Origin of the sequence: Pseudomonas protegens, assembly GCF_003363755.1 — a bacterium.
Taxonomy (GTDB): domain Bacteria; phylum Pseudomonadota; class Gammaproteobacteria; order Pseudomonadales; family Pseudomonadaceae; genus Aquipseudomonas; species Aquipseudomonas danubii.
This window is the reverse complement of the sequence record NZ_CP031396.1, coordinates 4372501-4603186: the sequence shown is the minus strand read 5'-3', so window position 1 is coordinate 4603186 and position 230686 is coordinate 4372501. Positions and strand designations below refer to the sequence as shown.

At 61.7% G+C, this 230686-nt stretch carries 207 protein-coding genes, 5 tRNA genes, 3 rRNA genes, 1 other RNA gene and 2 pseudogenes (1 of these 218 cut by a window edge); 94 read left to right on the top strand and 124 right to left on the bottom strand.

What is annotated here, in order from left to right; genetic code table 11:
- Positions 1-243: 243 nt before the first annotated feature.
- The 6 genes from DWF74_RS20815 to DWF74_RS20790 all read right to left on the bottom strand — a co-directional run bounded on the left by DWF74_RS20815 (position 244) and on the right by DWF74_RS20790 (position 4737).
- Positions 244-603: a hypothetical protein gene (locus DWF74_RS20815; RefSeq protein WP_102861188.1), complete on the bottom strand. Its 360-nt coding sequence runs from the start codon at positions 601-603 to the stop codon at positions 244-246.
- A 162-nt stretch (positions 604-765) separates the two neighbouring features.
- Entirely contained in the window at positions 766-1677 is a 912-nt protein-coding gene (locus DWF74_RS20810; protein WP_102861710.1) for an SDR family oxidoreductase, read from the bottom strand.
- Between the two features lie 168 nt (positions 1678-1845).
- Positions 1846-2748, bottom strand: a complete 903-nt coding sequence (locus DWF74_RS20805) for an alpha/beta fold hydrolase (RefSeq protein ID WP_115581621.1) — start codon at positions 2746-2748, stop codon at positions 1846-1848.
- The gene (locus tag DWF74_RS20800) at positions 2748-3530 is read right to left on the bottom strand and encodes a class II aldolase/adducin family protein (protein WP_115581620.1); all 783 of its coding nucleotides are present in this window, start codon (positions 3528-3530) and stop codon (positions 2748-2750) included. The genes DWF74_RS20805 and DWF74_RS20800 overlap by 1 nt, the downstream gene beginning before the upstream one ends.
- A gap of 144 nt (positions 3531-3674) precedes the next feature.
- A complete protein-coding gene (locus DWF74_RS20795; RefSeq protein ID WP_060837578.1) occupies positions 3675-4361 on the bottom strand; it encodes an LrgB family protein in 687 nt (228 codons plus the stop codon).
- Positions 4351-4737: a CidA/LrgA family protein gene (locus DWF74_RS20790; RefSeq protein ID WP_102861185.1), complete on the bottom strand. Its 387-nt coding sequence runs from the start codon at positions 4735-4737 to the stop codon at positions 4351-4353. The genes DWF74_RS20795 and DWF74_RS20790 overlap by 11 nt, the downstream gene beginning before the upstream one ends.
- A 98-nt stretch (positions 4738-4835) precedes the next feature.
- On the opposite strand from DWF74_RS20790, the gene DWF74_RS20785 reads away from it, so the two are divergent.
- On the top strand, positions 4836-5732 hold the full coding sequence (locus tag DWF74_RS20785) for a LysR family transcriptional regulator (RefSeq protein ID WP_115581619.1): 897 nt from the start codon (positions 4836-4838) through the stop codon (positions 5730-5732).
- Here DWF74_RS20785 and DWF74_RS20780 read toward each other — a convergent pair.
- A complete protein-coding gene (locus DWF74_RS20780) occupies positions 5713-6168 on the bottom strand; it encodes a flavodoxin (protein WP_102861183.1) in 456 nt (151 codons plus the stop codon). The two genes, DWF74_RS20785 and DWF74_RS20780, sit on opposite strands and share 20 nt — an antisense overlap.
- 159 nt (positions 6169-6327) lie before the next feature.
- Here DWF74_RS20780 and DWF74_RS20775 point away from each other — a divergent pair, with 159 nt between their 5' ends.
- Entirely contained in the window at positions 6328-6801 is a 474-nt protein-coding gene (locus tag DWF74_RS20775; RefSeq protein WP_102861182.1) for a PAS domain-containing protein, read from the top strand.
- A gap of 53 nt (positions 6802-6854) precedes the next feature.
- Entirely contained in the window at positions 6855-7460 is a 606-nt protein-coding gene (locus DWF74_RS20770) for a hypothetical protein (protein ID WP_102861181.1), read from the top strand.
- Positions 7461-7478: 18 nt separating this feature from the next.
- Here the strand turns inward: DWF74_RS20770 and DWF74_RS20765 are convergent, their stop codons facing one another.
- A complete protein-coding gene (locus DWF74_RS20765; protein WP_115581618.1) occupies positions 7479-8438 on the bottom strand; it encodes a MerR family transcriptional regulator in 960 nt (319 codons plus the stop codon).
- Positions 8439-8647: 209 nt separating this feature from the next.
- Here DWF74_RS20765 and DWF74_RS20760 point away from each other — a divergent pair, with 209 nt between their 5' ends.
- From DWF74_RS20760 to DWF74_RS20735, 6 genes are all read left to right on the top strand, one after another.
- Positions 8648-9217: an antibiotic biosynthesis monooxygenase gene (locus DWF74_RS20760; protein ID WP_102861179.1), complete on the top strand. Its 570-nt coding sequence runs from the start codon at positions 8648-8650 to the stop codon at positions 9215-9217.
- A 136-nt stretch (positions 9218-9353) separates the two neighbouring features.
- Positions 9354-10064 (top strand): dihydromonapterin reductase, encoded by a 711-nt coding sequence (gene folM / locus DWF74_RS20755; protein ID WP_102861178.1) that lies wholly within the window; start codon positions 9354-9356, stop codon positions 10062-10064.
- 23 nt (positions 10065-10087) lie between these two features.
- Positions 10088-10648 (top strand): GTP cyclohydrolase I FolE, encoded by a 561-nt coding sequence (gene folE, locus DWF74_RS20750; protein ID WP_102861177.1) that lies wholly within the window; start codon positions 10088-10090, stop codon positions 10646-10648.
- Positions 10649-10650: 2 nt separating this feature from the next.
- The gene (gene folX / locus DWF74_RS20745) at positions 10651-11022 is read left to right on the top strand and encodes a dihydroneopterin triphosphate 2'-epimerase (protein WP_102861176.1); all 372 of its coding nucleotides are present in this window, start codon (positions 10651-10653) and stop codon (positions 11020-11022) included.
- 80 nt (positions 11023-11102) lie between these two features.
- Positions 11103-11399, top strand: a complete 297-nt coding sequence (locus tag DWF74_RS20740) for a DUF1244 domain-containing protein (protein ID WP_102861175.1) — start codon at positions 11103-11105, stop codon at positions 11397-11399.
- Entirely contained in the window at positions 11392-11730 is a 339-nt protein-coding gene (locus DWF74_RS20735; protein ID WP_102861174.1) for a HopJ type III effector protein, read from the top strand. The genes DWF74_RS20740 and DWF74_RS20735 overlap by 8 nt, the downstream gene beginning before the upstream one ends.
- Positions 11731-11797: 67 nt before the next feature.
- Here the strand turns inward: DWF74_RS20735 and trxB are convergent, their stop codons facing one another.
- The gene (gene trxB / locus DWF74_RS20730; RefSeq protein WP_060837566.1) at positions 11798-12760 is read right to left on the bottom strand and encodes a thioredoxin-disulfide reductase; all 963 of its coding nucleotides are present in this window, start codon (positions 12758-12760) and stop codon (positions 11798-11800) included.
- 310 nt (positions 12761-13070) lie between these two features.
- On the opposite strand from trxB, the gene cysZ reads away from it, so the two are divergent.
- Together cysZ and DWF74_RS20715 are read left to right on the top strand one after the other, a co-directional pair.
- A complete protein-coding gene (gene cysZ, locus DWF74_RS20720; RefSeq protein WP_102878389.1) occupies positions 13071-13820 on the top strand; it encodes a sulfate transporter CysZ in 750 nt (249 codons plus the stop codon).
- 45 nt (positions 13821-13865) lie between these two features.
- Positions 13866-15146: a glycosyltransferase family 4 protein gene (locus DWF74_RS20715; protein ID WP_115581617.1), complete on the top strand. Its 1281-nt coding sequence runs from the start codon at positions 13866-13868 to the stop codon at positions 15144-15146.
- Here DWF74_RS20715 and DWF74_RS20710 read toward each other — a convergent pair.
- The 3 genes from DWF74_RS20710 to DWF74_RS20700 form a co-directional block, all read right to left on the bottom strand.
- On the bottom strand, positions 15143-16246 hold the full coding sequence (locus DWF74_RS20710; RefSeq protein WP_102861171.1) for an NADH:flavin oxidoreductase: 1104 nt from the start codon (positions 16244-16246) through the stop codon (positions 15143-15145). The genes DWF74_RS20715 and DWF74_RS20710 overlap by 4 nt on opposite strands.
- A gap of 186 nt (positions 16247-16432) precedes the next feature.
- The gene (locus tag DWF74_RS20705) at positions 16433-16915 is read right to left on the bottom strand and encodes a glutathione peroxidase (protein ID WP_102861170.1); all 483 of its coding nucleotides are present in this window, start codon (positions 16913-16915) and stop codon (positions 16433-16435) included.
- Between the two features lie 122 nt (positions 16916-17037).
- Positions 17038-17523 carry an FKBP-type peptidyl-prolyl cis-trans isomerase gene (locus tag DWF74_RS20700; RefSeq protein WP_102861169.1) on the bottom strand — a complete coding sequence of 162 codons (486 nt, stop codon included), beginning with the start codon at positions 17521-17523 and terminating at the stop codon, positions 17038-17040.
- Here DWF74_RS20700 and DWF74_RS20695 point away from each other — a divergent pair.
- From DWF74_RS20695 to DWF74_RS20685, 3 genes are read left to right on the top strand one after another with little or no spacing between them, the layout of a single operon-like run.
- On the top strand, positions 17492-17830 hold the full coding sequence (locus tag DWF74_RS20695) for a DUF3565 domain-containing protein (protein ID WP_115582467.1): 339 nt from the start codon (positions 17492-17494) through the stop codon (positions 17828-17830). The genes DWF74_RS20700 and DWF74_RS20695 overlap by 32 nt on opposite strands.
- A 57-nt stretch (positions 17831-17887) precedes the next feature.
- Positions 17888-19987: a phosphate acetyltransferase gene (gene pta, locus DWF74_RS20690; protein WP_102861168.1), complete on the top strand. Its 2100-nt coding sequence runs from the start codon at positions 17888-17890 to the stop codon at positions 19985-19987.
- Positions 19988-20893 (top strand): acyltransferase, encoded by a 906-nt coding sequence (locus DWF74_RS20685; RefSeq protein WP_115581616.1) that lies wholly within the window; start codon positions 19988-19990, stop codon positions 20891-20893.
- A 120-nt stretch (positions 20894-21013) separates the two neighbouring features.
- Here the strand turns inward: DWF74_RS20685 and cysN are convergent, their stop codons facing one another.
- The 3 genes from cysN to DWF74_RS20670 all read right to left on the bottom strand — a co-directional run bounded on the left by cysN (position 21014) and on the right by DWF74_RS20670 (position 24833).
- Complete coding sequence (gene cysN / locus DWF74_RS20680) at positions 21014-22912, bottom strand: sulfate adenylyltransferase subunit CysN (RefSeq protein ID WP_102861166.1); 1899 nt, start codon at positions 22910-22912, stop codon at positions 21014-21016.
- Positions 22913-22921: 9 nt separating this feature from the next.
- Positions 22922-23839 carry a sulfate adenylyltransferase subunit CysD gene (gene cysD / locus DWF74_RS20675; protein ID WP_102861165.1) on the bottom strand — a complete coding sequence of 306 codons (918 nt, stop codon included), beginning with the start codon at positions 23837-23839 and terminating at the stop codon, positions 22922-22924.
- A 235-nt stretch (positions 23840-24074) separates the two neighbouring features.
- The gene (locus DWF74_RS20670; RefSeq protein ID WP_115581615.1) at positions 24075-24833 is read right to left on the bottom strand and encodes a Nif3-like dinuclear metal center hexameric protein; all 759 of its coding nucleotides are present in this window, start codon (positions 24831-24833) and stop codon (positions 24075-24077) included.
- A gap of 102 nt (positions 24834-24935) precedes the next feature.
- Here DWF74_RS20670 and algW point away from each other — a divergent pair, with 102 nt between their 5' ends.
- The 3 genes from algW to DWF74_RS20655 all read left to right on the top strand — a co-directional run bounded on the left by algW (position 24936) and on the right by DWF74_RS20655 (position 29022).
- The gene (gene algW / locus DWF74_RS20665) at positions 24936-26090 is read left to right on the top strand and encodes a Do family serine endopeptidase AlgW (protein WP_102861163.1); all 1155 of its coding nucleotides are present in this window, start codon (positions 24936-24938) and stop codon (positions 26088-26090) included.
- An 85-nt stretch (positions 26091-26175) separates the two neighbouring features.
- Positions 26176-28281, top strand: a complete 2106-nt coding sequence (locus DWF74_RS20660) for a TonB-dependent siderophore receptor (protein ID WP_115581614.1) — start codon at positions 26176-26178, stop codon at positions 28279-28281.
- Between the two features lie 12 nt (positions 28282-28293).
- Complete coding sequence (locus DWF74_RS20655; protein WP_102861161.1) at positions 28294-29022, top strand: DUF4198 domain-containing protein; 729 nt, start codon at positions 28294-28296, stop codon at positions 29020-29022.
- An 89-nt stretch (positions 29023-29111) separates the two neighbouring features.
- Here the strand turns inward: DWF74_RS20655 and hisC are convergent, their stop codons facing one another.
- The 10 genes from hisC to DWF74_RS20605 form a co-directional block, all read right to left on the bottom strand.
- Positions 29112-30164: a histidinol-phosphate transaminase gene (gene hisC / locus DWF74_RS20650; RefSeq protein ID WP_102861708.1), complete on the bottom strand. Its 1053-nt coding sequence runs from the start codon at positions 30162-30164 to the stop codon at positions 29112-29114.
- A gap of 2 nt (positions 30165-30166) precedes the next feature.
- On the bottom strand, positions 30167-31495 hold the full coding sequence (gene hisD, locus DWF74_RS20645) for a histidinol dehydrogenase (protein ID WP_115581613.1): 1329 nt from the start codon (positions 31493-31495) through the stop codon (positions 30167-30169).
- Positions 31496-31649: 154 nt separating this feature from the next.
- On the bottom strand, positions 31650-32285 hold the full coding sequence (hisG, locus tag DWF74_RS20640) for an ATP phosphoribosyltransferase (protein ID WP_016968619.1): 636 nt from the start codon (positions 32283-32285) through the stop codon (positions 31650-31652).
- 129 nt (positions 32286-32414) lie between these two features.
- Positions 32415-33680 (bottom strand): UDP-N-acetylglucosamine 1-carboxyvinyltransferase, encoded by a 1266-nt coding sequence (gene murA, locus DWF74_RS20635; protein WP_102861160.1) that lies wholly within the window; start codon positions 33678-33680, stop codon positions 32415-32417.
- A gap of 22 nt (positions 33681-33702) precedes the next feature.
- Positions 33703-33942 (bottom strand): BolA family protein, encoded by a 240-nt coding sequence (locus DWF74_RS20630; protein ID WP_011059280.1) that lies wholly within the window; start codon positions 33940-33942, stop codon positions 33703-33705.
- A gap of 117 nt (positions 33943-34059) precedes the next feature.
- Positions 34060-34365 carry an STAS domain-containing protein gene (locus DWF74_RS20625; RefSeq protein WP_102861159.1) on the bottom strand — a complete coding sequence of 102 codons (306 nt, stop codon included), beginning with the start codon at positions 34363-34365 and terminating at the stop codon, positions 34060-34062.
- Positions 34362-35015 (bottom strand): MlaC/ttg2D family ABC transporter substrate-binding protein, encoded by a 654-nt coding sequence (locus DWF74_RS20620; RefSeq protein WP_102861158.1) that lies wholly within the window; start codon positions 35013-35015, stop codon positions 34362-34364. The genes DWF74_RS20625 and DWF74_RS20620 overlap by 4 nt, the downstream gene beginning before the upstream one ends.
- An 11-nt stretch (positions 35016-35026) precedes the next feature.
- Positions 35027-35494 (bottom strand): outer membrane lipid asymmetry maintenance protein MlaD, encoded by a 468-nt coding sequence (gene mlaD, locus DWF74_RS20615; protein ID WP_011059277.1) that lies wholly within the window; start codon positions 35492-35494, stop codon positions 35027-35029.
- The gene (gene mlaE, locus DWF74_RS20610; RefSeq protein ID WP_102861157.1) at positions 35494-36291 is read right to left on the bottom strand and encodes a lipid asymmetry maintenance ABC transporter permease subunit MlaE; all 798 of its coding nucleotides are present in this window, start codon (positions 36289-36291) and stop codon (positions 35494-35496) included. Before mlaE ends, mlaD begins: the two co-directional genes overlap by 1 nt.
- Positions 36291-37100: an ATP-binding cassette domain-containing protein gene (locus tag DWF74_RS20605; RefSeq protein WP_102861156.1), complete on the bottom strand. Its 810-nt coding sequence runs from the start codon at positions 37098-37100 to the stop codon at positions 36291-36293. The genes mlaE and DWF74_RS20605 overlap by 1 nt, the downstream gene beginning before the upstream one ends.
- A 264-nt stretch (positions 37101-37364) precedes the next feature.
- On the opposite strand from DWF74_RS20605, the gene DWF74_RS20600 reads away from it, so the two are divergent.
- The 10 genes from DWF74_RS20600 to DWF74_RS20555 all read left to right on the top strand — a co-directional run bounded on the left by DWF74_RS20600 (position 37365) and on the right by DWF74_RS20555 (position 44435).
- A complete protein-coding gene (locus DWF74_RS20600) occupies positions 37365-38339 on the top strand; it encodes a KpsF/GutQ family sugar-phosphate isomerase (RefSeq protein ID WP_115581612.1) in 975 nt (324 codons plus the stop codon).
- The gene (locus DWF74_RS20595) at positions 38339-38863 is read left to right on the top strand and encodes a KdsC family phosphatase (RefSeq protein WP_102861154.1); all 525 of its coding nucleotides are present in this window, start codon (positions 38339-38341) and stop codon (positions 38861-38863) included. Before DWF74_RS20600 ends, DWF74_RS20595 begins: the two co-directional genes overlap by 1 nt.
- Before the next feature lie 9 nt (positions 38864-38872).
- A complete protein-coding gene (gene lptC, locus DWF74_RS20590; protein WP_102861153.1) occupies positions 38873-39445 on the top strand; it encodes an LPS export ABC transporter periplasmic protein LptC in 573 nt (190 codons plus the stop codon).
- Complete coding sequence (gene lptA, locus DWF74_RS20585; protein ID WP_102861152.1) at positions 39432-39977, top strand: lipopolysaccharide transport periplasmic protein LptA; 546 nt, start codon at positions 39432-39434, stop codon at positions 39975-39977. Before lptC ends, lptA begins: the two co-directional genes overlap by 14 nt.
- Positions 39977-40702 carry an LPS export ABC transporter ATP-binding protein gene (gene lptB / locus DWF74_RS20580; protein WP_011059270.1) on the top strand — a complete coding sequence of 242 codons (726 nt, stop codon included), beginning with the start codon at positions 39977-39979 and terminating at the stop codon, positions 40700-40702. Before lptA ends, lptB begins: the two co-directional genes overlap by 1 nt.
- 182 nt (positions 40703-40884) lie before the next feature.
- Positions 40885-42378, top strand: coding sequence for an RNA polymerase factor sigma-54 (locus DWF74_RS20575; protein ID WP_115581611.1), 1494 nt, complete (start codon positions 40885-40887; stop codon positions 42376-42378).
- A 125-nt stretch (positions 42379-42503) separates the two neighbouring features.
- On the top strand, positions 42504-42809 hold the full coding sequence (gene hpf, locus DWF74_RS20570) for a ribosome hibernation-promoting factor, HPF/YfiA family (RefSeq protein ID WP_016966642.1): 306 nt from the start codon (positions 42504-42506) through the stop codon (positions 42807-42809).
- Between the two features lie 12 nt (positions 42810-42821).
- Positions 42822-43286, top strand: coding sequence for a PTS IIA-like nitrogen regulatory protein PtsN (gene ptsN / locus DWF74_RS20565; RefSeq protein WP_011059267.1), 465 nt, complete (start codon positions 42822-42824; stop codon positions 43284-43286).
- A 2-nt stretch (positions 43287-43288) separates the two neighbouring features.
- Entirely contained in the window at positions 43289-44146 is an 858-nt protein-coding gene (gene rapZ, locus DWF74_RS20560) for an RNase adapter RapZ (RefSeq protein ID WP_016966640.1), read from the top strand.
- 16 nt (positions 44147-44162) lie between these two features.
- On the top strand, positions 44163-44435 hold the full coding sequence (locus DWF74_RS20555) for an HPr family phosphocarrier protein (RefSeq protein WP_041115979.1): 273 nt from the start codon (positions 44163-44165) through the stop codon (positions 44433-44435).
- 29 nt (positions 44436-44464) lie between these two features.
- Here DWF74_RS20555 and DWF74_RS20550 read toward each other — a convergent pair whose 3' ends face one another.
- The 6 genes from DWF74_RS20550 to pmbA all read right to left on the bottom strand — a co-directional run bounded on the left by DWF74_RS20550 (position 44465) and on the right by pmbA (position 49830).
- Complete coding sequence (locus DWF74_RS20550) at positions 44465-45358, bottom strand: ZIP family metal transporter (RefSeq protein WP_115581610.1); 894 nt, start codon at positions 45356-45358, stop codon at positions 44465-44467.
- Between the two features lie 33 nt (positions 45359-45391).
- Positions 45392-46003, bottom strand: coding sequence for a superoxide dismutase (locus tag DWF74_RS20545; RefSeq protein WP_102861149.1), 612 nt, complete (start codon positions 46001-46003; stop codon positions 45392-45394).
- 1 nt (position 46004) lies between these two features.
- Entirely contained in the window at positions 46005-46454 is a 450-nt protein-coding gene (locus tag DWF74_RS20540) for a hypothetical protein (protein WP_115581609.1), read from the bottom strand.
- 27 nt (positions 46455-46481) lie between these two features.
- Positions 46482-47858, bottom strand: a complete 1377-nt coding sequence (locus DWF74_RS20535) for a class II fumarate hydratase (protein WP_115581608.1) — start codon at positions 47856-47858, stop codon at positions 46482-46484.
- A complete protein-coding gene (locus DWF74_RS20530) occupies positions 47851-48246 on the bottom strand; it encodes a FagA protein (RefSeq protein ID WP_102861146.1) in 396 nt (131 codons plus the stop codon). Before DWF74_RS20530 ends, DWF74_RS20535 begins: the two co-directional genes overlap by 8 nt.
- A gap of 237 nt (positions 48247-48483) precedes the next feature.
- A complete protein-coding gene (gene pmbA / locus DWF74_RS20525; protein WP_102861145.1) occupies positions 48484-49830 on the bottom strand; it encodes a metalloprotease PmbA in 1347 nt (448 codons plus the stop codon).
- A 108-nt stretch (positions 49831-49938) separates the two neighbouring features.
- On the opposite strand from pmbA, the gene yjgA reads away from it, so the two are divergent.
- On the top strand, positions 49939-50460 hold the full coding sequence (yjgA, locus tag DWF74_RS20520; RefSeq protein WP_102861144.1) for a ribosome biogenesis factor YjgA: 522 nt from the start codon (positions 49939-49941) through the stop codon (positions 50458-50460).
- A 48-nt stretch (positions 50461-50508) separates the two neighbouring features.
- On the opposite strand, the gene tldD is transcribed toward yjgA, so the two are convergent.
- From tldD to mreB, 8 genes are all read right to left on the bottom strand, one after another.
- Positions 50509-51951 carry a metalloprotease TldD gene (tldD, locus tag DWF74_RS20515; protein WP_102861143.1) on the bottom strand — a complete coding sequence of 481 codons (1443 nt, stop codon included), beginning with the start codon at positions 51949-51951 and terminating at the stop codon, positions 50509-50511.
- A gap of 26 nt (positions 51952-51977) precedes the next feature.
- The gene (locus DWF74_RS20510) at positions 51978-52817 is read right to left on the bottom strand and encodes a carbon-nitrogen hydrolase family protein (RefSeq protein ID WP_102861142.1); all 840 of its coding nucleotides are present in this window, start codon (positions 52815-52817) and stop codon (positions 51978-51980) included.
- A 58-nt stretch (positions 52818-52875) separates the two neighbouring features.
- Positions 52876-56679 (bottom strand): YhdP family protein, encoded by a 3804-nt coding sequence (locus DWF74_RS20505; protein ID WP_115581607.1) that lies wholly within the window; start codon positions 56677-56679, stop codon positions 52876-52878.
- A 75-nt stretch (positions 56680-56754) separates the two neighbouring features.
- Positions 56755-58212 (bottom strand): ribonuclease G, encoded by a 1458-nt coding sequence (gene rng, locus DWF74_RS20500; RefSeq protein ID WP_102861140.1) that lies wholly within the window; start codon positions 58210-58212, stop codon positions 56755-56757.
- A 56-nt stretch (positions 58213-58268) separates the two neighbouring features.
- Positions 58269-58874, bottom strand: coding sequence for a Maf family protein (locus DWF74_RS20495; RefSeq protein WP_102861139.1), 606 nt, complete (start codon positions 58872-58874; stop codon positions 58269-58271).
- A 43-nt stretch (positions 58875-58917) separates the two neighbouring features.
- The gene (mreD, locus tag DWF74_RS20490; protein ID WP_102861138.1) at positions 58918-59409 is read right to left on the bottom strand and encodes a rod shape-determining protein MreD; all 492 of its coding nucleotides are present in this window, start codon (positions 59407-59409) and stop codon (positions 58918-58920) included.
- Positions 59409-60470 carry a rod shape-determining protein MreC gene (gene mreC, locus DWF74_RS20485; RefSeq protein WP_240322073.1) on the bottom strand — a complete coding sequence of 354 codons (1062 nt, stop codon included), beginning with the start codon at positions 60468-60470 and terminating at the stop codon, positions 59409-59411. The genes mreD and mreC overlap by 1 nt, the downstream gene beginning before the upstream one ends.
- A gap of 178 nt (positions 60471-60648) precedes the next feature.
- Positions 60649-61686, bottom strand: coding sequence for a rod shape-determining protein MreB (gene mreB, locus DWF74_RS20480; protein ID WP_002555108.1), 1038 nt, complete (start codon positions 61684-61686; stop codon positions 60649-60651).
- A 211-nt stretch (positions 61687-61897) separates the two neighbouring features.
- Between mreB and gatC the strand changes: the two genes are divergently transcribed.
- The 6 genes from gatC to DWF74_RS20450 all read left to right on the top strand — a co-directional run bounded on the left by gatC (position 61898) and on the right by DWF74_RS20450 (position 67064).
- The gene (gene gatC / locus DWF74_RS20475) at positions 61898-62185 is read left to right on the top strand and encodes an Asp-tRNA(Asn)/Glu-tRNA(Gln) amidotransferase subunit GatC (RefSeq protein WP_011059250.1); all 288 of its coding nucleotides are present in this window, start codon (positions 61898-61900) and stop codon (positions 62183-62185) included.
- Between the two features lie 16 nt (positions 62186-62201).
- Positions 62202-63653 (top strand): Asp-tRNA(Asn)/Glu-tRNA(Gln) amidotransferase subunit GatA, encoded by a 1452-nt coding sequence (gene gatA, locus DWF74_RS20470; RefSeq protein ID WP_115581606.1) that lies wholly within the window; start codon positions 62202-62204, stop codon positions 63651-63653.
- Between the two features lie 10 nt (positions 63654-63663).
- On the top strand, positions 63664-65109 hold the full coding sequence (gatB, locus tag DWF74_RS20465; protein WP_115581605.1) for an Asp-tRNA(Asn)/Glu-tRNA(Gln) amidotransferase subunit GatB: 1446 nt from the start codon (positions 63664-63666) through the stop codon (positions 65107-65109).
- Positions 65110-65191: 82 nt separating this feature from the next.
- Entirely contained in the window at positions 65192-65572 is a 381-nt protein-coding gene (locus tag DWF74_RS20460) for a septal ring lytic transglycosylase RlpA family protein (RefSeq protein WP_110596015.1), read from the top strand.
- Positions 65573-65649: 77 nt separating this feature from the next.
- Entirely contained in the window at positions 65650-66687 is a 1038-nt protein-coding gene (locus DWF74_RS20455) for a calcium/sodium antiporter (RefSeq protein WP_240322072.1), read from the top strand.
- Positions 66684-67064: a carboxymuconolactone decarboxylase family protein gene (locus tag DWF74_RS20450; protein WP_102861132.1), complete on the top strand. Its 381-nt coding sequence runs from the start codon at positions 66684-66686 to the stop codon at positions 67062-67064. The genes DWF74_RS20455 and DWF74_RS20450 overlap by 4 nt, the downstream gene beginning before the upstream one ends.
- 68 nt (positions 67065-67132) lie before the next feature.
- Here the strand turns inward: DWF74_RS20450 and DWF74_RS20445 are convergent, their stop codons facing one another.
- Complete coding sequence (locus DWF74_RS20445; protein WP_115581603.1) at positions 67133-68074, bottom strand: AEC family transporter; 942 nt, start codon at positions 68072-68074, stop codon at positions 67133-67135.
- 166 nt (positions 68075-68240) lie between these two features.
- On the opposite strand from DWF74_RS20445, the gene DWF74_RS20440 reads away from it, so the two are divergent.
- On the top strand, positions 68241-69881 hold the full coding sequence (locus tag DWF74_RS20440) for a phospholipase (protein WP_115581602.1): 1641 nt from the start codon (positions 68241-68243) through the stop codon (positions 69879-69881).
- A 13-nt stretch (positions 69882-69894) separates the two neighbouring features.
- Complete coding sequence (locus DWF74_RS20435; protein ID WP_102861129.1) at positions 69895-70086, top strand: hypothetical protein; 192 nt, start codon at positions 69895-69897, stop codon at positions 70084-70086.
- Positions 70087-70267: 181 nt separating this feature from the next.
- Here the strand turns inward: DWF74_RS20435 and DWF74_RS20430 are convergent, their stop codons facing one another.
- The 3 genes from DWF74_RS20430 to DWF74_RS20420 form a co-directional block, all read right to left on the bottom strand.
- Complete coding sequence (locus DWF74_RS20430; RefSeq protein ID WP_102861128.1) at positions 70268-71995, bottom strand: ABC transporter ATP-binding protein/permease; 1728 nt, start codon at positions 71993-71995, stop codon at positions 70268-70270.
- 97 nt (positions 71996-72092) lie between these two features.
- The gene (locus DWF74_RS20425; RefSeq protein WP_025132017.1) at positions 72093-72653 is read right to left on the bottom strand and encodes a response regulator transcription factor; all 561 of its coding nucleotides are present in this window, start codon (positions 72651-72653) and stop codon (positions 72093-72095) included.
- Positions 72646-73908 carry an ATP-binding protein gene (locus DWF74_RS20420; protein ID WP_102861127.1) on the bottom strand — a complete coding sequence of 421 codons (1263 nt, stop codon included), beginning with the start codon at positions 73906-73908 and terminating at the stop codon, positions 72646-72648. Before DWF74_RS20420 ends, DWF74_RS20425 begins: the two co-directional genes overlap by 8 nt.
- A 239-nt stretch (positions 73909-74147) precedes the next feature.
- On the opposite strand from DWF74_RS20420, the gene DWF74_RS20415 reads away from it, so the two are divergent.
- The 11 genes from DWF74_RS20415 (at position 74148) to DWF74_RS20365 (ending at position 87188) form a co-directional block, all read left to right on the top strand.
- On the top strand, positions 74148-74864 hold the full coding sequence (locus DWF74_RS20415) for an SIMPL domain-containing protein (RefSeq protein ID WP_102861126.1): 717 nt from the start codon (positions 74148-74150) through the stop codon (positions 74862-74864).
- A gap of 222 nt (positions 74865-75086) precedes the next feature.
- The gene (locus tag DWF74_RS20410) at positions 75087-75650 is read left to right on the top strand and encodes a helix-turn-helix domain-containing protein (protein WP_102861125.1); all 564 of its coding nucleotides are present in this window, start codon (positions 75087-75089) and stop codon (positions 75648-75650) included.
- Positions 75651-75913: 263 nt separating this feature from the next.
- Positions 75914-76351 (top strand): hypothetical protein, encoded by a 438-nt coding sequence (locus DWF74_RS20405; protein WP_115581601.1) that lies wholly within the window; start codon positions 75914-75916, stop codon positions 76349-76351.
- 113 nt (positions 76352-76464) lie between these two features.
- A complete protein-coding gene (locus DWF74_RS20400) occupies positions 76465-78090 on the top strand; it encodes an ABC transporter substrate-binding protein (protein WP_102861123.1) in 1626 nt (541 codons plus the stop codon).
- 307 nt (positions 78091-78397) lie between these two features.
- On the top strand, positions 78398-79984 hold the full coding sequence (locus tag DWF74_RS20395) for an ABC transporter substrate-binding protein (protein ID WP_102861122.1): 1587 nt from the start codon (positions 78398-78400) through the stop codon (positions 79982-79984).
- A gap of 166 nt (positions 79985-80150) precedes the next feature.
- Positions 80151-81557 (top strand): OprD family porin, encoded by a 1407-nt coding sequence (locus DWF74_RS20390; protein ID WP_102861121.1) that lies wholly within the window; start codon positions 80151-80153, stop codon positions 81555-81557.
- A gap of 78 nt (positions 81558-81635) precedes the next feature.
- Positions 81636-83231: an ABC transporter substrate-binding protein gene (locus DWF74_RS20385; RefSeq protein ID WP_115581600.1), complete on the top strand. Its 1596-nt coding sequence runs from the start codon at positions 81636-81638 to the stop codon at positions 83229-83231.
- Between the two features lie 73 nt (positions 83232-83304).
- The gene (locus DWF74_RS20380) at positions 83305-84315 is read left to right on the top strand and encodes an ABC transporter permease subunit (protein ID WP_102861119.1); all 1011 of its coding nucleotides are present in this window, start codon (positions 83305-83307) and stop codon (positions 84313-84315) included.
- Between the two features lie 11 nt (positions 84316-84326).
- Positions 84327-85238 (top strand): ABC transporter permease subunit, encoded by a 912-nt coding sequence (locus DWF74_RS20375; protein WP_011059232.1) that lies wholly within the window; start codon positions 84327-84329, stop codon positions 85236-85238.
- 10 nt (positions 85239-85248) lie between these two features.
- The gene (locus DWF74_RS20370) at positions 85249-86217 is read left to right on the top strand and encodes an ABC transporter ATP-binding protein (RefSeq protein WP_102861118.1); all 969 of its coding nucleotides are present in this window, start codon (positions 85249-85251) and stop codon (positions 86215-86217) included.
- Complete coding sequence (locus DWF74_RS20365) at positions 86217-87188, top strand: peptide ABC transporter ATP-binding protein (RefSeq protein WP_102861117.1); 972 nt, start codon at positions 86217-86219, stop codon at positions 87186-87188. The genes DWF74_RS20370 and DWF74_RS20365 overlap by 1 nt, the downstream gene beginning before the upstream one ends.
- 106 nt (positions 87189-87294) lie before the next feature.
- On the opposite strand, the gene DWF74_RS20360 is transcribed toward DWF74_RS20365, so the two are convergent.
- Positions 87295-87540 carry a hypothetical protein gene (locus DWF74_RS20360; RefSeq protein ID WP_205413460.1) on the bottom strand — a complete coding sequence of 82 codons (246 nt, stop codon included), beginning with the start codon at positions 87538-87540 and terminating at the stop codon, positions 87295-87297.
- A gap of 335 nt (positions 87541-87875) precedes the next feature.
- A complete protein-coding gene (locus DWF74_RS20355; RefSeq protein WP_102861115.1) occupies positions 87876-89459 on the bottom strand; it encodes a peptide chain release factor 3 in 1584 nt (527 codons plus the stop codon).
- Between the two features lie 349 nt (positions 89460-89808).
- Here DWF74_RS20355 and DWF74_RS20350 point away from each other — a divergent pair, with 349 nt between their 5' ends.
- From DWF74_RS20350 to DWF74_RS20330, 5 genes are all read left to right on the top strand, one after another.
- Positions 89809-90525 (top strand): ABC transporter permease, encoded by a 717-nt coding sequence (locus DWF74_RS20350; protein ID WP_102861114.1) that lies wholly within the window; start codon positions 89809-89811, stop codon positions 90523-90525.
- 24 nt (positions 90526-90549) lie between these two features.
- Complete coding sequence (locus DWF74_RS20345) at positions 90550-91446, top strand: glycine betaine ABC transporter substrate-binding protein (RefSeq protein ID WP_115581598.1); 897 nt, start codon at positions 90550-90552, stop codon at positions 91444-91446.
- Between the two features lie 15 nt (positions 91447-91461).
- Positions 91462-92115, top strand: a complete 654-nt coding sequence (locus DWF74_RS20340) for an ABC transporter permease (RefSeq protein WP_102861112.1) — start codon at positions 91462-91464, stop codon at positions 92113-92115.
- Complete coding sequence (locus tag DWF74_RS20335) at positions 92112-93269, top strand: osmoprotectant ABC transporter ATP-binding protein OsmV (RefSeq protein ID WP_102861111.1); 1158 nt, start codon at positions 92112-92114, stop codon at positions 93267-93269. Before DWF74_RS20340 ends, DWF74_RS20335 begins: the two co-directional genes overlap by 4 nt.
- A 652-nt stretch (positions 93270-93921) precedes the next feature.
- Entirely contained in the window at positions 93922-95085 is a 1164-nt protein-coding gene (locus DWF74_RS20330) for a type III PLP-dependent enzyme (RefSeq protein WP_102861110.1), read from the top strand.
- A gap of 51 nt (positions 95086-95136) precedes the next feature.
- Here DWF74_RS20330 and DWF74_RS20325 read toward each other — a convergent pair whose 3' ends face one another.
- The 3 genes from DWF74_RS20325 to DWF74_RS20315 are packed head-to-tail and all read right to left on the bottom strand — an operon-like array spanning position 95137 to position 96821.
- A complete protein-coding gene (locus DWF74_RS20325; RefSeq protein ID WP_102861109.1) occupies positions 95137-95325 on the bottom strand; it encodes a hypothetical protein in 189 nt (62 codons plus the stop codon).
- Between the two features lie 26 nt (positions 95326-95351).
- Positions 95352-96137: a tetratricopeptide repeat protein gene (locus DWF74_RS20320; RefSeq protein ID WP_115581597.1), complete on the bottom strand. Its 786-nt coding sequence runs from the start codon at positions 96135-96137 to the stop codon at positions 95352-95354.
- Positions 96138-96140: 3 nt separating this feature from the next.
- The gene (locus tag DWF74_RS20315; RefSeq protein ID WP_102861107.1) at positions 96141-96821 is read right to left on the bottom strand and encodes a Fe2+-dependent dioxygenase; all 681 of its coding nucleotides are present in this window, start codon (positions 96819-96821) and stop codon (positions 96141-96143) included.
- A gap of 207 nt (positions 96822-97028) precedes the next feature.
- On the opposite strand from DWF74_RS20315, the gene DWF74_RS20310 reads away from it, so the two are divergent.
- Positions 97029-99284: a TonB-dependent receptor gene (locus DWF74_RS20310; RefSeq protein WP_115581596.1), complete on the top strand. Its 2256-nt coding sequence runs from the start codon at positions 97029-97031 to the stop codon at positions 99282-99284.
- A gap of 155 nt (positions 99285-99439) precedes the next feature.
- On the top strand, positions 99440-101971 hold the full coding sequence (locus DWF74_RS20305) for a PepSY domain-containing protein (protein ID WP_115581595.1): 2532 nt from the start codon (positions 99440-99442) through the stop codon (positions 101969-101971).
- A gap of 162 nt (positions 101972-102133) precedes the next feature.
- On the opposite strand, the gene DWF74_RS20300 is transcribed toward DWF74_RS20305, so the two are convergent.
- The 5 genes from DWF74_RS20300 to ptsP form a co-directional block, all read right to left on the bottom strand.
- Positions 102134-103675: an alkaline phosphatase D family protein gene (locus tag DWF74_RS20300; RefSeq protein WP_115581594.1), complete on the bottom strand. Its 1542-nt coding sequence runs from the start codon at positions 103673-103675 to the stop codon at positions 102134-102136.
- Between the two features lie 117 nt (positions 103676-103792).
- Positions 103793-104173, bottom strand: a complete 381-nt coding sequence (locus tag DWF74_RS20295) for a DUF6124 family protein (RefSeq protein WP_115581593.1) — start codon at positions 104171-104173, stop codon at positions 103793-103795.
- Between the two features lie 629 nt (positions 104174-104802).
- Positions 104803-106548: a PTS fructose-like transporter subunit IIB gene (locus tag DWF74_RS20290; protein ID WP_115581592.1), complete on the bottom strand. Its 1746-nt coding sequence runs from the start codon at positions 106546-106548 to the stop codon at positions 104803-104805.
- A gap of 11 nt (positions 106549-106559) precedes the next feature.
- A complete protein-coding gene (gene pfkB / locus DWF74_RS20285) occupies positions 106560-107501 on the bottom strand; it encodes a 1-phosphofructokinase (RefSeq protein ID WP_115581591.1) in 942 nt (313 codons plus the stop codon).
- Positions 107501-110362 (bottom strand): phosphoenolpyruvate--protein phosphotransferase, encoded by a 2862-nt coding sequence (gene ptsP / locus DWF74_RS20280; protein WP_115581590.1) that lies wholly within the window; start codon positions 110360-110362, stop codon positions 107501-107503. The genes pfkB and ptsP overlap by 1 nt, the downstream gene beginning before the upstream one ends.
- 302 nt (positions 110363-110664) lie before the next feature.
- On the opposite strand from ptsP, the gene cra reads away from it, so the two are divergent.
- Together cra and DWF74_RS20270 are read left to right on the top strand one after the other, a co-directional pair.
- Positions 110665-111660 carry a catabolite repressor/activator gene (cra, locus tag DWF74_RS20275; protein ID WP_115581589.1) on the top strand — a complete coding sequence of 332 codons (996 nt, stop codon included), beginning with the start codon at positions 110665-110667 and terminating at the stop codon, positions 111658-111660.
- 3 nt (positions 111661-111663) lie between these two features.
- Entirely contained in the window at positions 111664-112455 is a 792-nt protein-coding gene (locus tag DWF74_RS20270) for a TatD family hydrolase (protein ID WP_115581588.1), read from the top strand.
- Positions 112456-112473: 18 nt separating this feature from the next.
- Here DWF74_RS20270 and DWF74_RS31075 read toward each other — a convergent pair whose 3' ends face one another.
- The 4 genes from DWF74_RS31075 to DWF74_RS20250 form a co-directional block, all read right to left on the bottom strand.
- Complete coding sequence (locus DWF74_RS31075) at positions 112474-113178, bottom strand: methyl-accepting chemotaxis protein (RefSeq protein WP_372342434.1); 705 nt, start codon at positions 113176-113178, stop codon at positions 112474-112476.
- Positions 113179-114718: 1540 nt separating this feature from the next.
- The gene (ampE, locus tag DWF74_RS20260) at positions 114719-115555 is read right to left on the bottom strand and encodes a regulatory signaling modulator protein AmpE (RefSeq protein ID WP_115581586.1); all 837 of its coding nucleotides are present in this window, start codon (positions 115553-115555) and stop codon (positions 114719-114721) included.
- Positions 115552-116112, bottom strand: a complete 561-nt coding sequence (gene ampD, locus DWF74_RS20255) for a 1,6-anhydro-N-acetylmuramyl-L-alanine amidase AmpD (RefSeq protein WP_115581585.1) — start codon at positions 116110-116112, stop codon at positions 115552-115554. The genes ampE and ampD overlap by 4 nt, the downstream gene beginning before the upstream one ends.
- A gap of 63 nt (positions 116113-116175) precedes the next feature.
- Entirely contained in the window at positions 116176-118404 is a 2229-nt protein-coding gene (locus DWF74_RS20250) for a DUF1631 domain-containing protein (protein ID WP_115581584.1), read from the bottom strand.
- 363 nt (positions 118405-118767) lie between these two features.
- Between DWF74_RS20250 and nadC the strand changes: the two genes are divergently transcribed.
- Positions 118768-119616 (top strand): carboxylating nicotinate-nucleotide diphosphorylase, encoded by an 849-nt coding sequence (nadC, locus tag DWF74_RS20245; protein WP_102861091.1) that lies wholly within the window; start codon positions 118768-118770, stop codon positions 119614-119616.
- 40 nt (positions 119617-119656) lie between these two features.
- Here the strand turns inward: nadC and DWF74_RS20240 are convergent, their stop codons facing one another.
- The 18 genes from DWF74_RS20240 to rlmE all read right to left on the bottom strand — a co-directional run bounded on the left by DWF74_RS20240 (position 119657) and on the right by rlmE (position 136700).
- The gene (locus tag DWF74_RS20240; protein WP_047283892.1) at positions 119657-119953 is read right to left on the bottom strand and encodes a DUF6388 family protein; all 297 of its coding nucleotides are present in this window, start codon (positions 119951-119953) and stop codon (positions 119657-119659) included.
- 269 nt (positions 119954-120222) lie between these two features.
- A complete protein-coding gene (locus DWF74_RS20235; protein ID WP_102861089.1) occupies positions 120223-120744 on the bottom strand; it encodes a hypothetical protein in 522 nt (173 codons plus the stop codon).
- Between the two features lie 482 nt (positions 120745-121226).
- Positions 121227-121302 (bottom strand) — tRNA-Thr (locus DWF74_RS20230).
- Between the two features lie 118 nt (positions 121303-121420).
- A complete protein-coding gene (gene pnp / locus DWF74_RS20225) occupies positions 121421-123526 on the bottom strand; it encodes a polyribonucleotide nucleotidyltransferase (RefSeq protein WP_115581583.1) in 2106 nt (701 codons plus the stop codon).
- Positions 123527-123723: 197 nt separating this feature from the next.
- Positions 123724-123993, bottom strand: coding sequence for a 30S ribosomal protein S15 (gene rpsO, locus DWF74_RS20220; RefSeq protein WP_011059205.1), 270 nt, complete (start codon positions 123991-123993; stop codon positions 123724-123726).
- A gap of 115 nt (positions 123994-124108) precedes the next feature.
- Positions 124109-125026 (bottom strand): tRNA pseudouridine(55) synthase TruB, encoded by a 918-nt coding sequence (gene truB / locus DWF74_RS20215; RefSeq protein WP_011059204.1) that lies wholly within the window; start codon positions 125024-125026, stop codon positions 124109-124111.
- Between the two features lie 3 nt (positions 125027-125029).
- Positions 125030-125431 (bottom strand): 30S ribosome-binding factor RbfA, encoded by a 402-nt coding sequence (gene rbfA / locus DWF74_RS20210; RefSeq protein WP_016967778.1) that lies wholly within the window; start codon positions 125429-125431, stop codon positions 125030-125032.
- Between the two features lie 159 nt (positions 125432-125590).
- Positions 125591-128107, bottom strand: a complete 2517-nt coding sequence (infB, locus tag DWF74_RS20205) for a translation initiation factor IF-2 (RefSeq protein WP_102861087.1) — start codon at positions 128105-128107, stop codon at positions 125591-125593.
- 27 nt (positions 128108-128134) lie between these two features.
- Positions 128135-129616 carry a transcription termination factor NusA gene (gene nusA, locus DWF74_RS20200; protein WP_011059201.1) on the bottom strand — a complete coding sequence of 494 codons (1482 nt, stop codon included), beginning with the start codon at positions 129614-129616 and terminating at the stop codon, positions 128135-128137.
- 47 nt (positions 129617-129663) lie between these two features.
- A complete protein-coding gene (gene rimP / locus DWF74_RS20195) occupies positions 129664-130122 on the bottom strand; it encodes a ribosome maturation factor RimP (protein WP_041120545.1) in 459 nt (152 codons plus the stop codon).
- A gap of 130 nt (positions 130123-130252) precedes the next feature.
- Positions 130253-130329: transfer RNA gene (locus DWF74_RS20190), tRNA-Met, on the bottom strand.
- 96 nt (positions 130330-130425) lie between these two features.
- A tRNA-Leu gene (locus DWF74_RS20185) sits at positions 130426-130511 on the bottom strand.
- 29 nt (positions 130512-130540) lie between these two features.
- Positions 130541-130924 carry a preprotein translocase subunit SecG gene (secG, locus tag DWF74_RS20180; RefSeq protein ID WP_015634120.1) on the bottom strand — a complete coding sequence of 128 codons (384 nt, stop codon included), beginning with the start codon at positions 130922-130924 and terminating at the stop codon, positions 130541-130543.
- Between the two features lie 4 nt (positions 130925-130928).
- Positions 130929-131684, bottom strand: coding sequence for a triose-phosphate isomerase (gene tpiA / locus DWF74_RS20175; protein ID WP_102861086.1), 756 nt, complete (start codon positions 131682-131684; stop codon positions 130929-130931).
- Positions 131685-131750: 66 nt separating this feature from the next.
- Positions 131751-133088: a phosphoglucosamine mutase gene (gene glmM / locus DWF74_RS20170; protein WP_102861085.1), complete on the bottom strand. Its 1338-nt coding sequence runs from the start codon at positions 133086-133088 to the stop codon at positions 131751-131753.
- A gap of 16 nt (positions 133089-133104) precedes the next feature.
- Positions 133105-133956: a dihydropteroate synthase gene (gene folP / locus DWF74_RS20165; RefSeq protein ID WP_110653077.1), complete on the bottom strand. Its 852-nt coding sequence runs from the start codon at positions 133954-133956 to the stop codon at positions 133105-133107.
- Between the two features lie 8 nt (positions 133957-133964).
- Positions 133965-135869 carry an ATP-dependent zinc metalloprotease FtsH gene (ftsH, locus tag DWF74_RS20160; protein WP_102861083.1) on the bottom strand — a complete coding sequence of 635 codons (1905 nt, stop codon included), beginning with the start codon at positions 135867-135869 and terminating at the stop codon, positions 133965-133967.
- A 201-nt stretch (positions 135870-136070) separates the two neighbouring features.
- The gene (gene rlmE / locus DWF74_RS20155; RefSeq protein WP_047283886.1) at positions 136071-136700 is read right to left on the bottom strand and encodes a 23S rRNA (uridine(2552)-2'-O)-methyltransferase RlmE; all 630 of its coding nucleotides are present in this window, start codon (positions 136698-136700) and stop codon (positions 136071-136073) included.
- Positions 136701-136804: 104 nt separating this feature from the next.
- Between rlmE and DWF74_RS20150 the strand changes: the two genes are divergently transcribed.
- Positions 136805-137113: a YhbY family RNA-binding protein gene (locus tag DWF74_RS20150; RefSeq protein ID WP_102861082.1), complete on the top strand. Its 309-nt coding sequence runs from the start codon at positions 136805-136807 to the stop codon at positions 137111-137113.
- Between the two features lie 12 nt (positions 137114-137125).
- Here DWF74_RS20150 and DWF74_RS20145 read toward each other — a convergent pair whose 3' ends face one another.
- From DWF74_RS20145 to grpE, 8 genes are all read right to left on the bottom strand, one after another.
- On the bottom strand, positions 137126-137530 hold the full coding sequence (locus tag DWF74_RS20145; protein WP_115581582.1) for an MFS transporter: 405 nt from the start codon (positions 137528-137530) through the stop codon (positions 137126-137128).
- A 28-nt stretch (positions 137531-137558) separates the two neighbouring features.
- Positions 137559-138035 carry a transcription elongation factor GreA gene (gene greA, locus DWF74_RS20140; RefSeq protein WP_011059193.1) on the bottom strand — a complete coding sequence of 159 codons (477 nt, stop codon included), beginning with the start codon at positions 138033-138035 and terminating at the stop codon, positions 137559-137561.
- Complete coding sequence (gene carB / locus DWF74_RS20135; protein WP_115581581.1) at positions 138032-141253, bottom strand: carbamoyl-phosphate synthase large subunit; 3222 nt, start codon at positions 141251-141253, stop codon at positions 138032-138034. Before carB ends, greA begins: the two co-directional genes overlap by 4 nt.
- 133 nt (positions 141254-141386) lie before the next feature.
- Positions 141387-142523 (bottom strand): glutamine-hydrolyzing carbamoyl-phosphate synthase small subunit, encoded by a 1137-nt coding sequence (gene carA, locus DWF74_RS20130; RefSeq protein WP_102861079.1) that lies wholly within the window; start codon positions 142521-142523, stop codon positions 141387-141389.
- A gap of 256 nt (positions 142524-142779) precedes the next feature.
- A complete protein-coding gene (gene dapB, locus DWF74_RS20125; protein WP_102861078.1) occupies positions 142780-143586 on the bottom strand; it encodes a 4-hydroxy-tetrahydrodipicolinate reductase in 807 nt (268 codons plus the stop codon).
- 10 nt (positions 143587-143596) lie between these two features.
- On the bottom strand, positions 143597-144721 hold the full coding sequence (gene dnaJ / locus DWF74_RS20120; RefSeq protein WP_102861077.1) for a molecular chaperone DnaJ: 1125 nt from the start codon (positions 144719-144721) through the stop codon (positions 143597-143599).
- Between the two features lie 321 nt (positions 144722-145042).
- Positions 145043-146959, bottom strand: a complete 1917-nt coding sequence (gene dnaK / locus DWF74_RS20115; protein WP_102861076.1) for a molecular chaperone DnaK — start codon at positions 146957-146959, stop codon at positions 145043-145045.
- A gap of 102 nt (positions 146960-147061) precedes the next feature.
- Positions 147062-147628: a nucleotide exchange factor GrpE gene (gene grpE / locus DWF74_RS20110; protein WP_115581580.1), complete on the bottom strand. Its 567-nt coding sequence runs from the start codon at positions 147626-147628 to the stop codon at positions 147062-147064.
- A 249-nt stretch (positions 147629-147877) separates the two neighbouring features.
- Between grpE and recN the strand changes: the two genes are divergently transcribed.
- Positions 147878-149551 (top strand): DNA repair protein RecN, encoded by a 1674-nt coding sequence (gene recN, locus DWF74_RS20105; protein ID WP_102861074.1) that lies wholly within the window; start codon positions 147878-147880, stop codon positions 149549-149551.
- A gap of 94 nt (positions 149552-149645) precedes the next feature.
- Here the strand turns inward: recN and fur are convergent, their stop codons facing one another.
- On the bottom strand, positions 149646-150050 hold the full coding sequence (fur, locus tag DWF74_RS20100; RefSeq protein ID WP_011059185.1) for a ferric iron uptake transcriptional regulator: 405 nt from the start codon (positions 150048-150050) through the stop codon (positions 149646-149648).
- 98 nt (positions 150051-150148) lie between these two features.
- Here fur and DWF74_RS20095 point away from each other — a divergent pair, with 98 nt between their 5' ends.
- On the top strand, positions 150149-150676 hold the full coding sequence (locus DWF74_RS20095; RefSeq protein WP_102861073.1) for an outer membrane protein assembly factor BamE: 528 nt from the start codon (positions 150149-150151) through the stop codon (positions 150674-150676).
- 59 nt (positions 150677-150735) lie between these two features.
- On the opposite strand, the gene DWF74_RS20090 is transcribed toward DWF74_RS20095, so the two are convergent.
- From DWF74_RS20090 to DWF74_RS20080, 3 genes are read right to left on the bottom strand one after another with little or no spacing between them, the layout of a single operon-like run.
- Positions 150736-151050, bottom strand: a complete 315-nt coding sequence (locus DWF74_RS20090) for an RnfH family protein (RefSeq protein ID WP_115581579.1) — start codon at positions 151048-151050, stop codon at positions 150736-150738.
- Positions 151043-151477 carry a type II toxin-antitoxin system RatA family toxin gene (locus DWF74_RS20085; RefSeq protein ID WP_016967218.1) on the bottom strand — a complete coding sequence of 145 codons (435 nt, stop codon included), beginning with the start codon at positions 151475-151477 and terminating at the stop codon, positions 151043-151045. Before DWF74_RS20085 ends, DWF74_RS20090 begins: the two co-directional genes overlap by 8 nt.
- Before the next feature lie 7 nt (positions 151478-151484).
- Positions 151485-152888, bottom strand: a complete 1404-nt coding sequence (locus tag DWF74_RS20080; RefSeq protein WP_115581578.1) for a sodium-dependent transporter — start codon at positions 152886-152888, stop codon at positions 151485-151487.
- Positions 152889-153005: 117 nt separating this feature from the next.
- Here DWF74_RS20080 and smpB point away from each other — a divergent pair, with 117 nt between their 5' ends.
- Positions 153006-153488 (top strand): SsrA-binding protein SmpB, encoded by a 483-nt coding sequence (smpB, locus tag DWF74_RS20075; RefSeq protein WP_047283878.1) that lies wholly within the window; start codon positions 153006-153008, stop codon positions 153486-153488.
- A gap of 81 nt (positions 153489-153569) precedes the next feature.
- Here smpB and DWF74_RS20070 read toward each other — a convergent pair whose 3' ends face one another.
- Entirely contained in the window at positions 153570-154337 is a 768-nt protein-coding gene (locus DWF74_RS20070) for a GntR family transcriptional regulator (RefSeq protein ID WP_102861070.1), read from the bottom strand.
- 261 nt (positions 154338-154598) lie between these two features.
- Here DWF74_RS20070 and DWF74_RS20065 point away from each other — a divergent pair, with 261 nt between their 5' ends.
- From DWF74_RS20065 to ssrA, 7 genes are all read left to right on the top strand, one after another.
- Positions 154599-156293: a lactate permease LctP family transporter gene (locus DWF74_RS20065; protein ID WP_115581577.1), complete on the top strand. Its 1695-nt coding sequence runs from the start codon at positions 154599-154601 to the stop codon at positions 156291-156293.
- Between the two features lie 141 nt (positions 156294-156434).
- On the top strand, positions 156435-157259 hold the full coding sequence (locus tag DWF74_RS20060; protein ID WP_115581576.1) for a (Fe-S)-binding protein: 825 nt from the start codon (positions 156435-156437) through the stop codon (positions 157257-157259).
- Positions 157256-158710, top strand: coding sequence for a LutB/LldF family L-lactate oxidation iron-sulfur protein (locus DWF74_RS20055; RefSeq protein ID WP_115581575.1), 1455 nt, complete (start codon positions 157256-157258; stop codon positions 158708-158710). The genes DWF74_RS20060 and DWF74_RS20055 overlap by 4 nt, the downstream gene beginning before the upstream one ends.
- Positions 158710-159381 (top strand): LutC/YkgG family protein, encoded by a 672-nt coding sequence (locus DWF74_RS20050; protein ID WP_115581574.1) that lies wholly within the window; start codon positions 158710-158712, stop codon positions 159379-159381. The genes DWF74_RS20055 and DWF74_RS20050 overlap by 1 nt, the downstream gene beginning before the upstream one ends.
- The gene (locus DWF74_RS20045; protein WP_115581573.1) at positions 159378-162188 is read left to right on the top strand and encodes an FAD-binding and (Fe-S)-binding domain-containing protein; all 2811 of its coding nucleotides are present in this window, start codon (positions 159378-159380) and stop codon (positions 162186-162188) included. Before DWF74_RS20050 ends, DWF74_RS20045 begins: the two co-directional genes overlap by 4 nt.
- Positions 162189-162399: 211 nt before the next feature.
- Positions 162400-162687, top strand: coding sequence for a hypothetical protein (locus DWF74_RS20040; protein WP_102861064.1), 288 nt, complete (start codon positions 162400-162402; stop codon positions 162685-162687).
- An 86-nt stretch (positions 162688-162773) separates the two neighbouring features.
- Positions 162774-163167: a transfer-messenger RNA gene (gene ssrA / locus DWF74_RS20035) on the top strand.
- A gap of 261 nt (positions 163168-163428) precedes the next feature.
- Here ssrA and DWF74_RS20030 read toward each other — a convergent pair.
- The 4 genes from DWF74_RS20030 to DWF74_RS20015 all read right to left on the bottom strand — a co-directional run bounded on the left by DWF74_RS20030 (position 163429) and on the right by DWF74_RS20015 (position 168660).
- Positions 163429-164421, bottom strand: coding sequence for a TerC family protein (locus DWF74_RS20030; protein ID WP_115581572.1), 993 nt, complete (start codon positions 164419-164421; stop codon positions 163429-163431).
- 262 nt (positions 164422-164683) lie between these two features.
- Positions 164684-165139 (bottom strand): GNAT family N-acetyltransferase, encoded by a 456-nt coding sequence (locus DWF74_RS20025; RefSeq protein ID WP_115581571.1) that lies wholly within the window; start codon positions 165137-165139, stop codon positions 164684-164686.
- 70 nt (positions 165140-165209) lie between these two features.
- Positions 165210-166850, bottom strand: a complete 1641-nt coding sequence (locus DWF74_RS20020) for an ArnT family glycosyltransferase (protein WP_115581570.1) — start codon at positions 166848-166850, stop codon at positions 165210-165212.
- Positions 166851-167775: 925 nt separating this feature from the next.
- Positions 167776-168660, bottom strand: a complete 885-nt coding sequence (locus DWF74_RS20015; RefSeq protein ID WP_115581569.1) for an EamA family transporter — start codon at positions 168658-168660, stop codon at positions 167776-167778.
- Positions 168661-168775: 115 nt separating this feature from the next.
- Between DWF74_RS20015 and DWF74_RS20010 the strand changes: the two genes are divergently transcribed.
- On the top strand, positions 168776-169558 hold the full coding sequence (locus DWF74_RS20010; RefSeq protein ID WP_115581568.1) for an AraC family transcriptional regulator: 783 nt from the start codon (positions 168776-168778) through the stop codon (positions 169556-169558).
- A gap of 26 nt (positions 169559-169584) precedes the next feature.
- Here DWF74_RS20010 and DWF74_RS20005 read toward each other — a convergent pair whose 3' ends face one another.
- Entirely contained in the window at positions 169585-169902 is a 318-nt protein-coding gene (locus DWF74_RS20005; protein WP_011059155.1) for a hypothetical protein, read from the bottom strand.
- 367 nt (positions 169903-170269) lie between these two features.
- On the opposite strand from DWF74_RS20005, the gene DWF74_RS20000 reads away from it, so the two are divergent.
- The 5 genes from DWF74_RS20000 to DWF74_RS19980 all read left to right on the top strand — a co-directional run bounded on the left by DWF74_RS20000 (position 170270) and on the right by DWF74_RS19980 (position 174179).
- On the top strand, positions 170270-170740 hold the full coding sequence (locus DWF74_RS20000) for a hypothetical protein (RefSeq protein WP_240321949.1): 471 nt from the start codon (positions 170270-170272) through the stop codon (positions 170738-170740).
- A gap of 83 nt (positions 170741-170823) precedes the next feature.
- Positions 170824-171312, top strand: a complete 489-nt coding sequence (locus DWF74_RS19995; RefSeq protein WP_205413459.1) for a hypothetical protein — start codon at positions 170824-170826, stop codon at positions 171310-171312.
- 162 nt (positions 171313-171474) lie between these two features.
- Complete coding sequence (locus DWF74_RS19990; RefSeq protein WP_115581565.1) at positions 171475-172941, top strand: ArnT family glycosyltransferase; 1467 nt, start codon at positions 171475-171477, stop codon at positions 172939-172941.
- A gap of 146 nt (positions 172942-173087) precedes the next feature.
- The gene (locus DWF74_RS30700; RefSeq protein WP_240321948.1) at positions 173088-173636 is read left to right on the top strand and encodes a hypothetical protein; all 549 of its coding nucleotides are present in this window, start codon (positions 173088-173090) and stop codon (positions 173634-173636) included.
- Between the two features lie 84 nt (positions 173637-173720).
- Positions 173721-174179 carry a hypothetical protein gene (locus DWF74_RS19980; protein ID WP_115581564.1) on the top strand — a complete coding sequence of 153 codons (459 nt, stop codon included), beginning with the start codon at positions 173721-173723 and terminating at the stop codon, positions 174177-174179.
- 42 nt (positions 174180-174221) lie between these two features.
- On the opposite strand, the gene DWF74_RS19975 is transcribed toward DWF74_RS19980, so the two are convergent.
- On the bottom strand, positions 174222-174779 hold the full coding sequence (locus DWF74_RS19975; protein ID WP_115581563.1) for a pesticin C-terminus-like muramidase: 558 nt from the start codon (positions 174777-174779) through the stop codon (positions 174222-174224).
- Positions 174780-174947: 168 nt separating this feature from the next.
- Between DWF74_RS19975 and DWF74_RS19970 the strand changes: the two genes are divergently transcribed.
- The 3 genes from DWF74_RS19970 (at position 174948) to DWF74_RS19960 (ending at position 176725) form a co-directional block, all read left to right on the top strand.
- Entirely contained in the window at positions 174948-175331 is a 384-nt protein-coding gene (locus tag DWF74_RS19970) for a transcriptional regulator (RefSeq protein WP_102861053.1), read from the top strand.
- 81 nt (positions 175332-175412) lie between these two features.
- On the top strand, positions 175413-176069 hold the full coding sequence (locus DWF74_RS19965) for a DUF2589 domain-containing protein (RefSeq protein WP_102861052.1): 657 nt from the start codon (positions 175413-175415) through the stop codon (positions 176067-176069).
- 71 nt (positions 176070-176140) lie between these two features.
- On the top strand, positions 176141-176725 hold the full coding sequence (locus tag DWF74_RS19960; protein WP_102861051.1) for a DUF2589 domain-containing protein: 585 nt from the start codon (positions 176141-176143) through the stop codon (positions 176723-176725).
- Positions 176726-176763: 38 nt separating this feature from the next.
- Here DWF74_RS19960 and DWF74_RS19955 read toward each other — a convergent pair whose 3' ends face one another.
- On the bottom strand, positions 176764-177438 hold the full coding sequence (locus DWF74_RS19955; RefSeq protein WP_115581562.1) for a histidine phosphatase family protein: 675 nt from the start codon (positions 177436-177438) through the stop codon (positions 176764-176766).
- A gap of 358 nt (positions 177439-177796) precedes the next feature.
- Here DWF74_RS19955 and DWF74_RS31070 point away from each other — a divergent pair.
- Together DWF74_RS31070 and DWF74_RS31065 are read left to right on the top strand one after the other, a co-directional pair.
- Positions 177797-178810 (top strand): annotated as a pseudogene (locus DWF74_RS31070) (methyl-accepting chemotaxis protein); the annotation flags it as partial.
- Between the two features lie 42 nt (positions 178811-178852).
- Entirely contained in the window at positions 178853-179716 is an 864-nt protein-coding gene (locus DWF74_RS31065) for a methyl-accepting chemotaxis protein (RefSeq protein ID WP_372342433.1), read from the top strand.
- A gap of 73 nt (positions 179717-179789) precedes the next feature.
- Here DWF74_RS31065 and DWF74_RS19945 read toward each other — a convergent pair whose 3' ends face one another.
- Positions 179790-180227, bottom strand: a complete 438-nt coding sequence (locus DWF74_RS19945; protein WP_115581561.1) for a DUF3077 domain-containing protein — start codon at positions 180225-180227, stop codon at positions 179790-179792.
- A 563-nt stretch (positions 180228-180790) separates the two neighbouring features.
- Between DWF74_RS19945 and gliR the strand changes: the two genes are divergently transcribed.
- Positions 180791-181819, top strand: coding sequence for an AraC family transcriptional regulator GliR (gene gliR / locus DWF74_RS19940; RefSeq protein WP_115581560.1), 1029 nt, complete (start codon positions 180791-180793; stop codon positions 181817-181819).
- A gap of 6 nt (positions 181820-181825) precedes the next feature.
- Here the strand turns inward: gliR and DWF74_RS19935 are convergent, their stop codons facing one another.
- From DWF74_RS19935 to DWF74_RS19900, 8 genes are all read right to left on the bottom strand, one after another.
- A complete protein-coding gene (locus DWF74_RS19935) occupies positions 181826-182194 on the bottom strand; it encodes a glyoxalase superfamily protein (protein ID WP_102861046.1) in 369 nt (122 codons plus the stop codon).
- 116 nt (positions 182195-182310) lie between these two features.
- Positions 182311-183777, bottom strand: a complete 1467-nt coding sequence (locus DWF74_RS19930) for an N-acyl-D-amino-acid deacylase family protein (RefSeq protein ID WP_102861045.1) — start codon at positions 183775-183777, stop codon at positions 182311-182313.
- Between the two features lies 1 nt (position 183778).
- Positions 183779-184639 (bottom strand): MurR/RpiR family transcriptional regulator, encoded by an 861-nt coding sequence (locus DWF74_RS19925; protein ID WP_115581559.1) that lies wholly within the window; start codon positions 184637-184639, stop codon positions 183779-183781.
- Positions 184640-185989, bottom strand: coding sequence for a gluconate:H+ symporter (locus DWF74_RS19920; RefSeq protein ID WP_102861043.1), 1350 nt, complete (start codon positions 185987-185989; stop codon positions 184640-184642). It lies immediately after the preceding gene.
- A gap of 216 nt (positions 185990-186205) precedes the next feature.
- Positions 186206-187651, bottom strand: coding sequence for a SulP family inorganic anion transporter (locus DWF74_RS19915; protein ID WP_115581558.1), 1446 nt, complete (start codon positions 187649-187651; stop codon positions 186206-186208).
- A 212-nt stretch (positions 187652-187863) separates the two neighbouring features.
- Complete coding sequence (gene ggt, locus DWF74_RS19910; protein WP_102861041.1) at positions 187864-189531, bottom strand: gamma-glutamyltransferase; 1668 nt, start codon at positions 189529-189531, stop codon at positions 187864-187866.
- Between the two features lie 97 nt (positions 189532-189628).
- Positions 189629-190540, bottom strand: coding sequence for a LysR family transcriptional regulator (locus DWF74_RS19905; protein WP_115581557.1), 912 nt, complete (start codon positions 190538-190540; stop codon positions 189629-189631).
- Positions 190541-190615: 75 nt separating this feature from the next.
- Positions 190616-191206, bottom strand: a complete 591-nt coding sequence (locus DWF74_RS19900; protein ID WP_102861039.1) for an NAD(P)H-dependent oxidoreductase — start codon at positions 191204-191206, stop codon at positions 190616-190618.
- 203 nt (positions 191207-191409) lie between these two features.
- Here DWF74_RS19900 and DWF74_RS19895 point away from each other — a divergent pair, with 203 nt between their 5' ends.
- Positions 191410-191724: a putative quinol monooxygenase gene (locus tag DWF74_RS19895; RefSeq protein ID WP_102861038.1), complete on the top strand. Its 315-nt coding sequence runs from the start codon at positions 191410-191412 to the stop codon at positions 191722-191724.
- A 9-nt stretch (positions 191725-191733) separates the two neighbouring features.
- Here the strand turns inward: DWF74_RS19895 and DWF74_RS19890 are convergent, their stop codons facing one another.
- Positions 191734-192498 (bottom strand): sulfite exporter TauE/SafE family protein, encoded by a 765-nt coding sequence (locus tag DWF74_RS19890; RefSeq protein ID WP_102861037.1) that lies wholly within the window; start codon positions 192496-192498, stop codon positions 191734-191736.
- 238 nt (positions 192499-192736) lie between these two features.
- On the opposite strand from DWF74_RS19890, the gene DWF74_RS19885 reads away from it, so the two are divergent.
- The 3 genes from DWF74_RS19885 to DWF74_RS19875 all read left to right on the top strand — a co-directional run bounded on the left by DWF74_RS19885 (position 192737) and on the right by DWF74_RS19875 (position 194684).
- Positions 192737-193618, top strand: coding sequence for a LysR substrate-binding domain-containing protein (locus DWF74_RS19885; protein ID WP_115581556.1), 882 nt, complete (start codon positions 192737-192739; stop codon positions 193616-193618).
- Between the two features lie 56 nt (positions 193619-193674).
- Positions 193675-194250, top strand: coding sequence for an NAD(P)H-dependent oxidoreductase (locus tag DWF74_RS19880; RefSeq protein WP_115581555.1), 576 nt, complete (start codon positions 193675-193677; stop codon positions 194248-194250).
- A 62-nt stretch (positions 194251-194312) separates the two neighbouring features.
- The gene (locus tag DWF74_RS19875; protein WP_102861034.1) at positions 194313-194684 is read left to right on the top strand and encodes a MerR family transcriptional regulator; all 372 of its coding nucleotides are present in this window, start codon (positions 194313-194315) and stop codon (positions 194682-194684) included.
- Between the two features lie 691 nt (positions 194685-195375).
- Here the strand turns inward: DWF74_RS19875 and DWF74_RS19860 are convergent.
- Positions 195376-196789 (bottom strand): annotated as a pseudogene (locus tag DWF74_RS19860) (amino acid permease); the annotation flags it as partial.
- Between the two features lie 110 nt (positions 196790-196899).
- Complete coding sequence (gene kynU, locus DWF74_RS19855; protein WP_115581554.1) at positions 196900-198150, bottom strand: kynureninase; 1251 nt, start codon at positions 198148-198150, stop codon at positions 196900-196902.
- A gap of 188 nt (positions 198151-198338) precedes the next feature.
- Here kynU and DWF74_RS19850 point away from each other — a divergent pair, with 188 nt between their 5' ends.
- Positions 198339-198812: an Lrp/AsnC family transcriptional regulator gene (locus tag DWF74_RS19850; RefSeq protein ID WP_115582466.1), complete on the top strand. Its 474-nt coding sequence runs from the start codon at positions 198339-198341 to the stop codon at positions 198810-198812.
- A gap of 6 nt (positions 198813-198818) precedes the next feature.
- Here DWF74_RS19850 and DWF74_RS19845 read toward each other — a convergent pair whose 3' ends face one another.
- Positions 198819-199832 (bottom strand): AraC family transcriptional regulator, encoded by a 1014-nt coding sequence (locus tag DWF74_RS19845; protein ID WP_102861030.1) that lies wholly within the window; start codon positions 199830-199832, stop codon positions 198819-198821.
- 349 nt (positions 199833-200181) lie between these two features.
- Here DWF74_RS19845 and antA point away from each other — a divergent pair, with 349 nt between their 5' ends.
- From antA to DWF74_RS19820, 5 genes are all read left to right on the top strand, one after another.
- Positions 200182-201570 carry an anthranilate 1,2-dioxygenase large subunit gene (antA, locus tag DWF74_RS19840; RefSeq protein ID WP_115581553.1) on the top strand — a complete coding sequence of 463 codons (1389 nt, stop codon included), beginning with the start codon at positions 200182-200184 and terminating at the stop codon, positions 201568-201570.
- Positions 201571-201572: 2 nt separating this feature from the next.
- A complete protein-coding gene (gene antB, locus DWF74_RS19835; RefSeq protein ID WP_108544092.1) occupies positions 201573-202064 on the top strand; it encodes an anthranilate 1,2-dioxygenase small subunit in 492 nt (163 codons plus the stop codon).
- An 18-nt stretch (positions 202065-202082) separates the two neighbouring features.
- Complete coding sequence (gene antC, locus DWF74_RS19830; protein ID WP_115581552.1) at positions 202083-203105, top strand: anthranilate 1,2-dioxygenase electron transfer component AntC; 1023 nt, start codon at positions 202083-202085, stop codon at positions 203103-203105.
- Positions 203106-203184: 79 nt separating this feature from the next.
- Positions 203185-204585, top strand: coding sequence for an amino acid permease (locus tag DWF74_RS19825; protein ID WP_102861026.1), 1401 nt, complete (start codon positions 203185-203187; stop codon positions 204583-204585).
- A 183-nt stretch (positions 204586-204768) separates the two neighbouring features.
- Positions 204769-205977: a benzoate/H(+) symporter BenE family transporter gene (locus DWF74_RS19820; RefSeq protein ID WP_115581551.1), complete on the top strand. Its 1209-nt coding sequence runs from the start codon at positions 204769-204771 to the stop codon at positions 205975-205977.
- A gap of 14 nt (positions 205978-205991) precedes the next feature.
- Here the strand turns inward: DWF74_RS19820 and DWF74_RS19815 are convergent, their stop codons facing one another.
- The 3 genes from DWF74_RS19815 to kynB all read right to left on the bottom strand — a co-directional run bounded on the left by DWF74_RS19815 (position 205992) and on the right by kynB (position 209355).
- Positions 205992-207491, bottom strand: a complete 1500-nt coding sequence (locus tag DWF74_RS19815) for a PLP-dependent aminotransferase family protein (protein WP_115581550.1) — start codon at positions 207489-207491, stop codon at positions 205992-205994.
- A 265-nt stretch (positions 207492-207756) separates the two neighbouring features.
- A complete protein-coding gene (gene kynA / locus DWF74_RS19810; protein WP_115581549.1) occupies positions 207757-208608 on the bottom strand; it encodes a tryptophan 2,3-dioxygenase in 852 nt (283 codons plus the stop codon).
- A gap of 105 nt (positions 208609-208713) precedes the next feature.
- The gene (kynB, locus tag DWF74_RS19805; protein WP_102861022.1) at positions 208714-209355 is read right to left on the bottom strand and encodes an arylformamidase; all 642 of its coding nucleotides are present in this window, start codon (positions 209353-209355) and stop codon (positions 208714-208716) included.
- A gap of 276 nt (positions 209356-209631) precedes the next feature.
- Between kynB and DWF74_RS19800 the strand changes: the two genes are divergently transcribed.
- The 3 genes from DWF74_RS19800 to DWF74_RS19790 all read left to right on the top strand — a co-directional run bounded on the left by DWF74_RS19800 (position 209632) and on the right by DWF74_RS19790 (position 211100).
- The gene (locus DWF74_RS19800) at positions 209632-209976 is read left to right on the top strand and encodes a cupin domain-containing protein (RefSeq protein WP_102861021.1); all 345 of its coding nucleotides are present in this window, start codon (positions 209632-209634) and stop codon (positions 209974-209976) included.
- A 123-nt stretch (positions 209977-210099) separates the two neighbouring features.
- Entirely contained in the window at positions 210100-210585 is a 486-nt protein-coding gene (gene parS, locus DWF74_RS19795; protein ID WP_102861020.1) for a type II RES/Xre toxin-antitoxin system antitoxin, read from the top strand.
- Complete coding sequence (locus DWF74_RS19790; RefSeq protein ID WP_102861019.1) at positions 210582-211100, top strand: RES family NAD+ phosphorylase; 519 nt, start codon at positions 210582-210584, stop codon at positions 211098-211100. Before parS ends, DWF74_RS19790 begins: the two co-directional genes overlap by 4 nt.
- A 281-nt stretch (positions 211101-211381) precedes the next feature.
- On the opposite strand, the gene mmsB is transcribed toward DWF74_RS19790, so the two are convergent.
- Positions 211382-212269 carry a 3-hydroxyisobutyrate dehydrogenase gene (mmsB, locus tag DWF74_RS19785; protein ID WP_102861018.1) on the bottom strand — a complete coding sequence of 296 codons (888 nt, stop codon included), beginning with the start codon at positions 212267-212269 and terminating at the stop codon, positions 211382-211384.
- 10 nt (positions 212270-212279) lie between these two features.
- On the bottom strand, positions 212280-213806 hold the full coding sequence (locus DWF74_RS19780) for a CoA-acylating methylmalonate-semialdehyde dehydrogenase (protein WP_115581548.1): 1527 nt from the start codon (positions 213804-213806) through the stop codon (positions 212280-212282).
- Between the two features lie 148 nt (positions 213807-213954).
- Between DWF74_RS19780 and DWF74_RS19775 the strand changes: the two genes are divergently transcribed.
- Positions 213955-214905, top strand: a complete 951-nt coding sequence (locus DWF74_RS19775; protein ID WP_115581547.1) for a LysR family transcriptional regulator — start codon at positions 213955-213957, stop codon at positions 214903-214905.
- Between the two features lie 46 nt (positions 214906-214951).
- On the opposite strand, the gene DWF74_RS19770 is transcribed toward DWF74_RS19775, so the two are convergent.
- The 11 genes from DWF74_RS19770 to DWF74_RS19720 form a co-directional block, all read right to left on the bottom strand.
- Positions 214952-215446 (bottom strand): OmpA family protein, encoded by a 495-nt coding sequence (locus DWF74_RS19770; RefSeq protein ID WP_102861015.1) that lies wholly within the window; start codon positions 215444-215446, stop codon positions 214952-214954.
- Positions 215447-215460: 14 nt separating this feature from the next.
- Positions 215461-216729: a diguanylate cyclase domain-containing protein gene (locus DWF74_RS19765; protein WP_102861014.1), complete on the bottom strand. Its 1269-nt coding sequence runs from the start codon at positions 216727-216729 to the stop codon at positions 215461-215463.
- Entirely contained in the window at positions 216726-217307 is a 582-nt protein-coding gene (locus DWF74_RS19760) for a YfiR family protein (protein ID WP_115582465.1), read from the bottom strand. Before DWF74_RS19760 ends, DWF74_RS19765 begins: the two co-directional genes overlap by 4 nt.
- Before the next feature lie 116 nt (positions 217308-217423).
- On the bottom strand, positions 217424-219505 hold the full coding sequence (gene recD / locus DWF74_RS19755) for an exodeoxyribonuclease V subunit alpha (protein WP_102861013.1): 2082 nt from the start codon (positions 219503-219505) through the stop codon (positions 217424-217426).
- Entirely contained in the window at positions 219502-223194 is a 3693-nt protein-coding gene (recB, locus tag DWF74_RS19750; RefSeq protein WP_115581546.1) for an exodeoxyribonuclease V subunit beta, read from the bottom strand. Before recB ends, recD begins: the two co-directional genes overlap by 4 nt.
- Positions 223191-226643 carry an exodeoxyribonuclease V subunit gamma gene (gene recC / locus DWF74_RS19745; RefSeq protein ID WP_115581545.1) on the bottom strand — a complete coding sequence of 1151 codons (3453 nt, stop codon included), beginning with the start codon at positions 226641-226643 and terminating at the stop codon, positions 223191-223193. The genes recB and recC overlap by 4 nt, the downstream gene beginning before the upstream one ends.
- A 163-nt stretch (positions 226644-226806) precedes the next feature.
- Positions 226807-226922, bottom strand: a 5S ribosomal RNA gene (gene rrf, locus DWF74_RS19740).
- A 139-nt stretch (positions 226923-227061) separates the two neighbouring features.
- A 23S ribosomal RNA gene (locus DWF74_RS19735) occupies positions 227062-229953 on the bottom strand.
- A 221-nt stretch (positions 229954-230174) separates the two neighbouring features.
- Positions 230175-230250: transfer RNA gene (locus tag DWF74_RS19730), tRNA-Ala, on the bottom strand.
- A 10-nt stretch (positions 230251-230260) separates the two neighbouring features.
- Positions 230261-230337 (bottom strand) — tRNA-Ile (locus DWF74_RS19725).
- Between the two features lie 123 nt (positions 230338-230460).
- Positions 230461-230686, bottom strand: a 16S ribosomal RNA gene (locus tag DWF74_RS19720) (it continues 1313 nt past the right edge of the window).
- The 16S, 23S and 5S rRNA genes sit together here with 2 tRNA genes alongside, the layout of an rRNA operon.

The following is a 230686-nucleotide window of genomic DNA, read 5'->3' as shown; positions in this document are numbered from 1 at the left end:
AGGTCATGCCAGGGCTTATTCTTACCTCGCAGTCACGGCAAACAACGCCACGCCACTGCCGCGCAAAGAGCCCGCCGCCCGTTGCCCGAAACCGACTTCCAGTTGGCTTGAAAAGATTCAGTTCAGGCCACTACCCCAGGTTCACCGACGTTGATTTTGTAGCTCCTTGATCTAACGTCTTACCTTGGCCGCTGCTCTTGCAGCGGCCTTTTTTATGCGCGCAAGACAACGGCCCAGTTGGCCTTACAAGGTGTCGTCATCACCATCGTCGTAATGAAACTTGTGCAACAGACGATGCGCCACCGGTGACAGGATCAAGCCCAGCGTGGCGGCGAACACCAGGTTGGTATAAAGCCCGTAGGTGGCAAAAAACAGTTTGCCGCCAGGGGTTTGCGGCATGTTGATGGGCCCGATGCCGCCGAGGATCATGGCCGCGTCATACAAGGCGTCGTGAAAGGAAATGTCCTGCTCGAAGTACAGCAGGCCGCTGATGCCCAGCAGCACCGAAAAGCTGATCAGGGCCAGGACCACCAAGCCATGAACACATAGACGCCGGATAAACAGCAATCGCGACAGTACCGGCTGATCCTTTGATTCATACATCTCAAGCGCTCCTTGTGCGTTCGCCAACCGTCGAGCATAGAGACGAACGCCACAGGAGTAAAACCGCCGGGGCCCAGGCTCCGGCGGGTCATGGAATGGCTGTTTTCAAGCCAGGGAAGAATGCCCGCCGATCAGCGCCGGACAAGGCTGGTCCGCGCAGCGTCAGAGGGCGTACTTTTGCAGATTCTGCATCATCTCCTTGAGTGCCTCGATGTTGTCCCTGGGATGGGCCGCCCCCTCGAAATCGCAGATCTGCTGCCAGTGCGCTGCCACATCGTCGGGCGAGAAGCCCTGGCGCGGATCAAAACCGGCGCCCAGGCTGCGCTCCCAGCGCACCTTGCCGATCCAGCCGCCGCCCACTTCGAACAGGCCGGAGGTTTCCTCGCACTGCTCGCTGCCCAGGTACACCACCAGCGGGCTCACCAGTTCCGGCTTGAGCTGCTCGAACACCTGTGGCGGGATCAGGCCCTCGGTCATCCGCGTGCCACCGGTCGGGGCAATGGCGTTGACCAGGATGTTGTTCTTGCGCCCTTCGATGGCCAGGGTCCGGGTCAGGCCGTACAGGCCGAGCTTGGCCATGCCGTAGTTGGACTGGCCGAAGTTGCCGTAGATGCCTGATGTAGACGCGGTGAAGATCACCCGCCCGTAAGCCTGGTCCCGCAGATGCGGCCAGGCGGCACGAGTGACTTTGTAGGCCCCTTCGACATGCACCCGGTACACCAGGTCCCAATCGGCGTCGTCCATCTTGTGGAAGGTCTTGTCCCGCAGGATGCCAGCGTTGTTGACCACCACATCGACCCGGCCGAACACATCCAGGGCGTTCTGCACGATCTTTTCTCCCTCGGTGACCGAGTCGTGGTTGGCCTCGGCGATGCCTCCAGCCTCGCGGATCTGCGCCACCACCCGATCGGCCGCCGAGGCACTGGCGCCCTCGCCCTGGGCCGAGCCCCCCAGGTCGTTGACCAGCACCTTGGCCCCGTGCCTGGCGAACAGCAAGGCATGGGCCCGGCCCAGGCCGCCGCCGGCTCCGGTGATGATCACTACTTTGTCTTGCAAGCGCACAGATTCACTCATACCGAACTCCAGCAGGGCCAATGGACAATTCTTCGAGTGTCGGACAGCCAGCCGGCGGTCACAATAAAAACGTCCGGGCCTGAATGGTGCCCAATAAGACAGCGGGATAATCGCCCCGCCCGCACAAGAGCACGCCCCTGCCTTGGGCCACACAGTGACCCAAGGCGCTCAGGAACCCATTGCCTGGCGTGGCGGCGCGAGCAATGTGTCGCGAAACCCCAGGTAATGCTTGAGCACCGGCAACGGCGCCTCGATCTGCGGGTAATGGCCGATGCCCGGCAGCAGCACGGTGTCCGGCTCGGGGATCAGCTGGCGATAGCGCTCCACCATGTGCGCCCCGGAAATCGGGTCCTGGGCGCCATCGATCACCCGCAGCGGCACCTCGCCACGTTGCATGGCGCCGACCCAACGCTCGCGCTGGGCCCGTCGCTCGGGGATATAAGCGATCAACTTGTGCAGGATGCGCGGCCCGTTGTTGCTGTGCACCAGGCTCCAGAAGTCATCCAGGACCGACTCGCTGGGACCGGTCTGGGGGCCGAAGATCTGCCGGAAGCTGTTCGCCAGCCCCTGGCGACTGAACACCCGCCCGAGCATCCAGCCCACGGGGCTTAGCAACAGCTTCTGGGTCAGCACCGGGCGATGGGTTTCCGGAAACAGACCGCCATTGAGGAACACGCAGCTGGCGATCTCGATCCGCGCTTCATAATGCCGGGACAGCAGTTCCTGGGCGACGCTGTCGCCGTAGTCATGGGCCAGCAGGTGCAGCGGCTCTTGGATCTGCAAATGGGCCAGCAACGCCTGCTGCAAGTCTGCCTGCTCCAGCAGGCTGTACTCATGGTCCAGCGGCTTGTCCGAGTCGCCGAAGCCGAGCATGTCGCAGGCGATCACCTGATAGCGCCGCGCCAGGGGTTGCCACAGGTAATGCCAGTCCCAGCTGGCAGTGGGAAAGCCATGGATCAACAGCAGCGGCTCTCCTTGCCCCGCCACCCAGTAACGAATGCGCTGGCCGCGAAACACAAAGTCCTTGCCGCGCTTGCGCCAGACACACAGAGGAATCTCGGTGATAGGCATCAGACTTTGTAACCCGGGTCGAGTTGATCGAGTTTGCGCAACAGGGCCGGCCAGGCCAGTGCGCCCCCCATCCCCTGGGCACTGCGGGTGACACCGGCGATCATCGCCTTGGCCCCCGCCAGGATCGACGCGGGAATGGTAATCAGCTCGGCGCCGCCATTCTGCGCCAGCACCTGGATCTCGCAGGCACGCTGGAAGGTGAACATCATCAGGAAGGTATCGGCGATGCTGGCGCCGCAGGTCAGCAAGCCATGGTTGTGCAGCAGCAGGAAGTTGTTGTCCCCCAGGTCGGCCTGCAGCCGCTCTTTCTCCTCGGGGTTCAGGGCCACGCCCTCATAAGGGTGACGGCCCAGGCTCGACAGCACGAACAGCGACTGCTGGCTGATGGGCAGCACGCCCTGCTTCTGCGCCGACACCGCGACCCCGGCGGCCGTGTGGGTATGCAGCACACAGAGCACATCGTGACGCACCGCGTGCACGGCACTGTGAATGGTGTAGCCCGCCGGGTTGATCTCGAAGGGGCTGTCCATCAGCTTGTTACCGGCCTGGTCGACCTTCACCAGGCTGGAGGCGGTGATCTCGTGGAACATCATGCCGAAGGGGTTGATCAGGAAGTCTTCGGTGCCCGGCACCTTGGCGGAGATATGGGTGAAGATCAGGTCGTCCCAGCCGTGCATGGCCACCAGACGGTAGCAGGCGGCGAGGTCCAGACGGGTTTGCCACTCAACGGCGCTGACTTGTTTTTTTACACTCGGTGTCGATTGAACGGGGGCTAGGCTCACGGCAAGGACCTCGGTGATGGTTCTTATTGGATGAGGGAACCCCCAGAGTCTAGACAGCTTGCATCGACTGCGGAGTTGCATTGACAGCCAGCTTGATGACCGTGCGGGTCAGCCGGAGAGAAGGCTCTGGTCCGCGGCTTTGCGTCAAAGCACCGACGCCAGCAAAGGGGCCGCGAAAAGGTTAAGCAACCCGGTCAACACCATCACCAGGCCGGCCACCGAGCCCTCTTCACCCCCGACTTCATGGGCCCGGCTGACTCCGGCTCCGTGGGCGCCGACACCAAACAGCGCGCCCCGGGCCAGGGCACTGCGCAAGGGCAGCCAGCGCAGCAGCACACCGCCGAGCATGGCACCGAACACCCCGGTGAACATCACGAACACCGCCGTCAACTCAGGCACGCCGCCCAGGTCATGGGCCAGGGGCATGGCGAACGGCGTGGTAATGGAACGTGGCACCAGGGACAGGGTCACCGAGCTGTCCAGGGCCAGCATCTTCGCCAAGCCGAAGGAACTGCCGATGGACGCGGCGCTGCCCGCCAGCATGCCCAGCAACAGGGCCGACCAGTGGCGCATCAGCAACTGGCGCTGCTGCCAGATGGGAATCGCAAAGGCCACCGTCACCGGCCCCAGCACCAGCATCAGCCAGTGGGTATTGGCGGCGTATTCGGCATAGGCGGTGTGCAGCGGCACCGCAATTGCCAGCAGCAGGGCCGGCACCAGGATCAACGGCGACAGCAGGTAGCGCCCGGTGCGCCGGTAGATCCAGCGGCTGAACAGATACGCCCCCAGGGTCAGGGCCAGCCAGAACATCGGCATCAGTTCAAGCTTCATGGCGCATCCTCCAGCGGCAGACCATCTCCACCGTGAGTGCGGTCACCAGCATCACCAGCAGGGTGCTGATACCGATCACCAGCAGAATCCGCCAGCCGTCCTGACGCAGCAGGCCGCCGTAGTCCAGCAAGCTCATCAGCGCCGGAATGAAGAACAGCAGCATCTCCGCCATCAGCAGGCCGGCCCCCAGTTGCAAGGCCGCCGGCTTGACCCAGCCCAGGGCGAAGGCCAGCAGCAACAGCGCAAGGCCAATGACCCCACCGGGAATCGGCCAGGGCAGCCAGGTAGCCAGTTGGCAACCGAGAAAATAGATGGCCAGCAGCACTGCCAATTCGCCAATCAGGCGGCCCAGGCGTTTACAGGTGGAAATGTTCATGGTGGTTGAGTCCTCTCAGGGGCCCATTTTATGAAAAGTCCCTGCATCACCGAAGCGAATTGTTAGACTTGAAACCATTCCAATCTGGAATTACCACCATGGATTTCAAACAACTGCGCAGTTTTGTCGAAGTCATCCGCCAGGGCGGTTTCACCCAGGCGGCCAGGACCCTGCACATCAGCCAGTCGGCGGTCAGCAAGCAGATCGCGCAGCTGGAGCAAAGCCTGGGCACGCCCCTGCTGGAGCGCCAGGGCTCGCACATTCATCTCACCGCCGCCGGCGGCGTGGTGCTGCAGCGGGCCGAGGACATGCTGCGCCTGCGCCATGAACTGCTCAGCGAACTGGATGACCTGAGCCAACTGGCACGGGGTGAACTGCGCCTGGGTCTGCCGCTGCTGGGCAGCGATGCACTGTTCGCCAGCCGTTTCGCCGAATACCGCCGGCGCTACCCGAATATCCAGGTGCAACTGCTCGAAGGCGGCAGCCTGAATGTCGAGCAGGCCGTGCGCAGCGGCGAGCTGGAACTGGGCGGCAGCCTGACCCCCAAGGACCAGGCGTTTGCCTATCAACCCTTCTGCGATGAGCCCCTGGATGCCTTGCTGCCCGCCGATCATCCCCTGGCGCTGAACGCCCAGGTGCGCCTGGAAGAACTGGCCGATACGCCCTTCCTCCTCTATCAGCGCAGCTTTGTGCTCAACGACCGACTGCTCCAGGCCTGCCAGCAGGTAGGCTTCACGCCAAAGGAGGGAGGACGTAGCGGCCAGGCAGACTTTCTTGCGGCGCTGGTGGCCGCCGGTCAAGGTGTGGTGTTGCTGCCCAGTGTGGTGGCCCGCGGCCTGGTGCGGCCGGGGGTGGTGCGCCTGACGCTGAAGGCCCCGGACTATCTGCGCTGGGACATTGCCTTCATCTGGCGCCAGGGCGCGTATCTGTCCAAGGCAGCGCAAGCCTGGCTGGCGCTGCTACGGGAACAGCCGGTCAGCCCCGCAGGGCGCTGATCAACTCAGCCAGCCAGGGCTCGGCATCGGTTTCCGGGGTCACGCTCTCGCTGGCGTCCAGGCGCAACATCGGCAGCACTTCTTCCACTCCCAGCTCGGCAAACAGCTCACGCATCTGCTCGCCACCGCCACAGAAGGTATCGCCGTAGCTGGAATCCCCCAGGCCGATCACCGCTCCGGGCAGCCCACGCCAGGCGGCGGGCAACTGATCGCGAATGCTCGAATACAGCGGCAGCAGGTTGTCTGGCAGTTCGCCCATGCCGGTGGTCGAGGTCACGGCCAGCAACGCCTGCGGTGCGAAGGCCTGAAGCTCGGTCAAAGTGGCCCGCGAGTTGTGCCAGGCCTCGAAACCTGCGGCGTTGAGGAGCTTGGCGGCGTGCCGGGCGACTTCTTCAGCCGTGCCGTACACCGAGCCGGAAAGGATGGCGACTTTCATCAATCTGTTCCTGAAGCTGACTAAAAGACTGGGATATTACCAGCTACGGAGTAAAATCCCGCCTCTGCTGCCCGCACCGCTCAAAAGCGCCTGTGGACAGCGTGCCAGCGTGACTTAGAATTCAATTCAACACTTGCTGATTGATAGCGGAACTTCGGGATGATCAACGCTCATCTGCTGCAAAAGATGATCAACGCCTCCAACGACGGGATTGTGGTCGCGGAACAGGAAGGCGAAGACAACATCGTGATTTACGTGAATCCGGCTTTCGAGCGACTGACCGGCTACAGCGCCGACGAAGTGCTGTATCAGGATTGTCGTTTCCTGCAGTCCGGAGACCGTGACCAGCCGGGGCTGGAACGGATTCGCCAGGCCCTGAGCCAGGGTCAGCCATGCCGCGAGGTGCTGCGCAACTATCGCAAGGACGGCAGCCACTTCTGGAACGAACTGTCGATCACCCCGGTATTCAACGACAGCGATCAACTGACCTATTTCATTGGCGTGCAGAAAGACGTCAGTGTGCAGATCAAGGCGCAGCAACGCTTGCTCCAGCTGGAGCAGCAACTGGCCGCAGTGCAAGCCGAGCTCGCCGCCCTCAAGGCGACCGACGGCTCTAATAAGTCGCAGATTTAGTGGTCTGTAGGGATATTCCCCACCGATTTGTCCTTCACCCTTCGAGCAACATCATGCAGCGTGACGCTCTCCTCACCCAGGATGAACTGGACTTCATCCAAACCATGCAGCACAACCCGCAGCTCAATGTGCGCGATGCCACATCGAGCCTGCTGGTCAATGGCGGCTCGCAGATCCGTGACCTGCTGACCCGTCTGGCTGCCAATGAAAAGGTCACCATCCAGGCCCATTTCGACAACCAGCAGATGACCTTCCCCCTGCATCTGGTGGAAGACGAATTCCATGCCCTGCATCTGCGCCTGGGGGTGCCGAGCATCTTCGAGGACGGCCCCATGATCCGGCCCTGGCGCCTGACGCTGGAAGAGCCGGTGGCCCTGGAAAACTCCAGGGGCCAGCCTGGACGCCTGTGGGTGCGGGAGGTGTCGTTCAAGGGCGTATTGCTGGAGATCCGCAACCGGACCCGGCCCCCCAAGCAGTTCGCCCAGTGGTTCAGCCCTTCGGGATATGAACGGATTGCGCTGCACGGGCGCTTCGAGCGCCAGACCGAAGCCGGTTTCTATGCCTATCGCCTGGATCAGAGTGACGCGGAAGAAACCGAACGCCTGCGCCAGTTCATCCTCCAGCAGCACCGCCATACCCATCCGGCCCTGCACGCCTGAAGCTGACCGAGAGCCGTTTCAGGTATCCAGGCGACCGCTGAGGAACTGCCGCAGGCGCTTCTGCATCAGGCGCCCCTCATTTCCCAGGCACGCCACCGGCGAACCGCTGAAGCTTTCCTGGGCCAGGTCCGCCGCATCTCCGGCAAGCATCAATGGACAGTCCAGAGTCAGCGCCAGACGCTTGAGGCGCTTGGGCAACTCCGCCGTCGGCGCGTGATTGGAAAACACCACCAGGGCCACAGGCTTGAGTTTTTCGCAGACCAGGGTCAGTTCATCCAGCGGTGCTCCCGGCCCCAGCAGGCGGACACCGATCTGGTCATGCCCGAGCATCAGCGCCGCCACCAGCAGCTCCAGTTCGCGGCACTGCGGGCTGAGCGCCGTCAGCAGCAGTTGCCGGTGCTGAGTGGCACGCTGCAACACCAGCCTTTGCGTGATCCGCGCCCGCAAAAAACCATCCAGAAACAACCACTCGCTGGTCTGACCGAAAGTCTCCCGGTCCTGCAGCAGTTGCTTCCAGAACGGCAGGAAAATGTCCTGGAATACCACCGGCAAGGCGTAGCTGGAGAAGACCTGGCCGTAGAGACGCTCCAGTTGCTCTTCATCGAAAGCGCTCACCGCCAGCTTCAACTGATCGCGCCACTGGCCATATTCACCTTGCAGGCCATCGTCCACCGCCACCTTGGCCTGAGCCTGGTCTGCCCGGCTCTTGGCCAGAATCTTGCCGACCTTGCTGACCGCCACACCGCGCTCGATCCAACCCAGAATCTCCCGCACCGCCTCAACATCGTGCATGGAATACAGGCGATGCCCGCTTTCGGTGCGCGTCGGCTGGATCAGACCGTAGCGTCGTTCCCAGGCTCGCAGGGTCACCGGGTTGATTCCAGTCAGGCGCGCCACTTCACGGATCGGAAACAGCTCATCCTGACGGGCAGGGTCAGGAGCCGGAGCAACAAGGACAGGTTCAGTCATGACGGGCATCTGGGGAGAAAACACCAGTAAACAAAGTGGCGGCCATTCTACTCTCCCCAGGTGCAAATGCTTCAAGCGCGAGAAAAACCGACCGGTGTCATTGGTAGCCTCGCGCCAATCAGGAATAATCCTTGCTTGATTCAGGCGCGGCCCACTACCCCGGTGCCACGTCAGCGACTGCCTTACCCAGGCCGCGCATTGGTTTACGGAGATACATAATGTCTACCTCACCCGTCACCCTGATGGTTGCCCGGCGCGTTGCCGACGGCCGTTACCAGGACCTGATCGCCTGGCTGCGCGAAGGCGAACAACTGGCCACCGACTTTCCCGGCTACCTGGGTTCCGGCGTTCTGGCCCCACCACCTGACGACGACGAATTCCAGATCATCTTCCGCTTCGCCGACGAACAGACCCTGCACACCTGGGAACACTCCGCCTCGCGCACCGCCTGGCTGGCCCGGGGCAGCGACTTGTTTGCCCACCCATCGGAACATCGCGTCAGCGGTATCGATGGCTGGTTCGGCGCAGCCGGACAACGACCCCCGCGCTGGAAACAGGCCGTGGCCATCTGGCTGGCGTTCTTCCCGGTGTCGCTGCTGTTCAACTTCGTCTTAGGTCCCCTGCTCAGCGACCTGAGCCTGCTGCCCCGAGTGTTTGTCAGCACCCTGGCGTTGACCCCGTTGATGGTCTACTTCTTCATTCCTATGTCCACCCGCCTGCTGGCTAACTGGCTCAACAGCACACCGGCGCGCCCGCTACCGACCAGCGCCTCGACGCAGAATCCGTGATTCGCCGGCAAGCCGGCTCCTGCACACTGCGCAGGAGTCGGCTGCTGATCTGGCTTGCCAGCGCAGCCCCCGAGCAACAGGCACAACCCGTCCCACCGCTGGTATAGTTTTCCCCTACCCGCGACGCGAGCCCTTCATGAACACCTCCTCCGCTCCGATCCTGATCACTGGTGCCAGCCAGCGTGTCGGCCTGCATTGCGCCCTGCGCCTGCTGGAAGACGGGCAGCCGGTGATCGTCACTTACCGCAGCGACCGCCCGGGCCTGCAGACCTTGCGGGAAAAGGGCGCGATCCTGCTGCATGCCGACTTCTCCAGCGAAGCCGGAATCCTGGCCCTGATCAGCGCGGTGAAACACCACACCGACCGCTTGCGGGCCATCGTCCACAACGCCTCAGAGTGGCTGGAAGAAAGCCCAGGCGAGGAAAGCGCCGCCTTTACCCGGATGTTCAGCGTGCACATGCTCGCGCCCTACCTGATCAACCTGCACTGCGCAGAGTTGCTGCAGTGTTCGAGCCCGGCGGACATCATCCACATCAGCGACGACGTGACCCGCAAGGGCAGCAGCAAGCACATCGCCTACTGCGCCAGCAAAGCCGGGCTGGACAGCCTGACCCTGTCCTTCGCGGCAAAATACGCCCCGGCAATCAAGGTCAACGGCATCGCTCCGGCCCTGCTATTGTTCAACCCCGACGACGACGCGGCGTACCGCGCCAAGACCCTGGCCAAATCCGCCCTGGGCATCGAACCCGGCAGCGAAGTGATCTACCAGAGCCTGCGCTACCTGCTGGACAACCCCTATGTCACCGGCACCACCTTGACCGTCAACGGCGGGCGGCACGTCAAATAAGCCGGCCCCCACGAGGACCTTGCATGAGCCTTTCCCTGCCCCAACACTACCGCGAGATCCTCAAGGGCCTCGGTGAAGACCCCGAGCGCGAAGGTTTGCTCGACACCCCCAAGCGCGCGGCCAAGGCCATGCAGTACCTGTGTCATGGCTACAGCCAGTCGGTGGACGAGATCGTCAATGGCGCACTGTTCGCCTCCGACAGCGACGAAATGGTGATAGTCGCCGACATCGAGCTGTACTCCCTGTGCGAACATCACCTGCTGCCCTTCATCGGCAAGGCCCATGTGGCTTATATTCCTACCGGCAAGGTGCTGGGGCTGTCGAAGATCGCCCGGATCGTCGATATGTTCGCCAGACGCCTGCAGATCCAGGAAAATCTCACCCGGGAAATCGCCGACGCGGTGCAAAGCGTGACCCAGGCCGCGGGCGTCGCGGTGGTGATCGAAGCCAAGCACATGTGCATGATGATGCGCGGCGTCGAGAAACAGAATTCCACCATGCACACCTCGGTGATGCTCGGCGCCTTTCGCGATTCGAGCACCACTCGCCAGGAATTCCTGCAATTGATTGGACGGAGCAAGTAGCAATGCCACAACTTCAGCCAGGAATGGCTCGTATCCGAGTCAAGGACCTGCTCCTGCGGACCTATATCGGAATCAACGAGGAAGAGATCCTCAACAAGCAGGATGTGCTGATCAACCTGACCATCCTGTACCCCGCCCAGGATGCGGTGCGCGACAACGACATCGATCACGCGCTGAACTACCGCACCATCACCAAGGCAATCATTGCCCACGTCGAAGGCAATCGCTTCGCCTTGCTGGAGCGCCTGACCCAGGAACTGCTGGACCTGGTGATGGGCAACCTCTCGGTGCAGTACGCCGAAGTCGAAGTCGACAAACCCCACGCCCTGCGCTTTGCCGAATCGGTATCGATCACGTTAGCGGCAAGTCGCTAGCGCCAAGCGGCCAGTCAAAGCGATTCGGCTTTGATTGGCCGCTGGCGGCTATTCCCATCCCTCTACGTGCAGTGAGTCTTATGTCCCCTCAACAACGCTTGGAACTGGAAGCCGCGGCCTTTCGCCGCCTGGTGGCCCACCTGGACAACCGCAAGGACGTGCAGAACATCGACCTGATGAACTTGGCCGGGTTCTGCCGCAACTGCCTGTCCAAGTGGTACAAGGCCGAGGCCGACGAACGCCAGATCGAGGTCAGCCTCGATGACGCCCGTGAAGTGGTGTACGGCATGCCCTACGCCGAATGGAAAAATCTCTACCAGAAAGAAGCCAGCGCCGAGCAGCAAGCGGCGTTCGCCAAAGGAAAGTCCCATGACTGATCTGAACACCCTGCGCGCCAGCCTGAACAGCGGTGAACACGCTTTTGCCGACACCCTGGCCTTTGTCGCCGCCGGTTACGACTACCAGCCCCAGGCCTTCAACAACGGTGGCGTGGAAAACGCCGCCGGGCAGAACGAAGGCTCGTGCAAGACCCTGGGCCTGGCCCTGTTGGAAGGCCTGAGCGACACAGAAGCCCTGCTCGCCTTCGGCGAGCACTACCGCTCGGTACTGGCCACCCCCGAAGGCACTGACCACGGCAATATCCGCGCCCTGATCGCCCACGGCCTGGCCGGGGTCAAGTTCGCCGCCCAGCCGCTGACTCGCCGCTGATCTGGCTCCGACAAAACCATCACCCATAAAAAAACCGGCTTGCGCCGGTTTTTTTATCGCCTGGAAATCAGTGTGCTGCGTTCTGCAGACCGTCCAGGTAACGCTCGGTGTCCAATGCCGCCATGCAGCCGGCGCCGGCCGAGGTGATGGCCTGACGGTAAACGTGGTCAGCCACGTCGCCAGCGGCAAAGATACCCTCGACGCTGGTGGCCGTGGCATTGCCGTCACGACCGCCCTGCACCACCAGGTAACCGTCCTTGAGGGTCAACTGGCCTTCGAACAGCGAGGTGTTCGGGGTGTGGCCGATGGCGATGAACACGCCGTCGACTTTCAACTCGTCAAAGCTGCCGTCGTTGTTCTTCAGGCGCGCACCGGTCACGCCCATGTTGTCGCCCAGGACTTCGTCCAGGTTGGCATTGAGCTTGAGGATGATCTTGCCTTCGGCCACGCGGGCGTTGAGCTTGTCGATCAGGATTTTCTCGGCGCGGAAGGTTTCGCGACGGTGGATCAAAGTCACGGTGCTGGCGATGTTGGCCAGGTACAGGGCTTCTTCGACAGCGGTGTTGCCACCACCGACCACCGCCACCGGCTTGTTGCGATAGAAGAAACCGTCACAGGTAGCGCAGGCCGATACACCCTTGCCCATGAACGCTTCTTCCGAAGGCAGGCCCAGGTAACGGGCGCTGGCGCCGGTGGCGATGATCAGGGCGTCGCAAGTGTAGGTCGCGCTGTCGCCGGTCAGGGTGTAAGGCTTGGCAGCGAAGTCCACGGCATTGATATGGTCGAAGACGATTTCGGTTTCGAAACGCTCGGCGTGCTCGCGCATCCGCTCCATCAGCGCCGGGCCGGTCAGGCCGTGCACGTCGCCAGGCCAGTTGTCGACTTCAGTGGTGGTGGTCAGTTGGCCACCGGCCTGCATGCCGGTGATCAGCAGCGGCTTCAGGTTGGCACGGGCGGCATAGACGGCGGCGCTGTAACCGGCAGGGCCGGAACCGAGAATAATCACACGCGAATGGCGTACTTCAGACATGACTCACTCCTATCGACCGGCCCGGGTGCCCTGGCGCGGAACGCCGGATTGCCGGCTGGAATAAAAAAGGACGGTGAAACCTTGGGGAAGGCTTGAACTCGACCGTCCAAAAAATAATGGGTGAAGCGTATAGAGGGGGCGAAGATTAAGGAAATACGGTTTAACAATCCAGCTCATAGGCGGTCTCTATCCTCAGCAGGCCCATTTGAAAGGGTCTTTGTTACCGTTGATGTCGACCTGTTCACGGTGCTTTCGCCCCCCGGGTAAAGCCGGTAAGGTCGGCGCGTTTTCCATCTGCTCGGAGCGTTCTATGCCCGCCCCCGTACTGTCCGGCCCGCAATACCTGCGTGAAGGCCTGAAACTGGTCCTCAGTCCCGGCCTGCGCCTGTTCGTACTACTGCCCCTGGTGATCAACCTGGTGTTGTTCGTCGGATTGATCTATTTCGCCGGCCACCAGTTCAGCCTGTGGATCGACACCCTGATGCCGACCCTGCCGCAATGGCTGAGCTTTCTGAGCTACATCCTCTGGCCGCTGTTCATGGTGCTGGTGGTGTTGATGGTGTTTTTCACCTTCACCATGCTGGCCAATATCATTGCCGCTCCCTTCAACGGCTTTCTATCGGAAAAAGTCGAAATCGTGGTGCGTGGCACTGACGATTTCCCTCCCTTCAGCTGGGGCGAACTGATCGCCATGATCCCCCGCACCCTATCCCGGGAAATGCGCAAACTCGGCTACTTCCTGCCCCGGGCCATCGGCCTGTTCATCCTGTCGCTGATCCCGGTGGTCAACCTGATTGCCGCGCCGCTGTGGCTGCTGTTCGGCGTCTGGATGATGGCCATCCAGTACATCGACTACCCGGCGGATAACAACAAGATGAGCTGGCAGGAGATGATCGTCTGGCTGCGGCAGAAGCGCTGGCAGAGCCTGGGTTTTGGCGGCATCGTCTACCTGGCGCTGATGATCCCCTTCGTCAACATCCTGATGATGCCGGCCGCCGTGGCCGGGGCGACGCTGTTCTGGGTGCGTGAGCGCGGGATGGAGAACCTGCCGGCCAAATAAGGCTGGCGTGCCATAAATCCATCATCCAGACGTCACAATGACGACATGGCCTCAGTCGACACTGAGGTCATGACGACAGCTCTGCACATCACCCTCATCACTGAAACCTTCCCACCGGAAATCAATGGCGTGGCCAATACCCTTGGCCGCCTGTGTGATGGTCTGCGTGCCCGTGGGCATCAGGTGGAACTGGTGCGTCCGCGCCAGGGTTGTGATCAGAGCCGCCCCAGCGACGAGGCCCTGATGCTGTGCCGCGGCTGGCCGCTGCCGGGATACCCGGGGCTGCAATGGGGCCAGTCGTCGATGCACAAACTGCTGCGACGCTGGAAACGCCAACGCCCGGACGTGCTCTACATCGCCACCGAAGGCCCGCTGGGGCTGTCCGCGCTGCGGGCGGCGAAACGTCTGGGAATTTCGGTGGTCAGTGGCTTCCATACCAACTTCCAGCAGTATTCCAGCCAGTACGGCCTGGGTTTGCTGACGCGCTTGCTGACCCATTACCTGCGCTGGTTCCACAACCGTTCGAAGCTGACCCTGGTGCCCAGCGCCAGTCAGCGCCTGGAGTTGGAGCGTCGGCACTTCGAACGCCTGGCCCTGCTGTCCCGTGGCGTCGACAGCCAACTGTTCCATCCGGCCAAACGCCTCAATGAGCTGCGCACCCGCTGGGGCCTGGGCAACGATGATCTGGCGGTGATCCATGTCGGGCGCCTGGCCCCGGAGAAGAACCTGAGCCTGCTCAAGCGCTGCTTCGAGCAGCTCAAGGCCACTTATCCACAGCGGAAGATGAAACTGATCGTGGTGGGTGACGGCCCACAACGCGCCGCCCTGGAGAAAAGCCTGCCCGAAGCCCTGTTCTGTGGCAGTCAGCGGGGTGAAGCCCTGGCGGCCCATTACGCTTCGGGGGATGTGTTCCTGTTTCCCAGCCTCACGGAAACCTTCGGCAATGTGGTGCTGGAAGCCCTGGCTTCCGGGCTGGCGGTGGTGGCCTACGATCAGGCCGCGGCAGCCCAGCATATCCGCCATGGCTACAACGGCGTGCTGGCCATGCCCGGGGATGAAGGCGCGTTCTGTGAGGCCGCCGGCTGGCTGCTGGAGGAGGCGGAAACCCTGCGCCGGGTACGTCTCAACGCCCGGCAACACGCCAGCCGCCAGGGCTGGCCGGCCGTGATCGCACAGTTTGAGGATCAGTTGCGCAGTGTCTGCCAGCCAGCACCGGTCGTGGATTACGAAGGGATGATCGAAGCGGCGCTGGAACCACGCAGCGCCACAGAGACACTTGGTGCGGCAAGGAGGCTGCCCCCCTCACCGCCCGGGGCCAGAAGTTAAACCAGGGTCGTCAGTGCTTCACGGCTGAACGGCAGGATGTCCTGCTCACGGCCTTCACGGACTTTCTGCGCCCAATCCGGGTCCACCAGCAGCGCCCGACCCACGGCCACTAGATCGAACTCGTCGTTGTTCAAGCGCTGCAGCAGGTTTTCCAGGCTGGCCGGCTGCGCCACCTTGTCGGTGTTGACCATGAACTGCAGGAACTCGCCGTCCAGGCCGACGCTGCCCACGGTGATGGTGGGTTTGCCGGTGAGCTTGCGGGTCCAGCCTGCCAGGTTCAGGTCCGAGCCTTCGAACTCCGGCTCCCAGAAGCGTCGCGTCGAACAGTGGAAGATATCCACACCTGCATCTGCCAACGGCTTGAGAAAGGCGCCCAGAGCTTCCGGGGTCTGCACCAGACGCGCGCTGTAATCCTGCTGCTTCCACTGGGAGAAACGCAGGATGATCGGGAAATCCGGGCCGACGGCAGCCCGCACCGCCTGGATCAACTCGATGGCGAAACGCGAGCGCTGCGCCAGATCGCCGCCGTATTCGTCGGTGCGCTGGTTGGTGCCCTCCCAGAAGAACTGATCCACCAGGTAACCGTGGGCACCATGGATTTCCACACCGTCCATGCCGATGCTCTGGGCATCCTTGGCGGCCTGGGCAAAGGCTGCGATCACTTCCTGAATGTCCTGGTGGGTCATGCCGTGCACCAGCACCTTGCCGTCCTTGAGCTTCTCGGTCGGGCCATAGCCGGGCACGCTGGCGTCCGGCTCGGTGCCCAGGCGCCGCACATTACCCACATGCCACAGTTGCGGAACGATCTTGCCACCTTCGGCGTGGACCGCATCCACCACCTTCTTCCACCCGGCCAGGGCCGCCTCGCCATGGAACTGCGGCACATTGGGGTAACCGTTGGCGGCCTGGTGCCCCACCGTGGTGCCTTCGGTGATGATCAGGCCGACACCCGCAGCAGCGCGGCGACGGTAATACTCGATGACCTTGGCGTTGGGCACGCCACCCGGAGAAAACGAACGGGTCATCGGCGCCATCACTACGCGGCTCGGCAGCTCCAGCGCGCCGAGTTGAAAGGGTTTGAACAAGGCTTGAACAGGCATGCTGCACTCCGACAAAAAGGCTCGAGTCGATACTCGACGCACAAGACTGCGCCGGGTACCTGCCCCGGCGCACTTATGATGAGGATAATATGACCCCCTCACAGTGCTGCACAGCATTATTGATTTGAGTGATTTAGATGCAAAAACGCCGCATTGCAGCGGCGTGAAAGAGGGGCCCGGCAGTGCTTAGCTCAGGGCTTTTTCGATGGCCTGGACCACAGTCGGATCATCCGGAGCGGTACGGGGCGAGAAACGCGCCAGTACCCGACCGTCCTTGCCCAACAGGAATTTCTCGAAGTTCCAGGTGATATCCCCGGGAAACTCCGCGCCCTCGCCCGCCAGCAAACGGTACAGCTGATGACGCTCGGGACCGTTCACGTCCAGTTTGCTGCTCAAGGGAAAAGTCACCCCGTAGTTGAGGCTGCAAAACTCCTGGATCTCCTGCTCGGTGCCCGGTTCCTGCCCGGCGAACTGGTTGCAGGGCAACCCCAGCACGCTGAATCCCTGGGCCTTGTATTGCTGGTAGAGATTCTCCAACGCCGCATATTGTGGTGTCAGACCACATTTGGAGGCGACGTTGACCACCAGCACGACTTGCCCCTTGAAGGGCGCGAGCGGCAGCTCCTGACCATCCAGGGCTTTCAATTTAAGGTCGTGAAAAGCACTCATGACGAACTCCAAATTCCTGTGTTCTTACAGAAAAACAGCCTCTCGACAGTACAGCCAAAAGCCGCGGACTAAAAAGGCGCCCTCGGGCGCCTCTCCAGTAAGCTTGAGCTTAGCGCAGAAAATCAGTGGTGATGGCCACCTTCGCCATGGACGTGACCATGAGCGACTTCTTCCTGGCTGGCATCACGGATGGCAACGATCTTGACCTGGAAGTTCAGGCGCTGACCGGCCAACGGGTGGTTGCCGTCTACGGTCACGTCGTCACCGTCCAGATCACGGATGGTCACGATCTGCATCTGGCCGTCCGGAGCGGACGCGTGGAACTGCATGCCCACTTCCAGTTCGTCGACGCCTTCGAACATGCTGCGGCTCAGGGTGCTGACCAGTTCGGCAGCGTATTCGCCGTAGGCATCTTCAGGTTCCACGGAGACGTTCAGTTCGTCACCGACTTGCTTGCCTTCCAGAGCCTTTTCCAGACCAGGAATGATGTTACCTGCGCCTTGCAGGTAAACCAGCGGGGCGCCGCCGGCAGAGCTGTCGATGACCTCACCAGCATCGTTGGTGAGGGTATAGTCGATGGAGACAGCCTTATTGGCGGCGATCAGCATGGGGCGGGACCTTTTGCATAAGAATGAAGAACGGGCAAGTTTAGCGAAGCAATCGCTCGAAAGCGAACGGAACCCGGACCAACGGAACGTGAAAAATCACTCGACAATCTGCGGTTTCCATCAGGACGAAGAGGGTCATTGGGTGGCCGAACTGTCCTGTGGGCATAGCCAGCACCTTCGCCACTTGCCGCCCTGGCAATCCCGGGCCTGGGTACTGGACCCGCAGTTGCGGGCGGAAAAAATAGGCCAGCGCTTTGACTGCGGCTGGTGTGCTCAAGCACCGGATAACGATAACCTTAGCGCCTGACGACCAGGCAGACGGCTGCAGACCGTCGCCTTTGCCATGCACCTTCTGAGAACTCGCATGCAAACTTTTTTTATCGCGCCCACCGATTTTGGTGTGGGTCTGACCTCCATCAGCCTCGGGCTGGTGCGTACCTTGGAACGGGCCGGCCTCAAGGTCGGCTTTTTCAAGCCCATTGCCCAGCCCCACCCCGGTGATACCGGCCCCGAGCGCTCCACCGAGCTGGTAGCCCGGACCCACGGCCTGAAGCCGCCACAACCCCTGGGCCTGGCCCATGTGGAGCGAATGCTCGGCGATGGCCAGCTGGATGAATTGCTGGAGGAAATCATCACCCTCTACCAGCAGGCCGCCATCGGCAAGGACGTGCTGATCGTCGAAGGCATGGTGCCGACCCGCAGCGCCAGCTACGCCGCCCGGGTCAACCTGCACCTGGCCAAAAGCCTGGATGCCGAAGTAATCCTGGTCTCTGCTCCGGAAAACGAAGTGCTCACCGAGCTGTCGGGACGGGTCGAGCTGCAGGCGCAGTTGTTCGGCGGCCCGCGAGACCCGAAAGTGCTGGGGGTGATCCTCAACAAGGTGCGTACCGACGAAAGCATGGAGGCGTTCTCCGCCCGTTTGAAGGAGCACTCGCCCTTGCTGCGCAGCGGCGACTTCCGCCTGCTGGGCTGCATTCCCTTCCAGCCGGAACTGAACGCACCGCGCACCCGCGACGTAGCCGACCTGATGGGCGCCCAGGTGCTCAATGCCGGGGACTATGAAACCCGGCGCATGACCAAGATCATCATTTGCGCCCGCACCATGCGCAACACCGTGGAACTGCTCAAGCCCGGCGTACTGGTGGTGACCCCGGGGGATCGCGACGACATCATCCTCGCCGTGAGTCTCGCGGCGATCAACGGAGTGCCCCTGGCCGGCCTGCTGCTGACCAGCGACACCCTGCCCGACCCGCGCATCATGGATCTGTGCCGTGGTGCCCTGAACGCCGGCCTGCCGGTACTGTCGGTCAGCACCGGGTCCTACGACACCGCCAACCAGCTCAATGGCCTGAACAAGGAAATCCCCATCGATGACCGCGAGCGCGCGGAAATCATCACCGACTTCGTCGCCAGCCACCTGGACGCCAACTGGCTGCACCAGCGCTGCGGCACTCCGCGGGAAATGCGCCTGTCGCCGGCGGTGTTCCGCTATCAGTTGATCCAGCGGGCACAGGACGCCAACAAGCGTATCGTCCTGCCCGAAGGCAGCGAACCCTTGACCGTACAGGCCGCCGCCATCTGCCAGGCCCGGGGCATCGCCCGTTGTGTACTGCTGGCCAAGCCAGAGGAAGTGCATGCGGTAGCCCGGGCCCAGGGCATCGAGTTGCCCGAAGGCCTGGAGATTCTCGACCCGGACCTGATTCGCGAGCGCTACGTGGAGCCCATGGTGGCCCTGCGCAAGAGCAAGAGCCTCAACGCCCCCATGGCCGAGCAGCAACTGGAGGACCCGGTGGTGATCGGCACCGTGATGCTGGCCCTGGATGAGGTGGATGGCCTGGTATCGGGGGTCATCCATTCCACCGCCAACACCATCCGCCCGGCCCTGCAACTGATCAAGACCGCCCCGGGCTGCACCCTGGTGTCCTCGGTCTTCTTCATGCTGTTCCCCGAGCAAGTGCTGGTCTACGGCGACTGCGTGATGAACCCGCACCCCAGCGCCAGCGAACTGGCGGAGATCGCCCTGCAGAGTGCCGACTCGGCGGCGGCGTTCGGCATTACCCCAAGAGTGGCCATGATCAGCTACTCCAGCGGCGACTCGGCCAGCGGCGAAGAAGTGGAGAAAGTCCGCGAGGCGACCCTGCTGGCCCATGAAGCCCAGCGTTCGCTGTTGATCGACGGCCCGCTGCAATACGATGCTGCGGCCAACGAAAACGTCGCCCGGCAACTGGCTCCCAACAGCCAGGTGGCAGGCAAGGCCACGGTTTTCGTGTTCCCCGACCTGAACACCGGCAACACCACCCACAAGGCCGTGCAACGCAGTGCCGATTGCGTTAGCTTGGGGCCGATGCTGCAAGGCCTGCGCAAGCCTGTTAACGACCTGCCTCGAGGCGCCCAGGTGGATGACATTGTCTACACCATCGCCCTGACCGCGATTCAAGCCGCCAACCGACCCATGGATGTCTAAATGCTGGAATTCCTACCTGCCGCCGTGCGCGGGATCATCGCTTCGATCCTGCTGGCGCTGAACACCATCCTGCTGTGCTCGTTCCTGTTCTGCGTGGCGATCTGCAAGGCCCTGCCCTTCGCCCTCACCCAGCGCTTCACCCACTGGCTGATGAACCACACCCACGAAGCCTGGATCAGCAATAACAAGACCTGGATGCAGCTGGTGTGCCGCACCCGCTGGCACGTAAAAGGCCTTGAAGGCCTGGATTACCAGCACTCCTATCTGGTCACCAGCAACCACCAGAGCTGGGTCGACATCATGGTCCTGCAGTACGTGCTCAACCGCCGCATCCGCCCGCTGAAGTTCTTCCTCAAGCAGGAGCTGATCTGGGTGCCGGTGATTGGCCTGGCCTGGTGGGCCCTGGGCTTTCCGTTCATGAAGCGCTACTCCAAGGCCTACCTGGAAAAGCATCCGGAGAAAAAGGGCAAGGACCTGGAAACCACCCGCAAGACCTGCGCGAAGTTCCGCAACAACCCGGTGGGGATCTTCAACTTCGTCGAGGGCACGCGCTTCACCGAAGGCAAGCATGCCCAGCAACAGTCGCCGTTCCGCTACCTGCTCAAGCCCAAGGCCGGCGGCATCGCCTTTGTCCTGGATGCCATGGGCGAGCAATTGCAATCGATCATCGATGTGACCATCCACTACCCCGCTGGCCGGCCCGGTTTCTGGGACCTGCTGTGCGGCAGGGTCAAGGAGGTGGTGGTGCGCTTTGAGGAAGTGCAGATTCCACCGCAGTTCATTGGCAAGAATTACGAGCAGGACACGACCTATCGCCAGGCATTCCAGGGCTGGATCAACCAGCAGTGGCTGGACAAGGACGCGCTGCTGGAAGAACTGCATCGCGAGTATCCGGCAAAGCCCTGAGGGCCTGTTCGCTGGCAGGCCAGCGCCTGCGTAGCTGCACCGTCCTGGCCGGCTGACGCTATCTGCAGCGCACAAAAAAGCCCGCAGCCGATCACTCGGCTGCGGGCTTTTTGCTACGGCTTAGATCACGCCGCGGCCACGCAACAGGTCCAGCACCTGCTTGACGCTCTCTTCCACCGACAGCGCCTGGGTGTCGATCACCAGATCGGCGTTGAGCGGAACGTCATAGGGGAAGGACTCGCCCGGGATGTTGTCCCCAGCGGCAGCGTACAGGCCTTGAGGATCACGCTCAGCGCACACCGCAGGCGATGCCTGGACATACACCGTCAACAGACGATCCTTGCCGATCAGGTCCTTGGCCTGCTCGCGCCCTTCGGCACTCGGCGCCACGAACGCGGCCAGGGTCAGCAGGCCAGCTTCGTTGAACTGACGGGCCACGTGAGCCGCACGGCGCCAGTTCTCGGTACGCCCGGTACGATCCTGTGGCAGGCCCTTGTTCAGGTCGTGCCGCAGGTTCTGGCCATCGAGCACATACACCGCACGGCCCATGTCGAACAGCTTGCGTTCCACCGCGTAGGCCAGGGTGCTCTTGCCCGCGCCCGACAGGCCGCTGAACAGCACGGTGGCCGGTTGCTGGCCGAAGCGCTGGGCACGCTCTTCGGTGGCCACATGAGCCAGCTTGCCATGGTGGGTGGCGCTGCCATGGGCCACTGGCTGGGCGATGATCATGCCGGCGCCGACGGTGCCGTTGGTCAAGCGGTCGATAACGATGAAAGCACCGGTGGTGCGGTTGCTCTCGTAGCCATCCAGGGCAATCGGCGCGTCGAGGCTGATCTTGACCTTGCCGATCTCGTTCAGTTGCAGCGCGCTGGCCGCGCCCTCTTCCAGGGTGTTCACATCGATCTTGTGATTGATGCTGGCAATCGAACCCGGCACGTAACTGGTGGCGCGCTTGATGTCGTACTTCTTGCCCGGCAGCATCGGTTCTTCAGCCATCCACACCAGCATGGCTTCGAAGCTGTCGGTGACCGGCGGCACGTTGTCGGCATGCACCAGCAGGTCGCCGCGGGAGATGTCGATCTCGTCTTCCATGGTCAGGGTCACGGCCTGGCCTGGACCGGCCTGCTCCAGCTCGCCCTCGAAGGTGACGATGGACTTGACCCGGCTGCTCTTGCCCGACGGCAGCACCACGACTTCGTCGCCCTTGTGCACGATGCCGCTGGCCAGGGTGCCGGCAAAACCACGGAAGTTCAGGTTCGGACGGTTGACGTACTGCACCGGGAAACGCAGGTCGGTGAAGTTGCGGTCACCGGCCACTTCCACAGTCTCGAGAATTTCCATCAGCGACTGGCCGGTGTACCAGGGCGAACGCTCGCTCTTGTTCACCACGTTGTCGCCCTTGAGGGCCGACATTGGCACAAAGTGCAGGCTGGTGGGCTGGATCTTCAAACCCTGGGCAAACTTCAGGTAGTCGGCCTTGATCGACTCGAACACACCTTCATCGAAGTCCTTGAGGTCCATCTTGTTGATGGCCACGACGATGTGCTTGATGCCCAGCAGGGAGGCGATGAAGCTGTGACGACGGGTCTGGGTCTGCACACCGTAGCGGGCGTCCACCAGGATGATCGCCAGGTCACAGGTGGAAGCACCGGTGGCCATGTTGCGGGTGTACTGCTCATGGCCGGGGGTGTCGGCGATGATGAACTTGCGCTTGGCGGTGGAGAAATAACGATAGGCGACATCGATGGTGATGCCCTGCTCGCGCTCGGCCTGCAAGCCATCGACCAGCAACGCCAGGTCGATGTCGTCACCGGTGGTGCCGACCTTCTTCGAATCCCGGGTAATGGCTTCCAGATGGTCTTCGTAGATCATCTTCGAGTCGTGCAGCAGACGCCCGATCAGGGTGCTCTTGCCGTCGTCGACGTTACCGCAGGTGAGAAAGCGCAGCAGCTCTTTGCGTTCGTGCTGGCCCAGGTAAGCGAGGATGTCCTCGCTGATCAAATCAGATTGATGCGACATGACAGCCCCTTAGAAATAACCCTGACGTTTTTTATCTTCCATCGAGCCGGCGCCATCGTGGTCGATGACCCGACCCTGGCGCTCGGAAGTTCGCGTCAGGAGCATTTCCTGGATGATGTCCGTCAGGCTCTCGGCCTCGGACTCCACCGCGCCCGTCAACGGGTAGCAGCCAAGGGTACGGAAACGCACTTTCTTCTTGACGATGCGGGCTTTCTCTTCATCGGACAGATGCTCAAGGATGCGCTGGTCATCGATCATGATCAGGGTGCCGTTCTTCTCGATCACTTCACGCTCGGCGGCGAAGTACAGCGGCACGATCGGGATGCCTTCCAGGTAGATGTACTGCCAGATGTCCAGCTCGGTCCAGTTGGACAGCGGGAACACGCGGATCGACTCGCCCTTGTTGACCTTGCCGTTGTAGACGTTCCACAGCTCGGGGCGCTGGTTCTTCGGGTCCCAGCGGTGCTTGCTGTCGCGGAACGAGTAGACGCGCTCCTTGGCGCGGGACTTCTCTTCATCGCGACGGGCACCGCCGAATGCGGCGTCGAAACCGTACTTGTCCAGAGCCTGCTTGAGGCCCTCGGTCTTCATGATGTCGGTGTGCTTGGCACTGCCGTGGGTGAACGGATTGATGCCCTGGGCCACGCCATCCGGGTTGACGTGGGTGATCAGGTCCAGCCCCAGTTCCTCGACCATGCGATCGCGGAACTTGTACATTTCCTGGAATTTCCACTGGGTATCGACGTGCATCACCGGGAACGGCAGCTTGCCGGGGAAGAACGCCTTGCGGGCCAGATGCAACATCACGGCGGAGTCTTTACCGATGGAGTACAGCATCACCGGGTTGTCGAACTCGGCGGCCACCTCGCGGATGATGTGGATGCTTTCCGCCTCCAGCTGTTTCAGATGCGTCAGTTTGTCGACCATGGCTACTCACGAAAGCTTTCTTATGGACGGCCAGCGGGCCGTGTTCGAGCGGGGCATGCTAGCACAGCGACCTGCTTCTAATCAGGACGCCAACTAGAACGAAACGGTATATGAATATACCGCTCCGTTAGCCCCCAAACGCCCCTCTGTAGGAGCTGGCTTGCCAGCGAAGGCGCTTGCAAGCGCACCTCAGGGCTGAAGATCTTTTTTCCGGCAAGCCGGCTCCTGCACGGGGTCAGATCGGGTTGGGGCAGTCGATGAACAGGTGCTCCAGGGCGAAGCGCCGGGCCAGGTAGTCGCCCAGGGCCTGGACGCCATAACGCTCAGTGGCGTGGTGACCGGCAGCAATGAAGCTGATGTCGTTTTCCCGGGCGCTGTGGAATGTCTGTTCCGAAGCCTCACCACTCAGGTACAGGTCGACGCCGGCCTGGACCGCCTGGTCGATGTAGCCCTGGCCGCCGCCGGTGCACCAGCCGACCCGACGGATCATCTCGCTGCCTTCGATCAGCAAGGGTTCACGGCCCATCACTTCTTGCACCCGCCGGGCAAAGTCCCGCGCCGTCATGGGTTCGCTGAGGGAACCGACCAGACCGACGACCTTGAGGTTCTCCGGGTCCAATGGGCCTTCCACGGTGATATCCAACTGCCGGGCCAACTGCACGTTGTTGCCCACCTCCGAGTGCAGGTCCAGGGGCAGGTGATAGGCCAAGAGGCTGATGTCGTGCCTGAGCAGGGTTTTCAACCTACGCTGCTTCATTCCGGTGATGCAGGGGTTCTCGCCTTTCCAGAAGTAGCCGTGATGCACCAGCACCAGATCGGCCTTGGCCTCCACGGCTGCGTCCAGCAACGCCTGGCTGGCGGTCACGCCACTGACGATGCGCATCACCTGCGGGCGTCCTTCGACTTGCAAGCCATTGGGGCAATAGTCGGCGATACGTGAACTGCCCAGGTAGCGGTCCGCTTCTTCCACCAGTGTGCTCAGGGCAACGGCCATAAAAGACTCCTAAATATCCCGTTCAGAGGCGCGCGCGGCCTCGTATAATGCGCGACATTATGGGCCGTGCGCAGCCCTTCGTAACCACCCAGGACTTGCTCAATGCTCAAGGCTCTGCGTTTTTTTGGCTGGCCGCTACTGGCCGGCGTGCTTATCGCGTTGTTGATTATTCAGCGTTATCCGCAATGGGTCGGGCTACCCAGCCTGGACGTCAACCTGCAGCAAGCTCCGCAAACCACCAGTACCCAGCAGGGGCCAGTCTCCTACGCCGATGCGGTACTGATTGCCGCGCCCGCGGTGGTCAACCTGTACACCACCAAAGTGATCAACAAACCCGCGCATCCGCTGTTTGAAGACCCGCAGTTCCGGCGTTTCTTCGGCGACAACCTGCCCAAGCAGCAGCGCATGGAGTCAAGCCTGGGTTCCGGGGTGATCATGAGCCCCGAAGGCTACCTGCTGACCAACAACCACGTGACCTCCGGCGCCGAGCAGATCGTGGTGGCGCTCAAGGATGGCCGTGAAACCCTGGCAAGGGTCATCGGCAGCGATCCGGAAACCGATCTGGCGGTACTCAAGATCGACTTGAAAAAACTGCCTTCGATCACCGTCGGCCGCTCGGAAAGCGTCCGTGTCGGTGATGTCGCCCTGGCCATCGGCAACCCGTTCGGGGTCGGCCAGACCGTGACCATGGGCATCATCAGCGCCACCGGGCGCAACCAGTTGGGCCTGAACAACTACGAAGACTTCATCCAGACCGATGCCGCGATCAACCCAGGCAACTCCGGTGGCGCACTGGTAGACGCCAACGGCAACCTGACCGGGATCAACACCGCCATCTTCTCCAAGTCCGGCGGTTCCCAGGGCATCGGCTTCGCGATCCCGATCAAACTGGCCATGGAGGTGATGAAATCGATCATCGAGCATGGCCAGGTGATCCGGGGCTGGCTGGGCATCGAAGTGCAGCCGCTGACCCAGGAGCTGGCAGAGTCCTTCGGCCTGGCCGGGCGGCCTGGAATCGTGGTGGCCGGGATCTTCCGCGACGGTCCGGCGCAGAAGGCCGGTATGCAGCTGGGTGATGTGATCCTCAGCATCGACGGCGAACCCGCCGGCGATGGTCGTCGTTCGATGAATCAGGTGGCACGGATCAAGCCGACGGACAAAGTCTCGATCCAGGTCATGCGCAACGGCAAGGAACTCAAGCTGACCGCAGAAATCGGCCTGCGTCCACCGCCCGCACCGGTCAAAGAAGAAGAGTGAATGTGCGCCCGGCCATGCCGGGCTAACAACATACATTCTCATCAGTCATGTTATATTGTTTCAATATTGCTATTGGAACAGCCCGATGACGTCCCGAAAAATCCTCCCCTTGGCAGGCCTGACCCTGGGCCTGCTGGCAGACCCGCTGCTTGCCGAAGAACCGCAGTCGCTGGAACTTGAAACCACCCGCATCACCACCGAATACGAGTCTGCCAGCGGCCCGGTCAAAGGTTACCGGGCCACTCGCTCGGCCAGCGCCACCAAGACTGACACGGCAATCCGCGATATCCCGCAGTCCATCAGCGTGATCCCCGCCAGCGTGCTCAAGGACCTGGGCAGCAGTAACGTCGAGCGGGCCCTGGAGTTCGCCGGCGGAGTCTCCAAGCAGAACAACTTCGGCGGCCTGACCCTGTATGAATACAGCGTGCGCGGCTTCACCACCTCGGAGTTCTACAAGGACGGTTTCAGCGCCAATCGCGGTTATCCCAGCACCCCGGATGCGGCCAATATCGAACGCATCGAAGTGCTCAAGGGACCGGCGGCCAGCCTTTATGGCCGGGGCGATCCCGGCGGCACGGTGAACATCGTCACCAAGAAACCTCAGCCCGAAGCCTTCGCCACCCTGCAGACCAGCGCCGGCAGCTGGGACCGCTACCGCACCGCCCTGGACCTCAACACCCCGCTGGATGACCAGGGCAACCTGCTGTCCCGGGTCAACCTGGCGGTGGAGGACAACCACAGCTTCCGCGACCATGTGGACAGCCGCCGGTTGTTCGTCGCCCCCTCCTTCAGTTGGCAGCTGAACCCGGACACCAGCCTCTTGGTGGAGAGCGAGTTCGTGCGCCACAGCTCGACCTTCGACCGCGGCATCGTCGCGCCCAACAATCGCTGGAGCGGCGTCTCGCGCTCGACCTTCCTCGGTGAACCCAACGACGGCAACATCGACAACCACAACACCATGCTCCAGGCCGCCCTGGAACATCACCTCAACGACAGCTGGAAGCTGCGCCTGGCCAGCCACTACAAGGAAGGCAAGTTGTGGGGCTTTGCCTCGGAAACCCGCCCGTTGAATGCCGACCAGCACACCGTCAACCGGCGCTATCGCGAGCGCGACAACAACTGGCACGACAGCATCACCCAACTGGAACTGCGCGGCCTGTTCGACATCGGCAGTTGGCAGCACGAACTGCTGATCGGCAGCGAATACGAGAACTACCGCAAGAACGAGCGGGTCACCACCCTCGCCGGCGGCGCCTACGCTGTCGACATCTACGACCCGATCTACGGCCAGGCCAAGCCCAACGGCAAACGTTCCGGCACGGACTTTTTCGAACATGTCGAAAGCCAGGCCCTCAACCTGCAGGACCAGATTGTCTTCAACGACCGCTTGCGCGGCATGCTCGGCGCCCGCTTCGAACATTTCGAGCAACGGATCGACGACCACACCACCGGCAAGCGCAGCCGCCAGAGCCACGACGCCCTGACCCAGCGCGCCGGCCTGCTCTATCAACTGACTCCGCAGTTGGGCCTGTTCGCCAACGCCTCCACCTCGTTCAAGCCCAACAACGGGCTGGATGCGGCCGGCAAGACCTTCAAGCCCGAGGAAGGGGTCGGTTATGAAGTGGGGATCAAGAGCGAGCTGTTCGACGAACGCCTGAGCGCCACCCTCGCCGCCTTCCATATCGACAAGGAAAACGTCCTGGCCCTGGACCCCGGCACCGACTCCAGCCGCTCCGTGGGCAAGGCCCGCAGCCAGGGCTTCGACGTGCAAGTGACCGGCCAGTTGAGCGATGCGGTGCGGGTGATTGGTGCCTATGCGCTGATCGATGCCGAGGTCACCAAGGGTGATCGGGCGATCCCCGCCGGCAGTCGCATACTCGGCGTGGCCAAGCACAGTGGCAGCCTGTTGGGCGTCTATGAGTTCCAGGGCGGACGACTCAAAGGCTCGGACGTCGGCGCCGCCCTGACCTACGTCGGCGATCGCTCGGGCGAGGCCGGAGGCCGCTTCGAGTTGCCCGCCTACCGCACCCTGGACTTGCTGGCCCACTACAAGGCCAGTGACAACCTGACCCTGGGCCTGAACCTGAACAACCTGTTCGACGAGAAGTACTACGAGCGCTCCTACAGCAACTACTGGGTCACGCCCGGCGAGCCGCGCAACTTCACCGTCAGCCTGACACTCAACCTGTAGCCGGAAATCGCCATGCACAACCTCAAATCAATCGCCCTGCTGGGCCTGCTCGCCACCCTGGGTACAACCCAGGCCTCGGCCCACGGTCTGTGGACCGAACAGCGCCGCGGCAATATCGAAGTGATCTACGGCCACGGCGCCGAAGACGACGCCTTCAAGGCCAAGAAGGTCAGTGGTGCCTGGGCCTACGACGCCGCAGCCAGAATGATTCCGGTGAGCGTGCAACGCCTGGCCGACCACGCGCGCCTGCAACCACTCAAGCCAGCGGCGGTGCTGGCCGTGGCGCTGGACAACGGTCCGTGGTCGCAAACGGCGGACAAACGCTGGGTCAACCAGGGGCGCAGCAAAGTCCCGGGGGCCATCGCCTCGACCCACACCTTCAAGTACAGCCTGGCGATCTATCAAGCGGGGGCGAAGCTGCCCAAGCTGGAACAGCTCAAGCTGCTGATCCTGCCGGAAGTCGACCCGCTGACCGTGGGCCAGGGCAATAGCCTGCCGGTACGGGTACTGCTGGATGGGCAGCCCGTGGCTGGGGTCAAGTTGATCGGCGACTACCGCAATGCACCGAGCACCCTGAGCACCGAAACCGATGCCCAGGGACGCGCTCAAGTGTTGGTGAGAAATGAAGGCTTGAACGTGATTGCCGCAGAGCTTGAAGTGCCGCTCAAGGACGACCCGGATGTGGCTTCACGCGGCCTGTTCAGCTCCCTGACCTTCCTCGGCGAGCCGCACCACGAGTGAGAGCAGCCGGTGGCTGCAGCTACAAGCTTGTAGCTGCAAGCCAGAGGCTCCAAGCATTGGCTCTGGGCTTCTAACTTGCAGCTTGCGGCTTAAAGCTGCCCCAACCCGTCGATCAGCGCCTGATTCTGCTCCGGCGTGCCGATGCTGATGCGCAGGAATTGGGCAATCCGTTCCTGCTTGAAGTGACGCACGATCACCCCTTGCTCACGCAGCTTGGCCGCCAGGCCGGCTGCGTCGTGCTGGGGGTGGCGGGCAAAGATGAAGTTGGCCGCCGACGGCAATACTTCAAAACCCTTGGCCTGCAACTGCGCCACCACCCACTCACGACTGTCGATCACCAGTTGGCAGGTCTTGGCAAAGTACTCGCGGTCCTCGAAGGCCGCCGCTGCACCCACAATGGCCAGGCGATCCAGAGGGTAGGAGTTGAAGCTGTTCTTGATCCGCTCCAGGGCCTCGATCAGGTCCGGATGCCCAACCGCCAGGCCCACTCGCAGGCCGGCCAGAGAGCGCGACTTGGACAGAGTCTGGGTCACCAGCAGGTTGGGGTAACGGTCCACCAGACTGATGGCAGTCTGGCCACCGAAGTCGATATAGGCCTCGTCCACGACCACCACCGAATCCGGGCTGGCCAGGAGGATCTGCTCCACCGCGTCCAGGGCCAGCAGGCAACCGGTGGGCGCATTCGGGTTGGGGAAGATGATCCCGCCGTTGGGCTGGGCGTAGTCGGCCACACGAATCTGGAACTGTTCGTCCAGGGGCACCGCCTGGTAGTCGATGCCGTATAGACCGCAGTACACCGGGTAGAAGCTGTAGCTGATGTCCGGGAACAGCAGCGGCTTATCCTGCTGCAGCAGGCCATGGAAAATGTGCGCCAGGACTTCGTCGGAACCGTTGCCAAGGAACACCTGATTGCCCTGCACCCCGTAATAGCGGGCCACCGCCTGCTTGAGCAGGTCGCTGTTGGGATCGGGATACAGGCGCAGGTTGTCGTTGAGCTCGGCCTGCATCGCCGCCAGGGCCTTGGGCGACGGGCCATAGGGGTTTTCGTTGGTGTTGAGCTTGACCAGCTTGGTCAGCTTGGGTTGTTCGCCCGGCACGTAGGGCACCAGGTTCTTGACGAACGGACTCCAGAATTTGCTCATGTTCATTGCCCCTGATCTTGGTCGTCGACGATGCGGTATTCGGCGCTGCGGGCGTGGGCGGTCAGCGACTCGCCACGGGCCAGCACCGAGGCGGTCCGGCCCAGCTCGGACGCACCCTGCTCGGAGCAGAAGATGATCGACGAGCGTTTCTGGAAGTCATACACCCCCAGCGGTGAGGAGAAACGCGCAGTACCGGACGTCGGCAGCACGTGGTTCGGCCCGGCGCAGTAATCGCCCAGCGCCTCGGAGGTGTGACGGCCCATGAAGATCGCCCCGGCGTGGCGGATCTGCGGCAGCCAGGCTTGCGGGTCGGCCACCGACAACTCCAGGTGCTCGGGGGCAATGCGGTTGGCCACGTCCATGGCTTGCTGCATGTCGCGAACCTGGATCAGCGCGCCACGGCCATTGATCGAGATGTTGATGATTTCCGCGCGCTCCATGGTCGGCAGCAGCTTGGCGATGCTCGCCGCCACCTTGTCCAGGAACTCGGCGTCCGGGCTGACCAGGATTGCCTGGGCGTCTTCGTCGTGCTCGGCCTGGGAGAACAGGTCCATGGCGATCCAGTCCGGATCGGTCTGGCCGTCACAGACCACAAGGATCTCCGACGGACCGGCGATCATGTCGATCCCGACCTGGCCGAACACATGGCGCTTGGCCGTGGCCACATAGATGTTGCCCGGGCCGACCACCTTGTCCACCTGGGGCACGCTTTCGGTGCCGTAGGCCAGCGCGGCCACGGCCTGGGCGCCACCGATGGTGAACACCCGGTCAACCCCGGCGATGCAGGCAGCGGCCAGTACCAGCTCGTTGACTTCACCACGGGGGGTCGGCACCACCATCACCACCTCGGTCACGCCCGCCACCTTGGCCGGGATCGCGTTCATCAGCACCGATGACGGGTAAGACGCCTTGCCCCCCGGTACATACAGGCCGGCGCGGTCCAGCGGCGTGACCTTCTGGCCCAGCACCGTGCCGTCGGCTTCGGTGTAGCTCCAGGAGTCCTGCTTCTGCTTCTCGTGGTAGCTGCGCACCCGCGCCGCGGCCTTCTCCAGGGCTTCGCGCTGGGCCACGGTGATTCGGGTCAGGGCCAGTTCCAGGCGCTCGCGCGGCAGGATCAGGTCGGCCATGGAGGCCACTTGCAGGCCGTCGAAACGCTGGGTGAACTCCACCAGCGCCGCATCGCCGCGCTCGCGCACGGCCTTGATGATGTCCAGCACCCGCTGATTGACCGAATCGTCAGAGACACTTTCCCAGCTCAGCAGATGATCCAGATGACGGGCGAAATCCGGGTCGGCAGCGTTGAGTCGGCGAATTGCAGTCGGAGCGGTCATAGCGAAGGCCTCAATGATTGGCGAGTGCACAAAAGGGCAAGCTTGGATTTGCAAAGCTCAGGCGCCGCAAGACTACCAAGCCATCCGCGTGGGCACCTGAGCATTCTGGCTATGACGCGGATAGATGGGCGCGGCTCAAGGCCACGCATGTGAATCAGCCGCGGTGTCGCGATTCCACTGCCTTGCGCAGGGTATCGATCAACGCCTGGATACGGGCGTGCTGCATCTTCATCGATGCCTTGTTGACCACCAGGCGGGAGCTGATGGTAGCGATCAGTTCCTGGGGCTCCAGACCGTTGGCCCGCAGGGTGTTGCCGGTGTCGACCACGTCGATGATCTTGTCCGCCAGACCGATCAGCGGCGCCAGCTCCATCGAGCCGTAAAGCTTGATGATGTCGACCTGGCGGCCCTGTTCGGCGTAGTAACGCTTGGCCACGTTGACGAACTTGGTGGCCACGCGCAGGCGCCCCTTGGGTTCGACGGCGCCAATCGCACCGGCAGTCATCAGCTTGCACTGGGCAATCTGCAGGTCCAGCGGTTCGTACAGGCCCTGGCCGGAGTACTCCATCAGGACGTCCTTGCCGGCCACCCCGAGGTCGGCGGCGCCATGCTCGACATAGGTCGGTACGTCAGTGGCACGCACGATCAGCAGGCGAACGTCGTCCTGGGTCGTGGGGATGATCAGTTTGCGGCTCTTGTCCGGATTCTCGGTTGGCACGATGCCCGCTTCAGCCAGAAGCGGCAGCGTGTCGTCGAGGATACGGCCCTTGGACAGTGCGATGGTCAACATGAGTAACGTAAGTCCTTATGCGGCGACTGATGCCCGGACGCAAACGGCGCCAGACATGCGTCGAGCCTGAAGACAGGCTCGACGTGGAACTGATTCAGCGTTGGGCACCTCCCTGTGCCCGTCATGCTACTAGCCCGGTACGCGGCGGATCTTGGCGCCGAGCATCTGCAGCTTCTCTTCGATGCACTCGTAACCACGGTCGATGTGGTAGATGCGGTCGATCAGGGTGTCGCCTTCGGCCATCAGGGCCGAGATCACCAGGCTGGCCGAGGCCCGCAGGTCGGTGGCCATGACTGGCGCGCCCTTGAGGATCTCGGTGCCGGTAACGATCGCGGTGTTGCCTTCGACCTGGATCTTGGCGCCCATGCGGTGCAGCTCGTACACGTGCATGAAGCGGTTTTCGAAGATGGTCTCGATGACCGCGCCCGTGCCTTCGGCAATCGCGTTCAGGGAAATGAACTGCGCTTGCATGTCGGTCGGGAACGCCGGGTACGGAGCAGTACGCACGTTGACCGCCTTGGGGCGCTTGCCATGCATGTTCAGCTCGATCCAGTCGCTGCCGGTGGTGACTTCGGCGCCCGCTTCCTTGAGCTTTTCCAGAACGGCTTCAAGGATGGTCGGATCGGTGTCCTTGACCTTGACCCGGCCGCCGGTGACGGCTGCGGCCACCAGGTAGGTACCGGTTTCGATACGGTCAGGCATCACTTTGTAGATCGCCGAATGCAGACGCTCGACGCCATCGATGGTGATGGTGTCGGTGCCAGCGCCGGAAATCTTCGCACCCATGGCGATCAGGAAGTTCGCCAGGTCGACGACTTCAGGTTCGCGGGCGGCGTTCTGCAGCACGCTGCGACCCTTGGCCAGGGCAGCGGCCATCATGATGTTCTCGGTACCGGTCACACTCACGGTATCGAAGAAGAAGTTAGCACCGCGCAGGCCGCCTTCAGGCGCCTTGGCCTTGATGTAGCCGCCCTCGACATCGATCACCGCGCCCATGGCTTCCAGGCCGCGAATGTGCAGGTCCACTGGACGCGAACCGATGGCGCAACCGCCAGGCAGGGCCACTTCGGCTTCGCCGAAACGGGCAACCATCGGCCCCAGGACCAGGATCGAGGCGCGCATGGTTTTCACCAGCTCGTACGGCGCCACCAGGGTCTTGATGGTGCGCGGATCGATTTCGACGCTCAGTTTCTCGTCGATCACCGGCTCGATGCCCATGCGACCGAACAGCTCGATCATGGTGGTGATGTCGTGCAGGTGCGGGAGGTTGGCCACGGTGACCGGGCCATCGCACAGCAGGGTTGCTGCCAGAATCGGCAGCGCGGAGTTCTTGGCCCCGGAAATGCGGATCTCGCCATCAAGGCGAACGCCGCCGGTAATAATCAATTTATCCATAACAGTCTCGACGCCCTTGGGCTCAGGTGCGCTCGGCCCAGGCCGCGCGGCTGAAAAATTTCATAGTGATCGCGTGGATGCTGCCATCGGCAATCCATGGATTCAAATGGGCATAGATGCTCTGCTGACGCTTCACCGGGCTCAAGGCCGACAGTTCGTCGCTAATCACGTTCAGCTGAAAGTTGCAGCCTTCGCCCTCAACTTCTACCTGAGCTCCGGGCAGCTTTCCCTCAAGAAAGCTCTTCACTTCGTTGGCCTGCATGCTCAACCTCAATCGGCGCCCTGTGCGCGCGGGTCGGACATCATACAAAAAAGCCCCGCGCCTGCGAACCCCGCATAGCAGGACTCTGACGGGGGGCTTCTATATAGATGTGGGTTACTACGGATGGAGAAGGATCTCGGTGACCCCGGATACTTCGGCAATTTCTCGCATGTCTTCGGGCAAGGCACGAACACTCACTGCCTTGCCCAGGTCCTGGGCATCACGCATGAAGGCCAGCAGCAGGGCCAGGCCGACACTGCTGGACTTTTCCACCGCCGAGCAATCCAGCACCAACGCCGCAGCGCTGCTCGACTTGATCAATGCCTGGCCCTGCTTGCGCAGACCCGGGCCGCTGCGGTAATCCAGCACACCGCTGATCAGCAACTCCCCGGCGTCCCCGAGGCGTACGGCGGACTCGCTCATTGCGCAACCTTATCTGCGGCGTCTTCGGTCACTTCCTTGGCCTTGGCCACTTCGCCGGCCCAGCCGTCGATGGTCTTGTCCAGGTTGTTGCCGTTACGCTGCATGGCATCGGCGAACTGATCACGGAACAGCTTGCCGATATTGATGCCGTTGATAATCACGTTACGCACTTTCCACTCGTCGTTGATCTTCTCCAGGGTGTAGGACACCGGGTAGATCGCGCCGTTGTTGCCCTTGACCTGCATATCCACGCTGGTACGGGTACCGCTTTCATCCTTGGCCGGAGAAACAGTGATGCCCTGGTTGTTGTACTCCAGCAAGGCATTGCCATAGAACTGCATGAGGCTGCGCTTGAAGTTTTCCTGGAAGCGCGCCATCTGCTCCGGAGTGGCCTTGCGCGAATACTTCACGGTCATGATGCTGCGGGAGATGCCATCGGCGTCCACCACCGGACCGACAATACCGTTCAAGGCGTTGTAGAAGTCGTTCGGGCTTTGCTTGTACTTCTCTTTATTGGCCGCCAGATCCGCCAGCAGACGGGTGGTCGTGTCCTGCACCAGATCATGCGCGGAAGGCGTGCTTGCCGCATTGGCCAGCAACGGCAGGGCCGCCAGCAGGACCAACAAGCCACGTCGCAAGATAGAGATCATCGAAAAACTCCTCATTTGGCGTCTTTGCTAACGGTATTGAGCAGGAATTTACCGATCAGGTCCTCCAGCACCAGCGACGACTGGGTGTCGTGGATGGTTCCACCATCCTTGAGCAAGGCTTCTTCCCCGCCCACGCTGATACCGATGTACTTCTCACCCAACAGGCCAGCCGTCAGGATAGATGCAGTGGAGTCGGTCGGCAGATTATCCACACGCTTTTCCAGTTGCATCGTCACCCGGCCGGTGAAGCTGTCACGGTCCAGATCGATCGCTGTAACCTTGCCGATGGTCACACCGGCCATGGTCACCTTAGCTCTGACCGTCAAACCGGCGATATTGTCGAAGTAGGCGTAAAGTTTATAGGTATCGGTGCTCGCAGTCGGAGACAAGCCACTGACCCGCAGGGCAAGCAACAGCAAAGCCAGGATGCCGGCCAGCAGAAAAAGGCCGACACCGATTTCCAGGGTGCGGTTTTGCATCAGAAATCTCCAAACATCAAGGCGGTCAGAATAAAGTCCAAGCCGAGTACGGCCAACGAGGCATACACCACGGTCTTGGTAGTGGCACGGCTGATCCCCTCTGAAGTGGGCTCACAGTCGTAGCCTTGGAATACGGCGATCCAGGTCACTACAAACGCAAAAACAATACTTTTGATCACACCGTTGAGCACGTCACCGGTGAAGGTCACGCTGTTCTGCATGTTCGCCCAGTAGGAACCGTCATAGACGCCCAGCCAGTCGACAGCCACCCAGGAACCGCCCCAGATTCCCACCACGCTGAAAATCATCGCCAGCAACGGCAGGGAAATGAAGCCGGCCCACAGGCGCGGCGCAATGATGTACTTGAGTGGATCGACCCCGATCATCTCCAGGCTGGAGAGTTGCTCGGTGGACTTCATGTTGCCGATTTCCGCGGTCAGCGCCGACCCGGCACGACCGGCAAACAGCAACGCAGTCACCACCGGCCCCAACTCCCGCAGCAAGGTCAGGGCAACCATTTGCCCGACGGCCTGCTCCGAACCGTAGCTGGACAGAATGTTGAAGCCCTGCAGCGCCAGCACCATGCCGATGAAGATCCCGGACACGACGATGATCACCAGGGACATCACGCCCACCGAATGCAGTTGCTTGACCAGCAGGCCAAAACTGCCGCCAATGCCGCCGCGCCCCAGCAACGCATGAAACAGGAACAGCGTGGAGCGCCCCAGTACCGCCAGGACATCGATGCCTGAGCGACCGAAGAGGCGAACCCTCTCGATTAGCGATATTTTGCGCATCAGCGCTTCCCCAGAAGATCTGCGCGGTAGTCCGTCGCTGGAAAGTGAAACGGCACTGGGCCGTCGGGATCGCCCTTCATGAATTGACGGATACGCGGATTGTCGGAGTCCATCAGTTCGTCAGGAGTTCCCTGCCCCAATACCTGGCCATCGCCGACCACATAGAGGTAATCGGCAATGCTCGCGGTTTCCGCAAGATCGTGGGACACCACGATGCTGGTAATGCCCAGGGCATCGTTGAGCAGGCGAATCAAGCGCACCAGGACGCCCATGGCAATCGGGTCCTGGCCCACGAAAGGCTCGTCGTACATGAGAATCTGCGGGTCCAGGGCGATGGCCCGGGCCAGGGCGACCCGACGCTTCATGCCGCCGGACAGCTCGTCAGGCATCAGGTCGACGGCACCGCGCAGGCCCACCGCCTGTAGCTTGAGCAGCACGATGTCACGAATCATTTCGTCCGGCAGCTCGGTATGTACCCGCAGCGGAAAGGCCACGTTCTCGAACACGTCCAGGTCGGTGAACAGCGCACCGCTCTGGAACAGAACGCCCATTTGCTTGCGTGCATCGAACAGATCGCTGCGCGAGAGGGTCGGCAGATTCTGGCCGTTGACCCACACTTCGCCGCTGCTGGGCCGCAATTGCATGCCCATCAAGCGCAACAGGGTGGTTTTTCCGCAGCCTGAAGGCCCCATGATGCCGGTGACCTTGCCCCGCGGAATACGGATATCCACGTTATTGAAAATGCTGCGCGTACCGCGCTTGAAGGACAGTCCCTTCAGCTCGACCGCGTAGGCGTTATCGGCACTCATCTAAACTCCTTGCGATGCAGCCTATCACTCGGACGCTTGGCTCCCTGCCGGGAGTACGTGCCCCTGGGCAGGCCGAACTGGCGGCGAACTATATCACTGCTGATACGGAGCCCCCAAGGCCGAAGCCGTGAACGTTCAGGTCCAAGACAGGCAAAATCGGAGGAATCCTAATACCGGCCAGATAAAGGCTGACGAACTTGCGTGAGGGATTTGTTCATTACCGCTATAATCGCCGCCTTTTCATCGGGCTATACGATTTCAGACATGAGCCAATCCAGCGACCTGATTCAATCAGCACAACGCACCATCCGCCTCGAAGTTCAGGCCGTAGAAGGCTTGCTGCCCCATATCGATGCAGATTTCGTACGCGCTTGCGAGATGATTCTGGCCAGTAAAGGCCGCGTGGTAGTGGTCGGCATGGGCAAGTCCGGGCACGTCGGCAACAAGATCGCCGCCACCCTGGCCAGCACCGGCACCACGGCTTTCTTTGTCCACCCGGCTGAAGCCAGTCATGGCGACATGGGCATGATCACTCGCGACGACGTGATCCTGGCCCTCTCCAACTCCGGCTCCACCAACGAAATCGTCACCCTGCTGCCCTTGATCAAGCGCCTGGGCATCCAGTTGATCAGCCTGACCGGCAACCCTGACTCGCCGCTGGCCAAGGCCGCCGACGTCAGCCTCAATGTGCATGTCGAACACGAGGCCTGCCCGCTGAACCTGGCGCCGACCTCCTCGACCACTGCCGCCCTGGTCATGGGCGATGCCCTGGCCGTGGCCCTGCTGGAAGCTCGCGGGTTCACCGCCGAAGACTTCGCCTTCTCCCATCCCGGAGGCGCCCTGGGCCGCCGTCTGCTGCTCAAGGTGGAGAATGTGATGCATGAAGGCACCGAGTTGCCGCAGGTGCAAAGGGGCACCCTGCTCAAGGACGCGCTCATGGAGATGACCCGCAAGGGCCTGGGCATGACCGTGATCCTGGAGGCCGATGGCCGCCTGGCCGGGATCTTCACCGACGGCGACTTGCGCCGCACCCTGGATCGCGCCATCGATATTCATCACGCCACCATCGACTCGGTCATGACTCCTCACGGCAAGACGGCACGCGCCGATATGCTGGCAGCCGAAGCCCTGAAGATCATGGAAGACCATAAAATCAGCGCCCTGGTGGTGGTGGACAAGGAAGACCGGCCGATCGGTGCCTTGAACATGCACGATCTGCTGCGCGCGGGAGTGATGTAATGAGTGCCGACCTGCTGCAACGCGGTAAAAACATCAAGCTGGCGGTTTTCGACGTCGACGGCGTACTGACCGACGGTCGCCTGTACTTCCTTGAAGACGGCAGCGAGTTCAAGACGTTCAATACCCTCGACGGCCAAGGCATCAAGATGCTCATGGCCGCCGGGGTGCAAACGGCGATCATCAGCGGGCGCAAGACCCCCGTGGTGGAGCGCCGGGCCAAGAACCTGGGGATTCCCCACCTGTACCAGGGTCGTGAAGACAAGCTGGTGGTGCTGGACGAACTTCTTGCCCAACTGGGCCTAAGCTATGAACAGGTCGCCTATCTGGGCGACGACCTGCCCGACCTGCCGGTGATCCGCCGTGTCGGCCTGGGCATGGCGGTGGCCAACGCAGCCGGCTTTGTCCGCGAACACGCCCATGGCATTACTGTAGCCCGCGGTGGCGAAGGCGCTGCCCGCGAGTTCTGCGAGCTGATCCTGCAAGCCCAGGACCGCCTTGAAGCAGCCAACGCCGCTTATTTATAGAGCCCTCCCATGCTGAGTAAAAAGATTCGCAACATCCTGATATTCGGGATCATCGCCCTGCTGTTCGCGGCGGTCGGTTACTGGAACATCAGCCCTGAGCGCTTCCTCGACAAGCCGGTAGTGCAGGTCGACGACAACGCCATCGACTATTACGTGATCAACGCCCGCAGCGTGCAGTACCTGCCTGACGGCAAGCTGCAGTACGAAATGACCTCGGACAAAGTGGAGCACGTCAAGGCCAGCGAAGTGACGCTGCTGACCAAGCCGGACCTGCAGATGTACCGCGGCACCACTTTCCCCTGGCACGTCCAGAGCGAGCGCGGCGAAGTCAATCCGGACGGCACCGAGGTCGAGCTGATCGATTCGGTACGGGTTTCCCGCACTGATGAGCGCAACCGCAACCTGCTGATCACCACCAGCCGCATGACAGTATTCCCGCAGAAGCAATATGCGCAGACCGAGCAAGCCGTTAGAATCGACGGCGCCGGCGGCGTGACTACGGCCAAGGGAATGAAAGCGTATTTGAAAGACGGCAGGATGAACCTGCTATCGAACGTAAGAGGACAGTATGAGGCTCGTTAAAACCCTCCCTATTTTGCTCAGTCTGGGCGCAGCACTGGGAAGCGTGAGCGCCTGGGCTCTGCCGAACGATAGCCAACAGCCAATCCGCATCCAGGCCGACGACGCCCAGTTGGACGACAAGAACGGCGTAGCCACCTACAAGGGCGATGTGATCATCACCCAAGGTTCGATGAAGATCACTGGCAACACCGTGACCATCACCCGAGCCCAGAGCGGCGAAATCGACGTAGTGACGTCGGTGGGCAACCTCGCCTACTTCGAGCAACTGCAGAAGCAGACCGACCCGAAACCGGTTCAGGCCTACGCTGTGACCATCCAGTACCACGCTCAGCAGAATCGCATCGTGCTGATCGACAAAGCCAAGGTCATCAACGACGGCAACACCACCGAAGGCGAGAAGATCGTCTACGACACCGTCAAGCAAGTGGCTAACGCCGGTCGCGCCAATGGCAGCTCGGTCACCGCGCCACGTCCGCGGATCGACATGGTCATCCAGCCGAAAAAGAAAACCGACGAGCAAAAGGCCCAGTAATGGCAACTCTGAAAGCTCAGCACCTGGCCAAGAGCTACAAGAGCCGTCAGGTCGTGCGTGATGTCAGCCTGTCCATCGACAGCGGCCAGATCGTCGGCCTGCTCGGCCCCAACGGCGCCGGCAAGACCACCTGTTTCTACATGATCGTCGGCCTGGTCCAGGCCGATCAGGGTCGCGTCCTGATCGACGACCTGGATGTCAGCCACCAACCGATGCACGGTCGCGCCCGCGCCGGCATCGGCTACCTGCCACAGGAAGCCTCGATCTTCCGCAAGCTGTCGGTGGCCGACAACATCATGGCCATCCTCGAGACCCGCAAGGAACTCGACAAGGCCGGCCGTCGCCAGGAACTGGAAAGCCTGCTGCAGGAGTTCCACATCAACCATATCCGCGACAACCTCGGCATGAGCCTGTCCGGTGGTGAGCGCCGTCGCGTGGAAATCGCCCGCGCCCTGGCCACCGCGCCCAAGTTCATCCTGCTGGACGAACCCTTCGCCGGCGTGGACCCGATCTCGGTCGGCGATATCAAGCAGATCATCCATCACCTGAAGGCCAAGGGCATCGGGGTGCTGATCACCGACCACAATGTCCGCGAAACCCTGGACATCTGTGAAACCGCCTATATCGTCAATGACGGGCAACTGATTGCCGAAGGCGACTCCGAGACCATCCTGGCCAACGAATTGGTCAAGGAAGTCTACCTGGGCCATGAGTTCCGCCTGTAAAGGCTGAGGTGTCGGGCTAGATGCCAGAGCGCCAGGAACAATAAATCCCTACTGATTTTATTGTTACAGCGCTCTAGGCAAACACTTCAGTTTCAGGCATATAATTTGCTTATGTTTGGCGCTTCGGCGCCCTGTAGTGGATGGCGCATGTGCGCCGGCAAATAAGGTGTTAAGCCCCTGCCATGAAACCATCGCTAGTCCTGAGAATGGGCCAGCAGCTGACGATGACACCGCAGCTGCAACAGGCCATCCGCCTGCTCCAATTGTCGACCCTGGACCTGCAACAGGAAATCCAGGAGGTCCTGGAGTCCAACCCGATGCTCGAACGCCAGGAAGATGGCGAAGACTTCGACAACAGCGACCCCTTGGCCGACAACACCGAGTCCAAACCCAACACCGAGATTCAGGAACCCTCCTACCAGGAAACCGCCCCCACGGTGGATAACCTCGAGGAAGGCGAATGGAACGAACGCATCCCCAACGAGCTACCGGTGGACACCGCGTGGGAAGACGTCTACCAGACCAGCGCCAGCAGCCTGCCCAGCAGCGATGACGATGAATGGGACTTCACCACTCGCACATCGGCCGGCGAGAGCCTGCAAAGCCACCTGCTCTGGCAACTGAACCTGGCGCCAATGTCGGATACCGATCGCCTGATTGCCGTGACCCTGATCGACTGCATCAACAATCAGGGTTACCTGGACGAAACCCTTGAAGAGATTCTCGAGGCCTTCGATCCGGAGCTGGACATCGAGCTGGACGAGATCGAAGCCGTCCTGCACCGCATCCAGCAATTCGAGCCGGCCGGCATCGGCGCCCGCAACCTGGGTGAATGCCTGCTGCTGCAGCTGCGCCAACTGCCAGCGAAAACTCCCTGGCTGAGCGAAGCCCAGCGCCTGGTCAGTGACTACATCGACCTCCTGGGCAGTCGCGACTACAGCCAGCTGATGCGCCGCATGAAGCTCAAGGAAGACGAACTGCGTCAAGTCATCGAGCTGGTGCAGAGCCTCAATCCGCGCCCGGGCTCACAGATCGAATCCAGCGAAGCCGAGTACGTAGTACCGGACGTCATCGTGCGCAAGGACAACGAGCGCTGGCTGGTGGAGCTGAATCAGGAATCGGTGCCACGCCTGCGGGTCAACGCACAGTACGCCGGCTTTGTTCGCCGCGCCGACACCAGTGCCGACAACACTTTCATGCGCAATCAGTTGCAGGAAGCTCGCTGGTTCATCAAGAGCCTGCAGAGTCGCAACGAAACCCTGATGAAAGTCGCCACTCAGATCGTTGAGCACCAACGAGGCTTCCTGGAGTACGGCGACGAAGCCATGAAACCTCTGGTTCTGCATGACATCGCTGAAGCTGTGGGCATGCACGAATCGACCATTTCCCGTGTAACCACGCAAAAATTCATGCATACCCCCCGGGGCATATATGAACTGAAATACTTTTTCTCCAGCCACGTCAGCACCTCCGAAGGCGGCGAATGCTCGTCCACGGCGATCCGCGCGATCATCAAAAAACTGGTGGCTGCGGAAAATCAGAAAAAGCCGTTGAGTGACAGCAAGATCGCTGGTTTACTGGAGGCACAAGGCATTCAGGTAGCCCGTCGTACCGTCGCCAAGTACCGCGAATCCCTTGGGATCGCGCCTTCCAGCGAACGGAAGCGGTTGATGTAGCCGCAGGGCTGGCCACAGCGTTTCAGAGTGTGTTTGAAACAGGCGGAAAGTCGGTTTCAAACGCGGTCTAGGTGGCAGGCAACCCAGCCTGTCGCGTTATGCACTGGCAACGAAGGAGAAGCTGTATGCAAGTCAACATCAGTGGACACCAACTCGAAGTGACTGAACCTCTGCGCGCTTACATCGGCGAGAAACTCGACCGGCTGGAGCGGCACTTCGACAAGATTACCAATGTGCAGGTCACCATGGCTGTCGAGAAGCTGAAACAGAAAATCGAAGCCACCCTGCACATCCACGGTGGGGAGGTCGTCGCCAATGCAGAACATGACGATATGTATGCCGCAATCGACCTGCTCACGGACAAGCTTGACCGCCAACTGAAAAAGCATAAGGAAAAGCAACTCCACCTTCTCCAAGGCACGGGTCGCTAACACTCCCCTCCCATGATCCGACTTGAAAGCATCCTGACCCCCGGCCGTTCCCTGGTGAACGTGCCGGGCGGCAGTAAAAAACGCGCCCTCGAACAAATTGCCAACCTGATCAGCCGCGAAGTGCCTGATCTGGAGATGCAGGATGTCTTCGAGAGCCTGATCGCCCGTGAAAAACTCGGTTCCACCGGTTTTGGCAACGGCATCGCCATTCCCCACTGCCGCCTCAAAGGCTGTGAGTCGCCTATCAGTGCATTGATGCACCTGGACGCTCCGATCGATTTCGACGCCATCGACGGTGCCCCCGTGGATCTGCTGTTCGTCCTCCTGGTTCCGGAAGCCGCCACCGACGCACACCTGGAACTGCTCCGGCAGATCGCCAGCATGCTCGATCGCAAGGAAGTCCGTGACCGGCTGCGCAGTGCCACCAGCAATGAAGCCTTGTATCAGGTTGTCCTGGACGAGCAAAACGGTCAGTAACCATGCGCTTGATCATTGTCAGCGGCCGCTCCGGCTCAGGTAAAAGCACCGCCCTCGATGTTCTTGAGGACCACGGCTACTACTGCATCGACAACCTTCCCGCCGGCTTGCTGCCCGAGCTGGCCGAGCGCGCGTTGATTCACACGGAACTGGCACAACCTCTGGTAGCGGTTTCCATCGACGCCCGAAACCTGCCCAGCCATCTGTCGCGCTTCCCCGAGTTGCTGGAAGAAGTGCGCAGCCGGCATATCCAGTGCGACGTGCTCTATCTGGACGCCGATGAGGAAACCCTGCTCAAGCGCTTCTCGGAAACCCGGCGGCGCCACCCGCTGAGCAGTGCCAATCGCTCGCTTGCTGAAGCCATCCACGATGAGACTCAACTGCTGGGGCCGATCGTCGATCTGGCCGACCTCAAGGTCAACACCACCAATCTGAACCTCTACCAATTGCGGGACACCATCAAGCTGCGCCTGCTGAACCAACCCGAACCCGGGACCGCGTTCCTGGTGGAGTCTTTCGGTTTCAAGCGCGGCATGCCGGTGGACGCCGACCTGGTGTTCGACGTGCGCTGCCTGCCCAATCCGTACTGGAAGCCCGAACTGCGCGCCCAATCCGGTCTGGACGCTCCCGTGGCCGAATACCTGGCCGCACAGCCCGATGTCGAAGAAATGTTCCAGGACATCGAAAGCTATCTGCTCAAGTGGCTGCCACGCTTCGCTGCCAGCAACCGCGCCTACGTGACCATTGCCATTGGCTGCACCGGCGGACATCACCGCTCCGTGTACCTGACCGAGCGCCTGGGCAAGGTGTTGCAAAAAACCCTGAAGAACGTCCAGGTTCGCCACCGCGACCTTAGCTGAAAGGATCTACCCCGCGATGCCAGCTCTGGAAATCGAGATCATCAACAAACTGGGTTTGCACGCCCGCGCTTCAGCCAAATTCGTCGGTGTAGCGGGACAGTTCCCCTGCCAGATCCGCGCCGGCAGGAGCCCGGAGTCAATGGTGGACGGCAAAAGCATCATGGCCATGATGATGCTCGCCGCAGGCAAGGGCACCAAGATCCATCTGAAGACCGAAGGCGAGCAGGAACAGGAAGCGCTGAATGCGCTGGTGGCATTAATCAACAACTACTTCGACGAGGGCGAGTAAGCCCCTGCGGGCCACTCGCCAAACGGCCCTCAGGCAAGCGCCGTGTCCATCACCATCATCAGGCAAAAGCCGATGCACAATCCGAGGCTGGCGAGCTTTTCGTGACCATTGCGGCGGGACTCGGGAATCACTTCGTGAGTCACCACCAGCAACATGGCTCCCGCCGCCAAGGCCAACCCCAGCGGCAGCAGCACCTGCGCCAGACTCACCAACCAGGCACAGAGCAAGGCAAAGACCGGCTCTACCAAGCCTGAAGCGGCGCCAATCAGAAATGCCCTGACCCGCGACATCCCCGCCCCCGCCAGCACCAGAGCGATCACCAGCCCCTCCGGTACATCCTGCAGGGCAATCCCCATGGCCAAGCTGTCCGCATCCGCCATGCCGCCCCCTGCCGACACCCCCACCGCCATGCCTTCCGGAATGTTGTGGGCAATGATGGCAAAGACAAACAGCCAGATGCGTGGAGCAATCACCGGATGCTCCGCCGTACCTACCAGCACTTCAGGGCTGGCTCCCGACACCTGGCGATCCACCAGGAACAAGCCAAAAGCCCCCAGCATGATGCCGGCGCAAACCAGGCCACTGGAGCCCCAGGCAGACAAGCCCAAGTCTTGAGCAGCGGCAATACCGGGAACGATCAGCGAAAACGCCGTCGCCGCCAGCATCACCCCAGCGCCAAAACCCAGCAACGTATCGCTCACGGCCATCGGCATTCTGCGGATCACCAGCACCGGGACCGCCCCCAGCGCCGTGCCCAACGCGCAGATCGAGCCACCCTGCAAGGCGCGCAACAACCTTGGCTCCAGATCCAGCCAGCTCAGCCCTTGAGCCACCAGCAGCGCAGTGCCCGCCAACAGCAACAGCGAACCGAAGGCATAACGAAACATCCGTCCGCTGCTGATCGCCAGTGTTTCAGTGCCCATAGTCGGCCTTAGGTCTTGTTATGAATGGAGGTATCAGGCCATCGCGGCCTGATAGCGTTGAGCGACTTCCGGCCAATTGATCACGTTGTAGAACGCATTGATGTATTCCGGCCGACGGTTCTGATAACGCAGGTAGTAGGCGTGCTCCCACACGTCCAGACCGAGAATCGGCGTGTTGCCATTCATCAGCGGGCTGTCCTGGTTACCGCTGCTTTCCACCAGCAGCTTTTTCTCCGGAGTCACGCTGAGCCAGGCCCAGCCACTGCCGAAACGGGTCAGCGCAGCCTTGGTGAACGCCTCCTTGAAGCGCTCGAAACCACCCAGTTGCTGCTCGATTGCCTGAGCCAGGGCACCCTCGGGCTTACCGCCGCCGGCCGGGGTCATCACCGCCCAGAACAGCGAATGGTTGGCGTGGCCACCCCCTTGGTTGATCACCGCGGCCCGAAGTTTTTCCGGCAGTTGCTGGACGCTGGCCACCAGTTTTTCGACTTCCCAGCCCGCCCATTCAGTGCCTTCTACAGCGGCATTGAGATTGTTGATGTAGGTCTGGTGGTGCTTGCTGTAGTGAATCTCCATGGTCTGCGCATCGATGTGCGGCTCCAGGGCGTCGTAGGCATAAGGCAGTGCAGGCAAGGTAAAGGACATATCAATGGGCTCCGTAAGAGGGGCTGTCGGCTAGCGGGCTGTCGGCTGACAGGCCCGCGACGTTGCTGTCCAGCAAACGATGAGTACGGGGGTATTCACCGTGATCACCGATGAAATTCAGCAGTTCGACGTAGGTCTTGCTGCTCTGGCGCAAAGCCGCTTCGCGCAAGACAGGGCTGAGGCGGCTGTCCTGCATGGTCTGCAGCAGGCGCTGGTGGATCGCGCAGAGGTACTCTGCGCTCTCCTCCGGCTGGTTCAGGCGCAAATGCAGGTCCGCCAGGTTGTGATGGGAAATCACACAGGCTGCCACCGCCTCGTCGGCATCCCCCCAGCGCTCGAACAACACCTGCGCCAAGGCCAGTGCCTGCAGGTAGAACTCGCGAGCATCCACCAGTTCGCCCTGCATAAAGAGGCGATTGGCCCTTTCGATCGTGCGTTTCCAGTGCTCCATGGTGAGCCTCCAAAGCGGTGTTGGGAGTTACACGCCGCCTGCGGTGAGTTTTTCCGGGTCCAGCAGGACCTCAAGCTGGCTGCGTGGCAGATCAGTGAGTTCAAGTGCCACGTCGATCACCGGGCGACCTTGCCTGTAGGCAGTCTTGGCAATTTCAGCGGCCTTCTGATACCCAATGATCGGGTTCAGAGCAGTCACCAGAATCGGGTTGCGTGACAGTGCTTCCTTGAGCTTGGGCTCGTTGACCTTGAAGCTGGCAATGGCCTTGTCCGCCAACAGGCGACTGGAGTTGGCCAGCAGTTCAATACTGCCAAGCAGGTTCTGGGCAATGATCGGCAGCATCACGTTGAGCTCGAAGTTGCCCGATTGCCCGGCCACGGTGATGGTGCTGTCGTGACCAATGACTTGGGCCGCGACCATCGCCACGGCTTCCGGAATCACCGGATTGACCTTGCCCGGCATGATCGACGAGCCCGGCTGCAGCCCCTCCAGCTCGATCTCGCCAAGCCCCGCCAGTGGACCGGAGTTCATCCAGCGCAGGTCGTTGGCGATCTTCATCAACGACACCGCTGTGGCCTTGAGCTGGCCGGACACTGTGACCGCCGTGTCCTGTGAGCCGATCAGGGCGAACAGGTTCTTGCCCGGGGTGAACTGCACCTGGGTCAGCTTGCTCAACTGCCGGCTGAAGCGCGCAGCGAACTCGGGGTGAGCGTTGATTCCGGTACCCACGGCGGTGCCGCCCTGAGCCAGGGCCTGCAGGCTCGGTAGCAGGTCCTGCAAGTGAGCAATATTGGCCTTGAGCTGCTGCGCCCAACCGTCCAGCACCTGGCTCATTCGCACCGGCATCGCATCCATCAGGTGGGTACGACCGGTCTTGATGAAGGGATGTACCTGCACCGCCTTGCGCTCGATGACCTCCACCAGATGCACCAGTGCCGGCAGCAGTTGCTCATGTAGGGTCAGGGCTGCGCTGACGTGAATGGTGGTGGGAATGATGTCGTTGCTGCTCTGACCACAGTTGACGTGGTCATTGGGATTGACCGGCTCGCCCAACAGGCGGCTGGCCAAGGTCGCCAGCACTTCGTTGGCGTTCATGTTGGAACTGGTACCGGAGCCGGTCTGGAAGATATCCACCGGGAAGTGCTGCATGAAGTCACCCTCCAGCAAGCCCTGGGCGGCATCGACAATGGCCTTGCCCTGGGACGCGCTGAGCTGCCCAAGCTCGACGTTGGCCTCGGCCGCTGCAGCCTTGGCCAGAATCAGGGCACGAATGAAGGCTACCGGCATGCGTTGCCCGCTGATGGGAAAGTTATCCACCGCGCGCTGAGTCTGCGCGCCATACAAGGCCTGCTCCGGAACCTGCAGTTCGCCCATGCTGTCTCGTTCGATACGGGTATTACTCATCGGGAAATCCTTGCACCAGTTCAATCAGAGGAATGGAAGGCAACAGCGAGCAGGTCGCCAGTTGCCAGGCATGGCTTTGCCAGCGCTTGAGCCGGCACTTGCACAAAGACAACCGCTCCATGTCACGCAATGGCCGCCAGGCCTGATCCAGGCACAGGCTGCGCCAGTGCCAGGGCAGCGCAGTATCGGTAGCGGTATCGATCAACAAACGGAAGGAGGTTTCAGCGACGGTCCAGGCCGACATCGCGGTACAGCACGCCAGGTAGCGGCCCTCGGCGAGGTAATGCTCGATCAGACGCGGTTCGTCCGGTTCCAGTGCGCAACGGATCTGGCGACTCATCCAGCGCCAGCTTTCGAGGTAGGGCTGCTCGTGCAAGGCAGAACTCATGACCTGGGCTCATTGAATAATGATTTTCATTATTAAATGATATTGAGAATCAAATCAATCTGACTTGTACGAATTTTGCCCAACTCTTGTAGGAGCCGACTTGGCGGCGAATGAGCCCCTGAGCCTGGTATCGAGCGTCAGGACGCCTTCGCTGGCAAGCCAGCTCCTAGAAAGCGCCAGGCATAAAAAAACGCGCCACCCGGGGAGGTGGCGCGTTGGGGTGACCCAGGAGGGCGGTCAGCTACCAGCGACAGTCATGCGTTCGATCAGCACCGAGCCGGTGCGGATGTTGCTGCGCAGTTCCAGGTCGTTACCCACGGCAATGATCTGCTTGAACATGTCCCGCAAATTCCCGGCAATGGTGACTTCCTGTACCGCGAACTGGATCTCGCCATTCTCGACCCAGAAACCCGCCGCACCACGGGAGTAATCCCCAGTGACCATGTTCAGGCCATGCCCCATCAACTCGGTCACCAACAGGCCACGCCCCATACGCCGCAGCAAAGCCGCCTGGTCTTCATCGCCATGGGTGACGAACAGGTTGTGCACGCCACCGGCGTTGGCGGTGCTCGGCATGCCCAGCTTGCGACCCGAGTAGGTACCCAGCACATAGGACACCAGTTCACCGTCCTTGACGAAAGGCTTGGCGTAAGTGGCCAGGCCGTCACCATCGAACGCCGAACTGCCCATGGCGCGCATCAGGTGCGGACGCTCATCGATGGTCAGCCACTGGGGAAACAGCTGTTGGCCCAAGGCGCCTTCAAGGAAGGATGACTTGCGATACAGATTGCCGCCGGAAATCGCGCCGAGAAAACTGCCGAACAGGCCGCCGGCCAGTTCCGCGGAAAACAGCACCGGCACTTCGCAGGTCGGCACCGGGCGGGCGCCAAGTCGACTGGCTGCGCGTTGGGCAGCACGCTGACCAATGCTCGCAGGGTCGGCCAGCAACTGGCCCTGGCGATTGACGTCATACCAGTAGTCGCGCTGCATCTGGCCGTCAGCCTCGGCAATCATCACGCAGCTCAGACTGTGGCGAGTGGAGGCATAACCACCGATAAAACCGTGACTGTTGCCATACACCCGGCAGCCCTGATGGGTGCTCAGGGTGGTGCCGTCGGCATTCTTGATCCGGCTGTCGGCGGCAAAGGCCGCAGCTTCACAGGCCAGGGCCTGTTCGATGGCCTGCTCTGGGGTGATGTCCCAGGCATGGAACAGGTCGAAGTCCTGCAGGTCCTTGGCCATCAAGGATGCATCGGCCAGCCCCGAGGCTTCGTCTTCGGAGGTGTGCTTGGCGATTGCCAGGGCCGCGGCCACGGTTTCACGAATGGCCTCGGGGCCGCTGGCAGAGGTGCTGGCCGAACCCTTGCGCTGGCCCACATAGAGGGTGATGCCAAAGCCCTGGTCGCGGTTGAACTCCACGGTTTCCACTTCCCGCTGGCGCACCGAAGTCGACAGGCCCTGCTCCAGAGACACCGCTACTTCGCAGGCACTGGCCCCCTGGCGCTTGGCCTCGGCAACGATCTGCTCGACTTGCTCCTGCAGGGCCGGCAAAGCCTGTGGGCCGACGCTTTGTGCTGCACTCATGCTGTTCTCCACTCAAATTCTGCTTTCGATTAAGGCCGGCGAGCGACCGGGCCGGACAAGCGGCCCTCGACTGGTTATCATGGCGGCGTTTCTTTGCGGACTGCCACCATGGTTGATTCTTACGACGACTCCCTCGATGGGGAGAAAAGCAAATCCCAGGTCAAACGCGAGCTGCATGCTCTGGTTGATCTCGGCGAGCGCCTTACCACTCTCAAGCCTGACTTGCTGAACAAACTGCCGTTGACCGACGCCTTGCGCCGGGCCCTGGCGGATGCGCCCAAGCACGTCGCCCATATCGCCCGAAAGCGCCACCTGCAATTCATCGGCAAGCTGATGCGTGACCAGGACACCGACGCGATTCTGCAACTGCTCGACCAACTCGACGCCTCCACCCGGCAGTACAACGAACGTTTCCATAACCTGGAACGTTGGCGTGACCGCCTGATCGGCGGCGGCGATGACGTTCTGGAAAAGTTCGTCAGTGAATACCCGGACGCCGATCGCCAGCAACTGCGCTCCCTGATTCGTCAGGCCCAGCACGAGGTGGCCCATAACAAGGCGCCGGCCTCCAGCCGTAAAATCTTCAAGTACATCCGCGAGCTGGACGAGACCCAACGCGGTCTGCGTTGAGTCCTCCACGGGTGAGCTGCCCAGCAGTTCACCCGGCGCCCTCTTCTCTTATGCCCCTGTGCCACCCACGGTGATCGCATCGATCTTCAAGGTCGGCTGACCGACGCCTACCGGCACTGATTGCCCGTCCTTGCCACAAGTGCCAACGCCGCTGTCCAGGGACAAATCGTTGCCCACCATCGACACTCGGCTCATCGCTTCAGGACCGTTGCCAATCAGGGTCGCGCCCTTGACCGGTGCGGTGATCTTGCCGTCTTCGATCAGATACGCCTCGCTGGTGGAAAACACGAACTTGCCGCTGGTGATGTCCACCTGGCCGCCGCCAAGGTTGGCGCAATAGATGCCTTTCTTCACCGAGGCGATGATTTCCGCCGGATCGCTTTCGCCAGCCAGCATGTAGGTGTTGGTCATGCGCGGCATCGGCAAGTGCGCGTAGGACTCACGACGCCCGTTGCCAGTGCGGGCCACGCCCATCAGGCGGGCATTGAGTTTGTCCTGCATATAGCCCTTGAGCACACCGTTCTCGATCAGGGTGGTGCATTCGGTCGGGGTGCCTTCGTCGTCCACACTCAGGGAGCCGCGACGCCCAGCCAGGGTGCCATCGTCGACGATGGTGCAAAGCTTGGAAGCCACCCTCTCGCCCATGCGGCCGCTGTAGGCCGAGCTGCCCTTGCGGTTGAAGTCGCCTTCCAGGCCGTGGCCCACGGCTTCGTGCAGCAGCACACCGGACCAGCCGGAGCCGAGTACCACCGGCAAGGTGCCCGCCGGTGCCGGAATGGCTTCGAGATTGACCAGGGCCTGACGCAGCGCTTCACGGGCATAGCCCATGGCCCGATCTTCAGTGAGGAAATAGCGGTAATCGGTACGCCCGCCGCCACCATGGCCACCGCGCTCGCGGCGGCCATTCTGCTCGACGATGACGCTGACGTTGAAGCGCACCAACGGCCGCACATCCGCCGCCAGGCCGCCGTCCGTCGAGGCCACCAGAATCCGCTCCCAGACCCCGGCCATGCTCACGCTGACCTGCTGGATACGCGGGTCCAGAGCACGAGTCGCCGCGTCCACTCGCTTGAGCAGTTCGACTTTCTCGGCCCGGCTGATGACTTCCAGAGGATTGTCCGGCGCATACAGTTGCGCCACGTCCTGGCTGGTGAAGGCCTGCACCGTACCGTTCTGTCCGGCCCGAGAGATCGAACGCGCAGCACGGGCCGCCAGTCCCAGGGCTTCCAGGGTGATGGCGTTGCTGTAGGCAAAGCCGGTCTTCTCCCCGGACTGCGCACGCACACCCACCCCTTGGTCGAGGTTGAAACTGCCTTCCTTGACGATCCCGTCTTCCAGGGACCAGGACTCGGAAATCTGCCCCTGGAAATACAGGTCGGCGGCATCGATGCCCGGGCCGGCCAGATCCCCCAGCACGCCCTGCAAGCTTTCGATGGTCACGCCGCCAGGGGCTAGAAGATGTTCACTGACTGAGGACAACAACCCGCTCATATGCTTTGGCCTTAAATTCGTCGTACTTATGCAAGCCGTTGAACGCCTTGCGAGAAAATGCGCCGGTGACTGACCACCGGCATCCGCGCCCGAATGGACGCCTGTTCACTGCTGTCGCGCTCGGCCAACAGCACGCCCTCACCTTGATCCTGCTCCGCCAGCACGCGTCCCCATGGGTCGACGATGGCCGCATGGCCGTAGGTTTCCCGTGGGCCGGGATGCACGCCACCCTGGGCCGCCGCCAGCAGGTAGCACTGGGTTTCAATGGCCCGGGCCCGGATCAGCACCTCCCAATGGGCGGCGCCGGTCACCGCGGTAAAAGCCGAAGGCGCGGTAATCAGTTCAGCGCCGGCGGCGCGCAATTCGCTGTACAGCTCGGGAAAGCGCAGGTCATAACAAACCGTCAGCCCCAACCGACCCACCGGCGTATCCGCCACTACCACGCGGTCTCCATGAGCATAGTCATCGGATTCGCGATAGCGTCCGCGATTGTCCGCCACGTCGACATCGAACAGATGCAGCTTGTCGTAGCGCGCCACAATCTGTCCCTGATCGTCCACCAACAATGAACAGGCGTTGGCCTTGGCCTCGGGCTGATCCTCGGGGGGCAGCGGCAAGGTGCCGGCCACTATCCATAACCTGAGGTCGCGGGCGGTCTGTTTCAACCATGGCAGGATCGGACCTTCGCCCAGGGCTTCGGCGCGACCGATGGCTGCCATGTCGCGGCGGCCCATGGCGGCGAAGTTTTCCGGCAGCACGGCCAGCTTGGCGCCAGCAACGGCGGCTTGCTCAAGCAGGCTCCGAGCCTGGTTCAGATTGGCCAGCACATCGCTCTGACTGACCATTTGAATCACCGCAAGAGACATGGCGAACTCCTTGTAGGGTAGGCCGCCATGCTACTCCATAGGCACGAATCGAGGATTCTCAAAACGGCTTGTCGAAGGTGATTTGGGGATCTTTCCACGGGCCTTTGACGTTGTATTTGACGCTGGCAAAGCGCGCCACGCGGTCTCCGATCAGCTTGTCGATCAGGAACAACGCCCCGCCCACCGCAGGCGCCCCGACGATCAGCGCGGCAATCGGCAGGTTGTTGGTGACCGGCAGGGTCACCAGCAGCTTGGCGTCCACCTGATCGGCCACCATATCCAGGGTGCCATTGAGCTCCAGATTGCTCGACGGCCCCGTGAGGGTGATCGGCTCGCGAGTGACATACACGCCATTGCTCGCCGCCAGCACGCCCTTGACCCGGTCATAGCTCAAGCCCTTGCCGAACAGGTCGGAGAAGTCCAGGCGCAGGCGCCGGCCGATGGAGTTGAAGTTGAGCAGGCCGAATACCCGCAGGGCCTGGGCCCCGCCTTCGACTTCAACGAACTGTCCCTTGCGCAGGGTGGCGTCCAGGCTGCCGGAGAAGCGCTTCAAGCCCACCCAGGCCGGTGAGCCCGGCCAGCGGCCATCGACATCCAGGTGAAAGTCTTCACTGGTTACGGTCGGTGCGAAGCCCCAGCCCTTGAGCACATCCGCCAGGTTCTTGCCACCAATACGGCCACGGTACCAACTGCTGCTGGCACCGGCCTGACCTTCCCAGCCCCCCTCGCCTTGCAACTGCATGCCCTTGAGGCCCAGGTCCAGGCCATTGAAGACCATGCCCTTGGCCGTCGGCCGAACCTTGAGCGCCCAGCGACCGATCAGGTCCTGGCCCTGGAACAGTTGGGCAATGGAAATATCCAGGGGCGGAACGTTCTTCGGGTCCACTGAAGCCAAAGGATCAGGTGCATTTTCATCGGTCTGGGCCGTCGGGTCGGCGGCCGGCAGGCGTACGTACGCCATGTCGATGACCATTGGCGCCACCTTGGCATCGGGAATCCCGACTTTGCCCTTGGCCTGTTGACTGTCGATCTGCAGCTCCCAGGCAGAGGGCTTGCGGCTCAGCAGCAGGTTGACCTGATCCAGCGAGGTGCCGAAGGCGCTGAGCTTGCCGACCTTGAAGTCCGCACTGCTGAGCAACTGCTTGGCGCTGCCCCCCGGGTCCTTTCCAGCATAGCGATCCACCAGGGCCTTCCACGGTTCCACATCCAGCTCGGAGAGGATCCCCCGTATCCGCAGCCCTTTGCCAGGAGGCAGCAAGGCCGCACCATCGCCGAGGAACAGTTCGCCCCGACCCTCGGCGAGCTTGCCGCTGGGCGCCGCGAAAGTGAAGTCGGCCAACTCGCCGTATTTGAACCAGTAGCGCCGCTCGGCCCCTTGCAGGGTCATGCGAAACACACTGTTACGCCCGGTGCTGGCAGCCATGCCAAACGGCGCCGGCAGGTCCACCGCCACGCCCTTGAGGCTGGAGTTGACCATCAATTGACTGTCGGCACCGTCAAGGTTCAGTTGCAACTGAAAGGGCACTTCGCCGGACACCGGCAACGGCTGGCTGACTTTCAACCAGTCGGTGAGTTTCTTCACCGTAACCTGGCCCTTGGCAACCACCCGGGTATTGGGCTTGCCTGGCTTGCCATCGGCAAAGATCTGCGCCGTGACCGGCCGATCGAAAGCCTGGGCGCTGATGCCTGTACCGCTCAGGCCCCTGGCACTGTCAAAGCGGAAGTCGCCCTTGAGCTGGGTCAGTTCCAACTCGGGTTCACTGAGTTTGAGGCGCGCCTTGTCAGTCTTGAAGTCCACCAGGATCTTCGGTTCCTCGCCCTTGACCAGGGGGATGTCCAGGTTCAGCTTGCCTTGCAGGTCACCCTCGCCCTGCCAGCCGGCAAAGGTCGATGCGGTGCCGATCGGTGCTTCCTGCAGAATCTTCACCCCGTCACCCAGGCCGCCGGCAAAACTGCCGTCGATGAACATGTGGCTGCTCTGACCGGCAACAGAATGGGGAATGTTGACGAAAACATCCCGCACCTTGGTATCCAACAGCTGCCCCTTGCTGGCGACGATGCGTACGCCGCTGTCTTCGACGAACACGTCGCCGCTGATCTTGCTCAGGTGCGGCCAGCCCGGCTGGAACGCCAGTTCGGCGTCATGCACCTTGAAGAACAGGCTGATGCTGCGAGCCGCCTCGATAGCGTCATGGTTCAGCGAACCCTGGTATTGGAAGAACCCCTCATCCACCGCGCCCTTGAGGATCGCCGTACGCAGCCATTCATCCAGCGCCGGACTGAGCACCTGGGGCAGGTACTTGGCGGTGTAGCGCCCATCGCCGTCCACCAGGCCGACCCGCAGGTCCATGTAGTCTTCCTGGCTGTGGTCGAAGTGCAGCCGGATCAGGAAATCGCCGGCAATCTTGCCCTCTTCCCCCAGCACCTTGAGGTAGGGCGCGATCAGGGTGAAACCTTGTTTGTCGAGTTTCCAGGTCAGGGTGGCGTTGGCCTGGATGTACTGCCAGGGCTTGGCGAAGATCGGGTACAGGTGCAGGGAGAAATCCTTGCTGTCCATGCGCAGCTCGCCCTTACCCAGGTCGCCGCTGATGCTGCCACTGACGTTTCGCGCCGCCGGAGCGCCGTGATAGGCGTCGAAGCCGACCCGATCAAGGTTGGCGGCAAAGCTCAGCCGCTGGTCGCCGGTGTTCTGGGGGCGATAGTCGAGCAGCACATTGCGCAGCCCGCCGCTAACCTTCAAGCGCTCGATGGTGGTGGCCAGGCCTTGCGGCAAAGGTGCCAGGGCATTGAGGATCGGCGTGAGCGGCGTCAGGTCCAGGCGGTCGGCTTGCAGATGCCAGAGTTCTTCACGGTTATCGCCGGCCTGGGTTTGCTGCAGTTGCAGGCGCGATTCCCAGCGGGTTTCGCCAAGGCTCAGCGCCAGGGAATCGAGTTGTACCTGCAGGCCCTGATCGCTGCGCTGGAAGAAGGCATTCAACGCCAGATTCTTCAGGGTGACTGGCGTGCGCTCGGCATAGGCGCCGGTGAGCTGTGGCGCATTCAAGCGCAGCGCCGCGCTCTGCACTGTGCCCTTGGCCCAGGTCAGCCACAGCTCGCCACCGGCCTTGAGTTCGGAGAGTTTCCATTGCTGAGTGACACGGGCCGGAAGCCAGCGCGACCAGTCACTTTGCGGCAGGCTCAGGTACAGCTCGGCCCGGGCGTCGCGCCATGCATCCGCCTGGATGCGTGTGCGCAGGTTGACGGCCAGGGGCTGCCCGTCCGGCAGGGTCAGGCGCAGGTCCAGGCGCTGGCGGCTGGGACCGGTGCGCAGATTGAGTCCGACATAGGTCAGGGCCAGCGGCGAATGATCCTGCGGCAGCAAAGTGACTTGGCTGTCCAACAGGGAGAGTTCCGCGACTTGCTGCAAGCGAGTCAGCAGTTGTCCCGGATCCATGGGTTGGTCCTGCTGCATTGGCAGGCCTTGCAATTGCCATTGGCCGTCCGCGCCTTCCTTGAGGCTCAGACTCAGACCGCTGAGCTCCAGGCGCCCTATGCGCAGGTCACGGGCCAACAGGCTGCCGAGCATGTCCGGGGCCACGCTGACCTGGTCCAGGCGCAGGGCGTTGGCCCCCTCGCCCACCATCACATCGTGTGCCAGGAGAATCGGCGACAGTCCGCTCCAACGCCCTTCCAGGCTACCGATATGCACCGGCAGCCCCACGGCCTGCTGCACCTTGGCTTCGACCTCGGCCTGGTACTCAGCCACCAGCGGAGTCAGTTCCCGACCCAGGCTGACGTACAAGGCCGTCACCACCAACAGCAACGCGCAGGCACCCAGCCCCCAGCGAATCAGCGTGGTGAACAAGCGGATCAGCCGCTCCATCTCAGTTGGCTCCCATGGCAAAAGTCATGCAAAAAGCTGAAGCCAGCCGTTTCCAGTGGTGTAAAACACGGGAAATCAGAGCAGCACCACGTCGTATTGTTCCTGGGAGTACATGGTTTCGACCTGGAACCTGATGGTACGGCCGATAAAACCTTCCAACTCCGCCACATTGCCCGACTCTTCGTCCAGCAGACGATCCACCACTTTCTGATTGGCCAGCACTCGATACCCTTCTGCCTGATAAGCCCGGGCCTCACGGAGGATTTCACGGAATATTTCGTAACAGATGGTTTCCGGGGTCTTCAGCTTGCCCCGTCCCTGACAACTGCTGCAGGGCTCGCAGAGCACCTGCTCCAGGCTCTCGCGCGTGCGTTTGCGGGTCATCTGCACCAGGCCCAGTTCGGTGATGCCGATGATGTTGGTCTTGGCGTGATCGCGCTCCAGTTGCTTCTCCAGGGTCCGCAGTACCTGACGCTGATGCTCCTCGTCTTCCATGTCGATGAAGTCGATGATGATGATCCCGCCCAGGTTGCGCAGGCGCAGCTGCCGGGCAATGGCGGTAGCGGCTTCGAGGTTGGTCTTGAAGATGGTTTCCTCAAGATTGCGATGACCGACGAAGGCCCCGGTGTTGACGTCGATGGTGGTCATGGCTTCCGCCGGGTCCACCACCAGATAACCACCGGACTTGAGTGGCACCTTGCGCTCCAGGGCCTTCTGGATTTCATCCTCGACGCCGTACAGGTCGAAGATCGGCCGCTCACCGGGGTAGTGCTCCAGGCGATCGGCGATTTCCGGCATCAGCTCGGCAACGAACTGAGTGGTCTTCTGGAAGGTTTCCCGGGAGTCGATGCGGATCTTCTCGATTTTCGGGCTCACCAGATCCCGCAGGGTACGCAGCGCCAGGCCCAGGTCTTCGTAGATCACATTGGGCGCGCCAATGGTCTTGATCTGAACGCCGATCTGATCCCAGAGCCGACGCAGGTAGCGAATGTCCATCAGGATCTCATCGGCACCGGCGCCCTCGGCGGCAGTACGCAGGATGAACCCGCCCGCCTCCTTGATGCCTTCCTGGGCCACGCAGTCGCTGACCACCTGCTTCAAGCGCTCACGCTCGGCTTCATCCTCGATCTTCAGCGAGATGCCGACATGGGCGGTACGGGGCATGTACACCAGATAACGTGAAGGAATCGACAACTGGGTGGTCAGTCGGGCGCCCTTGGTGCCGATGGGGTCTTTGGTGACTTGCACCACCAGGCTCTGCCCTTCATGCACCAGGGCACTGATGCTTTCCACCGCCGTACCTTCACGGGTGGAGATTTCCGCAGCATGAATAAACGCTGCGCGGTCCAGGCCGATATCGACGAAGGCGGCCTGCATGCCAGGCAATACCCGCACCACCTTGCCTTTATAGATGTTGCCAACGATACCGCGGCGCTGGGTCCGTTCGACGTGAACCTCTTGCAGCACTCCGTTTTCGACCACCGCCACCCGTGATTCCATCGGCGTGATGTTGATCAGAATCTCTTCACTCATGGCAGTGTCTCGTTCAGGCGTGTTCATAGAAGGCCGCAGCAGTCGGGTACGGCGCTTTAGCGCACTGGAAGGTTTTGCCAACAGGGTATGCCGAAATGGCCAAGCAGTTCTGCGGTTTCGCACACCGGCAAGCCAACCACAGCGGAGTAACTGCCATTGAGCCCTGACACAAACACCGCCGCAAGCCCCTGGATTGCATAACCGCCGGCCTTGTCCCGAGGCTCGCCGCTGGCCCAGTAGATGCTCGCTTCCTCAGGGGAGATGGCGCGAAACCGCACCAGGCTGCGCACCACTCTCGACTCGCAGCGCTCCCCGTCGAGCAGGGCAATGGCGGTCAACACTTCGTGCTCGCGCCCGGCCAGCGCCATGAGCATCGCCAGGGCGTCGGCCTGGTCCAGCGGTTTGCCGAGGATCCGCCCGTCCAGCACCACGGCCGTATCGGCTCCCAGCACACAGGCCGGGGCCCGGGATTCGCTGCTGGTGATCAGGGCGCGCCCGGCCGCCGCCTTGCCACGGGCAAGACGCTCGACATAAGCCGCAGGGGATTCATCAGCCAGCGGAGTTTCATCGATATCCGCGCTGATGGCGGTGAAGGGCACACCGATCTGGGTGAGCAGCTCACGCCGACGGGGCGAACCGGAAGCGAGGTAAAGCGGATTCATCAAGACATCTCCCTGTCGAGGTGCGGGCCAATGCCTGACCGAATTAATTGATTTTGAAACGTCGGCGCAACCCACGCAGACCAAAGCTGACCCACGGCCACAACAGCGCACTGACCAGGGCTGGCAGGACCAGCGCCAGGGTCGGCTGGCGATTACCGGTCAGGGCGCTGAGCCAGAGTTGGACCAACTGCGCCAAGCCAAAGATCACCAGGATCACCAAACTCTGCTGCCACATCGGGAACATCCGCAGACGCTGTTGCAGGGACAGCACAAGGAAGGTAATCAGCGTCAGGATCAAGGCGTTCTGCCCCAGGAGCGTGCCGTAAAGCACATCCTCCGCCAGCCCAAGGCACCAAGCCGTGACCATGCCCACCTTGTGCGGCAGGGCCAGGGCCCAAAAGGCCAGTAGCAGGGCCAGCCATAGCGGGCGCAGGATTTCCATGAACTGAGGCAAAGGCGACACACTCAGCAGCATGCCGATCAGAAACGTCAGCCAGACGATCCAGCCGTTTTGCGAATAGGTGCTACCCGCCATTATTCTCTTCCTCCGGTGGTGGCCGGTGCCGCAGCCGGAGGCTTGGCCGCCGCCGGTTTCACCACAGGTTTATTGACCGGCTTGGCCGGAGCATGGGCGGCCGGTTTGACCGGAGTCGCTGGTGCAGTCGCGGGGGCGCTGGCAGGGGCTGCGGTCGCGGCTGGAGTCACCGCAGGCTTGGGCACCGTGGTCGGCACCACCGGGGTGGTATTGCCACCCTGCTGGTCCTGGGCTTCCTGAGCCTGGGCCGCATCATTGGCCCGCTCTTCGGCCGTGCGCGGATCACTGAATACCAGTAACAGGTAACGGCTGCGGTTCAGCGCGGCAGTGGGCACCGCTCGCACAATGGCGAATGGCTGACCGGAATCGTGGATCACTTCCTTGACCGTGGCCACCGGATATCCAGCGGGGAAACGCTGGCCAAGGCCCGAACTGACCAGCAAATCGCCTTCCTTGACATCGGCGGTGTCGGCCACGTGGCGCAACTCCAGGCGCTCCGGGTTGCCAGTGCCACTGGCAATGGCCCGCAGGCCATTGCGATTGACCTGTACCGGAATGCTGTGGGTGGTGTCGGTGAGCAGCAGCACGCGGGACGTGTAGGGCATCAACTCCACCACCTGTCCCATCAGGCCACGGGCATCGAGCACCGGCTGACCGAGAAAGACGCCATCGCGCTCACCTTTATTGATGATGATGCGGTGGGTGAAGGGGTTCGGGTCCATGCCGATCAACTCGGCCACTTCAACCTTCTCGTTGACCAGTGCCGAAGAGTTGAGCAACTCGCGCAGACGCACGTTCTGCTCGGTCAAGGCGGCAAGCTTTTGCATGCGCCCCTGCAGCAGCAGGTTTTCGGTCTTGAGTTTTTCGTTTTCAGCGACCAGCTCGGTGCGACTGCCGAATTGACTGGCAACGCCCTGCCATAGCCGCTGCGGCAGGTCGGTGATCCAGTAGGACTGCATCAACACCAGCGACATCTGGCTACGCACTGGCTTGAGCAGTGTGAAGCGGGCATCGACCACCATCAGTGCGACCGACAGTACGACCAGCACCAGGAGGCGCACGCCCAATGAGGGGCCTTTGGCGAAAAGCGGTTTAATAAGCCGCTCCTCCCAGGCAAATGTTGTGTTTATTCATACGGCATCAAACCGGCCTGGATGCAGATTGACAGAAGATAAACGCCACAGGCAGCACTGCAAAGTGCTGCCTGTGAGCGCAACAGCATAGATGCAACCGGCGAAGTTACTCGCTGGAGAGCAGGTCCATGGTGTGTTTGTCCATCATTTCCAATGCACGGCCACCGCCGCGAGCAACACAGGTCAGCGGATCTTCGGCAACGATCACCGGCAGACCGGTTTCCTGGGCCAACAGCTTGTCCAGATCACGCAGCAGAGCGCCACCACCGGTCAGCACCAGACCGCGCTCGGCGATGTCCGAAGCCAGTTCCGGAGGCGATTGCTCCAGGGCACTTTTCACCGCCTGAACGATGGTTGCCAGGGACTCCTGCAGAGCCTCCAGCACTTCATTGGAGTTCAGGGTGAAGGCACGTGGCACGCCTTCAGCCAGGTTACGGCCGCGTACGTCGACTTCACGCACTTCGCCGCCTGGATAGGCAGTACCGATTTCCTGCTTGATGCGCTCAGCGGTGGACTCACCGATCAGGCTGCCGTAGTTGCGACGCACGTAGGTGATGATGGCCTCGTCGAAACGGTCGCCGCCAACACGTACGGATTCGGCATAAACCACACCGTTCAGGGAGATCAGGGCGATTTCAGTGGTACCACCACCGATGTCCACGACCATCGAACCACGGGCTTCTTCAACCGGCAGGCCGGCACCGATCGCAGCGGCCATTGGCTCTTCGATCAGGAACACTTCACGGGCACCGGCGCCAAGGGCCGACTCACGGATGGCACGACGTTCAACCTGGGTGGACTTGCATGGAACGCAGATCAGCACACGAGGGCTGGGCTGCAGAAAGCTGTTTTCATGAACCTTGTTGATAAAGTACTGCAGCATCTTTTCGCAGACGCTGAAGTCGGCGATCACGCCGTCCTTCATCGGACGAATGGCGGCAATGTTGCCCGGAGTACGACCGAGCATGCGCTTGGCCTCAGTACCAACCGCAACAACACTTTTCTGATTACCGTGGGTCCGAATGGCCACAACCGATGGTTCATTCAGGACAATACCGCGCTCGCGCACGTAAATAAGGGTGTTGGCAGTGCCCAGGTCAATGGAAAGATCGCTGGAAAACATGCCACGCAGTTTCTTGAACATGGGAAAGGGACCCTAGGCAACGCGTGGGTAAAAAAGTGCGGCAAACTCTAACAACGACAGGGATTTTGGGCAAGGCGCCAATATGTTAAATTGGCCGCTTTTCTGTGCACCAAACCCCACAATCGCGGCCATAAGACCGTAGAAATGCGGTAGTGTTCCGACAATCTAACACGCGGACGAAATCCGTTTTTGTTTTCCACTGGAGAATCCCATGGCGCTTGAACGCTCCGACGTGGAAAAAATCGCTCATTTGGCCAGCATCAAGCTCAATGAAGGCGATCTTCCACACATCACCTCCGCCCTTAACAGCATTCTCGGGCTGGTGGATGAAATGCAGGCAGTCGATACCGATGGTATCGAGCCCCTGGCCCACCCTCTGGAAGCCAGCCAGCGCCTGCGCGCAGACGTTGTGACCGAGTCCAATCATCGCGAGGCCTATCAGTCCATCGCACCAGCGGTCGAAAGCGGCCTGTATCTGGTTCCGAAAGTCATCGACTAAAGGGAAAGAGCCTGCAATGCACCACATGACTCTGGCCGAGATCGCCCGCGGCCTCGCCGACAAGAAGTTTTCCTCTGTAGAACTGACCCAGACCCTGCTGGCGCGCATCGCTCAGTTGGATCCGCAGATCAACAGTTTCATCAGCCTCACCCAAGACCTGGCCCTGGGCCAGGCCAAGGCCGCCGACGAACGTCGCGCCAACGGTGAGAGCGGAGCCCTGCTGGGCGCACCGATCGCCCACAAAGACCTGTTCTGCACCCAAGGCATCCGCACCAGCTGCGGTTCGAAGATGCTCGACAACTTCAAGGCGCCCTATGACGCCACCGTGGTCGCCAAGCTGGCCGCGGCCGGAGCCGTGACCCTGGGCAAGACCAACATGGACGAATTCGCCATGGGCTCGGCCAACGAGTCGAGCTGGTACGGCGCAGTGAAAAACCCGTGGAACCTGGAGCACGTGCCCGGCGGTTCGTCCGGTGGTTCCGCCGCCGCCGTAGCCGCGCGCCTGCTGCCTGCGGCCACCGCCACCGACACCGGCGGTTCGATCCGCCAACCGGCCGCCTTCACCAACCTCACCGGCCTGAAGCCGACCTACGGTCGCGTTTCCCGCTGGGGCATGATCGCCTACGCTTCCAGCCTCGATCAGGGTGGCCCGCTGGCACGCACCGCCGAAGACTGCGCGATCCTGCTGCAAGGCATGGCCGGCTTCGACCCGAACGATTCCACCAGCATCGATGAACCGGTGCCGGACTACAGCGCCGGCCTCAGCGGCTCGCTGCAGGGCCTGCGCATCGGCGTGCCGAAGGAGTACTTCAGCGCCGGTCTCGACCCGCGCATCGCCGAACTGATCCACAACAGCATCAAGGAGCTGGAAAAGCTCGGTGCGGTGATCAAGGAAATCAGCCTGCCGAACATGCAGCACGCGATTCCCGCGTACTACGTGATCGCCCCGGCGGAAGCCTCCTCCAACCTGTCGCGTTTCGACGGCGTGCGCTTCGGCTACCGTTGCGAGAACCCGGCCAACCTTGAAGACCTGTACAAGCGCTCCCGTGGCGAAGGCTTCGGCAGCGAAGTGCAGCGCCGGATCATGGTCGGCGCCTACGCGCTGTCCGCCGGCTACTACGACGCCTACTACCTCAAGGCGCAGAAAATCCGTCGCCTGGTGAAGAACGACTTCATGACCGCTTTCAACGAAGTCGACATCATCCTCGGCCCGACCACGCCCAACCCGGCCTGGAAGCTCGGCGCCAAGAGCAGCGATCCGGTCGCCGCGTACCTGGAAGACGTCTACACCATCACCGCCAACCTCGCGGGCCTGCCGGGCCTGTCGATGCCGGCCGGTTTCGTCGACGGCTTGCCGGTCGGCGTGCAACTGCTCGCCCCGTATTTCCAGGAAGGCCGCTTGCTCAACGTTGCGCACAAGTATCAGTTGAACACTGACTGGCACACCCGCACCCCAACCGGCTTCTGAGGAGACACACATGCAATGGGAAGTCGTGATCGGGCTGGAGATTCATACCCAGCTCACCACTCAATCGAAGATTTTCTCCGGTAGCTCCACCGCCTTCGGTGCCGAGCCCAACACCCAGGCCAGCCTGATCGACCTGGGCATGCCCGGCGTACTGCCAGTGCTGAACCAGGAAGCGGTGCGCATGGCGGTGATGTTCGGCCTGGCGGTAGACGCCGAGATCGGCCAGCACAACGTGTTCGCCCGCAAGAACTACTTCTACCCGGACCTGCCCAAGGGTTACCAGATCAGCCAGATGGAGCTGCCAATCGTTGGCAAGGGCCACCTGGACATCCCTCTGGAAGACGGCACCATGAAACGCGTCGGCATCACCCGCGCGCACCTGGAAGAAGACGCCGGCAAGAGCCTGCATGAAGAGTTCAACGGTTCTACCGGCATCGACCTGAACCGCGCCGGCACGCCGCTGCTGGAGATCGTGTCCGAGCCGGACATGCGCAGCGCCAAGGAGGCCGTGGCCTACGTCAAGTCGATCCACGCGCTGGTTCGCTACCTGGGCATCTGCGACGGCAACATGGCCGAAGGCTCGCTGCGTTGCGACTGCAACGTCTCGGTCCGCCCCAAGGGCCAGGTCGAGTTCGGCACCCGCTGCGAGATCAAGAACGTCAACTCGTTCCGCTTCATCGAGAAGGCGATCAACAGCGAGATCCGTCGCCAGATCGATCTGATCGAAGACGGCGGCAAAGTGATCCAGCAGACCCGCCTGTACGACCCGAACAAGGACGAAACCCGTCCGATGCGCAGCAAGGAAGAAGCCAACGACTACCGTTACTTCCCCGATCCGGACCTGCTACCCGTGGTTATCGAGGATTCCTTCCTCGACCAGGTACGCGCCACCCTGCCAGAACTGCCACCGCAGAAACGCGAGCGCTTCCAGGAGCAGTTCGGCCTGTCGGTCTACGACGCCAGCGTCCTGGCCACCAGCCGCGAGCAGGCGGACTACTTCGAGAAAGTCGCCAGCATTGCCGGTGACGCCAAGCTCGCCGCCAACTGGGTCATGGTCGAACTGGGCAGCCTGCTCAACAAGCAGGGCCTGGAAATCGACGCAGCCCCGGTCTCGGCCGAACAACTGGGCGGCATGCTGCTGCGGATCAAGGACAACACCATCTCCGGCAAGATCGCCAAGACCGTGTTCGAAGCCATGGCCAATGGCGAGGGTAGCGCCGACGAGATCATCGACAAGCGCGGCCTCAAGCAAGTCACCGACAGCGGCGCGATCTCCGCGGTGCTGGATGAAATGCTCGCGGCCAACGCCGAACAGGTCGAACAGTACCGCGCCGCCGACGAGGCCAAGCGCGGCAAGATGTTCGGCTTCTTCGTCGGCCAGGCGATGAAAGCTTCCAAGGGCAAGGCCAACCCGCAACAGGTCAACGAGCTGCTGAAAAGCAAGCTCGAAGGCTGATCGAAAAATGCAGCCTTGGCTTGTCAGTCGAAATCGCGGGGATGCAAGCCCGTCTTCGCTGGCAAGCCAGCTCCTGCGAATAATGACTCCCCGTCCCTGGTTCGTGGCCTGTGCCCTGCTCGCTCTGCTCACGGGCTGCGCCAGCAGCCATATCATCGACCCTCGAGGTTATGACCAGACCGGGACAGCCTCCTATTACGGCGCCCGCCATCATGGCAAACGCACCGCCAGCGGCGAGCCCTTCGATCAGAACGGCCTCACTGCGGCCCATCGCGAACTGCCGTTCGGCACCCGAGTGCAAGTCACCAACCAGGGCAACGGCAAAAGCGTCGTGGTCCGTATCAACGATCGTGGCCCGCACACTCGCGGCCGCCTGATCGACTTATCCCGCGCTGCCGCGCAACAGCTGGGCATGCTGCGCAGCGGCACCGCCAAAGTACGCATCCAAGCCCTCAGCGACTGACCGACGGAGCCCGAGCCATTACCGCCTTTGCCGAACTGCCCCTGCTCAGCCTGATCCAACTCATCAGCGGCCTGGTGATGCTGATCGTCGGCGCCGAGTTGCTGGTGCGTGCCGCAGTACGTTTGTCCGCACGCCTGCATGTACGTCCGCTGATCATGGGCTTGAGCATCGTCGCCTTCGGCAGCAGCGCGCCGCAGATGGCCATCAGCCTGCAGGCGACCCTGGCCGACAACACCGATATCGCCGTGGGCAGCGTGATCGGCAGCAGCATCTTCAACATCCTGGTGACCCTGGGTCTATCGGCCCTGATCATTCCGCTGCGGGTATCGCGACAGCTGGTGCGCCTGGACATCCCGCTGATGATCGGTGCCAGCCTGCTGGTATTCATCCTGGCCTATAACGAGCGTCTCAGCCCCTCCGACGGCGTCATCCTGCTGGCGGCCCTGGTGCTGTACCTGCTCCTGCTGTTGCGCCAGTCGCGGCACTCGGCACGCCATCACCTGCCCGCTCCAGCCGGCCAGCGCGGTTTCGCGCCCAGGTTCAGCAGCATGCTGATGGTGCTTATCGGCCTGGGGCTGCTGGTCTTCGCCGGACACTTGCTGCTAGGCGCCGCCGTCACCGTGGCCGACGACCTGGGCTTGTCGGAGCGGGTCATGGGACTGACGGTGATTGCCGTCAGCACCTCCCTGCCCCAGCTCGCCACTTCCCTGCTCGCGGCCCTGCGGGGCCAGCGGGATATCGCCGTGGGCAATGTCATCGGCAGCAATCTCTTCAACTTGCTGGGGGTCCTGGGGTTTACCGCCCTGGTGGCTCCGACGCCGCTCTCGGTTTCGCCCAACGCCCTGGATTTCGACTTGCCGGTGATGCTCGGCGTCGCGGTGCTGTGCCTGCCGGTGTTCTATTCGGGGTATCGCGTGACCCGGGCCGAAGGCTTGCTGTTTCTCGGCCTGTACCTGGCCTATGGGCTGCACGTGGTGTCCTTCACCACGGGCATGCCCCTGGCGGGCAAGCTGGAACACTTGATGCTGTTTTTCGTCCTGCCAGCGCTGGTGGCGTTTCTGCTGTTCAGTTCGCTACAGGCCTGGCGCCGCCAACACAAGAGAGAAGCGCCATGAGCGAAAACAAGAAAAGCGGACTGCAAATGCGTCGCCAAGTGATGGGCGACGCCTTCGTCGACCGAGCTCTGGGCAACGCCACCGAATTCACCCAGCCACTGCAGGAGTTCGTCAACGAACACGCTTGGGGCGGCGTGTGGAACCGTGATGGCCTGCCGTTGAAAACCCGTAGCCTGATCACCCTGGCAACGCTGACCGCGCTGAAGTGTCCCCAGGAGTTGAAGGGCCACGTGCGTGGCGCCCTGAACAACGGCTGCACCGTGGAAGAGATACGTGAAGCGCTGCTGCATTGCGCGGTGTATGCCGGAGTGCCGGCCGCCATCGATGCGTTTCGCGCAGCCCAGGAAGTGATTGACGCTTATCAGCAGCCGCAGTGAACCCGTTGTTCGCCGACAAGCCGCCTCCTGGCACCGCCTTGTAAGAGCCGGCTTGCCGGCGAACAGCTTCAGATCCACCCACCCCACTGCAACACAAAGATCCCAATGTTGGTGGTCACTGCCGCCATCAGGGTGGTGATGACGATAATGGCCGCCGCCAGCTCATGATTGCCATTGGCCGCCCGGGCCATGACATAGCTCGCTGCAGCAGTCGGACTGCCGAAATACAGAAACAGAATCCCCAGTTCCGCCCCGCGAAAACCGCATAACCAAGCGCCAAAGGTTGCCAGCGTTGGCAGGCTGACCATCTTCAGCAGGCTGGAGCTCACGGCCATCCGCCCACTGTTGCGCAAGGCCGCCATGGACAACGTGCCGCCGATGCAGATCAGCGCCAGAGGCAGACTCATCTGTGCCAGGTATTTTCCCGAAGTCTCCAGCCAGCCGGGAAGGCTGATCTGCCAGTAGGCAAACGGCGCAGCCACCAGCACGCTGACAATCAACGGATTGCTGAACACACTTTTGCAGATGCTCCAAGGGTCGGACTTGATCGCCGGGCTGTAGACCGCCAGGACCACCGTCGACAGGGTGTTGTAGTAAAGAATCACCAACGCGGCGAGCAGCGCCCCCAGGGAAATCCCGTAATCCCCATACATGCTGGCTGCCAGGGCCAGGCCGATGATCGCGTTATTGCCGCGAAACGCCCCCTGGGTATAGATCCCCCGATCCACCTTCGGGCAACGCCAGATGGCCCAGCCCCAGGCCAGGGCAAAACAGACCAGGGTGGCCAGCGAAAAGTAGATCAGCACGCCAGGCTTCAGTGAGGCATGCAGGTCGGCATGGACAATGCCGAGAAACAGCAAGGCCGGCATGGTGACGTTGAACACCAGGGCCGACGCCGTATGGATGAAGTTGTCGTTGATCCACCCCACCCGCTTGAGTAGCAGCCCCAGAAACAGCATCGCAAACACCGGCGCAGTGATCGCCAGGGTTTCGAAAAAAATAGCCAGCATGCGCGGGGGGACCTTGAGCCTGTCGTTAGGGCGCTAATGATAATCCAATCAACCCGCCCTCACGTAACCGTCTTCTTGACGGCGTGTCATTTTCAATTATGCTCACGACAACTGTATATACATACAGTTAAACCAAGCATAACCATGACATATCAAGGAGCTAGAAATGTCAGGACTCTCTGCACAGATGCAGCAACAGCCACAACAGGCCGGCAAGATCATTGCCGATCTGGACCGTTTGTTCACTGAACAAGGCGTCGCCATTTCCGGCGATGGCGACACCCTGGTGCTGGTCGCCGACGGCCACCACACCATCAAGTACCACCGCCCGGAAGATTTGCCCCACACCCCGCAAAAGTCCGCCAGGGGCCTGCCTCAATTGCGTTTTGAGGGCGGTGAACACACCGCCATTGGCGACAGCACCCTGCTGCGCTTCGTCAAGGATGCGCCGGCCATTCCCGCGTGGCAGGTCGAACTGCACCTGCCCAACGGCCTGGCCCTGACTTACGGCCAGGTGGTTGCGCTCGGCGGCGATTTCTACGGTATTCCCGAGCAGCCGATCTGCGAAGGCGCAACGCCGGCTGATCGAGTGCAACGCTTTACCGCGGCCTTCAACTCCCTGGCCGTACTGCCGGCGGCGAAAGACGAAGCCCGACAGATCCTCGCGGTGATGCAGAAGGAAATCGTTGCCGCCAACCAGGCGATCCGCGACGGCAAACAGCCCCACGAAGCCTATGACGCCCTGGGCGATACCCTGTCTGAAGAGTGGAACCGGATCACCGGCGGCGGCAGCGTGGTCTCCGCCCTGTTCCCTCTGGGGCGCTACCTGAAGCTGGCGGCCAACAATGCCGACCATTTTGGCGAATGGGCCCTGGCGGCGTATATCGCCGGGCACACGGCCGCCCTGCAACAAGCGGTACTGGCGGGCAAGACTGCCGACGACAAGCAACTGGAACTGGCCTACGCGATGAACGCCTTCGCCGACCACTTCCTCACCGACCTGTTTTCTGCCGGCCACGTACGAGTGCCACGCAAACAGGTGGCGGCGGTGGTCACCCCCAGCGACCTGGGCTCGCTGATTACCCGTTTCATGCACGACGAGGACAGCAAGTTCGGCCTCAATGTCAGTAACGCCCAGGGCGACCGCTGGCACGCCTACGGCGACAAGCGTTATTTCGACAGCGTCGATCATCGCAATCGCCAGCAGGTGAAACAGGCGGTGCAGCGTTCGGCAGACGAGATCTTTACCAGCTACCTCAGCGGCAACCTGCCGGCGCCCGCCAGTTACGCGGCCCTCAAGGCCTTGCCGGACCTGAATGCCGCCAAGAGCGGCAACTTCTCGCCACTGTTCGTGATGAGCGGTGACAAAGTGCTGCGCCGCAGCGACGTCAACAATCTCAATGACAGCAAGACCATCGACAACTGGTGGGGCTGGAGCACCTACCTGCTGCTGAAGAACTACAGCCCGAACAAGCCGGCGGGCTACCTGGAAACCCCAAGCGCGGTCCCGACAATCCTGGCCGATGGCTGGCAAAGCCACACCCCCAGCGAGCCCAACTGGCTCCCTGGCCAGGCGGTGCGCTATGCCCTCAGCGAAACCAACGGCTTGAACGAGTCATACATCGGTCCCTGGTCGGCCTACATGGAACTGAGCGACAGCTTCCAGCCGACCTTGAGCATCCCGGCCGGCACCAGCAACAGCAGCGCCACCGGACGCAATGTGTTCCGTCAGTTCCGCGGTGGCTCGCCGGAGCTGATCGGCTCCATCGACAAGAACGCCAGCCGCTTCATCGACCGTCACGCCTGATAAGGAAATCACCATGGCTATCAACCTGAAACTGCAACTGGCCTCCGGGCAATCCCTCAAGGACGCACCTCTGGAGCTGCTGCTCAACGGCGCTCCGATTGCCCGCGCCTGCGTGGATGAACACGGCAACGTGGCCTTCAACGCCAAGCCGGGAAGCGGCCAACTGGCCGTACGAGTTGACCGTTCGATCCTGCACAAAGCCTAACCGCGCGTCGTAGGAGCGGGCTCACCCGCGAGCAGGCCTCCTGCTCCGCTGCGCCAGCGCCGGTTCATGGCCCTGGCGCAGCCGGCGTCATTGCCCTCAATGATCGCCAACCCCCGATTTCACCGAGACGTCCTCCCGAACCTCGCACTCAAGCCAAGCGGCAAGGCTTACCTGGCCAGCGTCATACGGTCACCGTCTGTTCCAGCAAATGCCCCTGCTCAATGCGTACATGGCGGGGATGGAAGCGCTTGAGGCTGCTGCGATGGCCGACGCTGACAATGCTCAGCCCCGGCAACTGATCGATCAACGCCTGGTACAGATTGGCTTCATCTTCTTCATCCATGGCCGAAGTCGCCTCATCCATGTACAGCCATTGCGGCGCATAGAGCAGCGCCCGGGCAAACGCCAGCCGCTGCTGCTCCCCCGGCGACAACATGCGCTGCCAGTGATTGCTCTCGTCCAGACGCGCCACCAGATGGGGCAGGCGGCAAGTTTCCAGGACCTGTGCATAACGCTCCTGGGGGTAGCTGTCGCCCGACTGTGGATAACTCAAGGCTTCCCGCAGGCTGCCAATGGGCAGGTAGGGCTTCTGCGGCAGGAACAGGTAGCGCTGGTTCGGCAGCAAGATGCTCCCGTGCCCCGCCGGCCACAAGCGCCCCATGGCTCGCAACAGGGTGCTCTTGCCACTGCCGGAGCGACCACTGAGCATCAGTCGCTCGCCAGGATTCACGGTCATCTGGGCACCGGCCAGCAAATGACGGCCATCCGCCAGATCCAGACCCAGATCACGCACCTGCAATTGTTCGCCCTGGTGCTGCACGTCAATCGCCGGAGGACGCTCCTCGTTTTCACTCATGGCCTGGCGGAAGCTCAACAGACGGTCACAGGTAGCGCGCCAGGCAGCGAGGTCCGAATAAGCGCTGATAAACCAACTGAAGTTCTCCTGGACATTGCCGAACGCCGAGTTGATCTGCATCAGCTCTCCCAGCTCGATCTTGCCGGCGAAGTAACGCGGCGCGGCGACAATAAACGGGAAGATGATCGCGATCTGGCCATAACCGGCGGTAAAGAAGGTCAGGCGCTTGGAGACCTTCATGATGTCCCAGAAGTTGTGCCAGACCTTGCTGAAACGGCTGCTCAGACGCTGGTTCTCATTCTTCTCGCCGTCGTAAAGGGCAATGCTCTCGGCGTTCTCCCGGACTCGCACCATGGAGAAACGCAGGTCGGCTTCAAAACGTTGCTGTTGATTGTTCAGGCCGATCAAGCGACGCCCGATCAGGTGGGTCAGCCAACTGCCGACCGCCGCATACACCAGGGCGCACCAGAACATATAGCCGGGAATGGTATAGCCCATGACCTCGATACTGCCGGATACGCCCCAGAGGATGATGGAGAAGGACACCAGACTGACCACGTTGCGGATCAAACCCAGGCCCAGGGACAAGGTGTTGGTGGTGAAGCCGTTGAGGTCTTCGGAAATCCGCTGGTCGGGGTTATCGGTGTAGCCGCCCTGCTCCAGCTGGTAGTAGTTCTTGTTGCCCAGCCAACGGGCAAAGTGTCTTTCGGTCAGCCAGGCGCGCCAACGGATGGTCAGCATCTGGGTCAGGTACAAGCGATACACCGCACCGAGAATGGCCACCGCGGCGATCCCGCAGAAATACAGGATCAGGCTCCAGAAAGCCGCCTCGTCCTTCTTCTGCAAGGCGTTGTAGAAGTCCTTGTACCAACTGTTGATCCATACCGAAATGGCGACACTGAACAGCGACAGGCCAATCACCGCGATCAGCAGCAGCCAGGCCTTGCCCTTCTCTTCACTACGCCAGTAAGGGGTAATCATGGCCCAGACCCGGCGAAAAAATTGACCGCGCACAGCATCGTTGACCGCGGAGTACTCAGCGTTCTGATTCATCGTTGTGGCTCGATAGGGAGAAGGACAAGCGTTGAGCCGATCTTAGTAGATCGGCTCGCTTTTTCACGGTGTCCAGCGACATTCATTCAGTCGCGGTTCAGCGACGCACGGGACGCTTCTGCAGTTTGCGCTGCAAGGTACGGCGATGCATGCCCAGGGCCCGGGCAGTGGCGGAGATATTACCTTCGTGCTCGGTCAGCACACGCTGGATGTGCTCCCATTGCAGACGGTCCACGGACATCGGGTTTTCCGGCACCAGGGTGTCCAGGTCCGCATGTTCGGAGAGCAGCGCGGCCAGCACATCATCGGCGTCCGCGGGTTTGCACAGGTAGTTGCAGGCACCGCGTTTGATGGCTTCCACCGCCGTGGCGATGCTCGAATAGCCGGTGAGGATCAGGACGCGCATTTCCGGGTCCAGCTCCAGCAGCTTGGGCAGCAGCACCAGCCCGGAGTCGCCATCCATCTTCAGGTCCAGCGCGGCGTAGTCCGGCAGATCCTGCTGGGCGATGGTCAGGCCCTCTTCCGCGGAACCTGCGGTACTGACGCGAAAGCCCCGGCGGCTCATGGCGCGTGCCATTACCCGGGTAAAGGTGGCGTCATCATCCACCAGCAACAGATGCGGCAGTTCTTCGCCTTCGACTTGGATCTCTTCACTCATGGTCGTCTCCTCGGGCGGCACGGGGCAGGCGCAGCTCGGTGAGCGTTCCGCCTTCCTCATGACTGTAGAGTTTCACTGAGCCACCGGCGCGGGTCACGCTGGCCTTGCTCAAAAACAGGCCCAGGCCGAAGCCTTTGCCCTTGGTGGTAAAAAACGGTTTGCCGATCTGCTCGGCGATGGCCAAGGGTACTCCGGCGCCGTGGTCACGAATACTGATGGTGAGGTTTTCCGCATCCCAGTCCAGGCGCACTTCCAGACCTTCGGCACAGGCATCGGCTGCATTGTTCAACAGATTGAGCAAGGCCTGGGTCAAGTCCGGCGGCGGCGCCAGGCGCGGCACTGGTCCCTCTCCCAGCAGATGAAAGCGGTAGCTGGCCTCGGGACGCATCAGGTGCCAGCGATTCAAGGCTTCGTCCAGCCACTGGGTGACTTCCTGCATCTCCACCGCCATACGGCGATTGGCCTCGGCGGCGCGCACCAGTTGCTGCAGGGTTTCCTTGCACAACTTGACCTGGTCCTGGAGCACGCTGAGGTCATCCTGCAACAGCGGGTCGGGATGGTCCTGGCGCATCTCCTTGAGCAATACGCTCATGGTCGCCAGCGGCGTGCCCAACTCATGGGCGGCACCGGCGGCCTGGGTCGCCACGGCCAGCAATTGCTGATCGCGCAGGCCTTCTTCACGGCGGATCGCCCGCAACTCTTCCTGACGGCGCAGTTCTTCGGCCATGCGTGCAGCGAAGAAGGTGATCACCGCCGCCGCCAGGGCAAAACTCAGCCACATGCCATAGACCTGCAGGTTTTCCCGGGCGATGGGGAAAGTCTGCAAGGGATAGAACCGCGCCAGCAACAAGGTGTAGAGGGTCAGGGCAATACCCGACAGCACCACCGAATAGCGCCAGGGCAAGGTCACGGCGGCGATCGTCAGGGGCACCAGGTAATAGGAGACGAAGGGGTTGGTAGAGCCGCCGGAGAAATACAGCAGCACACTGTGGATAAACAGGTCACAAGCCAGTTGCAGGGCATATTCCAGCTCCGTCACCGGCCACGAGGTTCGCAAGCGGATGGCGGTGAAGGCACAGAGCACCATGGAAAACATCAAGGTGACGCCCAGTTGCAACCAGGGCAGTGGCAACAGTTCCAACCAATAGGCGAGCCCCACCGAACCGGCCTGAGCAGCCAGAACCAGGGTACGAATAAAGGTCAGGCGCCAGAGGTTCTGACGAGTGGCAGACAATAATTTTACGGGGGCGAGCATGAGCTCTCCTGATGAGCGCTCCAGGGCAATCGGCGGGAGTATAACCAAGCAGCCCCCGCCACAGGCAAAACTGCGGCAAAGCGTCACAGAAAAACAGTGGCAAGCTGCACGCTTTGAGCTACAAGCGTATTGGCTCTCAACATGCAGCTTGCGGCTTGAAACTTGCCGCAGCCCCTCACTGTCTGAATGTTTCACGCAGGCTCTGAGCTGATCCTGCGGACCGCACTCAAGGAGTTTCCATGCAGCATTTCAGTCGCAGCCTCGCCCTTCTGGCCCTCAGCGCCGGCACCCTCACCAGTCTGCCCGCCCTGGCCGCCGATGAACTGCACTACAACCAGATTTCCCTGCGTGCCGAAGTCAGCCAGGAAGTGGCACGGGACCTGATGATCGTGACCCTCTACAGCGAATCGCAGAACAGCGACCCGGCCAAACTTGCTGCAGAAATCACCAGCACCATGAACAAGGCCCTGGGTCAGGCCCGCCAGGTCAAGGATGTGACGCTGCGCCAGGGCAGCCGCAACAGCTACCCGATCTACGACGACAAAGGCCAGAAGATCACCGGCTGGCGTGAGCGCGCCGAACTGCGCCTGGAAAGCTCCGACTTCGCCGCCTTGTCCAAGCTCACCGGCGAACTGCTGGGCGATCTGAAAATGGCGGGCATGGACTTCGCCATCGCCGACCCGACCCGCAAGGCCAGCGAAGATGCCCTGCTCAAGGACGCGGTCAAGGCGTTCAAGGCCCGTGCTCAACTGGCCACCGAAGCCCTGGGTGGCAAGGGCTACAAAATCGTCAACCTGAACCTCAACAGCAACGGTTATCCACAGCCCTACCTGCGTGCGCCAATGATGATGAAGGCCGCCAGCATGGATTCGGCGCCCGTGACTCCGGAAGTCGAGGCTGGCACCAGCCAGGTCAGCATGACCGCCGACGGCGCCATCGAAGTGCTGATGCCGTAAACCTCTCCCAGCGTCCCCCAACGGCGGTAACCTCCAGCGCAAACCGAGGTCACCGCCGTTTTTCGTGACCAGGCATTTCAACCGGCACTCGATGAACTCAGCTCAGGGAAGGTGCGTTCGGCCACCAGGGTGATGCTAAAGTTACGCACCTCGGTATTGCGCCTGCCAGGCGTCATGGGTGTCTGCCGGGTATACTGCTTCTTTCCTATAAGAGTCTCTCTAATGACCGCAGATCGCATCGGCGAACGCCTGCGCCGCTATCGCCGCGCCGCCAAGAAAACCCTGCGCCAAATTGCCAGTGAATCCGGCCTGACCGCCAGTTTCCTCTCCCAAGCGGAACGCAATCTCACCGGTGTATCGATCTCGTCTCTGGTCAACATTGCCAAGTCGCTGAACGTTCCGCTGAACGCTCTGTTCGACCAGCCGACCCAGGCGCAACCCGACTCCCACGACGGCAAGCGCGTGCGCTACACCATCGAAGGTCAGCCACTGGCCTACGAACGGCTGTCCAGCTCCTTTCCCGGCAACCTGATCAACGCGGTGAAAATGAACATCCCGGTGGGCTATCAGTCGGAACTGATCTCCCACGATGGCTCTGAGTTTTCCTACGTTCTTTCGGGACAGATCGTCTACACCATCGAAGATCAGCAATACCCACTTGGCGCCGGCGACTCGGTGCACTTCGACTCGACCAAGACCCACTGCCTGGCCAATGTCGGTAACGGCCCGGCGGAAGTCCTGACGGTCACGACCATGGGCCTGTTCGACGACCATTCGGCGGCGTAAGCCCCACCCGCAGTCGCCTGCCGAACCTTACAGAGGTACCTGTGCGCAAGAGAAATGTTAGTCAGGCTTAATTTTCGTTGACCACGATTTCAGCATGACTTAATTTCGGCATCGGCGAATCGACAAACAACAACACAACAAGTGATCGCCATCGCCGCACAGGGTCCATGGGGCTGCATCCACGCCCCATAGAAAGGCGAGTTACCGCGGCCCACAAGGCCAATCCTCAGATATGCCCTAGAAAAAGAAAAAATGAGGTTTGCATGCGTAAGACCTTTCCGCTCCGGGTTTGGCAGACAGCGGGGCTGATCCTCGATACGCCACTGTCACGCGCCACCAGCAACCTCCACAGTGACAACTTCACTGCGAGCCGCGACTTCAACACCGCCGACGATGCGCTGTCCATTCGCCATCGCCTGCAAGGTCCCGGGCAACCGTCTCCAACGGCCTCCCCTACCCCGTCGTTCTGCGCCATCCGGTCAACCGGATGCGTCGAAGATTTGCGCCTGCCTGAAAAGGTCTGGCGGCTCAAGCACAAGCCAGTCGGCGCCCATTCCATTGATGCACCAAGCGAGGGCGCGAACAGCCCTGTTTGCCCAATAGAAAAGCAACGCATGCACCAGAAAAGACCTGCGCAAACGGTCAAATGCGTCAATATTTATACAAATGCGTCATTCGTGTACGTTCGTTCCACTCTTTGAGACTTGTGTCGGCCCTGCATCTTGCAATGGGTATGAGGGCTGCATAAGTATCGGCGGGTCGACTCACAAGGTCGCCCTCTACACCAAAAATGACAACAAATCATGAGGCCACCATGTTCAAAAAAGCAGTCCTTCCGTTTTTAGTCAGTGCCGGCTTGCTGGCCAGCACCCCCTTCGCCCACGCGGCGACTAACCTGGTGTTCTGCTCTGAAGGGAGCCCGGCCGGTTTCGACCCTGGCCAGTACACCACCGGAACCGACTTCGACGCCTCAGCCGAAACCCTCTACAACCGCCTCAGCCAGTTCGAACGTGGCGGCACCGCAGTCATTCCGGGCCTGGCCACCAGTTGGGACATCTCGGACGACGGTCTGACCTACACCTTCCACCTGCGCGAAGGGGTCAAGTTCCACACCACGCCGTACTTCACCCCGACCCGGACCTTCAACGCCGACGACGTGCTGTTCACCTTCAACCGCATGATCGACAAGGACATGCCGTTCCGTAAGGCATACCCGACCGAATTCCCGTATTTCACCGACATGGGGATGGACACCAACATCACCAAGGTCGAGAAAGTCGACGACAAGACCGTCAAGTTCACCCTGAAAACCGTTGATGCCGCATTCATCCAGAACCTGGCCATGAGCTTTGCCTCCATCCAGTCCGCCGAGTACGCCGACAAGCTGCTCAAGGAAGGCAAGACCAGCGATATCAACCAGAAGCCGATCGGCACAGGTCCCTTCGTTTTCAAGAGCTACCAAAAAGACTCCAACATCCGCTACACCGGCAACAAGGACTACTGGAAACCTGAAGACGTGAAGATCGACAACCTGATCTTCGCCATCACCACCGACCCATCGGTGCGCATCCAGAAGCTGAAGAAAAACGAATGCCAGATCACCCTCTTCCCGCGCCCGGCCGACCTCAAGGCGCTCAAGGAAGACAAGACCCTGAAGATGCCTGAACAGGCAGGCTTCAACCTGGGCTACATCGCCTACAACGTGATGCCGGTGCTCAAGGGCCGCACCGACGCCAACCCGCTGGCTGACCTCAAGGTTCGCCAGGCACTGGACATGGCCGTCAACAAGCCGCAGATCATCGACTCGGTCTACCAGGGCGCCGGCCAACTGGCGGTCAACGCCATGCCGCCGACCCAATGGTCCTACGACACCAGCATCAAGGACGCCCAGTACGATCCCGAGAAAGCCAAGCAGTTGCTCAAGGAAGCGGGCATCAAGGAAGGCACCCAGATCACCCTCTGGGCCATGCCGGTACAGCGTCCGTACAACCCGAACGCCAAACTGATGGCCGAGATGCTGCAGTCCGACTGGGCCAAGATCGGTCTCAAGGTCAACATCGTCAGCTACGAGTGGGGCGAGTACATCAAGCGCTCCAAAGGCGGCGAGAACCAGGCGATGATCATCGGCTGGAGCGGCGACAATGGTGACCCCGACAACTGGCTCGGCACCCTGTTCGGCTGCGATGCAATGAACGGCAACAACTTCTCGAAATGGTGCGACAAGCCTTATGACGCCCTGATCAAGCAAGCCAAGGCCACGTCGGATGTGGCCAAACGCACCGAGCTGTACAAGCAGGCGCAACACATTCTCAAAGATGCCGTTCCGATGACACCTATCGCTCACTCGACGGTGTTCCAACCCATGCGCGCCAACGTGCAGGATTTCAAGATCAGCCCCTTTGGCTTGAACTCCTTCTACGGCGTAGGCATCGGCAAATAAGGTTCTGCAACGGCGACGTCCCTGGCGTCGCCGTTGTTTTACCGCCCCCCCTGAAAGCGTCCGGCCCTGGGGTCGAGATTGCGTCCTTTTGGACGTGATCTTTCGAATTTAGAGCCGATTCCTACAAGCCTTTCAGGTACAGCGCATATACGACCCAGCCTTCGGCTCCTAACGTCGAGGCATGGCAAAACTGCGTCTATCGGTGGGCATTTGCTGCAGCCATGGTTGGGCATCAATGGCCTGTACAGGCTCCAGGAAGGAGCCAGGGTCCATTGATCATCACAACAAAAAATGGAGATGGACCGTCATGCGTCATTCGTTGATTTTCTCGGCCCTGCTGGCCACCAGTTCGATCTGCAGCGCTGCCGACCGCAGCCTGGTGTTCTGTTCCGAAGGCAGCCCCGCAGGCTTTGACACCGCGCAGTACACCACCGCCACCGACAACGATGCCGCCGAGCCGTTGTACAACCGCCTTGTGGAGTTCGAAAAAGGCGCAACCAACGTACTGCCGGCCCTGGCCAAGAGCTGGGATATTTCCGAGGACGGCCTCAAGTACAGCTTTCACCTGCGTGAAGGGGTGAAATTCCACAGCACTCCCTACTTCAAGCCCAGCCGAGACCTCAACGCCGACGACGTGCTGTTCACCTTCAATCGCATGCTCGACGCCGAACATCCGTTCCGTAAGGCCTATCCGACGGAGTTTCCCTACTTCAACGGCATGAGCCTGAACAAGAACATCGCCAAGGTCGAAAAAACCGACCCCATGACCGTGGTCATGACCCTCAACACCGTGGACGCGGCGTTCATCCAGAACCTGGCCATGAGCTTTGCCGCGATCCTCTCCGCCGAATACGCCGAGCAACTGCTCAAGGCCGGCACGCCCAGCCAGATCAACCAGCAACCCATCGGCACCGGACCGTTCGTGTTCCAGCGCTACCAGAAAGACTCGCAGATTCGCTACGCCGCCAACCCGCATTACTGGGACCCGAGCCGGGTCAAGCTCGACAGGCTGATCTTCGCCATCAACACCGATGCCTCGGTACGCGTGCAGAAGCTGCGCGCCGGCGAATGCCAGGTGACCCTGCACCCGCGTCCCGCCGACATCGATGCCCTGAAAAACGACCCGAAACTGCAAGTCATCGAGAAGCCCGGCTTCAACCTCGGCTACATCGCCTACAACGTGCAACACAAACCCTTCGACCGCCTCGAAGTGCGCCAGGCACTGGACATGGCGGTGAACAAGCAGAGCATCCTCAATGCCGTGTACCAGGGCGCCGGCCAGTTGGCGGTGAACGCCATGCCGCCCACCCAGTGGTCCTACGACGAGACGATCAAGGACGCTGCCTACAACCCGGAAAAGGCCCGCGAGTTGCTCAAGGCTGCCGGGGTCAAGGAAGGCACGGAAATCACCCTCTGGGCCATGCCCGTGCAACGCCCCTACAACCCCAACGCCAAGCTGATGGCCGAAATGCTCCAGTCCGACTGGGCGAAGATCGGCCTCAAGGTGAAGATCGTCAGCTACGAATGGGGCGAATACATCAAGCGCACCAAAAACGGCGAACACGACATCAGCCTGATCGGCTGGACCGGAGACAACGGTGACCCGGACAACTGGCTCGGCACCCTGTACAGCTGTGACGCCATCGGCGGCAACAACTACTCCATGTGGTGCGACCCGCAATACGACCAGTTGATCAAGCAAGCCAAGGTCGTTACCGACCGCGAACAGCGCACCGAGCTCTATAAGCAGGCCCAGCAGTTGCTCAAGCAGCAAGTGCCGATCACACCTGTTGCCCACTCGACGATCAACCAGCCGTTGAGTGCGAAAGTCGAGGGTTTCAAGGTCAGTCCCTTCGGCCGCAACTCCTTCTCAGGTGTCAGCCTGACCCCATAACCGATGAGCCAGAACCCTGAGGGCGACTCTCGCCCTCACGCAGGCGCTTTGCCTGAATTCGGCGATTGAGCCGCGTGCAAACGTTTGCGATGCCATGAATGAGTTCCAAAAACCAGCCGGCCCAAAAAAACCGGCATCTAAAAAAGAAAACAAAGGAGCTTCACCCATGAAACTGAGCAGCAGCGCATTGTTAGCCTTGGCTATCAGTAGCATCACCGCCACGGCCTATGCGGAGAACGTCAGCCAGGACTTCGTCCCGACTGTACAGAACAGCACCAATGCCCAGGCGGAGGCCAAAGGCTTCATCGAAGGGCAAAGCCTGTCGGGTACCACCCGCAACTGGTACGCCAACGAGCTGAAACGGCGCAATGACCGTTTTTCGTACCAACACAATGGTGTAGATACCTCGACCCCACGCCGCATCAACTGGGTCCAGGGCACCATCCTCAACTACAGCTCCGGCTTCACCGAAGGCACCGTGGGCGTCAGCACCGAAGTCGCGGCCTACAACGCCATTGCCCTGGATCGTGACCGCAAGCACATCGCCGGCAAGAACAACCGCACCCTGACCCATTCCGACGGCGATGCCGTGGGCCAGTGGAGCAAGCTGGGCCTGGCCAACGTCAAGTTCCGCGTGTCCAACACCACCCTGACCGCCGGCCGGCAGAACTTCAGCACGCCAATCGTCGATGTCATCGGCAACCGTGCACTGCCTTCGAGCTTTGAAGGGGTGAGCATCCACAGCGAAGAGTTCAACAACCTGTCGTTCGATGCCGGCACCTTCGACCGGGTATCGCCACGGACCGAACAGAGCCTGTCGAAATTCCGCTCCGAGTACACCAGCAATACCGCCGAGACCGACCGCGTGAGCATCGTCGGCCTCAACTACCAGCCGCTGAAAAGCCTGAAGACCAGCCTCTACGCCTCCAAGGTGGAAGACTTCTGGAACCAGTACTACTTCGGCGCCACCCACGAGCTGGGCGACAGCTCGGTGCTGAGCCTGACCACCGGCCTGAACTACTACAAGACCGTCGACACCGGCAAGAAAGAGATGGGCAATATCGACAACGATACCTACTCCCTGTCTCTCGGCCTGACCCACCAGGCCCATAGCCTGACCTTCTCGTACCAGGAAGTCAGCGGCAACGAATACTTCGACTACCTGCACGAAACCAACGGCATCTACCTAGCCAACTCCCTGCTCTCGGACTTCAACGGCCCGAACGAGAAATCCTTCCAGATCGCCTACGGTCTGAACATGGCCGAATATGGCGTGCCCGGCCTGAAGTTCAACATCTACCAGGCCCGTGGCTGGGGCATCGACGGCACCCACTACAACGGCAGTGCCTACGGCGGTATCAACTCGGAAGGCAAGCTCTATGGCGTACGCACCATGGACGGCGAACACCACTACGAATACGGCATCGGTGCTTCCTACGCCGTGCAGAGCGGCCCGCTGAAAGCCACGGCGATCCGCGCCACCTACACCACTCACCGCGCGAGCGAGAACCAGGCCGACGGCAACATCAATGAATTCCGTCTGGTCACCACCATCCCGTTCAATATTCTCTAACCCACCAGTTGAATGGCGGACTCATGACGAATCCGCCATTCAAGCTAATCTGGTTCAATTGATTGCAGAGGGTTCTTGATGAAAATGCTTCCCCTGAGAGCGGCCATGGGCGCCGCACTGCTGAGCGTCGCCATGGGCGTCGCAGCCAAACCCTTGGTGGTCTGTACCGAAGCCAGCCCGGAAGGCTTCGATATGGTCCAGTACACGACTGCAGTCACTGCCGATGCGGTGGCGGAAACCATCTTCAACCGCCTGGTGGACTTCAAGCCCGGCACAACGGACATCCAGCCCGCCCTGGCGGAGTCCTGGGAGATCAGCCCGGACGGCCTGCAATACACTTTCCACCTGCGCAAAGGCGTCAAGTTCCACACCACCGACTACTTCACCCCAACCCGCGACATGAACGCCGACGACGTGCTCTGGAGCTTCCAGCGTCAACTGGACCCGAAGCATCCCTGGCATGACAAGTCCAGCGTCGGCTTCCCCTACTTCGAGAGCATGGGGTTCAAGGAACTGCTCAAAAGCGTCGAGAAGATCGACGATCACACCGTGGTCTTCACCCTGACCCGCCGCGAGGCACCGTTCCTGGCCGACATCGCCATGGCCTTCTCTTCCATTTTCCCGGCGGAATACGCCGACAAGCTGCTCAAGGAAGGCAAGACCGGCGACCTCAACAGCAAGCCCATCGGCACCGGCCCGTTCATTTTCACGCGTTACGCCAAGGACGCTCAGGTCCGTTTCAAGGCCAACCCGGACTACTTCCGCGGCAAGCCACCGGCGGACCCGCTGGTGCTGGCGATCACCATCGACAACAACGTGCGCCTGCAGAAGCTCAAGGCCAACGAATGCCAGATCGCCCTGTACCCCAAGCCCGATGACATCCCCAGCATCAAGGCCGACGCCAACCTCAAGGTCGACGAGCTGGCCGCCATGACCACCGGCTACATCGCCATGAACACCACGCGCAAATACATGAGCGACGTGCGGGTACGCAAAGCCATCGACATCGCCTTCGACAAAGAAGCCTACGTCAACAGCCTCTACGGCAAAGGCAACGCCCTGGTGGGTACCGGCCCTTATCCTCCGACCTTGCTGGGCTTCAATACCAGCTTGCAGAACCCGGCCCGGGACCTGGACAAGGCCCGTGCCCTGCTCAAGGAAGCCGGCGTGCCGGAGGGCACGGTCATCACCCTGTTCACCCGCAATGGCGGTGGCCCAACCAACCCCAACCCTTTGCTGGGGGCCCAGATGATGCAGGCTGACCTGGCCAAGATCGGCCTCAAGCTCGAGATCCGCGTCATGGAGTGGGGCGAGATGCTCAAGCGTGCGAAAAACGGCGAACACGATATGGTGTCGGCCGGCTGGGCGGGTGACAACGGCGATCCGGACAACTTCCTGACCCCGAACCTGAGTTGTGACGCCGCCAAGAACGGCGAAAACTACGCCCGCTGGTGCAACAAGGCGTTCCAGGACCTGATCGACCAGGCCCGTTCCGACGCTGAACCTGCCAAACGCGCAGAGCTCTACGAAAAGGCGTTGCTGATTTTCCAACAGGATCAACCGTGGATTCCCATGGCCTATCCGAAAATGTTCACCGCCATGCGCAAGAACGTCGAGGGTTACCACCAGAGCCCCCTGACCACCAACAACTTCGCGACCACCCAAGTGAAGTGATAAGAAACGCCCGCCGCCCTTGACCCCAAGGGCGGCGGGAACGCCTAACCGGCTGATTGAGGTACTTCAGAAGATGTTTAGTTTTATTGCCCGCCGTGTGGGGTTGTTGATCCCCACATTCTTCGGCATCACCTTGCTGACCTTCGCCTTGATACGCATGATTCCCGGCGACCCCGTGGAAGTCATGATGGGCGAACGTCGGGTCGACCCCGAGATGCATGCCCAGGCAATGGAACGCCTTGGATTGAACAAACCGCTGTATGCCCAATACCTGGACTACATCGGCAAGCTCGCCCACGGTGACCTGGGCGAATCCCTGCGCACCCGCACCAGTGTGTGGAGCGAATTCACTTCGCTGTTCCCCGCGACCCTGGAACTGTCCATGGCCGCCCTGCTGTTCGCCGGCATCCTCGGGCTGCTGGCCGGGGTAATCGCCGCCCTCAAGCGAGGCTCCCTGTTCGACCATGGGGTCATGGGCATCTCGCTGGCGGGTTACTCGATGCCGATCTTCTGGTGGGGCCTGATCCTGATCATGTTCTTCTCGGTGAGCCTGGGCTGGACCCCGGTGTCCGGACGCATCGACCTGCTCTACGACATCGAGCCGAAAACCGGCTTCATGCTCATCGACACCCTGCTGGCCAAAGACACCGACGCCTTCTTCGACGCCCTGCATCACCTGATCCTGCCGGCCATCGTGCTGGGCACCATTCCCCTGGCGGTGATCGCGCGGATGACTCGCTCCTCGATGCTCGAAGTACTGCGTGAAGACTACATCCGCACCGCCAAGGCCAAGGGCCTGTCGCCGGCCCGGGTGGTATTCGTCCACGGCCTGCGCAACGCACTGATTCCGGTACTGACCGTGGTCGGCCTGCAAGTCGGCACCCTGCTGGCCGGCGCCGTGCTGACCGAAACCATCTTCTCCTGGCCGGGAATCGGCAAGTGGCTGATCGAAGCCATCGGCGCCCGGGACTATCCCGTGGTGCAGAACGGCATCCTGCTGATCGCCTGCCTGGTGATCATGGTCAACTTCGTGGTGGACATCCTCTACGGCTTTGCCAACCCACGCATCCGTCACCAGCGCTGAGATCAAGACTAATGAGCACTCCAACTTCCTCAGTAGCAGTCGATCAAAGCCTGCTCTATCCGTCGGTCTACAAAGAATTCTGGCAGCACTTTTCCCGCAACAAGGGGGCGGTGGCCGGCCTGCTGTTCATGCTGCTGATCGTGTTCTGCGCACTGTTCGCCCCTTGGGTGGCGCCGCACAACCCCAGCGAGCAGTACCGCGACTTCCTGCTGACGCCGCCGGCCTGGCTCGAAGGCGGGCAGATGCAGTTCCTGCTGGGCACCGACGAACTGGGCCGCGACTTGCTGTCGCGCCTGATCCAGGGTTCGCGCCTGTCGTTGCTGATCGGTTTGTCGTCGGTGGTGATGTCGCTGATCCCGGGCATCCTCCTGGGGCTGTTCGCCGGTTTCTTCCCGCGCTTGCTGGGCCCGACCATCATGCGCCTGATGGACATCATGCTGGCCCTGCCTTCGCTGCTGCTGGCCGTGGCCATCGTCGCCATCCTCGGCCCAGGCCTGATCAACACCGTGATCGCCATTGCCGTGGTGTCCCTGCCGTCCTATGTGCGCCTGACCCGTGCCGCGGTGATGGGCGAACTGAACCGCGACTACGTGACCGCCGCGCGCCTGGCCGGTGCCGGCCTGCCGCGCCTGATGTTCATCACCGTGCTGCCCAATTGCATGGCGCCACTGATCGTCCAGGCCACCTTGAGCTTCTCCTCAGCGATCCTCGACGCCGCCGCCCTGGGCTTCCTCGGCCTGGGCGTGCAACCGCCGACTCCAGAGTGGGGCACCATGCTGGCCTCGGCCCGGGACTACATCGAACGTGCCTGGTGGGTCGTGAGCCTGCCGGGTCTGACCATTTTGCTCAGCGTGCTGGCAATCAACCTGATGGGCGACGGCCTGCGCGATGCGCTGGACCCGAAACTCAAGAACGCCGCCTGAGGAGATTCCCATGTCATTGCTAGAAATCAAGAATCTCAACGTACGCTTCGGCGATGCCACGGCGGTGCCAGTGGTGGACGGCCTCGACCTCAAGGTCGACAAGGGCGAAGTGCTGGCCATCGTCGGCGAGTCCGGCTCCGGCAAATCGGTGACCATGATGGCGCTGATGGGGCTGATCGAGCACCCCGGTATCGTCACCGCCGATGCCTTGAGCTTCGACGGCCGCGACATGCTCAAGCTCAGCGCCCGCCAGCGCCGGCAGATCGTCGGCAAGGACCTGGCCATGGTCTTCCAGGACCCGATGACCGCGCTCAACCCCAGCTACACCGTGGGCTTCCAGATCGAGGAAGTGCTGCGCCTGCACCTGAAGATGTCCGCCAAGGCCGCGCGCAAGCGCGCCATCGAGCTGCTGGAAAAGGTCGAGATTCCCGGCGCTGCCAGCCGCATGGACGCCTACCCGCACCAGCTCTCCGGTGGCATGAGCCAGCGGGTGGCGATCGCCATGGCGATTGCCGGCGAACCCAAGCTGCTGATCGCCGACGAACCCACCACCGCTCTGGACGTGACCATCCAGGCGCAGATCATGGACCTGCTGCTCAACCTGCAGAAAGAGCAGAACATGGGCCTGGTGCTGATCACCCACGACCTGGCCGTGGTGGCCGAAACCGCCCAGCGCGTCTGCGTGATGTACGCCGGGCAAGCCGTGGAAGTCGGCCAGGTACCGCAGCTGTTCGACATCCCCGCGCACCCTTACAGCGAAGCGCTGCTGGCGGCAATTCCCGAGCACAGCCTGGGCGCCACCCGCCTCTCGACTCTGCCGGGTATCGTCCCCGGGCGTTATGACCGCCCACAAGGCTGCCTGCTGTCGCCGCGCTGCCCCTACGCTCAGGACAACTGCCGTCAGCAACGCCCCAGCCTCGACCCGAAAGCCGCCAGCCTGGTGCGCTGCTTCTACCCGCTCAATCAGGAGGTGGCGTAATGGCCGTCGTTCTTACCGCCCGCGACCTGACCCGTCACTACGAAGTGTCCCGAGGCCTGTTCAAGGGCCACGCCACCGTGCGCGCCCTCAACGGCGTGTCCTTTGAACTGGAAGCCGGCAAGACCCTGGCCGTGGTCGGCGAGTCCGGCTGTGGCAAGTCCACCCTGGCCCGGGCCCTGACCCTGATCGAGGAACCCTCTTCCGGCTCGCTGAAAATCGCCGGCCAGGAAGTGGCCGGCGCCGACAAGGCGCAGCGCAAGCAACTGCGCAAAGACGTGCAGATGGTGTTCCAGAGCCCTTATGCCTCGCTCAACCCACGGCAGAAGATTGGCGATCAACTGGCCGAGCCGCTCTTGATCAACACCAAGCTGTCCGCCGCCGAACGCCGGGAAAAAGTCCAGGCGATGATGAAGCAGGTGGGCCTGCGCCCCGAGCATTACCAGCGCTACCCGCACATGTTCTCCGGCGGCCAGCGCCAGCGCATTGCCCTGGCCCGGGCGATGATGCTGCAACCCAAGGTGCTGGTGGCGGATGAGCCAACCTCGGCCCTGGACGTGTCGATCCAGGCCCAGGTGCTGAACCTGTTCATGGACCTGCAGCAGGAATTCAACACCGCCTACGTGTTCATCTCCCACAACCTGGCAGTGGTGCGTCACGTCGCCGACCAGGTGCTGGTGATGTACCTCGGCCGGCCGGTGGAAATGGGTCCCAAGGAGGACATCTACACCCGCCCGCTGCACCCCTACACCCAGGCGCTGCTGTCGGCGACCCCGACCATTCATCCGGACCCGGACAAGCCGAAGATCAAGATCGTCGGTGAATTGCCCAACCCGCTGAACCCGCCACCCGGCTGTGCCTTCCACAAGCGCTGCCCCTACGCCACCGAGCGTTGCAGCACGCAAGAGCCGGCCCTGCGTCAGCTCGACAGCCGCCAGGTGGCTTGCCACTACGCCGAGCAGTTTGTGGTTTAAGCGGACATGAAAAAGGCGCTCCCGAAACACTCTGGGAGCGCCTGTACAGTGTTCCACTCGCCCCTGGCAATGGATTGCGCATCAGTCCGTGGCCAGGGGTTTTCTTTTAGCTCTGGCTGTCACCCTCGTCGTCATCGTCGGTGGTCTGATCGTCATCGCCCGAACTGCCTCCCTGCCCTTCATCCCCCGGCTCCGACTCGGACTTGGCGAGCATCTGTTCCGGTTCGCCTATGGTCGACGAAAAGCCCGGCTCCTTGACCTCCAGCAGATTGTGAGCCCAGGCCGCCGAGGTTCCGAGCGACAGCATCACCAGCACTTTGATCAGCAACAGCGTGCGTTGAAAAATATTCATAGCCGATTCCATCCTTCACAGGTGAATCATCAAAGGCTGCGCCCAACCTTGCGAAGGTCACAGCACTGTCTGAAACCTAGTCCCGATATCCCGGCTTTTCCAGATAGCAGGCTATCGACAGCCAAACCTGCCGGGCCCTTCCGACTAACGGCGCTCCCTGAAATACACCACAACCCGTAGGAGCCGGCTTGCCGGCGAAGAGGCCCGCAAGCCATGCACCGCCGCGTCCGCCGCCTTCGCTGGCAAGCCAGCTCCTACGGGGCGGCGGGCCTATCCTGCGCGCAATAAAAAGCCCCGCTGTCTGCACAGCGGGGCTTGGGGTGTTACAGGCGAACTTAGTGGTGTTCGCGGGTGGCGCGGAATTTCACGTCCGGCCAGCGCTCTTCCATCAGCGCCAGGTTGACCCGGGTCGGTGCCAGGTAAGTCAGGTGACCACCGCCGTCCAAAGCCAGGTTTTCCACCGCCTTGTTGGAAAACTCTTCCAGCTTCTTCTTGTCGCTGCAGTCGATCCAACGGGCGGACCACACGGTGATCGGCTCATAGGAACACTCCACCTTGTATTCCTCCTTCAGGCGGCTGGCCACCACATCGAACTGCAGCACACCGACGGCGCCGAGGATGATGTCGTTGCTGCGCTCCGGGAAGAACACCTGGGTCGCGCCTTCTTCGGCCAGCTGTTGCAGGCCCTGGCGCAGTTGCTTGGACTTGAGCGGGTCCTTCAGGCGCACGCGGCGGAAGAGTTCCGGGGCGAAGTGCGGGATACCGGTGAAGCCCAGGGCCTCGCCTTCGGTGAAGGTGTCGCCGATCTGGATGGTGCCGTGGTTGTGCAGGCCGATGATGTCGCCAGCGTAGGCCTCTTCCAGCTGTTCACGCTCGGAGGAGAAAAAGGTCAGGGCGTCGCCGATGCGCACGTCCTTGCCGGTGCGCACGTGACGCATCTTCATGCCCTTCTCGTACTTGCCCGAGCAGATGCGCATGAAGGCGATACGGTCGCGGTGCTTGGGATCCATGTTCGCCTGGATCTTGAACACGAAACCGCTGAATTTTTCTTCCTGGGGCGCGACGCTGCGCTCGTTGGCAACACGAGCCAGCGGCAGTGGCGCCCAGTCCACCACGGCATCGAGCACGTGATCGACACCGAAGTTGCCCAGGGCGGTACCGAAGAACACCGGGGTCAACTGACCGTCGAGGAACTCCTGCTGGTTGAACTCGTGGCAGGCACCCTGCACCAGTTCCAACTGCTCGATGAAACGCTCGTACTCGTCACCCAGGTGGGCGCGGGCTTCGTCGGAGTCGAGTTTCTCGATGATCTTGGTTTCGGTACGTTCGTGGCCGTGGCCCGGGGTGTAGACGATGATGTAGTCGCCCGCCAGGTGGTACACACCCTTGAAGTCGCGGTAGCAACCGATCGGCCAGGTGATAGGCGCGGCCTTGATCTTCAGCACCGCTTCGATTTCGTCCAGCAGCTCGATCGGGTCGCGAATATCGCGGTCGAGTTTGTTGATGAAGCTGACGATGGGCGTATCCCGCAGGCGGCAGACGTCCATCAGGGCGATGGTCCGGGGCTCAACGCCCTTACCGCCATCGAGCACCATCAGCGCCGAGTCCACGGCAGTCAGAGTGCGATAGGTATCTTCCGAGAAGTCTTCGTGGCCCGGGGTGTCCAGCAGGTTGATCATGTGTTCGCGATAGGGGAACTGCATGACCGACGTGGTAATGGAAATACCGCGCTGCTTCTCCATCTCCATCCAGTCGGAAGTGGCATGGCGATCGGACTTACGCGATTTGACCGTACCCGCCACTGCAATCGCCTTGCCCATCAGCAAGAGCTTTTCGGTGATGGTGGTCTTACCCGCATCCGGGTGGGAAATAATGGCGAAAGTGCGGCGTTTCGCGACTTCGGCGGCCTGGTTGGTCATGGGAAATCGCCTGGCGGTGATCAAAAAAGGGCGCAGATTATAGCCCAGACAAAGCCGCGCGGGCCACCGCTGCCCCCGTCGCCCAGGCCACCGCGCGGCAGATAAACGGTGGCTAAATGCTGCCAAGTATGGAACCTTTTAAAACGTGGAGACGTCCACTCCCCTGTCACGCGCTGTCGTCAGGGGCTGAAATATCAGCACGTTAGCTTGACGAAGCTGCGCTCATGGCTCGTTCACCCGCCGCTTTGCCGGCACTCGACGAGCTGCTTTTCGCGCGTACTTTCGCGGCAGCCAGGAATGGCCTTGCCACACGGGAAAGTGCCCGCCGACTGAAAAAAGGAGTCCGCCTGTGGCTATTCGCTATGGCAAAGGGCTGATAGGAGGGGTTGCGGTCATCGCCCTCCTGGCCCTGCTGGTCCACTGGATCGGCATCACGACGATCGAACACTACCGCGACGATCTGTTGTTCTACCTGCAAGCTCATCTGTTCCTGGTCCTGGCGTCCATGCTCGCCGCACTGCTGGTGGGCATCCCCGCCGGCATCTTCCTCAGCCGCCCGAGCATGGTCGGACGCGCCGAACGCTTCATGCAAGTGTTCAACATCGGTAACACCGTCCCCCCTCTGGCCGTCCTGGCCATCGCCCTGGGGATTCTCGGCATCGGCAGTGGCCCGGCCATCTTCGCGTTGTTCCTCGCCTCCTTGCTGCCCATCGTGCGTAACACCTACGAAGGCCTGAAAAACGTCCAGGGTTCCCTCAAGGAAGCCGCGGTCGGCATCGGCATGACGCCGCGCCAGGTGCTGTGGAAAGTCGAATTGCCCAATGCCGTGCCGATCATCATCGGTGGCGTGCGGGTGGCCCTGGCGATCAACGTCGGCACCGCGCCCCTGGCCTTCCTGATCGGCGCCAACAGCCTGGGCAGCCTGATCTTCCCCGGCATCGCCCTGAACAATCAGCCGCAATTGCTGCTCGGCGCCGCCTGCACTGCGCTGCTGGCCTTGCTCCTCGACGGCCTGGTCACCCTGGCCAGCCGCCTCTGGCTGGAACGTGGTCTGCGCCCGTCCTAAGTCCGTAAGCGCCAAGGAATGAACATGAAAAAAACAAGCCTGATACTCGGCTGCATCCTGCTTTTCGCTGGATGGGTGCAAGCCGCGGAAAAACCACTGATCCGCATTGGTGCCCGGGTCTTCACCGAACAGACTCTGCTGGCGGAAATCACCTCCCAGTACCTGCGCAGCAAGGGTTACGACACCCGCGTCACCGGCGGCCTGGGCAGCAACCTGGCGCGCAGCGCCCAGGAAAGCGGCCAGCTGGACCTGATCTGGGAATACACCGGGGTCTCGCTGGTGGCCTACAACCACATCGACGAGAAACTCGACAGCCAGCAGTCCTACGCCCGAGTCAAAGAACTCGACGCGAAAAAAGGCCTGGTCTGGTTGGCACCGTCCAAGTTCAGCAATACCTACGCCCTGGCCCTGCCGGAGAACGTGGCCAAGGAACATCCGCAGATCAACAGCATCAGCGACCTGACCCGAGCCCTGGCCGAAAACTCCAAGGAAAACCGCCTGGTGGCCCTGGACACCGAGTTCGCCAACCGCTCCGACGGCCTGGCCGGCATGGTCAAGCTGTACGACATGAACCTGACCCGCAAGAACACCCGGCAGATGGATGCCGGCCTGGTCTACACCGCCTTGCGCAATGGCCAGGTATTTGCCGGTTTGGTCTACACCACCGACGGTCGGCTCAACGCCTTCAAGCTCAAGCTGCTGCAAGACGACAAACATTACTTCCCGGACTACACCGCCGCCCCCGTGGTGCGTCAGGCGTATCTCGACGCCCACCCGCAATTGGCGGCGGACCTCAAGCCGCTGGCGGCGCTGTTCGATGACGAAACCATGCGCCAGCTGAACGCGCGGGTCGACGTCGACCATGAAAGCCCTTCCGCCGTGGCCGCCGACTTCCTGCGCCAGCATCCGATCAACCACTGATAGAGAGGAGAAGACATGGAATTCTTGAACGCCTTTTCCCATCTCGATTGGGCCCAGGTCCTGCACCTGACCTGGCAGCACATCACCCTGGTGGGCATCGCCGTGACCCTGGCGATTGTCTTCGGTGTGCCCCTGGGCATCCTGATGACCCGCTTCCCGACCCTGGCCGGTCCGTTGCAGGCCAGCGCCACGGTGTTGCTGACCATCCCTTCCATCGCCCTGTTCGGCCTGCTGCTGCCGTTCTACTCCAAGTTCGGCCAGGGCCTGGGGCCGCTGCCGGCCATCACGGCGGTGTTCCTCTATTCCCTGCTGCCGATCATGCGCAACACCTACCTGGCCCTGACCGGCGTCGAGCCGGGCATCCGCGAAGCCGCCCGCGGCATCGGCATGACCTTCGGCCAGCGCCTGCGCATGGTCGAACTGCCGATCGCGGTGCCGGTGATCCTCGCCGGGGTGCGCACCGCCGTGGTGATGAACATCGGCGTCATGACCATCGCCGCCACCATTGGCGCCGGCGGCCTGGGCGTACTCATTCTTGCTTCCATCAGCCGCAGCGACATGTCGATGCTGATCGTCGGCGCGCTACTGGTCAGTCTCCTGGCCATCTTCGCCGACCTGCTTCTGCAATGGCTGCAACGCTCGCTGACACCAAAAGGACTGCTCAAATGATCGAACTTCAAAAGCTGACCAAGACCTTCCAAAGCAACGGCAAGACCATCACCGCCGTTGACTCCGTAAGCCTGACCGTCAATGAAGGCGAAATTTGCGTATTCCTCGGCCCTTCGGGCTGCGGCAAAAGCACCACGCTGAAGATGATCAACCGCCTGATCAAGCCCACCTCGGGCAAGATCCTGATCAACGGCGAGGACACCACCGACCTCGACGAAGTCACCCTGCGCCGCAACATCGGCTACGTGATCCAGCAGATCGGCCTGTTCCCCAACATGACCATCGAGGAAAACATCGTGGTGGTGCCCAAGCTGCTGGGCTGGGACAAGCAGAAATGCCACGACCGTGCCCGCGAGCTGATGAGCATGATCAAGCTGGAACCCAAGCAGTACCTGCACCGCTATCCGCGGGAACTCTCCGGCGGCCAGCAACAGCGCATCGGGGTGATTCGCGCCCTGGCGGCGGACGCCCCGCTGCTGCTGATGGACGAGCCCTTCGGCGCGGTGGACCCGATCAACCGCGAGATGATCCAGAACGAGTTCTTCGAGATGCAGCGCGCGCTGAACAAGACCGTGATCATGGTCAGCCACGACATCGACGAAGCCATCAAGCTGGGTGACAAGATCGCCATCTTCCGCGCTGGCAAGCTGCTGCAGATCGATCACCCAGACACCTTGCTCGCCCACCCGGCGGACGACTTCGTCAGCAACTTCGTCGGCCAGGACAGCACCCTCAAGCGCCTGTTGCTGGTCAAGGCCGAAGACGCGGCAGACAACGCCCCATCGGTCAGCCCGGAAACTCCGGTAGCCGAGGCCCTGGACCTGATGGACGAACATGACCGCCGCTACGTGGTGGTGACCTGCGCCGAGAACAAGGCCCTGGGTTATGTACGTCGTCGCGACCTGCATCGTCAGACCGGCACCTGCGCCCAGTTCCTGCGGGAGTTCAACGCCACCGCCGCCTACGACGAACACCTGCGGATTCTTCTGTCGCGCATGTACGAGTTCAACCGTTCATGGCTGCCGGTGCTGGATGCCGAGCGGGTATTTCTCGGTGAGGTGACCCAGGAATCCATTGCGGCCTACCTGAGCTCCGGGCGTTCGCGGGGGATGAAGACCAACATCGTCTCGCCGGCTGAGGCAGTGGTCGCCTGATCAATAAATAGCCAATAACGAACCTATGGCGAGGGCGCTTGCTGCCCCGGGGCCGTGCAGCGGCCCCTCTTTGCCAAAAAGAGTGGAACTGCTGCGCAGTTCACCGGGAGCAAGCGCCCTCGCCACTGGTTTTTCGGCCCACTTACATGGCGGAAAAAAATATCAACAGCCGCCCCCACAAACGCCGTCAGGCGATACCTCCCGAAACAGCCAAGATCCCCCTCTGACCAGCCTGTCGTCGCTAACGTCGCCGATGTTGACGCCTTCATACTTTCCAGACACTTGGCGCGCAACAGCGTCGAACGTGCAGGTATTTTTAACACCTGGAAAATCTTCGGGAACATCTGTCCGTCATCTGTGTCGGCTACAAAGAGAGGTGTCGTTTACGCACGTCAGACAAGTGCAAAAACGCGACATTTTTTGTTGATCTCAGGCCCCTCACCACCTAAAGTTCGCGCCGAACGTCCATGCTGGAAACGATCCATCCGGCTCAAGTACTGACGACGAGACAGCAAGGCCAAGGGAAACTTTCCCATGGCCTTTTTGCTTTCGGCGACATGCCTTGGGAAGTAGGCGAACCAAAGTGGGGATACGGAGGACGTTCATTTGCACCCATTGATTTCTAACGTTTGCCAGTAGGAGCTCCCAACGCATGTCGATTAACGTCGAAGACTATTTTGCGCGCGAAACCTTTCAGAAAATGAAGGCGTTCGCCGACCAGCAAGAAACCCCGTTCGTGGTCATCGACACCCAGATGATCGCCCAGGCCTATGACGACCTGCGCGCCGGTTTCGAATTCGCCAAGGTCTACTACGCGGTCAAGGCCAACCCGGCCGCCGAGATCATCGACCTGCTGCACGAAAAAGGCTCCAGCTTCGACATCGCCTCGATCTACGAGCTGGACAAAGTGCTGGGCCGCGGCGTCAACCCGGCCAACATCAGCTACGGCAACACCATCAAGAAATCCAAGGACATCCGCTACTTCTATGAGAAGGGCGTGCGTCTGTATGCCACCGACTCCGAAGCCGACCTGCGCAACATCGCCAAGGCCGCCCCGGGTTCGAAAGTCTATGTGCGCATCCTCACCGAAGGCTCCACCACCGCCGACTGGCCACTGTCGCGCAAGTTCGGCTGCCAGACCGACATGGCCATGGACCTGCTGATCCTCGCCCGCGACCTGGGCCTGGTGCCTTACGGCGTGTCGTTCCACGTGGGTTCGCAACAGCGCGACATCAGCGTCTGGGACGCGGCGATCGCCAAGGTCAAAGTGATCTTCGAACGCCTGAAGGAAGAAGACGGCATCGAGCTCAAACTGATCAACATGGGTGGTGGCTTCCCGGCCAACTACATCACCCGTACCAACAGCCTGGAAACCTACGCCGAGGAAATCATCCGCTTCCTCAAGGAAGACTTCGGCGACGAGCTGCCGGAAATCATCCTCGAGCCGGGCCGTTCGCTGATTGCCAACGCTGGCATCCTGGTCAGCGAAGTGGTGCTGGTGGCGCGTAAATCCCGCACCGCCGTCGAGCGCTGGGTCTACACCGACGTGGGCAAGTTCTCCGGCCTGATCGAAACCATGGACGAGTCGATCAAGTTCCCGATCTGGACCGAGAAGAAAGGCGAAGTGGAAGAAGTGGTGATCGCCGGCCCAACTTGCGACAGCGCCGACATCATGTACGAGAACTACAAGTACGGCCTGCCGCTGAACCTGGCCATCGGCGACCGCCTGTACTGGCTGTCCACCGGCGCCTACACCACCAGCTACAGCGCGGTGGAATTCAACGGCTTTCCGCCGCTGAAGGCGTTTTACCTGTAAGGACAGTGGCTAGCTGCTAGCGGCAAGCTGCAAGAAAAAGCCCATGACGTGTCATGGGCTTTTGGCTTTTTGTGGCGGCGGTTTTGGCAAAGGACAAGGCTGACTCAAGCTCGCAGCCCACGCCACGACTTGCTGATGGTCGATCACTCTTGCGCAATCGACATCGGCCATTGCTTCCAGTGTCCTGCGAGTGGCGACATTGAAAGACGGCGGGCCAAAAGAGACCTGGGAATCACTCATGAGACTTTTCCTTGCGTCATCCCCACTCAGGCCAAGTCTGTAAGCTGCTCGCCATCCCGTTCATCCGCCAATTGCGCTGCCCGCCGCTGATAGGCCTGGGCCAGTTCGCGAATCTTTGGATGCGTGGCATTGAGCAACGCAGCGCAAGCCACCCGCAGGAAATTCAGATTGCCGCCAGCTAGCGCCTGCTGCAGCCAATCCACGGCTTCGTCGATACGACCGGCATCCGCCAGCACCGCCGCGTAGCTGAACTGTCCACGGAAATCCCCGCCTTCGGCCGAGCGTCGGTACCAGTCACGGGCCGCCTCGGGGTCAGCCGAGCAGACCAGCCCTTCCTCCAGGTAACGCCCCAGCAGGTTCATCGATTTGGCATGCCCCAGCTCTGCCCCACGGCGATAGCAGGCCAGTGCCAGGGCGTGGTTCTGCGCCACACCACGGCCGGTGGCCAGCAGGTTGGCGTAGTTGTACAGCCCCCAGTCCAGCCCCGCTTCGGCGGCCAATCGATAATGCCCGGCAGCGCGGGCGGCATCCGCCGGGCAACCCCACCCGTGCTCATGGCAGCGGCCGAGCATGTTGCGCGCCATCAGGTGCCCACGTCGCGCGGCGATTTCGAACCAGCGCAAGGCCAGGGGTTGATCCTGCTGGATGCCGTGGCCGTCGAGGAGGATCTGTCCCAGCAGCGCCTGGGCCTCCACCAGACCCTCTCGGGCCGCCACCAATATCGCCTGGGCTGCACGGGCCGGACTCTGTTGGAGCATGGCGCTCAGTTGCGCGCCGTCGAGGACTTCCTCGCGGCGAAGTTGAACAGTCACCGCCTACACCTCGACCCAGCGCCGCAGCAGGTTGTGATAAGTGCCGGTCAGGCGGATCAGCGAAGGATGCTCGGGCACATCCCGGGTCAATTCCTGGATCGCTCCGTCCATCTCGAACAGCAAGGCGCGCTGGCTGTCTTCGCGCACCAGGCTCTGGGTCCAGAAAAAGGAGGCATAGCGAGCGCCGCGGGTCACCGGGTTGACCTTGTGCAGGCTGGTGCCGGGGTACAGCACCATGTCCCCCGCCGGCAGCTTGACCCGCTGCAGGCCGTAGGTGTCCTGGATCTCCAGCTCGCCGCCGTCGTAATCCTCGGGATCACTGAAGAACAGGGTCGACGACAGGTCGGTGCGTACCCGCTCCGGGCTGCCCTTGGGCTGGCGCACGGCGTTGTCGATATGGAAGTCGAAACTGCCGCCGGCGGTGTAGCAGTTGATCAGCGGCGGGAACACCTTGTGCGGCAAGGCGGCGGACATGAACAGCGGGTTCTGCCACAGGCGATCGAGCATCGCCGCGCCGATCTCCTGGGCCAGCGGGTGCCCTTCGGGCAACTGCAGGTTGTGCTTGGCCTTGGCCGACTGGTAACCGGCGGTGATCTTGCCATCCGCCCAGTCCGCCTGCTCCAGGGCTTCGCGGATGCGCCCCACTTCATCACGGGTGAACACGCCGGGGATGTGCAGCAACATGGCCAGGTACCTGAGCAGCGAAAGGTCGTCAATGGTATTGATTCTTATTGACTGTGTAAAACCCGGTGACGAATGAGCGCGCAAAAACCGTAAGGATAAATTGTAAAGATTGTAAATTCAGCGCGAATAGTAACGTTTCGCAATTGATAACGATTGTTTCTTTCCCCTATATTCCGCGACCTCAAATCCTTGGGGAGGGGAACCACCATGTCACGCCAACAACCACCATCCGCTGTCAGTTCACCGCGCCTGCTGGCCTCCGCCATTGGCGTGGCGATTACCGCCGGCTCCGCGGGCCATATGGTCCAGGCCGCGCAAGACACCCAGCAAAAGACGGCGGGCAAGGCCATTGCCCTGGAAGCCACCAGCATTACTGGTGAGGCCCAGGAACAGACGTCTTACAAGGTCGACACCTCCTCCTCGAAAAAATACACAGCACCCTTGCGGGAAACGCCGAAAAGCGTGACGGTCATTCCCCAGCAAGTGATGCGCGACACTGCGGCCACCAGCCTGGTGGATGCCCTGCGCACCACGCCCGGGATTACCTTCGGGGCCGGTGAAGGCGGCAACCCGGCCGGTGACCGCCCGATCATTCGCGGCTTCAACGCCGAAAGCGACGTGTTCATCGACGGCATGCGTGATCCGGCCTCGCAAAGCCGGGAGATCTTCAACGTCGAGTCCATCGAAGTCAGCAAGGGCCCAGGCTCGGCCTTTACCGGCGCCGGCTCCACCGGCGGCAGCCTGAACCTGATCTCCAAGACCGCCAAGCTGGGCAACTCCTACAACGGGGGGTTCACCTGGGGCTCTGACCAGACCAAACGCACCACCCTGGACCTCAACCAGCAGATGACCGACAGTTCGGCCTTCCGCCTGAACCTGATGAAGCACGAGGCCAACGTTGCCGGGCGCGACGCCGTGGAAGTCAGCCGCTGGGGCGTGGCGCCCTCCTTCGCCTTCGGCCTGGGCACCGACACCCGGGTCAACGTGGGTTACTACCACCTCAACACCGACGACATTCCGGACTACGGCATCCCGCTGACCAACAGCGGCACCCGCCGCAGCAAGTACAACGTCGACAAACCTGTCAGCGTCAATCGTGACAACTTCTACGGCCTCACCGGCCGCGACTACCGCAAGACCAGCGAAGACAGCGGCACGATCAAGATCGAACACGACCTGAACGACAACCTGACCCTGTCAAACAGCTTCCGCCTGTCGCGCTCGACCCTGGACTACGTCGTCACCAACCCGGACGACAGCCGTGGCAACGTCGCCAACGGCACCGTCTATCGCAGCCCGAAAAGCCGCAACTCGACCTCCAAGGGCTGGACCAACCAGACCGACCTGAGCGCCAAGTTCGACACCGGTTTCATCGAGCACAGCCTGGTGACCGGCATCGAGTTCTCCTACGTGGACACCCACAACCGGGCCTACGACGTGACCTCGGCGGTCAACGGCAGCACCTGTAACGCGGCCCTGATCGCCAATGGCGACTGCACCAGCCTCAACAACCCGACACCGGGCGCCGGCTGGAACGGCACCATCAAGGACAGCGCGGCCTACACCGATACCGACACCAAGACCGCTGCGGCCTACGTGTTCGACACCCTGAAGTTCAATGAGCAATGGTCGTTGAACCTGGGCCTGCGTTTCGACGATTACCAGACCCGTTCCAGCGGCTACGCCACCCGTGCCCCAGTGGGCGAGTTCGCCCGCGAAAACAACTCGCAGCTGTGGAACTACCAGATCGGCGTGGTCTACAAACCGCTGCCCAACGGCAGCGTCTACGCGGCCTACTCCACCTCCAGCAACCCGGCGGGTGAAACCAGCGGCAACGGTGGCCTGGACCTGGCGGCGAACAACAGCAGCCTGGACCCGGAAAAGAACCGCAACTATGAAGTGGGCACCAAGTGGGACTTCTTCGATGACGATCTGTCGTTGACCGCCGCCCTGTTCCGCACCGAGAAAACCAATGCGCGGATCAACGATCCGGATGGCGGCGCCACCCAGGTGCTGGACGGCGAACAACGGGTCAATGGCCTGGAGCTGACCTATAGCGGCAAGCTGACCCGCAACTGGAAGGTCTACGGCGGCTACACCTACATGGAAAGCGAAGTGGTGAAAACCACCCTGGCGGTGGACGAGGGCAACCACACCCCGAGCACGCCACGGAACAACTTCACCCTGTGGTCGACCTATGACCTGATCCCGGAACGCCTCACCGTCGGTGCCGGCGCCACCTTCGTCGATTCCCAGTTCGGCAACATCGCCAACTCGGTGGAAATACCGTCCTACTGGCGCTACGACGCCATGGCCAGCTACAAGCTGACCAAGAACGTCGACCTGCAGCTCAACGTGCAGAACCTGACCGACAAGCGTTACTTCGACCAGGTGTTCCAGACCCACTACGCCCACGTTGCCGCCGGCCGTACCGCCCTGATGAGCGCCAACTTCCACTTCTGACCCAGCACCCGACCGCCTGTGGCCCCCGCCACAGGCCGCCAAGCCCCACGCATTGCAATGCCTGGGGCTTTTGCGTGTAAAAAAGAATGCTTCTCGACAACCCACGGCATACTGCGCGCCGTGTTTTCTCTCTCTGGACGAACAAGGCGAGTGACGTGTTGAAGAAAACCCTGTTCCAGCTGCACTGGTTCTTCGGCATCAGCGCGGGGCTGATCCTGGCCCTGATGGGCATCACCGGGGCGACGGTGTCGTTCCAGGACGAGATCCTGCGCGCCCTCAACCCATCGGTGCTGCAAGTCGACAAGCTCCCCGCCGGGGTGCTGCCACCCGCCGAACTGGTGGACAAAATCCAGGCCGCCGAAGGCAAGACCGTGTCCATGCTCTGGGTGGAAACCGACAGCGGCAACGCCGCACGGGTGTTCTTCACCCCGCCGCCGGGGGAACGCCGCGGCCAGATGCGCTACTTCGATCCCTACACCGGCGAGTTCCTGGGCGACGCGGTCGGCCAGGACTTCTTCGGCTTGATGCTGCAGCTGCACCGTTTCCTGGCCATCGGCGACACCGGCCGGCAGATCACCGGCGCCTGCACCCTGATCCTGATCTTCTTCTGCCTGTCCGGGCTGTACCTGCGCTGGCCGCGCCAGGTCGGCAACTGGCGCGTATGGCTGACCCTGGACTGGGCCAAGAAAGGCCGCGGCTTCAACTGGGACCTGCACGCGGTGTTCGGCACCTGGTGCCTGCTGTTCTACCTGCTGTTCGCCCTCACCGGCCTGTACTGGTCCTACGACTGGTACCGGGAGGGCCTGACCAAACTGCTCTCTGACGCGCCACACAGTGAACGCCAGCGCGGCGGTCGCGGTGGCCCACCGCCCAAGGGCCCCGCCCCCGTGGCGGACTACAACGCCCTGTGGAGCAGCCTCTACAGCGCTGCCGGCAAGGACCTCAGCGCCTACAACATCCGCATGCCCGCCGTGGCCGGCCAGCCGGCGACAGTGTTCTACCTGCTCAAGGACTCGCCCCACGATCGAGCGCTGAACCAGCTGACCCTGGACCCCACCACCGGGGTCATCAGCCGTCATGAGCGCTACGCCGACAAGAGCCTCAAGGCGCAGTTGCTCACCAGCGTCTACGCCCTGCACGTGGGCAGCTACTTCGGCCTGATCGGACGCATCGTGCTGACCCTGGCCTCATTGAGCATGCCGCTGTTCTTCGTCACCGGCTGGCTGCTGTACCTGGATCGCCGGCGCAAAAAGCGCCAGATCAAGAACGCACGCCAAGGCCTGGAAAGCAGCGCCGACGATGGCTCCGCGTGGCTGATCGGTTTCGCCAGCCAGAGCGGCTTTGCCGAACAATTGGCCTGGCAGACTGCCGGGCAATTGCAAGCCGCCGGGGTCAGCGCCAAAGTCCAGTCGCTGGCCAGCCTCAGCGAACAGGATCTGCGCAGCGCCCAACGCGCGCTGTTCATAGTCAGCACCTTCGGCGACGGCGAAGCCCCAGACAGCGCCCGCGGCTTCGAACGCAAACTGCTGGGCCGCGAGCTACCGCTTGCGGGCTTGCAATACGCCGTGCTCGGCCTCGGCGACCGCCAATATCAGCACTTCTGCGGCTTTGCCCGGCGCCTGCACGACTGGCTGGCGAACCAGGGCGCCAGCACTCTGTTCGCTCCCATCGAAGTGGACAGCGGCGACAGCTACGCCCTGCGCCACTGGCAACAGCAACTGGGCCAACTGACCGGACAGGCTCCCGTGGACCTATGGCAGGCCCCGGCCTTCGACAACTGGACCTTGAACACCCGTACCCTGCTCAACCCTGAAAGCAGCGGTTCCGGGGTCTACCTGCTGCAGTTGCTGGCCCCCAGTACCAGTAGCTGGCTGGCCGGGGATCTGGTGGAAGTCATGCCACGCAACAGCCGCGGCGCGGTGGCGGACTTCCTCGCCGGCCTGGGCCTCTCCGGCAACACCCCGGTGCAACTGGATGGCCTGCAAGAAAGCCTGGAACAGGCCCTGGGCAGCCGCCAGCTACCAGACAACCGCAGCCATCTGGTGGGGCTGCATGCCCAGGCCCTGGTGGACGCACTGGTGCCCCTGAGCATGCGCGAATACTCCATCGCCTCGATTGCCGCCGACGGCTGCCTGGAACTTCTGGTGCGTCAGGAATGCCACCCCGATGGAAGCCTGGGGATTGGTTCCGGCTGGCTCACCGAGCATGCCGCGGTAGGTTCCAGCATCAGCCTGCGGGTGCGCCGCAACAGCGGCTTCCACCTGCCGGCCGAACCTTGCCCGCTGATTCTGCTGGGCAACGGCACCGGGTTGGCGGGCCTGCGCAGCTTGCTCAAGGCACGGATCGCCGAGGGCCAGCAACGCAACTGGCTGATCTTTGGCGAGCGCAACGCCGAACATGATTTCTACTGCAAGGATGAACTGCAGGAATGGCGCACCCGGGGCGACCTGAGCCGCCTGGACCTGGCGTTCTCCCGGGACCAGGCCGAGAAGGTCTACGTCCAGGACCGCCTGCGCCAAGCGGCCGACGAACTGAAAAAATGGCTGGCCGACGGCGCCGCGATCTACATCTGCGGCAGCTTGCAGGGCATGGCTTCAGGGGTGGATCAGGTGCTCAACGAGGTACTGGGCGCAGACCAGGTCGAACGCCTGATCGAACAGGGGCGCTACCGCCGCGACGTCTACTGAGGCGTCAGACACTTCGCCGGCAAGCCGGCTCCTACATCGATCCTGCTGCCCCCTCCGTAGGAGCTGGCTTGCCAGCGAAGGCGCCCGTCAGAACAGCGCAAGGCTTAAGGCCCTCTTCGCCGGCAAGACGGCTCCTAGGGAACAGGGTGCTGGCGAGGAGAGTTACACCGGTTGCAGGTTGTGTTCGTACACCGCCACGCCATCCAGGTCCCGCAGGATCACCTTCAGCTCTGCCGTCTGCCCGTCGATCTGCACTTCGCCAAAGAACTGAAAACCGGCAAAGGGCGAAGTGTTCTGCGCCGGCGGCGCCTTCTGAAACACCACTTCCGGGCCGAAGGTCTTGTCCAGCACATTGGGCCCGAAACTCCCGGCATTCAGCGGGCCGGCGACAAACTCCCAGAAGGGCTCGAAATCCTGGAACGCCGCGCGATCCGGATGGTAATGGTGAGCCGCGCAGTAATGCACGTCCGCCGTCAGCCACACATGGTTGCGAACCTGATGCTTGCGCAGATGCGCCAGCAATTCGGCAATCTCCAACTCCCGGCCCTGGGCCGGTCCCGGGTCGCCGTTGGCAACGGCCTCCCAACGCGCCACCCCGGGGCTGACTTCACCATCCGGTACACCCAGGCCAATGGGCATGTCCGCCGCCACCACTTTCCACTGGGCCGAAGAGTCCTTGAGTTCACGCTTCAACCAATCCAGCTGCTCACGGCCCAGGAAGGGTTTCGCCCCACCGAGGTTGTCATCGTTGGCGCCGCGATAACTGCGCATGTCCAGCACGAACACATCCAGCAGCGGCCCATAGCTGAGCTTGCGGTAAATCCGCCCGCCGCCATCGGCGCTCTGCCGACGCATCGGCGCATATTCCAGCCACGCCTGCCGCGCGCGGCCCACCAGGGTCTGGATGTCCTTGACCGCGTAGCGCTCGTCCAACTGCTTGCCGGGCGACCAATTGTTGACCACCTCGTGGTCGTCCCACTGCCAGATCTGCGGCACCTCGGCGTTGAAGCGACGCAGGTTCTCGTCCATCAGGTTGTAGCGGTAATTGCCCCGGTATTCGTCGAGGGTCTCGGCCACCTTGCTCTTGGCCTCGGTGGTGATATTGCGCCAGATGCGCCCGCCCTCCACGGTCAACTGCGCCGGCACCGGGCCGTCGGCGTAAATGGTGTCGCCGCTGTGGATAAAGAAGTCCGGCAAACGCAGGCGCATGGCTTCATAGATACGCATGCCGCCGATGTCCGGGTTGATGCCGAAACCCTGGCCCACCGTGTCGCCGCTCCAGACAAAACGGATGTCCCGGCGTTGCGTCGGCACACTGCGCAAATGGCCGAACCACGGCTCACTGGCCACACCGGATTGCGCATCCTCGAAGGTCACCCGATAGAAGATCGCCTGATCGGCCGGCAACCCGGTCAACTCCACCCGCGCCGTGAAGTCGGTCCGCGCATCGGCCAGGGGCGAGATGAAACGCCGAGGGTTGCTGAACATGCTTCGCGTGTCCCACTCCACCACCATCCGCGCCGGTCGATCGCTGCGGCTCCAGATCATCGCCTTATCCCCCAGCAGATCCCCGGACTGCACCCCATCGGTGAGCTGCGGCCGATCCTTGACCGACGCAATCACCGCCGGCGCCAGACTCGGCAGCAACAGCCCCGCCCCGGCGATTTGCATGATCCGACGACGGCCGAGGTTGAACTCGCTCATGGTGACTCCCTGACAATGGTCAAAAGGCAACCTTAGTCAGCGGGGATGAAGGGGGTGTGACAGGACGGTGGCGAGGCTGCTTGCTCCCTCGCCACAAAAAAGCGGCTAGCTAAGCGCTCAAGAGGAAGCGTGGCGATTGCCATCAAGCAAGGCATCGACCACGCCACGGGCCATTTCCACCGAATGCACCAGGGACCAGATCAGGCCGCGCTCGATGCCCCTGGCCCGCTCGGTGATCTCGTCGGACACCTCCTCGGCCGCCTTGAGCAACATGGACACGTGAAGCAAGGCTTCCTCGGCGCTGATGCCGGGGCGGACGGTGAAGGGCGAGTCGGTGCCCGCAGGACCCGCGGCGGTGGGGTGCAGAGCCACAATCAACGAGCCGTTTACGCGGGTGTTGGCCAGCGCACGGCGAATGACTTCGTTGGCCAGATCGTGGTCGGGATTACGACGGGAAACAGAATGGGAAACAGGCGGATCGGGGACGATCTTTTTCATGGTGCAGCTCCTTGGGGTGGAGCCACCACCTGACGCTGCTAAACGTAAGTTGGCAGCTGTACGCGGGTTAGCAGACCGGTCCAAGGAATCCGGCGCACCCGAGGGCGCCCCACGCACAGCCGCCATAACAGAACTCGGCAGGCCAAAAGCCAACCGGGACAGGGGCCATACTTGCGTGTCTTGGAATCAGGCTGCTAAACCCGATCACTGAACATTCAGTGACGAACCGAGCCTAGAGAGCCGAGTACCCAGCCGCAAGCGCCAGGGAGTGTCTCGGAAACGCCTTACAAAAGAAAGAGACTTGGCCGACAGCAGCCTATGCCTGTGACTGAGTTTGCTCTCGAAATGGACACAAAATGTCTAGCGTCCTTCAGATCGCCGCATCTCCTGCGACGGGGTGCCGCCCAGAGCGTTCGCAGCCTACGGCAGCGGCTACACGAAGCCGCCTGTAGCCGCTGCTGAGCCTGCGAAGCTGCGAAAAGGACCGCAGGGCCTTGCTTGGCGATGTCCCGACGAACCTCAGGCGTCTTCAAGATCGCCGCGTCTCCTACGGAGCCGTTCGCAGCCTGCGGCAGCGGCTACAGCGGGTGCCGTTGCGGGATTGCGCCGCAACGGAAGTGCCGTGGAGGTCAGGCCGCCTTGGCCGGTTCCAGGGCCAGTTCGACGGTCTCTGGTCGTTTCACTAGGGCATAGACAACCGCCGTCAGCAGACTCCCTGCAACAATCGCCAGCAGGTACAGCAGCGCATGGTTGATTGCATTCGGGATCAACATGACGAACAGGCCGCCATGGGGCGCCATCAGTTTGCAGCCGAAGTACATCGACAAGGCCCCGGTCAGGGCGCCGCCCGCAATGCTCGCCGGGATCACTCGCAGCGGGTCCTTGGCGGCAAACGGGATTGCGCCTTCGGAGATAAAGCACAGGCCCAATACCAGGGCGGCCTTGCCGGCTTCGCGTTCGGTCTGGGCAAATTTGCGTCGGGCAATGAAGGTGGCAATCCCTAAGCCAATCGGCGGCACCATGCCCGCGGCCATGGTCGCGGCCATCGGTGCATAACTCTGGGACGCCAGCAGCCCCACCGAGAACGCGTAGGCCGCCTTGTTGATCGGCCCACCCAGGTCGACGCACATCATCCCGCCCAGCAGTACCCCCAGCAGAATGGCGTTGGTGGTGCCCATGCTGTCGAGGAAGTGGGTCAGCGCCGCGAGCATGCCCGCCACCGGTTTGCCCACCACGTAGATCATCACCAGCCCGGTGAACAGGCTGGCCAGCAGCGGGATGATCAGGATCGGCTTCAACGCCTCCAGGCTTTGCGGCAGTCGCACATATTGGCTGATCGCCTTGGCCGCATAACCGGCCAGGAAGCCGGCGACGATGCCGCCGATGAAACCCGCGCCCAGGGTGCTGGCGAGCAGGCCGCCGATCATTCCCGGCGCCAGACCCGGGCGGTCGGCGATGGAGTAGGCGATGTAACCGGCCAGCAGCGGCACCATCAACTTGAAGGCGGTCTCGCCGCCGATCTGCATCAGGGCCGCGGCCAGGGTGCCCTCTTCTTTGAAGGCGGTAATGCCGAAGACGAAGGACAGGGCAATCATCAGGCCGCCCGCCACCACCATCGGCAGCATGAACGACACGCCGGTCAGCAGGTGTTTGTAGACTCCGGTCTTTTCCTGCTTGGCCTGTGTCGCGGCGCCTGGCGCGGTGGACTCCAGCTGGCCCTCGGCCAGGGCCTTGTTCAGGGTGGCCTCGGACTGTTTGAGGGCCACGCCGGTGCCGCAGCGGTAGATGCGCTTGCCGGCAAAACGCTCGGTGGCCACTTCGATGTCCGCCGCCAGCAGCACCACGTCGGCGGCAGCGATGGCTTCGGCGCTCAGCGGGTTGCGCGCGCCCACCGAGCCCTGGGTTTCCACTTGCAGGTCGTAGCCCAGGCGTTTGGCGGTCTGCTGCAAGGCCTCGGCAGCCATGAAGGTGTGGGCCACGCCGGTCGGGCAGGCGGTGATCGCCACCAGGCGCGGCGCGCGCTGGCCGGCCTCGACCAGCGGCTCGGCACTGGCTTGGCTGGCGACATGGATCTGGGCCTCTTCGGCGCCGCGACGCAGCACCGCATCGACGTCCTGCAGGGCCTGGGACGGGGTGCTGCGGTAGACCCGCTTGCCGACAAAACGCGACAGGTCCACAGGCCCGGTGCTGACCACCAGCACCCACTCGGCAGCCTCAATGGTGGCCGCTGACAGTTGGCGTTCGGGGTGTGCGTCATCGTGCACTTCCACGCTGGTGCTCCAGCCCTGGCGCTGGGCCGCGGCGTCCAGCAGGCGGGCGCAGAGTACGCTGGTGACCATGCCGTTGGGGCAGACGGTAATAATGGCTAACTTCATACGCAACCCTCTTATTGTTCTAGGAGGGGGTGCACGCGCACCCCCTGCTCCAGCCGGGCCAGTTGGGCCCTGTCGCTGATGCCGAAACCGATCTGGGTCACGGCCATGGCGGCAATCGCCGTGGCGGTGCGCAGGGTCTGTTCGAACGGCTGGGCGCCGAGCAGGCCGTGGAGCATGCCCGCCAGCAGCGAGTCGCCGGCGCCCACGGTGCTGACCACGCTGACCTTGGGTGGCAGGGCCTGCAGGGACGGCGCGGCGCTGAACCAGTTGACGCCCTCGGCACCGTGGGAGATCACCACGTGCTCGACGCCTTGGGCCAGCAGAAGGCGCGCCGCCTCGGCCTGCACCGCCACGCCAAGCACCGGGCTGCCGAGGACGTCCGCCAGTTCCTCAGTGTTGGGCTTGATCAGCCAGGGCCCCGCCGCCAGACCGGCGCGCAAGGCGGCGCCGCTGGTGTCGAGGGCGACCTTCAGGCCCAGGCTTTTCAGGCGCAGCAACAGCGCCTGGAACCATTCGGGGCTGATCCCTCGGGGCAGGCTGCCGGCCACCACCACCGCGTCATGCCCGGGGGCGATCTGGTCCAGGCGCTCCAGCAAGGCCTGTTGCGCCGCCTCGCTGACCTCGGGCCCGAGGCCATTGATATCGGTGATGCGCCCGTCGTCTTCGGCCAGCTTGATGTTGCTGCGGGTGTCGCCGGGTACGCGGATAAAGGCATCGACAAAGCCGCGCTGGGTGAACAACGCGTCAAACGCCTGTGGATTGTTTTCCCCGAGAAAGCCGCTGACGGTCAGCTGGTGGCCGAGGTCGGCCAGCACCTGGGCCACGTTCAGGCCCTTGCCTGCCGCGTGGCTGTGCAGGGCGTTGCTGCGGTTGACTTCCCCGACCTCCAGGCGGGCCAGCTGCACCGTCAGGTCCAGCGCCGGGTTGAGGGTCAGGGTGAGAATCTTTGCCATTACATGGCCTCCACTAGGGCACGCACCTCATGGGCGCTGCCGACGGCCAAAGCCTGTTGAGCAAGGGTTTGCGCCTGGGTCAGGCTGAGCTCGCGAATCCGCGCCTTGACCTCGGCGATGCTGCGTCCAGAGACGCTCAGTTCATCCACCCCCAGGCCCACCAGCACCGGCACCGCCAGCGGGTCGGCCGCCAGCTCGCCGCAGACCCCGACCCACTTGCCGTGGGCATGGGCAGCGCGCACGGTGATGTCGATCAGTTGCAGCACCGCCGGGTGCAGGCCGTCGGCCTGGGCGGACAGGCTCGGGTGGCCACGGTCGATGGCCAGGGTGTATTGGGTCAGGTCGTTGGTGCCGACGCTGAAGAAGTCCACTTCCTTGGCCAGCACCGGCGCCAGCAGGGCGGCGGACGGCACTTCGATCATGATCCCCAGTTGCAGGTCGGCCACCGGGATTTCCCGGCGCAGGCGCTCGGTCATGTCCCGGGCCTGGCGCCATTCTTCGACGCTGCCGACCATGGGGAACATGATCCGCAGCGGGCGGTTGTCCGCCGAGCGCAGCAGCGCACGCAATTGCGCTTCCATAATGAGCGGCCGCTGCAGGGTCAGGCGGATGCCGCGCACGCCGAGGAAGGGGTTTTCTTCCTTGGCGATCGGCCAGTAAGGCAGCGGTTTGTCGCCGCCCACGTCCAGGGTGCGCACCACCAGCGGACGCCCGGCGAGGCCATCGAGCACGCGGCGGTATTCGGCTTCCTGGGTGGCTTCGTCCGGGGCCTGGGGATGGGCCATGAAGATCAGTTCGGTGCGCAGCAGGCCAATGCCTTCGGCGCCGTTTTCCACAGCGGCGGCGACACCGGCGCTTTCGCCGATGTTGGCGAACACCTCCACCGCGTGACCATCCGTGGTGCGGGCCTGTTGATGGCGTTGCTCGGCGGCGGCCTTGAGGCGTTGCTCGCGGGTGTCACGTTCCTCGGCGGCCCGCTGCAGGGTGTGGCTGTCGGCGTCGACATGCAGGCGACCGCGCTGGCCGTCCAGCAGCAGGGGCGTGCCGGACTTGATCAGCAACACGCTGGCGCCCGCGCCCACCAGGGCCGGAATGCCCAGGGCCCGGGCGACGATGGCGCTGTGGGCGGTGGCGCCGCCGCGGGCGGTGAGAATGCCGGCGACGCGAGCCGGATCCAGGCGCGCGACATCCGAGGGACCGACTTCGTCCATCACCAGGATGTAGGGCTGGTCCGGCTCGGCCGGGGTTTCGATGCCGCACAGTTGCGCCAACACCCGACGGCCGATGTCCCGCAGGTCGGCGGCGCGTTCGGCGAGCAAGGCATCCTGCAGGGCTTCCTGCTGCTTGGCGGCGGTTTCGATCACGGTCATCCACGCCGCTTCCGCGCTTTCACCCTGCTTGAGGCGGGTGTCCACTTCGTCGGTCAGCTCGGGGTCGTCGAGCATTTCCTGGTGGGTGATGAAGATCTCGCGAATGGCCTTGGACTTGCTGCGCTGGACCAGCCCGTCGATGTCCTGGCGCACGTCGGCCAGGGCCTGCTGCAGGCGCTGGCGCTCGATGGCGGTGGACTCGCCCCGCAGCGGGTAGTCGATGGCTTGCTGGACCTGGATGTGGGCCGGGCCGATGGCGATGCCGGGAGCGGCGGCGATGGCCTGGATCAGGCTGCCGGAAGCCGGGGCGCTGATCGGCACCACGACTTCCTGCGGTTCTTCCCGGGGGGCGCTGGCCGCCGGCAGGGGCTCGACGGCTTCGCCCAGGCCGGCTTCGATGGCCGCCAGCAGGGCCGGCAAGGCATCGGCGGCAATGCTCGGTTCGGCAATCAGCTCCAGCACCTGGCCGCGTCGGGCACCCAGGCTCAGCAGCTTGCTCAGGCTTTTCACCGAAACCGCCGAAGCCGCGCTATCGGCGATACGGATGCGGATCTCACCCTCGAAATTCTTCGCCAACTGCGCCAGCTCCTTGGCCGGGCGCGCATGCAGACCGTGGGCGTTGGCCAGGGCAATGCGGGCGCTGGGCCAGTCTGCGGGCAACTCACCACCGAGCACTTCCAGCACCGCGCGACGGCTGGTGGCGCGGCCCAGTTCCTGGCCCCGGCCTTCGATCAGCAACGCACACAGGCGCTCCAGCAGGGCTTGATGGGCTTCCCCCAGGCTGGCCAGGCAGAACAGACCGCTCAGGGGCTGGCCCAGGTAGCGGATGGGTTTGTCCGGGGTGACGAACGCCAGCCCGGGGCGCAGCACGGTCTGCTCGCTGTGCAGCCACCACAGGCCGTCGCCCAGGGGCAGCGCATCCACCTGTTGCAGCACCGCGGCAAAGCCGTTGCTCACGCACTCGGCCTGGCGTAGCAGGCGGGCGCCGCGCCAGACCAGCTCTTCGAAATCTTCCGCCGCCACCCCGAGGCCGATCATCTGCGCGTCCAGCGCCAGCTCCTGGGGCGCCCCCTGCAACAGCTTGAGCAGGGCCTCCGGGGAACTGGCACGACGCAGGGCCTGGCCTAGGTCGGTTTCTCCCAGGGCCCGGGTCAGCAGTTGCAGCAGGCGCAAATGCTCGTCGGATTTGGCCGCGATGCCGATGGCCAGGTAGACGATCTGCCCGTCGCCCCAGTCCACACCGTCGGGAAACTGCAGCAGGCGCACGCCGGTGGCAAACACCTGATCGCGGGTTTCCGGGGTGCCGTGGGGGATGGCAATGCCTTGGCCGAGAAAGGTCGAGCCCTGGGCTTCGCGGGCCTTGAGGCCGGCCAGATAACCTTCGGCCACCAGGCCGTCAGCCACCAGTTTGTCGGCCAGCAAATGCAGCGCCGCGGACTTATCCACAGCCGTTTGGCCCATGGATATCTGCTCTACAGTGAGCTCGAGCATGGCTTCTCCTATTTAGCGCGGCAGGTGGCGGCGCTAGGTATTGTTTTAAGTAAGCAGCGTAGGCGTGTTTATGGCCACAAACGGGACTTGTTACCGGGCAGAGGTGTTTTTCCGCTTATGATCTAGCCTAGAAAATACGCCTGCTGAAACGTTTAATCTAGCAAGTTTGCTAAGTTACTCGATAATCTCGGCGCCTTGAAGTCCTTCCGCTCGATGGCCGGTTCCGACGTTGGTCGCCTGCCCAGATCAGGTAGGATTGGCGAAAATGTCGGGGCAAGCACCAAAAACAAGGAAATCCCGGGTTGAAACTCAGTGATATCGCTCGCCTGGCCGGTGTGTCCGTTACCACCGCCAGTTACGTCATCAACGGCAAGGCCGAACAACAACGCATCAGCAACGCCACCGTGGAACGGGTGCGCGCGGTGGTGGAGGAACACGGCTTCACCCCCAACCCCCAGGCCGCCGGCTTGCGCAGCCGGCACACCCGGACCCTGGGGTTCATTCTTCCGGACCTGGAAAACCCCAGCTACGCGCGCATCGCCAAGCTGCTGGAGCAAGGCGCCCGGGCCCGGGGCTATCAATTGCTGATCGCCAGCTCCGACGACGCACCGGACAGCGAGCGGCAATTGCTCCAGCTGTTTCGCGCGCGGCGTTGCGATGCGCTATTCGTCGCCAGCTGCCTGCCAGCCGAAGACGACAGCTATGAGCAATTGCAGGCCCAGGGCCTGCCGATCATCGCCATCGACCGGGTGATGCCGGCGCAGCAGTTCTGCTCGGTGATCAGCGACGACCTGCACGCCAGCCTGCAACTGACCCAGAGCCTGCTTGAGCCCGAGCCCAAGCAGATCGTGCTGATCGGCGCGCGCCCGGAACTGAGCATCAGCCAGGAGCGCGCCGCCGGTTTCCGCCAGGCCCTGCAAGGCTTTGCCGGTGAGGTACTGATCGAGCATGGCGAAGCCTTCAGCCGTGAGTGCGGCCGGCAGTTGATGGAGGAGTTGCTGCAGCGCCTGGGCCACCTGCCGGATGCCCTGGTGACCACCTCCTATGTGCTGCTGCAGGGGGTGTTCGATGCTTTGCACGACTTCCCGCTCAAATCCCGGCCGCTGCGCCTGGGCACCTTCGGTGATACCCAGTTGCTGGACTTCTTGCCGCTGCCGGTCAACGCCATGGCCCAGCAGCATCAACTGATCGCCGAAAAAGCCCTGCAACTGGCCCTGGCCGCCATCGAAGAAGGGCAATACCAGCCCGGCGTCCAGGCCATCGCCCGGACCTTCAAACAGCGCATCCGGCAGGCTTGATCCGTGGAACTGATCGACACCCACACCCATCTGGATTTTCCGGATTTCGACGATGACCGTGAGGCGCTGCTGGTCGACAGCCGCGCCCGGGGCGTCTCGCGAATGGTGGTGCTGGGGGTCTATCAGGCCAATTGGCAGCGGGTCTGGGACCTGGTGCAGAGCGATGCCAGGTTGTACGCGGCCTTTGGCCTGCACCCGGTCTATCTGGACGCTCATCAACCCGCCGACCTCCAGCAACTGGAGGACTGGCTGACGCGATTGGCAGGGCATCCTCAGCTGTGCGCGGTGGGCGAGATCGGCCTGGATTACTTTCTTGCGCAATTGGACCGCGAGCGCCAGCAATCGCTGTTCGAGGCCCAGTTGCAGCTGGCGGCGGACTTTCACTTGCCCGCCCTGCTGCACGTGCGGCGCAGTCACGCCGCGGTGATCGCCACCTTGAAGCGCTTCAAGCTCAAGCGCGGCGGCATCATCCACGCCTTTGCCGGCAGCCGCGAGGAAGCCCGGGAATACATCAAGCTGGGGTTCAAGCTGGGCCTGGGCGGCGCCGCTACCTGGCCTCAGGCATTGCGCCTGCGCAAGGTCCTTGCCGACCTGCCCCTGGACTCTGTGGTGCTGGAGACCGACTCGCCGGACATGGCGCCCGCCATGTTTCCCGGCCAGCGCAACAGTCCGCAGCATTTACCGGCGATCTGCAGCGCCCTGGCAGACATCATCGGTATCGCTCCCGAGCAACTGGCCAGGGCCAGCACCGGTAATGCCTGTGAGCTGTTCGGCTGGCCCTCAGGCACGCCGTAACGATCGCCTCCTCCCAGGTCAGACGCGGAAAGCCCCAATCAGCTGTTTCAACTGCACCACCTGGGCCGACAGCTGGCGGCTGGCATCCTCGGTCTGGTGCGCGCCTTCGGCAGTGCGTTCACCGGCGCGATTGATCTCGACAATGTTCTGGTCAATGTCGTGGGCCACTGCCGTCTGCTGCTCTACGGCGGCGGCGATCTGCTGGTTCTGGTCGACGATCATGCCTACCGCACCCAGGATGTTTTCCAAGGCCTGCTGAACCTTTTCCGACTGGTCGACCGTGCCATTGGCCATGGCGTGACTGCTGCCCATGGCCTTGACCGCCGCGCCGACGCCGCCGTGGAGCTTGCCGATCATTTCCTCGATTTCTTCGGTGGATTGCTGAGTGCGCTTGGCCAGGGTCCGCACTTCATCGGCCACCACGGCAAAACCCCTGCCTTGCTCGCCGGCGCGGGCGGCCTCGATGGCGGCATTCAGGGCCAGCAGGTTGGTCTGTTCGGCAATGCTCTTGATCACTTCCAGCACCCGACTGATGGACTGGCTGTCGCTGGCCAACTGGTTGATCACCCGCACTGACTGATCGATCTCGCTGGCCAGGCGAGCAATGCTGTCTTGCTGGGACTCCACCAGCCCACGGCCGCTGATGGTTTCGTCGTTGACGCTGTGGGCACTGCTGACCGCCGCTGCCGCGCTGCGGGCCACTTCCTGGGAGGTGGCGGACATCTGGTTCATGGCCGTGGCCACTTGTTCGATCTGGCTGCGCTGGCCAGCCACGGCCTGATTGCTCTGAGCCGAGACGCTTTCCACCTGCCCAGCCTGGCGCTCAACTTCGCTGACGGTATGGCCGACCCGTTCGATCAGGTCGTGGATCTTGCGCACCGTGCCGTTGAACACACTGCCCAGTTCGCCCAGCTCATCACGGCTGTGGGCGGTGAAGGTGACGGTCATGTCCCCCGCCGCCACCTTGTCCATCATCGCCCCCAGTTGGCGCAGGGTGGTGCGGGTGGAGGCATAGAAGCCGCCGTACAGATAAACGATGGAGAGAAACACCAGGGCCAGGGCCGCTACCAGCAGCACCATGTGGCTGCGGTTCTGCTGCAGGCGTTTTTGCAGCTCGACATCAAGGAACTTCAAGGTGCCTTCGTTGAGTTGATAGTTCTGCGACATCAGGCTGCTGATCTGGTCGTAGAACCCCTGCCAGGGCGCGTCCAGGGTATCGGCCATCACCACCTGCTCTTCGAACAGTTCGCTGGCCTGCTTGAGGCTGCCTTTGCTGGCACTGGCCAGGCTGTCCAGGGCGTCGTGGGCGGCGCGGCTGGAGCCCAGGGCATCCTGCAGCTTGAGTCCGTACTCGGCCTGAAGCTTTTCGATCTGCACCAGCAGCTCGTCGAAGCGGGTGCTGGATGAAGAGTTGAGAAAACCCTGGCCCAGGGAATAGGCGCCCATGGCCCGACCTTCTCCCAGGGTCTGGGTGACTTGCGGGGTGACGCTGGTGATCAGCTCGCTGAGCTGGCGGATATCGCTCTGAGCATCGCGGCTCAGGCCCGACTGGCTGGCGATGATCTGGCTGAACAACTGCGCGCTGCCCAGGAGCTTGCCGATCAGCCCGCTTTTGTTCAGCAGCGAGCTTTCCACCTGCTGGGCCTTGAAGGCCGCCACCAGCTCGTCGCGCTTGGCGTTGAACACCTCGACCTGCTGGGGATCGACGGTGACGGCCTCAAGAGCCTGCATGCGCTCGAGCACGGACTTTTCCAGGGCGACTATCTTGCCCTCCAGATCCCCTGCCTTGCCGGACTGACCAAGGCTGGCGTTGATCTGCACCAGGTTGTTGAGGGTCTCCAGGTCCCGGCGCAGAGCCAGGCTGCTGCCCAACAGGTCGAGACTTTGCAGTTCGACCCGGGTGCCCTGGAACTCCCGGTAGGAGTCGCGTACCAGATAGAAGTTGGTCACCAGCATGGGCACAAAGAACAGCACGCTGATCAGGCTGAACTTCATGCCGAAGCTCAGGCGGTTCATCAGCGCGACAGCGGGATAGAGCAAGCTCTTCACAAGGAAGTCTCCCTTTTCTTTTATTGTTATGGGCCGGCAGGCGAAGGCAGCAGAAAGCCACTATTCGGCGCTCCGTCTGTATAGCTCAATTTGGGGGGAGGTTTTGTAACTTAAAGTTAACCGCGCATGGGCGGTGGATCGGGGCGGTGGATCGAGCCCGTGGCCCGGGCTGGCGCAGCGAGCCAGACTGGCTCGCTGCGCCAGGGGCACAGATTCAGGCGAGAACGGTCCACAGGGCAAAACCGGCGTACCAGAGCACAGCCGCCCGCAGCTGCAGCTCCCAGATGCGGTCCAGGCTATTGATGCCTTCGGGCCCGGCCAAAGGCGGAGGAATCTCGGCGGCCACCAGGCCGACCTTCTCTACCAGTTGCGCGGCGCTGATGTGCCAGTTGAGCAACTCGTGGAGCATCACCCGGCTCACGGCCACGAAGTTGCCCACCAGAGCGAAGCTCGCCGCCAGCAGGCGCACCGGCAACCAGTCGAAGGCATGGCGCAACTGCGCCGCACGCTCCACCAGAGCGGGATTCTTGCCGTACTCGGTAGCCAGCGCCAGCAGGCGATAGCTCAAGGCCGCCACCGGGCCCAGCAGGAAGTACCAGAAGATCACCACGAAGAAGCTCTGGAAGGCCTGCCACAGCAGATAGCCCTGGACCCGTTCGAGCAGTTGCTCGCCATTGTCGGCGTCAATGTTCAGGTCACGCTTGGCCACATGCACTGCTGCTTGCAAGTCTTCACGGCGCCAGGCATCGCGAAACGGCCCGAGGCCACCGAGCAGATCGCCCCGGCCCAGAGCATAGATCACCACCAGCAGATGCACCGGCAGGGCCAACAGTCCATAGGTGACCGGCTCCAGCACCAGCAGCAAGAGACCGAGCAAGGCCACCGGCAGCAATACCAGCACCAGCAACAGGCACCATGGATGCCCCGCCAGACGCGGGCTGGCCTCCAGCCGCGCCAACTCCTTGAGCCACCAACCGTCGCGCTGCACCCGCTGGCGCAAGGCCGAGAATTTCTCGATCCACACCGCCAGCAGCAACACCAGAAAACTCATTGTCCTTCTCCCTTCTCCAAGGCGGCACGATAACGTGTCCAGTCAAAAGCCTGGCCCGGGTCGGTCTTGCGCCCGGGAGCGATGTCGCTATGACCACAAATCCGTTGTGGCGTGATGGCGCAGAAAGCCGCCTGTAATTGATTGGTCAGGGCACTCAGGGAACGGTACTGGGCGTCGGTGAAGGGCAATTCGTCAGTGCCCTCCAGTTCGATGCCCAGGGAAAAATCGTTGCAGGTGTCCCGCCCCTCGAAGCTCGACACTCCGGCATGCCAGGCCCGATCCAGACAAGAGACAAACTGAGTGACCGCGCCGTCACGTTCGATCAGAAAATGCGCAGACACGCGCAAGTCGGCGATCCCGGCAAAATAGGGATGCTCTGTGACATCAAGGCGATTCTGGAAGAATTCCTGCACCTTGCCGGTGCCGAACTGCCCCGGCGGCAGACTGATGTTATGAATCACCAACAGGGAGATCTCGCCTGCCGGGCGTTCATTGAAATTGACTGACGGGCAGTGCCGTACGCCGTGACACCAACCCGTGGCAGGGTCCAGCCGCATACCGATTCCTTCAACTAAAGCCTTGAGTGGCCCAGTATGCCGCGTTACCCCCTCGGGTTGCGATCACTTGCCGTGATTGAGTCGCTGCAGATTGCCGATCACCGATTCCAGGGCCCGATCGAACAGCAAGGTATCGTCCAGCGCCCGCACCGCGCCGCGATGAAACTCCAGGGCCAGGCCCATGCGCGTGCGCTCCAGGACTTTCAGTCCGGTGCGGTTGACGAATACGTACTTGGCCACGGGATGGGGAACAATCGCCGCCAGTTTGCAGCGCAAGGTATTGTCCTCGTCCTCCTGAAACTCGACCCAGGCCCCCAAGCGCAGTTGCTCCACTTGCAACACACCGGGGTCATTGGCCGGCAGAGCCAGCGGAGCGGCCTCCAGGGGGCCTTCTTCGGCGCTGGGCAGAACGATCTCCTGGGCCACCACGATCAGATCGCTACGCTCGGCCCCCAGGGGCACCACTCGCTGTTGCGGTGCCTGGGCTTCACGCTCGAATGCCTGCAGGTGCAGAAGCTCCAGCTGACTGAAGAATTCGCTAGTGGCAAAAGGATCGAAAGCTGCGCTGCTCAAACCGTCTCGCAGGCCCTTGAGCAGTCCCGGCACCACGGCCAACAGGCGCATTGCAGTGTCCGGCTGCTCGTGGCGTTGCACACTCCAGATCAGCTCGCGCATGACGCCCTCAGCAGTGCGCCATTCGGCAGAGTCATCACCGTGCTTCAGGCAACTGAGCAACAGCACCTGGCTCCAGGCATCGCGAACAAAATCCACCACTGTGTGCGGCAGCACCTTGCCCAGCAGCGCTTCATTGAGCGCCTGTTCCACCCGCCGTCTCGCCAGCTCCGCCTTGGCCCGCCCCTCCTCCGCGTCTCGGGTGCGCTGCTCCAGCAACTCGGCACGACGTCGTTCGTCGGCGGTAAAGGCGAGAAAATCGGCCAGCAGCTCGGAAAAGATCGCCGGGTCGTCGGTGAATTCGCTCAGCAGGCGTTGCACCACTTGTTCGATTCGCAGATACAGGCTGTCGCGCTGATGGTCATCGCAGCCGCCCCAGCCCATCGCTGCGGCAGCGATTTCATTGAGCAGGCGCCGCGCCGGGTGGTTGCCGCGACTGAAGAAGCTCTTGTCCAGCACCGCCACCTTGAGCATGGGAATCTGCAGGCGGCCGATCAGCGCCTTGAGGGACTCCGGTAGGTTACGGTCGTCAAGGATGCACTCGAAGAGCATGGCGATCAGGTTGATCACATCCTCGTCGGCAACATCCACGACCCGGGACTTGCCGCTCTTGACGCTGACCCGGGTGAGCAGTTGTTCCAGCTGATTGCGCAGGTCGAAATCTTCCTGGGCACTGGGGGCCGGCACGTATTGCTGCAGATGGGACAGCAGACGCATGAGATCACGGGTCGAAATCGGTTGGGTTTCAGCGCTGGGCTCAAGGGTCGGGGCAACGCTGCCGCGCACATGCAAAAGCAGTGTCTGCAAGGCCGCGAAGACTTCCTGCACGCTCTCGTCGAGCGGGCTCTGACCCGGTTTGTGCGCACCGCCATCGGCAATGGCGGTCTGGGCTTCAGCCTGGGCTCGATCCGAGGCCCGGCGCGCCGGGGCCGGCATCAGCTCCGGCAGGATTCCAGTGGCGATCAACAGTTGGTTGGCTTCGCCATAGAGCAGTTCGGCATCGCTGAGCACGTACCGCTCGAACAGCTTGAGGATGATCAACTTGACCTTGATCTCCACCCCCAGGCTGCGTCCGGACTGGAGGAAGTACTCACAGAGCAGCGCCGGAGCCAGAGGGTTTTCCGCATCCGCCAAGCGCCGGCCCAGCAGTACGCCCAGGCGCGCCGTCAGTTGCCCGAGGGCGAAGCCGTCCCGGTTGAGAACCTTGGCCACCATGGCATCCACAGCCACGGTCTTTTCCAGATCATCCCGGGAAGGGTCAAGAGAAGGGTCGTAAGCCACCGTATGGGGAATGACCAGGGCCGGGTCGTACTGCACCAGGCCGGCGAAGGCTTCGAAAAACTTTTCCAGAAAACCGCGTTCGATGCTTTTGCGCTTCAAGCGCAGATCGCGCATGGCCTCAAACAGAGTGTTCTGCTCGACATTGTTCTGCGCCCGATCGGCCATTTCGAACAGCGTGTCGTCGGCGTTATCGAACAGTTCCTGTAAACCATGACGCAGCTGCTGGGCGGCCTTGTCTCGAACCTGAAGCAGAATCACCGGCAGGCGGGCAAGCGGCGAAGCGGTCGCCTGATCTGTAGCCGCCTTGTGCAAAGGCACTACATTCCCGTCGTTGTGCATCCAAGCCTCCTGGAAAGGTGTTTCTTCGGTTCGAAATCAAGGTTCAGTCAAGCCGACGGCGCTCACAGTCGGCTCTCAGCGGAGGCAAATGCATTCCACTGCACTTTATTTAAGGGGGAGCCAAAGACACGTCAAAGCTATGACGTCAATTACAAGTCATATTATCTTGTAAAAGCCCCCTCTTGCGCCAGCAGACTCTGCCGCCCATCCGGAAATAACCCTCAGGCAAACAAGAAAAATCACTACAGCTCATCAGACAAATCGACGAAAGACAGGTTCGTCAAAGACTCGCCGAGATTTGCCACCTTGGGTTCGCCGATCCCATGCCCCTATAATCGGCGCACTTAGTTTGTGGAGCCCGTTATGCCGAATCTACGCCTCGCCGACCTGACCGCCGAAATCGAAGCCAACGTGCGCCGCGCGTTGCTGGAGGACATCGGCAGCGGCGACATCACCGCGCAACTGATCCCGGCCGAACGCCTGGCCAAAGCCACCATCATCACTCGCGAAGCGGCGGTCGTCGCTGGTACAGCCTGGGTGGATGCGGTGTTCCGCCAACTGGACCCGCGGGTTGCCGTGCACTGGCAAGTGGCTGACGGCGAGCGGGTGGTACCCAACCAGGCGCTGTTCCACCTGGAAGGCCCGGCCCGCTCACTGCTCACCGGCGAACGCAGCGCTCTGAACTTCCTGCAACTGCTGTCCGGCGTGGCCACCCGCGCCCGTTATCTGGCCGACTTTGTCACCGATACCCAGGTCAAGCTGCTGGATACCCGCAAGACCCTTCCCGGCCTGCGCCTGGCACAGAAATACGCGGTTACCTGCGGCGGCTGCCACAACCACCGTATCGGTCTGTATGACGCCTTCCTGATCAAGGAGAACCACATCGCCGCCTGTGGCGGCATCGCCCAGGCCATCAGCGCCGCCCACAAGATCGCCCCGGGCAAGCCGGTGGAAGTGGAAGTGGAAAGTCTTGGGGAGTTGAAGGAGGCCCTGGCAGCCGGAGCCGACATCATCATGCTCGATGAACTGAGCCTGGACGATATGCGCGAAGCCGTGCGCCTGAATGCCGGCAAGGCCAAGCTGGAAGCCAGCGGGGGAATCAACGAAAGCACCTTGCGCCCGATTGCCGAAACCGGGGTGGACTACATTTCCATCGGTGCCATGACCAAGGATGTGAAAGCCCTGGACCTGTCCATGCGGCTGAGCATCTGATCCATGAAAAACGCCAGCCTGATTAAGGCTGGCGTCGGGCTCAACTGTCGATCTCGTTGAGCTGCAGATAATCCTCAAGGTCCATGCCCAGCGCTTCAGCAACCTCCTGATGCACCTCCAGGCGCATAGCCTTCAGTTCCTCCGGTGTCTCGGCCACCAGATCGAGCACCAGTTCCCACGGCTCGATGCCGCGAGACTCTGCCTCGTCCTCAAACGCCCATTGCGCTTGCTGCTTCTGTTCTTCGGGGCTCAGGGCGCTGATTTCCTCTTGCAAGGAAGGCGTGGCAGCCAGGTACCGTTCAAGCGCTACGTCGATTCTTGCCTCTTTAGGAATCATCTCGTTCTCTCTGATCATGGGAATGGAAGATGGATCTGGATCGTTGGGATCTCTCTGCCGCAAAAAACCGTTACAACCGTCGATTTATCTGGCCTTCAGAACCATTCGGGATCATCTGAAAACAGCATGCTGGTACTCAGACAGCAACCGAATATAGGACCTTTGGGCGACGATTTATATGACCTGATGCACCGATGAGCGAGAAATCGGCGGATTTCCGGGCCGTCACCAGACACAGACTCGCCAGAAACCTCAGGAAACCAGGTTGATCAGCCGGTCGCTGTTCCTTTTCTCAAGCAAACGCCTGCCTTGCCCAGTTCGAAAAATCTTCTGAGATTTTCCAGGATGTCGTACTGCTGAACTGTCCCATCGCGGGCAATATTCATTTCAGCCTTGGTCACCCACAAGTGCCCTTCCTTGCTTTGATTAGGAATAACGGAGAGCACGATATTGAACTTTGTAGCCTCAGGAGGGGTCCCGGCTGACTTAGGTTCATAAAAATTGAAAGTCAGCTGGTTATCGCCATCGGGTGAGACGCTTTGCGCACTGACAACAGGCAGTCCAGCCTTCGAAGCAGTTGGAAAATTAGCCGAGAACAACACATTTGTGCCTCGTACCTCTTTGGTTATTTCCAGATAATATTGTTCAGTATCTTTCACATTCGCCGGAGTGGTGCACTCTTCACCCTCCATTGCAAAATACTGCCCCTCAAACTTATACGTAGGCGCCTTCTCGCAGGCTGCAAGGGCCAGCGACACCGCGCCGATCAACGCCAACTTCCACTTCTTCACGCTGAACACTCCATGATTCCGGGGCGCCATTATGGGCAATGCCGTTCGCTGGCACCACCTGATTCATGAGCGGCATCAAGTAGCCGCATAAGCAACTAAGTACGACTTCCATCCCACCACAAAAGCATTGACCTCAGATGCCAACGGCAAAACTGCCAGAAGCACGATAGGCACTAGCGAATACAAAGAAACGAAGTTTCGGTTCGGCTTACTACCTACCTGCTGTAAGAGTCTTTAAAAAACGCCATTCAATAATCAACTACAGGGGGTAGCCAATTAAATAGAAAAGCACATCCAGTAACCCGCAGAATAAGCCATGACAACTATCAATAATGAGTTATGGATACTACCCGTGAACTCAACATAGATTAAACCTACCCGACGGCACTCTTAAAAACGTATCGTTCGAGGGCGCTCATTCAGCACAAGATGGACTTTGCTGGAGGGGCCATACACTTGCAAACCGCTCCAAACTCGATATCTGGTGCCGGTGACAGGAATCGAACCTGCGACCTTCGCGTTACGAGTGCGCTGCTCTACCGACTGAGCTACACCGGCGTGGACTAAAACCTAGCACCCGCACCCTGGACCAGCAACCAAGAAGCCTTGCCGCACATAGCAAAACGCCCCGAACCAGTCGGGGCGTTTGCTTGTTCAGCGTAAGGCTAAAAGGCGATTAAACGCCCGAAGCTTTGGCTGCTGCCACGTCTTTGATGGACAGCTTGATACGGCCGCGGTTGTCCACGTCCAGTACCAGCACTTCCACTTCCTGGCCTTCCTTCAGGATATCGGTGACTTTCTCAACGCGAGCGTCGCTCAGCATGGAGATGTGCACCAGACCATCCTTGCCCGGCAGGATGTTGACGAAAGCGCCGAAGTCGACGATGCGCTCAACCTTGCCGACGTAGATCTTGCCGATCTCGGCTTCCGCGGTGATGCCCAGAACGCGCTGACGCGCGGCCTCTGCAGCTTCCTTGGTTTCGCCGAAGATCTTGATCGAACCGTCGTCTTCGATATCGATCGACGCCTTGGTTTCTTCGCAGATCGCACGGATGGTGGCGCCACCTTTACCGATGACGTCACGGATCTTGTCGGTGTCGATCTTCATCGCGATCATGGTCGGTGCGTTGGCCGACAGCTCGGTACGGGACTGACCGATGATCTGGTTCATCTGGCCGAGGATGTTCAGGCGAGCTTCCAGGGCCTGGCCCAGGGCGATCTCCATGATTTCTTCGGTGATGCCCTTGATCTTGATGTCCATCTGCAGCGCGGTGACGCCTTTGGCGGTACCGGCTACCTTGAAGTCCATGTCGCCCAGGTGGTCTTCGTCACCCAGGATGTCGGTCAGGACGGCGAACTTCTCGCCTTCTTTAACCAGGCCCATGGCGATACCGGCAACCGGCGCCTTCATTGGTACACCAGCGTCCATCAGCGCCAGGGAAGCACCGCACACGGAAGCCATGGAGCTGGAACCGTTGGATTCGGTGATTTCCGATACTACGCGGATGGTGTAAGGGAACACGTCAGCGGCTGGCAGCATGGCCTGGACCGAACGACGGGCCAGACGGCCGTGACCGATTTCACGACGACCAGCGCCGCCCATGCGACCACACTCGCCCACCGAGAACGGAGGGAAGTTGTAGTGCAGCATGAAGGGGTCTTTCTTCTCGCCTTCCAGGGTGTCCAGCAGCTGTGCGTCACGGGCAGTACCCAGGGTCGCAACCACCAGGGCCTGGGTTTCGCCACGGGTGAACAGGGCCGAACCGTGAGTCTTCGGCAGGACGCCGACTTCGATGTTCAGCGGACGTACAGTGCGAGTGTCGCGGCCGTCGATACGTGGCTTGCCGTTAACGATGTTTTCGCGAACGGTGCGGTATTCGATCTCGCCGAAAGCGGCTTTGACGTCGGCAGCCGAAGGCTGACCTTCTTCACCGGAGAGCTTGGCGAGCACCTGGTCTTTCAGCTCGCCCAGGCGAGCGTAACGATCGGCCTTGACGGTGATGGTGTAAGCCTGGGAGATGGCTTCGCCGAACTCGGCACGGATAGCGCCCAGCAGTTCGGTGGCTTCTGGGGCAGCAGCCCAGTCCCAGGTAGGCTTGGCAGCTTCGGCGGCCAGCTCTTTGACAGCCTTGATCACCGACTGGAATTCGTCGTGGGCGAACAGTACAGCGCCCAGCATCTGGTCTTCGGTCAGCTCTTTGGCTTCCGACTCAACCATCAGCACGGCTTCTTCGGTACCGGCCACAACCATGTCCAGGCTCGAAGCAGCCAGTTGTTCGTAGGTTGGGTTCAGCAGGTAGCCGGTGCTTTCGTGGAAAGCCACGCGAGCGGCGCCGATCGGACCGTCGAAAGGAATGCCGGAGATCGCCAGGGCAGCCGAGGTACCGATCATCGCAGCGATGTCCGGATCGGTCTTCTTGCTGGTGGAAACCACGGTGCAGACAACCTGCACTTCGTTCATGAAGCCTTCTGGGAACAGAGGGCGGATCGGACGGTCGATCAGACGCGAGGTCAGGGTTTCTTTCTCGGAAGGACGGCCTTCACGCTTGAAGAAACCGCCAGGGATCTTACCGGCAGCGTAAGTCTTTTCCTGGTAGTGAACAGACAGAGGGAAGAAGCCCTTGCCTGGATCGGCTTGCTTGGCGCCAACCACGGTCACCAATACGCTGACGTCGTCGTCAACGGTGACCAATACTGCGCCGGAAGCTTGACGGGCGATACGGCCAGTCTCGAGGGTTACGGTCGACTGACCGAACTGGAATTTTTTGATTACCGGGTTCACGGTGTCCTACCTTCTTTGTGGCTCTTGGGGAAACTTGATTCTTGCGAAATTCTTGGGCAATGCGGGGAATCGGCCCAGCCTTTATTGTCCAGGTAAAACGGTGCAGCAGATAAAACTTGAGGCTGGGAGCCTGCCATACGCCGGCGGAAAAACCGCTGACGCATGGCAAACAACCAACCTCATAGCGCAATCGCTGATTAGCGACGCAGACCCAGACGACCGATCAGGGTGCTGTAACGGCTCAGGTCTTTGCCTTTCAGGTAGTCCAGCAGCTTACGACGCTGGTTTACCATGCGGATCAGGCCACGACGGGAGTGGTGGTCTTTACCGTTGGCTTTGAAGTGACCTTGCAGTTTGTTGATGTTGGCGGTCAGCAGTGCAACTTGCACTTCTGGCGAACCAGTGTCACCAACAGCTTGCTGGTAGTCGGTTACGATCTGAGCTTTTTCTTCAACGCTGAGTGCCATGTGGGCAATCCTTATATCAGGAAACTGTTCAAGAACAGTTTCAACAGGCCAGGGACAAATCCCTGTATCTATAAATGAGTAGTGACCGTGCCTGTTAACAGCCACCCTCGTCCGGTCATTCTGACCGAATCAGTCGACGCGGCGCGATGCGCCCGTCTTCGCTCACTTCACCGATACCGATGAAGCGACCGTTGTGATCCTGTACCCGCACCATGCCGAACTTCGGTGCATCCGGGGCACGTACCGGCTGGCCATTGAGCCAGTAGAACGCGCTGTGCTCCGAGAACTGCAGCAGTGGCCAATCCAGCAGGCCGCTGTCCGATGGCATCAGGAAGCGATCTACCGCTTCATTGCCGCCTTCGGCGTGCACGGCTTCAAGCTCTTCCAGGGTGACCGTCTGGGCCAAGCTGAAAGGTCCGGCCTGGGTCCGTCGCAGCTCTGCAACGTAAGCACCGCAGCCGAGCTTTTCACCAATATCTTCCACCAGGGTGCGGATATAGGTGCCTTTGCTGCAGTCCACCGCCAGGCGCGCAGTGTCGCCTTCAAAGGCGAGTAATTCCAAGCGCGCAATAGTAACAGAACGCGGTTCGCGCTCCACCACTTCCCCTGCACGAGCCAGTTTGTAGAGTGGCTGGCCATCACGCTTGAGGGCGGAGTACATCGGCGGTATCTGTTTGATTTCGCCGCGAAATTCCGGCAATACCGCTTCGATATCGGCACGACCAACGGTCACTTCGCGGGTCTGCAAAACTTCGCCTTCAGCATCCGCGGTGGTGGTGGTCTTGCCCAACTGCGCCAGGGTTTCGTAACCCTTGTCGGAATCGAGCAGGTATTGCGAGAACTTGGTGGCCTCACCGAAGCACAGCGGCAGCACACCGGTGGCCAGGGGATCGAGGCTGCCGGTGTGACCGGCCTTCTCGGCATTGAGCAACCAGCGGACTTTCTGCAGCGCCGCATTGGAGGTGAAGCCCAGCGGCTTGTCCAGGAGGATGATGCCGCTGACGTTACGACGGATACGCTTGACCTGAGCCACCGCTTACTCCTTGGCGTCTTCAGGGGCAGGCGCGTCGCCATGCTGGCTGTCTTCAGCCACGGCACGCTCGATCAGGGCCGACAGGTGTGCCCCGCGGGCCACGCTTTCGTCGTAATGGAAGTGCAGTTGCGGCACGCTGCGCAGCTTCATTTCCTTGGCCAGTTGCATGCGCAGGAAACCTGCCGCCGAGTTCAGCACCTTGATGCTCTGGGCGATCTCTTCGGCGTTTTCCTGGCCCATCACGGTGATGAAAATCTTCGCGTGACCGACATCACGGCTGACTTCCACGGCGGTGATGGTCACCAGGCCGACGCGTGGATCCTTGACTTCGCGACGGATCAGCTGCGCCAGTTCGCGCTGCATCTGATCACCGATGCGTTGGGTACGGCTGTATTCTTTTGCCATGTCTTGTTACCTGTTACTGCCTCACGGTGAAACCCGTGTGGTCTGAAAGCGGCAAACGCCCGGCCTGGCAGGAGCCAGACCGGGCGTTGCGTTTAGAGGCCGCTGGAGGCGCCGGGCACTTGCATGCGGCGGGCCACCAGGGCTCTTGAAGTGCGCGAGTTAGAGGCTGCGAGCAACCTGGACCTTCTCGAAGACTTCGATCTTGTCACCGACTTTGACGTCGTTGTAGCTCTTCACGCCGATACCGCATTCCATGCCGGCACGCACTTCGGAGGCGTCATCCTTGAAGCGGCGCAGGGATTCCAGCTCGCCTTCGAAGATAACGATGTCTTCACGCAGTACACGGATTGGACGGTTACGGTGCACGACACCTTCGATGACCATGCAACCGGCGATCGCGCCAAACTTCGGCGAGCGGAACACGTCGCGAACTTCGGCAACACCCAGGATGTTCTCCCGAACGTCGCTGCCCAACATACCGGTCAGGGCTTTCTTGACGTCTTCGATGATGTCGTAGATCACGTTGTAGTAACGCATATCCAGACCTTCCTGCTCGACGATCTTCCGGGCGCCGGCATCGGCACGCACGTTGAAGCCGAACAGTACAGCGTTGGAGGCCAGTGCCAGGTTGGCGTCGCTTTCGGTAATACCACCGACGCCGCCGCCCACTACACGCACTTGCACTTCGTCGTTGCCCAGGCCGTTCAGAGCGCCTTGCAGAGCTTCCAACGAACCACGGACGTCGGATTTGAGGACGATGTTGAGCGTCTTCTTCTCTTCCTGGCCCATGCTTTCGAAGATGTTTTCCAGCTTGCCGGCGTGAGCACGAGCCAGTTTGACTTCGCGGAACTTGCCTTGACGGAACAGAGCCACTTCACGGGCTTTCTTCTCGTCGGCCACTACGCTCATCTCGTCGCCAGCGTCCGGGGTACCGTCCAGGCCGAGGATCTCGACCGGAATGGAAGGACCGGCTTCCTTGATTGGCTTGCCGTTCTCGTCGAGCATGGCGCGCACGCGGCCGTAGTTCGAACCGACCAGCACCATGTCGCCTTGACGCAGCGTACCGTCCTGAACCAGTACGGTGGCTACCGGGCCGCGGCCCTTGTCGAGACGGGATTCAACCACGACACCACGGCCAGGAGCCGAAGGAGTCGCCTTGAGTTCCAGTACTTCGGCTTGCAGCAGAACGGCTTCGAGCAGGTCGTCGACACCGGTACCCATTTTCGCGGAAACCGGTACGAACGGCGTATCGCCACCCCAATCTTCCGACGTCACGCCGTGAACCGAGAGTTCACTGCGGATACGGTCCAGGTCGGCGCCCGGCTTGTCGATCTTGTTCACCGCAACCACCAGCGGAACGCCGGCAGCTTGAGCGTGCTGAACAGCTTCAACGGTCTGCGGCATCACGCCGTCGTCCGCTGCAACCACCAGGATCACAATGTCGGTGGCCTTGGCACCACGGGCACGCATGGCGGTAAACGCGGCGTGACCTGGGGTGTCGAGGAAGGTGACCATGCCGCGCTCGGTTTCTACGTGGTAGGCACCGATGTGCTGGGTAATACCACCGGCTTCGCCCGCGGCCACTTTGGCGCGACGGATGTAGTCCAGCAACGAGGTCTTACCGTGGTCAACGTGGCCCATTACGGTCACGACCGGCGCACGGGCAACCGCTTCACCTTCGAACTTCAGGGACTCGGCCAGGGAATCTTCCAGGGCAGTGTCGCTGACCAGGGTCACTTTGTGGCCCAGTTCTTCAGCAACCAGCTGGGCAGTTTCCTGATCCAGAACCTGGTTGATGGTGGCTGGAGTGCCCAGCTTGAACATGAACTTGATGACTTCGGCAGCCTTGACCGACATCTGCTGGGCCAGTTCGCCCACAGTGATGGTCTCGCCGATCTGCACGTCACGTACCACTGGCCCGGTTGGACTCTGGAAACCGTGAGCATTGCGCTTCTTCAGCTTGGCCTTGCCGCGACCACCACGACGGAAGCCATCGCTTTCTTCGTCGGTGGTACGTGGAGCAACGCGCGGCGCTGGTGCCTTTTCCTTGACCGAAGCACGATGCGGAGCGTTTTTGCGCTCGCCATCGCCGCTGCGACGGTTGTCGTCGTTGCGGGACTTGTCCGGACGGCGCTGCTCGTCTTTCTTGCGCTCGGCAACCGGCGCCGGAGCGGCCACTGGTGCTTCTTGCACAGCTTCGACCACAGGCGCAGGTGCAGGGGCTGCAGCAGCTTGCGCGGCAACAGGCTCGGCAACCGGAGCAGGCTGGCGACGCGCTTCTTCTTCGGCGCGACGCTTGGCTTCTTCTTCAGCCTTTTGACGAGCAGCATTTTCTACTGCGCGGCGTTCTTCCAGTTCGCGTTGACGCTCGGCTTCAATTTCTTCCGGGCTGCGCTGCACGAAGACTTTCTTCTTGCGCACTTCAACGCTGATGCTCTTGCTGCCAGCAACACGCAGGGTGCTGGTGGTCTTGCGCTGCAAAGTGATCTTGCGTGGTTCTTCCACTTTCGCCTTGTGGCTGCTTTTCAGATGAGTCAGCAACGACTGCTTCTCACTGTCGCTCACATGTTCCTCGGCGGCGGTGTGCGGCAGACCTGCCTCACGCATCTGCTGCAGCAGGCGCTCTACCGGTGTTTTGACCTCATCGGCCAGTTGTTTCACCGTGACTTGCGTCATGCACTTCTCTCCTCAGGCCGCGCCTAATTACTCGAACCAGTGGGCTCGGGCGGCCATGATCAACTTGCCGGCACGATCATCGTCAATGCCGTCGATGTCGAGCAGGTCGTCAATAGACTGCTCGGCCAGGTCTTCGCGGGTAATTACGCCGCGCACCGCCAGTTCCATCGCCAAATCCTTGTCCATACCCTCAAGCGAGAGCAGGTCTTCGGCCGGATGGGCGTCTGCCAGCTTTTCCTCAGTAGCGATGGCTTTAGTCAACAAGCGATCCTTGGCCCGAGCGCGAAGCTCGTTGACGATGTCTTCGTCAAAGCCGTCGATGTTGAGCATTTCTTCCAGCGGTACGTAGGCAATCTCTTCCAGGCTGGTGAAGCCTTCATCAACCAGAACCTGTGCCAGTTCTTCATCGACTTCCAGCTCATCGATGAAATTGCGCAGGATGTCGCCGGTTTCTGCTTGCTGCTTGGCCTGGATGTCCGATTCGGTCATCACGTTCAGGGTCCAGCCAGTCAATTGGCTGGCCAGACGCACGTTCTGACCACCGCGACCGATGGCCTGAGCCAGATTGTCTGCGCCAACGGCGATGTCCATGGCATGGGCATCTTCGTCAACGATAATTGCCGCGACCTCAGCCGGCGACATGGCATTGATCACGAACTGCGCCGGGTTCTCGTCCCACAGGACGATGTCCACACGCTCACCGCCCAACTCGCCGGAAACGGCCTGGACGCGCGAACCGCGCATACCAATGCACGCGCCCTGCGGGTCGATGCGTTTGTCTTTGGAGCGGACTGCGATCTTGGCGCGCGAACCCGGATCACGGGAGGCGGCCATAACTTCGATCAGGCCTTCGGCAATTTCCGGCACTTCGATACGGAACAGCTCGATCAGCATTTCCGGCGCGGTACGCGACAGGATCAGTTGCGGGCCGCGGTTCTCGGTGCGGATTTCCTTGAGCAGCGCGCGCAGACGCACGCCAACCCGGAAAGTCTCACGGGAGATGATGTCTTCACGGGCCAGCAACGCTTCGGCGTTGTTGCCCAGATCGACGATCACGTTGTCACGTGTCACTTTTTTCACGGTGCCGGAGATGATTTCTCCCAGGCGCTCGCGATAGGCATCAACCACCTGTGCGCGCTCGGCTTCGCGAACTTTCTGCACAATGACCTGCTTGGCGGTCTGGGCAGCGATGCGGCCGAACTCGATGGATTCGATTTTCTCTTCGATCACATCACCGACTTTAGCGTCGGGATGGGTTTCACGCGCCTTGCTCAACCAGGTCTCGACCGCTGGATCATCCAGATCGGCTTCTTCAACCACCGTCCAGCGACGGAAAGTTTCATAGGAACCGGTGTGGCGATTGATTTCCACACGCAGGTCCACTTCGTCTTCAAAACGCTTTTTGGTAGCAGTGGCCAGGGCCAGCTCCAGCGCTTCAAAAATCACGCTTGCCGGTACACCCTTTTCATTGGATACCGACTCAACAACCAGCAGTACTTCTTTGCTCATCGTACGCCTCGCCTTTCGCAAGCCATTGGATCCGCGGGATCCGCGTCTCAGTCAAAACTGGGAATAATGTTGGCCTTGTCGATCATATCGATCGGCAACAGAAACTCGTGATCATCCACCTGCACCACGACGTCCTGCTCCTCCACCCCGCGGAGAAGGCCCTGAAAATTACGCCGACCTTCGAAAGGCGAGCGCAGCTTGATCTTCACTTGCTCACCGACATACTTGGCGAACTGTTCAAGGGTGAACAGTGGGCGTTCCATGCCAGGAGAGGAAACCTCAAGGGTGTATTCAACGGAAATCGGATCTTCTACGTCGAGAACACCGCTGATCTGACGGCTGACGATGGCGCAATCGTCCACCAGCACGCCGCCTTCTTTATCGATATAAACGCGCAACAATGAGTGGCGACCCTGAGCCGAAAACTCAATACCCCAGCATTCATAGCCAAGGGCCACGACCACCGGGGCCAACAAGGCCTGCAACTGTTCTAGCTTGCTCGACACCTGAACCCCCTCGTGCATGCTTGTGCAAATAAAAAATGGGCGAAGCGCCCATCCCGGAAACGCCGTTGAATAGCGGCGTTATAAAGTGTCCAGCTAACAAAAAGCCCCTGAAAAGGGGCTCCGCTAAAACTGGTTGCGGGGGCCGGATTTGAACCGACGACCTTCGGGTTATGAGCCCGACGAGCTACCAGACTGCTCCACCCCGCGACAAAGCTGGGGCGGAAGTATACGACTGATCCCTTTTTGGGTCAATGTAACCTTCCACCTACAAGAAAGCCCGCAACCGCGGGCTCTCCTGACAATTGGTACCGAGAAGGGGACTCGAACCCCTACACCCTATGGGCACAACCACCTCAAGGTTGCGTGTCTACCAATTCCACCACCTCGGCATAGACTACGTTACTGCGTGAAACTCTTCTTACTTCTGCTCTGGAGCTGGAGGTACGTCAGTCGCACTATTGGCCGACTTTTGCTCTTGGAGCACCGGGACATCATCAGAAGCCGGTTTTTGCTTTGGTACTTCAAGTACTGCTGGATCTGGCAAACCTACTTGAGTCAGCTGATGAGCTTTCTCTTTAGCAAAGTAACCTAACCCCAAGCTGGTTATGAAGAAACCGGCGGCAAGTATAGCAGTAAACTTACTAAGAAAGGTAGAGGAACCTTGGCTTCCGAACACAGTATTTGAAGCACCTGCACCGAAAGACGCGCCAGCATCCGCACCTTTACCCTGCTGCAGCAAAACCAGAGCAACTACGCCCAGGGCACCCAGCAGATGAAAAACGACTACGACTGTTTCCAGCATTTTTTCAGTTTCCCGCGGCGCGACAGATCGCACCGAACTCATCTGCATTCAGGGAAGCTCCACCAATGAGCCCCCCATCGATATCCGGCATGCCGAACAGTTCGACCGCATTGGCCGCCTTCACGCTGCCGCCGTATAGAAGCCGCACTCCTCGTGCCACTTCAGAATTCTCTGCCGCCAACTGCGCGCGAATGGCTGCGTGCACATCCTGCGCCTGTTGCGGTGTTGCAGTCAGTCCGGTACCAATGGCCCAGACCGGCTCGTAAGCGATAACAGCACTGGCGAATGCGCCAACACCCAACTCTTCAATGATGCTGCCCAGCTGACGCCCGACAACCTCCAGAGTCTTCCCCGCTTCGCGCTGCTCGAGGGTCTCCCCCACACACAGAATCGGCTTAAGGCCACAAGCCTGTGCCGCAGCGAACTTGCGGTTAAGCGTCGCGTCCCGCTCGCCCATGATCATGCGGCGCTCAGAGTGCCCAACCAGCACAAGGGAACAACCTGCGTCCACCAATTGACTCGGGGCGATTTCGCCCGTCAACGCACCTTGCATGGATTCCACCGCAGAGTTCTGCGCGCCGACCTGAATCGACTTGCCTTTCAAGCCATCAATCACTTGATTGATATACAAGCAAGGCGGGAATACCGCGACATCAACACCGCTTGGCAAGGCCAGATGACGAAGGCCGTTGATCAGCTCAGCGACGCTGGCGCGGGTACCGTGCATCTTCCAGTTACCAGCTACCATAGGGCGACGCATGCTGTACCTCGTCGGTCAAAGTGGGCGCAGATGTTACCCAACCAAAACAACACTGGCAAGCCGAAATCAGGCAGAAACTTCAGCAACCAGTTTTGCCAGCTCATCAGCATAAGCGCGAACCTGTGCTTCATCGTCACCTTCGACCATGACACGCACCAGCGGCTCAGTACCGGACTTGCGCAGCAGAACCCGACCACGCCCCGCCATAGCAGTCGTAACGCGCTCGCAAGCCTCTTTCACAGCAGGATGCTCAACCGGGCTCTCGCCCCCACCAAAACGGACATTGACCAGCACTTGAGGGCATTTGCGCAGCCCTTGGCGTGATTGCGCCAGACTTTCACCGCGCGCCTTGAGCGCCATCAGCACCTGAAGCGCGGCGATGATCGCATCACCAGTGGTCGCGTGACGGAAGCACACGATATGGCCGGAATTCTCTCCACCCACCAACCAGTTGCGCTCAAGCAGCTCAGCAATCACATAACGATCACCTACGTTGGCCCGGACAAAAGGAATACCCAGATCCGCCAGAGCCAGCTCCAGCCCCAGATTGCTCATAAGCGTCCCGACCACACCGCCTTGCAACTTGTCACGCTCATGCAGGTCACGGGCGATGATGAACAGCAGCTCATCACCGTCAACAATTGCACCGGTCTGGTCGACCATCAGCACCCGGTCACCGTCGCCATCAAAGGCAATACCCAGATCCGCGTGCTCAGCCAAGACCGCTGCCTGCAATTGCGACATATGAGTCGAACCGCAGTTCTCGTTGATGTTCAAGCCATTAGGCTGCGCAGATAGAACCGTGACTTGCGCACCCAACTCGCGGAATACACTCGGCGCGACCTTGTAGGTGGCGCCATGAGCGCAGTCCAGGACGATCTTCAAGCCTGCAAAACTGGTGCTCGATGGCACGCTGCTCTTGCAGAATTCGATATAGCGCCCCGATGCATCGTTGATCCGCGACACCTTGCCGAGCTTGCTCGACTCCACCACGGTCATGGGCGCATCCAGTAACTCCTCGATCATCAACTCCACCTCGTCAGGCAACTTGGTGCCCTCACCCGAGAAGAACTTGATGCCGTTGTCATCATGGGGATTGTGCGAAGCACTGATGACAATCCCGGCCTCCGCATGGAAGGTGCGCGTCAGATAGGCGATAGCCGGAGTTGGCATCGGCCCCAACAGCATGACATCTGCACCGGCAGCAGATAGCCCTGCCTCGAGAGCCGATTCGAACATGTACCCAGAGATACGCGTGTCCTTACCTACCAGCACACGGCAAGCCCCCATGCTGCGGAAAGCCATGCCCGCCGCCCAGCCGAGCTTGAGCATGAAGTCTGGAGTAATAGGGTATTCGCCCACACGACCACGAATGCCGTCGGTGCCAAAATATTTCTTAGTCATAAGTACTCCATCGTTCTTATTCAGCGGATTCCACTGCCGCAATCATTCGCACCACATCCACCGTTTCGGCGACATCATGGACGCGGATAATCTTCGCGCCCTTGGTCACCGCCAGTGCCGCCAGTGCCAGGCTACCGTGCAATCGCTCGGCCACAGGCCGATTCAGGGACTGGCCAATCATGCTTTTGCGCGACACCCCGACCAGCAGGGGACGCCCAAGGGCATGCAAGGCCTCCATATGCTTGAACAGACTCAAGTTGTGCTGCAGGGTCTTGGCAAAACCAAAGCCCGGGTCAAGAACAATCCGCCCAGCCTCGATCCCCACCGACGCACACGCCGCCATCCGCTCAACCAAAAACTCACTCACTTCCCGAGTGACGTCCTGGTAATGCGGGTTGTCTTGCATATCGCCAGGCTCACCGAGCATGTGCATCAGGCATACAGGCAAACCAGTAGCGGCCGCCGCATCCAGGGCACCATCACGGCGCAGTGCGCGCACATCATTGATCAACCCCGCTCCCAGGCGAGCGGTTTCACGCATGACGGCCGGCGTCGAGGTATCAACGGAAATAACCACATCCAGCTCGCGATTAATTCGCTCCACGACCGGGGCCACACGCTCCAACTCTTCCAGGGGCGATACCGCACGAGCACCCGGCCGCGTCGACTCGCCACCGATATCGATCAGCGTAGCACCAGCAAGAACCATGGCCTCTGCATGCCGCAAGGCGACATCCAGTTGACTGAAGCGACCGCCATCGGAGAAGGAATCGGGGGTTACATTGAGAATGCCCATGACATGCGCACGGGCCAAATCAAGAACCCGGTTGCCGCAAGGCAACCGGGTGGAGGAAGGAACAGAAGTCATTTAAAACCTTAGTGGTCGGCAGCAGGGCCGCCAATGGGTGTTTCCGGACGTTCGTTTTGCACTACTGGAGGAGTAGTACCCGAACCGCCCTCCCAATCACGAGGTTCACGCGGAGTACGCCCAGCCATGATGTCGTCAATCTGATCAGCATCGATGGTTTCGTACTTCATCAAGGCATCTGCCATGGCGTCCAGTTTGTCGCGGTTATCAGTGAGGATCTGCTTGGCGGTGCCATAGCACTGATCAATGATGCTGCGTACTTCGGAGTCGATCAGTTTCGCTGTTTCAGCGGACAAACTGGCATGCTGACTGCCTGCACTACGACCCAGGAACACTTCGCCCTCTTCTTCCGCATACATCAGCGGGCCGAGTTTTTCGGAGAGCCCCCACTTGGTGACCATGTTCCGAGCAATCTGGCTGGCGCGCATGATGTCGTTGGATGCGCCAGTGGTCACACCGTCAAAACCCAGCGTCATCTCTTCTGCAATACGACCGCCATAGAGCGAGCAGATCTGGCTGATCAGGGCTCGCTTGGACAAGCTATAGCGATCCTCCTCCGGCAAGAACATGGTGACGCCCAATGCCCGACCGCGAGGAATGATCGAGACTTTGTAGACTGGGTCATGCTCAGGCACAACTCGACCAACAATGGCGTGGCCAGCTTCGTGATAAGCGGTGTTTTGCTTCTCTTTCTCGGACATGACCATGGATTTGCGCTCTGCGCCCATCATGATCTTGTCCTTGGCCAGTTCAAATTCCTTCATTTCGACAATGCGCTTACCGGTACGAGCCGCGAACAGCGAGGCCTCGTTCACCAGGTTTGCCAAGTCGGCACCGGAGAAGCCCGGCGTACCACGCGCAATCACCGCCGGAGCAACATCTTCGCCCATTGGCACTTTGCGCATGTGGACCTTGAGAATCTGCTCACGACCGCGAATATCCGGCAGACCAACCACCACCTGGCGGTCGAAACGACCGGGCCGCAGCAGCGCTGGGTCAAGCACGTCAGGACGGTTGGTGGCGGCGATAACAATGATGCCGTCGTTCATTTCAAAGCCGTCCATCTCAACCAGCAATTGGTTGAGGGTCTGCTCACGCTCATCATGACCGCCGCCCATGCCGGCACCACGGTGACGACCGACAGCGTCGATCTCATCGATGAAAATGATGCATGGAGCATGTTTCTTGGCCTGTTCGAACATGTCGCGAACACGGCTGGCACCAACACCAACGAACATCTCGACGAAATCGGAACCGGAGATAGTGAAGAACGGCACCTTGGCTTCGCCCGCAATGGCCTTGGCCAGCAAGGTCTTACCGGTGCCCGGTGGCCCCACCATCAGCACGCCGCGAGGAATACGGCCACCCAGGCGCTGGAACTTGCCTGGATCACGCAGGAATTCAACCAGCTCGCCAACTTCCTCTTTGGCCTCGTCACAACCAGCAACGTCAGCGAGAGTGGTTTTCACCTGATCTTCAGAGAGCAGACGCGCCTTGCTCTTGCCAAAGCTCATCGGCCCGCCCTTGCCACCTGCGCCACCCTGCATTTGCCGCATGAAGAACATGAAGACGGCAATGATCACCAGGATCGGGAAACTGGCTACCAGCAGTTGGGTCCAGATACTTTGTTGCTCGGGCTGCTTGCCCTCGACCACGACATGGTTGTCCACCAAATCGCCGATCAGACCATTGTCCTGAATGGCAGGACGGATGGTTTTGAAGGTATCGCCATCGCTGCGCTTGCCGGTAATAACGTAGCCATCAACAGCTACGCGCTCGACCTTGCCATCCTTAACTTGCTGGATGAAGTCGGAGTAGTTGAGGGTTTGCGGCTCGTTAGGGCTGGAGAAGTTGTTCATCACCGTCACAAGGACGGCAGCGATGATCAACCAAAGGATCAGATTCTTTGCCATGTCGTTCAATTAACTACCCTCTGAAGCAAGCGCCGCTACTGGCGCGCGCTTCGCATGATATTCACCGGCCTAACTTACTACATTACCTACAGCTCTGGCAGGCGCTGTCTGTAACCCTATGTGAAACTTAGACTACACAATATGCGTTTAATCTGACGGGGCGAAATACGAAAATCCTATCACCCCAGTCAAAAACCTTACTTACTCGCTGCGACCACGAAAGCCCCGCCCCAGCAGATATTGCTCCCGAGAACGGTCACGGGAAGATGTCGGTTTGCGCATCTGCACTTTCTCGAACATCTGCCGAACGCTCTTGTGGTACTCATCAAAACCTTCACCTTGGAAAATCTTGATCAGAAAATCACCACCTGGCCGTAGTACCCTACCCGCAAGATCCAGCGCCAATTCGCACAGGAACATCGCCCGAGGCATGTCCACGGCTGCTAACCCACTCATATTGGGGGCCATATCGGAAATCACAAGGTCAACCTCTGAATTTCCGACAGCTTCGAGAATCTGCGCCAGCACCGCATCCTCGGTGAAGTCCCCTTGAATGAAGGTCACATCAGGGATGCTGTCCATTTCCAGGATATCCGAGGCGATCAATCGCCCCTGACCACCAATCAGACGACTGGTCACCTGCGACCAGCCCCCCGGGGCAGCCCCCAGGTCGATAACACTCATGCCAGGACGGATAAGGCGGTCCTTTTCCTGGATCTCCAGCAGTTTGTAGCTGGCACGGGAACGGTACCCATCTTTTTGCGCCATTTTGACGAATGGGTCGTTGAAGTGCTCTTTCAGCCAGTTATGGCTAGTTTTGGAACGGGCCACGGGCCACCTCAAAATAAAACGGGTCGTGATTAACTGGGCGGTCCCGGACTCGCTCGGGTAAACTGGCCGCCGCTTTTTACAAGATCAGACGCAGGGGTCAGATTATGCCGCTCACTCAAGAGCAGAAGAAACAGTACAAATCCATTGGCCACCATCTGAAACCAGTATTGACTGTGGCTGACAACGGTTTGACCGAAGGTGTGCTAGCCGAACTTGAACGCGCCTTGAGCGATCACGAGCTGATCAAGATCAAGCTCAACATCCTCGAGCGCGAATCGCGCCTGGAAGCCATTGCCGAACTGTGCAAGGCCGGCAAAGCGGATCTGGTGCAGGTCATCGGCAAGATGGCGCTGATCTACCGCAAGAACGCCAAGGTAAACAAGCAATTGTCGAACGTCCATCGTTTCAACTGACGTCGACTCGGGTCAAGGGTGTGCCTGGCGCACCCTTCCACCCCATCCTGGCACCGGCTGCAATACCAGTATCAAGCCGGAAAATCCCAGAACCAGATAGCTGAACAACTGCCAGCGTTGAGCTTCAGGCAACAGAATACGCACAGCGAAATACATGCCGCACGCATACATTGCCATCAACAGCAGTTGCCCCCGAATATCCCGCCAAAGACTTCTCAATCCTTCGGACTGAATCAGCACCAGCATCTGCAGAACCAGGCACGCCCCCGAAAAGCCCACCAACAAAGCACTGAGCAGGGTAGAAATCTCTTCGATCAGCAAGGGAGCAAGGCCAATCTGGCCCAGGACGGGAAACAAACCGAGATGCAACAGCCATAAGCCGCCGACCCACAGCATCTGGGTCAGCTGCCAAAGCATGGCGCCCGCATGCAGCGGGCGCCTTCTTTCAGATGTGACGGACTTCGACAATCTCATACTCGATTACACCGCCAGGCGTTTTGACCGCCACCACATCACCCTCTTCCTTGGCAATCAAGGCACGAGCAATCGGCGAGCCGACGGAGATTTTACCGAGCTTGATATCAGCCTCGTCCTCACCAACGATCTGGTAGGTCACGCTTTCGTCAGTCTCGACGTTGGCGATCTCGACCGTGGTGCCAAAGATCACCTTGCCGGTATGAGGAATGGTCGTGACATCGATGACCACCGAGTTCTGCAGGCGGCCTTCGATATCACGGATCCGAGCCTCGACCATGCCTTGCTGTTCACGCGCAGCATGGTATTCAGCGTTTTCCTTCAAGTCACCCAACTCGCGGGCCGTACCGATGTCCTGGCTGAGCTTAGGACGAACGACCTTGGTCAGGTGAGCATGCTCTTCTTCCAGGGCGCGAGCGCCCTGGACGGTCATTGGGTATTTATTCATGCCTTCAATCCTGCGTGTAGATCCTGCAAGCGACGCACGGTTTTTTCCGGACCGAACTTCAACGCTTCGCAGATAGCTTCGCCAGCAGCAATGGTGGTGGTGCAGTAGATCTTGTGCTGCAAGGCGTTACGACGAATGGAGTAAGAGTCAGCAATCGACTGACGACCTTCAGTGGTGTTGATGATCAGGGTGACTTCGTCGTTCTTGATCATATCGACCACATGCGGACGACCCTCAGTCACCTTGTTCACACGACGCACTTTCAGGCCGGCCGCTTCGATCAGCTTGGCGGTGCCCGCAGTAGCGACCACTTCGAAGCCCAAGTTGATCAGATCACGGGCCACGCCTGCAACCAGAGGTTTGTCATCGTCACGAACACTGATAAATGCAGTACCGCCAGTCGGCAGCACTTCGCTGGCGCCCATCTGGGCCTTGGCGAAAGCCTCACCGAAAGTATCGCCCACACCCATGACTTCACCGGTGGACTTCATCTCTGGGCCGAGGATCGGGTCAACACCCGGGAACTTGGCGAACGGGAACACCGCTTCCTTGACGCTGTAGAAGTTCGGGATGATTTCCTTGGTAAAGCCCAGCTCTTTCAGAGTCTTACCAGCCATCACACGAGCCGCGATCATCGCCAGGGAGACGCCGATGCACTTGGACACGAAAGGCACGGTGCGGGAAGCACGCGGGTTAACCTCGATCACATAGATCTGCTCACCCTGAAGGGCCAGCTGTACGTTCATCAGGCCGACCACCCCCAGTTCCAGGGCCATTTTCTTGACCTGCTCACGCATCTCATCCTGGATGTGCGCCGGCAGCGAGTACGGCGGCAGAGAGCACGCGGAGTCGCCGGAGTGAACACCGGCCTGCTCGATATGCTGCATGATTGCGCCGATCACCACGTCGGTGCCGTCGCAGACCGCATCCACGTCCATCTCGATGGCGCAGTTGAGGAAGTGATCCAGCAGCACCGGACTGTCGTTGGACACTTGCACCGCTTCACGCAGGTAGCGCTTGAGCTCTTCTTCCTCGTAGACGATTTCCATTGCACGGCCGCCCAGAACATAGGACGGACGCACCACCAGCGGATAACCGATCTTGGTCGCGGCACGAATCGCTTCGTCTTCGCTGCGCACGGTGGCGTTTGGCGGCTGACGCAGGTTCAGGCGCTCAACCATTTGCTGGAAGCGCTCACGGTCTTCGGCACGGTCGATGGCGTCAGGACTGGTGCCAATGATCGGCACACCGGCCGCTTCCAGAGCACGGGCCAGCTTCAGCGGAGTCTGGCCGCCGTACTGAACGATCACGCCTTTTGGCTTCTCGACGCGGACGATTTCCAGCACGTCTTCCAGGGTTACTGGCTCGAAGTACAGGCGATCGGAGGTGTCGTAGTCGGTGGAAACGGTTTCCGGGTTGCAGTTGACCATGATGGTTTCGTAACCATCGTCGCGCAGTGCCAGTGCAGCGTGTACGCAGCAGTAGTCGAACTCGATACCCTGGCCGATACGGTTTGGACCGCCGCCCAGGATCATGATCTTGTCGCGGGTCGATGGTGCGGCTTCGCACTCTTCTTCATAAGTCGAGTACAGGTAAGCGGTGTCAGTAGCGAACTCGGCGGCGCAGGTGTCGACGCGCTTGTAGACCGGGAACACTTCCAGCTTATGACGGTGAGTGCGCAGGTTCTTCTCGGTCACACCCAGCAGCTTGGCCAGACGCTGGTCGGAGAAGCCTTTGCGCTTCAAGCGGAACATCAGGTCGCGACCGATAGCCGACAGACCCAAGGTCTTGACCTTCTCTTCTTCCTTGATCAGATCTTCGATCTGCACCAGGAACCAAGGATCGATCATGTTCATGCCGAAGATCTGCTCGACGGTCATGCCGGCACGAAAGGCGTCAGCCACGTACCAGATACGCTCGGCGCCTGGCACGGTCAGCTCGCGCTTGAGGACGTTCATGCTTTCCGGATTGCTCAGGTCGAGCTTCGGATCCAGGCCGCAAACACCGACCTCCAGACCGCGCAGAGCTTTCTGCAGGGATTCCTGGAAGGTCCGGCCGATGGCCATGACTTCACCCACCGACTTCATCTGGGTGGTCAGGCGCGCGTCAGCCTTGGAGAATTTCTCGAAGGCGAAGCGCGGCAGCTTGGTCACGACGTAGTCGATGGACGGCTCGAAGGAGGCTGGAGTCTTGCCGCCGGTGATGTCGTTGGACAGCTCGTCCAGGGTGTAACCCACCGCCAGCTTGGCCGCGACCTTGGCGATCGGGAAACCCGTGGCTTTCGAGGCCAACGCCGAAGAACGGGACACCCGCGGGTTCATCTCGATCACGACCATGCGGCCAGTGTTCGGGCAAATGCCGAACTGCACGTTGGAACCGCCGGTTTCCACGCCGATCTCACGCAGTACCGCCAGGGAGGCGTTACGCAGGATCTGGTATTCCTTGTCGGTCAGGGTCTGTGCCGGAGCTACGGTGATCGAGTCACCGGTGTGCACACCCATCGGGTCGAAGTTTTCGATGGAGCAGACGATGATGCAGTTGTCCTTCTTATCGCGGACCACCTCCATCTCGTACTCTTTCCAGCCGATCAGCGATTCGTCGATCAGCAGTTCCTTGGTCGGCGACAGGTCCAGACCGCGGGCACAGATCTCTTCGAACTCTTCACGGTTGTAAGCAATACCGCCACCGGTGCCGCCCATGGTGAAGGACGGACGGATGATGCAAGGGAAACCCAGCTTGTCGAGGACTGCATTGGCCTCTTCCATGCTGTGAGCGATACCGGAACGTGGGCACGCCAGGCCGATGGACTTCATGGCAGCGTCGAAGCGCGAACGGTCCTCAGCCTTGTCGATGGTATCGGCATTGGCACCGATCATCTCTACGCCGAACTTATCCAGAACGCCTTCGCGCTCCAGGTCCAGAGCGCAGTTCAGAGCCGTCTGGCCGCCCATGGTTGGCAGCAGCGCATCCGGACGCTCTTTCTCGATGATCTTGGCAACGGTCTGCCACTTGATCGGCTCGATGTAGGTGGCGTCGGCCATGGCCGGGTCGGTCATGATGGTGGCCGGGTTGGAGTTCACCAGGATGACCCGGTAACCCTCTTCGCGCAGGGCCTTGCAGGCCTGGGCGCCGGAGTAGTCGAATTCGCAGGCCTGGCCGATCACGATCGGGCCAGCGCCAAGAATCAGGATGCTTTTAATGTCTGTACGTTTTGGCATGGGTTGTCACTCAAATCCGCAGGTCAGTCGGCAAGCCGTCTTGAACATTCTCTGAGGCACCTGAGGGGATTATTCCGCCGGACTCGCCGGGGCCGCCCTCAGGCGCTGCTCGCTACATTTTCAAGGCGAGCGCTTAGCGTCGCTTGGCCATCTCGTTGATGAAGCGGTCGAACAGCGGCGCCACATCGTTCGGGCCCGGGCTGGCTTCAGGGTGGCCCTGGAAGCTGAACGCGCTCTTGTCGGTACGCTCGATACCCTGCAGGGTGCCGTCGAACAGCGACTTGTGGATCGCCCGGACGTTGCCCGGCAGCGTGGCTTCATCCACCGCAAAACCGTGGTTCTGGCTGGTGATCATGACCACGCCGGTGTCCAGGTCCTGGACCGGGTGGTTGGCACCGTGGTGACCGTGGCCCATTTTCAGGGTCTTGGCACCAGAAGCCAGGGCCAGCAATTGGTGACCCAGGCAGATGCCGAACACCGGAATCTCGGTCTCGAGGATTTCCTTGATGGCCTTGATCGCGTAGTCGCAAGGCTCGGGGTCACCAGGACCGTTGGACAGGAACACGCCATCTGGATTGAGGGCCAGGACGTCGCTCGCCGGGGTCTGAGCAGGCACAACGGTCACGCGGCAGCCGCGCTCCACCAGCATGCGCAGGATGTTCAGCTTGACCCCGAAGTCATAGGCAACCACGTGGTACGGCAGATCGGCGGCTTCGATGGTGGCGTGGCTGTCGGTTTTCAGATCCCAGACAGTCGAACGCCATTCGTAGCTTTGCTTGGTGCTGACGACTTTCGCCAGGTCCATGCCTTTCAGGCCCGGGAAGCCGCGCGCTGCTGCAATCGCCGCTTCTTCGGAGATGTTGTCGCCGGCCATGATGCAGCCGTTCTGAGCACCTTTTTCACGCAGGATGCGGGTCAGGCGACGGGTGTCGATACCGGCGATCGCCACAACGTTGTTGGCTTTCAGGTAATCGGACAGGGACAGGGTGTTACGCCAGTTGCTGGCCACCAGCGGCAAGTCACGGATAACCAGGCCAGCCGACCAGACGCGGTCGGACTCGGCGTCTTCCGGCGTGGTGCCGGTGTTGCCGATGTGGGGATAGGTCAGGGTAACGATTTGCTGGGCGTAGGAAGGATCGGTAAGGATTTCCTGATAGCCGGTCATTGCGGTGTTGAACACCACCTCACCAACGGTTTGACCGTCGGCTCCAATGGCTTCGCCACGAAAAATGCTGCCATCAGCAAGGGCGAGTATGGCTGGCTTAGTCAAGAAGACCTCCCGTAAATAGAGCCTGAAAGGGCGATCGCAGGTTGCAAAAAAGCGGAATGACGTATAGACACGTCACCCCGCTTCTTCGTCGAATTATCTGCGCGCTTTTAGTGGACACACTAAAGCTGTAGCTTACAGAAAAAGGCTTTTTCGGTCCACCGCTAATGAGCCTTAAAGGCAGAGGAATGCGACAGAACATCGCCTAGCGGTGCGAAGCGGGGTTGAAGGACAGCCTCAACCCCACTTCAGATGCATCTCAACGCAAATCCAGCACATCCTGCATGTCGTAAAGACCGGCCTCGCGACCATCCAGCCACAGGGCAGCACGTACCGCACCTTTGGCGAAGGTCATGCGACTGGAGGCCTTGTGGGTGATTTCCAGGCGCTCGCCCTCAGTGGCAAACAGCACAGTGTGATCCCCCACCACATCACCACCACGCACAGTGGCGAAACCGATGGTTTCGCGCTCACGCGCACCGGTATGCCCCTCGCGACCATAGACCGCAACCTGTTGCAGGTCGCGCCCCAAGGCATTGGCAATCACCTCACCCATGCGCAGGGCAGTACCCGAAGGCGCATCGATCTTGTGACGGTGATGAGCCTCGATGATTTCGATGTCCGCATCATCGCCCAGCACCCGAGCCGCCATATCCAGCAGCTTCAGCGAAAGGTTCACCCCGACACTGAAGTTGGCAGCGAAGACGATGGGAATCTCCTTGCCCGCCTCAGCCAGCAACTGCTTTTCCTTGGCGCCCAAACCCGTAGTACCAATCACCATGGCCTTGCCCGCCTTACGGCAGAAGGCCAGGTTCTTGAGCATCACTTCCGGCAAGGTGAAATCGATCAGCACATCAAACTCATCGACAACCTTCTCCAGGCTATCGGACATCGAGACGCCAAGACGCCCCAGGGACGCCAGCTCACCTGCATCCGCACCCACCAGCGAACTGCCAGGACGAACGATCGCCGCCGTCAACCCAGAGAGCGGCGAGCGCAGCTGCACAGCCTCGACCAAAGTCTTGCCCATGCGCCCCGCGGCGCCCATGACTGCTATACGTCGCATGCATTACTCCTTACAGATCGCCGAAGAAGCGTTTGACGCCCTCGAACCAACCCGTGGTTTTCGGCGAGTGCGAATTGTCGCCATCCAGCGAACCGCGCAACTCTTCCAGCAGCTCGCGCTGACGACGACTCAGGTTCACTGGCGTTTCCACCGCAACCCGACACATCAGATCGCCAGCACCGCCGCCACGCACCGGAGCAACGCCCTTGCCGCGAATCCGGAACTGCTTGCCGGTCTGAGTCCCCTCAGGAATCTTCAGCTTGACCCGACCATCCAGAGTCGGAATCTCCAGCTCGCCGCCCAAGGCCGCATCAACAAAGCTGATAGGCACTTCGCAGAACAGATGCTTGCCGTCACGCTGGAAGATCGAGTGCTCGCGCACATTGATCACCACATACAAGTCACCAGTCGGACCACCCTGGGTCCCCGCCTCACCCTCACCGGACAGACGGATACGGTCACCCGTATCGACACCTGCCGGCACTTTTACCGACAGCGTCTTGTACTCTTCGACGCGGCCTTCGCCGTGGCACGAATCGCACGGATCGGAAATGATCTTGCCCTGACCATGGCAACGCGGGCAGGTCTGCTGCACCGAGAAGAAGCCCTGCTGCATGCGCACCTGACCAATACCACCGCAAGTCGGGCAAGTGACAGGCGACGAGCCCTTCTTGGCACCCGAACCATCGCACGGCTTGCAATTGACCAGTGTTGGCACACGGATGTTAACCGTGGTGCCCCGCACCGCCTCTTCCAGATTCAGTTCCAGGGTGTAACGCAGATCGCTACCGCGCTGCGCGCCACCGCGAGAACCGCCGCGACCGCCACCGAAGAAATCACTGAACACATCACCGAAGATATCGGAGAAGTTCTGACCGCCAAAACCGGCGCCACCACCCCCCATGCTCGGATCGACACCGGCATGACCATACTGGTCATAAGCTGCGCGCTTACTGGAGTCGGACAGCACTTCGTAGGCCTCGTTGGCCTCCTTGAACATGTCTTCCGACGCTTTGTCGCCGGGATTACGATCCGGGTGATGCTTCATCGCCAGGCGACGGTAAGCCTTTTTCAGCTCCGCTTCGCTGGAGCCACGCTCCACACCCAATACTTCGTAATAGTCACGCTTTGCCATAAGTCTTTGCACTCTTAAGGACGCCCGGCAAACCCTCCTGAGCTCTGCCAAACTCGCTGAGCCCCAATACAGGCCCGGACCCAACTCACGTCAATTCAACGATCCTGGTCTTGGATAGACGACCCGGTTGCAGGTCGATCATTGCGGTCATCGCAGCCGGAAAGCAGGAGCTTCTCCGACCCGACCGCCAGTGCACAAACGGAAGTTGCACACCATCAAAATTCGCTGACTCCAGACACGCCAACGCGGGAGCAAGCTCCCGCGCGGCGACATCCTACCAGTCACCGCCCAAAGGCAGTCAACCGGCCGACCAACAAGCCATTACTTGTGGTCTTTTACTTCTTCGAACTCGGCATCGACGACGTCGTCGGCTTTTTCAGCAGACTCAGCGTGCGGTGCTGCACCCTCAGCAGGCTGAGCCTGTTCGGCGTACATCTTCTGGGCAACCGGGGCCGAGACTTTCGACAGCTCTTCGACCTTGGCGTCGATGGCAGCCTTGTCGTCACCTTTGACAGCGGCTTCCAGAGCAACCACGGCAGCTTCAATCGCGGTCTTCTCTTCCGCAGTCACTTTGTCGCCGGCGTCAGCCACCATCTTGCGAGTCGAGTGCACCAGCGCGTCACCCTGGTTACGGGCAGTGGCCAGCTCTTCGAACTTGCGATCCTCTTCCGAGTTGGCTTCAGCGTCACGGATCATCTGCTGGATTTCTTCATCCGACAGGCCGGAGTTGGCCTTGATCACGATCGATTGAGTCTTACCGGTAGCCTTGTCCTTCGCACCTACGTGCAGGATGCCGTTGGCGTCGATGTCGAAGGTCACTTCAATCTGCGGCACGCCACGTGGAGCAGGTGGAATGTCGGTCAGGTCGAACTTGCCCAGAGACTTGTTCTGCGCGGCCTGCTTACGCTCGCCCTGCAGCACGTGAATGGTCACGGCGCCCTGGTTGTCATCGGCAGTCGAGAACACCTGGGATTTCTTGGTAGGAATCGTGGTGTTTTTCTCGATCAGCGCGGTCATCACGCCACCCATGGTTTCGATACCCAGGGTCAGCGGGCTAACGTCCAGCAGCAGTACGTCTTTCACGTCACCGGCCAGAACCGCACCCTGGATCGCAGCACCCATGGCAACCGCTTCGTCCGGGTTGACGTCCTTACGAGCTTCTTTACCGAAGAAGTCGGTTACGGCTTTCTGTACCAGCGGCATACGAGTCTGGCCGCCGACCAGGATTACGTCGTTGATCGCGCCAACGTCGATACCGGCGTCCTTCAGAGCGATGCGGCATGGCTCGATGGTGCGCTGAACCAGGTCTTCAACCAGAGATTCCAGCTTGGCGCGGGAGATCTTCACGTTCAGGTGCTTAGGACCAGTGGCATCTGCTGTGATGTACGGCAGGTTGACGTCGGTCTGCTGGCTCGAGGACAGCTCGATCTTGGCTTTTTCGGCAGCTTCTTTCAGACGCTGCATGGCCAGCGGGTCACCCTTGAGGTTCATGCCGCTTTCTTTCTTGAACTCATCAACCAGGTAGTCGATCAGACGGATGTCGAAGTCCTCACCACCCAGGAAGGTGTCACCGTTGGTGGCCAGTACTTCGAACTGATGCTCACCGTCGACTTCAGCGATCTCGATCACGGAAACGTCAAACGTACCGCCACCCAGGTCATAAACGATCACGGTGTGATCGCCCTTGGCCTTGTCCATGCCATAAGCCAGAGCGGCTGCGGTTGGTTCGTTGATGATGCGCTTGACGTCCAGACCAGCGATACGACCGGCGTCCTTGGTGGCCTGACGCTGGCTGTCGTTGAAGTAGGCCGGAACAGTAATGACCGCTTCGGTCACTGCTTCGCCGAGGTAGTCTTCGGCGGTCTTCTTCATCTTTTTAAGGATTTCAGCCGAAATCTGTGGCGGAGCCATTTTCTGGCCGTTCACTTCAACCCAGGCGTCGTTGTTGTCAGCCTTGACGATCTTGTAAGGGACCATCTGAATGTCTTTCTGCACAACTTCTTCGTCGAAACGACGACCGATCAGACGCTTAACTGCGTACAGGGTGTTGTGCGGGTTGGTAACAGCCTGACGCTTGGCCGACTGACCTACCAGAATCTCGCCATCGTTGGCGTAAGCGATGATCGACGGCGTGGTACGCGCGCCTTCAGCGTTTTCGATAACTTTTACGTTGCCGTTTTCAAGAATGGAGACGCACGAGTTGGTGGTCCCCAAGTCAATACCGATAATTTTGCCCATGTTAACTCTCCCGAAACTTTGGATTTGGATGCCGCAGTTGTGGTGGCAAACTGCGGTAGCACTTAAACGCTTGACTGTTAGATGGGGGCTCTACAGCCGTTTTCAAGCCTTTTCGTCAATCGAAGGCGAAACCGGTGCAGGCGCCTTGCTGACCACGACCATGGCCGGGCGCAGGAGGCGACCATTGAGCTGATAACCCTTCTGGAACACTTTGAGAACACTGTTGGGTTCTACATCCGCGCTTTCCTGCATGGCCATGGCCTGATGCTGTTCAGCGTTGAATGGTTCGCCGTGAGGATCGATGGGTTCCAACTGATAACGCTTGAGGGTGTCGTGGAACATCTTCAAGGTCAGTTCGATACCTTCACGCATTGGGCGGATGCTTTCGTCGTCCGGATTGGACAGCTCCAGGCCACGCTCCAGGCTATCGATCACCGGCAACAGGTCGCCGGCAAATTTCTCGAGAGCAAATTTGTGAGCCTTTTCCACATCCTGCTCGGCGCGGCGGCGGACGTTTTGCAGATCGGCTGCAACACGCAAAGCCTGATCCTGCGCACCAGCCAGTTGCTCTTCGAGCACTTGTACACGAGCCGCCAGGTCTTCACCCGAAGCCTCGGGGGCCTGATTGGCGTCTAGATTTTGCGTATCCAGCGTCTGTTCGTCAGCCATGAAATTCTCCTTTCAATATCGTCTGTGAGCCAGGCTCACTCTTCTGCACAGCTATATGGGGTCGCATTTTCAGGGTTCAAGCCCGCAGCCACAGCAAAAGTTGTTCCGACCGGATAAATCCTGTACGCGGACACTCCCGAGGCACTAAAAAGCCAGAATGACCAAGCAAATCGAGCTAAGGGAAAGCATTGTCAGCCCGAAACAAAACACTGTATAAATAACCAGACATCTAGTTTGGGAGCGGCCTTAATGCTGGTGCACCTGTCCGTACACAATTACGCCATCGTCGAACACCTGGATCTGGAACTGGATCGCGGAATGAGCGTCATTACCGGCGAAACCGGCGCCGGCAAGTCGATCATGCTCGACGCTCTCGGCCTGACCCTGGGCGATCGCGCCGACAGTGGCGTGGTACGACCCGGCGCCGACAAGGCCGACATCCTTGCCACCTTCGACCTGTCGGACATTCCCGAGGCCCACAGTTGGCTGGCCGAGCGCGATCTGGATAACGACGGGCCGTGCATACTACGCCGGGTGATCACCGCCGAAGGACGCTCCCGCGGCTATATCAACGGTACGCCCTGCCCGCTCGGAGACCTCAAGGCCCTGGGCGAACTGCTGATCGACATCCACAGCCAGCACGAGCACCAGTCACTGCTCAAGACCGATACCCATCGACGCCTGCTGGATGAATATGCCGGCGCTACCGATCTTGCCCGCCAGGTACAACTGGCAGCCCAACGCTGGCGCCAGACCCGCCAGGAGCTGGAGCGCCTGTCCAATTCCGGCGATGAGCAGCGCGCCCGCCATCAACTGCTGAGCTATCAGCTTGAAGAGCTGGAGAATCTCGGCCTGGGAGAAAACGAACTCGAAGAGTTGGAGCAGGAACACAAGAACCTGACCAACGCCGAAACCCTGCTGGGCATCTGCCGCCAGGTGGTCGAACAGTGCAGCGAAAGCGACTCCGGCAATGTCCTCAACGCCTTGACCGTCAGCCTCAACCGCCTGTCCAGCATCGGCAACTCGACAGGAGCATTAGGCGAGGCCACCAACCTGCTGGCCAGCGCCCAGATCCAGGTGGAAGAAGCCGTGGGCGAATTGAATCGCTTCCTCGATCACTTCGATGCCGACCCGGCACGCCTGCAACAGCTGGAGGAACGCCTGGACTCCATCTATACCCTGGCACGCAAGCATCGCATCCAGCCCTTCGAACTGGCGGCCATGCAGCAAACCCTGCTGGATGAAATCGAAACCCTGGACGCCAACGACGAGAGCATCGAGCGCCTCGGCGAAGAGCTGCAGTCCTTCGCCCGCCACTATCAGGAGAAAGCCCAGGAACTGAGTCGCTTGCGGGAGCAGGCGGCCACCGGACTGGCCAGCGCGGTAGAACTTGAAATTCAGCGCCTGGGCATGCCGGGCGGACGCTTCACGATCGAGCTGCGAGCCAACACCAGCGATGAGCTGCTGCCCAACGGCCTGGAGCAGGTCGAACTCCTGGTCAGCGCCAACCCGGGACAACCGCTCAAGGCACTGGCCAAGGTCGCCTCGGGTGGCGAGTTGTCACGCATCAGCCTGGCGATCCAGGTCATCACGGCACAAACCTCACGAGTGCCTACCCTGGTGTTCGACGAAGTCGACGTAGGGATCGGCGGCCCGACTGCCGAGATCGTCGGCCAATTGCTGCGGCGTCTCGGCGAGCGCGGCCAGGTGCTGACGGTTACTCACCTGCCACAAGTTGCCGCCCAGGGGCATCAACATCTGTTCGTGCACAAGGTCCGTGGCAACAACGCGACCCATACCGCCGTTTCCAAACTGGGCAAGAACGAAAGAATCGAGGAAATTGCCCGCATGCTGGGCGGTATCGATTTGACCAAGGAGTCCCTGGCCCACGCCAAGAAAATGGTAGTAACCACCAAGGCCTGAGGTTGTAGCGCTTCTTTTATATAGGCACAAAGCACGAAGGCGACCCTGAGGTCGCCTTCGATCGTTTCACGACTATGCCAGTCGCGTGAGAGGCTTACTTCTTCTTGCGCACATACAGCACAAGATTGTGATCCACCAACTCGAAACCGTGCTTTTCGACAATCGCCTTCTGAAGCTTTTCGATTTCCTCGTCGAAGAATTCGATCACTTCGCCAGACTCCACGTTGACCATATGGTCGTGGTGACCGCCATCCGCCAGCTCGAATACAGCGTGACCGCCATCAAAGTTATGGCGCACCACCAGTCCGGCTGCTTCGAATTGAGTCAGTACACGGTAAACCGTGGCCAGACCCACATCCTCACCAGCTTCCATCAGCGCCTTGTAGACATCTTCAGCGCTCATGTGCCGCTGCTCGGTGGAGTCGAGCATTTGTAGAATTTTGACCCGTGGCAGAGTCACTTTAAGGCCGGCTTTACGTAGTTCGCTATTTTCAACCATGGTCAGCTTTCTCGCCGATGCTGCTTCGCAGCTTCTCTTAATGCGGGTATGATCGGGGTTTACGTTGTCCCAGCCAAGATAGTGGAAGTCGCCCACCGATGCAAAACACCAAGCTCTTGCTAACCAGTTTCACCTTCGTGGGACTGCTCGCACTCGCCGGTTGTTCATTCCCCGGGGTTTACAAAATCGACATCCAGCAGGGCAATGTCGTGACGCAGGACATGATAGACCAGTTGCGCCCGGGAATGACCCGACGGCAAGTAAGGTTTATCATGGGCAACCCTCTGTTGACCGACACGTTCCATGCCGATCGCTGGGATTATCTCTACAGCCTGCAACCTGGTGGCGGTGAACGCCAACAGGAACGCGTCAGCCTGATCTTCAACGGCAACGACCAACTGGTTAGCTTGGCCGGCGACTTCATGCCAGGCGTAAGCCGCGACGAAGCCCTGTTGGGCAAGGAGAGCGGCAACACCGTTACCGCCCCTGCCGAGAACGCCGAGAAGCCAAAAGCCGAGAAACCGGTCAAACCGGGTTCGCTGCTGGACCAGATCCAGAAGGATGTGGATGGCGTCGAAACCGTACCAGTGCCTACTCCTGAACCACTGGACACTTCTCCGCAATAATTTGTGGCGAATAAAAAAGCCCGGGCATGCCCGGGCTTTTTATTGGCTGTCGCTAACGATCACTGCTCACGCTTACGAGCCTCGGCCGCCTTGGCGGCACGCAGACGCCGCACCTCTTTCGGATCGGCCAACAGCGGACGATAGATTTCAATTCGATCTCCGGCCTGAACTACATATTGCCCAGGATCGGATACCTGCTTTCCGAAGATTCCCACCGGACACGCCGCCAGATCCAGCCCCGCAAAATGCTCCTTTATAGAAGAAGCCTCCAACGCTGCAAGCAGGGTCGAACCCTGGGGCACTTGTACACTCAGCAGCACCTGGCGGTCGACGGCAGCGTGAACCACCTCGATGACAATCAGAGGCTCAACCATGCAGTTGCTTGGCCCGCTGACAGAATGCGTCCACCAGAGTATTGGCCGCCTGATTAAACAGAGGCCCCAGAGTGGCACGCACCAACGGCCCGGCGTAGTCGAACGACAGATCGAGGCTGATCTTGCAGGCCTTCTCCCCCAACGGCTTGAACACCCATAACCCATGCAGTTGGTTGAACGGCCCCTCTTCCAGGTTCATCTCGATCGACTGTCCCGGCACCAGGGTATTGCAAGTCACAAAACGCTGGCTCATGCCGCCCTTGGCCACCGCCAGGCTGGCACGCATCCGTTCCTCGCTGTTTTCCAGCACCTCGGCCGAAGAGCACCAGGGCAGAAACTCCGGGTAACGGGCCACATCATTGACCAGGTCATACAGAAACTGCGCCGGATAGGGCAAAAGGGCCGAACGTTGAATATGGGTCGTCATGTGAGCTTCATTTCCACAACTGGGCGGCAAACACCACAAGAATGCCGACGGGCGCCACATAGCGCATCAAAAACAAGGCCAGGGTGAACAACAACGGACTACGCAACGACAACTCATCACGAACAGCCTCACGGCCCATCACCCAACCTGCAAACACCACGAAGCACAAACCGCCAAGAGGCAACATGATCCGCGAGGTGAAAAAGTCGATTACGCCAAAGAAATCCAGACCACCGGCCGCGCCCCATCGGTAGAGATGAAAAACACCGCCTTCGTTCACGAAGAATTTGGCCTGCTGCCAGATGTTGAAAGAGAACACCGTTCCCAATCCCACGAACCAGCAACTGAACGCCAGCCAGAATGTCACCCAGCCGCGGCGGATTTTAGTCCTCTCGACGAGATAAGCCACCATCGGTTCCAACAAGGAAATCGCCGAACTCCAGGCAGCAATCGCCACCAGGATAAAGAACACTACGCCCATAAGCTGGCCGAACGCCACATTGCCGAAGGCAAACGGCAGGCTGATGAACATCAGGCCTGGCCCCTCGCTGGGATTCAGCCCGGCAGCGAATACGATGGGGAACAGGGCCATTCCCGCCACCAGCGAAACGAAGGTATCCAGCAGCGCCACACCGACCACGGTGCCAGCCAGGGAGGAATGCTTGGGCATGTAGGCACCGTAGATCATGATCGAACCAACCCCCACGCTGAGGGAAAAGAACGCATGCCCCATGGCCGGCAGCAGTCCGTCCAACAAGCGGTCCAGGCTGAAGTCGAACATGAAATGCAGGCCCTGCATGAAATGCCCGGTGGTCATGCTGTAGCCCAGCAGCACCAACAGCATCACGAACAGCAGCGGCATCATGATCCGCAAACTGCGTTCAAGCCCAGCGACCACTCCCTTGGCAATCACCAATGCCGACAGCAGCATGAACAGCGTGTGCCAAAGCGTCAGTCGCCACGGGTCGGCCGTCACCGCGGAGAAGTACACACTAACCTGATCCGCCGTGACACCCTGAAAGTCGCCGCGCCCCATATCGATGATGTAGTCCAGGGACCAACCACCCACCACGCTATAGAAGGAAAGAATCAGCAGCGCCGTGATCATTCCGGCGAAGGCGCCCCAGGACCACTTAGCCGAATGCCCCGCCTCCAGAGCCAGCACCTTCAGGGCATTGGCGGGACTCTGCCGTGCCCGACGGCCAATCAAGGTTTCCGCCAGCATCACCGGCAAGCCGATCAGCGCAATACACGCCAGAAACACCAGGACAAAAGCACCACCACCATAGACACCGACCATGTAGGGGAATTTCCAGATGCTCCCCAGGCCCACGGCCGAACCAGTTGCAGCGAGTATAAAGACCCAGCGGCTTGCCCAGCCGCCGTGGACAGAGACCCTGTCTGTCGACATCGTTAACGCGCCCAACCGAAAAAAAAGAGGCCGCATTGTCCGGGATTCAATCAACCTGCTCAAGCACGCTGCGTCACCGTAGCCGACGCGCGCGCAACTCCCTATAATGCCGCCCCTATGGCTAAACAGAAGAAACACCCAACAGGGACCATCGCGCAAAATAAAAAGGCGCGTCACGATTACTTCATCGAACATCGGTTCGAGGCTGGACTGGTCCTGGCCGGCTGGGAAGTAAAGAGTCTGCGGGCGGGCAAGGCGCAACTGGTGGACAGTTACGTGCTGCTCAAGGATGGCGAGGCCTGGCTGTTCGGCAGCCATTTCACCCCGCTGACCACTGCAAGTACCCACGTCATTGCCGACCCGACGCGCTCGCGCAAGCTGCTGCTCAACCAGCGCGAGCTGGAAAAGCTGTTCGCCGCCGTGCAGCAGAAGGGTTACGCCTGTGTGTGCCTTTCGCTCTACTGGAGCAAGCACCTGGTCAAGTGTGAAATCGCACTGGGCAAGGGCAAGAAGGAATACGACAAGCGTCACACCGAACGCGAGCGCGATTCCGATCGCGAGCTGCAGCGTGCGGTGCGGACCAAGGGCAAGGAAGACTGATCTTCCTGCCTTGAGGTCGCTTTCGCCGGCAAGCAGGCTCCTACAACACCCAGGTAGGAGCCGGCTTGCCGGCGATTTGCATTACATGCCCTTGCGCCGTTCGGCCCGGGCTACTCGCTGCACTTCCTGACGCACTTCCTCAAGCACCTCTTGCACATAAAGAATGTGCCGACTGGAAACTTCCCGAGCCTCTTCCGCACGCCCTTCAATAATCGCCAAGTACAGATCGCGGTGCTGACTGATCAGCATGTCGCGGGTTTCCGTGCGCTGCTTGTACATGCCGCCGATGTTGGTCACCACGTTGCGCTTGAGCAGGTCGAACAGGCCGCGAATGGTGTGCAGCAACACCGCGTTATGGCTGGCCTCGGCAATCGCCAGGTGGAACTTGGCATCCGCCGCCCCCTCCTCGATACGACTGACATCGTCGGAGCGGGAATAACAATCCTGCAACTCCTCGAAAGCTTGAGTCAGCCGCTCACGATCCACCGCCGTCGCACGCAACGCCGCGTAATAAGCGCAAGACGCCTCCAGGGTATGGCGGAACTCCAGCAGATCGCGCTGGGCATCCGTGTTGTTTTCCAACAGGTGCAGCAAAGGATCGCTGAAGGTCGAGCCCAGGGATTCCACCACGTAGTTGCCGCCGCCCTGACGGCTGATCAGCAAGCCCTTGGCCGTCAGCTTCTGGATCGCCTCGCGCAGTGAGGGACGGGAGACACCGAACTGCTCGGCCAAGGCACGCTCGGCCGGCAGCCGCTCGCCAGCCTTCAAAGTGCCTTCAAGAATCATCCCTTCCAGACGCTCGACAATATCGTCGGACAAACGGCGCTGGCGTATCTGATCAAACCCCATGACTCACTCTCCACCCTCCCGACCCATCGCCGGGGGGCTCTATTCTGGCCTATTCACGGCGCGCCAACACCTGGCAGAACGCAGCCATTTGTACCCATCAGATGGCCGCGCCATAGCGCATTCGACAAAAGTTTTAGGGCGGCAAATTGACACACCGCGCACAACGCTTTTACCCTAGCCAACAGCGATTGTAAATTGGTCTTACCAATTAACCAAGACGCTAGCAGTGCCTGACCAACAACAATTAGGGGCCACCCCATTATGCAAACCTGGCAACAGTTCTATAGCCCGCTTGGCAGCCTCGGCCTGTCCGCCCTCGCCGCCGTTATCCCGATCGTGTTCTTCTTCCTGGCTCTGGCCGTGTTCCGTCTCAAAGGACACGTCGCCGGGAGTATCACCCTGGCCTTGTCGATCCTGGTGGCGATCTTCGCCTTCAAGATGCCCGCCGACATGGCCTTCGCTGCCGCTGGCTATGGATTTGCCTACGGTCTGTGGCCCATCGCCTGGATCATTGTCGCCGCCGTGTTCCTCTACAAGCTGACCGTGAAGAGCGGCCAGTTCGAAATCATCCGCAGCTCGGTATTGTCGATCACCGACGACCAGCGCCTGCAGGTGCTGCTGATCGGTTTCTGCTTCGGTGCCTTCCTCGAAGGTGCGGCAGGCTTTGGCGCACCGGTGGCGATCACCGCCGCCCTGCTGGTAGGCCTGGGCTTCAACCCGCTGTACGCCGCCGGCCTGTGCCTGATCGCCAACACCGCGCCCGTGGCCTTCGGCGCCCTGGGGATTCCGATCATCGTCGCCGGCCAGGTGACGGGCATCGACGCCTTCAAGATCGGCGCCATGACCGGCCGCCAACTGCCACTGCTGTCGCTGTTCGTGCCGTTCTGGCTGGTGTTCATGATGGACGGTATGCGCGGCGTCAAAGAGACCTGGCCCGCCGCGCTGGTAGCCGGCCTGAGCTTTGCCATCACTCAGTACTTCACCTCGAACTTCATCGGCCCGGAACTGCCGGACATCACCTCGGCCCTGGCCAGCCTGATCTCCCTGACCCTGTTCCTGAAAATCTGGCAGCCCAAGCGCACCGCCGGTGCGCAGATCGCCGGCGCCACCTCCAGCGCGGCCGTCATCGCCAGCGTCGGCGGCTTCGGTCAGCCACGCAACACCGTCGCTTCGCCCTACAGCCTGGGGCAGATTTTCAAGGCCTGGTCGCCGTTCCTGATCCTCACCGTGCTGGTGACCATCTGGACCCTCAAGCCCTTCAAGGCGATGTTCGCCGCCGGCGGCTCGATGTACGGCTGGGTGTTCAACTTCGCCATCCCGCATCTGGATCAGCTGGTGATCAAGATGGCGCCGATCGTGACCACCCCCACCGCCATCCCGGCGGTGTTCAAGCTCGACCCGATCTCCGCCACCGGCACGGCGATTTTCTTCTCCGCGCTGGTCTCCATGCTGGTGCTGAAGATCAACGTCAAAACTGGTCTGACCACTTTAAAAGAGACCTTCTACGAGCTGCGCTGGCCGATCCTGTCCATCGGCATGGTGCTGGCGTTCGCCTTCGTCACCAACTACTCGGGCATGTCTTCGACCATGGCCCTGGTCCTGGCGGGCACCGGCGCGGCGTTCCCGTTCTTCTCGCCGTTCCTGGGCTGGCTCGGGGTGTTCCTCACCGGTTCCGATACCTCGTCCAACGCCCTGTTCAGCTCGCTGCAGGCCACCACCGCGCACCAGATCGGGGTCAACGACACCCTCATGGTCGCGGCCAACACCAGCGGCGGCGTGACCGGCAAGATGATCTCGCCGCAATCGATCGCCGTGGCCTGCGCCGCCACCGGCCTGGTGGGCAAGGAGTCGGATCTATTCCGCTTCACCCTCAAGCACAGCCTGTTCTTTGCCACTATTGTCGGCCTGATCACCCTGGCCCAGGCCTACTGGTTCACCGGCATGCTGGTGCACTAAGCAACACTGAAAGAACCGACGCCGCCCTTACCCGCGGCGTCCGCATTCACCACCCGGTCTGCAAGGCTGCTGAAAGCTTGCTGGTTTATCTTTCAGCCGCCGCAACGGACGAATAACCGGGACCACCCGGAGACACGCCTGATGAGCGAGCTTTTCTACAACGCCGTGCCCAATGCGACCCGCGTCGCACCGCCGCTGGCCGCACCCCGGCAGTACCCCAGCGCAAAACCTGCGCGGGTCTACCTGTTCGGCACCTGCGTGGTCGACCTGTTCTATCCCGAAGCCGGGATGGATGCGATTCACCTGCTGGAGCGCGAAGGCATTCGCGTGGAGTACCCGCAAGGGCAAAGCTGCTGCGGACAACCGGCCTACACCTCGGGTTACACCGAGCAGGCGCGCACCGTGGCCCGCTCGCAACTGGCGCTGTTTGCCGGTGACTATCCGGTGGTGGTGCCCTCGGGTTCCTGCGCGGGCATGCTGCGCGAGCATTACGCGGACTTGTTCAAGGACGAGCCCGAAACCCTGAAACAGGTGCAGGCCCTGGCCGCCCGCACCTACGAGCTGGCCGAATTTCTCCTGCACGTGTGCAAGGTGCAGCTCAAGGACAACGGCGCGCCAGTCAAGGTGGCCCTGCACACCTCCTGCTCGGCACGCCGGGAAATGAACACCCACCTGCACGGCCGTGAGTTGCTGTCACAGCTGAGCAATGTGGAACGGGTAGAACACAGCCACGAAAGCGAATGCTGTGGCTTTGGCGGGACTTTCAGCGTCCGAATGCCGGACATCTCCGGCGCCATGGTCGCGGACAAGACCCGCGCGCTGAAGGAATCCGGCGCGCACCAGGTACTGAGTGCCGACTGCGGCTGCTTGATGAACATCAACGGCGCGCTGGAGAAACAGCAAGAGGCCTTGCGCGGCCAGCACCTGGCGAGCTTCCTCTGGCAACGTACCGGAGGTGCACAATGAGCACCCCCGAGCTGATTCCGACCACCACCGTGGCGGACGATTTCCGAACCCGGGCCCACCAAGCCCTGGGGGACAAACAACTGCGAAACAACTTTCGCAGTGCCATGGATTCACTCATGGCCAAGCGTGCGGCCTCGTTCAGCGATGCCCACGAAAGAGAACACCTGCGCGCCCTGGGCAACGCGATTCGCGCCCGGGCGTTATCCAAGCTGCCCGACCTGCTCGAGCGCCTGGAACAGAACCTGACCCGCAACGGTGTGACAGTGCACTGGGCGGAAACGGTGGACGAAGCCAATGGCATCGTCCTCTCGATCATCCGCGCTCACGAGGCGCGGCAAGTGATCAAGGGCAAATCGATGGTCAGCGAAGAGATGGAAATGAACCATGTCCTCGCTGAACAAGGCATTGAATGCCTTGAGTCGGACATGGGCGAGTTCATCGTCCAGCTCGACCACGAGAAGCCTTCACACATCATTATGCCGGCGATCCACAAGAATGCCGGTCAGGTCGCGTCCTTGTTCCACGACAAACTCGGCGTGGAGTACACCAAGGACGTTGACCAACTCATTCAGATCGGTCGCAAGGTCTTGCGGCAGAAATTCTTCGAAGCCGATATCGGCGTCTCCGGCGTCAACTTCGCTGTGGCCGAGACCGGCACCCTGCTGCTGGTGGAAAACGAAGGCAACGGGCGCATGTCCACCACCGTGCCGCCAGTGCACATTGCCGTCACCGGGATCGAGAAAGTCGTCGAGAACCTGCGCGATGTGGTGCCGCTGCTTTCACTGCTGACCCGCTCGGCCCTCGGCCAGCCCATCACCACCTACGTCAACATGATCTCCGGCCCGCGCAAGGAGCATGAGCTGGACGGCCCTCAGGAAGTGCACCTGGTGCTGCTGGACAACGGCCGCAGCCAGGCCTTTGCCGACAGCGAACTGCGCCAGACCCTGAACTGCATCCGCTGCGGCGCCTGCATGAACCACTGCCCGGTCTACACCCGGGTCGGCGGCCACACCTACGGCGAGGTCTACCCGGGGCCGATCGGCAAGATCATCACCCCGCACATGGTGGGCCTGGCCAAGGTGCCGGATCACCCCAGCGCCTCCTCGCTGTGCGGCGCCTGTGGCGAAGTGTGCCCGGTGAAGATCCCGATCCCGGCACTGCTGCGACGCCTGCGGGAAGAGAACGTCAAGGCTCCGGACAGCCCGCATCAAGTGATGCGCGGTCAGGGCAGCAAGTACTCGCGCAAGGAGCGCTTCATCTGGAACGCCTGGGCCCGCCTCAACAGCTCGCCGACCCTGTATCGCCTGTTCACCCTGGCCGCCACCCGCCTGCGCGCCCTCACCCCGAGCAAGGTCGGCCCCTGGACGCAGAACCACAGCGCGCCCAAACCCGCCGCCCGGTCGCTGCATGACCTGGCCCGTGAGCACCTGGACAAGCAGGGAGATCGCTGATGAGCGCGAAACACAACATCCTCGCCAAGCTGCGCAACAGCCTGACCGGCACCACGCCGATTGTGGATAACTTCGACGAGGCGCTGGTCACCGAGCCTTACAGCTACACGGCGGAACAACGCATCCCGCAACTGCGCAAACAGATGGAAGCGGTGCACACCGAGATCCACCTGAGCACCGGCGCCGACTGGCCTGAACTGCTGGCCCGGCTGCTGCAGGAGCGCCAACTGCCCAGCCTGCTGATCGCCCCGAGCACGCCCCATGGCCAGCGGGTCACCCAGCACTGGGCCGAGCACCCGCACCTGCCGGCGCTCAAGGCCTACGACCGGCCAGTGGAAGAATGGAAGGCCGAGCTGTTCAACGACACCCCCGCCAGCCTCACCGGCACCCTGGGCGCGATCGCCGCCACCGGCAGCCTGATCCTCTGGCCGACCCGGGAAGAACCGCGGCTGATGAGCCTGGTGCCGCCGGTGCATTTCGCCCTGCTCAAGGCCAGCGAGATCCGCGACAACTTCTATCAGGTGCAGCAACAGATGAACTGGGCCGCCGGCATGCCGACCAACGCGCTGCTGGTGTCCGGCCCGTCGAAGACCGCTGATATCGAACAAGTCCTGGCTTACGGCGCCCACGGCCCGAAAGACCTGGTGGTGCTGATCCTGGAGGACCAATGAGCCTACCGGCCGCTTTTCTGCGTGATGCCCAGCAACTGATTCCCCAGGAGCGGCGTTTCGACGACCCGCTCTCGACCCTGGCCTTTGGCACCGACGCCAGCTTCTACCGGCTGATCCCCAAGCTGGTGATCCGCGTCGAGTCCGAAGATGAAGTGGTGGCCCTGCTCCAACTGGCCCAGCGCGACCGGGTGCCGGTGACCTTCCGCGCCGCCGGCACCAGCCTGTCCGGGCAGGCCATCAGCGACTCGGTGCTGATCGTTCTGGGGGATAACTGGAACGGCAAGGAGATTCGCCATCAGGGTACGCAGATTCGTCTGCAGCCCGGGGTGATCGGCGCCCAGGCCAATGCCTGGCTGGCGCCGTTCGGACGCAAGATCGGCCCCGACCCGGCCTCGATCAACGCCTGCAAGATCGGCGGCATCGTCGCCAACAACGCCAGCGGCATGTGCTGCGGCACCGCACAGAACACCTACCACACCCTGGCCGGCATCCGCCTGGTGCTGGCCGATGGCACGCGCCTGGACACCGAGGATGAGGCCAGCGTCAGCGCCTTCCGCGCCAGCCATGGTCCGTTGCTGGAGCGCCTGGCCGAACTGGGCCGCAGCACCCGCGCCAACAGCGAGCTGGCGGCGAAGATCCGCCACAAGTACCGGCTGAAAAACACCACCGGCCTGTCCCTCAATGCCCTGGTGGATTTCGACGAGCCGCTGGACATCCTTAGCCACCTGCTGGTGGGCTCCGAAGGCACCCTGGGCTTTATCAGCGCAGTGACCTACGACACGGTGATCGACCACCCGAACAAGGCCTCGGCGCTGATCGTGTTTCCCGATGTGGACACCTGCTGCAACGCGGTGACCGTGCTCAAGAGCCAGCCAGTGTCGGCAGTGGAGCTGCTGGACCGCCGCAGCCTGCGCTCGGTGCAGGACAAGCCCGGTATGCCGGCGTTCGTCCAGCAGCTCTCGGCCAACGCCTGCGCGCTGCTGATCGAATCCCGCGCCGCGTCCTCGTCGCTACTGCACGAGCAACTGGCGCAGATCATGAATTCCCTGGCCGCCTTCCCGGTGGAAAAACAGGTGGACTTCACCGAAGACCCGCAGGAAAACGCCAAGCTCTGGGCGATCCGCAAGGACACCTTCCCGGCGGTGGGCGCGGTGCGCAAGACCGGCACCACAGTGATCATCGAAGACGTGACCTTCCCCGTGGAGCAGTTGGCCATCGGCGTCAACCGCCTGATCGAGCTGTTCGACAAGCACCACTACGACGAAGCGATCCTCTTCGGCCATGCCCTGGAGGGCAATCTGCACTTCGTCTTCACCCAGGGCTTCAACAGCAGCGAGGAAGTGAACCGCTACCAGGCGTTCATGGACGATGTGGCGCAACTGGTGGCGGTGGAATTCGGCGGTTCGCTGAAGGCCGAACACGGCACCGGACGCAATATGGCGCCCTTCGTCGAGCTGGAATGGGGCAGCGATGCCTACCAACTAATGTGGCAGCTCAAGCGCCTGCTGGACCCCAACGCCATCCTCAACCCGGACGTGGTGCTCAGCGAAGACCCGCAGATCCACCTGAAGCATCTCAAGCCGCTGCCGGCGGCCGACGAGATTGTGGATAAGTGCATCGAGTGCGGCTTCTGCGAGCCGGTGTGCCCATCCAAGGGCCTGACCCTGAGCCCACGCCAGCGCATCGTCATCTGGCGCGACATCCAGGCACGCAAACGCGCCGGCATCGACACCTCCGAGCTGGAGGCGGCCTATCAGTACCAGGGCATCGACACTTGCGCCGCCACCGGCCTGTGCGCCCAGCGCTGCCCGGTGGGCATCAACACCGGCGAGCTGGTGAAGAAACTGCGCAGCGAGCACGCCACCCACAGCGGCACCGCCGACTGGCTCGGCTCGCATTTCGCCAGCACCTTGCAGGGCGCGCGCTTCACCCTGCACGTGGCCAACGGCGCGCGCATGCTCTTGGGCGCGCCGCGACTGAGCAAGCTGTCGGCGAGCCTGACGCGCCTGTCCAAAGGCCGGGTGCCGCAGTGGAACAACGCCATGCCCCAGCCGGAAAAGGCCATTCGCTTCAGCCCGAGCGTCAGCGACGCGCGCCCGCGAGTGGTGTACCTGGCGGCCTGCGTGTCCCGAGTGATGGGGCCAGCAGCAGGCGACAAGGAACAATCGTCGCTCTACGAAAAAACCCGCGGCCTGCTGGAAAAGGCCGGCTATCAAGTGGTGCTGCCGGACAACCTGGACAACCTCTGCTGCGGCCAGCCCTTCGCCTCCAAGGGCTACGCCACCCAGGCCGAAGACAAACGCCAGGAACTGATCGGCGCCCTGCTCCACGCCAGCCGTGGCGGCCTCGACCCGATCTACTGCGACACCAGCCCCTGCACCCTGCGACTGGTGCAGGACCTGGGGGACGTGCGCCTGGACCTCTACGACCCGGTGCGTTTCATCCGCACCCACCTGCTGGAACGCCTGGAGTTCACCCCACAGGAAGCACCGATCGCCGTGCACGTCACCTGCAGCACCCAGCACCTGGGCGAGAGCCAGGCGCTGATCGAACTGGCCCGGCGTTGCAGCAACAATGTGGTGATCCCCGAAGGCATCCACTGCTGTGGTTTCGCCGGCGACAAGGGCTTCACCACCCCGGAACTCAATGCCCACTCCCTGCGCAGCCTCAAGGACGCGGTGCAGTATTGCAGCGAAGGCATCTCCACCAGCCGCACCTGTGAAATCGGCCTCAGCCAGCACGGCGGGATCGACTATCACGGGCTGGTCTACCTGGTGGACCGGGTCACCCGGGCCAAGGCGGTCTGACTTCAGGGGCAGGACAACAAGGGGCGGCTTCGCCCCTTTTTTGTGCCTGCTTAAACGCGATAACGGCTGTTCCAGTTCATCGCAAAAAAAACAGAACCCCGGCGCACCGCTGTAGTCCATTTTCCAGGCCCGCACAAAAAGGGCTTAGCCCCACTCGGCCGCCCGTCCTGTTGACCGGCAACGCCGAGCCCCTGCGATCAAGGAGATAACCATGAAGCGTTCCGCACTGGCTGGACTGTTCATCACCGCCGCGATGCTGGCCTCCCCGGTGTTTGCCGCCGGGCAAGAGGACCTGTGCCAGATCAACCTGCAAAAGATCAAGGATGCCAAGGTCAGCACCGAGGCCATGAGCTCGGACCTGAGCAGCGACATCGACGCCAAGGTCCAGCAAGCCACCGCCGAACAGGCCAAAGGCACCGAGGAAGGCACCAAGAACTGCATCTCCCTGACCACCCAGGCGATCCAGCAATTGCAGAACAACACCAAGGGCGGTCAATAGGCGATACATCGGCCAACCTTCGGGTTGGCCTTCTGCGCTCGCTTAGCGTAGAATCCGCCCACCTGTTGGTAATGCACAACAGGTTCGGGGCCGTTTAGGATTCGACGCCGGTTGCGAAACTTTAGGTGCATGCCGAGTTGGTAACAGAACTCGTAAATCCACTGTTGCAACTTCCTATAGTTGCCAATGACGAAACCTACGGGGATTACGCTCTCGCTGCGTAAGCAGCCTTAGCCCTTCCCCCCTGGTACCTTCGGGTCCAGCAATCATCAGGGGATGTCTGTAAACCCAAAATGATTGTCATATAGAACAGAATCGCCGTGCAGTACGTTGTGGACGAAGCGGCTAAAACTTACACAACTCGCCCAAAGCACCCTGCCCGTCGGGTCGCTGAGGGTTAACTCAATAGACACGGCTAAGCATGTAGTACCGACAGCGGAGTACTGGCGGACGGGGGTTCAAATCCCCCCGGCTCCACCAAACGAAGCACCAACAAAGCCCGCCTTGTGCGGGCTTTGTTGTTTCTGGACTCAGCGCTCCGCTACCCTTGCCAAGCGTCCCCTACCCACAAGAACTGTAGTGGCCTGATGAAACCAGACACTCATTTAGGTAGGCGAAAATGCTCGCTAAATAGAGGAGTCTGATGTGTAGCGGTCGAATGAAACCGGACACGCACTCAGTCGAGAATGCGCGCCCGGTCCAGGAGTCTGATGACCCAAGAAGGCCGCTGTCCATCGGGATCTAAACCTGCGGACCAGCAGACACCTGCCCGCGGGTTTTCCACAGCGATACCAGCACTCCGCCCAGCAGCAAAGCCAGGGTCACACTCAAGGAAATGACCGCTGGAATCTTGCCGATGATGCCGACCATGAAGATCTTGCCGCCGATAAACACCAGCACCAGCGCCAGGGCGTACTTGAGATAGGCGAAGCGGTGAATCATCGCTGCCAGGGCGAAATACAACGCCCGCAGACCGAGGATGGCGAAGATGTTCGAGGTGTAGACGATGAGCGGGTCCTGGGTGATGGCAAAGATCGCCGGGACGCTGTCCACCGCGAACACCAGGTCGGCGCACTCGATCAGCACCAGAGCCAGGAACAACGGCGTGGCCCAGACCACGGACGTACCACTGGCATCGGCCTGGCGGACGAAGAAGCGCCCTTCATGCAGGCGATCGGTCACCCGCATGTGCTTGCGCAGGAACTTCACCAGCAGGTTTTCGCTGAGGTCGGGGTGATCATCGAGCTTGCTGAACAGCATCTTTACCCCAGTCAGCAGCAGGAAGACGCCGAACCCATAGAGAATCCAACTGAACTCGGCGATCAGCGCCGCACCAAGGCCAATCATGATGGCGCGTAGCACTATCACGCCGAGAATTCCCCAGAACAGCACCTCATGCTGATACTGCCGCGGAATGGACAGAAAGCTGAAGATCATCGCCATCAGGAACACGTTGTCCATCGACAACGATTTCTCGATCAGAAAGCCGGTATAGAAATCCATCCCGGCGTCACCGCCCTTGACCTGCCAGACCCAAAGGCCGAACAGCAAGCCAGCCGCGATGTAGCCCGCAGACAGCAGCAGACTTTCACGAACGCCGATTTCTCGATGCTCACGGTGTAACACCCCAAGGTCGAAGACCAGCAGGCCGACAACGATGCTGATAAACGCGAACCAAAGCCACGTAGCGGTGCCGAGGAACTCAGCAAAAAAGAAGGATTCAAGGGCTGTCATGAGTGCGCCTCCCAGTGTCGAAGTTGTACAAACTGCAACTCCGACATGGCAGCGATTAGCTGTCAGAGGGGCCCGGCGTTGTGAGGAAAAAACTAAATAGCCACATGGGGTTTCGCAACAATGCAAGAGTTGCAAGTTATGTCTATTTGCAAGACCTCAGTGGCGCTCATCACCTGGCGCCAGCGCACTCGGCGGTCGCCAGTCTGCGGGCTCAATTCGCAGCGGCATCAGCACCGAAGAAGCCCGCCCCGCGTGTTCTTCCTCAAGGGCTCAGGCCCCGCTCCATGATCAGCGTCAACTCCTCGCCCTCGTAATGCTCGCGTACCCGAACAAACCCCTGGCGCGCATAAAAGCCTTCGGCGGTGACCGACGAGGGCACCACCAGCGAGGTCAAACCCGAGTCCAGCGCCGCCTGCTCCACCGCGGCCATCAGTTGCCGGCCCAGGCCATGGCCGTGGTACGCCGGATCGACAAACACCGAGCGCACCGCGCGCCCGTCGAGGCTGGCGGTGCCCAGCAGTTTCCCGTCCACCAGGGCGACGAACATTTGCCGACGCCGCATCAGTTGCAGGACAGCGTCCGGGGTAAAGCTGTCTTGCACCCGCTCGATCACATGGGCGGGATAGTCCTGGGCATTGCTGGTGAGCAAGGCCGCGAGGATCACTTGGCTGACCCTCGCGGCATCGGCCTCTAGGGCCGGACGAACTTGGCATTCCATGACCACTCCCTGGTTTCAACGCGGATCGCAGGGGCCAAAAATACGACCCGCACCACTCGCTGCCAAGGACTTACTGCAACTGAAACACCAAACAGGGATTGTCATTCAAGCGCCCCTCGTACACCGGCTGCTGGTTTTCCAGCGAGGTGCCCTGGAGCTTTTCTCGATCCTTGCGCGCCACAATCACCCAGGAGCCGTGGGGCAAGGTGTCCAGTTGTCCGGGGGCATCGCCGGCGACAAACAGCGGCTGTTCGTCGTGGTCCAGGTTCATCATGTAGCGCACGGCCCAGGTGTCCTGGCCCAGGTTGAAGAACACCAGGGGGCCGTGTTCGGCCGCGCGCCGTTGCTCCACCTGGGAAACAAAACCCTGGGTATCGAATTGCAGATCCTTGGCCGGGTCCACCACTGCCACCAGCAGCGTCCATTGCGCCGCCAGGGCCAGGCCGCTGAGCAGTACCAGCCGCCGGCCGAAACTGCCCAGGGTCTTGCGCCAGCAGTACAGAGCCAGCAGTTGCAGCAGGGCAAAGATCGCAATCAGCAACGGCATGGACACCGGCGGCCAGTAACCGTGCTTGTGCCAGCTGTGTTTAAGGACCAACAGCACCAGGATGCACAGCCCCGGCAACACACCCACCAGCCACAGGTAGGCACTGCGCATCTTGCCCATTCTGCCCCGGGCCATGAGCAGGCCGTAGGCGGCCACTGCAGCGAACATCGGCACCATGGGCAAGATGTAATAGGCGCGTTTGAAATGCGGCACCGACAAGCCCAGCAGAATCATCAGTCCGCAAGCGCCAAGACGCAGTACCAGGCGCAGCTGCGGGTCGGCATGGCGCCGGAACACTTGGTGGCGCAGCATCCACAGCGTCACCAGGGCCAGGGGCACCACAGGGAAGTAGCGGTACAACGCCAACTGAAAGTAGAAGTAGAACGGTTCGCCACTCTCATCCAGACGCCCGCCCACCTGCATGTGGTAGACCTGCTGCACAAAGGCCTCGCCACCGCTGAGATAAGCCAGCTTCAGCAGCAGCCACCAACAGCCTGCCAGCAACAGCAGGCCGCTGAAGCCGTAGCCGAGCACGCGCTTGAACAAGATACGGCGCGCCTCCTGGGTACGGCTCTCACCCAACAGCCAATAGGTGCAGACCACCCCGCAGACTTCCACCAGCCCCAGGGGCCCGCGAATGGCGAAGGCCAGCACGAACAGCGGCAGCACCATCAGTGGCCGCAGCCGCGAGCCACGCTGTTCGCCGCTGTGCAGCAGGTAGAAAGCCCCCAGGCACAGCAGTGAAACCATCTGGTCCAGGCACACCGAGCGGGACTTGTCCAACAGCTGGCTGGTCAGCGCCGTCAGCAGTACCGCGAGCAGCGCCCAGGTGCGCCCCGAGGGCGCCAGCAGGCGATAAAGCAACGCCAGCACCCCGGCCGAAGCCAGCGCGGTGGGCAGGATATTGGCCAAGTGATTGGGGGCACCGAAAGCCTGGGCAAACAGGTAGCTGAAGAAGGTCGCGGTAGCCGGATAGTCCGGATAGGGCTGGCCGTAAGTGGTGGGGAACAGGCTCGGCCCGTGACGGAACATCTCCTGCAGAAACAGCGCCCAACGGCCGTCGAAACCCTGGGGCTGCTCGTCCCAGATGCCAAAGGTGAACAGCAGCAGGGCCACCAGGTAGATACCCCAGGACTCAATCCCGAAACGCGTTTCTCGAACCATCTTCGCCCCACCAGAAAGTGCCGTGCCATAAGCTCGGCGTAAGGCTGGACATGGTGCGCGCGATCCCCCTGAACGGTGACTGAACGAGGATAAGAAACCCGCCTGCGCCACCGACTTGATGATTACCGGCCGAACCTCCGGCGCCTTCAAGATCGCCGCGCCTCCTCCGGAGCCGTTCGCAGCCTGCGGCAGCGGCTACACAAAGCCGCCTGTAGCCGCTGCTGAGCCCGCGAAGCTGCGAAAAGGACCGCAGGGCCTTGCTTGGCGATTGACCGACGAACCTCTGGCGTCTTCAAGATCGCCGCGTCTCCTCCGGTGCCGTTCGCAGCCTGCGGCAGCGGCCACACAAAGCCGCCTGTAGCCGCTGCTGAGCCCGCGAAGCTGCGAAAAGGACCACAGGGCCTTGCTTGGCTATTGACCGACGAGCCTCTGGCGTCTTCAAGATCGCCGCGTATCCTCCGGAGCCGTTCGCAGCCTGCGGCAGCGGCCACACAAAGCCGCCTGTAGCCGCTGCTGAGCCCGCGAAGCTGCGAAAAGGACCGCAGGGCCTTGCTTGGCGATTGACCGACGAGCCTCTGGCGTCTTCAAGATCGCTGCGTATCCTCCGGAGCCGTTCGCAGCCTGCGGCAGCGGCCACACAAAGCCGCCTGTAGCCGCTGCTGAGCCCGCGAAGCTGCGAAAAGGACCGCAGGGCCTTGCTTGGCGATTGACCGACGAACCTCTGGCGTCTTCAAGATCGCCGCGTCTTCTCCGGTGCCGTTCGCAGCCTGCGGCAGCGGCTACACAAAGCCGCCTGTAGCCGCTGCTGAGCCGGCGAAGCTGCGAAAAGGACCGCAGGGCCTTGCTTGGCGATTGACCGACGAACCTCTGGCGTCTTCAAGATCGCCGCGTCTCCTCCGGAGCCGTTCGCAGCCTGCGGCAGCGGCTACAGGGACCGGCGCCCCAGGGCCGAAAACCGGCGCCAGTCGAACTGCCCCACGGCCAGCGCCAGCAGGATCAGGCCCATGGATACAGCCTCATCGACCCCGACCCGCTGCCCCAGGATCAACACCGACCCGGCCATGCCGAACACCGGGATCAGCAACGACAAGGGCGCCACCCGAGAGACCGGATACTCGCGCAGCAACAGGTTCCAGCCCCAGTAACAGAAGTGCGTTGCCACATAGACCTGGAACATCAGCGACAGCAGCGCACTGACGGACACCTGCCCGGCCAATTGCAGAAACGGCGCACTGCCATGGCTTATCCAGGTCAACGCCAGCAGCGGCAACGGCGCAAACAGGCTGGCCCAGACCACGAAGGCGAACACCTCGCGAACCCCGCAACGCTTGATGATGACGTTGCCCACACTCCAGCTGAAGGCACTCACCAGCAGCAAGGCGTAACCCAGGCTGGTGGCGTGCCCGGGGCTGTCTCCGATGATCCGCAACAGCCCCCACAGCGCAATGGCCGTGGCCAGAACCTGCTGCCAGCGCAGGCGCTCGCCGAACAGCAACACGCCCCAGCCCAGGGAAAAAAACGCGCTGAACTGGATCAACAGCGAAGCCGTGCCCGGCGCCACGCCCTGCTCAATCCCCAGGTTGATCAGCGCCCACATGGCCACGCCGAAAATCAGCCCGTAGGCCGCCAGCCAGCCAAACCCTACCGGCGGGCGCGGCACCAGAAATATCCAGGGCAAGGCCGCCAGGGTGAAGCGCAAGGCGGTGAGCAGCAATGGATCGATACTCGCCAGCCCAAGCTTGGTGATGGGGAAGTTCAGGCCCCACAAGGCCGTCACCAGCAAGGCCAGGAACAGGTGTTTTTTCTGCATGTCGCGCGGTCCAGGAAAGGCGGCCGCGAGCAAATCCCCGGCCGGGGCCGAACTATCGCCGGAGCACGCCATGGCCCGCTTGCAGTATCAGGTCAACTATCAGTAGATTCGGGCCATGCACCCTATCGATATCGATCCCTACGAAAATATCCCCCGAGACGCGCTGGTCACGGCCATCGACTACGCGCACGGCCAGCACTTCGCCGCACACCAGCATCGACGCGGGCAGTTCGCCTACGCCGCTACCGGGGTGATCAGCGTCTATACCGAACAGGGCAACTGGGTGGTGCCGCCGCAACGGGCGATCTGGGTGCCGGCCGGGGTGACCCACGCCATGCACATGAGCGGGCCGGTGACCATGCTCAACACCTATGTGCGTCCCCGGGCGGCAAAGCGCCTGGGCTTGCCGGAGCAATGCGAAGTGCGGGAAGTGTCCGAGTTGCTGCGCCAGCTACTGCTGCGGGCCATGCACCTCCCCACGCTCTACGCCAGGGACGGTGTGCCGGGGCAGTTGATGAACCTGCTGCTGCATGAAGTCGCCAGCATGCCGGCCTTGACCCTCAACGCCCCGCTGCCGGACGAGCCGCGGCTGGCCAGGGTCTGTCGCGAGCTGCTGGAACAGCCATCGCTGGAGTTGGGGATCGATGCCATAGCCGAGAGCGCCGGCATGAGCCGTCGTACCTTCACCCGGCTATTTCGCCAGCACACCGGCATCAGTTTCGTCGAATGGCGCCAGCAGGCCTGCCTGTTGGCGGCCGTGGTGCGCCTGGGCCAGGGCGAGGCCGTGACCCGGGTCGCCAGCGACCTGGGCTACAGCAGCCCGAGTGCCTTCAGCAGTGTGTTTCGCAAGGTCCTGGGCGAGGCGCCCAGTCGTTACTTTGCCCGGGCCCGGGCCTGAAGGACCCGAGCCTGAGCGAGGCCGTGCTACAGGAACACGGCGGACAACATCCCCAGCGCACCGAGGCAGAAGCCGATCAAGGCACCGCGCCCGGGCGCCTGCTGGAACAGCGCCCAGATCACCAGCGGCTCCAGAAGCAGCAGCGAGGTCACCGAGACCACGGTAATGATCCAGATGTCGCCCACCGCCACGTAACCCAGCCAGTAGGCCGCCAGCAGGCAGATACCGCCCAGGCACATGATCAGCACCGGCAACGCCAGTTCGGCACCGGAGGTGTTGCCGGAATGGGCCAGCCGCGCCACCACCACTTCACTGTAGATGGCGCAAAACTCGCCCAGCACCATCAGCCCTACAGCAGAAACTCCGAGTAATTCTTTGGACATGTAACAAACCCCTTGGTATTGAGAGCCCGATTTTTCAGCTCCCAGGCATTGATCGCTCCGCTAACGGAGCCTGTATCTCGATGCGCAGGGGTACGGGGCAACTCGGTAATCGTCAGGAACTTGAACATGTCCATCTCCTTCTGGGTGGGTGACGCAAACCGGGCCCGTGAACAGTCGACGGGCCGCTGCCTGTATAAGGGATTTTCTGCCCCGACGTCATCCACCAAAGAACATTGACCGCAAAAAAACCACGCAAACTCCACAATCAAACCGCCTGCTTGCCGATAGCCTGGGTCCGGTCATCCTCAGCCTGAAGCCCGTGCCCACCATGCCCCAAACGCCCAATTCCGTTCGCACCCTGAGCCCCTATCACTGGATCGCCACGTACTTCATCGGCGTTGCGGGGCTGGCCTTGGCCCTGATGCTGGTGGTCAATCTGATCCTGCTGAGCACCAGCCAGACGCCGTGGCAATCGCTGCTCAACTCCCTGTCGTTCAGCGTGGCGGTGCTGATGGTGAGCCTGGTGCTGATTACCCTGATCGCCGCCTTGCCGTGCATCCTGTTCTTCTGGCTGGCCCAGCGCTTTACCTGGCGCCGCCTGTGGATCTACCTGGTGAGTGGAGCCCTGGCGGCGCAGTTCGCCATACCCGTGATGACCCAGCTGCTCCCCGAACTCTTCAACCTCCCGCACGGCGTCAGCGCTGCGCTGCACTATTTACAGCTGGCATCGATGTTCGGCGGCTGCGGGGTGTTTCTGGGGGTAGTGTTCTGGTGGCGCAGCGGGCGTCACTTGCGCTGAACCGAGCCTTTATTCACCAGCGGCCCGACGCCAAGGCACCCTTGAACAGGGCCAGAGCAGCCACCCATACAGCGATCTTTGCCATGTCCACAACAACTCCACCCCAACGCAGCGTGCAGCCGGAAGACTGGTTCGCCGCTTACTTCATCGGCGTCACGGCCATGGCCGCGATCCTGGCCTTGCTGATCATGCTGGCGATGCTGGCCAGCGCCGGCTCGTTGAACGCAGACATCATTACCCAGACGCTGTTCGTGGGCCTGCTGACCCTGGTGGTCAGTGGCGTGCTGATCGGCATTATCACGGCCCTGCCCTGCGCCCTGTTCTTCTGGCTGGCCCAACGGTTTGCTTGGCGCAATGTGCTGATCTACCTGTTCTGCGGTGCACTGGCGGCGATGCCGACCATTCCCGTGGTAGCCAGCCTGGCGCCCTCCAGCTTCTATACCGACCGCTACGAGGATGAACCGTTACCCGACGGTTTGCCGCGCTACCTGCCGCTGGCGCCATTGTTCGGCTGCTCGGGGGCTTTTCTGGGGCTGGTTTTCTGGTGGCGCAGCGGCCGTCATCTGCGCTGATCAACTCCCCAACACCACCCGAGCCGGTCCGCCTGAGCCCTCAAGACCGAACCGCACCTTTTCCCCCTACTTGTTCACAATTTGTTAAGACTTGCCTCCGTATACTTTGGCGCTTGCCCGCAGCCTTCCGGCTGCGCCTCTTGATCTGCCGGCGCACAACCCATGTCACGACCCGCTCCGCTGCTGTTCCTGCTGGCCTGCCTGCTGTTCTTCTTCGCCTTGGGCAATCACCAGCTGCAAGGCTCCACCGAGGCCCGGGTGGCCGGGATCGCCATGGAAATGCATCTGGATGATGACTGGGTCACGCCGCGTCTGTTCGGCACGCCATTCCTGGAAAAACCACCGCTGAGCCTGTGGCTCGACGCCGGCGCCATCCGCGCCTTCGGCGGCACGCCGCTGGCAGTGCGCCTGGCCTCGGCCTTCGCCGGGCTGTTCAGCGTGATGCTGCTGTACGCCATGCTGCGCCGCTTCGGCCGCCCGGCCACCCTGGCGGCAGTGGCCGGGCTGATGCTGGCGACCATGGCCAGTTACTGGAGCAACGTGCGCGGCGTGGGTGAAGATGCCCTGCTCAGCCTCGGAGTGACCCTGGCCCTGCTGGCGTTCTTTCAGGCCCAGCGCCGTCAGGCCGAACAGCAACCTGCGTTGCTGGCCTGGTTGGCCTTCGCCGGCGGCATTGCCATCGCCACCCTGAGCAAGGGCGTGCTCGGCCTGGCGATGCCGGGGGTGGTGATCTTCGCCTACCTGCTGGCCGACAGCCTGATCGAAAAACGCTTCACCCTCAGCCACTGGTTGCGCCCCGGGTTGCTGACCCTGCTGGGCCTGGTGCCGCTGATGATCTGGCTGTACCTGCTCTACCAGCGCGGCGGCCTGCAAGCTCTGGGCGAAGTGCTGTGGACCAACAGCGTCGGGCGCTTCGGCGGCTCCTTTGTCGAGGCCGGGCACTACGAACCCTTCTATTACTACCTTGCCAAGCTGCCCCAGGCCTTCCTGCCGTGGAACATCCTGGTCTACCTGGGGCTGTGGCACTTCCGTAAAACCCTGCTGCAGAACCGCTACCTGCTGTTCTTCAGCCTCTGGTTGCTGGCGCAGTTCACCCTGCTGTGCCTGGCCTCCAGCAAACGCACGGTTTACCTGATGTCCCTGACCCCGGCGGCGGCGGTGCTGGCGGCGGAATATGCCGCGGTGCTCTACCAGCGTCTGGCCCAGCGGGCCCTGGGCACGGGTTTCTGGAGTGCCGTGGGGCGCCAGCGCAAGAGCTTGCTGATAACGCTCATGGCCCTGGTGATCGGCGGTTATCTGGTGAACGCCCAATGGGCCGCGCCCCGGGCCGACCGTGAACTGTCGTTCGTCCCGGTGACCGACCGGATCATGGCGTTGCAGGGGAGCGGGCACCAGTTGGCGCTGTATCAGGCCAACGAACGCATCGCCGGCGCCAGCGTGTTCTACACCCAGAGCCTGCTCAAGGACCTGCAGACCGAGGCGCAGTTGCTGGCCTTTCTCGCCGAGTCGCCGCAGCACATGGCGGTACTGGGCGGCGCCGAGGCGCCCAAGCCGCCGCTGCAGATCCAACAGACCCTCATGGTCGGGCGCCAGGCCTACTACTTCGTCAGCCTGGCGCCCGCCGGCTGAAGCGCAAAAACCGGCACCTGAATCAGGTGCCGTTTGCCCATCCCCGCCGCCCATACCCCTTGAACCCTTTCCCGCTGATACCCGCTCACCGCCCTTGAAACCATGACTCCTGCCCAACGACGGGCAATCCCCCCAAGGAGTCAGTCATGAGCATCACCGTTACCACCTCTACCCTGGACCAGGCCGTCGCCCAGAAGCGTTTCGACGATGCCTGCCACTATCTGCGCCAATCCGACCTGGCCAACTTCCTGATCGACGAACTGATCGCCGTCAAGGAAGAGCTGATCGTGGAAGTCACCAACTCGTCGGCAGCGGACAAGACCGACCGCTGGATTCCTCCGGCCGCCAACTCCACCACGTCCGCCGGACGCGTGGTGTGGAACCTCAAGTCCCAGGTGTACGCCATCGAGAAAAAATACAAACAGCCGGACCTGAGCAATTTCCAGAAATTCCTCGCGCTGTTCGCCAGTGACCGGGTCGAGCGCCTGTCCCCGGCCCTGGTGCTGATGCATGAGTTGGGGCACGCCTGCCAGTTCCTCACCAACAAGGCCGAGTTCCGCAAGCAACTGGCGGACAAAAACATCCTTGAAGTGGAAAACATCAACGTCAACGCCATCGAGAACACCGTGGCCAAGGAGCTGACGGCGAAAAACAACAAGGAAGGCCTGCGTTGGGATTACCTCGACGCCCGCTGAGCCTTGTCCCCCGGCGATGCCCTGTCGCCGGGGTCCTCCCTGTGTTCATGTCGGGCCCTAGCGGCCTGCAAAAGGAGTTGCCCCATGTTGATTCTGCGTTCACTGATCATCGGCCTGAGCCTGTTGGCCAGCGCCGCCCACGCCCTGGACACCACCAGCACCCCGGCCGAAACCCTGAAGGCCTACGCCGCCACCCTGGGGAGCACCGCCGGCAGCAGCCAATGGCAGCAGCTGTGGAAACGCGCCCGGGACCAGGGCGCTTTCAATAGCGCGGGCGAACAACCGCGCTTCACCATCACCCAGGACAAACTGCCGGACATGGCTCGCACCACCTTGAGCAATGCCAGCAGCGTAACCGCGCAAAACACCACCCAGGCGCTGTACCGCCATGAGTTTGCCACGCCCATCGGCCAGGCCCGGGGCAAGTCCCTCAAGGCGCTGTGCCTGTTGGTGGATTGGCGTTCGCTGCCCACTGGCACCCGGCCCGATGACACCAGCCACATGGGCAGTGCGAGCCTGCTGCAAATCATCCCCTGCCCCTGAAACCGACAAACCGCCCAGGCCGTTAGCCTGGGCGGCAACGGCTCATGAAGCGATCTGCGAGCCCAGCAGATCGGCCTCTTTGCGCCGACGAGTGCCGTAGCTGTCGCCAAAATTGCGCAGGTTGGCCAGGGCACTCTTCCAGTCGCGGGCCACCACCTGGGCCCAGAACTTCGGCGTGCGGCTGGCCAGGTCGCCGTACTGAAAGGCCACCGAGGCGATCACAGTCTGCATCGGTGCCGGCAGTTGGGCGAAATCCACCCCGCTGGCCTTGGCGTAGTTCGCCGCCAGGCGATCGACAAAGGGCGCCTTGAACGCCTCATCGATCAGCTCGGCCTCGTCACTGCCGATGCTCAAGGGCTGGCCATCGAGAAACGCCTTGGCCTTGAGCCCCGTCAGGCCCAGGTAGGGCGTCAAGCGCCGCACCAGATCTGCCGGCAGATTGAGCGCCTGCAAATCCTTCACCCCTCGCTGCCCCAGATCGAAGCCCGTGCCCACCGTGACCCCGCTCTTGCTGTTGGCCGCATCGGGCACATAACCGCGGGTCATGGCACCGCCTTCCAGAGCGGCGATAAAACTGAAATCAATCGCATAGCGTGACATGGATATTTCCTCCTCCAGTTGAAGAAAATCCAGTGCATCACCAGCGACCGATACAACATCAGAATGTAATAGTTCCCTTTAATAGGGGGGAAATTTCCCACTGAACAGAGGACGACACACCTCCTTAGGATCGAACCAGCTGTATTCATAATTCCAAGGAGGTACCAAATGGACGTGAAAGACCTCAGTCTTATCGATATTCGCCAGCTACCCCATTCACTCCAGGCACTCATCGACTGCATCGGCCTGGAAAACGCCTACCGCCTGACACGTGAATACGGCGGCCGTCCCAAGTACATCCCCAAGCACGCCGAGCGCACTTCGCTGGCGCTGATCCTGCCTCCCGATGCTCTCAACGCCCTGATCGAACGCTTCGCCGGACTGGCCCTGGAGATCCCCAAGGCCGACCACTTCTGCCGGCAGATCCGCAACCAGCACATCCAGCTGGAAAGCCTGGGAGGCATCTCCCGTAGCGTCCTGGCGGACAAGTACGGCCTGAGCCTGCGGCAGATCGGCAACATCCGCCGCCTGGAAGCCAACACTCACCGGTAATCGATTCCCGCTGAATCGGCGGCGCGGGCTTGCTTAAGGTGCAAGGGCGCAACTCGCGCATAAACGATAAGGAGATTGACCATGCCAGATATCGACAAGGGCTTGATCGGCGGCGTGATTGCCGCCCTGCCCCTGGACAAGATGATCACCGGTCCGTTGATGGCAATGATCCAGGCGCAGGTCGCCGCGAGCAAAGCCTATGCGGACTTCCTCATGGGTGTGTGTATCCAGAACGGCCAGGCGGTATCGGTGCAGTTCGACTACGACGAAACCCTGGTGGATGACCAGGGCGTCTACAAGGGTACGGTGAAGAAGTCGATGCGCATCCCGCTGCTGGCGGCCATCAGTCACCCCAACATCACCATCGAGGAAGGCTCTATCGAGTTCGAGCTGACCATCAGCCAGATGGCCGAGGACACCAGTTCCACTGAAGCCTCCGGCAGTTTCGAGGCGAAGATGGGCTGGGGCCCGTTCAGTGTTTCGGTCAAGGGTGCGGCGAGCCACAAATCCACGCAGACCCGCAAGACCGACACCCGGGCACGCTACGCCATCAGCACCAAGATCGTCCGCCAGGACCCACCGGAAGCCCTGATGCGGGTGATCGACTTCCTCACCGACGCCGCCACCAAACCGGTGATGCTGCCGAGCGCCACCGCCACCGACACCGACAAGCTGCCCACCGCCAACGCGCTGAAAATGCCCGATGCTCCGGCGCAAAACAGCGGCGACAAGCCCTGACAACCACGTTTGACCCACCCGCCCCGCCGCCACGGCGGGGCACTTCAGCCATCGAACAAGGAGCATGATCCATGGCGTTTTTTTCCCGTCGCAAGGAGCCCATGTCCGCCAGCGACCTGAGCCACATCACCCGTGGCATGCACCAGGCCGCCGCCGCGACCCACAACCTGATCGCCCAGCAATACATCAAGTTGTTCGACCAGTTCTTCGACTACAACGTCAACGACCTGGGTACGCCGATGAAGGCCAAGATGGTCGAGGTGGCCCTCAACGAACAGCACATCATCAACGTCCCGTTGATTGCCCTGGTCTCGCCCAAGGGCCTGGCCCTGCACAAGATGACCGTCGACCTGTCGGTGCGCATGCAGGGCACCGAACTGCAGAAGGCCAGCCACGACCTGGAGAATGGCGAGCTGCAGAGCGAGAAGTTTTTCGTCACCTTCGGCAGCGGCAAGCGCGAAGGCCAGGAGCGCGACCCGGACGAAGTGCAGATCTGCATGGAGTTTCGCGACTGCGAGCCGCCGGAGGCGATCCAGCGCCTGATCGAGGAGTTCACCAATCTGATCAGTCCACAGCGGATCAATGAAGGTCCTGCGCCCGGCGCGCTGGCTCCCGCGGCGCCCCCTCCCGCCGATCCGGACCTGCTGGCCCCCTGAGCCTGATCACCGGCCGCGACGGCCGGCCCCGGGGGCCGTCAGGGCTTGAGGTTTACCGAACGCCAGTCATTGGCCTCGATCATCCCGAGCATCTTCGGCGCCCCGTTGAGGGTATCGGTAGACACAAACAGCGAGGCGCCGTAACCCAGGGTCGGGGTCGACAGTTTCAGTTCCTGCTCCAGTTGGTCCATGCATTCACTGTGGGTCACCAGCACCAGATTGCGGCCAGCGACCTTATGCGCCAGCACGTCGCGCAGCAGGCCGTTCTTGCAGTTGTACAGCCAGTCATCGCCACTGCTGACCTTGCTGAACATATAGCCGGCCGTCTGCGCGGTGCGGGTCAGGGGGCTGTTATAGAGGTCGGTGCGTTCCAGGCCCAACTGCTCGAACTGCGCGCCAATGCTCACCGCCACCTCCCGCGCTCGATCGGTAATGCCATCGGCGGGCCCGAGACAGGTGGCACTGGAGCGATCGCAGCGCTCCACGTGACGCACCAGAACAATCATGTCGCCCTTGGCCCAACTGCGGGTCAAGGCCCTGATCCCGGCCACGTTGCCGTGGGCCAGGTCCGGCACCGCCGCCGGCTTGAGCAGGTACAGACTCAAGGGGAGCAGCAGCACCACGCCCAGCAGCGCCAGTGCGTTCTTGTAACGGACCAGGGAACGCCTAAAGGGCGGACGCTTGGCCACCGCCAGCACGAGTCTTGTAGCCACAGTCCTGCCGCCCTATGAGAGTGATCCGGGGTTTTGAGCAGCGCGTAGCGAGGCTACAGAACCCGGATGACCATTGAGCGCGGCCGGGCACGCTGGCAGCAACCGGACCGACTCTAGAGCGCACACCGTGGGGGAGCGGTGAAATCAATGTGAAAAAAAGCTCAACGCACGGGTGGTTCATCCCGCAAAATAACCGTCCATCGCCGAAAACATTGTCTTGGGACAATGCGGACGAAATCGTTTCAGCTATGGCACATCCCGCCGATACACCCCCTACAAAACACCTTGCTGGTCACCAACAACAACAATCTTCCAGCCAACTCAAGATCAAGAAGAGCTACGTTCCTGGAGGAATTCAATGAGTAGTTGGTTTGCCAACATCAGCGTCAACCTTAAGCTGGGCCTGGGTTTCGGCCTGGTTCTGGCCCTCACCGGCATCCTGGCACTGACCGGCTGGACCAGTCTGGGCAACCTGATCGACCGCAGTAACTGGATGAGCGACATCACCCAGCTCAACAGCGGCCTGACCAAACTGCGGGTCACCCGTCTGCAGTACATGCTGGCCAACGGCGACGAAACCGCCGCCCAGGGCGTGCAGAAGACCCTGGATGATTTCAGCGCCCAGCAGAAAAAACTCCTGGCCACGTTCCAGAGCCCGGAAAATATCAAGCTCCTGCAAGGTCTGGGCGCCACCATCAGCGCTTATCAGGACTCGCTGAACAAGATGCGCAATGCCTACCGCACCGGCGACGCTGCGCGCCTGGCGATGAACCAGAACGCCGAACGCGCCAATGACCTGATCAATGGCATCAACACCTGGGTCAAGCAACTGCCCCTGAGCGACGCGCGCTTCGAACAGTTCCAGGCCATCACCCAGGCCAAGGAAGCCTTCCAACTGGCGCGCTATGAAGTGCGCGGCTACGTCACCACCAACAACCCGGACACCGAACAGAAAGCCGTCACCCAGCTCAACGCGGCCATTGCCGAAATGGATCAGCTCAAGAGCCATTTCAGCAGCACCCAGCGTGATGCCCTGCAACAGCTGGAAACCGCACTGAGCGGCTACCGCAGTTCGTTGCAGGCCTTCAAGGTCGCCTTCACCGACGCCGTGCAGGCGCGCAAGGAAATGACCGAACAGGGCGCCGACATCGTCAGCCGCAGCGACGCCCTGTACCAGATCCAGCTGGAGCGCCGCGACATCGAAAGCGCCCAGGCCCGCAGCCTGCAATTGATCAGCACCCTGCTGGCCCTGCTGGTGGGCGTACTGGCTGCCGTGATCATCACCCGGCAGATCACCCGTCCGCTGCGGGAAACCCTGGCCGTGGTCGAGCGCATCGCTTCGGGCGATCTCACCGAAAACCTGCGGGTCACCCGTCGCGATGAACTGGGCGTGCTGCAACAAGGCATCGTGCGCATGGGCGTGACCCTGCGCGAACTGATCGGTGGCATCCGCGACGGCGTGACCCAGATCGCCAGCGCCGCCGAAGAACTGTCCGCCGTGACCGAAGAAACCAGCGCCGGGGTCAACAGCCAGAAGGTCGAGACCGACCAGGTGGCCACCGCCATGCACGAGATGACTGCCACCGTGCAGGAAGTCGCGCGCAATGCCGAAGAAGCTTCCCAGGCCGCAGCCGCCGCCGACGGCGAAGCCCGCGAAGGCGACAAAGTGGTGGCCCAGGCCATCGAGCAGATCGAGCGCCTGGCCAGCGAAGTGGTGCGTTCCACCGACGCCATGACCGTGCTGCAACAGGAAAGCGACAAGATCGGCAGCGTCATGGACGTGATCAAGGCCGTGGCCGAACAGACCAACCTGCTGGCGCTGAACGCCGCCATCGAAGCCGCCCGTGCCGGTGAAGCCGGTCGTGGTTTTGCCGTGGTCGCCGACGAAGTGCGGGCCCTGGCCCAGCGCACCCAGAAGTCCACCGAAGAGATCGAGGAACTGGTGGCTGGCCTGCAGAACGGCACCCAGCAAGTGGCCACGGTGATGAACAACAGCCGCAGCCTGACCGACAGCAGCGTCGAGCTGACCCGCAAGGCCGGTGCCTCGCTGGAAAGCATCACCCGCACCGTGTCCAACATCCAATCGATGAACCAGCAGATCGCCGCCGCGGCCGAGCAGCAGAGCGCCGTGGCCGAAGAGATCAGCCGCAGCATCATCAACGTGCGCGACGTGTCCGAACAGACCGCCGCCGCCAGCGATGAAACCGCCGCCTCCAGTGTTGAACTGGCGCGCCTGGGCGGCCAGTTGCAGATGATGGTCAGCCACTTCCGCGTCTGATTCGCGGCGCGCCCTTCGGTCCTGTAGCCGCTGCCGCAGGCTGCGACAAGGACCGAAGGGCCTTCCTAGGCCCTCAAGAGCGGCGTCCCCTTCGGGGCCGTTCGCAGCCTGCGGCAGCGGCTACAGAGGGTTGTTCGGCACCGTCGAGCAGCGCATCCACCACCGCCCGCGCCATCTCCACCGAATGAATCATCGACCAGATCAGCCCACGCTCGATGCCGCTGGCACTGGTGATTTCGTCGGCCGTCTCTTCCGCGCACTTGAGCAGCAATGAAACGTGCAGCAGCGCCTCTTCGGCATTGACCCCTTCGCATACCGCAAACAGCGGACGGCCCTCGCCATCCCGGCAACCAAAGCGGGTGCTGCCAGTGGCAGTGAAGTGCTCATGCAAAGGGGGCGAAAGCGCGGTGTTTTGCAGCGCCTGTAGCAAGGTCTTGTTGGGTTCTTCCAGCGCAGTGATCAACTCACGACTGGGTTGCAGAACGGGTGGATCGGGAACGATTTTCTTCACGGCAAAACTCCTGGAGAAGTTGAACCGCCACGCATCGCTACCAAACGATCAAGGTGGCGGCCATACGCAGGTTGGTAGACCGGGACTCCAGGAAACCCAGCGCACACGAGGTGCCCTGCGCACAGCCGCCATAACACGTCGACAGATTAAGGCCTGTCGAAAGTCAGCGGTGCTTGTGCCTGAAGTGATGCGGGCTACCAAACCCGATCGCTGAAATGCAGCGACGGCCGAAGACTAGCCCTGGACATTCGATAGGCACAAGCCATGCAAACAGTTGAAATGTAACGGGTGGATTCTCGCGGAAATGCCCTACAAATCAAAGCGAAAATCCGCCATCAGAGGCAAACTTTATCGCATCCCTGTAGCCGCTGCCGCAGGCTGCGACAAGGCCCGCAGGGCCTTCAGAGGCCCTCAAGGGCGGCGTCCCCTTCGGGGCCGTTCGCAGCCTGCGGCAGCGGCTAAAAGAAGCGGGGGCGCCGGCCATTTACAGCACTTGGGGTTTGCCCTTACCTTTCCCGGTCTGCGTCCTGCTGTCCGAAGGATCTGTCACCAGGAATATCTCGATGCCCAGCCTCGGTTTTACCTCGGTCCCACCCTTGCTCAAATATCTGCTCTATGCCGAGCAATTGGGTATTGCCACGGCGCCGGCGCTAGCGGCGGCGGGGCTTGAAGCCGCGCAGTTGAACGACACCAGCCTGCGCCTGCCGGTGGAGGTGCATGAGCGGTTGCTCGACTACTTCTGCCAGCACTCCGGCGATCCGCTGTTCGGGCTCAATTCGGCGCGCTTCGTCAAACCCAATTCCTGGAATGTGCTGGGCTACATCACCATGAACTGCGCGACCCTGGGCGAAGCCATGGGCCGCATCATGCCGTTCGAAAAACTGGTGGGGGACATGGGCACCAGCCGGGCCGAGGTGGCGGGCGATCAGGTGCGGTTGATCTGGAGCTGTCGTCATCGGCGCCCGGACATTCGCCGGCATCTGGTGGAAAACGTCCTGGCCTCCTGGCTGCTGTATGCGCGCTGGATCGCCGACTCGCAGCTCTCCCCCACTGCGGTGTGGTTCGAGCATTCGCGGCCGGAGTCGGCCGAGGTGGCGCAGTACGAGGCCCTGTTCGGCTGCCCGGTGCTGTTCGGGCAAGCCTGCTCGGCCCTGGTGGCACCGCTGCACTACCTGCAGTTGCCCTTGCGCCAGGCCGATGCGCGGCTGCTCAAGACCCTGGAGGATCACGCCCAGGCGATGATGGCCTCGTTGGCCGATGCGCCCCTGGCGTTGCAGGTGCAGAACGTGTTGCGCCAGTTGCTCAAGGACGGTCTGCCGCGCAAGGAGCAGGTGGCGGAGCAGTTGCAGATGTCCGAACGCACGCTGCAGCGCCAGCTGCAACAGGCCGGCACGTCCTACCAACAGATTCTCGATGACTTGCGCCAGGAGCTGGCCGAGCACTATCTGTGCCACAGCGAGCTGTCGATCCAGGGGATCGCCGATTGCCTGGGCTTTACCGAATCCCGTTCATTTCACCGCAGCTTCAAGAGCCGCACCGGGTTGACCCCGGGACAGTTTCGTCAGACCGCGCTAAGCGCCGGCAAGGCCTGAGCCCGCTCAGACGCTGATGGCGTTGGTGAACACCAGCCGATTGCCGAACGGATCGCTGATGGCCATGTCCTGGCTGCCCCAGGGCATGGCCTGGATCTGCGGATGGGAAAAACGGTACTGCTTGGCCAGCAATTGCTGCTGGAAGGCTTCCAGTTCATCAGTCTCGATCCGCAGCGCCGCGCCCGGGGTGCAATCGCCGTGATGCTCGGACAGGTGCAGCACGCAATCGCCCCGGGATACCTGCATGTACAGCGGGAAGTTGTCCTCGAAGCGGTGCTGCCAATCGAGGTTGAACCCCAGGAAGTCCAGGTAAAACTCCCGGGCCTTGGCTTCATCGAAGATCCGCAGGATAGGGGTGGTTTTGCCAAAGCTCATTGCATGACTCCCTGACTGAAATAGGCCGACTCTACAGGCGGCGATTCCCAGCACTTCGGCGCCGCGCAAGGATTCTTTAATGGCACAGCGCCATCGCTGTGACGAAGATCATAGAATCAGACTGCGAATGTGAAGCCCCGGCGCAAATCCCCCTCCCTCGCTAAGAAACGTCCCGAGCGCTGACCGTTGGCCTGGCCCTCGGCGTAGCTGCGCACGCCATTGACCCAGACCCCGTCGATCCCTTGCGCGGCTTGCTGCGGGTGCTTGAAATCGGCCACGTCGCGCACCCGCGCCGGGTCGAACAGCACCAGGTCGGCCCAATGCCCCTCGCGGATTTCGCCGCGCTGGTGCAGGCCGAATCGCGCCGCCGAAAGCCCGGTCATCTTGTGCACCGCGGTGTGCAGCGGGAACAGGCCCAGGTCGCGGCTGAAGTGGCCCAGTACCCGAGGGAAGGCCCCCCACAACCGTGGATGAGGGAAGGGATCTTCCGGCAGGCCATCGGAGCCGATCATCGACAGCGGATGGGCGAGGATGCGCCGCACGTCGCTTTCATCCATGCCGTAGTACACCGCCCCCGCCGGTTGCAGGCGCTCGGCGGCGACCAGCAGGCTGACGCCCCACTCGTCGGCAATCTCGTTCAGATCACGACCGCCCTGTTCGGGGTGCGGCGTGGACCAGGTGATGGTGATGCGGTACGCATCGGTGACCTGCTTGAGATCCAGGGTCGAAGAGCTGGCGGCGTAGGGATAACAATCGCAGCCCACCGGATGATCCTGGGCCGCCTGTTCCAGGGCCGCCAGCAGTTGCGGGCTGCGTCCCCAGTTGCCGGCCCCGGCGCATTTGAGGTGGGAGACGATCACCGGTGCCCGGGCCGCGCGACCGATCAGGAAGGCTTCGTCCATGGCCTCCAGCACCGGCTCGAACTCGCTGCGCAGGTGGGTGGTGTACACCGCCCCGAACGCCGTCAGTTCCTGGGCCAGTTGCAGCACTTCATCGGTCTCGGCGCAAAACGCGCTGGCATAGGCCAGCCCGCTGGACAGGCCGAGGGCGCCGTCCTCCAGGCTTTCGCGCAGTTGCTCGCGCATGGCCGCGATTTCGCCTGCGCTGGCGGTGCGATGCAGGTCCGAAAGGTGGTTGCTGCGCAGCGCCGTGTGCCCCACCAGGGCCGCGACGTTCACCGCCGGGCGCGCCTCATCCACCGCCGCGCGATAGTCGCGAAAGTGCGGATAGACAAACATCGAGCGCTCGCCCAGCAGGTTCATCGGGTCCGGCGGATCGCCCTTGAGGCTCACCGGCGCAGCGCTGATCCCGCAGTTGCCGACGATCACCGTGGTCACGCCCTGGCTGAGCTTGGGCAGCATCTGCGGCTGGCGGATCACCACGGTGTCGTCGTGGGTGTGCACATCGATGAAGCCCGGAGCCAGAACCCGGCCGCCGGCATCAATCTCGTGCTCGGCGGTGGCCGCGGACAGGTCGCCGATGCGCTGGATGCGACCGTCGCCGATCGCCAGGTCGGCGGGATAGCCCGGGCGGTCGCTGCCGTCGATGATCAGGGCGTTGCGGATCAGCGTGTCGTAGCGCATGTCAGTCTCCCAGGGGCAGGCAGTCGTCGCCGCCCCGGTAATGGTCCAGGGCCAGCTTGATTCGCCGCAGGCGTTCCTGGCTGTCATCGGGCAGGGCCAGGGCCAGCTCGGTGGCCAGCACATCAATGGCCAGCAGCATGCCGTAGCGGGCCGCGGTGGGTTTGTAGATGAACGAGGTTTCGGCGCTGTGCAGAGGCAGCACCACGTCCGCCAGTTGCGCCAGGGGTGACTCGGGCAGGGTGATGGCGAGGATGCCGGCACCGTAGTTGCGGGCCAGGGCCACCGCGTCCAGCAATTCGGGGGTGATGCCGGTCAGGGAACAGGCGATCACAGCGTGTTGCGGCCCCAGGGCGGCGGCGGTCACCCGCATCATCACCGGGTCGTGGCAGGCGGCGATGGGGTAGCCCAGGCGCACCAGGCGCACCTGCAGTTCATCGCTGCACAGCGTCGAGCAGCCGCCCATGCCGAAGGCGTGGATCATCCGTGCGCGCCCCAGCAAGCGCAACGCATCGGCAAACTGCGTTTCCTCGAAACCGGCCAGGTGCTGATGCAGCGCAGACTCGATATCGCCCAGGATCTGCCGGTAGAAACCGGACTGTTCGGGCGCCCCGGCCGGGTCGAGAAAGCGGCTACCGACACCGCTGGCCTGGGCCAGTTGCAAGCGCAGTTGGCGCAAATCGCGGCAACCGACGCTGCGGGCAAAGCGCGACAGGGTGGCGGCGCTGACTTCGGCGCGCTGGGCAAGTTCGTCGAGGCTGGCGGAGGCGGCAAAGCCCACGTCGTCGAGCAGCAAGCGGGCGATCCGCCCTTCCCCGGCGCTGAAGTCATCCAGGCGCGAACGGATCTGATAAAGAATGTCCATCTACAACAGCTCCGCGAGTCCCAGGGTCAGGCCGAAGGCGATCAGCGAAATCAGCGTCTCCAGCACGGTCCAGGTCTTGAAGGTTTGAATGACGGTCATATTGAAGTATTCCTTCACCAGCCAGAAGCCACCGTCGTTGACGTGGGACAGAATCACCGAACCGGCCCCGGTGGCAATCACCAGCAGTTCCGGGTGGGGATACCCCAGGCCGACGGCCACCGGTGCCACCACCCCGGAAGCGGTGGTCAGGGCCACGGTGGCGGAACCGGTGGCGACCCGCATCAACACCGCAAACAGCCAGCCCATCCACAGCGGCGACAGCTGGAATTCATGGGCCAGGCCGACGATCTGCTCGGTGACCCCGGAGTCGATCAGAATCCGGTTCAGGCCACCACCGGCCCCCACCAGCAAGGTGATGCTGGCCGTGGGCGCCAGGCACTCGTTGGTGAACTTGAGGATCGATTCACGGTTGATGCCCTGGGCCAGCCCCAGGGTCCAGAAACTCACCAGGGTGGCCACCAACAGAGCGATCACCGAGTTGCCGATAAACAGCAGGAACTGATTGAGCCCGGTGCCGGGCTCGGCCAGCAGGTTGGCCCAGCCGCCGATCAGCATCAGCACCACCGGCAGCAGGATGGTGAACATGGTCAGGCCAAAGCTGGGCAGGCGCGCCCGGGGTTCGCGAGCAATGAACTGACGCTCCAGGGGGTTCTCGGCCGGCAGATGAATGTGCGGCACGATAAACCGGGCATACACCGGACCGGCGATGATCGCCGTGGGCACGCCGATCAGGATCGCGTACAGCAGGGTCTGCCCCACCGACGCCTGATAGGCCTGCACCGCCAGCATCGCCCCCGGGTGCGGCGGCACCAGAGCGTGGACCACCGACAGCCCGGCGACCATGGGCAGGCCCACCATCAGCAGCGACACCCCCACCCGCCGCGCCACGGTGAAAGCAATGGGGATGAGCAGTACAAAACCCACTTCGAAAAACAGCGGCAGCCCCACCAGAAAGGCGATACAGACCATGGCCCAATGGGCGTTGCGCTCGCCGAAGCGGTCGATCAAGGTCCGCGCCACTTGTTCGGCGCCGCCGGATTCGGCCATCAGCTTGCCGAGCATGGTGCCCAGGGCCACCACCAGGGCGATATGGCCCAGGGTCTTGCCGACCCCGGCTTCATAGGCACCCACCACGCCGGACGGCGGCATGCCGGCCATCAGCGCCAGGCCGACGGACACCAGGGTGATGACGATAAAGGGATTGAGTCGGTAGCGGGCGATCAACACGATCAACGCAATGATGGCGACTGCGGCGTAGCCCAGCAGCCAATAACCCGTTGCGGGAGCCATGGTGTTCTCCTTGAAAACAGCGTCACTTTTGAATGGTTGTGAAACTCTTTAATCACTTAAGGAGTTTTGTTTCAAACCAAGTGAAACTAATTTTCGTAAAGAGGCAGGCCTTGTCGCGAACAGCTATGCAAAAGCGCGAGCGATGAAAATCGGTAGTGGCTATTTTCATCCCCGCGCATTGAAAAACGGGCGAGCGCTGCCACTCGCCCCCGAGCCTCAGTCGTGTTGCACCCGGGCTCGTTTCAGCAGCTTCTTGCAACGCTCCGACAGGTGCAGCACCCGCAGTTGCTTGCCGGCCTTGGCATAGCGCTCGCGCAAGGTTTTCAGGGCGGCGATGGCCGAGTAGTCGACAAAGCTCAGGTGGCGACAGTCGACGGTGACATGCTGTGGATCACCCGCCGGGTCGAACTGATTGAGAAACAGCGTGGTGGAAGCAAAGAACAAAGTGCCGTGCAACTGATAGCGCTTGCTGCCGTCGGCCTCCAGGTGAGCGTCGGCGTACAGCTCCCGGGCCTGCTGCCAGGCGAAGTTCAGCGCCGCGATCACAATGCCGCAGAACACCGCTATGGCCAGGTCGGTGAACACCGTGATCACGCTCACGGCGAGGATCACCAGCACATCGTTCATCGGCACCTTGTTGATCACCCGCAACGAGGCCCAGGCAAAGGTCTGCTGCGACACCACGAACATCACCCCTACCAGGGCCGCTAGGGGAATGCGCTCGATCAGCGGCGACAGGAACAGCACGAACAGCAGGATCAGCCCCCCGGCCACCACCCCGGACAAGCGCCCGCGGCCACCGGAGCTGAGGTTGATCACGGTCTGGCCGATCATCGCGCAGCCGCCCATGCCGCCGAACAGGCCCGAAACCACATTGGCCGCGCCCAGGGCCACGCATTCGCGGTCCGGGTAGCCACGGCTCTCGGTGATTTCGTCGGTGAGGTTCAGGGTCAGCAGGGTTTCCAGCAGGCCAACCATGGCCATCAGCAACGCGTAGGGCGCGATGATGCCCAGGGTATCCAGGTTCCACGGCACCTGGGGCAGCGCCAGGCTCGGCAGACCGCCGGCGATGTGGGCCATGTCCCCCAGGGTGCGGGTCGGCAGGCCCAGCAGGTACACCAATGCGCCGACGCCGAGGATCGCCACCAGGGCCGGTGGCACAGCCCGAGTCAGGCGTGGCAGCAGGTAGACAATGGCCATGGTCAGCGCCACCAGCCCGGCCATCAGGTACAGCGCCTGGCCGCTGAGCCAGTGTTCACCGCTCTTGAAATGCTCCAGCTGGGCCAGGGCAATGACGATTGCCAGGCCGTTGACGAACCCCAGCATCACCGGGTGCGGCACCATGCGCACCAACTTGCCCAGGCGCAGCAGGCCAAAGGCGACCATGACCAGCCCGCCCAGCAACACCGTGGCCAGCAGGTACTGCACCCCGTGCTGCACCACCAGGGCGACGATCACCACCGCCATGGAACCGGCAGCGCCGGAAACCATGCCCGGCCGACCACCGAACAGCGCGGTCAGGGTGCAGATGAAGAAGGCGCCGTACAGGCCCATCAACGGGTTGAGGTGAGCCACCAGGGCGAAGGCGATGCATTCGGGGAGCAAGGCGAAGGAGGTAGTGAGTCCGGCCAGGACATCGGCGCGCAGACGTTTTGCTTTCATGGTTGACCTGATCGACGGACCGGCGGACGCGGTCCTGGGGGAGAGCGGAAAAAGGCGCGCAATGGTACGGAATTGAAGCGCCGCCGAACAGCCGCTCGTCGGCGCGTGAACAACAAAGGTAGGAGCTGGCTTGCCAGCGAAGCGGCGCTCGATCGGGCGCCAGGCTGACGGGCCCGTTCGCCGGAAAGCCGGCTCCTACAGCGATTCAGCGGTTATTTGACGACCTTGCCGACGCCACGACCACGCGGGTCGGAAGCGGTTTCAAGCGCGGTGCCGTTGACCCGGATCGCCTGGATGTCGCCCATCTCCCAGCCCTGGTCTTCCAGGGTGTAGCCCATGGTTTTCAGCTCATCGGCGACCTTGCCGGTGAGCGGCGCATAGGCGTCGTAGTAGATCGTGTCCTTGGGCAACAGCTGGTGATGCACGCGCTGCGCGGCCACGGCCTTTTCCAGGGGCAGGTTGTAGTCATAGAGGTTGTTCAGCACCTGGAAGATCGAGGTGAAGATCCGCGAACCACCGGGGGTACCCAGCACCAGGGTGACCTTGCCGTCGCGAGTCACCAGGCTCGGGCTCATGGACGACAGCATGCGCTTGCCCGGGGCGATGGCGTTGGCATCGCCACCCACCACGCCGAAGGCGTTGGCTACGCCTGGCTTGGCGCTGAAGTCGTCCATTTCGTCATTGAGCAAGAAGCCTGCGCCCTTGACCACCACGCCACTGCCGTAATCCCAGTTCAGGGTGTAGGTGTTGCTCACCGCGTTGCCCTGGGCATCGACGATGGAGAAGTGGGTGGTCTGGTGCGGCTCAAGCCCGGGACGCACTTTCTCGGTGGCCGAGATAGCGTTGGGGTTGACCTCGGCGGCGCGTTTTTTCAGATAGGCCGGGTCGGTCAGTTGCTTGACCGGCACGTCGGAGAACGCCGGGTCGCCCAGGTAGTCGGCACGGTCGGCGAACACGCGCTTTTCGATTTCCGCCAGCAAGTGGATGTACTTGGCCGAGTTCAGCTCGACGCCCTTGAAGTCCGCGGCACGCTCTTCCTTGATGCTGATCAACTGCGCCAGGGCCACCCCGCCGGAGCTGGGTGGCGGTGCGGTGTACAGGGTGTTGCCACGGAAGCTGACCTGCAGCGGCTGGCGCCACTGGACCTTGTAGTCCTGCAGGTCCTGCTTGGTGATCAGGCCCTTGTCGGCCTGCATCTGCGCCACCAGCAAATCGGCGGTCTTGCCGCTGTAGAACTCCTTGGCGCCCTGGTCGGCGATGCGCTCCAGGGTCGCGGCCAGCTCCGGCTGACGGAAGGTTTCACCGGGTTTCATGCTGCCGAAGTAGTCGCCGAAGTTGGTGCTGCCGTTGAACAGCTTCAACGCATCCTCGCGGTACTGGTACTGCTTGTCCGCCACCTTGAAACCGTTTTTCGCGTAGCCCACGGCCGGCGTGATCAACTCGCTCCACGGCAACTTGCCGAATTTCTGGTGGGCTTCCCACAGGCCCATCACGGTGCCCGGCACCCCGGCGGCGCGGGCGCCCACCAGGCTCAGGTTCTCGATCACCTCGCCCTTTTCGTTCAGGTACATGTCCCGGGTCGCGGCCTTGGGCGCGGTTTCCCGGTAGTCGAGGAAGTAGGGTTTGCCATCGACGAACATCGTCATGAAACCGCCGCCGCCGATGTTGCCGGCTTCGGGGTAGGTCACTGCCAGGGCGAAGGCCGTGGCCACCGCGGCGTCCACCGCGTTACCGCCTTTCTTCAGGATCTGCGCCGCGACATCGGCGCCGTACTGGTTGGGCGCTGCCACCGCGCCGCCTTCCAGGGTCACGGCGAAGGCCGAACTGCTGGCGGCGATGGCGGCCGTCAGGGCCAGGGTCTTGAACAACAGGATGCGCATAAGGTCCTTCCTTTTCTTGTTTTTGAACGGCAAGAACATAGGCCTGCTATTGCATTTCGAGCAATCGCCAATCGAAGTACGCTCGTACCAACTGGGCTCAGCCCTGGAACTCGGGGCTGGCGTAGTCCGCGAGCTTGCCCTGGATGAAATCCAGGAAGCACTGGATGCGCAGGGCCAGTTGCGAGTTGCGGTAGTACACCGCGTTGATCGGCTGGCGGTAGCCGCTGTTGAACGAGGCCAGCACCGGTTGCAGGCGCCCGGCGCGGATGTCGTCGATGGTCATGAAATGCGACAGGCAGGCAATCCCCTGCCCCTCCAGCGCCAGGTGGCGCAAGGTCTCGCCACTGGAGGCACTGATGCCCGGCTGGATCTGCCAGCGATCACCGTGCACATGGCGCAACGGCCAGTGGTTGAGGGTTTCGGTCTGGGTGAAGCCGAGCAAGGTGTGTTCGGCCAGTTCGGCCACGCTTTGCGGCGTGCCGTGGCGGACCAGGTAATCGGGGCTGGCGAGGATATGCAGCGGGCTACAGCCCAGGGAGCGGGCATGCAGGGTCGAGTCCGCCAGCACGCCGATGCGGATGGCGATGTCGGTGCTCTGCTCCAGCAGGTCGATGATCAGGTCGTTGCTGTTGAGTTCCAGCTGGATATCCGGGTACAGGCGACGGAACTCGGCCACATGGGGAACGATGGCGTGCAGCATGAAAGGCGATGCGGCGTTGATCCGCAAACGCCCGGACGGATTGCGCTGGCGCGAGGACAGGCGCTCTTCGAGCTCGTCCATCTGGTCGAGAATGCGCTTGGCCTGCTCGAAGAAGTAGCGACCTTCTTCGGTCAGGTCCATGCGTCGAGTGGTGCGGTTGATCAGCGTGGTGTCGAGCTTGGCCTCCAGCCGCGACAAGGTGCGACTGACCGCCGAAGGGGTCTGGGCCAATTGCTCGGCAGCGGCGGAAATCGAACCGCACTCGATGACGCAAACCAAGACTTGCAACTCGTCGGATCGGGCTTTCACAGGAGTCCTTTATCGGCGCGGGTGGGCCCTGGATAAACCGCAGGCCCGCTTCAAGGCGCTCAATAGTAGCCGGATTCAGCCCTGGAGATTGAACACCGCCTTGAGGTGCTCCGCGTAGCGCTGCACGTCGGCTTCGATGTTCGGGCGCTTCATCACGTCGACACAGAGGAAGGTCGGCAAGCCGCGCATGCCGAGGAACTGGTTGGCCTTGTGGAACGGGAAGTACACCGCGTCCACGCCCTTGGCTTCGAAGAAGTCGGTCGGGTCGTCAAAGGCCTGCTGCGGCGCGTTCCAGGTCAGCGACAGCATGTACTGCTTGCCCTGGATCAGGCCGCCGCTGCCGTATTTCTGCGAGGCGTCGGAACGGGTCCGGCCATCGCTGGCGTAGAGGCTGCCGTGGCCTTCGGTGAAGACTTCGTCGATGTACTTCTTGACGATCCACGGCGCGCCCATCCACCAGCCGGGCATCTGGTAGATGATCACGTCGGCCCAGAGAAACTTCGCCACTTCTTCCTGAATGTCGTAGCCCTCGTCGATATGGGTGACCTTGACCTCCAGGCCGCCGCGATCCAGCACCGCCAGGGCGGTGTCGTGCAGGGTGGCGTTGTAACGGCCATCGGAGTGGGCAAATTGTTTGGCGCCATTGAGCAGCAGTACTTTTTTCATGATCCGGCCTCATCGGGGACAGCCCATCGCGCATCGGCAGCGACGGGTTGTGAAGGTTGCAAACGATGGCGGCAGGTTAATCAGGCAGGACGCGGAGAATAAGCCCGGGTTGCTCAAAATACATTTGACTAAAACGCACGAATCGATAGCCGATCTTTGCCCTAGGATCTTCAGCACCTTCCCCGTCAATGAGTGCTTTGCGCATGTCCACGCCCCAGGCCTTTATCCTTCACGCCAAGACCCGTCCCGAGCGCGCCGACGCCTTCCAGGCGTTCTTCCTGAGCCATGTCGCCGCCAGCCGCGCTGAAGCCGGCTGCATCGAGTACCACATGCTGCGGGACCGGGAAGACCCGAGCCTGTTCATCTTCTATGAGGTCTGGGCCTCCCAGGAGGCGCTGGATAGCCACTCTGGCCTGCCGCACATGCAGCAGTTTCTCGACGCGCGCATGGACTACCTGGAGCGCGACTTCGAGATCCGCGCCATCGACATGCTCAGCCCGGCCGCGGCTGGCCGCTGAGCCGAAGGTCTAGCCGCTGATCAACAGATGCCCGCCCAGCAGCCCCAGGCCGATGAAGAACACCCGCTTGAACAGCAAGGCGCTGATGCGCTGGCGCAACCATTGCCCCAGCCACATGCCCAACAGCGCCGGGGCCAGGGTCAGCAAGGAAGCCCCCAGCTCGGCGCTGCCCAGGGCGCCGCGCCACAGCAGGCCGGCGGCCAGGGCCAGGGTCGACACCGTGAACGACAGGCCCAGAGCCTGCACCAACTGATCCTTGTTCAAGCCCAGGGCCTGCAGATAGGGCACCGCCGGGATCACGAACACCCCGGTGGCCGAAGTGATGACCCCGGTGATCAGCCCGCATAGCGGCGCCAGCCAGCGCTCCTGGGCCGGCGACACGCGCAGGGTCGGCAACAGCAGGCCGCTCAGGGCATACAGCAGCAACGCCGCGCCCAACCCCCGCACCACCCAATGCCCGCCCTCGATGCCCAGCCACAATGACCCGGCGGCCGTGCCGACGAAGATCGCCAGCAACATCGGCCACAGGCGCTTGAGCAAGCCCGGCAGGTGCCCGCCAAAGGCCAGTTGCCAGAGATTGGTCAGGGTCGCCGGAATGATCAGCAAGGCTGCAGCCTGCGCCGGAGCCATAGCCAGTCCCAACAACCCCATGGCGATGGTGGGCAGGCCGAGACCGATCACCCCCTTGACCATACCGGCCAGTACGAAGGTGCCGATGACCAGCAGAGAAAGGGCCATGCCAAGATTCTGGTAAAACGCGAGAGAGCTGTTCATGGGCCTATCCTGCGCCCTGCACGCCGCGCTGAAAATCTGCCATATACTGAGCCAGCCTCTTGCCAGGCAATAGGCACATACCAAAACCTATTGCCCGTACCTCCGTAGGAGCTGGCTTGCCAGCGAAGGCGCACTCAAGCCCGATGCAAAATCCGAAGGCCTCTTCGCCGGCAAGCCGGCTCCTACAAAAACATCTGCACGGCCTCCGTAAGAGATCCCGTTCCCCGAGGAATGCCCCATGCACTTCGACCTGATCGACCTGCGGCTGTACCTGAACATTCTCGACGCCGGCAACATCACCGCCGGGGCCGCTCGCAGCCATCTGTCCCTGGCCGCCGCCAGCGCTCGAATCCGCGCCATGGAAGCCTCCCTGGGCATCGAGTTCCTCGAACGCGGGCGCCGCGGCATTCGCCCGACGCCCGCCGGCAAGGCCCTGGCCCAACATGCCCGGACGCTGTTGCTGTACGCCGAACACCTGCAACAGGACCTCGCCGAATACGCCAAGGGAATCAAGGGCCAGGTGCGCTTGCTGTGCAACACCACCGCCCTCAGCGAGTACCTGCCGGAGCTGCTGGCGGACTACCTGCACAACCAGCCCCAGGTGGATATCGACCTGCAGGAACTGCCCAGCCAACGCATCACCCACGCCCTGCGCCAGGGTGCGGCAGACCTGGGTATCGTCTCCGACGCGGTGGACATTCAGGGACTGATGAGCCGGCCTTTCCGTGATGATCCGCTGGTCCTGGTGATGCCCCAGGATCACCCGCTGAACCTGCAGCCCAACCCCAGCTTCAACGACACCCTGGCCCACGACTACGTTGGCCTTGCCAGCCATAGCGCCCTGGCGGTGTATCTGGAGGAACAGGCCCTGCACCTGGGACGACGCATGCAATTGCGCATCCGCGCCGAAGGCTTCGACGCCCTGCTGCGCATGGTGGCCCGTGGGGCCGGGCTGGCGCTGGTGCCCCTGGCGGCCCTGGAGCGCAACCGTCACCTGCCGTTGCAGTCGCGCCCGCTGGGCGAAGCCTGGGCCCGGCGCCGGTTGCTGTTATGCGCCCGTGACTTCGCAACGCTGCCGCTGTATGCCCAAGGTTTGTGCGCGGCACTGCTGCCGCCTTGACTCTCCCCTTAGGGGCAGACTTTAGCCTTGGGGTTTATCCCTCAAGGACCACGGTAATGAGCAAACGCATCCTGGTGATTCTCGGCCACCCCTCGCGCAACAGCCTGTGCGCGGCATTGAGCGAGCGCTATGTGAAGGCGGCGCAGGAAGCCGGGCATGACGTGCGCCAGCTCAGGCTCGGCGAGCTGCGCTTCGATCCGGTGCTGCGCGAAGGCTACCGGCAGATCCAGCCTCTGGAGGAAGACCTGCAACGGGCCCAGGCCGACATCCTCTGGGCCGAGCACCTGACCTGGGTCTTCCCCATCTGGTGGGGCGGGATTCCAGCCCTGATGAAGGGCTTTCTCGACCGTGTGCTGCTGCCCGGCTTCGCCTTCAAGTACCGCCCCGGCAAGGCCTTTCCCGAGCAACTGCTCAAGGGCCGCACCGCCCACCTGATGGTGACCATGGACACCCCACCCTGGTATTTCCGCTGGTTCTATCGCATGCCCGGCTTGCAGCAGATGCGCCGCACCACCCTGGCCTTCTGCGGCATCAAGCCGTTGCGCACCCTGACCTTTGGCCCGGTGCTGGACGCCAGCGAAGAACGCAAGGCGGATTGGCTGATGCAGGCGCAATACCTTGCCAGGCAGTGAATCCACCGGATAATGCGCAAGGCTGTCCACCGCCCGAAATCGGTACTGAACAAGGAGTTTTCATGTACATCGGCCAAGCCGCGCAACTGTCCGGGACCACGGTCAAGAGCATCCGTCACTACGAAGCCATCGGCCTGTTGCCCGAAGCTCCGCGTCAGGGTCGCTACCGTCTCTATGACGCCCAGAGCGTCGAGCAACTGATGTTCATCAAGTGCGCGCAGCAGTTGGGTTTCAAACTCAAGGAATTGCAGCAGGTGTTCGCCACGCACCAGGGCCAGGCCTTTCCCTGGGACCGCGCACAGGCCGCCCTGGCGCAAAAGAGGCGCGAGCTGCAACAACAGATCGATGACTTGCAGCAGTTGCAGGGCCGGCTCGAAGTCTTCGAGACCAGCCTGCAACAGGCTCGCGAAGAGTGCCCCTTGGGCAGCCTCTAGCGGGTCGTTGAGAAAGGAGCAGAAAGGTGCATTCCGATAGAAAATTCAATTAATTAGTGACGCCAATCAGGCTCAGCGGCTCGCACGAACAAGTCCGCTGGCACCGTCCAGACCTCCGGACTCGCTCCACCAGCTCCGCCCTTAGACTTTCGGAGGCAACTTGGGGCACCAAACCAAACTGCGATGTGTTCCTCGGGGACATTTGGGTCCCCCTCAATGCCGACCACGACCGCAAGAAGGCCGTCTAGCTCGACTAAGTCACCACGTTGCCAATTTGTCATGCGCAGCACCTTTGAAGGTTTTGGATTTTCAAGTCGGCTCGTTCGTCGCAAGCGCGACACTCACCACAACTCATGTCGGGGATGGCTGCCACCACCCAGCGATTGCGCCCAGGCGGATCGCATTGTAAGCCGCTAAGGCCCAGGTGACCCAGCCTCGCAAGGTGGCGAGGCCTCACCACCCTCCTTAGTCGCTCGCTAAGCACGCTATACACAACCTGCACCAGCGATGCCCGGAGAATCCGCTCAGACGGATTCGACGGCCGCCCAGCGTCCGCATGGCGGGTGTCCAGCAGATCGCTCAGCTCGCGGAGAATCGTATCGACCAGGATGCGAAGCCCATGAATGGGGTGATCGGCCGGTACACCGGCCTCCACGTATACGAGAACACGCCAAGCTGCTGGACATCCGGGAGGCGTGGCCTCAGACCTCGGACAGTCCGGCGACCGTCCTGGGCTTACGGAAGCACAGGTAGTAGACCAGGGTCAGCAACAGCAGGAAGGGCACCCCGAACACCAGGGTCATCTTGAACGCCTCGGTGAAGAAGGTGGTGATCATCACCGCCCCCATCAGCACCAGTCCCAGCAGGGTGCTGTAGGGAAACAGGCGCATGCGGAATGACAGTTGCTGTTCACCGTGGCGCTGGTGATAACGACGGAAGCAGTAGTGGGTGAGGAAGATCATGAACCAGGTGAAGATCGCGCCGAACATCGAGATCGCCATCATCAGGACGAATGAGCTCTCCGGGTACAGCACGTTGATCAAGGTGGCCAGGGCAATACCGGAGCTGGACAGCAACAAGGCATTCAGCGGAATCCCGGTCTTGCTCAGGGCGCCCATGGACTTGGGCGCAAAGCCGGCGCGGGACAGGCTGAACATCATCCGCGTGGTGATGTAGAGCTGGCTGTTCATCGCCGACAAGGCCGCGATCAGGATCACGAAGTTCATCACCCCGGTGGCCCCGGGAATGCCGATGGTCTGCATCACCGTGACGAACGGGCTCTGGGCCTTGCCCGCCTGGACCCAGGGCACGATGGCCAGCATCAGCGCCAGGGTCAGCAGGTAGAACACCACCAGGCGCACGATGGTGGCGCGAAACGCCTGCTTCACCGCACGTTGCGGGTCCTTGGCCTCACCCGCCGCCACCGCGATCATTTCCACGCTCAGGTAACTGAAGATCGACACGATCACCGCGATCCACATGCCCTGGAAACCATTGGGAAAGAAGCCGCCGTGGGCGCTGTAGTTGTGCACGCCGTAATCGGGGTTGCCGGAGCCGAACACCACATACACCGCAAGGATGATGAAACCGACGATGGCGGCGATCTTGATGGTGGAGAACCAGTATTCGAAGTTGCCGAAGGTCTTCACGCTGATGGCGTTAAGCAGAATCAGCACGCTGGAGAAGGAAACAATCCACACCCACTCCGGAACGTTGGCGAACCAGTACTTCATGTACATGGCGATGGCCGTGACCTCGGCGCCCACCGCCAGCACGATGGCCGCCCAGTAGGCATAACGCACCAGGAACCCGGCCAGCGGGCCGATGTAGAACTCGGCGTAGGCGCCGAAGGAGCCAGAAGTGGAATGGGCCACGGTCATTTCCGCCAGGCAACCCATCAGCAGCAGAGTGATCAACGCGCCGATGGCGTAGCTCAGCAGCACGCTGGGGCCGGCATAGCCGATGGCATAGGCACTGCCCATGAACAGGCCGGTGCCGATGGCCCCGCCGATGGCGATCATGCTCATCTGGCCGGCGGTCAACTGCCGCCTGAGGCCGTGCTCGCGATTGGAAATCGCTTCGAAACCCTTGTTGGAGGTGGTCACTTTGAGTGCCTCTTTATTGTTGTGTGCACGTATGAATCGTTGTGACGGCCCGTCCTTGTGCCGCTGCCCTGGTTGCCGCATGCAGCAGCAACCAGGGGATAAAGCGCGTCTCAGGTCACGCTGTGACGCACCTGGAACTGCGCCTGGGCCCAGGTTTTCTGATCAAGGATTTCACCGAGAATCTGCACCGCGTCCCAGACTTCGCTGAAACGGGTGTACAGCGGGGTGAAGCCGAAACGCATGATGCGCGGCTCGCGATAATCACCAATCACGCCCCGGGCGATCAGGGCCTGGATCACCGCATAACCTTCAGGGTGTTCGAAGCTCACGTGGCTGCCACGCTTGACGTGATCGCGTGGGGTCACCAGCTTCAGGTCGTGGCCGGCGCAACGCTGTTCCACCAGTTCGATGAACAGGTCGGTCAGGGCCAGGGACTTGCGCCGCAGGCTCTGCATGTCGGTCTGTTCGAAGACCTCAAGGCCGCACTCGACCATGGCCAGCGAAGTGATCGGCTGGGTGCCGCACAGGTAGCGGGCGATACCGCTGGCGGGCTCGTACTGGGTGGCCATGTCGAACTGCCGGGCATGGCCGAACCAGCCGGACAGCGGCTGGGTCACCAGATTGCACAGGGCAGGAGCAACCCAGGCGAAGGCTTGCGAACCCGGGCCGCCGTTGAGGTATTTGTAGGTGCAGCCGATGGCGTAGTCGGCGCCGCTGCGATTCAGCTCCACCGGCACTGCGCCGGCCGAATGGGCCAGGTCCCAGAGGCTCAGGGCGCCGGCTTCGTGGATCAGTCCGGTGACGGCCTGCATGTCGTGCATGTAGCCGGTCTTGTAGTTGACGTGGGTGAGCATCACCACCGCCACGTCCTGGTCGATGGCGGCTGGCAGTTGTTCCGGGCTGTCTACCAGGCGCAGGGAATAGCCCTGCTCAAGCATCCGGGTCAGGCCCTCGGCGATGTACAGGTCGGTGGGAAAGTTGCTGCTCTCGGAAACGATCACCCGCCGCTCGGGGGCACGCTCGGCCTGCACCTGCAGGGCGGCGCTGAGGACTTTGAACAGGTTGATGGACGTGGTGTCGGTGATCACCACTTCGCCGCTGCCGGCGCCGATCAGCGGGGCCAGGCGGTCCCCCAGGCGCTGGGACAGGTCACGCCAGCCGGCGCTGTTCCAACTGCGGATCAGGCCGTCGCCCCACTCCTGCTCGATCACTTGCCGGGCCCGTTCCAGGGCGGCCACAGGGCGAGCACCCAGGGAGTTGCCATCGAGGTAGATCACCCCCTCGGGCAAGGCGAACTGTTGGCGCAGCGGCGCCAGTGGGTCCTGTTCATCGAGACGCAGGCAGTGGTTTTTATCGATCATTGGAAGTCCTGTCTTGGTCAAGGTCATGCCCGCCTGGAACAGGCCGGGCACGGGGTCTGGACGACCCGCAAACTCAGGAAATAATGGACGAAGCCAGCTAGAATTTTCGTGCAAAGTGCAGCGCGTTATCGTACTAATCTCGAATAAAATTCTAATCCTTCAATAAAAAACGCGGATTTATGCCAGCCATGACCCTCGACTCCACCGACCTGCGCATCCTCTACTTCCTGCAACAGGATGGACGTATCAGCAATCAGGAACTGGCGGAGAAAGTCGCCCTTTCACCCTCCGCCTGCCTGCGCCGCCTGCGCATGCTCGAAGGCGACGGGATCATCAGCAGCTATCGCGCCCAGCTCAACGCCGAGCGCCTGGGGATCGAGTTGGAAGCCATCGTCCATGTGTCCCTGCGCCAGGATGTGGAGGGCTGGCACGAGACCTTTATCAGCAAGGTCCAGCAATGGCCGGAAGTGGTGGCCGCCTACGTGATCACCGGCGCCAGCAACTACGTGCTGCGGGTGCAGGCGCGCAACCTCAAGCACTTCTCGGATTTCATCGTCAATCACTTGAACCGCGCGTCCGGGGTTACCGATATCCGCTCGGAAATCGTCCTGCAGAAGATCAAGGAACAGGACGGCCTGCTGGATCTGGTGCTGCGCAAGTAGTACGTCCTAGAACCCCACCGGGCGCCGCGCCTGGTGGCGCTGGACTGTGGCGCTCGGCGCCTCGTCGAACAGCTTGCGGTACTCCGCGGAAAACCGCCCCAGGTGGGTAAAGCCCCAGGCCAGGGCAATCTCGGAAATATTGCGCGCCGCGCCGTGTTCGAGAATGTCCTGGCGCACGCCGTTGAGCCGATAGCGCTTGAGATAGGCCATGGGCGACAGGGCAAAGTACTTGCGGAAGGCCTCGAACAGCTTGAAGCGTGAAACACCGGCGGCGGCTTCCAGGTCCTCCAGGTGCACCGCCTCTCGGGCATGCTCGTGCAGGTACTGGCGGGCCCGCACCAGGTAATGCGGCAGCTTGACCCCGAGCATCGCCTGCAGCTCCGCAGAGTAGTTGTTGGGTTGGGCCAGGATCAGGCCCTTGATCAGGGAGCTCTCGATTTCCCGGGTGAAGGCCAGTTGCTCGTAAAGTTCGTTGCCCTGGGCCAGTTCGCCAATGAAGTGATGCGCCATGCGCCACCAGGCCGCGGCGGCGCCCTGCCGTGCGTCCATGGCAGGCTCAAAGCGCAGCGGCTGCTCGACCGGGCGTTGCAGCAACGCCTCCAGGGCTTCGCTCATGGCCGGCCGGGAGATCACCACCTGCAACTTGCGGCAGTCACCGGAGATGGCCAGCACCTGGCTTTCGTTGGGAGCAACGATCACCCCCTGGTCCGGGTCCGAACGCAGCAGGCGACCGTCCTTGCTCAGCTCCTGCTCGCCGCACAGGGGCAGGCTCAGGCTGTAGCTGCTGAAGCGCTCGGTGTCCTCGATATCGACGACCACATCGGTGCCGTATTCGATGATGCCCAGGGTCGTGGCGCGTGACCTGAGGACGTTGGCACTGTGGTGGAAACGAATGCGTTCGGGGTTAGCGGTTTCCAGGCGGTGCGGCCCACAGATACCCGCCATCCAGTTCCTGGCCCCTTCAAGGTCATAGCGATCGATACGAATCTCGCGAAACAGCCCATCAGCCTTGCTATTCATCACGGCGCACCCACGGCAATTATTATTCAGCGCGCTCTGACGGCGCGTCTTGTGTGACAGGGCAAGTTTTGCGCCAGCCGGCAACGCTGCCAACCCAGTGGATAGCAATCGCCCACTAAGTGGATAACCCGCCCCCATCGTCCTCATCTGGCCGGGCCCACAGTAGCCCATCGGCGCCCCGTGGTGCAGCTGTCGATCGCCGATCCGCTCAAAGGTGGGTCGCAGCTGGGTCACAACTACCCAGGCAATTTTATGGATGGCCTTGGCCGACTAAGCGGATAGCCACCGGCGCCCCGCACTCTCTCTAATGACGGCACCCGATTGACCTGAATAAAAAAGGTACCGACTCATGAGTGGTGCAAGAAGCGTCGAGCAGTGGCAGGACTTCATCCACGGCTGCCTGGATTTTCGCCCCGCGGACGGAGTGTTCCGTATCGCCCGGGAGATGTTCACCGAGCCCGAGCTGTTCGATCTGGAGATGGAACTGATCTTCGAGAAGAACTGGATCTACGCCTGTCACGAAAGCGAACTGCCCAACAATCACGACTTCATCACCCTGCGCGCCGGGCGCCAGCCGATGATCATCACCCGCGACGGCGAGGGCCGGCTCAATGCCCTGATCAACGCCTGCCAGCACCGCGGCACCACCCTGACCCGGGTCGGCAAGGGCAACCAGTCGACCTTCACCTGCCCGTTCCACGCCTGGTGCTACAAGAGCGACGGGCGCCTGGTGAAGGTCAAGGCCCCGGGGGAATACGACGAGGGCTTCGACAAGGCCACCCGCGGCCTGAAGAAGGCCCGCATCGACAGTTACAAGGGCTTTGTCTTCATCAGCCTGGACGTGGCCGCCGACAACAGCCTGGAAGACTTCCTGGGCGACGCGCGGATCTTCTTCGACATGATGGTCGCCCAGTCCCCCAACGGTGAGCTGGAAGTGCTGCCGGGCAAGTCCGCCTACACCTACGACGGCAACTGGAAGCTGCAGAACGAGAACGGCCTGGACGGTTATCACGTCAGCACCGTGCACTACAACTACGTGGCCACGGTGCAGCACCGCCAGCAGGTCAACCGCGACAACGGCAGCGGCAGCAGCGCCACCCTGGACTACAGCAAGCTCGGCGCCGGCGACGCCAGCACCGACGATGGCTGGTTCGCCTTCAACAACGGCCACAGCGTGCTGTTCAGCGAAATGCCCAACCCGGCGGTGCGCTCCGGCTACGCCAGCATCATGCCGCGCCTGGTGGAAGAGCACGGCCAGGCCAAGGCCGAGTGGATGATGCACCGCCTGCGCAACCTGAACATCTACCCCAGCCTGTTCTTTCTCGACCAGATCAGCTCGCAGCTGCGGATCATCCGCCCCATCGCCTGGAACAAGACCGAGATCATCAGCCAGTGCATCGGGGTCAAGGGCGAGAGCGATGCCGACCGGGAAAACCGCATCCGCCAGTTCGAGGATTTCTTCAACGTCTCGGGCATGGGCACGCCGGATGACCTGGTGGAGTTTCGCGAGGCCCAGCGCGGCTTCCAGGGACGCCTGGAGCGCTGGAGCGATGTCTCGCGCGGCCATCACCGCTGGACCACCGGCCCCACCGCCAACAGCGAGAACCTGGGCATCCAGCCGGCCATGACCGGCACCGAGATCACCCATGAAGGGCTGTACGTCAACCAGCACCGCAACTGGCAGAAATTCCTCCTCGACGGCCTGCAGCGCCAGCCCCTGAAACTGCGTGAGGTATGAACATGAATGCGCAATTGCAGTACCAGATCGAGCAATTCTTCTATCGCAAGTCCGAGCTCTGCGACGCCCAGGACTGGGACGCCTACCTGCAGCTGTTCGCCGTGGACAGCGAGTTCCACCTGCCGCAGTGGGACTCGGAACACGTCTACACCCGGGACCCGAAGCGCGAGATGTCGCTGATCTACTACGCCAACCGTTCGGGCCTGGAAGACCGGGTGTTCCGCCTGCGCACCGGCAAGGCGGCCTCGACCATTCCCATGCCGCGCACCCTGCACATGGTCAGCAACCTGCGCATCGCCGAGGGCGCCAACGGGCTGCTGCAGGTGCGCCTGAACTGGCACACGCTGTTCTATCGCCTGGCCACCTCCGAGGACTTCTACGGTCACGCCACCTACGACCTCAAGCCCCATGGCGACAGCTGGCTGATCCAGCGCAAGCACGTGCTGCTGCTCAACGACACGATCAACTCGGTGCTCGACTTCTACCACCTCTGACTCGACGGACATCCCTTCATGACGCACAAGGTCGCGTTCAGCTTTGCCGACGGCAAGACCCTGTTCTTCCCGGTCAAGGCCAATGAAATACTGCTCGACGCTGCCCTGCGCAACGGCATCAAGATCCCCCTGGACTGCCGCGAAGGCGTCTGCGGCACCTGCCAGGGCCGTTGCGAGTCGGGCCAGTACAGCCAGGACTACGTGGACGAGGAAGCCCTCTCGCCCCAGGACCTGGAGCAACGCAAGATGCTCACCTGCCAGACCCGGGTGCAGTCCGATGCAGCGTTCTACTTCGACTTCGATTCCAGCCTGTGCCACAACGCCGATCCGGTGCGGCGCACCGGCTCGGTGATCGACGTGCGCCAGGTGTCGGACAGCACCGCGATCCTGCACCTGGACCTGGGCCGCCACGAGGCGCCGCTGGAGTTTCTCCCCGGCCAGTACGCGCGCCTGCAAGTTCCCGGCACCGACAGCAGCCGGGCCTACTCCTTCGCCAACCGGCCGGGGGCGGACAACCAGTTACAGTTCCTGATCCGCCTGCTGCCCGACGGGGTAATGAGCAACTACATCCGCGAGCGTTGCCTGGTGGGCGACAGCATCGAACTGGAGGCGCCGCTGGGGGCTTTCTATCTGCGCCAGATCAGCCGGCCGCTGCTGCTGGTGGCCGGCGGCACCGGGCTGTCGGCGCTGCTGGCGATGCTCGAACAGATCGTCGAGCAGGGCTGCCAGCAACCGGTGCACCTGTACTACGGCGTACGCCAGAGTGCCGATCTGTGCGAACTGGAGCGTATCCAGGCGCTGGGCGAGCGCCTGCAAGGTTTTCGCTTCACCCCGGTGATCAGCGACGTCGACCCGGATTGGTCGGGCAAGCGCGGCTACATCACCGAACACTTGGACAGCAGCCAACTGCGCGACCAAGACAGCGACCTGTACGTTTGCGGACCGCCACCGATGGTCGATTCGATCCGAACCTGGCTGCAAGAACAGCAACTTAACCGCGTTCAGCTGTATTACGAGCGGTTTACCGAGAGTAATATCTGATCCCGTCAGCATTGAGCCGCGATCGGTCCCGTTCACCACGGGATCGGTCCTGATAACAACTAGAAGAGAGCGCACATTAGTGGATCAAACCTTGCAACAAGGTGAACTCAAGCGTGGCTTGAAGAATCGCCATATTCAGTTGATCGCCCTGGGCGGGGCGATCGGCACCGGACTCTTCCTCGGCTCGGCCGGGGTGCTCAAGTCCGCCGGACCTTCGATGATCCTCGGCTATGCGATTGCCGGATTCATTGCCTTCCTGATCATGCGCCAGTTGGGGGAAATGATCGTCGAAGAGCCGGTGGCCGGCTCCTTCAGCCACTTCGCCCACAAGTACTGGGGCGGCTACTTCGGCTTTCTCGCCGGCTGGAACTACTGGGTGCTGTATGTCCTGGTGGGCATGGCCGAGCTCACCGCGGTGGGCAAGTACGTGCAGTTCTGGTGGCCGGAAATCCCCACCTGGGTCAGTGCGGCGGTGTTCTTCGTGCTGGTCAACCTGATCAACATGATGAACGTGAAGTTCTTCGGAGAAGCCGAGTTCTGGTTCGCCATCATCAAGGTGGTGGCCATCGTCGGCATGATCGTCCTCGGTTGCTACATGCTGTTCAGCGGCAGCGGCGGCAGCCAGGCGTCGGTGAGCAACCTCTGGTCCCACGGCGGTTTCTTCCCCAACGGCGGCACCGGCCTGCTGATGGCCATGGCCTTCATCATGTTCTCTTTCGGCGGCCTGGAACTGGTGGGCATCACCGCTGCCGAAGCCGCCGAGCCGCGCAAAGTGATTCCCAAGGCCATCAATCAGGTGGTGTACCGGGTGCTGATCTTCTACGTCGGCGCCCTGGCCGTGCTGCTGTCGCTGTATCCGTGGGATGAACTGCTGGTGAGCCTCAACGCCGGCGGCGACGCCTACAGCAGCAGCCCTTTCGTGAAGATTTTCTCGCTGATCGGCAGTGATGCGGCGGCGCAGATCCTCAACTTCGTGGTCCTGACCGCAGCACTGTCGGTGTACAACAGCGGCGTGTACTGCAACAGCCGCATGCTCTATGGCCTGGCCGAACAGGGCGACGCACCCAAGGCGCTGATGAAGCTCAACAAGCAGGGCGTGCCGATTCTGGCCCTGGGCATTTCCGCGCTGATCACACTGCTCTGCGTACTGGTCAACTACCTGGCGCCCCACGAAGCGCTGGAGCTGTTGTTCGCCCTGGTGGTGGCTGCACTGATGATCAACTGGGCGCTGATCAGCCTGACCCACCTGCGCTTTCGCAAGGCCATGGCCGAGCAAGGCGTGGTGCCGTCGTTCAAGGCCTTCTGGTCGCCACTGAGCAACTACCTGTGCCTGGCGTTCATGGTGATGATCATCGGCGTGATGTGGATGATCCCGGGCATCCGCGCCTCGGTGTATGCGATTCCGGTGTGGGTCCTGGTGATTTGGGGCTTCTACCGCCTGAGTCATGCACGCAAGGCCGGACAGCCCGCCCTGCACTAAGCCTCAGGCTTGCAACACCCGAAAGCCCGGCCGGGATCAAGGCCGGGCTTTTTTGTCGGCGGCGCAAAAGCGGTCTGCCAATTAGGGTGAATGTGGCCTGAAACAACAGTCCGCCCTCTCTCTAGAATCGACTCCCTCCCGGCACCTGAGCCTGGGAGCCTGTTTCTGGATGGAGAGCGGCTGATGAACAGAACGGCGACAAGCCTGCGCTGGACCGATGTTTTCTCGCCCACCGTGGCGGCGCTGATTTCAGTGCTGGTGAACTACGGCGGAACCTTTGTCCTGGTGTTCCAGGCCGCCGAGCTGGCGCGCCTGTCAGCGGCCCAGACCGCGTCCTGGGTCTGGGCAGTGTCGGTCGGTGTCGGCCTGACCGGGCTGTGGCTGAGCCTGCGTTACCGAGCGCCGATCATCACTGCCTGGTCCACACCCGGCGCGGCCTTCCTGGCCACGGTGATGCCCTTCACGCCCTACGCCGAGGTGATCGGCGCCTACCTGATCTCGGCCCTGGGGTTCATCATCCTCGGCGGCTGCGGGGCCTTCGACAAACTGGTGCGGATGATCCCCAAGGGCATTGCCGCCGGCCTGCTGGCGGGCATTCTGCTGCAGTTCGGGATCAATGCCTTTGGCGGCGCCAGCGCCGACCCGCTATTGGTGACAGTGCTGTTGGTGTCCTACGCCCTGCTGCGGCGTTTCACCTCGCGCTTTGCCGTGGTGGGCATCCTGGTCATCGGCCTGGGGCTGCTCATCGCTCAGCAGCGGATCGACTTTTCTGCCGTGCACTTGAGCCTGGCCGTGCCGGTATTCACCGCGCCGCAGTTCTCCCTGCAGGCCTTGCTCGGAGTGGCCTTGCCGCTGTTCGTCATCACCCTCACCGGCCAGTACATGCCCGGCATGCTGGTGTTGCGCAATGACGGCTACAGCACCAGCGCCAATCCAGTGCTCACGGTCACCGGCCTGGGTTCGCTGCTGATGGCACCGTTCGGCGCCCATGCCTTCAACGTGGCGGCCATTACCGCGGCGATCTGTACCGGCAAGGACGCCCATCCTGACCCGAAAAAACGCTACATCGCCGGTATCGCCTGCGGGCTGTTCTACATCCTGGTGGGCACCTTCGGCGTGACCCTGGCCAGCCTGTTCATGGTGCTGCCCAAGACCTTTATCAGCGCCCTGGCGGGCCTGGCGCTATTGGGGGCCATCGGCGGCAGCCTGGCCAATGCCATGGCCGACGCGGCCACCCGGGAAACCGCGCTGATCACCTTCCTCGCCACCGCGGCCAACGTCACCCTGCTCGGGGTCGGCGGTGCCTTTTGGGGGCTGGTGGCCGGCTTGACCGCGCACCTGCTGATCCATGGCCGGGCCACTCTGTTGACCGCCCGTACCGTCAAACCCTGAAGGCCAGCGCCTGGCTAGGCCTTTCTCAGGGCCTGGGCCAGGCGTGCCATGGTCGTTTCGATTTCATGGGCGCTGAGCGAGGCGTAGCCCAGCAACCAACCTGGCTGCTTGTGCTCCCCGGCATACAGCCGGCTGAGCCCTGGTAACTGGATGCCGGCCCTGGCGGCTCGTTGCTGGGTCAACGCTTCGCTCCAGCCGGGCTCCAGCAGGCAAGGAATCTGCAACCCGCCCGGTGGCGGCAAGGCCACGGCAATGCCCTGCAAATGCCGCCCGATGGCATCGAGCATGGCTTGCCGACGCTCGGCGTACAGCTTGCGCATGGCCCGCACATGGGCGTTGTAGTGCCCCTCCTCCATGAACCGCGCCAAGGTCAGCTGGAGGATCTGCGGCGTGTGCCCGTCCATGATGCTGCGGGCCGCGCTGAAGGCGTTCACCAGCTCGCTGGGCAGGGCCATGTAGCCCATGCGCAGGCCCGGGTAGAGGGTCTTGCTGAAGGTGCCGATGTAAAGGGTGCGCTGATACGGGTCCAGGCCCTGGACACAGGCGGTGGGCAAACCGTCGTAGTGGAACTCGCTGTCGTAGTCGTCCTCGATGATCCATTTCTCCTGCTCGGCGGCCCAGCGGGTCAGTTCCAGGCGGCGCTCCAGGGACAGGGTGACGCCCGTGGGGTACTGGTGGGACGGCGTCACATAGACACAGCGGGCGCCACTGCGGTCGGCCCGCAGCAGGTCGGTGCGAATGCCCTGGCTGTCGACGTCGATGGGCACGATGCGCGCCTCGGCGGCCTCGAATGCCTTGCGTGCGCCGAAGTAGCCCGGGTTCTCCAACAGGATCGGCTTGCCGGCGTCCACCAGCAGTTGCGCGCACAGAAACAGCGCCTGGCGGGTACTGCTCAGCACCAGGATCTGCTCGGGCTGCACCTTGGCTCCGCGTTCCAGGTTCAGGTAGGCGGCAATGGCCTTGCGCAGGGGCAGCGCACCCTGGGGATCGCCATGCAGCAGTACATTGGCGCGGTAATCCTTCAGCGCCTGGCGTTGCAGGCGTTCCCAGACATCCAGCGGGAAGCTGCGGGTTTCCGGCAGCCCGGTAGCAAAGGCGGTGACGGCCTGCTGATCGCTGACGCCGCCCCTTTGCAACAGCAGCGCGCCGCGCCGGCTCAGGCCCGCCCCAGGCTCTCGGCTGTGCCCAGGCTGCCCCTGCAACTGCTGGCGGCGGCGGACCGAGCCGCGTAGCTGGGCACCGATGGCTTCACAAACATAACTCCCCGAACCTTCGCGGCGCTGGATAAAACCGTCGCGCTGCAACTGCACATAGGCGTTTTCCACGGTGTCCCGGGAGACCGCCAGCGACTTGGCCAGGGCCCGACTGGCCGGCAACTTCACCCCAGGCCCCAGGGCGCCATCGAGGATCAGCCCGCGCAATGCACGCTGGATGCGCTGGTGCAGGTCCAGAGGGCGGAACTCAGGGTCGCTGAGGCGCATCTTGAGGGTTTCAAGCTCGAAGGTCCGGGACATGTGGTCTGCCTGGGAGAGTAAAAAGTCTGCGCTGAAGGCAGCCACTTTATCTCCAGAGCGCAACTGTCGCCAATGCCTACCGCTCTGCAACGACCTCTGTAGCCGCTGCCGCAGGCTGCGCTAAGGTCCGCAGGACCTTCCAGACCTCAAGAGCGCGTCTGCGCGCAGGCGATCGCAGCCTGCGGCTGCGGCGACATTAGGGATTCAGGCAATCAGACGCCGGCAGGCAAATGAAAACGCCCCGGCAGGCGGAGCGTTTTGCGGATCAGAGCGAGGATCGCACTCGCCACAACTCGGGGAACAGCACGGTGTCGAGCATCTTGCGCAGGTAGCCCACGCCTTCGGTGCCGCCGGTGCCAGGCTGGAAGCCGATGATGCGCTCCACCGTAGTCACGTGACGGAAGCGCCACTGGCGGAAGGAATCCTCCAGGTCGATGAACTTTTCCGCCAACTGATACAGGTCCCAATAGGCCGAAGGGTTGGCGTATACCTCGCGCCAGGCCGCCTCCACCGACGGGTCATGCTGAGTCGTGGTGCTGCTGTTCAGGGCCAGGCGCGCGGGGTCGATGCTCAAGCCGCTGCGAGCCATCAGGGCAATCGCTTCGTCATACATGGACGGCGTGGCAATCGATTCTTCCAGGGACTGCAGCAGCTCGGGACGGTGGGCGTGGGGCCGCAGCAGGGCCGCGCTCTTGTTGCCGAGGATGAATTCGATTTCCCGGTACTGGAACGACTGGAAGCCCGAGGACTGGCCCAGGTACGGGCGGATCGACTTGTACTCGGACGGCGTCATGGTGGCCAGCACGGCCCAGGCGTGCACCAGTTGGTCGAAGATCCGCGAGACCCGCGCCAGCATCTTGAACGCCGGGGGCAACTGGCCCTGGCGCACCTGCTCGCGGGCGGCCTTGAGCTCATGAAGCATCAGCTTCATCCACAGCTCCGAAGTCTGGTGCTGGATGATGAAGAGCATTTCGTTGTGATCCGGCGACAGCGGATGCTGGGCGCTGAGAATACGCCCCAGGTCCAGGTAGTCGCCGTAGCTCATGGAATCGGAGAAATTCAGCTCGGCGTTATGCCATTCATCCGGTGGGTTGCTTGAAAAAGGACATTGGCTCATGGCGTGGGCTCCTCGCCTCAGGCAGCGGTTACCACCCGCAGGCTGTGCAACCCGGGCCGGGATGCACAACGGCGCGGACGGCCAGCTGTGTATTTATTGTAGGAATCAATCGGCCAGGGGGCGCAGGATCGCCCGCACCGGACTGGCATCCAGGTGGGCAAAGCGCAGTGGCAGGGCAATCAGTTCGTAGTCGCCTTCGGCCACCTCATCCAGGACTATCCCCTCAAGGATCGCCATGCCGTGACGGGCCACGGTGTTATGAGCATCCATGGTCTTGGACTGCTGGGGATCGAGGGACGGGGTGTCGATACCGATCAGGCGCACGCCGAGGCTGGCCAGCAGTTCGATGGTGGCTGGAGCTACCGCGGTAAAGTCCGGGTCCCACGTGCTCAGCGGCGCCTGTGGATAAGTGCGTAGCAAGACTCGCGCAGGCAAGTTGTCCAAGCGTCCGAGCACGGCTTCAGGCTGCACCAGGGCGCCGCTGTCCAGGCAATGCAGGACCCGGCACGGGCCCATGTAGACATCCAGCGACACCTCGCCGATGGGCAGGCCATCCGGCCGGTAATGCAGGGGCGCGTCGACATGGGCGCCAGTGTGGGGCGACAGGGTTACGCGCCCGACATTCACCGGGCATTCGGGCCCGAACTGCCAGACGCGCTCCTCCTGAAACGGTGTGTCCCCCGGCCAGGTCGGGGTCGCGGTACTCAAAGGCGGGCTGATATCCCACCAGCGTGGTGTATTTTCCATTCGTGCGGCTCTCGGTCACTCCGGACTGAATGATACGAGCGATACCAGTAAAGATTCTTGCGAAATAACTCGGGCATCGTCAGATATTTCGCAAATCCTGCTAAAAAACCGCCCTTTGTCGAGGGAATGTTTCAAGCGCCAGCCGCCCGTTATCCCCCAGCCGGCAGCGACTCTCGCATTGCGCTTCTGGATACCCCGAGGTCGAGAACAGACATCCCCCTGAACGTGGGCCGCTATAGGGTGCATCTTCAGTTCTCTGCCCGCTAGGAGCACAGCATGTCGCAACCCATTACCGTTCTGCGCGATACCCACCCTCTGCCCGTCCTCGACGCCTGCAAGTGGGAAAAACTCGAGGGCGATCCCCACACCGTCAACCTCAACGCCTACACCAGCGAGGACGGCAGCAAGATCATGGGCACCTGGATCTGCACCCCGGGCAAGTGGCGGGTGGCCTATGAAAAGTGGGAGTACTGCCATTTCCAGGAAGGGTACTGCGTGATCACCCCGGATGGCCGCGATCCCATCCACTTGCGTGCCGGCGATATCTTCGTGGTGGAACCCGGGATGAAAGGCACCTGGGAAGTGGTGGAAACCGTGCGCAAATACTTCGTGTTCGCCTGAGTCAGAACACACCGGGGGGCCCCTTCGACCCGGGCTCCCCTTCCGGCATTGCCATTGAACACAACGCGCTCCGCCAAATGTCTATATAATCACTGCCAAATGGCAAAGGCAGGAGTAGTACTCATGGTTGCGCTGACAGGCACCGGCATTGCCCCCAAGCGGCGGGGCAAACTGGTATTGAAAGAACAGTCTGCGGACATCCTCCTGGGTGGCCGGGCACGGTTTGACGACCGCATTTCGATCTATCGCTTGACCGAGGAAGGCATCCCCCTGACGGCGATCATCAAGTTCGTCTCCTCGGTCCCCATGCTCAAGGACGAACAGGTCCTGGCCAAGATCATCGGCCTCTCCGAACGCACCCTGCATCGGCGCCTGAAAACCCCGGACGAACCCCTGAACCCGGAGCAGAGTGCCCGCGCGGTACGCTTTGCCCAGGTGCTGGCCAAGGCCCAGGACGTCTTCGGCAGCAGTGAAGAGGCACAGGACTGGATGGCCAAGCCGGTGATGGGCCTCGACGGTCATAAACCGGTGGATCTGCTGACCAACCCCATCGGCTTCGAACTGGTGGACGAGTTCCTCACCCGCCTGGAATACGGGGTCTATCAGTGATCAGTATTCCGGGCAGCAGCGAGATTCATTTCTGGCGACTGGACGCCGCCCGGCACGCCGATAGCTGGGACAGTGGCATCGGTGCCGAGCTGTGCGGCGGCCGCTGGAACTCCAAAGGGGTCAAGGCCGTGTATGGCAGCGCCGATCCGGCCACGGCGATTCTGGAAGTGGCGGTGCACAAGGGCTTTGCCGCACTGGATAACGTGCCCCATGTCCTCACTGGCGCCCTGATCCAGGACCCGTCGGCCATCTACCGCGTGGATGAACGCAGCCTGCCCAATCCCAACTGGCTGATCCCGGGCATCCCCAGTGCCGGCCAGCAGAAATTCGCCGACCAGTTGCTGGCCGACCATCCATTCGTGCTGGTGCCCTCATCAGTGTCCCGGCACAGCTGGAACATTCTGATCAATCCATTGCTGGCCAAAGGGCTGTACCAGGTGGTGATCCAGGAACGCTTCGGCCTCGACACCCGTCTCAACCCTCCCCCGCACACCGCTGCCAATCGCCCGAACTGAACCCACAAAAAAGCGGGAACCTGCCCGACGCAGATTCCCGCAAACGCCCCGGCTGAAGGGGCCGCGTTTAATACCAATCTTCGCCAGACTTGAAATCGCTGCGGCCCTTCGGGCCGTTCGTAGCCTGCGGCAGCGGCTACACCTATCCTTGTAGCCGCTGCTGAGCCCGCGAAGCTGCGAAAAGGACCGCAGGGCCTTGCTTGGCGCTATCCCGCTTTGAGATCGCTGCGTCTCCTGCGCAGCCGTTCGCAGCCTGCAGCAGCGCCTACACAATCTTTGCCTTACTGCGGCTTGCGGTAGCTGTTGACGATGGCCGAGAAGTCCTTGCCGCCTTCCCCACGCTGGCTCATGGCCTGGTACAGCTGCTGGGCCACGGCGCCGAGCACCACCGGCTGATGCGCCTGGCGCGCGGCCTCGGTGGCCAGCCCCAGGTCCTTGAGCATCAGCTCGGCACCAAAGCCGCCGGTGTAGCCCCGGGACGCAGGGGCGGTTTCAATCACTCCAGGCCACGGGTTGTAGGTATCGGAACTCCAGCAACGGCCGGTGGAGCTGTTGATGATCCCCGCCAGCACCTGGGTATCGATGCCCAGGGCATCCCCCAGGGCCATGGCTTCGCTGACACCGATCATCGAAATCCCCAGCAGCAGGTTGTTGCAGATCTTGGCGATCTGCCCGGTGCCCACTTCGCCGCAATGCACGATGTTGCGCCCCATCTGCGCCAGCACTGGCTGCAGGGTGGCGAACAGCTCGGCACTGGCGCCGACCATGAAGGTCAGGGTCCCGGCCTGTGCACCACCGGTGCCGCCGGACACCGGCGCATCGGCCATGGCCACACCTTGCTTGGCAGCCACAGCGGCCACTTCACGAGCGGTCTGCGGGTCGATGGTGCTGCAGTCCACCGCAGGGACACCACGGCCAATCCCTGCCAGCACCCCGTCTTCACCCAGCCACACACTGCGCACATGGGCCGCAGCCGGCAGCATGGTGATCACCAGTTCGGCACCTTCGGCAGCCGCCTTGGGCGAGGCAGCAACGCGCCCGCCCAGTTGCGCCAACTCCGCCAGCACGCTCTGGTTGAGGTCGAACAGGTTCAGCTGATGCCCGGCCTTGATCAGGTTGCGGGCCATGGGTGCGCCCATGTTGCCCAGGCCGATAAATGCAATGTTCATGTCAGGCTCCTCAACGCAGGCTGATGGTGGTGTTCACACCGTCGTTGACGCTGTCATCGTCGAACCAGCGGGCGGTGACGGTCTTGGTCTGAGTGTAGAACTGCACCACTTGCTTGCCGTACGGGCCCAGGTCGCCGAGCTTGGAGCCGCGGGAGCCGGTGAAGCTGAAGAACGGCACCGGCACCGGAATCGGGATGTTGATACCGACCTGGCCAACGTCGATTTCGCTCTGGAACTTGCGTGCCGCCGCCCCGCTCTGGGTGAACAGGCCGGTGCCGTTGCCGAAGGGGTTGGCGTTGACCAGGGCAATGGCCTGATCCAAGGTGTCGACCTCCAGCACCACCAGCACCGGGCCGAAGATTTCCTGGGTGTAGATCTGCATATCGGTGGTTACCCCGGAGAACAGGGTCGGGCCGATGAAGTTGCCTTGCTCGTAGCCCGGGACCTGGATGCCGCGGCCATCGAGCTCCAGCTTGGCGCCTTCTTTCACGCCGCTTTCGATCAGCTCCAGAATCCGCGCCTTGGCGCGCTTGGACACCACCGGGCCCACATCGGTGCCCGGCTCGCTGCCGGCGTTGACCTTGAGTTTCTGCGCCAGGGCCTTGAGGTCCGGCAGCCATTGTTTAGCGGCGCCCACCAGCACCACCACCGAGGTGGCCATGCACCGCTGACCGGCCGCGCCGAAGCCGGCGCCCACCAGGGCATTGAGGGTCTGTTCGCGGTTGGCGTCGGGCAGCACCACGGCGTGGTTCTTCGCGCCCATCATCGATTGCACACGCTTGCCGTGCTTGCCCGCCAGGTCATAGACGTGAGTGCCGACCGCGGTCGAACCGACGAAGGACACCGCCTTGATGTCCTTGTGGGTGCACAGCGCATCCACCACGTCCTTGCCGCCGTGCACCACGTTGAGCACGCCGGCCGGGACCCCGGCTTCCACCGCCAGCTCCACCAGCAGCATGGTGGACAGCGGGTCCTGCTCGGAAGGCTTGAGGACGAAGGTGTTGCCGCAGGCGATGGCCATCGGGAACATCCACAGCGGGATCATCGCCGGGAAGTTGAACGGGGTGATCCCGGCGCACACACCGATCGGCTGGCGCAGGGTATAGGTGTCCACACCGCCGGCGACGTTCTCGGCGAACTCGCCCATCTGCAGGGTGCCGATGGAGCAGGCATGCTCCACCACTTCCAAGCCGCGGAAGATGTCACCCTCGGCGTCGGCGAGGGTCTTGCCCTGTTCGGCGCTGAGGACTGCGGCAATGCGCTTGGAATGCTCACGGATCAAGGCCTGGAGCTTGAGCATGATGCGCATCCGCGCGCCGATCGGAGTCAGTTTCCAGGTCTGGAAGGCGCGCTGGGCGGCGGCGATCGCGGCATCGACTTCAGCGGCGGTGGCAAAGGGCACCTTGGCCAGCACTTCCTGGGTCGCCGGGTTGACGATGTCGTGCCATTCCTGGCTCTGGGACTGGACCCATTCACCGTCGATCAGCAATTTGACCTGTTGCAGGGTGGTGCCGTCGGGCTTGAGGGATGCGTTCATGGGGTCTCCTGACTTCTTGAGTTCTTATGCAGGGAACCAAGGCGGGCAAACGCCTTGAAAGAGGGGCTGTCGCGAGTTGGTGTCGGACGGTTTTTGGAGTATAGATGTGCAAATTCCTAATAAGAACGCACATAAAATCCGGTCCAACATGCAAAAAAACATCACCTCGCTGAGCACCCTGAACTGGGACGACCTGAAGTTTTTCCTCGAAGTGGCGCGCACCCGCAAGGCCAGCAGCGCGGCCAAGCGCCTGGCGGTGGACTACACCACGGTGTCGCGGCGCATCGGTTCGCTGGAAACCGCCCTGGGCACCCTGTTGTTCGAAAAGTCCCGCACCAACGGTTTTGTTCTGACCGCCGAGGGCCAGCGCCTGCTGGGTTATGCCGAGTCCATCGAAAGCACCCTGCACATGGCCTGCGAGCAGGTCTCGGGTTCCGGGGTGGCGTTGTCCGGGCATGTGCGCATGGGCTGCACCGAGGGCTTCGGCAGCTTCTTCATCACCCCGCAGTTGAGCCACTTCCTCGATGAGTACCCGGCGATCTCAGTGGACATCCTGCCGCTGCCGCACTTCATCAGCCTGTCCAAGCGCGAGGCGGACATCGTCATCGCCCTGGAACGCCCGGAGCACGGCCCCTACGTGTGCTGCAAGCTGTGCGACTACCGCCTGCAGCTGTACGCCACCCAGGAATACCTCGACCGTCACCCGCCGATCCGCCGCCCCAGCGACCTGGGGGAACATCAATTCATCAGCTACGTGGACGACCTGGCGTTCAGTTCCGAGCTGCTGTACCTGGCCAATGTGGTGCCCGGGGCCAGCGCCAACCTGCGCAGTACCAGCGTCATCGCCCAGTACGTGGCGGCGCAGCAGGGCCGCTCGCTGGCGATCCTGCCGTGCTTCCTGGCGGCCCAGGACCCGCGGCTGCTGCCAGTACTGCCCAAGGAGATCAACCTGACCCGGCAATTCTGGATGTACTGCCGCGAAGACCTGCGCAAATTGAAGCGCATCACCCTGTTGTGGGATTACATCCGCGAGGTGACCGAGCAGAATCGCCCGCTGCTCATGGGGGACAGTCGCAGCATGCTGTTCGCCGCCCCCTGATCTTTAGCGACCGCCAAGCTAAAGCCGCGAAAATGTGGATCGCCGATCAGTCGGCGATCACCACGATCGACACCCGGCGGTTCTCGGTGCGCCCGGCTGCGGTGCTGTTGGAAGCCACCGGCTCGCTGCTGCCCAGACCGCGCAGCTGGATGTTCTCTTCACGCATGCCGACCTGGGTCAGCACCTTGACCACGCTCTTGGCCCGGCGCATGGACAGCTGCACGTTATAGGCTTCCTTGCCCGAAGCGTCGGTATGGCCGTCGACCCGGACCTTCTGGATATCCACACTGAGCAAGGCCTTGCCAATGCGCTGGACGATCTCGGTGCTGGCCTGGTTCAGGGTTTCCACATCGCTGCCAAACAGCACCTTGCCCGACAGGCCGAAGGCCCAGCCTTCATCCGTCAGTTCGAAGCCCTCCTGTTTCAGTACCGCGATCTGTTTCGGGGTCAGACCTTTGGGCGGCACGCTCTGGCAACCGGTCAGGGCCAAGAGGGCCATCAATACCAGGGTGCTGAACAGTCGAACCGTACGTTGCGTCATTGAGAACAAGGGAATTAGCTCCTGTTTTGAACCTGAACGATAGGGAGCTCCGCCCCCACTGTGTGTTGCCCGCCTCGCGAACCGCGCTTGGCGTGGTACATGGCCTCATCGGCAGCGTTCAACAGGCTGCCGGGCGTCACGCCATGATCCGGGTACACGGCAATGCCGATGCTCAGCGACGTCATGATCGACAGGTTGCCAGGCAATTGAATCGGCACGTCCATGCTGTGGATGATTTTGTCTGCGATGCGCTGGGCATCTTCAACCCGGTGCAGCGGGCTGAGCAGCACGGCGAATTCGTCGCCGCCCAGCCGGGCCACCAGATCCTCTTCACGCAGCTGCGCGCGAATTCGCGTGGCCACCGCCACCAGCACCGCATCACCCGCGGCGTGGCCGAAGTTGTCGTTGATTTCCTTGAACCGGTCACTGTCGAGAAACAGCACCGCCATGCGCTCGTTGAGCTTGTTGGCGCTGCGCAGTGCACGAATCAGCCGCCCCTCGAAAAACGCCCGGTTGGGCAGGCCGGTCAGGCTGTCGTGACTGGCCTGGTGAGCCAGGGTCTCATTCTCGCTTTGCAGGTGAGTCTGCCAGGCCTCCAGCTCATCGAGCAGGGCATTGAAGTCGTTGCCGAGGTTGTCCAGTTCAGCGATTTCCGCAGGCGGTACCCGCTGATCGAAGGCCCGCTCGCGCCGCGCCGCGTGGGCCACTTCCGCCAGGCTGCGCAAGGGCCCGGTGATCCCCCGCAGTTGCCGGCGTGCCAGGTACAGCGACACCCAGGCACTCAAGGCCGTACAAAGCACGATACCCACCAGACCACTGAGCAGAAAGCGCAGCAGACTGCCGCCATGGCCGGTGACGTTGACGCTGCCCACTTCTCGGTTCTGATGAAGAATCGGCAAGCTGATGGGCTTTTCCAGGATCGCACTGGCAACGTGCATTTCCAGGCGGGTCAGCAGACCGCTTTCCGGACGTTGCCAACTGGCCAGCAGACGGCCCTGGTTGTCATAGACCTTGGCATCGGCCACCTCTTCGGTTGAGGCAATCAGAGCCAGGGCCTCGGTGGCCACCACACTGTCGTTGAACACCACGGCCGCTTCCACGGTGTAGCTGATGGACCGGGCAATCAGGTGCAGGTTGTGATCGGCATAGACGCGCAATGCCAGGACCCCGAGGAAGGTCAGGGACAGGCTGGCCATGGAGATCGCCAACAGGGCGACGATCAGGTGACCGCGACCTATAACCGACCGCAGGGTCGGGCGGGCGTTGGGCTTGAACAGCTTCATGGCGCCGCCGGGCGACGACGCGACAGTTGCAGCACGCTGGGATGGATCTTCACCCCGCTGCGGGCCACTGAATCCAGGTTGACCTCGAACGACACTTGGTTGTCGCTGACCCGCAGGCAGAACAGGCTGCCAACGGTGCACTGGTCGCCCCCCTCACTGATGCTCAGCACGGGTTGGCCGATCAGCGAATTGAACAGGCGGCTCCGTTCATCGTTGCTCAGTTTGCCGACATAGACCGAGTCGCACTCACTGACGATTGCCGGGCTGCTGGCCAACAGGCGACGCACCAGCACCGGACGGCCGGTAGCCTGAGTAGTGCCCTTGAGCAGATCGTCGGTGTATTCGGTCGGGCCCACCACGCACAGGCGCAGTTCTGCAGGTTCCACCGGCCAGCGAGCGTAGCTGAGGATACCCAACACCACTTGCGTCACTGCCTTGGCCCGCTGTTCCGCCAGGCTGGTAGAGGCTGACAGCTCAGGCTGCGCAATGGCAAGCAGACTGAACAGGCAAAGAATGGTCGACAGTACACACTGCCTCCACCCCAAAATGCGCTCTGTCCTGAAGACAGCCACGTCCATGCAGGGATTCTCTTTGAATTTCACGGAAATGATGCCGCAACGATAGCACAGCCCGGGAAAATGCAGCGAGCCCAGCGCCCCAATACGGTGCTGGGCACTGGACAGCAACGCAGTGCTCAGTCCAGTTCCAGCATCAACCCGCTAAGGCGCTTGACCTTGCGCCGCACCGCCTCTTCAAACACCCCAGCCCGAGGCTCGATCAGGCTGAACCAATCCTTGGCCCGGGTGATTCCTGTATAGATCAATTCCTTGGTCAGCACCGGGTTCAGGGCGTCGGGCAGGATCAGCGCAGTATGGGCGAACTCCGACCCCTGAGACTTATGCACGGTCATGGCGTAGACCGTTTCCACGTCATTGAGCCGGCTCGGCAGTACCAGGCGTACCCCGCCCTGGCCATCGTTGCGCGGGAAAGCCACCCGCAGCACCTGGCGCCCGGCTTGCGGCCCCTCATGTTCCGGCAGCTGGAGGGCGATGCCAATATCGCCATTCATCAGGCCCAGACCATAGTCGTTACGGGTCATCAGCACGGGACGACCTTCGTACCATTGCTGGTCGCTGTCGATCAGCCGAGCCTTGAACAATGCCTGGGTGATCCGCAGGTTCAATCCTTCGACACCCCACGGCCCCTTGCGCACGGCACAGAGCAACTGGAAGCGATCGAAGGCCTGCAGGACGTTGCGCGCCCAATCGGTCCAGCGGCGGTCTTCCAGGGCGGTGTCCGCGGGTGGACGCTGACTGCGCAGCACATTCAGGTAATGCCGATAGCCTTGTGGCCCCTCGCCGTGGCCTTCCAGCAACAGGCGCTCAAGGGCTCTGTCCTGCTCGCCCTTGAGACTCAGGCTGTACAAGTCCGCATGGCTGCGAGCCGCCAGCAGGCGCCGGGCCTCCTCGGCCTGTTGTTGATTGACCCAGCGCGCCAGCTGGCCAATGCCACTGCCTTCGCCGAAGCGCCGGGAGTGGCGCAGCATCACCACCTGCTGTGCCAGGGGATGCTGGTGCCCGGTGTCTTCCTGCAAGCCGCTGGCGCCCAGGTTCTCAGCGCTGACCGCTTCCAGCCAGGCGCGAGTCTGCGGGTTGTACCAGCCGGCCTCGGCATCGCGACACAGGTCACCGAGCACCGCCCCCGCCTCCACCGACGCCAGTTGATCCTTGTCCCCCAACAGCACCAGGCGGGCATGAATGGGCAAGGCGTCCAGCAGATTGGCCATCATTTCCAGGTCGATCATCGAAGCTTCGTCCACCACCAGCACATCCAGGGGCAGGCGGTTGCCGGCGTGGTGGCGGAAATGCCGGGTGCCCGGGCGATTGCCCAGCAAGCGGTGCACCGTGGTCACCTCGCTGGGGATCTTTTCCCGTACCTCGTCGGCGACTGCCAGGGACCGCACTTGCAGGCTGATGGACTCGGTGAGGCGGGCCGCGGCTTTGCCAGTGGGCGCCGCCAGACGAATGCGCAAGGGTTTGCGCGCCTCCACCGCCGGGGCCTGGAGCAACGCCAGCAGACGCACCACGGTGGTGGTTTTGCCCGTGCCGGGGCCACCGGTGATGATGCTGAAGGCGCCTCGGGTCGCCAGGGCACAGGCGAGTTTCTGCCAATCGATGGGCCCGGCAGCCTTGGCCGGGCCAAACAGCCCGTCCAGGCGCTGGGCCAGATTCTCCGGAGTCGCTTCCGTCGACGCCAGGCGCTGGCGCAGGGCGTTGTCGATCCGCCGTTCATAGGCCCAGTAGCGCCGCAGGTACAGGCGCTTTCCGGACAGCACCAACGGCCGCTGCTGGGACGCCTCGCCGTGATCAGCCGACAGGGCCACCAACCGACTGCCGGCCAGGACCTTGCACCAGTGAGCCCCCTCCAGATTCGCCAACACCTGGGAAGGCAGCACCGTGGCACCGCCTTGCGAATCCCCTTCCGGCGGCAGCGACAGAGCGAAGTCCGGCTCCTTGAGGGTTTCGAACAGGTCCAGGCAGACATGCCCATGACCCAACTGGTGACTGGTCAGGGCCGCGGCCATGAGCACCAACGGATCGCAGCCGGGGTCCAGCTCATGGAGGAAGCCGACAAAAGCCTTGTCCAGGGCCCGCAGCCAGCCGCGCTCGACCCAGCGCTCAAGCAACAACAGCAGGTCTTCGGCGCGAGCCAGGGGCGCCAGCGCTAACTGGGGCGCTGGCGGCTCGGCCAACTGGGCAAACAGATCCTGGGTCATAACAGCACTCCCTGTTCCCAGGCGGGCTCGGCCTTGGGCGGCTCGGGCTGGCCCTGGAACATGCGGTCGAGGCGTTCGATCAACTGCCGTGGCGGCCGGGCAAAGTACGCGCCCTGGCTCGCGGAACGGCTGCCACGCAAAAACAGGTACAAGGCGCCGCCGATGTGCCGATCGTAATCGTAGTCCGCCAACCGGGCCTTCAACTGCCGATGCAGCGCCAGCAGGTAGAGCACGTATTGCAGGTCGTAGCGGTTGTCGAGAATCGATTGCTCCATGGCCTGCTCGGTGTAGGCCGCGTCGTCCACGCCCAGCCAGTTGGATTTGTAGTCGGCCACGTAATAGCGGCCCTGATGTTCGAATGTCAGGTCGATGAAGCCCTTGAACATGCCATTGAGCAGCACCGGCTCGGCGGTGACCCGAGGCGCGCCCTGGTGGGTCTGCTGGCGCACCAGCTCGTCGAGCTTGAGCACGTCGACCTTGTGGCTGGCAAACCAGAACTCCATTTCGACCCGGTACTGGGTCAGTCGCCCCAGCACCACTGGCGGTTGCCCATCCCCCACAGGCAGGGACGCCTGCAACAAGTGCTGCAGCCAATCGCTGAGGGTCAAAATCCAGCCTTGCCAGCCGCGACGATTGCAACGGCGGGCGATGGCATCCTCGATCACCGCGGGGGCGGCGGCAAAACCCTCCTCCCCGGCCCATTCCAGCAGACCGTGGAGGAAGGTGCCGGGGTTCGGGCCCCGGGGAAACCGGTGAATATCACCACCACTGGCGACGACTTCCCGAGGGGCCTCGGGGTCCAGCCGCTCATCGTCGAAGAGCTTCTGTGCCTGGGGATTTTCCGGTGCTTCGGTGCTACCGCTGCCCAAGGTATCGCTGATGCGCAAGGCACTGTAGGAGGCGATCCACCAGTTCTCCGCCGCCCGTCGAATCGGCTGTAACGGGGCCAGCAGCCTGGCGTCATTGCGCGGCGGGTAAAAGCGCTGGTCATCGGCCGCAGGCAGCTCGCTGACACCGATGGCCTCACAGCCTTGCTGCAAGTCCAGGAGCCAGCGCAGCAATCCCTTGGACTCGCCCAACAGGGCACCGCCGCCAAGCAGGTAGCCCAGGGCCGACAAGTGCAACACCGAGCTGCTGTGGTTGCCGCGCTTGAGATCGGCCACTCCCAGCCAGCAGGCATGCTGGGCCCGGGTCAGGGCCACGTAGAGCAGACGCAGATCTTCCGCCAGACGTTCCTCATCGGCTTGGGCGATCAGCTCCGGCGTCGGTCGCAAACTGACCTGGGCCTTACCGGCAGCATCGTGGTAATGCAGCGGCAGGCGACTGCCATCCACCGGTTTGGTGGAGCAGATGAAGGGCAGGAACACCAAGGGGTATTCCAGGCCCTTGGACTTGTGGATGGTCACCACCTTGACCAGTTGCTCGTCGCTTTCCAGGCGCAGGATCTGCTCTTCACCGGCCTGCCCGGACAACGCCAGATGCTCGGCCAGATGGCGGATCAGTGCCTGCTCACCGTCCAGTTCCGCAGCGTTTTGCTGCAACAACTCAGACAGGTGCAGGAGGTTGGTCAGCACCCGCTCGCCGTCGCTGCGGGCCATCAGCGCCTGGGGCAGTTGGAAGTCATGGAGCAAGCGTCGGAGCATCGGCAGCACGCCCTGGCTGCGCCAGATCGTGCGGTATCCGCGGAACTGCATGACTCGGGCTTCCCAGGCCAATTCGTCCTGGTTCAGCCGCTCCAGTTCCACCAGGGACAGGTTCAGGGTCAGGGAGGCCAGGGCGGCCCGCAGCGGACGCTCCACATCCGGTTCGGCGCAAGCCTTGAGCCACACCAGCAGGTCCCGGGCTTCCTGGGCGGCGAACACCGAGTCCTTGTCCGAGAGATACACGCTGCGCACCCCGCGGGCGGCCAGTTCACCGCGCACCGCCTGGGCCTCCTTGCCGTCGCGGACCAGAATGGCGATATCCGCCGGCAACAACCCCTTGAGTTCCTGCTGATCGCGGGCAAAACCACTGCGCCCCTGCTGACCGCCATTGAGCAGATCGACAATGGCACTGGCACAGGCCGCGGCCTGCTGCTGACGATACTGGGCCCCGGACAGCGGTTGCTCCGAAGGCAGTTGCCAGAAGTTCAGCGCTGGCACCGCTTGGCCATCCACCTGCAGGCGCTCCTTGCGGCCCTGAGCGGCTACCGCCAGGAAGGGCACCGGATTCTCGCCATCCTCTTCGCGAAACAGGAAGGCCCCCTGCCCTTGCTGGCGCTGTTCGGCTTGCAGGAACACATGGTTGACCGCACTGACCATGGCCTGGCTGGAACGAAAGTTGGTGCCCAGGGTATGCAAGCGTCCCGCTGTGGCCTGGCGGGCCCGCAGGTAGGTGTAGATGTCGGCGCCACGGAAGGCGTAGATCGCTTGTTTGGGGTCGCCAATCAGGAACAGCCCGGTTTCGGGGTCGTTGGCCTCGATGCGGTAGATGCTTTCGAAGATCCGGTACTGCACCGGATCGGTGTCCTGGAACTCGTCGATCAGGGCCACCGGAAACTGCTCGCGGATCAAAGTCGCCAGGCGCTCGCCGCCGTCGCTTTGCAGGGCGCTGTCCAGACGCAGCAACATATCGTCAAAGCCCATTTCGGCGCGGCGACGCTTCTCTTCTTCAAAACGCGCACCGACCCACTGCGCAGCATGCTGCAGGACCGCGGCGTCCGGGCTGGGCAAGGCGTCGAGGCTGGCCTTGAGTCCAGCCATGGCATCGAGCCCCGGGTGCTGCGGAGCTTCACCTTTCCAGGCCTCGCTCATTCCGTCTGGGGTCAGGCGGGTGAAGCCGGTGCCAATATCCAACTGCTCAACGGATTCGTCCTCGGCCCAGGCCGTGATCTTTTCAAACCAGGGCTCGAAGAAACGAGCCTGCATCTTGCGGCCGTCGACACTCTTGCTGGCAACGCCTTGCAGACAGATCTCCCGCAACTCCACCGCCCATTGCCGCCAGGGCGCCTTGAGCTGCACCAGCGCTTCCCGACGCTCCTGCAGACAGGCTTCGATCAATTCACTGGGGGTCTGTTCCGACGGCTCACGACGCTCGCTGCCGAACATCGCCCGCACCCGGGGCAGCAATTGGGCCGGGCCGACCCAGTTGGAGCGCACCCAGTTGAGCGCATCGCCCTGCATCGGATAGCAGAACAAGCGCCAGTAATCACGCAGCACCTGCCCCAGCAGATCGCTGTGGTCGGTCTCCAGGGTCTGGGTAAACAGGCTGCCGCTGTCGAAAGCGTGCTCGCGGAGCATGCGTTGGCACCAGCTGTGAATGGTGGAGACGGCAGCCTCATCCATCCACTGCGCGGCGATGTCCAGGCGGTTGGCGCAGGCGGCCCATTGTTCGGCGGAGTACTGCTCCCGCAGCTCGACGATCAGGCTGTCGGGGGCGCTGGTTTCGTCACGGAAGAAGCGTGCGGCCTCCGCCAGACGGGTGCGGATGCGTTCGCGCAACTCCTTGGTGGCCGCATCGGTAAAGGTCACCACCAGGATCTGCGGTGGCAGCAATTCGCGACCAAAGCCTGCGGACTCGCCACCGTGGCCCAGCACCAGACGCAGATAGAGCGCGGAGATGGTGAAGGTCTTGCCGGTGCCGGCACTGGCCTCGATCAGTTGGCTACCCCGTAGCGGGAAGGCCAGGGCCAGAGGGACTTGTTGAGTCATGCGCCGGCCTCCTCGCCGAGGGCTGAACGCCAGGGGGCGTCCAGCAGGGGGCGATAGAGTGTCTCGGCCCAGCCGCTGAAGGTTTCATCAGCGATCAGGGCGTTGTAGTCGGCGAATTGCCGAGCCAATGCCGGACTTTCTCGACGCTCGCCTTCACTGTTCTGGCCATCGCCATCGTAGGTCTTGCGGGCCGCGGCAGCGGCTTTGTCAGGATCGGTCTGGGCCAGCCAGGCGAAGGCAGTCTTGACGGCCACCGGCAATGGCTGCCGCATACCCGATTGCCAGGCCAGCAGCAGATTGCCGAGGATCGCCCGAGCCTGATCCTGTTCCAACGGCGGTAACAGCAGGCTGTCATCGCTGGCCACCAACGCAGTGGTCAGGGAGTAACCGCTGGCGCAGGCCAGCAGATGGTTGATCCAGGGCTTGATCAAGCGGTGCCATTTGCGGGTTTTGAGCGAACCTATGCCGTTGGGAATGGTGGTCACGGCCAATAGTCCGCCATCCGCCCGTTGATGCAGGTGGCTCAACCAGCCTTCCAGGCGCACGCCCTGCAATTCCAGGCTGACAGGCAATGCACTGGTAACCGGGGTTGGCCACAGATCCAGCAGTTGCCGGTAGCGCTGCAACAAGTCCGGCAGGGGTTCCATGAGTTCGCGTTGCAGGCACTCGCCGAAACCGGCCATGGGCAACAGGCCGCTGGCTTGCAGCCTTTGCGCCTGGGCCTGCAAGGCCTGATCCGGGTGTGCGGCATCACTCAATGCGGCCTCCAGCAAGCTGTCGCTGAGGCTGTAGCGTTGCAGGGCGTCGAGGACAAAGGGCTCCTCGTCAGCCAGTGGTGCTTCCATGGCTTCAAAAAACACCTTGAGCCGTTGGCTGAAAAAGTGCCGTACCGGGTTGCGCAGAAAATCTTGCAACTGGGCCAGGCTCAAGGGCTCCTCCTGTACATAAGGCTCAAGGCGTTCGGTGGTGCCGGTTTCTGCCGGGGCCTGATGCAATACCTGCCACTCCCGGGCGTAACTGAACAGGACGTCATTGTCATGAAAGTAGCGGGCACTGAAGGGCTGCAGCGGGTGCTCCTGGGTCAGGGCCTCGAGCAGGGATTGCTGCGCATCGGCCAATCGCCAGCCGCCGGCCAGATGATCGCGCAACTGGCCGATCAGCACCGAGGCAGGCCGTTCGCTGTTATCGCGGATGCTGCGGCCAACCCAACTGACATAGAGTTGGTCCCGGGCTGAGAGCAACGCTTCGAGCAGCAGATAGCGGTCATCTTCGCGTCGGGAACGGTCGCCGGGGCGGTAGTCGCTGCCCATCAGGTCGAAGTCCAGAGGCGGTTGCGCCCGTGGATAGTCACCGTCATTCATGCCCAGCAGGCACACCAGCTTGAAGGGGATTGCGCGCATCGGCATCAGGGTGCAGAAATTCACGGCGCCGGCGAGGAAGCGCTGGGACAAGCGGCCCTGATCAAGGCCCGCCAGCCAGGCTTCACGCACCACGGTCAGGGGCAATTGATCTTGCAGACCGACGGAGTCGCAGGTTTCCAGCCAGTTTTCCCGAAGGTCCTCGAGCTGGCCCAACAGGTAATCGTCATGCTCGGTGCTAGCCAGGAAGAACTGTTCCAGCAAGTGCTGCAGGCGCTCGCCCCATTGGGCTGGCACAGCAGGCTGGGTGAGTTGCTGGTAGGCGATCTGCAGGGCATCCAGCAGTGCGACCAAGGGGCCGATCAGCGCGGCATCCAGGCCGCCGATTTCGTCATAAGGCTCAATGCCGTCGCAGGCATCGGAGCGGCCGACCGCATATCCCAGGAGCATTCGGCGCAGGCCGAAACGCCAGCTGTTTTGCTCAAGCTCCTGGGGCAGTCCCAATTCGGCACGTTGTTCGGCGTTCATGCCCCAACGGATGCCGGCACCTTCGATCCAGCGGTGCAAGGTGGGCAGGTCGGCTTCATCGACACCAAAACGCGCACGCAATGCCGGGACGTCCAGCAGGTCGAGAATCTCACTGACCGGGAAGCGGCTGTCCGGGAGTTTGAGCAGGTGTTCGACGGCGATCAGCAACGGGTCGCGACCGCGCTGTCCCTGGTCGGTGAGGGTAAAGGGAATGAAACGTCGGTCATCACGCTCCAACTGGCCGAATACCGCACGGATATGCGGGGCGTAGCTGTCGATGTCGGGGACCATGACGATCACATCGCGAGGCCGCAGGTCGGGCTCGGCGCTGAAGCGTGCCAGGAGCTGGTCGTGGAGGATTTCCACCTCGCGCTGGGCACTGTGAGCAATGTGAAAACGGATCGACTGGTCCTGCTGGAGATCGACTTCGGGCCACAGTTCGCGAGTCTCGTTGAGGGGACGCAGCTCGAGGATATCGTCCTGCAGCTGCTGAAGCATGGTGCGTGGCTGGCTGTCGCTGAACAGGTCGATGCGGCCATCGCGGAAAGCCGCGCGATAACTGTTGGGGTCGTCGTAGCTGTCCAGCAGGTTGATGTAGTCACGGCCCTGCTTGCCCCAGGCGGCCAGCAACGGATGGGCATGCTGGTGCAGGGTTTGCGGGTCCAGGGCCAGTGGCATACCGGCTTTGCGCGCCTGGCGTTTGTACTGATGGCGCAGCAGATCCTTGTCGGCAACGATATCCGCCCAGTGATGGCGACAGGGGTTGTGCACACAGAGAAGGACTTGGCTGAAACGGGCCAATCCGGCCAAAGCCTCCAAGGCCTGGGCCGGCAAGGAAGAAATACCGAAAACGATCACCCGTGACGGCAGGCCAGCAGGGGCTTGATCCAGGTTATTGATCCGCTCGATAAAGCGTTGGTGGACTCCGGCTCGGCTCTGGGCCATGCCTTCGGTACCCACATCCAGAAGCAGTGCTCGCCACAGTTCGGCTTGCCAGCAGTTGGCCGGGGTCAGGGCTTTGGCTTCGCCACGAACGTTACGCAGTGAATGGCGTCCAGCGGCCCAGTCCTCCAGCCAATCGGCCCGATAGACCTGGTACTGGTCGAACAGGTCGGCAAGGCGCTCTGCCAGCTGGTAGCGTTTACGCAAATCACTGTCGTGGGTCAGGAAGCGCTGCAGGGGTTCGAAGTGGGGCTCATCGATCAGTTCTGGCAGCAGGCGCATCAGACGCCAGGTCAGCGGGGCTTTGTCCAAAAGGGATTTAGGCGGGATTTCATCGCGTCCCAATACCAGGCGATAAAGCTGCCACATGAAGCTGCCAGGCAATTGCACATCGATGGCGGCGGCAATACCGCAACCGCCGGAGTCGTCCTCTTCAGGATCTTCAGCCAGGGCCAACTTCAGCCATTGCGCGATGCCATTGCTCTGCACCAGGGCGATTTCATTTTCCAGAGGAGCCAGCGGGTAGCGCCGCATCCAGCTGACCACCAGGCTGCGCAACTCGTCCAGGCGGTTACCGTGAACCACCATAAAACCTGGGGTGAGGGACGAGGCGTCCGGCATAAGGGCTTCCTTGGAGAATACAAAAAGCTAGGCCGGAACCTTAGCACTGTCACGGGGTGGTGGCAGCCGGAGCGAGCAAACAGCACAAGAGAAACCGCTGCAGCTTTTCTCCGCGCAAAAACAAAACCCCAATTGCTTTCGCAATTGGGGTTTCGGAATTTAATCTTGACGATGACCTACTCTCACATGGGGAAACCCCACACTACCATCGGCGATGCATCGTTTCACTTCTGAGTTCGGGATGGGATCAGGTGGTTCCAACGCTCTATGGTCGTCAAGAAATTCGGTAGCCAGTCCGTTGCTTGTGCAACGTGCCAGCGAATGGGTATGTAATAGATTTGTGTGTTGTGCAAACTTTCGGTTTGTTTCGTCTTCACACACCGCAACTCGCTTCTTAAGCAAATTGCTTGGGTGTTATATGGTCAAGCCTCACGGGCAATTAGTATTGGTTAGCTCAACGCCTCACAGCGCTTACACACCCAACCTATCAACGTCGTAGTCTTCGACGGCCCTTTAGGGGATTCAAGATCCCAGTGAGATCTCATCTTGAGGCAAGTTTCCCGCTTAGATGCTTTCAGCGGTTATCTTTTCCGAACATAGCTACCCGGCAATGCCACTGGCGTGACAACCGGAACACCAGAGGTTCGTCCACTCCGGTCCTCTCGTACTAGGAGCAGCCCCTCTCAAATCTCAAACGTCCACGGCAGATAGGGACCGAACTGTCTCACGACGTTCTAAACCCAGCTCGCGTACCACTTTAAATGGCGAACAGCCATACCCTTGGGACCGGCTTCAGCCCCAGGATGTGATGAGCCGACATCGAGGTGCCAAACACCGCCGTCGATATGAACTCTTGGGCGGTATCAGCCTGTTATCCCCGGAGTACCTTTTATCCGTTGAGCGATGGCCCTTCCATACAGAACCACCGGATCACTAAGACCTACTTTCGTACCTGCTCGACGTGTCTGTCTCGCAGTCAAGCGCGCTTTTGCCTTTATACTCTACGACCGATTTCCGACCGGTCTGAGCGCACCTTCGTACTCCTCCGTTACTCTTTAGGAGGAGACCGCCCCAGTCAAACTACCCACCATACACTGTCCTCGATCCGGATAACGGACCTGAGTTAGAACCTCAAAGTTGCCAGGGTGGTATTTCAAGGATGGCTCCACGCAAACTGGCGTTCACGCTTCAAAGCCTCCCACCTATCCTACACAAGCAAATTCAAAGTCCAGTGCAAAGCTATAGTAAAGGTTCACGGGGTCTTTCCGTCTAGCCGCGGATACACTGCATCTTCACAGCGATTTCAATTTCACTGAGTCTCGGGTGGAGACAGCGCCGCCATCGTTACGCCATTCGTGCAGGTCGGAACTTACCCGACAAGGAATTTCGCTACCTTAGGACCGTTATAGTTACGGCCGCCGTTTACCGGGGCTTCGATCAAGAGCTTCGCGTTAGCTAACCCCATCAATTAACCTTCCGGCACCGGGCAGGCGTCACACCCTATACGTCCACTTTCGTGTTTGCAGAGTGCTGTGTTTTTAATAAACAGTCGCAGCGGCCTGGTATCTTCGACCGGCATGAGCTTACGGAGCAAGTCCTTCACCCTCACCGGCGCACCTTCTCCCGAAGTTACGGTGCCATTTTGCCTAGTTCCTTCACCCGAGTTCTCTCAAGCGCCTTGGTATTCTCTACCCAACCACCTGTGTCGGTTTGGGGTACGGTTCCTAGTTATCTGAAGCTTAGAAGCTTTTCTTGGAAGCATGGCATCAACCACTTCGTCACCTAAAAGGTAACTCGTCATCAGCTCTCGGCCTTAGAACCCCGGATTTACCTAAGATTCCAGCCTACCACCTTAAACTTGGACAACCAACGCCAAGCTGGCCTAGCCTTCTCCGTCCCTCCATCGCAATAACTAGAAGTACAGGAATATTAACCTGTTTTCCATCGACTACGCTTTTCAGCCTCGCCTTAGGGACCGACTAACCCTGCGTCGATTAACGTTGCGCAGGAAACCTTGGTCTTTCGGCGTGGGTGTTTTTCACACCCATTGTCGTTACTCATGTCAGCATTCGCACTTCTGATACCTCCAGCAAGCTTCTCAACTCACCTTCACAGGCTTACAGAACGCTCCTCTACCGCATCACTTACGTGATACCCGTAGCTTCGGTGTATGGTTTGAGCCCCGTTACATCTTCCGCGCAGGCCGACTCGACTAGTGAGCTATTACGCTTTCTTTAAAGGGTGGCTGCTTCTAAGCCAACCTCCTAGCTGTCTAAGCCTTCCCACATCGTTTCCCACTTAACCATAACTTTGGGACCTTAGCTGACGGTCTGGGTTGTTTCCCTTTTCACGACGGACGTTAGCACCCGCCGTGTGTCTCCCATGCTCGGCACTTGTAGGTATTCGGAGTTTGCATCGGTTTGGTAAGTCGGGATGACCCCCTAGCCGAAACAGTGCTCTACCCCCTACAGTGATACATGAGGCGCTACCTAAATAGCTTTCGAGGAGAACCAGCTATCTCCGAGCTTGATTAGCCTTTCACTCCGATCCACAGGTCATCCGCTAACTTTTCAACGGTAGTCGGTTCGGTCCTCCAGTCAGTGTTACCTAACCTTCAACCTGCCCATGGATAGATCGCCCGGTTTCGGGTCTATTCCCAGCGACTAGACGCCCTATTAAGACTCGCTTTCGCTACGCCTCCCCTATTCGGTTAAGCTCGCCACTGAAAATAAGTCGCTGACCCATTATACAAAAGGTACGCAGTCACAGAACAAAGTCTGCTCCCACTGCTTGTACGCATACGGTTTCAGGATCTATTTCACTCCCCTCTCCGGGGTTCTTTTCGCCTTTCCCTCACGGTACTAGTTCACTATCGGTCAGTCAGTAGTATTTAGCCTTGGAGGATGGTCCCCCCATATTCAGACAAGGTTTCTCGTGCCCCGTCCTACTCGATTTCATGACTAAGAGATTTTCGCGTACAGGGCTATCACCCACTATGGCCGCACTTTCCAGAGCGTTCCGCTAATCTCAAAGCCACTTAAGGGCTAGTCCCCGTTCGCTCGCCACTACTAAGGGAATCTCGGTTGATTTCTTTTCCTCAGGGTACTTAGATGTTTCAGTTCCCCTGGTTCGCCTCTTGCACCTATGTATTCAGTACAAGATAACCATCTTATGATGGCTGGGTTCCCCCATTCAGAGATCTCCGGATCAAAGTCTGTTTGCCGACTCCCCGAAGCTTATCGCAGGCTACCACGTCTTTCATCGCCTCTGACTGCCAAGGCATCCACCGTATGCGCTTCTTCACTTGACCATATAACCCCAAGCAATCTGGTTATACTATGAAGACGACATTCGCCGAAAATTTGCAATTTAACTCACAAATTTTACCTTAGCCTGATCCGTTACCAGTGAAAGTAACGTTCAGTCTATCTTTCTATCACATACCCAAATTTTTAAAGAACGATCTAATCAAAAGACTAGAAATCAACATTCAAGCAGAATGCTCATTTCTAAGCTTTCAGAAGCAGTTTATGGTGGAGCCAAGCGGGATCGAACCGCTGACCTCCTGCGTGCAAGGCAGGCGCTCTCCCAGCTGAGCTATGGCCCCATAACAAAATTGGTGGGTCTGGGCAGATTCGAACTGCCGACCTCACCCTTATCAGGGGTGCGCTCTAACCAACTGAGCTACAGACCCAATTTCGAGCTTGTAACTGTTAGCTTGGAGCTATCAGCTTGGAGCTTAAAGCTGCTTCTATCGTCTTCTTCAATGAATCAAGCAATTCGTGTGGGAGCTTATGAAGCAGCTGATGTCGTCGATTAAGGAGGTGATCCAGCCGCAGGTTCCCCTACGGCTACCTTGTTACGACTTCACCCCAGTCATGAATCACACCGTGGTAACCGTCCTCCCGAAGGTTAGACTAGCTACTTCTGGTGCAACCCACTCCCATGGTGTGACGGGCGGTGTGTACAAGGCCCGGGAACGTATTCACCGCGACATTCTGATTCGCGATTACTAGCGATTCCGACTTCACGCAGTCGAGTTG

Bases quoted from the DNA above. Each gene is read 5' to 3' on its own strand.
- DWF74_RS20815 (WP_102861188.1), bottom strand. From the start codon at position 603: ATGTATGAATCAAAGGATCAGCCGGTACTGTCGCGATTGCTGTTTATC.
- DWF74_RS20810 (WP_102861710.1), bottom strand. From the start codon at position 1,677: ATGAGTGAATCTGTGCGCTTGCAAGACAAAGTAGTGATCATCACCGGA.
- DWF74_RS20805 (WP_115581621.1), bottom strand. From the start codon at position 2,748: ATGCCTATCACCGAGATTCCTCTGTGTGTCTGGCGCAAGCGCGGCAAG.
- DWF74_RS20795 (WP_060837578.1), bottom strand. From the start codon at position 4,361: ATGAAGCTTGAACTGATGCCGATGTTCTGGCTGGCCCTGACCCTGGGG.
- DWF74_RS20790 (WP_102861185.1), bottom strand. From the start codon at position 4,737: ATGAACATTTCCACCTGTAAACGCCTGGGCCGCCTGATTGGCGAATTG.
- DWF74_RS20785 (WP_115581619.1), top strand. From the start codon at position 4,836: ATGGATTTCAAACAACTGCGCAGTTTTGTCGAAGTCATCCGCCAGGGC.
- DWF74_RS20780 (WP_102861183.1), bottom strand. From the start codon at position 6,168: ATGAAAGTCGCCATCCTTTCCGGCTCGGTGTACGGCACGGCTGAAGAA.
- DWF74_RS20775 (WP_102861182.1), top strand. From the start codon at position 6,328: ATGATCAACGCTCATCTGCTGCAAAAGATGATCAACGCCTCCAACGAC.
- DWF74_RS20770 (WP_102861181.1), top strand. From the start codon at position 6,855: ATGCAGCGTGACGCTCTCCTCACCCAGGATGAACTGGACTTCATCCAA.
- DWF74_RS20765 (WP_115581618.1), bottom strand. From the start codon at position 8,438: ATGCCCGTCATGACTGAACCTGTCCTTGTTGCTCCGGCTCCTGACCCT.
- DWF74_RS20760 (WP_102861179.1), top strand. From the start codon at position 8,648: ATGTCTACCTCACCCGTCACCCTGATGGTTGCCCGGCGCGTTGCCGAC.
- folM (WP_102861178.1), top strand. From the start codon at position 9,354: ATGAACACCTCCTCCGCTCCGATCCTGATCACTGGTGCCAGCCAGCGT.
- folE (WP_102861177.1), top strand. From the start codon at position 10,088: ATGAGCCTTTCCCTGCCCCAACACTACCGCGAGATCCTCAAGGGCCTC.
- folX (WP_102861176.1), top strand. From the start codon at position 10,651: ATGCCACAACTTCAGCCAGGAATGGCTCGTATCCGAGTCAAGGACCTG.
- DWF74_RS20740 (WP_102861175.1), top strand. From the start codon at position 11,103: ATGTCCCCTCAACAACGCTTGGAACTGGAAGCCGCGGCCTTTCGCCGC.
- DWF74_RS20735 (WP_102861174.1), top strand. From the start codon at position 11,392: ATGACTGATCTGAACACCCTGCGCGCCAGCCTGAACAGCGGTGAACAC.
- trxB (WP_060837566.1), bottom strand. From the start codon at position 12,760: ATGTCTGAAGTACGCCATTCGCGTGTGATTATTCTCGGTTCCGGCCCT.
- cysZ (WP_102878389.1), top strand. From the start codon at position 13,071: ATGCCCGCCCCCGTACTGTCCGGCCCGCAATACCTGCGTGAAGGCCTG.
- DWF74_RS20715 (WP_115581617.1), top strand. From the start codon at position 13,866: ATGGCCTCAGTCGACACTGAGGTCATGACGACAGCTCTGCACATCACC.
- DWF74_RS20710 (WP_102861171.1), bottom strand. From the start codon at position 16,246: ATGCCTGTTCAAGCCTTGTTCAAACCCTTTCAACTCGGCGCGCTGGAG.
- DWF74_RS20705 (WP_102861170.1), bottom strand. From the start codon at position 16,915: ATGAGTGCTTTTCACGACCTTAAATTGAAAGCCCTGGATGGTCAGGAG.
- DWF74_RS20695 (WP_115582467.1), top strand. From the start codon at position 17,492: ATGGAGACAGCCTTATTGGCGGCGATCAGCATGGGGCGGGACCTTTTG.
- DWF74_RS20700 (WP_102861169.1), bottom strand. From the start codon at position 17,523: ATGCTGATCGCCGCCAATAAGGCTGTCTCCATCGACTATACCCTCACC.
- pta (WP_102861168.1), top strand. From the start codon at position 17,888: ATGCAAACTTTTTTTATCGCGCCCACCGATTTTGGTGTGGGTCTGACC.
- DWF74_RS20685 (WP_115581616.1), top strand. From the start codon at position 19,988: ATGCTGGAATTCCTACCTGCCGCCGTGCGCGGGATCATCGCTTCGATC.
- cysN (WP_102861166.1), bottom strand. From the start codon at position 22,912: ATGTCGCATCAATCTGATTTGATCAGCGAGGACATCCTCGCTTACCTG.
- cysD (WP_102861165.1), bottom strand. From the start codon at position 23,839: ATGGTCGACAAACTGACGCATCTGAAACAGCTGGAGGCGGAAAGCATC.
- DWF74_RS20670 (WP_115581615.1), bottom strand. From the start codon at position 24,833: ATGGCCGTTGCCCTGAGCACACTGGTGGAAGAAGCGGACCGCTACCTG.
- algW (WP_102861163.1), top strand. From the start codon at position 24,936: ATGCTCAAGGCTCTGCGTTTTTTTGGCTGGCCGCTACTGGCCGGCGTG.
- DWF74_RS20660 (WP_115581614.1), top strand. From the start codon at position 26,176: ATGACGTCCCGAAAAATCCTCCCCTTGGCAGGCCTGACCCTGGGCCTG.
- DWF74_RS20655 (WP_102861161.1), top strand. From the start codon at position 28,294: ATGCACAACCTCAAATCAATCGCCCTGCTGGGCCTGCTCGCCACCCTG.
- hisC (WP_102861708.1), bottom strand. From the start codon at position 30,164: ATGAGCAAATTCTGGAGTCCGTTCGTCAAGAACCTGGTGCCCTACGTG.
- hisD (WP_115581613.1), bottom strand. From the start codon at position 31,495: ATGACCGCTCCGACTGCAATTCGCCGACTCAACGCTGCCGACCCGGAT.
- hisG (WP_016968619.1), bottom strand. From the start codon at position 32,285: ATGTTGACCATCGCACTGTCCAAGGGCCGTATCCTCGACGACACGCTG.
- murA (WP_102861160.1), bottom strand. From the start codon at position 33,680: ATGGATAAATTGATTATTACCGGCGGCGTTCGCCTTGATGGCGAGATC.
- DWF74_RS20630 (WP_011059280.1), bottom strand. From the start codon at position 33,942: ATGCAGGCCAACGAAGTGAAGAGCTTTCTTGAGGGAAAGCTGCCCGGA.
- DWF74_RS20625 (WP_102861159.1), bottom strand. From the start codon at position 34,365: ATGAGCGAGTCCGCCGTACGCCTCGGGGACGCCGGGGAGTTGCTGATC.
- DWF74_RS20620 (WP_102861158.1), bottom strand. From the start codon at position 35,015: ATGATCTCTATCTTGCGACGTGGCTTGTTGGTCCTGCTGGCGGCCCTG.
- mlaD (WP_011059277.1), bottom strand. From the start codon at position 35,494: ATGCAAAACCGCACCCTGGAAATCGGTGTCGGCCTTTTTCTGCTGGCC.
- mlaE (WP_102861157.1), bottom strand. From the start codon at position 36,291: ATGCGCAAAATATCGCTAATCGAGAGGGTTCGCCTCTTCGGTCGCTCA.
- DWF74_RS20605 (WP_102861156.1), bottom strand. From the start codon at position 37,100: ATGAGTGCCGATAACGCCTACGCGGTCGAGCTGAAGGGACTGTCCTTC.
- DWF74_RS20600 (WP_115581612.1), top strand. From the start codon at position 37,365: ATGAGCCAATCCAGCGACCTGATTCAATCAGCACAACGCACCATCCGC.
- DWF74_RS20595 (WP_102861154.1), top strand. From the start codon at position 38,339: ATGAGTGCCGACCTGCTGCAACGCGGTAAAAACATCAAGCTGGCGGTT.
- lptC (WP_102861153.1), top strand. From the start codon at position 38,873: ATGCTGAGTAAAAAGATTCGCAACATCCTGATATTCGGGATCATCGCC.
- lptA (WP_102861152.1), top strand. From the start codon at position 39,432: ATGAGGCTCGTTAAAACCCTCCCTATTTTGCTCAGTCTGGGCGCAGCA.
- lptB (WP_011059270.1), top strand. From the start codon at position 39,977: ATGGCAACTCTGAAAGCTCAGCACCTGGCCAAGAGCTACAAGAGCCGT.
- DWF74_RS20575 (WP_115581611.1), top strand. From the start codon at position 40,885: ATGAAACCATCGCTAGTCCTGAGAATGGGCCAGCAGCTGACGATGACA.
- hpf (WP_016966642.1), top strand. From the start codon at position 42,504: ATGCAAGTCAACATCAGTGGACACCAACTCGAAGTGACTGAACCTCTG.
- ptsN (WP_011059267.1), top strand. From the start codon at position 42,822: ATGATCCGACTTGAAAGCATCCTGACCCCCGGCCGTTCCCTGGTGAAC.
- rapZ (WP_016966640.1), top strand. From the start codon at position 43,289: ATGCGCTTGATCATTGTCAGCGGCCGCTCCGGCTCAGGTAAAAGCACC.
- DWF74_RS20555 (WP_041115979.1), top strand. From the start codon at position 44,163: ATGCCAGCTCTGGAAATCGAGATCATCAACAAACTGGGTTTGCACGCC.
- DWF74_RS20550 (WP_115581610.1), bottom strand. From the start codon at position 45,358: ATGGGCACTGAAACACTGGCGATCAGCAGCGGACGGATGTTTCGTTAT.
- DWF74_RS20545 (WP_102861149.1), bottom strand. From the start codon at position 46,003: ATGTCCTTTACCTTGCCTGCACTGCCTTATGCCTACGACGCCCTGGAG.
- DWF74_RS20540 (WP_115581609.1), bottom strand. From the start codon at position 46,454: ATGGAGCACTGGAAACGCACGATCGAAAGGGCCAATCGCCTCTTTATG.
- DWF74_RS20535 (WP_115581608.1), bottom strand. From the start codon at position 47,858: ATGAGTAATACCCGTATCGAACGAGACAGCATGGGCGAACTGCAGGTT.
- DWF74_RS20530 (WP_102861146.1), bottom strand. From the start codon at position 48,246: ATGAGTTCTGCCTTGCACGAGCAGCCCTACCTCGAAAGCTGGCGCTGG.
- pmbA (WP_102861145.1), bottom strand. From the start codon at position 49,830: ATGAGTGCAGCACAAAGCGTCGGCCCACAGGCTTTGCCGGCCCTGCAG.
- yjgA (WP_102861144.1), top strand. From the start codon at position 49,939: ATGGTTGATTCTTACGACGACTCCCTCGATGGGGAGAAAAGCAAATCC.
- tldD (WP_102861143.1), bottom strand. From the start codon at position 51,951: ATGAGCGGGTTGTTGTCCTCAGTCAGTGAACATCTTCTAGCCCCTGGC.
- DWF74_RS20510 (WP_102861142.1), bottom strand. From the start codon at position 52,817: ATGTCTCTTGCGGTGATTCAAATGGTCAGTCAGAGCGATGTGCTGGCC.
- DWF74_RS20505 (WP_115581607.1), bottom strand. From the start codon at position 56,679: ATGGAGCGGCTGATCCGCTTGTTCACCACGCTGATTCGCTGGGGGCTG.
- rng (WP_102861140.1), bottom strand. From the start codon at position 58,212: ATGAGTGAAGAGATTCTGATCAACATCACGCCGATGGAATCACGGGTG.
- DWF74_RS20495 (WP_102861139.1), bottom strand. From the start codon at position 58,874: ATGAATCCGCTTTACCTCGCTTCCGGTTCGCCCCGTCGGCGTGAGCTG.
- mreD (WP_102861138.1), bottom strand. From the start codon at position 59,409: ATGGCGGGTAGCACCTATTCGCAAAACGGCTGGATCGTCTGGCTGACG.
- mreB (WP_002555108.1), bottom strand. From the start codon at position 61,686: ATGTTCAAGAAACTGCGTGGCATGTTTTCCAGCGATCTTTCCATTGAC.
- gatC (WP_011059250.1), top strand. From the start codon at position 61,898: ATGGCGCTTGAACGCTCCGACGTGGAAAAAATCGCTCATTTGGCCAGC.
- gatA (WP_115581606.1), top strand. From the start codon at position 62,202: ATGCACCACATGACTCTGGCCGAGATCGCCCGCGGCCTCGCCGACAAG.
- gatB (WP_115581605.1), top strand. From the start codon at position 63,664: ATGCAATGGGAAGTCGTGATCGGGCTGGAGATTCATACCCAGCTCACC.
- DWF74_RS20460 (WP_110596015.1), top strand. From the start codon at position 65,192: ATGACTCCCCGTCCCTGGTTCGTGGCCTGTGCCCTGCTCGCTCTGCTC.
- DWF74_RS20455 (WP_240322072.1), top strand. From the start codon at position 65,650: ATGCTGATCGTCGGCGCCGAGTTGCTGGTGCGTGCCGCAGTACGTTTG.
- DWF74_RS20450 (WP_102861132.1), top strand. From the start codon at position 66,684: ATGAGCGAAAACAAGAAAAGCGGACTGCAAATGCGTCGCCAAGTGATG.
- DWF74_RS20445 (WP_115581603.1), bottom strand. From the start codon at position 68,074: ATGCTGGCTATTTTTTTCGAAACCCTGGCGATCACTGCGCCGGTGTTT.
- DWF74_RS20440 (WP_115581602.1), top strand. From the start codon at position 68,241: ATGTCAGGACTCTCTGCACAGATGCAGCAACAGCCACAACAGGCCGGC.
- DWF74_RS20435 (WP_102861129.1), top strand. From the start codon at position 69,895: ATGGCTATCAACCTGAAACTGCAACTGGCCTCCGGGCAATCCCTCAAG.
- DWF74_RS20430 (WP_102861128.1), bottom strand. From the start codon at position 71,995: ATGAATCAGAACGCTGAGTACTCCGCGGTCAACGATGCTGTGCGCGGT.
- DWF74_RS20425 (WP_025132017.1), bottom strand. From the start codon at position 72,653: ATGAGTGAAGAGATCCAAGTCGAAGGCGAAGAACTGCCGCATCTGTTG.
- DWF74_RS20420 (WP_102861127.1), bottom strand. From the start codon at position 73,908: ATGCTCGCCCCCGTAAAATTATTGTCTGCCACTCGTCAGAACCTCTGG.
- DWF74_RS20415 (WP_102861126.1), top strand. From the start codon at position 74,148: ATGCAGCATTTCAGTCGCAGCCTCGCCCTTCTGGCCCTCAGCGCCGGC.
- DWF74_RS20410 (WP_102861125.1), top strand. From the start codon at position 75,087: ATGACCGCAGATCGCATCGGCGAACGCCTGCGCCGCTATCGCCGCGCC.
- DWF74_RS20405 (WP_115581601.1), top strand. From the start codon at position 75,914: ATGCGTAAGACCTTTCCGCTCCGGGTTTGGCAGACAGCGGGGCTGATC.
- DWF74_RS20400 (WP_102861123.1), top strand. From the start codon at position 76,465: ATGTTCAAAAAAGCAGTCCTTCCGTTTTTAGTCAGTGCCGGCTTGCTG.
- DWF74_RS20395 (WP_102861122.1), top strand. From the start codon at position 78,398: ATGCGTCATTCGTTGATTTTCTCGGCCCTGCTGGCCACCAGTTCGATC.
- DWF74_RS20390 (WP_102861121.1), top strand. From the start codon at position 80,151: ATGAAACTGAGCAGCAGCGCATTGTTAGCCTTGGCTATCAGTAGCATC.
- DWF74_RS20385 (WP_115581600.1), top strand. From the start codon at position 81,636: ATGAAAATGCTTCCCCTGAGAGCGGCCATGGGCGCCGCACTGCTGAGC.
- DWF74_RS20380 (WP_102861119.1), top strand. From the start codon at position 83,305: ATGTTTAGTTTTATTGCCCGCCGTGTGGGGTTGTTGATCCCCACATTC.
- DWF74_RS20375 (WP_011059232.1), top strand. From the start codon at position 84,327: ATGAGCACTCCAACTTCCTCAGTAGCAGTCGATCAAAGCCTGCTCTAT.
- DWF74_RS20370 (WP_102861118.1), top strand. From the start codon at position 85,249: ATGTCATTGCTAGAAATCAAGAATCTCAACGTACGCTTCGGCGATGCC.
- DWF74_RS20365 (WP_102861117.1), top strand. From the start codon at position 86,217: ATGGCCGTCGTTCTTACCGCCCGCGACCTGACCCGTCACTACGAAGTG.
- DWF74_RS20360 (WP_205413460.1), bottom strand. From the start codon at position 87,540: ATGAATATTTTTCAACGCACGCTGTTGCTGATCAAAGTGCTGGTGATG.
- DWF74_RS20355 (WP_102861115.1), bottom strand. From the start codon at position 89,459: ATGACCAACCAGGCCGCCGAAGTCGCGAAACGCCGCACTTTCGCCATT.
- DWF74_RS20345 (WP_115581598.1), top strand. From the start codon at position 90,550: ATGAAAAAAACAAGCCTGATACTCGGCTGCATCCTGCTTTTCGCTGGA.
- DWF74_RS20340 (WP_102861112.1), top strand. From the start codon at position 91,462: ATGGAATTCTTGAACGCCTTTTCCCATCTCGATTGGGCCCAGGTCCTG.
- DWF74_RS20335 (WP_102861111.1), top strand. From the start codon at position 92,112: ATGATCGAACTTCAAAAGCTGACCAAGACCTTCCAAAGCAACGGCAAG.
- DWF74_RS20330 (WP_102861110.1), top strand. From the start codon at position 93,922: ATGTCGATTAACGTCGAAGACTATTTTGCGCGCGAAACCTTTCAGAAA.
- DWF74_RS20325 (WP_102861109.1), bottom strand. From the start codon at position 95,325: ATGAGTGATTCCCAGGTCTCTTTTGGCCCGCCGTCTTTCAATGTCGCC.
- DWF74_RS20315 (WP_102861107.1), bottom strand. From the start codon at position 96,821: ATGTTGCTGCACATCCCCGGCGTGTTCACCCGTGATGAAGTGGGGCGC.
- DWF74_RS20310 (WP_115581596.1), top strand. From the start codon at position 97,029: ATGTCACGCCAACAACCACCATCCGCTGTCAGTTCACCGCGCCTGCTG.
- DWF74_RS20300 (WP_115581594.1), bottom strand. From the start codon at position 103,675: ATGAGCGAGTTCAACCTCGGCCGTCGTCGGATCATGCAAATCGCCGGG.
- DWF74_RS20295 (WP_115581593.1), bottom strand. From the start codon at position 104,173: ATGAAAAAGATCGTCCCCGATCCGCCTGTTTCCCATTCTGTTTCCCGT.
- DWF74_RS20290 (WP_115581592.1), bottom strand. From the start codon at position 106,548: ATGAAGTTAGCCATTATTACCGTCTGCCCCAACGGCATGGTCACCAGC.
- pfkB (WP_115581591.1), bottom strand. From the start codon at position 107,501: ATGGCAAAGATTCTCACCCTGACCCTCAACCCGGCGCTGGACCTGACG.
- ptsP (WP_115581590.1), bottom strand. From the start codon at position 110,362: ATGCTCGAGCTCACTGTAGAGCAGATATCCATGGGCCAAACGGCTGTG.
- DWF74_RS31075 (WP_372342434.1), bottom strand. From the start codon at position 113,178: ATGTCCGCCACCTCCCAGGAAGTGGCCCGCAGCGCGGCAGCGGCGGTC.
- ampE (WP_115581586.1), bottom strand. From the start codon at position 115,555: ATGAGTTTTCTGGTGTTGCTGCTGGCGGTGTGGATCGAGAAATTCTCG.
- ampD (WP_115581585.1), bottom strand. From the start codon at position 116,112: ATGCGGCTGGACCCTGCCACGGGTTGGTGTCACGGCGTACGGCACTGC.
- DWF74_RS20250 (WP_115581584.1), bottom strand. From the start codon at position 118,404: ATGCACAACGACGGGAATGTAGTGCCTTTGCACAAGGCGGCTACAGAT.
- nadC (WP_102861091.1), top strand. From the start codon at position 118,768: ATGCCGAATCTACGCCTCGCCGACCTGACCGCCGAAATCGAAGCCAAC.
- DWF74_RS20240 (WP_047283892.1), bottom strand. From the start codon at position 119,953: ATGATTCCTAAAGAGGCAAGAATCGACGTAGCGCTTGAACGGTACCTG.
- rpsO (WP_011059205.1), bottom strand. From the start codon at position 123,993: ATGGCACTCAGCGTTGAAGAAAAAGCTCAGATCGTAACCGACTACCAG.
- rbfA (WP_016967778.1), bottom strand. From the start codon at position 125,431: ATGGCAAAAGAATACAGCCGTACCCAACGCATCGGTGATCAGATGCAG.
- infB (WP_102861087.1), bottom strand. From the start codon at position 128,107: ATGACGCAAGTCACGGTGAAACAACTGGCCGATGAGGTCAAAACACCG.
- nusA (WP_011059201.1), bottom strand. From the start codon at position 129,616: ATGAGCAAAGAAGTACTGCTGGTTGTTGAGTCGGTATCCAATGAAAAG.
- secG (WP_015634120.1), bottom strand. From the start codon at position 130,924: ATGCTGGAAACAGTCGTAGTCGTTTTTCATCTGCTGGGTGCCCTGGGC.
- tpiA (WP_102861086.1), bottom strand. From the start codon at position 131,684: ATGCGTCGCCCTATGGTAGCTGGTAACTGGAAGATGCACGGTACCCGC.
- glmM (WP_102861085.1), bottom strand. From the start codon at position 133,088: ATGACTAAGAAATATTTTGGCACCGACGGCATTCGTGGTCGTGTGGGC.
- folP (WP_110653077.1), bottom strand. From the start codon at position 133,956: ATGACTTCTGTTCCTTCCTCCACCCGGTTGCCTTGCGGCAACCGGGTT.
- ftsH (WP_102861083.1), bottom strand. From the start codon at position 135,869: ATGGCAAAGAATCTGATCCTTTGGTTGATCATCGCTGCCGTCCTTGTG.
- DWF74_RS20150 (WP_102861082.1), top strand. From the start codon at position 136,805: ATGCCGCTCACTCAAGAGCAGAAGAAACAGTACAAATCCATTGGCCAC.
- DWF74_RS20145 (WP_115581582.1), bottom strand. From the start codon at position 137,530: ATGCTTTGGCAGCTGACCCAGATGCTGTGGGTCGGCGGCTTATGGCTG.
- greA (WP_011059193.1), bottom strand. From the start codon at position 138,035: ATGAATAAATACCCAATGACCGTCCAGGGCGCTCGCGCCCTGGAAGAA.
- carB (WP_115581581.1), bottom strand. From the start codon at position 141,253: ATGCCAAAACGTACAGACATTAAAAGCATCCTGATTCTTGGCGCTGGC.
- dapB (WP_102861078.1), bottom strand. From the start codon at position 143,586: ATGCGACGTATAGCAGTCATGGGCGCCGCGGGGCGCATGGGCAAGACT.
- dnaJ (WP_102861077.1), bottom strand. From the start codon at position 144,721: ATGGCAAAGCGTGACTATTACGAAGTATTGGGTGTGGAGCGTGGCTCC.
- dnaK (WP_102861076.1), bottom strand. From the start codon at position 146,959: ATGGGCAAAATTATCGGTATTGACTTGGGGACCACCAACTCGTGCGTC.
- grpE (WP_115581580.1), bottom strand. From the start codon at position 147,628: ATGGCTGACGAACAGACGCTGGATACGCAAAATCTAGACGCCAATCAG.
- recN (WP_102861074.1), top strand. From the start codon at position 147,878: ATGCTGGTGCACCTGTCCGTACACAATTACGCCATCGTCGAACACCTG.
- fur (WP_011059185.1), bottom strand. From the start codon at position 150,050: ATGGTTGAAAATAGCGAACTACGTAAAGCCGGCCTTAAAGTGACTCTG.
- DWF74_RS20095 (WP_102861073.1), top strand. From the start codon at position 150,149: ATGCAAAACACCAAGCTCTTGCTAACCAGTTTCACCTTCGTGGGACTG.
- DWF74_RS20090 (WP_115581579.1), bottom strand. From the start codon at position 151,050: ATGGTTGAGCCTCTGATTGTCATCGAGGTGGTTCACGCTGCCGTCGAC.
- DWF74_RS20085 (WP_016967218.1), bottom strand. From the start codon at position 151,477: ATGACGACCCATATTCAACGTTCGGCCCTTTTGCCCTATCCGGCGCAG.
- DWF74_RS20080 (WP_115581578.1), bottom strand. From the start codon at position 152,888: ATGTCGACAGACAGGGTCTCTGTCCACGGCGGCTGGGCAAGCCGCTGG.
- smpB (WP_047283878.1), top strand. From the start codon at position 153,006: ATGGCTAAACAGAAGAAACACCCAACAGGGACCATCGCGCAAAATAAA.
- DWF74_RS20070 (WP_102861070.1), bottom strand. From the start codon at position 154,337: ATGGGGTTTGATCAGATACGCCAGCGCCGTTTGTCCGACGATATTGTC.
- DWF74_RS20065 (WP_115581577.1), top strand. From the start codon at position 154,599: ATGCAAACCTGGCAACAGTTCTATAGCCCGCTTGGCAGCCTCGGCCTG.
- DWF74_RS20060 (WP_115581576.1), top strand. From the start codon at position 156,435: ATGAGCGAGCTTTTCTACAACGCCGTGCCCAATGCGACCCGCGTCGCA.
- DWF74_RS20055 (WP_115581575.1), top strand. From the start codon at position 157,256: ATGAGCACCCCCGAGCTGATTCCGACCACCACCGTGGCGGACGATTTC.
- DWF74_RS20050 (WP_115581574.1), top strand. From the start codon at position 158,710: ATGAGCGCGAAACACAACATCCTCGCCAAGCTGCGCAACAGCCTGACC.
- DWF74_RS20045 (WP_115581573.1), top strand. From the start codon at position 159,378: ATGAGCCTACCGGCCGCTTTTCTGCGTGATGCCCAGCAACTGATTCCC.
- DWF74_RS20040 (WP_102861064.1), top strand. From the start codon at position 162,400: ATGAAGCGTTCCGCACTGGCTGGACTGTTCATCACCGCCGCGATGCTG.
- DWF74_RS20030 (WP_115581572.1), bottom strand. From the start codon at position 164,421: ATGACAGCCCTTGAATCCTTCTTTTTTGCTGAGTTCCTCGGCACCGCT.
- DWF74_RS20025 (WP_115581571.1), bottom strand. From the start codon at position 165,139: ATGGAATGCCAAGTTCGTCCGGCCCTAGAGGCCGATGCCGCGAGGGTC.
- DWF74_RS20020 (WP_115581570.1), bottom strand. From the start codon at position 166,850: ATGGTTCGAGAAACGCGTTTCGGGATTGAGTCCTGGGGTATCTACCTG.
- DWF74_RS20015 (WP_115581569.1), bottom strand. From the start codon at position 168,660: ATGCAGAAAAAACACCTGTTCCTGGCCTTGCTGGTGACGGCCTTGTGG.
- DWF74_RS20010 (WP_115581568.1), top strand. From the start codon at position 168,776: ATGCACCCTATCGATATCGATCCCTACGAAAATATCCCCCGAGACGCG.
- DWF74_RS20005 (WP_011059155.1), bottom strand. From the start codon at position 169,902: ATGGTGCTGGGCGAGTTTTGCGCCATCTACAGTGAAGTGGTGGTGGCG.
- DWF74_RS20000 (WP_240321949.1), top strand. From the start codon at position 170,270: ATGCCCCAAACGCCCAATTCCGTTCGCACCCTGAGCCCCTATCACTGG.
- DWF74_RS19995 (WP_205413459.1), top strand. From the start codon at position 170,824: ATGTCCACAACAACTCCACCCCAACGCAGCGTGCAGCCGGAAGACTGG.
- DWF74_RS19990 (WP_115581565.1), top strand. From the start codon at position 171,475: ATGTCACGACCCGCTCCGCTGCTGTTCCTGCTGGCCTGCCTGCTGTTC.
- DWF74_RS30700 (WP_240321948.1), top strand. From the start codon at position 173,088: ATGAGCATCACCGTTACCACCTCTACCCTGGACCAGGCCGTCGCCCAG.
- DWF74_RS19980 (WP_115581564.1), top strand. From the start codon at position 173,721: ATGTTGATTCTGCGTTCACTGATCATCGGCCTGAGCCTGTTGGCCAGC.
- DWF74_RS19975 (WP_115581563.1), bottom strand. From the start codon at position 174,779: ATGTCACGCTATGCGATTGATTTCAGTTTTATCGCCGCTCTGGAAGGC.
- DWF74_RS19970 (WP_102861053.1), top strand. From the start codon at position 174,948: ATGGACGTGAAAGACCTCAGTCTTATCGATATTCGCCAGCTACCCCAT.
- DWF74_RS19965 (WP_102861052.1), top strand. From the start codon at position 175,413: ATGCCAGATATCGACAAGGGCTTGATCGGCGGCGTGATTGCCGCCCTG.
- DWF74_RS19960 (WP_102861051.1), top strand. From the start codon at position 176,141: ATGGCGTTTTTTTCCCGTCGCAAGGAGCCCATGTCCGCCAGCGACCTG.
- DWF74_RS31065 (WP_372342433.1), top strand. From the start codon at position 178,853: ATGGGCGTGACCCTGCGCGAACTGATCGGTGGCATCCGCGACGGCGTG.
- gliR (WP_115581560.1), top strand. From the start codon at position 180,791: ATGCCCAGCCTCGGTTTTACCTCGGTCCCACCCTTGCTCAAATATCTG.
- DWF74_RS19935 (WP_102861046.1), bottom strand. From the start codon at position 182,194: ATGAGCTTTGGCAAAACCACCCCTATCCTGCGGATCTTCGATGAAGCC.
- DWF74_RS19930 (WP_102861045.1), bottom strand. From the start codon at position 183,777: ATGCGCTACGACACGCTGATCCGCAACGCCCTGATCATCGACGGCAGC.
- DWF74_RS19925 (WP_115581559.1), bottom strand. From the start codon at position 184,639: ATGGACATTCTTTATCAGATCCGTTCGCGCCTGGATGACTTCAGCGCC.
- DWF74_RS19920 (WP_102861043.1), bottom strand. From the start codon at position 185,989: ATGGCTCCCGCAACGGGTTATTGGCTGCTGGGCTACGCCGCAGTCGCC.
- DWF74_RS19915 (WP_115581558.1), bottom strand. From the start codon at position 187,651: ATGAAAGCAAAACGTCTGCGCGCCGATGTCCTGGCCGGACTCACTACC.
- ggt (WP_102861041.1), bottom strand. From the start codon at position 189,531: ATGCGCATCCTGTTGTTCAAGACCCTGGCCCTGACGGCCGCCATCGCC.
- DWF74_RS19900 (WP_102861039.1), bottom strand. From the start codon at position 191,206: ATGAAAAAAGTACTGCTGCTCAATGGCGCCAAACAATTTGCCCACTCC.
- DWF74_RS19895 (WP_102861038.1), top strand. From the start codon at position 191,410: ATGTCCACGCCCCAGGCCTTTATCCTTCACGCCAAGACCCGTCCCGAG.
- DWF74_RS19890 (WP_102861037.1), bottom strand. From the start codon at position 192,498: ATGAACAGCTCTCTCGCGTTTTACCAGAATCTTGGCATGGCCCTTTCT.
- DWF74_RS19885 (WP_115581556.1), top strand. From the start codon at position 192,737: ATGCACTTCGACCTGATCGACCTGCGGCTGTACCTGAACATTCTCGAC.
- DWF74_RS19880 (WP_115581555.1), top strand. From the start codon at position 193,675: ATGAGCAAACGCATCCTGGTGATTCTCGGCCACCCCTCGCGCAACAGC.
- DWF74_RS19875 (WP_102861034.1), top strand. From the start codon at position 194,313: ATGTACATCGGCCAAGCCGCGCAACTGTCCGGGACCACGGTCAAGAGC.
- kynU (WP_115581554.1), bottom strand. From the start codon at position 198,150: ATGATCGATAAAAACCACTGCCTGCGTCTCGATGAACAGGACCCACTG.
- DWF74_RS19850 (WP_115582466.1), top strand. From the start codon at position 198,339: ATGACCCTCGACTCCACCGACCTGCGCATCCTCTACTTCCTGCAACAG.
- DWF74_RS19845 (WP_102861030.1), bottom strand. From the start codon at position 199,832: ATGAATAGCAAGGCTGATGGGCTGTTTCGCGAGATTCGTATCGATCGC.
- antA (WP_115581553.1), top strand. From the start codon at position 200,182: ATGAGTGGTGCAAGAAGCGTCGAGCAGTGGCAGGACTTCATCCACGGC.
- antB (WP_108544092.1), top strand. From the start codon at position 201,573: ATGAATGCGCAATTGCAGTACCAGATCGAGCAATTCTTCTATCGCAAG.
- antC (WP_115581552.1), top strand. From the start codon at position 202,083: ATGACGCACAAGGTCGCGTTCAGCTTTGCCGACGGCAAGACCCTGTTC.
- DWF74_RS19820 (WP_115581551.1), top strand. From the start codon at position 204,769: ATGAACAGAACGGCGACAAGCCTGCGCTGGACCGATGTTTTCTCGCCC.
- DWF74_RS19815 (WP_115581550.1), bottom strand. From the start codon at position 207,491: ATGTCCCGGACCTTCGAGCTTGAAACCCTCAAGATGCGCCTCAGCGAC.
- kynA (WP_115581549.1), bottom strand. From the start codon at position 208,608: ATGAGCCAATGTCCTTTTTCAAGCAACCCACCGGATGAATGGCATAAC.
- kynB (WP_102861022.1), bottom strand. From the start codon at position 209,355: ATGGAAAATACACCACGCTGGTGGGATATCAGCCCGCCTTTGAGTACC.
- DWF74_RS19800 (WP_102861021.1), top strand. From the start codon at position 209,632: ATGTCGCAACCCATTACCGTTCTGCGCGATACCCACCCTCTGCCCGTC.
- parS (WP_102861020.1), top strand. From the start codon at position 210,100: ATGGTTGCGCTGACAGGCACCGGCATTGCCCCCAAGCGGCGGGGCAAA.
- mmsB (WP_102861018.1), bottom strand. From the start codon at position 212,269: ATGAACATTGCATTTATCGGCCTGGGCAACATGGGCGCACCCATGGCC.
- DWF74_RS19780 (WP_115581548.1), bottom strand. From the start codon at position 213,806: ATGAACGCATCCCTCAAGCCCGACGGCACCACCCTGCAACAGGTCAAA.
- DWF74_RS19775 (WP_115581547.1), top strand. From the start codon at position 213,955: ATGCAAAAAAACATCACCTCGCTGAGCACCCTGAACTGGGACGACCTG.
- DWF74_RS19770 (WP_102861015.1), bottom strand. From the start codon at position 215,446: ATGACGCAACGTACGGTTCGACTGTTCAGCACCCTGGTATTGATGGCC.
- DWF74_RS19765 (WP_102861014.1), bottom strand. From the start codon at position 216,729: ATGAAGCTGTTCAAGCCCAACGCCCGCCCGACCCTGCGGTCGGTTATA.
- DWF74_RS19760 (WP_115582465.1), bottom strand. From the start codon at position 217,307: ATGGACGTGGCTGTCTTCAGGACAGAGCGCATTTTGGGGTGGAGGCAG.
- recD (WP_102861013.1), bottom strand. From the start codon at position 219,505: ATGACCCAGGATCTGTTTGCCCAGTTGGCCGAGCCGCCAGCGCCCCAG.
- recB (WP_115581546.1), bottom strand. From the start codon at position 223,194: ATGACTCAACAAGTCCCTCTGGCCCTGGCCTTCCCGCTACGGGGTAGC.
- recC (WP_115581545.1), bottom strand. From the start codon at position 226,643: ATGCCGGACGCCTCGTCCCTCACCCCAGGTTTTATGGTGGTTCACGGT.